The sequence below is a fragment of the Salinarimonas ramus genome (assembly GCF_014645695.1).
In the GTDB taxonomy this organism is placed as follows: Bacteria; Pseudomonadota; Alphaproteobacteria; order Rhizobiales; family Beijerinckiaceae; genus Salinarimonas; species Salinarimonas ramus.
Window position 1 is genome coordinate 278619 of record NZ_BMMF01000004.1, and the last position, 167800, is coordinate 446418.

Consider the following 167800-nt stretch of genomic DNA (forward strand, 5'->3'; position numbering starts at 1 on the left):
CGCCCGTCCGGCGAGGCGCAGGCGGACCTCCACGTGATCGTCGTCGGCGGGCGGGTCGGCGGACATCGAACGAGCCTAGCACCGCGCCTGCGTCAGGCAAGCGGATCGCCGTTCGCCGATCGAGGTGCGGCGTCGCCCGCGCCGACATCCGCGGCGGCGATCGCCACCGTCTTGAGCACGGCGAAGGCCCGCACACCCGGCGCCAGCGCCAGCGCCGCGACGGAGCGGCGGGTGATGCGCGCCAGCACGCGCCCCGCCGCCGTGTCGAGCGCGACCAGCGCGCCGGGCCCCTCCCCCGTGCGCACCTCGGCGACGACGCCTTCGATAATGTTGAGCGCCGAGAGCCCCTCCGGCCGGGTGCGGGCGAGAAGGACGTCGTTGGCCGCGACCCGCACCCGCACGGCCGCGCCCGGCGGCCGGGCGAGGCGCGGCAGGAGGAGCGTCTCGCCGCCGGCGTCGAGCTCGGTCAGGCCGTCCTCGTGATGGCGCGCGACACGCGCCGCGAGGATCGCCCCCGCCTCCCGCGCGCCCGTCGGCGTCACCGCCGGATCGCCCATCACCTCCGCGGCCGAGCCTTTGCGCACCACGTGCCCGCGCTCCAGGACGACGACCGTGGTGGCGAGCCGCGCCACTTCCGAGGCCGAATGGCTGACGTAGACGATCGGGATCGCCGTCTCGTCGCGCAGACGCTCGAGATAGGGCAGGATCTCCGCCTTGCGCGCGTCGTCGAGGGAGGCGAGCGGCTCGTCGGCGAGGATCAGCCGCGGCGCGCAGAGCAGCGCGCGGCCGATGGCGACGCGCTGCTTCTCGCCCCCCGACAACGCACTCGGGCGACGCTCGAGCAGATGCCCGATGCCGAGGAGGTCCACCACCCGCCCGAGATCCTCCCGCGGCGCGTCCTTCGGCGCGAACCAGGCGCCGTAGCGCAGGTTCTGGCGCACGGTGAGATGCGGGAAGAGGCGCCCCTCCTGGAAGACGTAGCCGATCCGGCGGCGATGCGGGGGCAGCGCGATGCCTTTCTGTGTATCGAGCAGCACCGCGTCCGCCGTGGAGATGCGCCCCGCATCGGGGCGCAGGAGGCCCGAGATCGCGTTGACGATGGTCGTCTTGCCCGATCCCGAGCGGCCGAACAGCACGGTGATCCCCGGCGGCGCCGCGAAGGCGACGTCGAGGGTGAAGCCCTCGAAGCGGTGGGCGAGCGCGATCTCGAGCATCAGCGCCCTCCGACGCGCTCGGCGACGCGCCGGCCGAGCACCTCCGACAAGAGCAGCGCCCCCATGGCGACGACGATCGACACGATCACGAGCCGCAGAGCCGCACCCTCGCCGCCCGGCACCTGCAGGAAGGCGTAGATGGCCGACGGGATCGTGCGCGTCTCCCCGGGAATGTTCGAGACGAAGGTGATCGTCGCGCCGAACTCGCCCATCGCCTTGGCGAAGGCGAGGATCGCGCCGACCACGATGCCCGGCAGGACGAGCGGCAGCGTCACGGTGAGAAAGACCCAAGCCGGCGAAGCGCCCAGCGTCGCGCTCGCCTCTTCGAGCTTCGGGTCGATCGCCTCGATGGAGAGCCGGATCGCGCGTACCATCAGCGGAAACGCCATGATCCCCGCCGCCAGCGCCGCGCCGGTCCAGCGGAAGGCGAAGACGATGCCGACCTCCGCGAGCACGCTGCCCACTGGTCCGCGCGTGCCGAAGGTCAGGAGCAGGATGTAGCCCGTCACCACCGGCGGCAGGATCAGCGGCAGGTGGACGAGCCCGTTGAGGATCTGCTTGCCGGGAAAGCTCCAGCGCGCCAGCGCGTAGGCGGTGAGCACGCCGAGCGGCAGGCTCACCAGCGTCGCCCAGAACGACACCTGGAGGGAGAGCGCGACCGCGCGCCATTCGTCGGGGCCGAGCCAATCCCGAAGGCCGAGCCAGTCCATCCCCCCTCCCCTCGGACGCGCACGCGCCTCACTCGCCCAGAACGACGAAGCCCTGCCGCTCGAACGCCTCGCGCGCCGGCGGCGTGCGCAGGTATGCCAGGAAGTCGGCCGTCGCCGCCCCGTCGCGCCCCGCGATCGCGGCGGCAGGATAGACGATCGGCGGGTGGCTGTCGGATGGGAATGTGCCGATCACCGTCACGTCGTCCTCCGCCGCGGCGTCCGTGGCGTAGACGATGCCGTAGGGCGCCTCGCCCGCGGCGACGAGGGCGAGCGCGGCGCGCACGTTGTCGGCCTGCGCCACGAGCGGCTCCACCGACGCCCACAGGCCGAGACTCTCGAGCGCCGCCTTGCCGTAGATGCCCGCCGGCACCGCCTCGACGAGCGCCATGGCGAGGCGCCCGTCCCCGAGCATCCCCGCGAGATCGAGGCCCGGTCCGATCTCCACGGGCTCGCCGTCCCGTCCGTGCGCCACGAGCACGATCGCATTGCCGAGGAGATCCACCCGCGTCCCGGGCTCGATCAGGCCTTCCGCCTCCAGCACGTCCATCCAGTCCGGGCTCGCGGAGACGAACACGTCCGCCGGCGCGCCCTGCTGGATCTGCCGCGCCAGGGCCGACGATCCCGCGAGCGACACGACGAGGTCGTGCCCTGTCTCCTCCTCGAAGCCCGCCTCGATCTCGGCGAGCGCGTTGGTGAGGCTCGCCGCCGCGAAGACCGTGACGGTCTGCGCGCGGGCGGGCGAGGCGGTCGTCGCCACGACGAGCGCGAGGAGCGCGGCGGCGGAGAGGGGCGTGCGCGGCATGGTGGATGTCCCCGGGTCGGTTATGTTCGGCAAAACATATCGCAAGCGCGGCCGTGCGCGGCAAGCGCTATTTTCCGCCGGACATATCGGCGAGCATCTCCCGCAATGCGGCGATGGGCTCCTCCCCCGCCGATGCCGTGATCTCCTCGAGCCTGCGATAGTGCGTGAGCACGGCCTCCCCCGCCGCGGTGAGCCGCGCCCCGCCGCCCTGCGCCCCGCCGCGCGCGGACGAGACCAGCGGCTCGCGGAAGACGCGGTTCATCTCCTCGACCAGCGACCACGCCCGCTTGTAGCTCATCCCCATCCCCCGCCCGGCGGCCGCGATGGACCCGCTCGCCCGGATCCCCTCCAGGAGATCAACCTTGCCGGGCCCCAGCATGGCCTCGTCCCCGAAGACGATGCGGATGCGCAGGCTGGGGGAGGCGGCGGGGTCGGCGGGAGGTGGTGGCATGGGGGATGTATGGCAGGTGGGGCGGGCGGGGGGCAAGGTGGGGAGGGCCTTGCACTCGCGTAAGGTCAGGGGAACGGTGCCCGGATAAGCTGCGCCTGCTGAGAGCCCGCTCGGCACTGTATCATCGCCTCACAAGATGCTTGCCGGATGCAGACCTACAGCCGGCGAAGGAGTCGTGCAGCCTGCGCGACCGTCAGCCTGCGGGATCGGTGCACAACGGGAAGACGCGGGAGAGGCGGAATAGCCGTCCCCGTGAGTTGGAGACGACGCTGAAGAAGCGCTAGTAGGTCCCGCGCTGCCTCGTGAAGACGTTCAGGCGGTAGGACGCGGGCGCGACCGGTGCGCAGGTATCGTGTCTCCAGTTGCCGATCACCGGCACCCTCACTGTCGCGCACCCGCTTTATACGTTTCGTGACCAGCATTCCGCGAGTCTCGGCCTCATCAATGAGCCTGACTAGATCGTGTCCATACGGCCGTTTGCTGAGCTCATTGTCCGACATGCCCGTCGTTCGGAGATACGCCTTCACGAACAACTCAATGGCTTGGCGGTAGAGGAATCGGACAGGTGTCTCGTAATGCCCGCCTTGGGGGCGGTCCTTCGCTGTGTACAGCACGGCGGCGTCGAAAAGGTACGCATGCGCCAGATTAAACCAGCCGAGCGGTGTTTCATCTTTCATTATTTCGCCCGGCAAGCGCGCACCACCGACAATCTCCCACGACCTCTCATCGATTGAATGCCGACGTGGGGACAGGTCTGAGATATTCTAGGGGACACTCCTGTCGAGCGCCAATCGCAAAACGATGAACAGGTGGGGTATCTTTGATCAGAGGAAGCTTGGCGCGCCCTACGGGACTCGAACCCGTGTTTTCGCCGTGAAAGGGCGACGTCCTAGACCGCTAGACGAAGGGCGCGGGCCGGCGGGCGCGGGGCCTGCGGCAGGGGTCTGCATAATGGGGTTCGCGCCGGGCCGCAAGAGGGACTTCGAGCGGCCTTTGCCGGCAGCCGCGCATTCGCTCTGGCCTCGCGCGTCGCGGCGCACTATGGTCCGCCCGCTCGAGACGACAGGATCACGGACACGAGATGGCCGAGAAGACGACACCCCACTTCGCCAACGACGCGGGCGTTCCCGTCATCGAGATCGGGGCGAAGGAATTCATGTGCATCGGCGCGCGCCCGCCCTTCGACCATCCCCACGAATTCCTGGACATGGGGGCCGAGGCCGAGATCATCTGCCCCTATTGCTCGACGCTCTACCGTTACAAGGCGACGCTGAAGCCGACGCAGTCCGAGCCCGCCGAGTGCCTGTGGACCGGCGGCGCGCTCGACATCGCCGATAGCGGCCGCGCGCGCTGACATGACGAAGGCGTCGGTCGCCGTGGTCGGCGCCGGCATCGCAGGCCTCGCCGCCGCCCTCGCGCTGTCGCGCGCGGGCCATCCGGTGACGCTCGTCGAGCGCCGGACCGGCTTCTCCGAGGTCGGCGCGGGCCTGCAGCTCTCGCCGAACGCGAGCCGCATCCTCCTCGATCTGGGCCTCGGCGCCGCCCTCGCGCGGCGGGTCACGGCGCCCGAGCGGGTGGTGATTCGCGACATGGCGCGCGGGCGCACGCTCGCCGAGATGCCGCTCGCTCCGGCGATGGAGAAGCGCTTCGGCGCGCCCTATTGGGTGATTCACCGCGCCGACCTGCAGACGATCCTGCTCGACGCCGTGCGCGCGCGCCCGGACGTGCGCCTCGTCATGGGCCGCGCCGTGGACGAGGTCGCCCTCGCGCAAGACGGCGTGCGCCTCTCGCTCGCCCGCGAGAACGGCGCGCGCGAGACGCTCGCCGCCGATATCGGCATCGGCGCCGACGGCGTCTGGTCGAAGACGCGCCGGGCGGTGGAGGGGCGCTCAGGCGACGTGCCGGCGCGCTATCAGGGCTACGTCGCCTGGCGCGCCACCCTGCCCCGCACGCGGGCGCCGGCGCCGCTCGCGGGGGACGAGACGGGGCTGTGGCTCGGCCGGCGCGCGCACGTGGTGCACTACCCGATCGCCGGCGGCGCGCTCGTCAACATCGTGTGCATCGTGCAGCGCCCCGAGCCCGTCGACGGCTGGGCGACGCCCGGCGAGGCGCGCGCGCTCCTCGCGGCGCTGCCCGGTCTCGCGCCCGACCTGCGCGCGCTCCTCGACGCGGCCGGGGGCTGGCTGCTCTGGTCGCTGCACGACCGCTCCGCCGCGCGCATGGCGCGGGGCCGGTTCGCGCTCGTGGGCGACGCCGCCCATCCCGTCCTGCCCTTCCTCGCGCAGGGCGCGGCCCTCGCCGTCGAGGACGCGGCCTGCCTCGCGCGTAGGCTCGCATCTGCGCAAGAGATGGGCCCGCAGGCGGCGCGCTCCGCGAGCCCCGGCGGAGAGGACGCGATCGCGAGCGCCCTCACCGCCTATGCCGCCGCGCGCGTTCCGCGGGCGCTGCGCGTGCAGAAGGCGGCCCGCTCGAACGGTCGGGTGTATCACGCGGGCGGTCCGATGGCGCTCGGGCGCGATCTCGTGCTGCGGAGCATGGGCGCGGGCGGCATGGCGGAGCGCTATGCCTGGCTGTATGGCTGGAGCGACGAGGCGTGACTGGCAAGCTTCTTGCTGCCTCCGACGCGACAGAAGCGCCGCGCCAGGATCCGATGCTCATAGCCCACCTCAGCGACCTCCACGTCCCTGCCACGGGCGAGCCCGTGCCCGGGGCCGCGGACGTCAATGCTGCACTGCACAAGGCTTTCGCGGCCCTGCAGGCGCTCAGCCCCCGCCCCGATCTCGTGATCGTCTCCGGCGACGTCGCCGATGCGGGGCGCCCGCGCGCCTACGGACGCGCCGCCGAGATGCTGCGTGTGCTCAAGCGACCGATAGTTGCCGTGCCCGGGAATCACGACGATCCTGCGGGATTCGCTTGCTTCATGCACGAGATCGGCGGGGAAAGCCGCATTCCCGCGCCGGAGCTGTGCAGCGTGCGCGACTTCGCGGCGCTGCGGGTGATCGGGCTCTCCTCGAAGATCCCGCTCACCAGCGCCGGCGGCCTCGACGACGCGCAGCTCGATTGGCTCGACGCGACGCTGACGGAGGCGCCCGCGCGCCCCACACTCCTCGTCGTGCACCATCCGCCCTTCCGCTGCGGCGTCGGCTACATGGACCGCATTCGTCTCGTCGACGGGGCAGTGCGGCTCGAATGCATCGTCGCCGCTCATCCGCAGGTGCTGGCCGTCCTGTGCGGGCATCATCACCGCGCGATGGAGACGCAGTTCGGCGGGCGCCCCTGCTGGGTCGCGCCCTCCCTCGCCTATGCCGTGAGCCTCGATCTGCGCCCCGGCGGCGAGGGCGGCTTCTCCCGCGAGCCCGCCTCCTATCGCCTGCTGCATTACGACGGCCGCCGGCTCGTCTCGCATCTCGCCTATGTCGAGGGCACGGGCGCCGCCCGCCCCTTCCGCCGGCACGACCCGGCGGAGGCGGACGTGCCCGCGATCGCGCTCGCGTCCAGCGACGCGTGATCGGCACCCGCTGCTCGCCCCCCGAAACGTAGAACGGGCGGAGGGTCTCCCCTCCGCCCGCCCGATCCGTACGACGGGTCTCGAACGACGTCGCCGGTCGGTCCCGGGAAGCTCAGTTGGTGAGGTAGGGCATGGGGTCGACCGGGTCGGCGCCCCTGCGGATCTCGAAGTGGAGCTGGGGCGAGGTGACGTTGCCGGTGCGCCCCGAATTCGCGATCACCTGCCCGCGCCGCACGGCGTCGCCGCGGTTCACGAGGAGCTCGGAATTGTGCGCATAGGCGGAGACGTAGCCGTCGTCGTGGCGCACGAGGACGAGCTTGCCGTAGCCGCGCAGCTCCTCGCCGGCATAGGCGACGGTGCCGCCCTCCGCGGCGCGCACCGGCGTGCCTTCGGGGACCGCGATGTTGATGCCTTCGTTGCCGGCGGTGCCGAAGCCCGAGATCACGCGCCCGCGGGCCGGCCAGCGGAAGTCGAGTCCGGTGGCGGGATCGGGCAGGCTCGCGACCTGCTGCGGCGCGGCGGCCGGGGCCGCCGGAGCGGGAGCCGCCGCCTGCGCGGCGGGCTGGGCCTGAGGAGCCGCCTGAGGCGCCGTCGGGGCCGCGCTCGCGGCGCGCGTCGGCGCGCTCGGCGGGACGGGCGCGGCGCCGGACGCGACGGCGCCGGTACGGGTCGGCGTGGGCGCGGCGGCGCGGGTCGGAGCAGGCGGCGGCACCGGGGCGGCGCCGCCGGCGGATGCCGGGATCACCGTCGGTGAGGCCACGGGCGCGGCCGAGGCCACCTGCGTCGCGCCGCCGGCGCTGTACACCGGCACGACCAGGGCGCGTCCGGGCTGGACGTCGCCCGCGGAGGAGAGGCCGTTGACGCGAAGCAGCGCATCCATCGGCACGTTGTAGCGCCCCGCCAGCGACGACGCCGTCTCGCCCTGGCGCACCACGATGGGCGTGCCGCCGAGCGCGCTCCAGCCGGGCTGGCCGGATCCCGCCTGTGCCGTCGCCCGGGAGATGGGCTGGGCCGCCTGCGCCGAGGCGACGCTCGCCGTCGTCGTGGGCTGGGGAAGCGGAGACGCGATCGGCGCGCCGGTCGGCGCCGGCAGCGGCGCGCTGGCCACCGCCGTCGTCGGCGCGGCGGATGCCGGCTCGACGCTGCCCGTCATCACGGGGCTTTGGCCGCCGGGGGCGAACGGATTGCCGAAGGGATCGGCGAAGCGCATCGTGTCGGCGCTGCAGGCGCCGAGCGCGCTCGCCGCGAGCGCCACGAGCGCCACCTTCGCCGGCACGAAGGAACGGAATCGACCCTGGAGAGCCTGGGGATAGCGCATCGACGCACCTGATACTCGAAACGACCTGTGCAACGATTAAAAGGGCATTCAGGTTAAGCAAGCGTTGCGCCCGATCGGCTTATTACGTCCCGCAGCCGCCCTTACGTCAGGTGCGGAGATCACCGCATCACCAGCGGCGCGATGCGCAGCGACGTGCCGAGCCGGCGCGTCGTCACGCCCTCCTCGTTCTTCTCGACGACGGCGAGGCGCGGGAAGCCGTCGACGGTGAGCGCGCCGACGAGGCGCCCGCCGGGCGCGAGGCGCTCGAGCAGGGTGTCGGGGAAGGCCGGCAGCGCACCGTTGACGAGCATGCGCGGGAAGCGCTCGCGATTGCGCCGGGGCAGGAGCCCGTCGCCGTGGCCGAGCCCGATCGAAGCGGCCACGTCGAGCTGGCCGAGCCGCAGCGCGGCCGCGTCGCACAAGGCCTCGATGCGCTCGACGCTCTCCACCACGCCACCCAGGCGCGCGAGAAGCGCCGAGACGTAGCCCGAGCCCGTGCCGACCTCGTAGACCGCCATGCCCTCCTCGAGCGCCAGCGCGACGAGCATCGCCGCGACGGTGGTGGGCGCGGACATGGTCTGGCCGTAGGGCAGCGGCAGCGCGACGTCGGAGCGGGAGAGGTCGGCGAAACGCCGGGGCGCGAACAGGTTTCGCGGCACGCGCTCCATGGCGCCGAGCACCGCCTTGTCGCGATAGCCCTTGGCGCGCAGGGCCAGCACGAAGGCGGCGGTCTCCACCGCCTCCGCGTCGAGCGTCGGATCGCCCTCGCTGAGCCCTTGCCGGTCGACGCGCATACGCCCTCCCCTCGCGCGAGGATAGATCGATCGGGTTAACCGATCCTTCACCTTCCGCATCGTCGCCTCGCGCCGGCGCACGTATCGCGATGCGACCTGTCGCCGCGAGGACACGGCGCGGCGCCGGCGGTGGACGGGAGGTGCCCCGCGGCTTGATTTCCCCCGTCGGCTTGCGCATCGTCGCCCGCGAATACGCACCCGCGGAGGATGAACGGCGATGCGCAAGACGATTCCGGCCGAGACGACGATGAAGTCGGCGCTCCTCGCCCTCGCGGGCGCGCTCGCCATCACGTTCGCGGCGCCCGCGATCGCCGCCGACTACGCCCGCGGCGACATCGCCGAGGAGCGCCTCGGCGGCTGGTATTACGGCGCCCCGCCGGCCGAGGAGCGCGTGAGCCCCTTCGCGGGCACCGTCCCCTCCTGCGACGCGCCCACCATCCTCTCGACGATCTCCGGCGAGTTCAATCGCCGCGAGGCTCGCTTCTGGAATTCGGGGCTGCGCATCGTCGGCATCGAGCACGTGCGGCCGGTGGCGTTCCGTCCCTGGGGCGACAGCTTCATCCCGCGGCGCTTCTGCACGGCGACCGCGGCGGTCCAGCGCGGCCCCGTCGTGCGCCACCACCGGGTGAACTACCTCATCCGCGAGGAGCTCGGCGTCTTCCTGCAGAGCTCTCACGATGTGGAATGGTGCGTGATCGGCGTCGAGCGGCTGCTGCACGCCGCTCCCAATTGCGAGATGATGCTGCCCTGAGGCGGAAGCGGCGGGCTGCCGCAGGGCGCCCGCGGAACGCCGCACGAGCATCGCCGTTGCCACAGCTCCCTGACGAGGAGGCTTGGCAGCGTCGATGGAGGCGTATCTTCCGACCCTGATCGGCACCGTGGCCGGCATGTGCTCCACCGCGAGCTTTCTGCCGCAGGTGTGGAAATCCTGGCGCGAGGGCGACACCGGCGCGATCTCGAAGCGCATGTACGTGGTGACGGTCTCGGCCTTCTCGCTGTGGATCGCCTACGGGCTCCTGATCTGGAGCCTGCCGATCATCATCTTCAACGCGCTGAGCCTCGTGCTCTCTGGCTCCGTCCTCGTGATGAAGCTGCGCAACCTGCGCCGCCGCCGGCGCCGCACCGCGGGCGCGGAGGCTCGCCCGTGAGCGCGCTTCACGCCGAGCCGGCCCCGCAGGAGAGCCTCGCGGAGAGCGGCGTCGTCGACCCGGCGGACGCCGCCGAGAGCGCCGGCCTCACCTACGTCACCGACGACGAGCCCGGCATACGCCGCAAGCGCTCGGGCAAGGGCTTCACCTATACCGACGCCAAGGGCCGCACGATCAAGGACAAGGCGGAGCTGGCGCGCCTGAAATCGCTCGCCGTGCCGCCGGCCTACACGGACGTGTGGATCTCGCCCGACCCGAACGGCCACATCCAGGCGACGGGGCGCGACGCGCGCGGGCGCAAGCAATACCGCTACCATCCGCGCTTCCGCGAGGTGCGCGATTCGACCAAGTTCGAGCATCTCGTCGCCTTCGCCGAGGCGCTGCCGCAGATCCGCGAGCGGGTCGATGCGGACATGCGCAAGCGCACGCTCACCCGCGAGAAGGTGCTCGCCACCATCGTGCATCTGCTCGAGACGACGCTGATCCGCGTCGGCAACGCGGACTACGTGCGCCGCAACAAGACCTACGGCCTGACCACACTGGGCGACGAGCACGTCGACGTGGAGGGCGACAACCTGCGCTTCGTCTTCAGCGGCAAGGGCGGCAAGGAATGGCGGCTCAAGGTGCGCGACCGGCGCGTCGCGCGCACCGTGCGCCTGCTGGAGGACCTGCCCGGCCAGCGCCTCTTCCAATGGGTCGACGAGGACGGCACGCGCCACGCGGTCGAGAGCGCGGACGTCAACACCTATCTGCGGGAGATCACCGGGCGCGAGATCACGGCGAAGGACTTCCGCACCTGGGGCGGCACGGTGCTCGCCGCCGTGGCGCTGCGCGAGTTCGAGGCCTTCGACACCAAGGCGGCGGCGAAGAAGAATCTCAAGGCCGCCATCGAGCAGGTCTCCTCGCGGCTGGGCAACACGCCGACCATCTGCCGCAAGTGCTACGTCCACCCCGAGGTGCTCTCGGCTTATCTCGAAGGCTCGCTCGCCGAGGAGGTGACCCGCGAGGCGGAGCGTGCGCTCGCCCGCGAGCTCGACGGGCTCGAGCCCGAGGAGGCGGCGGTGCTCGCGGTCCTGCGCACGCGGCTCGCGTTGGAGAGCCGCGCCGGCTGACCTCAGCCTTCTTCCAGCGTGGCGCGCACGCGGCTCGGAAAGCCCCAGCCGCGGGCGCGTACCGGCTCGACGAGGGCCATGTGCGGCGCGGTGAGCGCGGCGAGCCCCACGAAGAGCACCTGCATCGTCCGCGCATCGAGCGCCGCCTCGGCGAGGAGCGCCCAGGCCGCCCCGCCGAGCGCGAGCGTTCCCACCATCGGCGCCGCCGCGATGGCGACGAGGGTGGCCGGCGACGTCGTGCCCGCCGCGCGCGCGGTGCGGAGCACATGGCGGGCCGAATGCATCAGGCAGAAATAGACGGCGAAGGCCACGAGCGGCGGCGCGAGGAGAGCGAGCGTCGCCGTCGCGCCGACCTCGAAGGCGGTGCGGCCGCGGTCGCGGTGCGTCTCCCAGACGACCGCGCCCACGACGAGGAGCACGACCGGCCAGGCGAGGGTCGCGAGCCCGCCGGCCACCAAGGCGCCGGCCTCGGGCCCGACCAGCAGGCCGAACAGGCGTGCGACCGCCTCCTCGTGGAGCAGCGTCGGTGCGACGAGGGGCGCCATGCCCGCCGCGGCACGGGTGCCCAACGCCGCATGACCCTCGGGATCGCCGGAGAAATGCGCCGCCGAGGCGATCAGGAAGACGGCGAGGAAGAGGATCGGCGCGAACGCCCAGACCGCCACGACGAGCGCGGCGGCGGCCCAGTAGGCGAGGCCGAAGACGAGCCAGCGCTTCACGCCGGACAGACCCAGCGTGCGCTTGGCCCAGAGCACGTCGAAAGCCCCGTGCGGCACGCCGAGCACGAGGACGAGGGCCGCGACGACGAGGATCTCCGTCGTCGTCGGCATGGCTGCGAGCGCGGGGAGCGCGGCGGCGCCGAAGGCGACGACGAGGGCGACGGCGCCGTAGGCGACGCCCTGGATACGCAGCGCGTCGTCGGTGGTCATCGCGCCGCCTCCTTCACGCGCGCGGGCAGCGCGGTCTTTCCGGCGACCGCACGGTCCGGCGTGAGGAGCGCGCGGATAAACGGCAGCGGCGGCAGGGCGGCGGCGAGCGCCGCCGCGTCGAGGAGCGTCGGCTCGTCGGAGAGGAAGCGGATGAGCCGTGGCGCGGGCGTGCGCCGGAAGAGCGCCGCGAACAGGTCGGGTCCCCGTGCAGGATCCGCGGCGAGAACGCGCAGGAACAGGCGATCCATGAAGGCGAGGAGCCGTCCGTCCGCCGCCGCCGGGACGGGTCCGCGCCCGGCGAGGAGCGCGTCCGCGCAAGCGTCGGCCCAGGCCTGGATGCGGCGGAAGGCGTAGCCGCTCGACGGCCGCGCGCCGCCCGCCATCAGCCCTGCCCGCACGAGGCCGGGCGTCCGCGATGGCGTGGGCGCGACGAGCCCCATGGGCAGGCAGCCGTGCTCCTCGCGAAGAGCCCGCCCGCCTCGCCCGAAGGTCACCGCCGCGACGGCCGCGTCGAGATCCTCCGCCAGCGCCGGCGCCGGCAGGGGATCGCGGGCGAAGGCCGTCGTCTCGATGAGCGCCCGGTCGGGGGCGAGGGGGAGGACGTAGGTGAAGACCACGCGATCGGCGCGCGGCGGCGAAAAACGCATGAGCTCGACGGTGCCGGGATCGAAGCAGGCGGTGTCGCAGGCGATCTCGCGCCCGCGGAAGCTCTGCCAGAGCCGCGCGCCACCGGGTGCGGGCCGCCGGTCGGGACGCGTGTCGACGACGGCGCCCGCCGTCACCGGCCCTGCGGCGGTCTCCACGCGAAACCCGCCGCCGGCGAGCGGCGCGACCGCTCCGACGCGTGCGCCGAGCGCGAGATCGACATCCGGGCTCGCCGCGATCGCGGCCTGCGCCGCGGCGTAGAAGTCCGCGCCGCGGATCATCTGGTAGGGCATGCCCGGCGCCTCGGCGACGGCGCTCCCGCCGCTCGCGGTGGCGACGCGCACGCGCGGCCATGCATGCGCGACGATTCGCTCGTGGCGGTGCGGGCGCGTGCGCCAGAAGCACCAGGTGCGGTCGTCGCGATAGGTCTCGCGCGCCTCGAGCACCAGGGTGCGCGGGGCGCGCGGCCCGGCGTCCGCGAGGCGCTGCGCCAGGCTCAGGCCCGCGCAGCCGCCTCCGAGGATCACGAGATCGCGATCGAGGCGCATGGCTCGCGCCTTATTCCGCCGGCTCGCGCACCCGATGCGGGCGCTCGATGCGGTCGGGATAGATCTCGCCCTGCACCGCGAGCGCGGGACCGTAGCCCTCCTCGATGGAGCGGTGGCGTGCGACGCGCGAGAGCATGATGCCGAAGACGAGCTTCGAGGTGATGTCGGCCGTCGTGAACAGCACCTGGCGCACGAGCACCGATTCGTCGGACACCCACACCGCCGGGATCAGGTAGGCGATGGGATAGAGCGTCCAGGCGACGAGCAGCAGCAGGAAGATGCGGTTCATCTCGCCCGCCACGCGGGCCGAGAGCGTCTCCGGGGGGCGATGCGTCACAGCATAGACGAGCCAGAGGATGTAGAGGTAGAACACCGTCGAGACGCCGCCCCAGATCCAGAAGGGCGCGACCGCCTGCGTATCGGAGAAGCCGGCCACCGCCGGCTCGTAGTACTGGCCGACATAGCCGGTCCAGATCATCAGCAGGCCGGCGAGCGTGAACTTCCCCCAGTTCGCCCAGAAGGCGCGGCCCGAGAAGCCGAGCACGACGAGGAGCTGGGTGAGCAGCATCGGCACGTCGATCGACCAATTGGCGTAGCGATAGCCGTTGGAGAAGATCATCCCGTCGACGCGCGTCCACAGCCCGCTCGCCTCGTTGAAGGTGAAGGTGCGGTTCCACAGCAGCCAGAGCTGGAAGATCTCGAGCGCGGCCGAGACCATCACCACCGCCGAGATCACGCTCGAGAGGCGGTAGCGCGGCGCGACGTTGTTCATCGTCATGATGAAATAGGCGAGCCCCGCGAGGAAGGCCGCCACCGTCAGCGCGAAGATGTGGCGTATGACGTCGAAGTGCCAATAGCCGTATTCGAGGAAGTTTTCGTAATTGGGCATGAGACCTCCCGGCCCGTTCTTCTGGGAGAAGCATCGCGGGAGGCGAGCATGCGACCTGCGCGGGCCGCGTCCGCGGACCCACCGCCCCGGTTCGATCGGGCGGCCAACGAACAAGCGGGCCATTCCGTTCGCTCTCGGGGAGAGACGATGCACGCTCTGCGGCGCGACCCGGCGTCGCGGCGGCCCCACCGGCGCGCCATCGGCATGCTCGACATCGGCGCGGGCGGCGTTATGGTCCGCGCTCGTCGAATTCGGAGCACGGCCATGGCGAGGCTCAGCGTCAACCTCAACAAGATCGCCCTCCTGCGCAACTCGCGGAAGACCGGCGTGCCGGACCCGGCCGCCTTCGTGCCGCTCGCGGCCCGCGCGGGCGCGCAGGGCATCACGCTGCATCCGCGCCCCGACGAGCGCCACGTGCGCCGCACCGACGTCGACGCAATCGCCGCGGCGATGGAGGGCATGCGCCCGGCCTGCGAGCTCAACCTCGAGGGCTACCCGGACGCGCGCTTTCTCGAGATCGTGCGCGCCGTGCGTCCCGAGCAGGTGACCTTCGTGCCGGACGCCCCCGACGTCTTCACCTCCGACAAGGGCTTCGAGCTCGACGCGGCGCAGACGACGCTCGTGCGCGAGGCGCTGGCCGCGCTCGAGGGGATCGAGACGCGCATCGTGCTGTTCATCGATCCGGACCCCGCGGTCGTCCCCCGCGTAGCCGAGATCGGCGCGCACGGCATCGAGATCTACACGGGCTCCTACGCCGAGGCCTGGAAGGCGGGCCGCCACGCGCCCCTCCTCGACGCCGCCGCCAAGGCGGCGCTCGCGGCGAAGGCGCACGGCCTCGTCGTGAATGCGGGGCACGACCTCAACCTCGACAACATCCCGCCCCTCGTCGCCGCCATCCCCCACCTCGCCGAGGCCTCCATCGGCCACGAGCTCACGGCGGACGCGCTGGTGATGGGCTTCGAGGGCGCGGTCGCCGCCTATGCGGCGGCGCTTCGCGGGGAGCGTCGCGAGGGGTGAGCGCGGCTACCACCGGGCTTCGCGCGAAAATAGGCGAATGCCGGTGCGCGGGCTGCGTTTCGGCGCTTTCCGACACTCGCCTTGACACGACCCGCCGTCGCGCGTCTATTCGAGCGAGGTGGCCATACGTGGCACCTAGACTACCGTAACGTTAGACACGCGTGGACGGCCGAACGGCCACGCATCATTGCCGGTTCGGCCTGTTTTGCGCGATTTCGATCGGAGATATTGAAGTCATGAAGGACCAAGAACGCATTGCCGTATTCATAGACGGCGCCAATCTCTACGCGACCACGAAGACGCTCGGCTTCGACATCGACTACAAGCGCCTTTTGAAAGAATTTCAATCGCGCGGCTACCTGCTTCGGGCGTTCTATTACACGGCGCTCGTCGAGGACCAAGAATACTCCTCGATCCGCCCGCTAATCGATTGGCTCGATTACAACGGCTATCGTGTCGTGACCAAGCCCACCAAGGAGTTCGTCGACTCCATGGGCCGCCGCAAGGTGAAGGGCAACATGGACATCGAGCTGTGCATCGACGCGCTCGAGCTCGCCCAGCACGTGGACCACATCGTCCTGTTCTCCGGCGACGGCGACTTCCGGTCGTTGGTCGAGGCGCTCCAGCGCAAAGGCGTGCGCGTGTCGGTGGTCTCCACCATCTCGACCCAGCCACCCATGGTGGCCGACGAGCTGCGCCGCCAGGCGGACGAGTTCATCGATCTCGCGCATCTCCTGCCGAAGATCGGCCGCGACCCGGCCGACCGGCCGCAGCGCGATTATTCCGATCGTCCGCAGCGCTTCCAGGGCGGACCCGGGCAAGGCCCCGGTCCCGGTCCCGGCCCCGGCGGTCCCGGCCTCGAGCGCCGCTACGGCATCCGTCAGGGCCAGGGCCCGATCGGCGGACCGCCGGACGAAGAGGACGAGTACGAGGATTGATCGCATCGCCCGCGCCGTGAGCCACGGCGCGGGCGATCGTCCTCGGCCTCACCCCGAATCTCACCTCACCCGAAGACCGGCCATGCCCGCTGCGGGCCGCGCATGCGCTCGAACGCCGCAGCCGCCTGCAGCACGGCCATGTCGGCGAAGCGCGGCCCGGCGATCTGCAGGCCGATGGGCAGCCCGCTCGTCGTGTAGCCGCAATTCACCGAGATCGCCGGCTGCTCGGACATGTTGAAGCCCACCGTGAAGCCGATGTGCTCGAAGGGGCGCTGCCAGTCGTTGGTCGGCGAGGCCCGGTCCGCCGGGTAGGTCGGCATCGGCGCCACCGGCGAGATCAAGAGATCGTAGGGCGCGCTCGCCGTCAGGGTCGCCTTGCGCATGGCGTCGATCTGCGCAAAGCCCCGATAGACCTCCTCCCCCGAGAGCGCCGCCCCGCTCTCCGCCCACGAGCGGATGTAGGGCAGGATCGCCGCGCGCTTCGCCTCGGGCAGGCTCCCGATGTCCGACCAGGCACGGGCGCGCCAGAAGCGATCGAGCCCGTCGAGCATCTCGCGGGTGAGGAACGGACCCGCCTCCTCGACGATCGCGCCCGCTTCCGTGAAGGCGTGCGCCGCCCGCTCGATCGCCGCGCGCACCTCCGGCTCGACGTCGGCACCCACGCCGCAATCCAGCACGAGCCCGATGCGCAGGCCCGCGACGCCGTGGTCGAGGTCGAGCCAGGGCAGGTCCGCCGGCGGCAGGCACATCGTGTCGCGCGTGTCGGGTCGCGAGAGGACGCTCATGTAGAGCGCCGCATCGGCGACGGTGCGCGTCATCGGGCCGGCGACGCGCCCGAGGAAGGGCGGATCGATGGGAACGCGCCCGAAGCTCGGCTTGAGGCCGACGACGCCGCACCAGCCGGCCGGCAGGCGGATCGAGCCGCCGATGTCGGTGCCGATATGCAGCGGGCCATAGCCGGCCGCGGCGGCGGCGCCGGCGCCGGCGGAGGAGCCGCCGGGGTTCAGGTCCGTGTTCCACGGGTTGCGCGCGAGATCGTGGAAGCTCGACAGGCCGGACGACAGCATGCCGTAATCGGGCATCGTCGTGCGCGCCATGATCACGCCGCCCGCCTCGCGGGTGCGCGCCGCCGGCGGCGCGTCGAGGGCGGACGGCACGAGGTCGCGCGCGGCGGTGCCGAGCGGCATGCCCAGCCCCTTCGTGGCGATGTTCTCCTTGATCGTCACCGGCACGCCGTCGATCGGCCCGGCGGGCTCGCCCTTCGCCCAGCGCGCCTCGGAGGCCTGCGCCGCATCGAGCGCCGCCTGCGGATCGAAGGCCCACAGCGCGTGCAGGGTCGGCTCCGCCGCCTCGATGCGCGCGATCACCGCTTGCGTGACCTCGACGGGCGAGAGGCGCCGCGCCTCGTAGGCGGCGACGAGGTCGCAGGCCGTGAGGTCGGCGAGGGCGTGAGAGGCTGGGGAGGCTGGGGAGGCGGCGGTCATCGGAGCATTCCTTCTTCTTCGTCGTTCATTCGTCGGCGCGCACGCGCTCCCCCGCGCGGGCACGCCGACGGCGGCCCGGGACGGCGTCGAGGAGCGTGCGCGTATAGTCGTGGGCCGGGTTGTCGAAGACCGCGTCCGTCGCGCCCTCCTCCACGATCCGCCCGGCCCGCATGACGCAGACCCGGTCCGTGATCACCCGCACCACCGAGAGGTCGTGGCTGATGAAGAGGTAGGCGAGGCCGAGCTCCTCCTGCAGGTCCATCATCAGGTTGAGCACCTGCGCCTGCACCGAGACGTCGAGCGCGGACACCGGCTCGTCGCAGACGATCAGCGCCGGGCGGGTGACGAGCGCCCGCGCGATGGCGATGCGCTGGCGCTGGCCGCCGGAGAATTCGTGCGGGTACTTCTCCGCGGCGGAGGCCGGCAGACCCACCTGGTCGAGCGCCTCGCGCACGCGCGTCTCGCGCGCGACGGCGTCGACGTCGGGCTCGAGCGAGCGGATCGGCTCGGCGACGATGCGGCCCACCGAATGGCGCGGGTCGAGCGACCCGTACGGGTCCTGGAAGATCGCCTGGAAGTGCTTGCGCTCCGCGCGCAGCTCCGCCCGCGAGAGCGCGAACAGGTCGCGCCCGCGAAAGCGCACGCTCCCCTCCTGGGGCGTCTCGAGCGCCATCACGGTGCGCGCCAGCGTGGACTTGCCGCAGCCCGATTCGCCGACGATGCCGAGGCTCTCGCCGGGACGAAGCGTCAGGCTCACCCCGTGGAGCGCCGTGAAGGTGGGCGCCGGCTCGAACAGCGTGCGCCGCGGCAGGCGGTAGCGGCGCACGAGATCGCGCACCTCGACGAGCGGCGGGGCGTCCTCGTGGATGCTCATCGTGCACCCTCAGCGGACGCCGCCACGTCCCCCGCCATCCCGCTCGGCGGATGCGGGTGCAGGCACGCCGCCGCGTGATCGGCCCGGCCCGGTGCGCCGAGCGGCGCGAGCGGCGGGGGTGCGGCTCGGCAATCGTCCTGCGCGCGCGGGCAGCGCGGCGCGAAGGCGCAGCCCGGCGGGCGCGCGCGCGGATCGGGCACCTGGCCCGGGATCGCGGCGAGCCGGCGCTTGCGCCCGCTCGGCTCGCGCGCGCTGGTCAGGAGCGCGGAGCGCGGCGAGGCGGCGAAGAGCCCGCGGGTATAGGGATGCGCCATGTGAGCGAAGACGTCCGCCGTGCGCCCGCTTTCGACCACGCGCCCGGCATACATCACCATCATGCGCTCGCAGGTCTCCTCGACGACCCCGAGATCGTGGGTGATGAGGACGAGCGCCATGCCCATCTCGGCGACGAGATCCTCGAGCAGATCGAGGATCTGCGCCTGGATCGTCACGTCGAGCGCCGTCGTCGGCTCGTCGGCGATGAGCACGTCGGGCCCGCAGGCGAGCGCGATGGCGATGACGACGCGCTGGCGCTGCCCGCCCGAGAGCTGGTGGGGGTAGAGATCGAGCGAGAAGCGCGGCCCGGGCAGGCCCACGCGGTCGAGGAGAGCGCGGGCGCGCTCGGCGGCCTGCGCCTTCGGGAGGCGCAGGTGCAGGATCAGGCTCTCGGCGATCTGCGCGCCGATGGTCTTGACCGGGTTCAAGGCCGTCATCGGCTCCTGGAAGACCATGGCGATGCGCCGCCCGCGGATGCCCTGCATCTCGCGCTCGGACGTCGCGAGCAGGTCGCGCCCGTCGAGGCGGATCGCACCGGTCGCCCGCGCGGCGCCGGGGAGGAGCCCCATGATCGCGAGCGCCGTCATCGACTTGCCGCAGCCCGATTCGCCGACGATGCCGAGCTTCTCGCCCCGGTCGAGGCCAATGTCGACGCCCTCGAGGATCGGCGCCGCGCCGGTGAGCGCCGGGATCTCGACGCGCAGGTTCTCGATCTCGAGGAGCCGGCTCATCGCGCGCGCCTCACCTTGGGGTCCAGCGCGTCGCGCAGCCCGTCGCCCAAGAGGTTGAGGCCGAGCACCGCGATCGTGATGGCGAGGCCCGGGAAGATCGCGAGCCAGGGTGCGGTGTAGATGTAGGTCTGCGCGTCGAACAGCATCTTGCCCCAGGACGGCTGCGGCGGCTGCACGCCGAGCCCCACATAGGAGAGCCCCGCCTCGGCCACGATGGCGAGCGCGAACTGGATCGTCGCCTGCACCACGAGCACCGCCGTGCAATTGGGCAGGACGTGCTCGATCGTGATGGCGAGATCGCTCTTGCCGGCGCAGCGCGCGGCCAACACGAAGTCGCGCTTCCACAGCCCGAGCGCCGCGCCGCGGGTGAGGCGCGCGAAGACGGGAATGTTGAAGATCCCGATCGCCACGATGGCGTTCACCGCGCCCGGCCCCGCGAGCGCGGTGATGATCACCGCCGTCAGCAGCGCCGGGAAGGCGAAGGCGAGATCCGTCGAACGCATCACGACGTCGTCCACGAGCCCGCCCCGCGCCGCGGCCAGCGCGCCGAGCGGCACGCCGATGCCGGCTCCCACCAGCACCGCGACGACGGCCACCACGATCGAGACCTGCGCCCCCGCCATGATCTGCGAGAGCACGTCGCGCCCGAAGAAGTCGGTGCCGAGCGGATGCGCGAGCGAGGGGGCCTCGAGCTTGTTCAGGATGTTCAGCGCGGTCGGCTCGTAGGGCGTCCAGACGAGGGAGACGAGCGCCATGGCTACGAAGATCGCCGTGATCACGAGGCCGACGACGAGGCTCGGGCTCGCGGCCGGAAGCCGTCGCCCGCCCGTCTTGCGCACGACGCCGCTCATCGCGCGCCTCCTCGCGACAGCCGCGGATCGAGGGCGGCGTAGGCGAGATCGACGAGGAAGTTGACGACGATGACGGAGATCGCGAGCAGCGTCACGAGGCTCTGCACGGTGATCAGGTCGCGCTGCGCGATGGCCTGGAAGACGAGGCGCCCGAGCCCCGGCAGGGTGAAGACGTTCTCGATGATGATCGTGCCGGCGAGCAGGAAGGAGAATTGCAGGCCCATGATGGTGACGACGGGGATGAGCGCGTTGGGCACCGCATGGCGCCACAGGGCCGCCTCGCCCGACAGGCCCTTGGCGCGGGCCGTGCGGATGAAGTCCTCGCCCAGGGTCTCGATGACGGAGGAGCGCGTCACGCGCGCGAGGATCGCCGCCTGCGGCAGCGCCAGCGCCAGCGCGGGCAGGATCAGCGCCTCGAGCCCGGCGAGGAGCCCCGCCTCCCAGCCGGGGAAGCCGGAGGCCGGCAGCCAGCCGAGCGTCAGCGCGAAAAGGATCACGAGCATGAGCCCGAGCCAGAAGTTCGGCACGGCGACGCCCACCTGCGCGACGCCCATCGTCGCGACGTCTCCCGCCCTCCCGCGCCGCGAGGCGGCGTAGACGCCGACGGGGATCGCGATCAGCGTCGAGAGCACGAGGGCGAGCACCGCGAGCGGCAGGCTCACCGCCGCGCGCTGCGCGACGAGATCGGCGACGGGGACGGAATAGGTGTAGCTGGTGCCGAGATCGCCGACGAGGAAGCCGCCGATCCACTCGAGGTAGCGCCATGCGACCGGCTGATCGAGCCCCATCTCGGCCCTGAGCGCGGCCAGCGTGTCGGGCCGCGCGCCGGTGCCGAGGATGATCGCGGCGGGATCGCCGGGCAGCACGGCCATGGCCACGAACACGACGAGGCTCGCCGCGAGGGCGGTGAGGACGAGCGCGATCGTGCGGCCGAGGAGGTAGCGGGACACGGGGTGTCGATCCTCTCCAAGAATGTCATCCCGGACGCCGAAGGCGATCCGGGACCCAGAACACGAGAGGCCTGGTTCAGGGCGCGCGAGAGCGCGTCCGTCCAAGTCCCGCCGATGCAGGCGTTCGGTGGCCGCGGCGTCGGCACGCCGCTCCGTCGAGCACCTGCGGTTCTGGGTCCCGGGTCCGCTTCGCGGCCCGGGATGACATGGGTGGCGCTCCCTGACGAACGCCCCCCTTCTCATTTCACCGAGCCCAGCGCGCCTCGGTGACGTCGTTGGCGGGGATCGGCTGGTTGGTCCACAGGCCTTCCAGGTCCGCGCGCCACACGCCGATCTTGGGCAGCGCGTAGAGGAACACCGCCGGCTGGTCCTCCGAGAGGATGCGCTGGAGCTCGCCCGCGATCTGCGCCTGCTCGTCCTGGTCGGTGGCGGCGAGATAGCGCTGGTAGGTCTCGCGGTATTCCTCGCTCGCGTAATTGAAGTAGTACTCGTCGCGCGCGAAGATATCGAGGTCGCGCGGCTCGGTATGCGCCACGATGGTCGCGTCGAAATCGTAGCCGCGGAAGACCTGCTCCAGCCATTGCGCCCACTCGATCGGGACGAGCTCGACGTTCAGGCCGACCTGCTGCAGGTAGGCCGCCGCCACCTCACCGCCGCGCCGGGCGTAGGCCGGGGGCGGAAGCTGGATCGTGATGGTCGCGCCCGCGGCGCCGGCCTCCTCGAGAAGCGCGCGCGCCTGGTCGGGGTCGAACGGATAGGCGTCGGAGAAATCGACGTAGCCCGGGCTCGCCGGCGTCGAGAAGGAGCCGATCGTCGTGCCCAGCCCGTTCTGCACGGCATCGAGCATGGCCTGCTTGTCGATGGCGTGGGCCAGCGCCCGGCGTACGCGCACGTCGTCGAGGGGCGCGCGGGAATTGTTGAGCGAGAGCAGCACCTCGCCCTCCGTCGCGCCGACCGCCACGGTGAAGCGATCGTCGTTCTCGAATTGCGGCAGCGCCTCGGGCGCGGGGAAGTTGGGGAAGGCGTCGAGATCGCCCGCCAGCATCGCCGCCGTGGCGGCGGAGGGGTCGGAGATGAAGCGGATGACCACGTTCTCGATCGCCGGCGCGTCGCCCCAGTAATCGGCGTTGCGGGTCATCTCCACCCGGTCGCCCTGCACCCAGCGCGCGAAGCGGTAGGGCCCCGTGCCGACGGGGTTCGTCTTGTTGGTCTCGGCGGAGCTCGGCGCCACCATCACCGCGTCGCCCCAGGCCATGTTGAACAGGAAGCGCGAGGAGGGCTGGCTCAGCGTCACCACCGCCGTGTAGGGGTCCGGGCACTCGGTCGAGGCGATGGGCTCGAACAGCCCCTTCTGGGCGTTGGTCGAATCGGGCGCGACCGCGCGCTCGTAGGAGAATTGCACGATCGAGCAGTCGAACGGCGTGCCGTCGTGGAAGGTGACGCCCTCGCGCAGGTCGAACGTGTAGACGAGCCCGTCCTCGGACACCTCCCAGCTCTCGGCGAGCGCCGGCACCACGGCGCCGTCGCCGGCGATCTGCACGAGGCCCTCGAAGATGTTGGCGTAGGTCACCTCGCGGATCGCCGCCGCGGCTCCGGCGGTCGGGTCGAGCATCGGCGGCTCGAGCTGCATGCCGAGCCGCAGCGTGTCCCGTTCCTGCGCGAGCGCCTCCGGCGCCGTGAGCGCGCCGGCGGCGGCGAGCGCGAGGAGGCTCGCAGCGAGCGCGAGCGAATGACGATGCGAGGTCCTCATAGACCCTGATCCTTCCCTGTTCGTTGGCCGGCGCGACGCCGGCGGCGTCGATCGCGATCGACGACGGATGGCGCGGAGCATGCCCCGAACGCGGCGCCACGGGCTAGCCGTCGCGCTCGTGCAGCTGCGCCCGTCCATCCTGCGCGTCGCGCCACCGCCGTCAATCGGCCACGACGCGACGCGCACGACGCTCACGGATACAGCCGCTGGCGGGCCCAGCCGCCGCCTTCCTGCGGCGTGAAGACGACGCGGTCGTGCAGGCGGAAGGGGCGGTCGGCCCAGAACTCGATTCGCGCGGGCAGGATGCGGAAGCCCGTCCAGTGCGGCGGGCGGGGGATCTCGCCCACCGCGAACTTGGCGGCGTTCGTCGCCACCGCCTTCTCCAGCGCGAATCGGCTCTCGAGCGGGCGCGACTGGCGGCTCGCCCAGGCGCCGATGCGGCTCTGGCGCGGGCGCGAGGCGTAGTAGGCGTCCGCCTCCGCGTCGCTGACGCGCTCCACGGCGCCGCGCACGCGCACCTGCCGGCGCAGGCTCTTCCAGTGCATGCAGAGTGCCGCCTGCGGGTTCGCCGCGAGCTCCTCGCCCTTCTGCGATTCGGTGTTGGTGTAGAAGACGAAGCCGCGCGGATCGTGCCCCTTCAGGAGCACCATGCGCACGTTCGGCAGCCCCGAGCCGTCCGCGGTGGCGAGCGCCATGGCGTTGGGATCCTCCGGCTCCTTGTCCGCGGCCTCGGCGAACCAGGCCTCGAACAGGGAATAGGGCTCGTCGGCTTGCGTGAAGTCACCGGCCGTTAACTCGTCCACGTTTCACTCTCCGCGCGTGGTGGTCGCACGGGAGTGACGCATGGGCCCCCTCCCGCACGGGCTGTTCGAGACGGATCATAGGGCGAAAGCGACGCGCGGCCCAGAAGCGGCGCGAACGCTCGTCGTCGCGGGCGCGCTCGTGGTCGCGCTCGCGCTCGGCGCCTGCGCCGGCGCCGGCCCGCTGGCGACGTTGTCGACCGGCGAGCCGACGACGACGGGCTCCATCACCCCGCTGCTCCCCTCGGCGGATGCGCTGACGCTGGGCCTGGCCGGCGGCGCTTTCGCCGAAGCGAACGCCGCCCTGATGCGCGCGCTCGACCCTCTCGGACCCGGCGATGCGATCGCCTTCGCCGATCCCGCGAGCGAAACCCGCGGCACGATCGCGCCCGCGGCGCCGCCGCATCTCGAAGGCGCCCTCGTCTGCCGGCGCTTCGCCGCCGAGACCCTGCGCGAGACTGCGCCGCCCGCGCGTTACGAGGGGCGCGCCTGCCGGATCGCCGCCGGGCGCTGGCGCATCGAGGAGGCCCGCCTCGCGCAAGCGCCGTCCGATAGTCCCGCCGAGGCACCTCTTCCGGCAGAGGCGCTCCCCGCCGATCTCATGCCCCGGCTTCCCGGGTAATGCCCGTCGGGTAGTTGCGCGCGCGCAACACCTCTCCCATATCCTTGGACGGAAGCGGCGCCGACCGGGCCGCCGCCGAGCCGCCAGACGAAGAGCCCACCAGGTACGAGCGATGCGCGATCCCTACGACGTCCTCGGCGTGTCCCGCCAGGCGAGCGAGGCCGATGTCAAGAAGGCCTTCCGCAAGCTCGCCAAGCAATACCACCCCGACCAGAACAAGGACCCCAAGGCGGGCGCCAAGTTCTCCGAGGTGAACACCGCCTACGAGATCCTCGGCGACGCGGACAAGCGCAAGCAGTTCGACCGCGGCGAGATCGACGGCGACGGCAAGCCGCGCTTCCGCGGCTTCGACGGGTTCGGCGGAGGCGCCGGGCGCGGCGCGGGTGCGGGTGCGGGCGCGGGCTCCGGCGGGTTCGGCGGGTTCGAGGGCTTCGCCCGCGGCGCGCGGGGCGCCGGGTCGGCCGACGACCTCTTCTCGCAGATCTTCGGCGAGGCCTTCCGGCAGGCCGAGGCCCGCGGCACGGGCGCCGGCCCCGGCGGCTTCGGCGGCTTCTCGGGCGCGGGACCGGGCGGCGGCCCCGGCGCCGGCGCGGGCGGAGCCCGGCGCGCCGCCGCCAAGGGCGCCGACCTCGAGGCGACGATGACCGTCACGCTGGAGGAGATCGCGGCGGGCGCGACGAAGCGCGTGCGCCTGCCCAACGGCCGCGAGGTCGAGGTGATGGTGCCCAAGGGCGTGTCGGACGGCCAGGTGATCCGCCTGCGCGGCCTCGGCCAGGCGAGCGCGCTCGGCGAGCCCGGCGACGTCATGCTCACCGTGGAGATCGCCCCGCACGAGCGCTTCACGAAGGATGGCGCGGACCTGCGCGTGCGCATCCCCGTCCCGCTCGAGGACGCGGTGCTCGGCGCGCCCGTGCGCGTGCCGACGCTCACCGGCGCCGTGGAGATGAAGGTTCCGCCGATGTCGTCCGGCGGGCGCACCTTCCGGCTGCGCGGCAAGGGCCTGCCGTCCAAGTCCGGCCAGGGCGACCTGCTCGCCGTCCTCGAGATCCGCCTTCCCGAGGAGCCCGACGAGGCGCTCGTCGAGTACGCGAAGCGCAAGAAGGGCGTGAAGGCCGCAGGGTGAGGACCTCGGCCGTGGAAAACCCGCGCTCGGGGCGCAACGCCCGCGCGTAGTGCGCGATTGACGCTTTCCTGTGGCCGTCCGGTCGGCTAAAGAGGCCGGAAACGGCCCCGGGCCTTCGAACCTCAGTCGGGTGTTTCATGGCGGACGAGACAGGTTCCGGCATCCTTGCCGGAAAGCGCGGATTGATCATGGGCGTGGCGAACAATCGCTCCATCGCCTGGGGCATCGCGAAGGCCGCGCGCCAGCAGGGCGCCCAGCTCGCCTTCACCTACCAGGGGGACGCGCTCAAGAAGCGCGTCGAGCCGCTGGCGAAGGAGCTCGACGCCCATGTCGTCGGGCATTGCGACGTCACCGACGGCGCCACCATCGACGCCGTGTTCGCCCAGACCGAGGCGGCGCTCGGCACGATCGATTTCGTCGTCCACGCCATCGCCTTCTCCGACAAGGACGAGCTGACGGGTCGCTACGTCGACACGTCGGAGGAGAACTTCACGCGCTCGCTGGCCATCTCCTGCTATTCCTTCACGGCCATCGCCCAGCGCGCCGAGAAGCTGATGCCCAACGGCGGCTCGCTGCTCACGCTGACCTATTACGGCGCCGAAAAGTGGATGCCGCACTACAACGTCATGGGCGTCGCCAAGGCCGCGCTGGAGGCGTCCGTTCGCTACATGGCGGCCGATCTCGGCCCGCAGAACATCCGCGTCAACGCGCTCTCGGCCGGGCCGATCAAGACGCTGGCGGGCTCCGCCATCGGCGACTTCCGCTATATTCTCAAGTGGAACGCATACAACTCCCCACTGCGTCGCAACACCACGATCGAGGAGGTCGGCGAGACCGCCGCCTTCCTCCTGTCGGACATGTCGCGCGGCATCACCGGCGAGACGGTGCACGTCGATTCGGGCTACCACATCGTCGGCATGAAGAACCCCGACGCCCCCGACATCGCCCTCGACAAGGACTGAGCGCGCCCCGCGTGCCGCCGGCACGCGCGACGCGAGCGGAGGAGCGCGCCTTGGCCGGACCCGTCCTCTACTTCGTCCGCCACGGCGAGACGGATTGGAACGCCGAAGGGCGCCTGCAGGGCGGGCGCGACACGGACCTGAACGCGCTCGGGCGCGTCCAGGCCGAGGCGGCGGCGCGCACCCTGCGCTCCCTCGTGCGCGGCGATCTCGCCCGGCTCGACTTCGTCGCCTCCCCGATGCGCCGCACCCGCGACACGATGGAGATCCTGCGCGGCACGCTCGGCCTGCCGCGCGATGCTTACAGGCTCGACGAGCGGCTCGTCGAGATCTCCTTCGGCTCTTGGGAAGGCTCCACCTGGCCCGAGATCCGCGACCGCGATCCCGCCGGCGCGGCGGCGCGCGAGGCGGACAAGTGGGGCTTCGTGCCGCCGCAGGGCGAGAGCTACGCCATGCTCGCGAGGCGTCTCGCACCCGTGGTCGAAGGCCTCGTGCGCGACACCGTGATGGTTGCCCATGGCGGCGTCGCCCGCGCGCTGCTCACGCTGATGGCCGACGCGGCGACGGAACGCGCGCCGCATTTCGACATCTGGCAGGGTCGCGTGCTCGTGATCCAGGACGGCGCCTGGCGCTGGGTCTGACCTCAGCCTCACGGTCGCGCGATGCGCTCCGCGGCGAGCGCGGCGAGCCCCGCCTCGTCCTCGAAGCGGGCGGTGACGGGCAGGGCGAGGAGCCCCTCGAGCGCCGGGAGCCGTGCTGCGTCCTTCTCCGTCGTCACCGGCACGAGACCGCGCGCCGTCGCGTGCGCCATCAGCGCCTGCACCTCGCCCGGCCGGTAGACGTGATGATCGGGCAGCGCCACGCGCTCGATCAGGCTCGCCCCGCAATCTTCCAGCGTGCGGAAGAACTTCTCCGGCCGCCCGATGCCCGCGAAGGCGAGAACCCGCGCGCCGTCGAGGCGATCGAGCACGCTCGGATCGGGGGCGAGGCGCGCGCGGAAGACCGGCTTGCCCCTGCGCGCCGCCTCCGCCGCGACCCGCGCGCCGGCGGCGCCGTAGCCCATCAGCACGAGGGCGTCGACGAAGGGCCATTGCGCCTCGAGCGGCACGCGCAGGGGGCCCGCCGGCAGGCAGAGCCCGTTGCCGACTCCGGTCTCGCCGTCGAGGACGGCGAGGACGAGGTCCTTCTTCAGCGACGGGTTCTGCAGCCCGTCGTCCATCAGGATGACGTCGGCGCCGGTCGTCGCCGCCAGCGCGGCGCCGGCGACGCGGTCCGGCGAGACGATGGTCGGCCCGGCGCGGGCGAGGAGGAGCGGCTCGTCGCCGACCGCGCGATGGTCGTGGATCGCGGCATCGACGAGGAGCGGCGTGCGCGCCCGCCCGCCATGGCCGCGGGTGAGGAAGACGGGGCTCCTCCCCGCGCGGCGCAGCAGCGCCGCCAGCGCGAGCGCGGTGGGTGTCTTGCCCGCGCCGCCGGCGGTGAAGTTGCCGATGCAGATCACCGGCAGGGCCGCGCGGGCGCCGGGCTTGCGCATGCGCCGCGCGCCGATCGTACCGACGATGGCACCGAGCGGCCAGAGCAGGCGGGCGGGCAGCGTCGGCTCCGGCGCCGTCCAGAAGCCGGGCGCCCGCATCAGCCCGACGCGCCTCCGCGCAGGTCGACGAGGAAGGGGTCGATGGCGCGGATCGTGCGCTCGAGCGCGCCGCCCAGCGCTTCCACGGCGCCGATGCCGGCGCGTCCCATGGTGCGCATCCGCCCGGGATCGGAGAGCAGCTCGGAGAGCGCGCCCGCGAGGGCGCGGGCGTCGTTCACCGGCAGTGCGCCGCGGGCGCGGTCGATGGCGGCGTAGACGTCGGTGAAATTGTGAACGTGCGGCCCGTGAAGGATGGCGCCGCCGAGCTTCGCCGGCTCGATGGGGTTCTGCCCGCCGTGCGGCACCAGCGAGCCGCCCATGAAGACCACGGGCGAGAGCCGATAGAACAGGCCGAGCTCGCCGATCGTGTCGGCGACGTAGAGGTCGATCGCCCGGTCCGGCTGCATGCCGTCGGCGCGCCGTGCGGCGGCGAGCCCGGATTCCTGCGCCATCGCCGCGATCTCGGGACCGCGATCGGGATGGCGCGGGGCGACGATGGTGAGGAGGCTCGGATAGCGCTTGGCGAGCGCCCGATGCACCGCGATGGCGATCTCCTCCTCACCGGGATGCGTGGAGGCCGCCATCCAGATCGGCCGGCCCGCCGTGAGCGCCTGCAGGCTCGCCACCGTGCGCGGATCGGCGGGCGGGGCGGGCGAATCGAACTTGAGGTTTCCCGCCACGGCGACCCGCGGCGCGCCGAGCCGCGCCAGGCGCTCGGCGTCCGCCGGCGATTGGGCGAGGCAGAAGGCGAAGCGCGAGAGCAGCGCCTCCGCGGCCTTGGGCGCGCGCATCCAGCGCCGGAAGGAGCGCTCCGACAGGCGTCCGTTGACGAGGATGAGCGGCACGCCGCGCCGGTCGAGAGCGTGGACGAAGTTCGGCCACAGCTCCGATTCGGCGAAGAGCGCGAGATCCGGCTGCCAATGATCGAGGAAGCGGCGGATGAAGAGCGGCACGTCGAGGGGCACGAACTGGTGGATCGCGCCGGGCGGCAGGCGCCGCGCCACGAGCTGCGCGGAGGTGCGCGTGCCCGACGTGACGAGCACCGACACGCCGCGGCGCGTCAGGCGCTCGACGAGGGGAAGGATGGCGAGCGTCTCGCCGATGGACGCCCCGTGGAGCCAGGCGAGCGGGCCGTCCGGCCGGGCGCGGCCGGCATGGCCGCGGCGCTCGCCGAGCCGCGTCGGGTCCTCCTTGCCCTTGCCGCGCCGCCACAGCAGCAGCCCGGAGGCGGCCGGCGTGAGCAGCGAGACGCCGATCCGGTAGGAGGTGAGGAGCGACGAGCCGCGCTTCATGCGCCGCCTCCCGCGGCCGCCATCGACGTCGTGCGCAGGTCCGCGCCGGGATCGTCGGCGCCGATGCGGGCGTAGGCCCGGGCATGGACGCCGTCGAGGCCGGTCTCCACCGCGCGCCGCGCCGCCTCGACCGCGTCCGCATCGGCGTCGCGCGCGACGAAGATCGGGTCGCCGATCACGATGGCGCCGCGGCCGAAGGGCAGGCCCAGCGTTGCGCGATCCCAGCTGCGGAAGATCTTGCGCCGGCTCGTCACCACGGCGACGGGGACGATGGGGCGGCCCGAGAGCCTGGCCAGGGTGACGATCCCCTCCCCCGCCCGTCGGGCGATCTTGGGCACGTCGGCGGTCATGACGATGCTCTCGCCGCCCTCCAGCGCCCGCAGCATGGCGCGCATCGCCTGGGCGCCGCCCTTCTCGCGTACCCGCCCGCGCCCGCGATCGCCCGAGCCGCGGATCGGGCGCACGCCCAGATGCTCCAGCGCGATCGCGTTGAGCTCGCCGTCGCCGGAACGCGAGACGAGGCAGGCGGTGGGATCCTGCGGGCGCTTGGCGAGGTGCACGAGGAAATGCTGGCCGTGCCACATCGCCGCGATCACGGGCATGAGCGGCCCGATCCGCTCGTGCGCGTCCGCCGGCTCCATCACGAACCGGTTCGTGCGGCGCACGAGGCCGAGATAGCGCGCGAAGGCGTAGCCGGCCGCGGCTCTCACCCGCGGATGCTTGCCGATGCGCTTGAGGAGGGACATGCCCGTGGCTTCTTCCGCGCCCGTCAGCCGACCGGCGGCTCGAGCAGGCGATGGAGATGGACGATGAAGTAGCGCATGTGCGCGTTGTCGACAGTAGCCTGCGCCTTGGCCTTCCAGGCCGAGAACGCGGTGGCGTAATTGGGATAGACGCCCACGATGTCGAGCGCGTCGAGATCCCGGAAGCGCACGTGCTTGGGATCGTCGAGCTCGCCGCCGAAGACGAGGTGGAGGAGCTGGGTGTCGCCGGCAGGCTTGGTCTCGGCGGCGGAGGGGACGCCTTGCTTGATCTCGGTCATGCTCGTTATGTCCCGGCCTTCGCCGGGCTCCCGGTTTTCGTCGGATGCGCGGCGCGCTCGCGTGGGCTCAGCCCGCGGCGGCGGAGCGTCGCGCGTCGGTCTCGTCGCCCGTCATGGCCTCAACGAGACGCGGATGCAAGGCGTGCGAGGCTGCGACCAGGACGCCGTGGACCGGCTCCGGCCGATTGTAGACCGGTGCCATGCCGGCGGGATCCGTCAGCGCGCCGCCCGCCTCGGCGAGAACGAGGTCGGCGGCGGCGAGATCCCAGTCCCGCGCGTTGGCGGTGACGAGGGCGAGATCGACGTCTCCGGCCGCGACCCGCGCGATGCGCAGAGCCAGCGAGGGCACCTTCGTCACGGAAGCGAAGGGCCCGGCCCGGCGCTCCAGCGCGTCCACCATCGGCCGCGGACCCGCGACGCGCGAGCCGGCGAGCGCGTCGCGGGCGTTCGCGACGATGGCCGCGCCGTTCAAGGTCGCGCCCGCGCCGGCGCGGGCGGCGTAGAAGCTGGACAGGGCCGGGGCGTGCACGACGCCGAGCCGAGGGCGGCCGTCGACGAGGAGTGCGATCGCCACCGACCAGTCGGGAATGCCGTTGAGAAAAGCCCGCGTGCCGTCGATGGGATCGACGATCCAGACGAGGTCGCGGGTGAGCCGCGCCGGATCGTCGCGGGTCTCCTCCGAGAGCCATCCGGCCTCGGGCAGGATCTGCGAGAGGCGCACCTTGAGAAAGGCGTCGACGGAGACGTCCGCCTCCGTCACCGGCGAGCCGCCGGCCTTGTTCCAGACCCGCGCCGTGGTCTTGCCGCCCTCGCGGAAATAGCCGCGCGCAATCTCGCCGGCCTCGCGGGCGGCGTCCTCGAGCGCGGCTGCGAGGTGGGCTGTCGTCTGCGGATCGAGGGGCATGAACATCTCGTCTCGGGCGGCGGCGGGCGCGCCCGTCATGACGACGAAGGTAGGGGCGCGGCCCCTCCCGCGCAAGGACGTCGACGAGACGTTGATCCGATGCGCGCGCTTTTCCACAAGCGTCGCAAGCATTGATTCAGCATCGCTCCCATTGAGCGTCTTTTAACCGAAAAGCTTAAGCCCCCGCGGACGAAGCATCCGCATGATCGGCGCATGGAACGAGCGGCGATCATCCAAGAACAAGCCGCCGTCCACCCAACGCTGACAGGGCGTCGAACATGATGGCGGACAGATCACGCGCAGCCGGAGCCGTCCTCGAGGACGGCTCCGGCTTCCCCGAGACGGACGAGAGCGCTTTCGACACGCTGGGCCTGTGCGTGGCGCCGGGGCGCCTCGTCGGGATCGCGATGCGCATCGCGGAGCGGGACGAGGACCAGGAGGCAGCACGCGGCGAGCAGGCGACGGGCGCGGCCCCCGCCTTCGAGATCGCCGCGATCGCCGAGACCGGCGAGATCGCGACGGTACTCGGGCGCTTCACCGAGGAGGAGATCGTCGCCGTGTGGCGTCGTCTCGGCCAGGCGAGCGGCCTCCCCTTGATGCTCCAGAACCCCGACGGGAGCCTGAGCGCGCCCTATCCGCAGATCGGGCCGCTGGCGCTCGGCGAGACGCGCCAGCGCCGCCGGCACGGGCTCCTCTCGGACAGGCGCCCGCGCTTCCTCACGCGTCGCAAGACCGGACGGCCGGCCTCGCGCCCGCTCGTCTTCCGCGAGCGCGAGATCGTCTGCGGCCTCACCTGACGGCGAGGAGCCGGGATCCCTCGATCCCGGCCTCGACGCCGGGGATGACGGGCCAGCCGCGCGCATGCGCGACCTCGGCGAGCGCTCCGCCCTCCCCCACCGCGACCTGCGCGCCGACGCTGTCGAGCATCGCGAGGTCGGAGACGTCGTCGCCTACGGCGACGCACGCACCCGCATCACCGCCTACCTCCGCGAGGAAGAGGCGGATCGCCTCCGCCTTCCCCTCGCCGATCGTCTGCGGCGCGTCGATCTCTCCCGTGAGGAGCCCGTCCTCGCCGACGATGAGCCGCGTGGAGAGCACGTGCTCGACGCGCAGATGCGCGGCGATGGGCGCGAGGATCTCCGGGAACGATCCCGAGACGAAGACCGGCGCGTAGCCCTCCTCCCGCAGGCGCCCGAGGAGCTGCACGGGCTCCTCCAGGAAGAGCCGCGCCGGATCGCGCAGGCGCCTTTCGCCCCACACCTCCGCCGCGTGCGCCAGCTCCGCCGGAGCGAGGCCGGCGAACCAGCGATAATAGGCCCGGTTCAGCTCCGTGCGCGGCAGCCCGTCCGCGCGCATCCGGGCGAACTCCGCCTCGAAGCGGGCGAGCAGCGTCTCGCTGCCGCGATGGATCGCCGCGAAGAAGCGGAAGAAGTCGAACATGCTCTTGATGCGCACGAGCGTGTCGTCGACATCGAAGAAGGCGAAGCGCGGCTCCGCGGCGCTCACGAGCCGGGCTCCTCGTCGTAGCTCTTGCGGCGGCTGCGGGTGGGGAAATCGGGTGCGCTGCCCACGACCCCGGCATCCGCCCAGCGCGCGGGTGCCACCTCGGTGAGGAAGCAGCTGATCTTGTCGAGCGGCACGCCGGTGACGCGGTGCATGGCGGCGGTGACCTCCTCGAGGAGGGCCTGGGCCTTCTCCTGGTCCTTGATTTCGAAGGTCGAGATCTGGATGACGGGCATGAGGTGCTTTCCTTTCGTGTCGGAGGATGCGTGGCGCGGCCGGCTCTTCAGCGACGCGTGACGAGATCGCCGAAGACGGGTCGCGCGAACTTCAGCTGAGCGTGGATGTCGCCGCCGAGCCCATAGCGGCCGATCGCGCCGCCGTGGCTGAGCTGGTAGGACATGAACAGGACGACGACGTTGACGATGCGGTTGCCGCCGGAGCCGGGCGCCGGGAACGGATCGGCGATCTCGACGTCGTACGCGCCGCGGCCCTCGGCATCGGTGACGAAGACGTTGGGCACGCCGAGCGGCTCGGGCCTTGTCGGCCCGCCGGGATCGAGATCGCCCGAGCGCAGGCTCATGATCGTGTAGAGCGAGCGCGGCAGGAGCCCCTCCATGGCGAAGCGGAAGCGACCCGAGCGGCAGTGGTCCGGGATGTCGACGGTTAGACTGCCGCGCGCCCCGATCCAGTCGCCGAGCGTCACCGGCCGGCGCAGCTGCCGGTCCTCGGGTCGCGCGAGATCGGGGATCGGCGTCTCGTGGAAGCCGTAGCTCGGCCGCACGTCCTCGCGGGCGCCGGGCGCCTGCTCGGGTGCGAACAGCATGTGGTAATTATTGCACGGCAGGGGAATCGGCAGCGTGTGCAGGACCTTGCGGGCGACGTGCGGCGGCGGGGTGGCCGGGTCGAACGTCTCCAGGATGCGGTAGGGCGCCCGCTCGCCGAAGGGCGGCACCGGGCTGTCGGCGGCGACGATGGCCCCGCCCCAGCCGGTCTCGACCCCGTCGGGCCCCTCCCGGTTCACCGCCCCGATGAGGATGAAGTTGCCGTCCTCGTCCATGACCTCGCTCGGCGGGTAGAGCGGGCCCTGGGTCGTGAGGTCGAGGGTGAAGGTGGATGAACGCATGGCTCGTTCGTCTCCTCGCGCGTGTCGGTGGACGGGGCCCGCACCTCGCGGGCCCCGCGAGGCCCGTCAGGCCACGGCCCGGCCGAGCTCGGGATCGGACACGATGCTCGCGATCGCGGCCGCGAAGGCCTCCTGCGCGAGGGCGGCCTCCTTCGAGGAGATCACCTCGTGCGGGTAGACCGTGAAGGAGAAGCCGACGCGCGTGCGCACCTCCCCGCCCTGGACGAAGTCCGTCTCGATCCTGAACTTCTGCCGGCGCTCGTTGATGTCCTTCTCGAGCACGCGGTAGTCGATCCGCGCCGGGAGCGGGAAGACGAAGCCGAGGAAGTCCGTCGTCATCGAGTTGATGACGAAGTAGGTCTTCTCGGCGCCCGCGTGCGGGAAGTAGGTCTCGGTCACCGCGAGGAAGGCCTGACGGGCCGCCTCGACGAGGATCATGCCCTGCACGTGCTGGCCGGTCTGGTGGTCGCCCATCAGCTCGCAATCCTGGTCGATGCAGACCTCGAGCGCGTAGAGGTCCTCCTCGATCTTCTCGGGGCGCGAGATCAGCGTGTTGCAGGTGCGGTGCTTGTGGGAGATCTTCGCGTCGGCTCGCGGCGGCGCGGCGCGTAGGCCGTCGACGTCGAAGCGGCGGCCGGCGGGATCGCGCACCTCGATGCGGCGGACGATCTCGACGACCTCCGTGTCGGCGAGGCCCTGTCCGCGGACGAGGGCGGTGTGCCCGGGGAGGATCTCCTCGGGCAGCTCGATCATGGCGCGCAGCTGGCTCGCGGTGACCGCGCGCTTGCCCGCGGCGAACTCGACGAACTTGTCTGCGACGACGACGAGGGTTTCGGGGCTCATGTTCGTCTCCTGGTGCGATGCGGCGCGCTCAGGCCGCGAGCTGCGTGGGGGCCTGGTAGATCTTGGTGTAGAGGCCGTCGGTGCCGCCGGTGATGAACTGGTCGCCCGCCTCCTGGACGATGGTGCGGTAGCGCTCCGAGGCGAAGACGGCGCCGTAGGTCGTCGGATCGACGGAGAAGCCGGACACGAACATCACGCCGGGCTGGCCGCTGACGGTGGAGTGGTAGGCGAGGAAGCTCTCCACCTCCTCGGCGCCGCGGACGACGTCGAAGATCGTCTCGTCGCGCCACTTGCGGTAGCCGCCCATGCGGTCCGGCTTCACCTCGACATGGCGCAGCTGCAGGAACGGCGTGTCCGGCAGGAGCCCCTCGCAGGGCTTGGGCGCCTCGACGAAGGCGAGCAGCTCGCGGCGGATGTCGCCGGCGAGCCAGCTGGCGAGGTCACCGGCGAGGCCGGAGACGGTGTCGCGCAGCGCCGCGAGGCTGTCGTGCGCGGAGATCGGCTCGAGGGTCACGACCTCGTCGCCCTCGAGCGCGACGAGGATGCGGCGATCGGGGGTCGAGGGCATCGCCGCGGCGAGGCCGCCGGCCTTGCCGGGCTTCGTGGGGAAACGCGAGATCAGGATCATGTCGGCGGGCATGGGACACCTTCCGTTGGTTCGTGGGCGCTCCGGATCCGACCAGCGGCTGCGTGGTGACACTGTGTCGTCCAGATCGCAGGTTGATTAACCCACGTTCCGAAACGGGATGCGATGCCGAAGGGCGGCAAGCGATTTTCCGGAAACGGAAGATGGTGCGCTGCAGCATGGCACGCCTCGGATTCGCGCCCGGCGCGTCCGTTCGGTGCGGCTCGTCGGGTGCGGTCAGTAGCCGCGCAGCCGCTCGCGATTGCTCGTGACGAGGTCGACGAGGAAGTCCGCGAGCGCGCGGATGCGGCGGGACTGGGAGAGGTCGGACTGCAGCACGAGGAAGATCGGCTGGTCGACGCCGATGTCGTCCTGGACGCATACGAGCCCCGCGTCGCGGGCGAGGAAATGCGGCAGGACGGCGAGGCCGAGCCCCGCCGCCGTCGCGGCGACCTGGGTGGAAAGCGAGGTCGTGGTGATGGCGGGCCTTCGGCCGCGCAGGATCCGCTCCACCCATTGCGCCGCGGGAAGGTGGGCGTAGACCTCGCTCCAGGCGACGAAGGCGTCCTCCTCCCAGGCCGCGACGCCGGGCCGGGCCTCGCCGCGGCGCTCCAGGTAGGCCGGGCTCGCGTAAAGGCCGTAGCCCAGCGTTCCCAGGCGCTTGAGCGTGACGTTGCCACGCTCCGGCTTCACCATGCGGATGGCGAGATCGGCGTCGCGGCGATGGACGTTGACGGTGGTGATGTCGGTGACGAGCTCCACCGTGATGTTCGGGTGGGCCGCGTGGAAGGCGGGCAGGCTCGGCAGGATGAGCGCGGTGGCGAGGTTCTCGGCGGTGGCGAGGCGCACGCGCCCGGTGAGCTGCGCCTGCAGGTCGGCCCCCGATTCGAGGGCGAAGGCCGCCGCCTCCATGGCCTCGGCGTTCTCGAGGAGGTCGGCGCCGTCCTCGGTGAGCTGGTAGCCCGTCTGCTGGCGCAGGAAGAGGGGCACGCCGAGCGCCGCCTCCAGCCGATCGATGCGCCGCGACAGGGTGGCGATGCCCACGCCGAGCTTGAGCGCGGCGGCGCTGAGCGTGCCGTGCCGCGACACGGCGAGGAGCGCGCGCACGTCGTCCCAGACGATGGGACGCACCGTGCGCTTTCCGCTCATGGAAACCGAGTTACCGATAATCTCTGATTTTTCCATTGTTCCGGCGTGCCACAGTCCGGGCCGTACGGACAAGGAGAAAAACCATGGAGAAGCGCAGGCTCGGAGAGGATCTCGAGGTTGCCGCCATCGGGCTCGGCTGCATGGGCATGAGCGAGTTCTACGGCCCGCGGGACGACAGCGAGTCGGTGCGCGTGCTCGAGCGCGCCGTCGACCTCGGCATCGACTTCCTCGACACGGCCGACATGTACGGCCCCCATCACAACGAGGAGCTGATCGGCGCCTTCCTGAAGGGCCTCGACGGCCCGGCGCGGGCGGGCGTGAAGGTCGCCACCAAGTTCGGCATCGTGCGCAAGCCCGGCGCCTACGAGCGCAGCCTCGACAACGGCCCGGACTATGCGCGCGCCGCCTGCGAAGCCTCGCTTCGGCGCCTCGGCGTCGAGCGCATCGACCTCTATTACGTCCACCGCGTCAACGCGGCCCAGCCCATCGAGGAAACGATGGAGGGGCTCGCGCGCCTCGTCGAGGAGGGCAAGATCGCCCGCATCGGCCTGTGCGAGGTGAGCGCGCGCACGCTGCGCCGCGCCCACGCGGTCCATCCGGTCACCGCGGTGCAGACCGAGTATTCCCTGTGGAGCCGCGGCGTCGAGGACGAGGTGCTGCCGGCGTGCCGCGAGCTGGGCGTGGGCTTCGTCGCCTATTCGCCGCTCGGGCGCGGCTTCCTCACCGGTCGCTTCCAGGCCGGCGAGGCGTTCGCGGAAGGCGACTTCCGCGCCGGCCTGCCGCGCTTCGCCGACGGCGCGCTCGGCGAGAACCGCCGCATCACGGACGTGATCACCGAGATGGCGGAGGAGAAGGGCTGCACGCCGGCCCAGCTCTCCCTCGCCTGGCTGCTCGCCAAGGGCGAGGACATCGTCCCGATCCCGGGCACGAAGCGCCTGCGCTACCTCGAGGAGAACGTCGCCGCCGCCGAGATCCGACTCTCGGACGACGAGTGCGAGGCGCTGGAGCAGGCTGTGTCGAGCGTGCCGGTCGTCGGCGAGCGCTATACGCCCGAAGGCATGAAGGGGGTGAACGCGTGAGCGGATCGCCCGCCTCCCCCGCCTCGCAGCGCCGCGCCGACGCGCTGGCGCTGCTCGATCGCCTCGAGCCCGGCGCGCCCGCGCGCGTCGCGGCCAATCTCGACGCCTTCGACGAGCGCGCCGTGGAGATCGTCCTCGGCTTCGCCTTCACCGACGTCGTGTCGAACCCGCGCATCGACCTGAAGACGCGCGAGATGATGACGGTCGCCATGCTCGCCGCCATGGGCACGGCGTCCGGACAGCTCGACTTCCACATCCGCGCGGCGATGAACACCGGCGTCACCCGCGAGGAGATCGTCGAGATCGTCTACCAGGTCGCCGTCTATGCCGGCGTGCCCGCGGCGATGAACGCGATCACCTCCGCCAAGGCGGCGTTCGCCCGGACCTCCGAAGCGGGAGCGTCCGAGGCCCGCGCGCCCGAGACAACCTGAGACTCACCAGAGGCAATCCCATGACTGACGTTTCGCAACGCGCCGGCTGGCGCGAATGGATCGCCGTGGCCACGCTCGGCGTGGCGAGCTTCGCGATCGTGACGACCGAGCTCGCGCCGATCGGGCTGCTCTCCCAGATCGGCGGCGATCTCGACCGCCCGCCCCAGCAGGTGGGCCTCGTGGTGACGCTCTACGCCTGGATCGCGGCGGGAGCGGCGCTCGTCTCCGTGGTGACGCTCGGGCGCGCGCCGCGTCGCCCGCTGCTCGCGGGCCTACTCGTCGTGCTCGCCGTCTCCGCCGGCGCCTCCGCGATGGCGGAGAGCTTCGGCGCGCTCATGGTCGCGCGCGTCGTGGGCGCGATCGCCCACGGTGCCTTCTGGGCGATGATCGGCACGCTCGGCGCCCAGCTCGTGCCGCCGCGCCAGGTCGGGCTCGCGACCTCGATCATCTTCGGCGGCGTGTCGGCGGCGAGCGTCATCGGCGTGCCGCTCGCCAACGCGATCGGGCTGGCGAGCGACTGGCGCACCGCCTTCGCCGCCATCGGCGTGCTGGCCGTCGTCGTCGCCTTGGCCGTGCTCGCGAGCGTCCCCACGATCCGCGGCGGCGGCGGCATCGGTGCCGGCACGCTCGTGCGCATCGCCCGCGATCAGCGCTTCTCGCGCATCTTCGTGGCGACGCTGCTCGCGATCACCGCGCACTTCATGGCCTTCACCTATGTCGAGCCCTACCTCGGCGAGACGGCGCGCATGGCGCCGGCGGCGATCGCGCCCCTGCTCTTCGCCTTCGGCGCCGCCGGCATCGCCGCGAACGTGCTCACCGGCGCGCTCATCGACGGCAAGCTCAAGGCCATCCTCGTCCTCTCGCTCGTCGCGGCCTCGGGCTCGCTCCTGGCGCTGGGCACGCTCGGACCCCAGCTCGGGATCGTCGGTATCGCGGCGATGCTCGTCCTGTGGGGCGGCGCGGTGGCGGCGATCCTGGTCGGCTTCCAGACCTGGATCCTGAAGGAAGCGGGCGCCGACGCCCTGCCGGCCTCGGCGATCTACGTCGCCCTGTTCAACGGCTCCATCGGGCTCGGCGCAATGGTCGGCGCCTTCATCCTCGACCTCGGCGGCCTCGCCTCGGTCTATGCGGTGGCAGCCGGCTTCACCGTCGCGGGCCTCGCTGCGATCGCGATGATGCGCGCCCCCGCCATCGTCCCCGCGGAGTGATGCGGCCGCCCGCACGAAAGGAGAGCCCCGCCGGGACGGCCGTCCCGGCGGGGCTCTTCGCATCCGGTCGGGCGCGGCGCTCAGCGCGGATCGCCGCGGGCGAGGTCGGCGCGCATGGAGAGCGGGCGGTCCTCGTGCAGCAGGCGGCGATAGACCTGATAGTTCTCCATCACGCGCTGCACGTAGTTGCGCGTCTCCGGATAGGAGATCATCTCCACCCAGTCGATCGCGTCGACGCGGTCCCCGCGCGGGTCGCCGAAGCGCTCGATCCAGCGCGACACCGCGCCGCCGCCGGCATTGTAGGCGGCGAAGACGAGGATGTAGGAGCCGCCCCAGCGGTCGATCAGCTCGGAGAGATGCGCCGAGCCGAGGGTCGCGTTGTAGGCGGGGTCCGACAGGAGCCGCTCGGGCGCGTAGGCGAGGCCGAAGCGTCGCGCCGTCGCCCGCGCCGTCGCCGGCATCAGCTGCATCAGCCCGCGCGCGCCCGCATGCGAGACCGCGCGCGGATGGAAGGCGCTCTCCTGGCGCGCGATGGCGTAGACGAGCGCCGGATCGACCTCCTCCGTCGCCGGCTCGAAGGGCGGGATGCCGAGCGTCGGATAGGCGTAGAGATCGAGCGGCAGGCCGCGATAGACGGCGGCCCGCCCCAGCGCTAGGAGCCCGCGCGCGTCGCCGCGCTCGACCGCCGCCTCGCCGAGCGCCGCGATCGCCTCCGGATCCTCGAGCTGCGCGCCGAGCCCGTAATAGAGCGGGATCGTCTGCTCCTCGAGCCCGGCCCGGTCGAGGAGGCCGATGGCGCGGGCGGCGGGGATCTCGGCGAGGCGTGCGCGCGCCGCCTCCATGTCGATCTCGCCGGGGCTGCGCAGGGGCAGGCGCGTCTCGCCCATCTCTTCCAGCGCGAGCTGGCCGTAATAGGCGATGGGGTGAGCGGCCGCGGTCTCGTAATGCGTGCGCGCCTCCTCCGCCTCCCCGGCGGCGGCGGCCGCGCGCCCGCGCCAATAGGCGACGCGGGAGATCGAGATCGGCAGCGTCGCCTCCTCCGCCGCGCGGGCGAAGTGCTGGGCCGCGACCTGCGGCGCGTCGAGGAAGCGCAGCGCGATCCAGCCGGCGGTCCATTCCGCCTCGATGACGTCGCTCGCCGATTCCGCCGCGTGGTTGGCCGCGATGGCGTAGGCGCGCGCGGCGTCGCCCGCCTCGAGCGTCGAGCGCGCGACGATGCGGCGCTCGTTCCACCAGGCGTCGCCGTCGATGACGATGCCGAGTTCCTTGGGCGCGCCCGACAGGAGCCGCGCGGCCTCGTCGAACCGCTCCTCGTAGCGCAGATGCTTGAGGCGGGAGAACAGGACGGAGGGCTCCGCCTGCAGCCGCGCCGGCAGCGCGTCGAGCCGCCGCTCCGCGTCGCGCGCCCGCGCGAGGACGGCCCGGCGGGTCTCGATCAGGCTCTCCAGATCCTCGCGCGCGTCCTCCGGGAAACGGGCGAGCATGCGCTGCGCCCCGCTCCAGTCCTCGCGGAAGAGGAAGCGCTCGAAGCGCACGCGATGATCCGCCAGCGTGAGGGCCGCGCCGAACTCCTCCTCCAGCGCGTCCTCCTCCGCCGAGCCGAGGCGCTCGTCGCGCCAGGTTGCGCGGGCGAGGGCGCGGGCGTCGGCCTCCGCGCCGTCCTGGCGGAAGGCGCGGGCCAGCGCGATGGCGCCCTCCGCGGTGCGGGGACGCTCGCTCGCGAAGAAGGCGATGACGACGTCGGGCCGCTCGCGCGTGTCGAACAACGCCTCCTCGGCCCGGCGCCGTGCGACGCCGGTCTCGGGCCAGCCGGGATTGTCGCTCAGGAAGGCGGAGAGACGCTCGAACTCGCGCACGGCGCCGGCGCGGATGGCGAGCCACTCGCCGGTGATCCGCGCCGCCGGATCGCCGTCGACCAGCGTCTCCCAGGCCGCGGCGAGGGTGTCGCCGAGGAGGAGGCGGCCGTCGGCATAGGCGTTGAGCATCTCCCGCAGCGCCACCTCGCGCGGGTCGAGTTCGGCGACGGCGCGCGCCGCCTCGGCGATGTCCGACGCCGCCGGCGTGTCGACGACCTCGGCCGCGTCCGCGCGGTCGGGCCGCGGCGGCGGCAGCGGGGCCGCGGCGAAGGCCGGCAGTCCCGCGAGGAGCGAAACCACGGTCGCTCCGGCGAGGATCACGCGTTTGCGCCGGGCGCGTCCGCGCGCTATGTGTTGCGGCCCGCTCGGCGCCTTGCGCCGCGCGGCCCTCCCCGCATCGCTCGGAGCGCTCTGATGTCCGCCCATGCCGTCCTCTCTCGCATTCGCGGCTCGATCCCCGCCATGGTCACGCCCTTCGAGGACGGCGCGGTGGACGAGGAGGCCCTGCGCGCGCATGTCGACTGGCTGATCGAGAACGGGTCCACCGGTCTCGTCCCCGTCGGCACCACGGGGGAGAGCCCCACCCTCTCCCACGACGAGCACAAGCGTGTCGTGGAGATCACCGTCGCCGAGACGAAGGGCCGCGTCCCCGTCATCGCGGGTGCGGGCTCCAACTCCACCACGGAGGCGATCGATTTCGCGCGCCACGCCGAGCGCGCCGGTGCGGACGCGCTCCTCGTCGTGACGCCGTATTACAACAAGCCGACGCAAGAGGGCCTCTATCAGCATTACAAGGCGATCGACGCCGCGGTGGGGATCCCGATCCTGATCTACAACATCCCCGGCCGCTCGGTGATCGACATGTCGGTGGAGACCATGGCGCGCCTCTACGAGCTGCGCAACATCGCCGGGGTCAAGGACGCGACCGCCAGCATGGTGCGGGTGAGCCAGCAACGCGCCGTGCTCGGTCCCGATTTCGTACAGCTTTCTGGCGAAGATTCGACGGCGCTCGGATTCAACGCCCATGGCGGGCACGGCTGCATCTCGGTGACGGCCAACGTCGCGCCGCGCCTGTGCGCCGAGTTCCAGGCGGCGAGCCTCGCCGGGGACATGCCGACGGCGCTGAAGCTGCACGACCGCCTGTTCCCGCTGCATCAGCACCTGTTCGTGGAAACCAACCCGACGCCGGCGAAGTTCGCTCTGTCGGTGCTCGGCCGCATGTCCGACGAGGTCCGCCTGCCGCTCGTGCCCGCCTCCGAGGCGGCGCGCGAGCTGGTGCGGGGCGCGATGCGGGCGGCCGGGCTGATCAACACCTGAGAGTTCGATGGCGCAGAAGAACGCCCATTCCCACCGCGTCGTCGCCGACAATCGCAAGGCGCGGTTCAACTACGAGATTTCCGACACCTACGAGGCCGGCATCGCTCTGACCGGCACGGAGGTGAAGTCGCTGCGCTCGGGCAAGGCGACGATCGGGGAGAGCTATGCCGGGCCCTCGGGAGAGGACCTGGTGCTCTACAACGCCTACATTCCCGAGTATCTGCAGGCGAACCGCTTCAATCACGAGCCGCGCCGCCCGCGCAAGCTGCTGCTCCACCGCCGCGAGATCGACAGGCTGCTGGGCGCCACGCAGCGCGAGGGCTACACGGTCATACCGCTGCGGGTCTATTTCAACGATCGCGGACGCGCGAAGGTGGAGCTCGGCCTGGGCAAGGGCAAGAAGCTGCACGACAAGCGCGAGACCGAGAAGAAGCGCGATTGGGCGCGCGAGAAGTCGCGCATCCTCAAGGAGAAGGGCTGAGCGCCCGCGCCTGCCTCTCCCCTCTTCCCTTCATCGCCTGCTCGATCGGGGCGGCTCAGGCCGCCCCGTGCAGGTCCTCGTAGCGCCGCATCCGCGAGACGATGGCGCCGTATGGCACGAGCGCGACCGCCGCGATGGCGAGCTTCACCGCCCAGTCCGCCAGCGCCAGCGTCTGCCACGGCAGGGCGATGCATTCGTCGGCGATGCCCACCGAGCCGAGAAGGCCCGAGATCGTCTCACCGCCGAGCACCGGCCCGCAATAGAAGGCCAGCGAGAAGAACAGCGCCGTGTCGAGCGCCGAGGCCAGGATCGAGGAGGTCAGCGGCGCGAGCCACCACGCCTTCGCGCGCAGCGCGTTGAAGATCGCCACGTCGACGAGCTGCGCCGACAGGAAGGCGATGCCCGACGCGATGGCGATGCGCGGCGTCGCGAGGTAGATCGACAGCGCCACCGCGAGCGCGAAGCCGGCATAGACCACCTTGCGCGCGCCCGCGGGGCCGAAGCGACGATTGGCGAGGTCCGTCACCAGGAACGCGAAGGGATAGGTGAACGCGCCCCAGGTCAGCCAATCCTGCAGGCCGAGCGCCTGGATCGGGTGCTGCACCAGGATGTTCGACGACAGCACCACCACCGCCATCGCCGCGACGGCGACGAGGAGGAGCGTGCGGTCGTCCGGGCGCGTCGTGTCGCGTCGCATGGCGTTCATGGCCCTGCAATCCTTCGGATTCTGCGTCGAGCGGCGTCCTGCCGCTCCAAACGGCGAAAGGCGGCCGCGCGGGCCGCCCCTCGATCGGCTCGACCGATCTTGCGCCGGGCCTCAGGCCTCGGCGGTCTCGGCGAGCTGCTTCTTCTCGATCTCGCGCTTGACGGTCCGCGCCGTCTGCGAGAGCTCGACGTCGTTCGCCTTGGCGAGGAACGCGTCGAGGCCACCGCGATGCTCGACGGTGCGGAGCGCCGCGGCCGAGATGCGCATGCGCACCGAGCGGCCCAGCGTCTCGGACTGGAGCGTCACGTTGACGAGGTTCGGCAGGAAGCGCCGCTTCGTCTTGCGGTTCGAGTGGCTCACGAGGTGGCCGGTCAGAACGGCCTTGCCGGTCAGTTCGCAGCGGCGCGACATGGTCTTGTTCGTCCTATCCATGGAGGTGCGGCCGCTTCTCTCTCCCACGCTCCCGCGCGCGACGCGCACGGATGCGGGGCGACCGGACACCGGTGTCCCTTGAAGGTCGGAGCCTATAGGCGAAGACCCCGGGTCGCGTCAAGGATAGGAGAGCGTTAACCATCAGGGTCGATGGTCGACTCCGCCTCGACAACGCCCGATTCGCCGAGGAGCCTCTCGACGACCCCCTCGTGGGCGGGCTCCCGGAGCGACCGGACCCGACGGGACCCAAGGAAACGCCATGCGTGCGCCCCGCCTCGCCTCCGCTCTCCTCGCCGCCGCCATGGCGCTCGGCACCCTCGTGCCGAACGCGGCGCAGGCACGCGGCTCGACCTTCGACGCCACCTACGGCATCTGGCTCGCAGGGTTCCCCGTGGGCGAGGCGGACGTGACGTCCTCCTCCGACGGGCGCCGCTACCAGATCGAGGTCCAGGCGCGCCTCGTGGGGCTCGCCGGCCTCGTCACCGACGGCCGCGGCGCGGCGACGGCGACGGGCCGCGTCGACGGCGAGCGCGTGGCGCCGGCCTCCTTTGCGGTGAACTCGGCCTCGAGCCGCGCGAGCCGCACCGTGCGCATGGGCCTCTCCGGCGGCTCGGTCTCGGCGGTGGAGATCCTGCCGCCGCTCCCCGAGCATCCCGACCGCGTTCCCGTGCGCGCCGCCCATCGCCGCGGCGTCGTCGACCCGGTGAGCGCCTTCCTCTTCCCCGCCCGCAATCGCCTGGCGGCGACCGATCCCGGCCAGTGCGAGCGCACCATTCCGGTCTTCGACGGCGCCTCGCGATTCGACATCGTGCTCAGCTACGGCGGCGAGCGGACCATCGAGAAGCCCGGCTACAGCGGCCCCGTCCTCGTCTGCAACGCGCGCTTCCGTGCCGTCTCCGGCCATCGCGAGGGCCGGGAGGCCGTGCGCTTCATGGAGGACAACCGCGACATGGCGGTGTGGCTCGCGCCGCTGGAGGAGGGCCGCGTGCTCCTGCCCATGCGCATCGAGGTGCGCACGCAGATCGGCATGAGCATCATCGAGGCCTCCCGCGTCTCCATCGACGGCGGCGGCGTCGCGCGGCGCGCCTCGAACTGACCGGCTCGGGCCGATCGGCTTGCGCAGGCGGGGCTCGGTGGGCACATAATCGTTCTGGGCGATGTCATCCCGGCCGCCCACGCCACCAGCGAAGTTGCGCATCCCATGAACGGCGAGAGCCCCTCCCGCTCGGATCCCCTCTCCCAGGCCCGCGCCCTCGCGGAGCTGAACGACCGCTCGCGCGAGATCTTCCGCCAGATCGTCGAAAGCTACCTCGCCACCGGCGAGCCCGTGGGCTCGCGCAACATCTCCAGGCTCCTGCACGCGCCGCTGTCGCCGGCCTCGGTCAGGAACGTCATGGCGGACCTCGAGCATGCCGGGCTGATCTTCGCCCCCCACACCTCGGCCGGGCGCCTGCCCACGGAGACGGGCCTTCGCTTCTTCGTCGACGCCATGCTCGAGATCGGCGATCTCTCGGTGGAGGACCGCGGCAACATCGAGGCGCAGATGCGCGCGGCCGCGCAGGGGCGCGACTTCGAGAGCGCGCTGGCGGAGGCCTCCGCCATGCTGTCGGGCCTCTCCCGCGGCGCCGGCGTGGTCGTCACCTCCAAGCAGGACCCCACCCTCAAGCACATCGAGTTCGTGCGGCTCGATCCGATGCGCGCCCTCGTCGTCCTCGTCTCGGAGGACGGCTCGGTGGAGAACCGCCTCCTCGACCTGCCGCCGGGCCTGCCCGCCTCCGCGCTCACCGAGGCGGCGAACTTCCTCAACGCCCGCATCCGCGGCAAGACGCTGGCGGACGTGCGCGACGAGACCCGCGTGCTGCGCGAATCGATGGAGCGCGAGCTCGACGCCCTGACCGCCCGGCTGATCGAGGCGGGCGTGGCCTTTCCCTCGCAGGGCGTCGACCAGCGTCACCTCATCGTACGCGGCCAGGCGAACCTCCTCGCCGACCTCCAGGCGCTGGAGGATCTCGAGCGCATCCGCCTCCTCTTCGAGGATCTCGAGACCCAGACCGACGTCATCGACCTGCTGGGCCGGGCCGAGGCGGGCGAGGGCGTGCGCATCTTCATCGGCTCGGAGAACAAGCTGTTCTCGCTCTCGGGCTCGTCGCTGGTGGCCGCCCCCTTCCGCGACGGCGCGCAGAAGATCGTTGGCGTGCTCGGCGTCATCGGCCCCACGCGGCTGAACTACGCCCGCATCGTGCCGATGGTGGACTACACGGCCAAGCTGCTGTCGCGCATGCTGGAGGGCAGCGGGAGATAGTATAAAGTTACGACTTGAATGCTTTGATTTCTTCCGCCATAGAGCCTCATGGCCTCGGATGAATCAGAGCAACGCCCGCTCTATTGGGTTGGATCGAGCCTTCGCGACCTCCGTGGGTTTCCGGCTCATGTGCAGGACGCGTTCGGCTTCGCCCTGCATCTCGTCCAAGAGGGACTTCATCCGAGAGGAGCGAAGAATCTCCGCGGGCTCGGCCCGGGCATCATGGAGCTACGGGAGGAGCACGAAGGTCGAGCTTTCCGGGCTGTCTATGTGGCACGGTTCGAGCAATGCGTTTATGTGCTCCATACCTTCGTGAAGAAATCGAGAAGCGGCATTTCGACTCCCTCGATCGAACTCGATCGCGTAAAGTATAGATTGAGGGAAGCCGAGGCGGACTACGCGAACAGGTTCGACGGGAGATGACGATGATCGAAGCGAGCGAAGACATCCGGCCCTCGAGCGGCAACGTGTTCGCGGACCTGGGCAGCGCAGATGCCAGCGCCCACGCGCTCAAGGCGCGCATCGTCACGGAGCTGATCAGGATCGTCGAGCAGCCCGGGATCGGTGATGCGGAGGCAGCGCGGGCCTTGGGCGTCTCGCGAGACGAGCTCGATCGTGTCTTTCGCGGACAATTCCGTCAGCTTCCGGTCGAGCGGCTGCTCACCTGGCTGACTGCGCTCGGCAAGGACGTCGACATCGTGGTGCGGGACCATGGCGTCGCGGGCGAGGTGGGACGGATCGTGCTCGCCGTCTCCGCCCCGAGTTGAACCCCCGCCCCCCTTTCCGCTATTGCTCGTGCGACGGCGCGCGGCCCCGCGCGCGACACGGATGATGCGATGAACAAGCTCGAGCGGCCGGGCGGCGAGGCTCAGGTCGAATATCTGGACTCCACCTTCCGCGTGGTGAAGCCCGGCACCTTCGTGCGCTGCGGCGTCACGGGGGCGGCTATTCCGCTGGATCAGCTGCGGTACTGGAGCGTGCCGCGCCAGGAAGCCTATGCGAACCCGCAGGCGGCCCTCGTGCGGCTCGGGCACGCGGCGGACGCGCCTCCCTCCGGCTGAGCGGCCACCCCTTCACCGGGAGCGCAAAACGCCGTACATGCCGGGCATGGCGCTCCCTCCCCTCCTCTCCCTGCAAGACGTCGCCCTCACCTTCGGCGGCACGCCGCTGATCACGAAGGCGGAGCTCTCCGTCGCGGCCGGCGAGCGCGTGGCGCTCGTGGGGCGCAACGGCTCGGGCAAGTCGACGCTGCTCAAGATCGCCGCCGGCCTGATCGAGGCGGATGCGGGCATGCGCTTCGTCCAGCCCGGCGCCACCATCCGCTACCTGCCTCAGGAGCCCGATTTCGGCGGCCACGACACCGTGCTCGCCTATGTCGAGGCCGGCCTCGCGGAGGGCGACGACCCCTATCGCGCGCGCTACCTGCTGGAGGAGCTCGGCATGACGGGCGAGGAGCCCACCGGGTCCCTCTCCGGCGGCGAGGCGCGGCGCGCGGCGCTCGCACGCACCCTCGCCCCCTCCCCCGACATCCTGCTCCTCGACGAGCCGACGAACCACCTCGACCTGCCGGCCATCGAATGGCTGGAGACGGAGCTGAAGGCGCTGCGCGGCGCCCTCGTCCTCATCAGCCACGACCGGCGCTTCCTGGAGACGCTCTCGAAGGCCACCGTCTGGCTCGACCGTGGCATGACGCGGCGCATGGAGGAGGGATTTTCCGGCTTCGAGGCCTGGCGCGACGCCGTGCTCGAGGAGGAGGCTCGCGACCGCCAGAAGCTCGCCCGCAAGATCGCGGCCGAGGAGGACTGGATGCGCTACGGCGTCACCGCGCGCCGCAAGCGCAACATGCGCCGCGTCGGGCTCCTCCAGGACATGCGCCGGCAGCTGCGCGAGGAGCGCCGCGCCGTCGGTCAGGTGCAGATGACGGCGTCCGAGGGGGAGACCTCCTCCAAGATCGTCATCGAGGCGAAGGGCGTCTCCAAGAGCTACGACGGCCGCGCGGTGGTGGACGATGTCTCGATCCGCATCGCGCGCGGCGATCGCCTCGGCATCGTCGGGCCCAATGGAGCCGGCAAGACGACGCTGCTGAACATGCTCACCGGGGGGCTCGCACCCGATACCGGAACGGTCACGCTCGGTGCCTCCCTGCAGATGGTCACCCTCGACCAGCGCCGCGAGAGCCTCGACCCCGATTGGACCCTCGCGGAGGCGATGACCGGCGGGCGGGGCGACCACGTCACCGTGGGCGGGCAGCAGAAGCACGTGGTCGGCTACATGCGCGACTTCCTGTTCTCGCCCGAGCAGATGCGCACCCCCCTGCGCGTCCTCTCCGGCGGCGAGCGCGGGCGCCTCATGCTGGCGCGGGCGCTGGCGAAGCCTTCCAACCTCCTCGTGCTCGACGAGCCGACGAACGATCTCGACCTCGAGACCCTCGACCTCCTCGAGGAGCTGATCGCCGACTATCAGGGCACGCTCATCCTGATCAGCCACGACCGCGACTTCCTCGACCGCGTCGTCACCTCCACCCTCGTCGCGGAGGGCGACGGGCGGTTCGTCGAATATGCCGGCGGCTACGAGGACATGGTGGCGCAGCGCGGCCATGGCATCGGCCCGCGCCGGGTCTCCCCCGCACCCGAGAAGCCGGCCGCCCCGGCCAAGCCGGCGGCGGCGAGACCCGAGCCCAAGGAGAAGAAGCGCAAGCTCTCCGGCAGCGAGAAGCACCAGCTGGGGACGCTCCCCGGCCTGATGGCCGCGCTCGAGCGCGACATCGCCAAGCTCCAGGCGGCGCTCGACGACCCCGACCTCTACACCCGCGACCCCGCCCGCTTCGAGAAGCTCACGACCCTCATGAGCAACGCCCAGACCAGGCTCGCCGAGAGCGAGGAGCGCTGGCTGGAGCTGGAGATGCTACGGGAGGAGCTGGAGGGGTGATGGCGGGTGGGACGCGAAAGTTCTCTTCCCTTCGCGGACACAAGCCTGCACGAACCACTCCGAGCCGAACGTCGGAAAGAAGCTCAACCTCGCACATTCATTTGCTTATGATACAGTTTTGTTGCAATTAATACGAGCGCTCGACGATGGTCGAACCGGCTTAAATTGACGATTGACAAATTTCTGGGGAGGCCTAGCTTGGCACGCAAGCGGCATCCGTCGAAAGAGATCGAAGCGGTCCTCGAACAACTGGAAGCGCTCGGGTGGACGGTGATCGAAGGCAAGGGCCACGCTTGGGGCCTGCTCCGGTGCCCGACGAACAACACGGAATGCCGATGCGGCCGCTTCTGCCAGATGTCGGTCTGGTCGACGCCCCGGGATCCGGAGCGGCACGCCAAGCAGCTGAGGCAGAAAGCCCTCGCCTGCACGAAGCTCGACGAGAAGTAGGATGATCATGACGGAGCCGTTCGAGTTCGAGCTCGTCTTCAGCCTTCCGGAGGGCGATCACGACGCCTTCGCTCTCACCGATGCCGTGTTCGAGGCGGGCTTCGACGACGCTCTGGTAGGCACCGGTATACCCGGCCTCGTCGGCGTGGAGCTGGAGGCGGAGGGCGAAGATGCGCAGAGCGTGATCCTCGATGCCGCCCGTCGTCTGTCGAAGGCGCTCCCGCCGGGAACGCGGCTTCGCGAGATCCGGCCCGACCTCGTCAGCCTCGCGGACGTCGCCGAGAAGCTGAACGTGAAGAGGCAGGCGCTCGCGCAGCGCAGGATGCCACCCCCCAGCCTCGGTGGGCTGTACCGGATCGACGAGATCGCCGCCGCACTGATCGAGGCAACGACGCCGGAGGCGGGGAGACGACGCCCGCGCTTCGACGTCGCTCCGATCCAGAAATGGCTTCGCGCCGGCTGCGCCGCCCGCCAGCTCAATGCCAAGCTCACGACCCGAGAGCTGGACCCCGTTTCCGTGGAATTCGTCCCGGCTCCCGACGACGCGAGGCGCTGACGGGCGAGATGACGTTCGGCGACTGCCGGTGCGCGGAAGGAGAACGGACGCACATCGGCCGGCGGCGTCCGCTGATGCGCGGAAAAGCCGCCGGCGGCTTGGATCCACTCACAAAAAACGCCGCTCTGCGGCGGCGTGGGGATCGGTCAGTCGTCGCGGTGGACGCGTTCGTTGCGCTCGTGGCGCTCCTGCGCCTCGAGCGAGAGCGTCGCGATCGGTCGCGCCTCGAGGCGCTTCAGGGAGATCGGCTCGCCGGTCTCCTCGCAATAGCCGTAGGAGCCGTCCTCGATACGGGCGAGCGCCGCGTCGATCTTCGAGATGAGCTTGCGCTGGCGATCGCGGGCGCGGAGCTCGATGGCGCGGTCGGTCTCCGAGGAGGCGCGATCGGCGATGTCGGGGTGGTTCTCGTTCTCGCTCTGGAGCGTGGCGAGCGTCTCGGACGACTCGCGGATGATGTCCTGCTTCCACTGATGGAGCTTGCGACGGAAATATTCCCGCTGCCGCTCGTTCATGAAGGGCTCGTCCTCGGTGGGACGGTAACCCTGGTCGATGAGGGTGTTCGACATGATGACACTTCTCGCTGCCGTCGCGCCCTAGACCGCGCTGAACCTGCGCCCGCCGGACCCGCCCTCGGGCGCGGCTCCTTATAGCGGAGCGACCGCAGCGGGACAATCGACAAAAGCCGAGGAATTTCGTCGGCAATCGCTAGGTTTGCACTGCAACATCAGCCGGTCGGCGCGATTTCAACCGATTCGGAAGCCGACTTCGCGCCGACCTGCCGTAGGGACACTCAAATCCGCCCGTCGCGACCCTCGCGGGCGGCGAGCTTGGCCATTTCCACCTCGGCGCGAAGCTCGATCTGGGAAAGGATGGCGTCGAGGCGCGGGTCGCCGCTCGTCTCGCGGCGCTCGGTCAGGCGCTCGGCGATGCGCTTCATGTCCTCGGGGCCGACGCGCCCCGACAGGATCGCCGCCTTGAGCCGGTCGAGCCCGTCGAGCAGCTCCTGGCCACGTCGCGCGGCGCGGCGGCGGCGCTCGCCGGGATCCTCCTCACCCTGGAGCGCGAGGATGGCGTCGAGGCTCGTCGTCGGGCCGACCGCCGAGGAGCGCGCGGTGGAGGCGCTCGCCGGCGTTTCGTCCACCGAGAAGCCGCTCGACCCGCTCGAGCGGCGCGACCCGGAGACGGACGGCATCGGCACGCCCGGCTTGCCCTCGATGCGCATGGTCGTGTCCTCCGGTCCCCTCGCCCCGTCGGCGTCCGGACGATCCTCGCCGCATCATGGTTAACGAAGCGTTGACGCATCGGCAGAACCTGCCGGGGACGGCCGGTCCTGCCCGGCGGCCCGCCGCCTTCCGCCGCGCTCCCCATCCACGAAAGCCCGGCGCCGTATGGCGTTTACGCCTGGCACGGACTTCGCGAGACCGTGCGTGTCCAGGAGGAAGGCACCATGGTCCGGCTCGCCCGCAGGTTCGCTCACGTCCGCTTCGCGCTCGTCGCGCTGACGACGTTGGCGCTCGCGCTCCCTCCCCTGCTCGCGGCCCCGCCGGCGCAGGCCGACGCGGTGCGCCCGCTCACCACGCTGTCGCGGATCAAGGACCTCGCCGACATCGAGGGCGTGCGCCAGAACCAGCTCGTCGGCTACGGCCTCGTCGTGGGCCTCAACGGCACCGGCGACACGCTCAACAATTCGCCCTTCACCCGCCAGTCGCTCACCGCGATGCTGGAGCGGCTGGGCGTCAACACCCGCGGCGAGAACCTGCGTACCGCCAACGTCGCCGCCGTGATGGTGACGGCGAACCTGCCCGCCTTCTCGACGCAGGGCACCCGCCTCGACGTCACGGTCTCGGCGCTGGGCGATTCCTCCTCGCTCCAGGGCGGCACGCTGCTCGTCACGCCGCTGCTCGGCGCCGACGGCGAGGTCTACGCGGTGGCGCAGGGCCCCGTCGCCATCGCCGGCTTCTCGGCGGAGGGCGCCGCCGCCTCGGTGACGCAGGGCGTCCCCACGGTGGGGCGCATCGCCAACGGCGCGCTCATCGAGCGCGAGATCGAGTTCCGCCTCGACGTGCAGAGGGGCCTGCGGCTCGCTTTGCGCAACCCCGACTTCACCACCGCGCGCCGCATGGCGGCGGCCATCAACGCCTTCATGGGCGAGGGCACGGCCGAGCCGCTCAACCCCTCCTCCGTCGCGATCCGCGTGCCGGCGAACTATCCCGGCAACATCGTCGCGCTCCTCACCGACATCGAGCAGCTGCGCGTCGAGCCCGACCAGCCCGCTCGCGTCGTCATCGACGAGCGCTCGGGCATCATCGTGATGGGACGCGACGTGCGCGTCTCGCAGGTGGCGGTGGCGCAGGGGAACCTGACGGTGACGATCTCCGAGCAGCCGCAGGTCTCCCAGCCCGATCCGCTCTCGCTGGGCGAGACCGTGGTCGTGCCCCGCACGGGCGTGCAGGTCGACGTCGACGGCGACCAGCGCCTCGCCATCGTCGACACCGGCGTCTCGCTGCGCGAGCTCGTCGACGGGCTCAACGCGCTCGGCGTCGGACCGCGCGACCTCATCGCCATCCTCCAGGCGATCAAGGCGGCCGGCGCGCTCCAGGCCGAGATCGAGGTGATGTGATGAACACGGCGCTCACCACCTACGCCGCGACCCAGGGCGGCCTCGCCCAGCGTCTCGAGAGCGCTCGCGCCGGAATCGAGCGCGCCGGCGCCGCGGGCGGCGACGTCTCCCCCGAGCGTGCCTCCCGCGCCCGAGAGACCGCGGAGGAGTTCGAATCGATGCTGCTGGAGGAGATGCTCGGGCGCGTCTTCGAGAGCGTCGGCGACACCGGCTTCTTCGGCGAGGCCGGGCCGGGTGCCGGCATGTATCGTTCGATGCTCGTCAAGGAATATGCGGGCATGATCGCGAAGAGCGGCGGCATCGGCCTCGCCGATCAGGTCTATTCCGAGATCCTCAAGCTGCAGGAGGCCGCCTGACATGTGGGCCGACGAACAGAACAGAGCCGGCGCGCCGGCGCCGCGCGTCGCCACGCGCGAGGCCGCGGGCGCCCTCGTCGAGGAGGTGCGCGAGACCATGCGCGAGCTCGAGAAGCTGCTCGAGGTGGAGACCGCGCACCTGCGCGCCGGGCGCATCCGCGACGGGCTGTCGGACGAGGCGCGCAAGGGCGCGCTCACCTCGCGCTACGTGCAGGGGCTGGAGGCGCTCAAAGCCAACGCGGTCGCCCTCGCGCGCTTCGTGCCGGAGGCGCTGGAGCGGCTCAAGGCCGAGCACGCCGCCTTCCAGCGCACCATCGAGACGAACCAGGTGGTGCTCGCCACCGCCCGCGCCGTCTCGGAGGGGCTGGTGCGCTCGCTCTCCGGCGAATTGTCGGGCGGCGCCTCGCCTTCGGGATACGGGCCGCAGGGCGCCCGCCCCGGTGCGGCCTACGGCCAGGGCCCCGCGCGCGGCGGCTCGCCGCTCGTCGTCTCCCGCAGCCTCTGACGCACGCGGAGCCGAGCGCGCCGGAGCGGCCGAGATACCGATGCTTTGGAGCGGAAAAAACGTGCTCGCGTTTACCGTTTCCTTAAACCTCCCGTTCAGCGGCGCCGGCTAGGCTCGTCCATGGCCAGAAGGCCGTATCGACAGGAGGCCCGTCATGGACGTCGGCAGCGTTCAGAAGGCGCAAGCCGCTCCGAGCCCGCGGCAGGCGGTCAATCTCTCCGCCGTCAGCGCCGTTCAGAGACCCGACAGCGCCGCCCCGGCGAGACCGGTGGCGACGGAGCTCGATCCGTCCCGCAGCGTCACGCAAGTGGCCGAGAGCGAGGCGGTTCGCCTCGACACGAGCCCCGGCGCGGAGGAGCGCGCCGCCCTCGACGCGGCGATGAAGCGCGTCCTCGCCCGGCGCACCGAGATCGACGAGCCCACGAACACCGTCGTCACCCGCAAGGTCGACACCCGCTCCGGCGAGGTGGTGGAGCAGGTGCCGGCCGAGATGCTGCTCAAGCTGCGCGCCTACATCCGCGGCGTCCCGCCGGGCTCGTCCTGAGGCGTTTCCCGCTTCGCCGACCCTTCGACGAGAGAAGGCCGGGCCCGCCCCTTCGGCGGCCCGGCCTCTCGTCGTTTGCATTGGCGAGCGTCGGATCAGCCGGCCGGCTGTCCGCGCAGGCCCGCGGCTATGTCGACGTTGATCGAGACGAGGATGTCGAGGCGCTCGGGCGCCGGCTTCTCGTAGACCTCGTCCATGCGCCGGAAGACGAACACGCCGAGGCTCGCGAGATTGCTCTTCAGCTCCCGCGGCAGCGGGTTCTCGACGTCGACGATGGACGGCAGGAAGACCGACCAGATGCGCTTGTTGTACTCGAGCGCCTCGTCGAGGAGGCTCGTCTCCGCGAAGCGTTCGCGGGCGGCCTGCAGCTTGGCGGCGGCACGCATGAAGAGATCGGCCTCCAGCTCGCGCTGGTCGACCTTCGCCGTCTTCGCCGTGCTGGCGTAGGCCTGGGCGGCGTTGTGCATGAAGAACCCCCGACTGGACTGCCGGCTCGATGATGCCGGTGCGAACTTAAGGGTGCGTTTCTACGCCGGGGAAGAATCACGCGGCCTTCTGCGCGTGGGCGATGACGGACGCCTCGTAGCCGATCAGCTTGCGGCAGATCTTGAGCGCGCCGTAGAGATTGCCGGCGACGAAGCGCTCGGCGATCGCCTCGAGGAAGCGCTTCGTCGAGGGCGCCGCGCCGACGATCTGGGCGGCGATCTCGCGGAACGGGCCGGACGCCTCCTCGAAGCTCATCTCCTCGAGATAGACCTGCTCGAGCACGAGGTAGAGCTTCTTGCAGACGGTGTCCGCCTGCTCGGGCGTGATCACGTCCTTGCAGCGCAGGATCGGCGCGCGCCCGTCCACGACGAAGGTGGTGCGGCTCGGGCCGTTGGTGAGCGCGACCTTGCCGATGATGATCCGCTCGTTCGGCTTGAGCTCGATGCGCAAAGCCATGGCAGGCCCCTTTCGAGTTGTCCGTCGCGAACGGTAGGCCGCGCGTGGTTAACGCCGGCTTAAGCGGCGAGCGCCGCGCCCCCTCGCGGGAGCGCGGCGCTCGGGTCTTCGTCGTCGCGAGAGCGATCAGAACAGTCGCAGGACCGACTGGTCGCGCTGCGAGGCCAGCGCCAGGGCGGTCTGGGCGATCTGGTTGCGGGTGTTGAGCGAGGTGAGCTTGGCGCCCTCCTCGTTCAGGTCCGCGAGCGTCCAGTCGTCGGCGCCGGCCTGGAGGGTGTTGATCATGTTGGAGGTGAATTCCTGGCGCGCCGTGACGATGGCGTTGTTGGCGCCCAGGCGGCTCGCCTCGGAACGCAGCGTCGTGATGGCGGTGCGGATCGAGGTGAGGGCCGATGCGATGTTGGCGTTGCCGCCGGTCACCGTCGTGTCGGCGTTCGACCAGGAGCCGACGGCACCCGTCGTGACGCCGAGCGTGGCGGCGTTGAGCACCGTACCGCCGTTCACCGAGAGCGCCAGCGACGCCGTGGTGTCGCTCGCGTCGAAGCGGACGTTCAGCGTACCGCCGTTGAGCAGGTTGACGCCGCCGTAGCCCGAGTTCCGCATCAGGTCGTCGACCTGCCGGACCACCTCGTTGAACTGCCTCTGCAGGGTGTTGCGCACCGCGCCGTCCTGCTCGGCAGCGGCCTGGTTCGCGAGACCCTGGGCGGTCTCGAAGAGCTTCTTCATGCCTTCGATGCCGTTCGTCGCCGCGGTGATCGTCCGCGTCGCCTGCTGCATCGAGTCCTGGAGGCCGGCGAGGTCGCCCGCACGATCGCGCAGACCGGCCGCCGAGAAGAAGGCGAGCGGGTTGTCGATGGCGGAGTTGACCTTGAGGCCGGTAGCGAGACGCTGCTCGGACTGGTTGGCGGCCCGCGTGGTCTGCTGGATGGTGAGCAGCGTGTTTCGGATGCCCGAGGAAAGCGCGATCTGCATGACGATCTCCTTCTGTGTCGTCGTTTGAAGGCTGTTCTGGCCCGTGGGCGGACATTGGCCCGACATCCGTAAAAGGCGGGTTCAAAAACGTGCCTAACGCGCGTTAATCCCTGGCCACGCAAAGAAAAAGGGCCCGCGACGAAGCGGACCCTCGCATTTGAGTGAACGATGTCTTGCGCCGATCTTCGACGCGTGGGCGTTACACCGAGATGCGCCGCATGGCGGCCGCGAGATCGATGACGAGATCGTCCGGATGGTCCTGCGGACCGCGCGTGCGGTTCATGCCGATATGGGCCGTGCGGCCGTCCCGGGCGCCGTCGTGGTCCGAGGCGCAGACGAGCTCGATGCCGTGGCGCTCGACGTCTATGACGTTGAGATAGATCGCGTAGATCTCGTCGGAGAGCACCGCGCGCTCCGCCCCCAGCAGCACCGCCTCGCGCAGGCTCGCATCCATGGCCGCGAGCGAGAGCAGCTCCTGCGCCGTGTGCTCGGAGATCGGCGAGGACGCGTAGGCGCGAAGCCGGCGATGCAGGTGCCAGGCCTTCTCCCAATTGCGCGCGCCGAGCTGCATGTGCACGGCGACGTGCATCCGGTCGAGCACGAAGGCCTCGAGCCGCTTCAACGTCTCGGACCAGTCCGCCTCGGGCTCGGCGTCGCGGGCGCGCCCGATCAGGTGCTCGAGCCCGCCGCGATACATGTCCCAGCCGATTGCCGCCTCGCTGTTGCCCTGGTGCTTGCCGTGGCGCGAGATGCCGGTGACGATGGCGTGCGGCCGATCCGTGAACATGACCCGCCCCGCCTCCACGGCGCGGGCGAGGGTCACGAAGAAGTGGTAGGCCGTGCTCTCGGCGGGGCCGATGATCTCCGGCACGAGGTCGGCGCGGATGGCGAAGATCTCGGGGAAGATGCGCCTGGTCAGGACGAGGTCGGCGGCTGCGCGGAAATCGCCCTGCGCGATCGTGAGCGGCCCGTCGAGCTGGTAGGCCGTGCCCAGGATCTTGTTGCGCTCGCGCTCGTTCATCACGAACCACGGCGCCTGGATCATCACGAGGCTCGGATCGGCGTCGAAGAGCGCCGGGTAGGCGGCGACGCTCTCGGGGATGAGCAGGTCGTCGTCGCCGGTCGTGACGATGAAGCGGCCCTTGGCGTGGCGATGCCCGTAGAGGAAGTTGCCGAGATAGCCGAGGTTCTTCGGCTGCACGATGCAGCGCACCCGCGGGCTGCGCGCCTGCCAGCGCTCGATCACCGCCCGGGTCTCGGCGCCCGACGCGTTGTCGCAGACCAGGATCTCGTAATCGAGCCCGGCCTCGTCGAACTGCGTGACGTGGTGCTTCAGGCAGGTCTCGAGATACGTCGGCCGCTGGTAGGTGGGCAGGAGGATGGTCACGTCGGGGCGCGCGCCGCCGGCGCTCGCCTCCGATGCGGTCTGCATCTCGCGCTTGCTCATCGCCTCGCCCCTTCCCGGCGCCTCAGCCCGCGGCGGCGGCGCCGCCGGAGAGGCCGCTCTGCATGTCGTCGATCGTGTTGAGGAGGTGCACCGTCCACGACAGCTTCGCGAGCTCGCAGGCGAGCGCGTAGCGCTCCCAGCTCGAGAAGTCCGCGACGAGCTTCGCGCGGTCCGGCGCGTAGACGGCGCCGACCTTCTTGCCGGCGCGCAGGTGGCGCTGCCGATCGAGCTCGATCAGGAGGCTCGCCAGCTCCTCCGCGAGCTGGGGCACCTCCCAGCCGGAGAGTGCCTCGCGCAGCCGCATCTCCTCGGGCTCGACGAGCGCCGGGCGCACCTTTGCCGGATCGTCGAGCACGGGGACCGAGAAGCTCGCGATGTCGTCGATGTCCGGGATGAAGCGGGCCCGGGCGCAATCCACCGTGATGCGCTTGTAGCGGAAGTCGATGCCGGTCCAGGCCTCGTACTCCGCCAGCGTGCGCTCGGTACCGAGGTCGAACAGGTCGAGATCGACGAGAATCGGTTGGTCGAGCACGGTGGTGTGCCCGGTCATGTGGTTGAAGCGGTGGAAAGCGCGGGTCGTCCACTCGGTGTTGCGGTTCTGGAATCCGAGATCGGCCATGTCGCCGCGCTTGACCCGGTTGTCGCGCTTGTATTGGTGCCAGACGGAACGGCGCGGGGCGGCATAGATGTCCCAGCCGTGCGTGAAGGCGCGCAGCGCGTAGGTCACCTCCTCGGTGGAGAAGGCGGCGTAGGGGTCGTAAGGCAGCTCGGCGATCAGCCGGCCCGGCGCGAACAGCGCGCCCGCGAGCAGGAAGGGCATGCGCACGTAGCGCTCGAGCGCCTTGGGGAGCCACAGGCCCGTGAAGCGCAGGGCGCCGCTCTGCTCGAAGCCGTCGGTGCGCAGCACGCCGGGATAGAGGTCGGAGAGCGTGTCGCCCGGCGTCAGGTAGGGCGGCGGCGCGGAGGCGAGGATCGCCTTGTCGCTCGGACAGGCGTCGAGGTCGGCGATCAGGATCTCGTCCCAGCCGGGCTCGAACTTCATGTGCGAATCGATCTGGAGGTAGTAGGCCTCGCCCCGCCAGAGCGCTTGCGCCAGGAAGCGCGCCCAGCAGACGCCGAGCCCGTCGCGCCAGTCGAAGCGCATCTCGCGCACCTGGCCGCGCCGCGCGGGCTGCAGCGCGAAGAACGCCTCGTCCTCGACGGGATCGTGCTGCCAGATCAGGCCGACGCTGACGCGCTCGGGGTGCGTCGCCTTCTCGAAGAGATCGACGAGCGTCTTCTGGCATTCCGGGTCGCGGAAGGCGGCGACGGAGACGAAGATGCGCCCCTCGCCCCAGCCCTCGGGAAAGACCTCCGGATCGTCGGCGGCACGCAGGGCGCGCGCCGCCTCGTACTGCGCCTGGAGCTGGGGATCGTCGAGCGGGTGGGCGAGCGCGAGCGACATCGTGCGGATCTCCTTCGTCTCGCTCCGGGGCCGACGGATCAGCCGAACAGCCGCAGGACCGACTGGTCGCGCTGCGAGGCCAGCGACAAGGCCGTCTGGGCGATCTGGTTGCGGGTGTTGAGCGAGGTGAGCTTCGCGCCCTCCTCGTTCAGGTCCGCGAGCGTCCAGTCGTCGGCGCCGGCGCGCAGCGTGTTGATCATGTTCTCGGTGAATTCCTGACGCGTCGTGATGATCGCGTTGTTGGCACCGAGCCGGCTCGCCTCGGAGCGCAGCGTCGTGATCGCCGTGCGGATCGAGGTGAGCGCCGACGCGATGTTGGCGTTGCCACCGGTCACCGTCGTGTCGGCGTTCGACCAGGAGCCGACGGCACCCGTCGTGACGCCCAGCGTCGCCGCGTTGAGCACCGTGCCGCCGTTGACCGTCAGCGCCAGCGACGCCGTCGTGTCGTTGCCATCGAAGCGGACGTTCAGCGTACCGCCGTTGAGCAGGTTGACGCCGCCGTAGCCCGAGTTCCGCATCAGGTCGTCGACCTGGCGGATGATCTCGTTGAACTGCCTCTGGAGCGTATTGCGCACCGCGCCGTCCTGCTCGGCGGCGGCCTGGTTCGCGAGACCCTGCGCCGTCTCGAAGAGCTTCTTCATGCCCTCGATGCCGGAATTCGCGGCCGCGATCGTCCGGGTCGCCTGCTGCATGGAATCCTGCAGGCCGGAGAGATCGTTGGAGCGATCGCGCAGACCCGCCGCCGTGAAGAAGGCGAGCGGATTGTCGATGGCGGAATTCACCTTGAGGCCGGTCGCGAGCCGCTGCTCGGCCATGGTGGCGGACCGCGTGGTTCGCTGAATGGTCAGCAGGGTGTCGCGGATACCCGCGGACAGAGCAACTTGAGACATCGGCGTACCTCAACGACGCGCATGAAGCGATATGCGTTAAGGTTGACCGAACTGGTAAATATTTCGTTGTCCGCCCGGAATGATTCACCATTTCCGTTCATCACGACCGAGGTTTCGCCTCCGGTCGCCCTCACCCGCAGAACGAGCGGGCGTTGGGCGTCCACGCGCCCATGCCGCTCGAGACCATGTGACGGATCACGGCGCAGACGTAGCGCTTCTGCGCCGGCGTGTTGCGCGGACCCGCATGATAGCGCGCCACCGCGAGGGTCCAGGAGCCGTGCCGGGCGCGCAGCTGCTTGAGGAAGAGCGCCGCGTAGGTGACGTTCTTCTCCGGGTCGAGCATGTCGGCGACGGTGTCGAATTCCTGCCCGTGCCAATAATGGTTGATCTGCATGCAGCCGAGGTCGATCAGCTTCACGCCGGCGGCGCGCTCGCGCTCGAACTCCGCCAGCGCCTCCGCCCGGCTCGTGCCGAAGAAGGAGCGTCCCGCGATGTTGAGGGCGTAGGGGTGCAGGGTGCCGCGCCGGCCGGTCTCGGTGAGGCCCACCGCGAAGAGCACGGCGAGCGGCACGTCGTGCGCCGCCGCGGCGCGGATCATCTCCGCCTCGCAGATGTTCTCCTCCGCTCGCGCGGGGGAGACGTCAGAGATAGACCCCGCCGTCAGCGTCGCCGCCGCGACGAGAATGAGAAGCGCTCTGCGCATCATCGTCGGATCTCCTCTCCAGCGTGAAATCGCGGCCGGTCTGGCGACCGCCCTCCCCGCGCGCCTGGCCGTCGCCGCCGGCCTGACCGTTCGCTTGACCGTTCGAGTGGCCGTTCGCCTGGTTGCCGGTCTGGCCGGACGCATCGCCGCCCGCCTGGGCCTGCGCCGCCGCACGGGGCGCGTCGGCGGTGTGGATCGCGACCACCTCGCCGGCGAGGCCCGAGCGGCGCACGGCGTCGACGATGAGCTTCTCGTCGGCGCGCAGCATCGCCGCCGCCTTCGAATCGGCCGCTGTGATCTCCATGGCGACGCCGTCCGCCGTCATGCGCAGCGCGATCGTCACCGTGCCGAGCGAGATCGGCTGCAGCTGGACGGTGAGCACCTTCACGGGCCGTGCCGCGAGGCTCGCATGCGCGCCGGTGGTGGCGAGATCAGGGGAGAAGGCGAGGGTCGCCCGCCCGCTGCCGTCCGTGCGGCCGTCGCCGAGCAGGCTCGTCGCGCCGTCGACGACGGCCGCGAGGTTGGCGGCGCCGAGTGCCGGCGGCAGGTGGGTCGCCTGCGACACCACCGTCGCCTTGAGCGCCATGCCGACGCTCGGCTCGGCCTTGGTCGCGAGGAAGACGTCCTGCCGCTCTGGGAAGAGGGCGCGGGCGCGCGAGACGGGAACGTCGGCAGCATCGGCCGCAGCACCGTCCGCGTCGCCGGTAGCCGGGCCCGCCTGGGGAACCGCCGGTCGCGGCACGTCCGCCGTGTCGCGCACGACGCGACCCTGCGCGGAACGGGCGTCCTTCGTGCCGATGCCCGCGAGGGCGGCGAGCAGGCTCGCGGGATCGCGCGAGGCATCCTGCGTCTCCGCGGACGTATCGTCGGCGGGCTCGCCCTCGAGGTCGAGCTCTCCCTCGGCGAGGACCCTCCCCTCGCCCGTCGGATTCGCCTGCCCCTGGAGCGCCAACGCGCCGGGGCGGATCGGCAACGAGGCCGTCTGGCCCAGCAGGAGCGAGCGCAGGCGCCCCTCGCCGGTGTCGCCGGACGCGCCGTCTTGTGCGTTGCCGCTGGTCGGGTCGCCGGACGGCCTGCGGCCGTCCTCGCCGCCAGCGATGCCCTTGCGCCCGGCGAGGCCGTCGAGGGCCTTCCCGAACAGCGCACCGAGGCCGCCGGCGTCGCCGCCCGCCTTGCCGCCGCCGCGCTCGCCGCCGCCGCGGGTCTGGACCAGGGCCGAGAGGTCTGCGGGGATCATCGACGGGCCTCCATGAGGATGAGGTCGATCTCGGCGAGCGCCGCGTTCGCACGGCGCATCACGGGGGTCGGATCGGGGGGCGTGAAGGCGGGAGCGGGGTCGGCCACGGGTTCGGTGTCGATGTCGGCCTCGGCCACCTCCGCCGCGGGCACCGCAGCTTCGGCGTCCTCCTCGGCGATCTCCGGCGCGATCTCCCGCACGGGTTCGGGCGCGGCGAGGGCGATGGGCGCGCCGATCTGCATAGCGACGTCGAGAACGACCTCGAGCAGCAGCACGTCGGGCTCCGGCAGGCGCTCGGGGTCGATGTCGACGAGGCTGTCGGCGGCCAGCCCGAAGCGGTCCGTCGTCACCTGCGAGGCGGCGGCGTAGAAGGTCGCGCGCTCCTCCTCGTCGGACCCGCCGGCGGAGAGCTCGTGCGCCAGCGTCGCGGCGCGCCGCGCCACCTCGGAGCGACCGTGCACGAGGGAATGGCGGGCGAAGAACAGGTAGAGGTCGCGCCGGCTGTCGCCGTCGAAGCGCGAGAGCATGGTCTCGAGCCGAGCGAAGCGATCGAGATCGCCGCCGAAATCGAGCGCCGTGAGCAGGCTCGCGAAGCGCTGGCGGAAATTGCCCGCGTAGATCGAGTGCCGGAAGCGCGTGAGATATTGCACCGCGAGGTGCTCCAGCCGCTCGATCTCCCCGCTCTGGCCCGCGACGAAGACCTCGCGGCGAAGCGCCGCCTCCTCGATGAGGGTGCCCGGCGCGAGGAGACGCGCGACGGCGAGGAGGCGCATGGATTCGCCGGGATCGTCGCGCACGGCGAGCGCGGATTGCGCCAGCGCGAGCTGTGCGCCGAGCATGCCGCCGACGGCGAGCGGATCGGCCTCGCGCCAGGCCTCCCGCGCCTCGGTCTCGCGGCCCTGGAGGAAGGCGAGCGCGCCCTGCGCCAGGGTGCGCGGCGTGCCGAACTCGGCCCCGCTCGCGAGGATCGACGCGAGGCTCTGCGGCGGGCCGCCGCCGAGGACGAAGGCGATCGCGGCTTCGGCGTTCCGACGATCGGCCCAGGCGCTCGGGGGCGCCGCCGCGAACCGCGCGGCGATGTGGGCGATGAGCCCGCGCTGCGCCCGGTGCGCGTCGACGTCGCCCTCCGCCACCCGCTCCTGCAGCGCCTGGAGCGTGCGGACGAGTGCGTAGGGCTCGGGCGCGGCGGGGATCGCGGGCGCGGCTTGCGCCGGCGGGGTCGAGGGCGGATCGGTGACCGCCCCCGCAGGCCCGGGCGCGAGCCCGAGCGCGACGCCCGCGGCGAGGGCGAGGAGGAAGGGCGCCTTGGCGGTCACGAGCGCGCCTCCTCGCGGAGCAGGATCTCGATGCGCCGGTTCTCGGCGGCGAACGGATCGTCGGCGACCTTCAGGAGGCGGTCAGCATGGCCCTCCACCCGCAGGATGCGCTCCTCGGCGAAGCCGCCACGCACGAGCATGTAATAGGCCATGTGGGCGCGCGCGGACGAGAGCCGCCAATTGTCGTAGTCCTCCGAGCGGAAGGGTCGCGCGTCCGTGTGCCCGCGGATGACGATGGCGCCCGCCTCCTCCGCGAGGATCGGCGCGATCTCCTCGATGACGCGCACGAGCTCGGGCCGCGGCTCGGCGGAGCCGATGGCGAACATGCCGAAATCGGCGGCGTCGGTCAGCGAGACGAGGAGCCCCTCGGACGTCGCGGAGACCTCGATGGCAGGGGCGTTCGCCGGCGCCGGCGCGCCGGTCGCCTCGGCCATCGCCGCGGCGATGCGCGCGCGGAGAGCGCCGGCGCGGGAGAGGGCGGGGTCCTCCGACGCCTCCTCCTCCGTCGTCTCCTCCAGCGCAACGGCTTCGGCGACCTCGGCGGCCTCCTCTCCCGCCGCGATCTCCTCCTCGACGGCGACCTCGACCGCGGCGACCTCGGCCTCCATCGCCTCCTCGGCCGCCTCGACCTCGGCGACGGCGAGCTCGAGCGCGGCCTCGGCGTCCGCCACGGCCCGCGCCGCCGCACCCGCCATCGCCTGCGCCTCGCCGTCGAGGGCGATCTCGCCGGCGACCGCGAAGGTCTCGGCGTCGGGCAGCGGCAACGCGGCCATCGCCTGCGGCTGCGATCCCTCCGGCCCGCCCAGACCGAGCGGCGCGGCGGCGTCTGGCAGGCCCATCGGACCGCCCGTGCCGTCGCCGTCGGCGCGGCCCACGTTCACCTGCGGCGCGAGCTGCCAATAGACCGGGTCGAACGGGTCGCGGAAGGCGTCGCCGCCCACGAGCCCGGGCTCGCCGCGCTCGCCCGGCGTCACGTCGATGCCGGCCGCCGGCGAGGGCGGCGCGAAGGCGGCCTGCGCCGAGAGCTCGGCGAGGACGGCGTAGGGGTCCTGGAAAAGCGCCGTCTCGGAATAGCGCCGCTCCACCGGCTGCACGACCGGATCGGCCTCGACCACGTCGTCGGCCTGCGTCACCGGCGCGTCCGAGCGCTCCTCGAGGTCGACGCCCTCGGAGGATTGGTCGGGATCGCGCAGGCCCTTGCGGTCCGTCGTCGCCTCGGCGAGGCGGATCGGGTTGAAGTAGCTCGCGACGACCTCGCGGGTCTCCTGGTCGGTGGCGTTGATGAGCCACATCACCAGGAAGAAGGCCATCATCGCCGTCATGAAGTCGGCATAGGCGATCTTCCAGACGCCGCCCTTGGGCTCGTCGGCCTCCGGGTCCGGGCGGCGGCGGATGATGACGAGCTCGTGGCCCTGGTTCTCCTGCACGGCGCGGGCTCCTTCAGGCGGCCTCGGCGGCGACGCGCCGGGTCCAGTCCGTAAGACGGGTCTCGATGACGACGTCCTCGCCCTCGACCACGAGGTCGGGGCTGTCGTCGGGGGTGAAGCGGATCGCGGCGGCGGCGTCGCCGAGCCGCGCCATCAGCGCCGCGCCGAGATCGGCGGGGCCGCGGGCGCGGAGCACGAGGGCGGGCTCGGCCCGCATCAGCGTCGCGACGCTCTCGGCGAGGTCGGTGAGCGCCTTGTCGCGGGCGAGCGCGTCGACGAGGGGGGCGAGCGCGCGGGCCGCGGCCTCGCAGGCGCGCTCCTCGATGGCGGCGAGGCCCTCGCGGATCAGCTCGGCGAGCCGCTCGCCTTCCTCGGCGACCCAGGCGGCGCGCGCCTCGGCGAGCGCCCTCTCGTGGGCGGAGACCGCCTCGGCGCGCATCCATTCGAGCGCTTCGGCGTGACGCGCCTCCGCCTCGGCGCGCGCCTGGGTCGCGGCGTCCGCCGCGGCTCGGGCGATGCGCGCCTCGACCTCCTCCGCGCTCGGGCCGCGATGCGGGAAGGCGGACGCCATCGGCTCCGGCGTCGAGGGCTGGTGCTTCGCCGAGGGACCGCCGATGCGCTCGGGCGCGGGAAGGGCCGCCGGGCCGGGCGCCGTGATCTCGGCCAGGACATCGAGGAGGGAGGCCGGCATGTCAGGCGTTCTCCCCGTGCATCCACTGCTTGAGGATGTGCGCCGCCTGGTCCTCGTTGCGGGTCACGATCTGCTCGAGCCGCTTGATGGTGGCGGCGCTCACCGACGTCGGCAGCGCGGCGATGGCGGCGGTGGCGGCCTCGATCTGGGCCGCGTGCGGCAGGGCCGTGCCGGAGGCGTCGGCGAGGGCGGGCTGCGCCTCGCGGCCCTGCGCCTCGGAGGCGTCGGCGAGCGCCGCCATGCTCTCCTCGATCTCGGCGGACGCCTTCGGGCGGTCGAGGATCGCGGCCATGGCGGGCTTGAGGCCGAACCAGATCAGCGTCATGGCCACGAGCAGGATGGCGAGCGCGTTCACGATGTTGCCGGCCTGCGCCATGAGCACGTCGCGGATGCCGATCTCGGGCACCGGCTCCATGTCGACGCCCCCGTCGAGGAAGGCGACGGCCGAGACCTTCACGCTGTCGCCACGCGCCGGATCGACGCCGGCGGCGGAGGCGGCGAGCGCCTCGATCTCGGCGATCTCCGCCTCGATCTGCTCGGGCGTCGCGTCGGGCCCGATCGCGTCCACGAGGCGGGCGCGGTTGACGAGGATGGCGAGCGAGAGCTGCTCGATGGCGAACCCGTCCGAGGAGACCTGCACCTGGCGCGAGGAGATCTCGAAATTGGTCAGCTCCTCGCGGCGCTGCATCTCCTCGCTGGACTGCTCGCCGCCGTCGGCCGCGACCTCCTCCTCGGGCAGGTTCTGCTCGACGGTGACCGGCGTCTCGCGCGACAGGTTCGTCGCCGCCTCGTTCTCGCGCACGATTCGGATCGAGCGCTCCACGCGGCTGTCGGGGTCGAAGATCGTCTCGGAGACGACGCGGCGGTCGGTGTTGATGCGCGCGGCGACGCTGACCTGGAAGTTGTCGAGGCCGAGATAGGGCGCGAGCGTGCGCCGCACGCTGTCCTCGAGCTCGCGGTTGAGCTCCCGGTTGAGCGCCGTGATGCGCCCGGAGGACGCGCCTGCCGCATCGTCACCCGATGCGAGCAGCGTCCCGTCCGAGGAGAGCACGGTGACGCCGGCGACATTCATGCCCGGCACGGCGGCGGCGACGAGATGGCGGATCGCCTGCGCCTGGCCGGCGACGTCCGCGGTCTCCGCGCGCACCACGACCGACGCCGAGGGTGCCTGCGCCTCGCGCCGGAAGGAGCCCGGATCGGCGAGCACGATGTGCACGCGCGCCGCCACGATGCCGCGCATCTGCTGGATCGTGCGCGCGATCTCCCCTTCCAGGGCGCGAACGCGCGTCACCTCCTGCATGAAGGAGGTGATGCCGAGAGAGCCGAGATTGTCGAACAGCTCGTAGCCGGAATTGGCCGAGAACGGCAGGCCCTTCTCGGCGAGCAGCATGCGCGCCCGCGCCGTCTGGGCGTGGCGCACCATCACCGTGTCGCCGGCGGCGGAGACGTCGAAGTCGATGCCGGCGTCGTTGAGCGCCGAGCCGATGCGCGAGACGTCCTCGCGCTCGAGCCCGGCATAGAGCACCGTCATCTCCGGGCGGCCGAGATAATAGGCGCCGGCGACGACGGAGACGATCACGGCGATCCCGATCGCGGCGAGCGCCAGGAGGCGCCTCGTGCCGAGCTCGAGGAGGTTGCCCCACAGGCGGTCGGCATGCTGGTAAGCGGTCATGTCCTGCCCTGGTATCCACGTTCGGCGCGGCACGAGAGGCCGCCCTCGACGGGAACCCTGGCGGGCGAAGCTTGCCCGAGCCTGACAGCGCGGACGGACCGCGCTCGCGCCTCAGCCGTAGCGGAGCTTGAGCGCGAGAATGGTCGAGACCAGCACGAAGGTCAGCGCGTTCGCCACGATGATCGGCCAGGATCCGATGGCGAGCCCGTAGACGAGCCACAGAGCCAGCCCCAGCGCGAAGATCGCCTGCGTCAGCGCGGAGATGGCGCGGGTCTCGCGGGTGCGGATCGTGCGAAACGCCTGCGGCAGCCAGCAGATCGTGGTCAACGTCGCGGCGAGCGCACCGACGATCTCGAACGACGGGAGCATGGACATGGGGATGCGTGCCTCGACGGGCGGCGAAGCCTCCTCATTCGGTCCGTTCGCGCCCGCGCGCAAGCGGCGTTGCATGCGCGGCTCCCATGCACGCCGCGCGGGGCTCGCGAACCGCCGGCTCCCCTCGATCGTTGCCGTGGCGAGACATTCCACGCAAACACGAATCCCAACCCGGAGAGCCGCCCATGGAGATCGCCCTCGAGAAGGTCTGCGACCTGATCGTCCACGCCCGCGCCTACGACGTGAAGGAAGGTCCGACCGACCCCGATTCGGGCTCCAACGAGACGGACGACCGCAATTTCGGCTCGCTCGCCGAGGGCGGGACCGATCGCGGCGAGGAGGAGATGCGCCTCGTCATCGAGGGCCTCGACGTCGACGAGCAGGCCTCGCTGATCGCGCTCGTCTTTGTCGGGCGCGGGGACATGGAGCCCGCCGAGTGGCCGGACGCCTTCCGCCTCGCCCACGAGCGGCTCGCCGCCGGGAGCCTCAAGCCATCGGACTACCTGATGGGCATTCCCAACCTCGGCGACCTGCTCGACGAAGGCCTCGCCGGGCTCGGGATGAGCTGCACGTGAGCCGGGCCCGGCACCGGCGCGACCGTGGGCGCGGTTGACAGGACGTCGCCCGGCGCCTACCCGCCGGGCGACCCACCGATCGCGAGCTCCCCGATGTCCGAGACGAACGCCTCCGCCGCCCGCGCGGCAGCCGTGCAGACCGCCTTCCCTTCCGGCTTCTCCGCGATCGCCGAGGGCTACGACGTCGTTCTGTGCGACGTCTGGGGCGTCCTCCACAACGGGCTGACCGCCTATCCGGGCGCGTCCGACGCGCTGACGCGGTTTCGCCGCGCCGGCGGGACCGTGATCCTCGTCTCCAATGCGCCGCGGCCGGGGACGAAGGTGATGGAGCAGCTCGACCGGCTGGGCGTGCCGCGCACCGCCTACGACGACGTCGTCACCTCCGGCGACATGACGCGCATGCAGGTCGAGGCGCGCCTCGACGAGCCCGTGTTCCATCTCGGGCCCGAGCGCGACCTGCCGATCTTCGAGGGGCTGCCCGTGCGCTTCGCCGACGGCGAGAGCGCCGCCTACGTCGTCTGCTCCGGGCTGCTCGACGATCGCTCCGAGACGCCGGAGGATTATCGCGGGCTGTTCGAGCGGCTGCGCGCCCGCGACCTCCCCATGATCTGCGCCAATCCCGACATCGTGGTCGAGGTCGGCGACACGCTGGTCTATTGCGCCGGAGCCCTCGCCACGCTCTACGAGGAGATGGGCGGGGCGGCGACCTACATGGGCAAGCCGCACGAGCCGGTCTACCGCGAGGCCCTCGCCCGCGCCGCGCGCATCCGCGGGGCCGAGGACGTGCCCGTCTCCCGCGTGATCGCCATCGGCGACGCCATCCGCACCGACGTCGCCGGCGCCCGCGGCATCGGCGCGAGCGCGCTGTTCATCGCCAAGGGCATCCACGCGGAGGACCTGCGCCTGGCGGGCAACGGCCTCGACCCCGCCATCGCCGCCCCCTGGTTCGCCGAGCAGGCGCACCAGCCCGACGCGGCGATGGAGATCCTGGTGTGGTGACTTTCCATTGAGAGCTTTCTGCACTATGTTTTCAGCAGAAAGGGGATCGCCATGGCTGCATCCTTGGAAACCGCTCAACGTCCCGATCCCGGGCTGGTCCTGACTAAGGCGGCGCTGAACGCGGCCTCGCGCCTCGGTCTCTCGGCACGGGCGCTCTCTCGCATAATCGGCGTCAGCGAGCCGACTGTCTCGCGCATGAAGAGCGGGGCGTATCGGCTCGAGCCGGGGCAGAAACCGTTCGAGCTCGCGATCATGCTCGTGCGGCTCTATCGGTCGCTCGATGCGATCGTGGGGGGCGACGACGCCGTCGCGCGATCCTGGCTCCACGCGGCCAACAGCGATCTCGATGGCGTTCCGGCCGAGCAGATCACCACCATTACGGGACTCGTGGATGTCGTCGCCTACCTGGACGCCAGACGCGCTCGCGTCTGAGCGGAGGCCCTACGACGGCCGCGTCTGGCGGGCGGTGGAATCGCAGTCGCTCGTCTCCACGATGAAGCTCGTCGACACGCTCGACGAGCAAGCCGTCCTGGAGGATCTCGTAGAGAGCGCAAAGCCGCCGGTTCCCGCCGCCTGTCGCGGCCTGCACTACTTGCTCGCGACGCCGTTTCGCTACGATTCCCTCTACCCGCACGGCTCGCGCTTCCGACGTGCCGGCCGGACACCCGGCGTCTTCTATGCTGCCGAGGTGCCGGCGACGGCACTCGCGGAAGCGGCATTCTACCGTATCCTGTTCTTCGCGGCCTCACGTGGGACGCCGTGGCCCACGAACCCGACGGATCTGACGCTCTTCTCAACGGCGCTTCGGACGGAGGCTGCCCTCGATCTCACCGAGCCGCCGCTCGCCCGGGATCGCGCCCGTTGGACGGATCCGCTGGACTACGCAGCCACCCAAGCGTTGGCGGACGTGGCGCGCGACGCGGGCGGACGTCTGATCCGCTACGAGTCCATTCGTGATCCCGAGCGCCGCGCAAACGTCGCGGTTCTCGATTGCTCCGCGTTCTCGGAGGCTCGTCCCGTGGAGACGCGCGCGTGGCGCCTCCATCTCTCCGCATCCGGAGCGCAGGCCCTCTGTGCCTTCCCGCCCGAGCGAATCGGCTTTTCGCGCGACACGTTCGCAGCCGACCCGCGCCTCGCCTACATGAATTGGGATCGCTGACGCCGATCTCCTCGCCCTCCCCACCCCTCCCTCCCCCACCACCCTCGCGCAAGCTTCCCCGCCTACACCTCTCCCCACGCTGCGAACCAAAGGGGAGGCTCGGGCCTTGGCTGTCTTCATCGGCATCGTGATCACGATGGCCTCGCTGCTCGGCGGCTTCGCCGCCATGGGCGGGCACATTCCGGTCATCTGGCAGCCGTGGGAGTTCGTCATCATCGGCGGCACCGCGGCGGGGACCTTCATCATCGCCAACTCGCTCAAGACCGTGCGCGACACCGGCGCGGCCACGGTCGAGGCCATGCGCGGGCAGATCCCGAAATCGCGGGACTACCTCGATCTGCTCGGCCTGCTCTACGTGCTCACCCGCGAGATCCGCGCCAAGGGCCGCAACGAGGTCGAGCCGCACATCGACGACCCGAACGAGAGCGAGATCTTCAAGCGCTTCTCGCGGGTTCTCGCCCGGCCCGAGCTCACGAGCTTCGTGTGCGACTACGTGCGGCTGATGATCATCGGCAATGCGCGCCCCCACGAGATCGAGGCGCTCATGGACGAGGAGATCCAGACCCATCGGCGCGAGAAGCTCAAGCCCTACTTCGCGCTGATGACGGTCGCCGAGGCGCTGCCCGCGCTCGGCATCGTCGCCGCCGTGCTCGGCGTCATCAAGGCGATGGGCGCCCTCGACCAGTCGCCCCAGCTGCTGGGCTCGCTCATCGGCGCGGCGCTGGTGGGCACCTTCGCCGGCATCTTCATGAGCTACGCCCTCGTCGGGCCGCTGGCGCTGAAGATCAAGCACACCCGCGAGCATCAGATGCGGCTCTACCTCATCACCAAGCAGACGCTGCTCGCCTTCATGAACGGGGCGCTGCCGCAAATCGCGGTCGAGCACGGCCGCAAGGCCATCGCCGCCTCCGACCGGCCGACCATCGACGAGGTGGAGAGCGAGACGATCTCGCAATCCGCCCGCGGCGCCCCGGCCAACGACCGCGCCGCCATGCAGGGAGCCGCCTGAGATGAACGTCGAGAGCTTCCAGACCGCAGCCGCCGCGGGCGGCGTCTCCGACCGACTGCTGGACGCCGCCGGCATCACCATCGACCGGCTGCCCATGCTGCACGTGATCTTCGATCGCGTGGCCACCTATTGCGCCGACGGGCTGCGCCACATGTCGGCCTCGCCCTCCTACTTCTCGGTGTCGAACATCGAGAGCGGGCGCATCGGCGACATCCTGGAGGACTACGAGTCCAACGCCGTCGCCGCCATGTACCACGCGAGCGACTGGGACACGCGCATCCTGGTGGGCTTCGACCGCGACTTCGTCTTCACGATGATCGAGGTCCTGTTCGGCGCCGACGGCTCCGAGCCGCCGGTGGACGACGAGCGCGGCTTCTCCAACATCGAGATGAAGGTCGCCCAGGCGCTCTTCGAGGAAGCCGGCAAGGCCGTGCAGGCGGCCTTCGCACCGATCTCGCGCACGCAGCTCAAGCTCGAGCGCACCGAGACGCGCATGGACTTCGCCATCATCGGGCGGCGCAACAACCTGGCCGTCGTGGCGAAGCTCCTCATCCAGGCGCTGGGCCGCGGCGGGGAGATGTTCGTCATCATCCCGCAATCGGCTCTCTCGCCCATGCGCCAGAGCCTCGCCCACGTCGTCTCCGGCGACGTCGCCACCGCCGATCCGCGCTGGTCGAAGCAGATGCAGTCGGAGGTCTCGCGCACCAGCGTCTCGCTCAAGGCCGTGCTCGAGGAGCGCACCGTCGACCTCGGCGACGTCGCGGCCTTCGAGATCGGGCAGGTGCTCGAGCTGCAGGCGACGCCGCGCACCCAGGTCCGCCTCGAGTGCAACGGCCAGGCCCTCTTCCGCTGTCAGCTCGGCCAGTCCCAGGGCGCCTACATGCTCAAGGTCGAGGACGTGATCGACGAGGATCAGGAGTTCATCGATGACCTCGCTTCCGATTGACGCGCTCTCGATCCTCGACGTCGTGCTCATCGTCGCGCTCCTCGCGACGGCGGCCTACGCCATCGGGCTGCGGCGCGAGTTCAAGCGCTTCCGCGGCTACAACGCGGAATACGCCGAGATCCTCGCCCAGACCGGGCGCGCCATGGAGGGCGTCGAGCGCGCCGTCGAGAGCGTCCAGACCGAGGGCGCGAGCGTCCTCGCGGCGCTCGGCGAGCGCATCGAGGAGGCGCGCAGCGTGATGGAGCGGCTCGAGGCCGCCCGCCAGGCGCCCGCCGTCGAGAGCCCGCGCCGCGCCCGCGCCGCACGGCTCGCAACGGGAGCGGCAGAGGCGATCGCCGAGGCCGCAGCGGCGGCGCCCGCCTTCGCCGCGGCCGCGCCCGCCGAGACGCCGGCGCCCTTCCGGCCGCGCCCCGACCAGAAACCCAAAGCATATGCCTGGCCCACCGTCGTCGTGAAGCGCCTGCCCGACGACGCCTGAGACCATCGTCCGACGCGCACCCGCACTCTCGCACTCTCGCTCTCTCGCTCTCTCGCATCCCCGATCTCGCGCATCACGGAGACACGATCATGTCCACCAAGAAGCCCGCGAAGCCCGCCGAATTCGCCCCCGTCGACGCCACCTTCGAGACCGCGGGGCACGACGCGATCGACCTCGCCAAGCAGGCGGGCGCTCCCACGGGCGGTCATGCCGGTCTCGGCGGCGCCGCCGAGGCCGCCGCCGAGACCATCGGCGAGGCGCGCGCCCGCGGCAATCTCGACGCCATCATGCGCATTCCCGTCTCGCTCCAGGTGGTGCTCGGCTCGGCCACCATGCCCGTGTCGAACCTCATGAAGCTCGGCCGCGGCGCCGTCGTGCCCCTCGATCACCGCGTCGGCGAGCCCGTCGACGTCGTCGTCAACGGCCGCGTCGTCGCCCGCGGCGAGGTCGTCGTCGTCGAGGACGACAATTCCCGCTTCGGCGTGTCGCTGACGGAGATCGTCGGCGCCAACGCGCCCGGCGCCTGAGCGGAGGCGGCATCATGGCGATCCCCGCGACGATGGGCGACACGCTCCCCGGCCCGCGCGTGCTGCAGGGTCCCGAGAAGGTCGCAGCTCTGCTGCTCGCGCTGGGCAAGGACGTGGCGGGGCGCCTCCTCGCCCGCTTCGAGCCCGAGGAGCTCAAGACGATCTCCCGCGCCGCTGCCGATCTCGGGCCGATCTCGGCACCCGAGCTCGAGGCGCTCGTGGAGGAGTTCGCCGACGACATCACCAACGGCACGAGCCTCTACGGCACGGCCCACGAGGTCGAGCGCCTGCTCACCGGCGTGCTGCCGCCCGACCAGGTCTCCGAGATCATGTCGGACGTGCTCGGCAACGCCAACCGCTCCATCTGGGAGCGGATCTCGGGCGTCTCCGAATCGATCCTGGCGGCTTACCTCACCAAGGAACACCCGCAGACGGCGGCGATGATCCTCTCCAAGGTCAAGCCGAGCTGCGCGGCCAAGGTGATGGGCCTCCTGCCGCACGACCTGCGCAATTCCCTCATGCGCCGGATGCTGTCCTTCAAGCCCGTGGTCGAGGACACGATGCGCATCGTCGAGAAGACGCTGCACGAGGACTTCATGCTCAACTTCGCGCGCAACATGGGCACCGACACCCACGCGCGCATGGCCGACATCATCAACAAGATGGAGCGCGAGCAGATGGAGGACGTCCTGTCCTCCCTCGCCGACACGCGGCCGAAGACGGCGGAGGTGCTCAAGGGCCTGCTCTTCACCTTCGAGGACGTCATCAAGCTCACGCCCCGCGCGCGCATGGCGATCCTCGACCAGATCCCGACAGACCGGATCGTTACCGCGCTCAAGGGCACGGAGGCCTCCTTCCGCGACGCGATCCTTTCCTCGCTGGGCTCGCGGGCGCGGCGCATGGTGGAGCACGAGCTCGTCTCGGGCGAGCCGGTGCCGCAGCGCGACGTCATCGAGGCGCGCCGCGCCATCACCGACCTCGCCCTCGAGATGGCCGGGCGCGGCGAGATCGAGCTGAACTCGGACCAGGAGGATCGCGCCTACTTCTCGTGACCGAGACGAGGCGCGGTCCGTCCGCGGCGCCGGTCGGAGGCTGCGATGGCGGACGAAGAGGACAAGGATTCCAAGACGGAGGAGCCGAGCGAGAAGAAGATCAGGGACGCGCTCGACAAGGGCAACGTCCCGGTCTCCAAGGAGGCCTCGACCTTCGCGGCCGTGCTCGCGGCGCTCACGCTCGCCCACTTCGTCATCGGCAACGGCGCCGGAGAGCTCGTCCAGCTCCTGGGACGCTTGATGGACGATCCGGGAGGGTTCGCGATCCATGACGGTACCGACGCCACGAAGCTCATGCACGTCGTCGCCCTCGGCATGGGCGCCTTCCTCGCGCCGATCGTCGGCATCCTGTTCGTCTACGGGCTCGCCGCCAACGTGCTGCAGACCCCGCCGCGCTTCGCCAAGGACCGCATCCAGCCCAAGCTCTCGCGGCTGTCCCCGATGCAGGGCTTCAAGCGCCTGTTCGGCGCGCAGGGCTGGATGGAGCTCGCCAAGGCCGTCTTCAAGTTCCTCGTCGTCGCCGCCGTCCTCGCGCTCCTCGCGCGGGCCGACGCCTGGCGCGTGGTGAGCGCCATGTACGCCGATCCGACCCTGATCCCAGAGATCATCCTCTCCCTGACGATCCGACTCCTCGCGGCGATCTGCGTGGCCATCATCGTCCTCGTCATCGCCGACATCGCCTTCGTGCGCTTCAAGTGGCGCCGCGACCTGCGCATGTCCCGGCGCGAGATGAAGGACGAGCACAAGCAGGCGGAGGGCGATCCCCTGGTCAAGGCCCGCATGCGCTCGCTGGCCCGCGACCGCGCGCGGCGGCGCATGATCGCCGACGTGCCCCGCGCCACCATCGTCATCGCCAACCCGACCCATTTCGCCATCGCGCTGCGCTACGTCCGCGAGGAGGGCGGTGCACCCGTCGTCGTCGCCAAGGGGCAGGACCTCGTCGCGCTCAAGATCCGCGAGATCGCCGAGAGCCACGGGATTCCCGTCATCGAGGACAAGCCCCTGGCAAGGTCCATGTACGACGCTGTGGAGGTCGACCGCCCGATCCCGCAGGAATTCTACCGGGTCGTTGCGGAGCTGCTGTACTTCTTCTACTATCGACAAACCGAAAGAGCGAGTTAAGGAAGCGTCAACTCTATGAGTCGCACCGGCAAACGGCCGCGCTTGCAGGAGCGCGAGAAGATTCTCGCAGACGCCATCCAGGGCGTCGCGGCCGAGTTGCGTCTCGTCGATCTCGCCATTCTCGCGCGCTACGTCCACGCCGGCCAGCACGGAAACATCGACGATCTCGTCTGCTCATCGACGGAGCTGTTCTTCAAGCCCGGCACGCTGCGCTACGGCCTCCAGGCCGATGTCGACCTGCGCTGGGGCGGCATGCCCGCGGTGTCGCTCGATCTCGAGTTCTCCCACCTCGACGTCACGGTGTTCTTCAACCTGATCCTCGGCTCCCTCAACGGCGGCGTCGACATCCAGGCCGTCACCTTCGAGGGTCCGCCCCGCTCGCCCCAGGAGAACACGCGCCGCCTCGCCGAGGCGCTGGCGGACGCGCGTGTCGCGCCCTGGCCCGCGGGCGCCGCCAACCAGCCGGGCGAGGGCGAGGGCGACCGGGCATGACCCGCGCCGTGCCCACGAGCCCGCGCCGATGACGATCCTCTACATCGACGCCGACGCCTGCCCCGTGAAGGACGAAGCCTACGCGGTCGCAGCCCGCTTCGGCGTCCCCGTGAAGGTCGTCTCGAACAGCTTCCTGCGCGTACCGCGCGATCCCGGGATAGAATTCGTCCTCGTCCCCGGCGGCCTCGACGTGGCCGACGACTGGATCGCGGAGCGTGCGGCACCGGGCGACGTCGTCGTCACCGCCGACATCCCGCTGGCGGATCGCTGCGTGAAGGCGGGCGCGGTCGCGATCGCGCCCAACGGCAAGGTCTTCGATGCCGCCTCGGTGGGCATGGCGCTCGCGGTGCGCGACCTGATGAGCGACCTGCGCGAGGCGGGCGCCGTCACGGGTGGGCCCAAGCCCTTCGCGCCCAAGGACCGCTCGGCCTTCCGCGCGGCGCTCGATCGCGAGCTGCGCCGCGCGACCCGCTGATCAGCGCTCGCGGGCGATCCGCGCGAGACGCCGCGCCTGCGCGAGCGTCTGCGCCGCCTCGCCGACGAAGCGGTTCGGCAGCTCGATCATGAAGACGCAGCCCTGCGGGTAGCGCGCCTCCCCCATCAGCCGATCGAAGGGGATGTCGCCCCAGCCGAGCGGGAGGTGCAGGTCGCCCAGCCCGAAATGCATCTTCTCGGCCTCGGTGTAGGCCCAAAAGGTCTCGCCCGGCACGCCGAAGGAATCGTGCAGGTGCACGTGCGCCGCGACCGCCGAGAGGGCGAGCGCCTCCGCGAACGCGTCCCCGCCGCAGGCGCCGGCATGGAGATAGCCGTGGCTGACGTCGTGGGTCGCGCGCAGGTGCGGATCGTCGATCGCCGCGATCTCCGCGGCGAGCCGCGCCGGCGAGGCGGTGTGCACGCCCGTGCCGAAGGGGAAGACGTTCTCGACGCAGATGACGCAGTCGCGCGCCGCCGCCTCCACCGCCGCGCGGGCGAACCACTCGCGTTGGCGGGCGTAGCGGTCCTCGATGTCCGCCGCGTCCCCCGGGCAGAAGCCCGTATGCATGACGACGTGGCGCGCGCCGATGCGCGCGGCGACGTCGAGGCTCGCGCGCAGGACGTCGAAATGCAGCGGCAGGTGCTCGGGCGCGTTGAAGAAGTTGAGCCCGATCGCGGCGTGGACGCTCAGCGCGAACGGCCGGCCGGAGCAGGCCTCGACGAGCCGCCCCATGGGCCCGGCCAGGAGCCGCGCGCGCGTCATGACGTCGAGACCCAGCAACGGGATCTCGACGATGTCGACGCCGAGCCGCTCCATGCGGTCGAGCTCTGCGGCGAGGTCGCCCCCGTCGCCGCGCTCGACGTCCGCGCTCATCCCGACAGCAATCTCGCCTACCCGAACATCGCTCATCCGCCGCCTCCTCGCCCTCGCGCGGCTCTCACATCACGCGGGCATGACGGCGTGATGAAGGCGCGAGCCGCCCCCGGCGGCTCCTCGCTCACCCCTTGGGGAGCATCTCCTTCACGAGGGCGCTCGCCCGCGCGAAGTCCATGCGCCCGGCGTACTCGCCGCGCAGCTTGCCGATGACCTTGCCCATGTCCTTCATGGAGGACGCGCCGGTCTGCGCGATGGCGGCCTCGATGGCGGCGCGGGTCTCCGCCTCGTCGAGCTGGCGGGGCAGGAATTCCTGGACGATCGCCGCCTCCTCGCGCTCCTGGACGGCGAGCTCCTCGCGGTTGTTCTGGGCGTAGACCTCCGCGGATTCCTGGCGCTGCTTGATCATCTTCTGCAGGAGCGCGAGGATCTCCTCGTCGCTCGCCTGCTCGCGGCCGGCGCCGCGGACCTCGATGTCCTTGTCCTTCACCGCCGCCTGGATCATGCGCACGGTGCCGAGCTTGCGCTTGTCGCCCGCCTTCATGGCGTCCTTCAGCTCCTGGGTGAACCGCTCGCGCAGCGTCATCGTCTCGTCTCCTGATCAGCGAAGCGGGCCATGACGATTGACGCCGCCCTGCACCACGCTTAGGTCACTGGCTATGTCACCTAACTAGGTACCTAGTTAGCGCACTTAACTAAGTGCATCAGCCGCGGGGCCGGCCGGCCTCGATCTCGGCCCGTATCTACGAGAGAACCCGTCGATGCCGCAAGACACCACGCCGAACACGACCTCCGCCCAGGGCTGGGAGGAGCCGACGCCGACCGCCGTGCTCGTCCTCGCGGACGGGACGGTGCTGCAGGGCTACGGCATCGGCGCCGTCGGCGAGGCCGCGGGCGAGGTGTGCTTCAACACCGCCATGACCGGCTACCAGGAGATCCTGACCGATCCCTCCTATGCCGGCCAGATCATCACCTTCACCTTCCCGCACATCGGCAATGTCGGCGTCAACGACGAGGACACCGAGACGGTCAACGCCGCCGCCTCCTCGGGCGTGCGCGGCGTCGTCATCGCGGCGCCGATCACCGACCCGTCGAGCTGGCGCGCCAGCCGCGACCTCGACGCCTGGCTGAAGGCGCGCGGCATCGCCGGCATCACGGGAATCGACACGCGCGCGCTCACCGCGCTCATCCGCGATCACGGCATGCCCAACGCCATCATCGCGCACGATCCCGCGGGCGCGTTCGATCTCGACGACCTGAAGGCCCGCGCCCGCGAGCTGCCCTCCATGGCGGGTCTCGACCTCGTGCCGCTGGTCGCCGCGACGCAGCGCTACGAGTGGGACGAGACCACCTGGGAGCTCGGCCGCGGCTACGGCCGGCGCGGCGAGGCGCTGCACCACGTCGTCGCCATCGATTACGGCGTGAAGCGCAACATCCTGCGCCTCCTCGCCGATGCCGGCTGCAAGGTCACCGTCCTTCCCGCCACGGCGACGGCGGAGGACGTCTTCGCGCTCGAGCCCGACGGCGTCTTCCTCTCCAACGGGCCGGGCGATCCGGCGGCGACGGGCGAGTACGCCGTGCCGACGATCCGCGCCATCCTCGAGCGGAAGATCCCCACCTTCGGCATCTGCCTCGGGCACCAGATGCTCGGGCTCGCCATCGGCGCGAAGACCAAGAAGATGATGCAGGGCCATCACGGGGCGAATCACCCGGTGAAGGACAAGACCACCGGCAAGGTCGAGATCGTGTCCATGAACCACGGCTTCGCCGTGGATACGGACACGCTGCCGGCGGGCGTCGAGGAGACGCACGTCTCGCTCTTCGACGGCTCGAATTGCGGCATCGCCCTCACCGACGCGCCGGCTTTCTCGGTGCAGTACCACCCGGAGGCCTCGCCCGGCCCGCGCGACAGCCACTACCTGTTCGGCCGTTTCGTGTCGCTCATGCGCGCCGAGGCGCCGGCCGCCTGAATTTCGCCGCGTTAAACATACGTTAACCATGACGGACCACCGTGCGAGCCGACGCCCCGGAGCGGGCGTCGGTGCCGAGGAGAAGCCGTCATGCGCGCCGGACCCCTGATCAGAGCGATGCTCGTCGTCCTCGTCGGCGGGACGATGGTGATCACCTTCGCCCGCGCGCAGGGCGTCGGCCCGGGAGGCGTCGGCGAAGGCGATATCGAGCGCGGCGAGCGCATCCTCGCGCAGAACTGCGCCGCCTGCCACGCCATCGGCGCAACCGGCGACAGCCCCAACCCCGCCTCTCCGCCCTTCCGTACCCTGTCCGAGAACTACCCCGTCGAGGCGCTGGAGGAGGCGCTCGGGGAGGGTATCCTCGTCGCGCACGAGGGCGTGCAGCAGATGCCCCAATTCGCCTTCTCGCCCGAGGACGTCGGCGACATCATCGCGTATCTGCAATCGGTCCAGCCCGAGGGCTGAGGCGGGGGACGAGGACGTAGCCGTGGGCGCCCTTCTCCTTCCCTGTAGGGGAAGGTGGCTCGGGCGAAGCCGAGACGGATGGGGCGCGGCGAAAGCCGCGTTCGGCGAAGCCGAATAGCAGCGACGACGCCGGGACGGCAGCGCCACCAAGGACGCCGGTGTCAGCACGCTGGATAATGATACTGGAACCTGATATCATATGACCTTGAGCGGGAAGCATCGGGCCACGATTCGTGCGATCTTCGCCGACCCTGTCCGCGCCGACATCGCCTGGCGCGACATCGAGGCCCTGTTCAAGGCCGTGGGGGCGGAGGTCTCCGAAGGGAGCGGCTCCCGCGTCCGTGTCGCCTTGAACGGCGTGCGCGCGGTGTTCCACCCACCGCACCCGCAGAAGGAGACCGACAAGGGCGCGGTGAAGTCCGTCCGGCGCTTCCTCGACGAGGCGGGAGTCGAGCCATGACCACCATGACCTACAAGGGCTACGAGGCTGTCGTCGAGTTCGACGAGGACGCGGAGCTGTTCCATGGCGAGGTGATGAACCTGCGCGACGTGGTCACCTTCCAGGGCCGTTCGGTGGACGAGCTCAAGGGCGCGTTCAAGGACTCCATCGAAGACTATATCGCCTTCTGCCGGGAGCGCGGCGAGGAGCCGGAAAAGCCGTTCTCGGGCCAGTTCGTGGTCCGGCTCGAGCCGGAGCTTCACCGGCACGTGGCGACGGCAGCCCGCCGCGCCGGGCTCAGCCTCAACAAATGGGTGACGAAGACCCTCGAGCGGGCGACCGGGTAGCCCGAGCAGAAGAGACCCGTCCGCCCTCGCCTACACGGAGGGGCGGTCGGGCGGCTGCGGCGCATTCGTCGGCGGGGCGAGCGTGCGTGGCGCCCCCTCTCCTTCCCTGTAGGGGAAGGTGGCTCGGCGCAGCCGAGACGGATGGGGCGCGCGGAACGCGCCTGACGGCGTGCCCCATCCGTCTCGCCGGCTTCGCCGCCGATCCACCTTCCCCTACAGGGAAGGAGCGGGCGGCTCGCCGCCCGTCGGCGGCGGGCCTAGCGTCTCCGGCGATGCGTCGGCGCCCGAGGCCACCAGCGCGAGCTGGCGCTCGATCTCACGCTTGAGCGCATCCTTGATCGGATCCACCGCGGCGAACAGCGCCTGCGCCTCGAAGAATTCCAGCACGCGGAAGGCCTGGACGGGCGGGCGCAGCATGATCTGCGGGCGTGCGAGCTTGAGCTTCGCCTGCACGATCGCCTCCTGCATGATCTCGACGGCGCCGAAGGACACGTCGATGCCGCTCACGAGCCGCGAGGGATCGAGCGCTGGGCCGGCGGCGACGTCGACGGCGAGGATGACGTCGGCCTTGCCGAGGAGGAGGTCGAAGGGCAACGGGTTCACCGCGCCGCCGTCGACGAGCGTGCGGCCCTCGAAGGCGACGGGCTTGAACAGGCCGGGGATCGCCATCGAGCCCGCCACCGCCGGCACCAGGCGCCCGCGGGCGTAGATCACCTCCGAGCGCGCGAAGAAATCGCAGGCGACCGCCTCGAAGGGGATGTCGAGATCCTCGATCCGCGCCGGCACGCCCCCGGGCCAGAAGGCGTCGAGGATCTTCTCGCCGTCGAGGAGAAGCGGGTTGCCGAGCCCGTTGAAGACGTCGACGAGCCGCCCGACCCGCGCCTCCATCAGGCGCGCCATCACCCGCGCGCGGTCCTCCATCGCGTCGAGCACGTGCTGGCGCAGGGCGCGGGCGGGAATACCGGCGCAATAGGCGGCGCCGACGACGGCGCCCATGGAGCAGCCGACGATCGCGGACGGGCGGATGCCCATCTCGTCGAGGGCCTCGAGCACCACGACGTGCGCGAGCCCGCGCGCCCCGCCCGATCCGAGCGCGAGGCCGATCGACGGCCCGTCGCGGCGTGCCACGAGCCGGCCCTCGCGCTCGCGGGGCGTGAAGGCGGCGCGACGGCGGGCGGCCTGGGCGCGCGTCGGCCGGATGCTCACGCGGGCGTCTCCAGGAGGCTGCGAATCACGGCGAGGGTGCCGGCGGGGTCCTCCTCGGCGACGAAGTGCCCGGCCTCCACCTGCCGGCCGGTCGCCTGCGGCGCGAAGCTCGCGCGCCAGACGTCGAGCGGGGTGGGCCCGCCCTCGTCGCGCCCGGTGAGGAAGAACGTGCCCCAGGCCAGCGCCACCGGGCAGGCGATCTCGCGGCCCGCCGCGAGGTCCGCCTCGTCCGCGTCGCGATCGAGGGACGCGCCGGCGCGGTAATCCTCGCACATGGCGTGGATGCGCAAGGGCTCGTTCGAGCCCTTGCGATAGGCGTCGAGCGCGCGTGCGTCGAAGGCGTGGAGCGTGCCGTCGCGGGTCCAGCCGGCCATCAGCTTGTCGAAGAAGCCGGCGGGGTCGCGCCCGATGGCCTCCTCCGGCTGCGGCGCGGGGCGGGCGAGGAATTCCCAATGCGCGGCGGGGAAGCGCCCGGCGTCGATCTCGCGCCAGACGTGGAAGGTCGGCAGGATGTCGAGCATGCCCAGATGCGAGAGGCGCCCCGGATGGTCGAGGGCGAGCCGATAGCCCACCCGCGCGCCGCGATCGTGGCCGACGAGGGCGAAGCTGGCGAAGCCGAAATCGGACATCACCCGCACGGCGTCTCGGCCCATCGCCGCCTTGGAATAGGTCTCGTGCCCCCCGTCGCCCGCGGGCGCGCTCGACCAGCCGTAGCCGCGAAGATCCATCAGGACGACGGTGTGCGTGCGCGCGAGCTCGGCGGCCACGCGGTGCCACATCACGTGCGTCTGCGGGAAGCCGTGAAGGAGGAGGACCGGCGGCCCCTCCCCACCTTTGCGCACGAAGGCGCGCCCGACCTCGATGTCGAGCCAGTGCGAGGTGAAGCCTGGGAACAGGTCCGACATGCGCGCCTCCGCGATGCGTCGTGGGTCTCTCCTACCCTAACGCGCGAGGGCCCGCCATCCGATGTCGCGCCGGCAGAATCCGTCCGGCCAGTCGACGGCGTCGACGCCGGCATAGGCTCGCTCGCGCGCCTGCGCCACGTCGGCGCCGGTGCCGACGACGGAGAGCACGCGCCCTCCGGCGGCGAGGAGGCGCTCCCCGTCCCGCTTCGTGCCGGCGTGGAAGACGCGCACGCCCGGCAGGGCGGATGCACGATCGAGCCCGCGGATCTCGCTGCCCTTCTCCACGGCGCCCGGATAGCCGTTCGCGGCGAGCGTCACCACGAGCGCCACCTCGTCGCGCCATCCGAGCGACACCTCGTCGAGGCGCCCCTCGCAGGCGGCGAGCATGGCGGCGAGGAGGTCGCCGTCGAGGCGCGGCATCAGCACCTGCGCCTCCGGATCGCCGAAGCGCACGTTGTACTCGACGAGCTTCGGGCCGTCCGCGCCGATCATCAGCCCGGCATAGAGCACGCCGACGAAGGCCGTGCCGCGCGCGCGCATGGCGGCGAGGGTCGGCTCGACGATCTCCGCCATGGCCCGCGCCTGGAGCGCGGGCGTCAGCACCGGGGCCGGCGAATAGGCGCCCATGCCCCCGGTATTGGGCCCCGTATCGCCGTCGAAGGCCCGCTTGTGGTCCTGCGCGGAGGCGAGCGGCAGCGCCGTCGTCCCGTCGCACAAGGCGAACAGGCTCACCTCCTCGCCTTCGAGGAAGTCCTCGATCACGAGCGCGTCGCCGGGCTCGGCGAGCATGGCGCGCACCGCCTCCTCGGCTTGCGCGAGCGTCGTCGCCACGACGACGCCCTTGCCGGCGGCGAGGCCGTCGTATTTCACGACGATCGGTGCACCCCGGGAGCGGACGTAGGCGAGCGCCGGCTCGGCGGCGTCGAAGCGGGCATAGTCCGCCGTGGGGGCGCCGGTCTCGTCGCAGATCGCCTTGGTGAAGGCCTTCGAGCCTTCGAGGCGCGCCGCCTCCCGCGTCGGGCCGAAGGCCTTGATCCCCGCCGCCGCGAGGTCGTCGACGAGACCCGCGACGAGCGGCGCCTCGTTGCCGACGACGACGAGGCCGATCGCCGTCACCCGGCAGAAGTCGATCACCGCGCGATGGTCGGCGACGTCGAGGACGACGGTCTCCGCCACCTCCGCCGTTCCGGCATTGCCGGGCGCGCAATAGAGCGTCTCGCAGAGCGGGCTCTGAGACAGCTTCCAGGCGAGCGCGTGCTCGCGCCCGCCCGATCCGATGAGGAGAACGTTCATGGCGCTCGTCTAGCGCAGGGCGCCCCGCGCGTCCACGGCCGCGATCAGCCCATGGTCCACAGGCCGACGGGAACGGTCGGCAGGAGCTCTGCGACGGGCACCTCCGTTCCGAAGCCGCGGCGCCCGCCCTCCAGGGCGTCGCTCATCTCCGCGTCGACGAGGTCGTTGGGCAGGACGATGCGCGTCTCCCCCCACCACTCGGCGCGCGGCACGAGGGCGTCGCCGCCCACGAGCGGGGCGGCGAGCAGCCGGCCCGTCACCACGATCGCCGCCGAGGACGAATGCCGGCGCGCGAAGGCGACGACGTGCGCGGCGCGCGGCCCGCGCACGGCGAGCGGCAGGTACTCGCCCTGCGCGAACAGCTCCGGCAGAGCGCGGCGCGCCTCGAGGCAGCGCGCGATCACGCGCTGCTTCACCCGCCCGTCACGATAGGACGCCGCGAGATCCGCGATCGGCGCGGCGTCCGCGAGCGCCGCCTCCCGTGCCTCGTAGTCGACGGGGTCGCGATTGTCGGGGTCGACCAGCGAGAAGTCCCAGAACTCGCGGCCCTGATAGCAGTCGGGCACGCCCGGCGCGGTCGAGCGCAGCGCCGACTGCACGAGACCGTTTGCGGCGCCCGCGGGCGCGAGCGCCTCGGCGAAGGCGTGGATCGAGGCGAGGAAGGCGGAAGACTTCGAGACGTCCGTCGCTGCCTCGACGAAGGTCCGGCAGGCGGTCTCGTAGGCCTCGTCCGGCTCCGTCCAGGACGAGTTGAGCTTGGCCTCGCGCAGCGCCTTCTCCTGCCAACGCACGAGCCGGGCGCCAAGGCGCGCCACGCCCTCGGCATCGTCCGGCGCGAGGCCGAAGGGCCAGGCGCCGAGCAGCATCTGGTAGAAGACGTACTCGTCCGCGGGATCGATCGCGTCGCGGGTGTGGCGCTTGTTGAGATCTAGCCAGGTGCCGACGCGATCGGCCCATTCAGCCGGCAGCTCCGAGAGCGCCGCGAGGCGCGCGCGCAGGTCCTCGCCGCGCTTGTGGTCGTGGGTCGCGGTGGCGAGGAGCCCGTGCGGGAAGCGCTCGGCGCGCTCCATCGCCTGCGCGTGGAAGGCCTCGCGCGCGATGGCGAAGCGCCCGGGATCCGAGCCCACCTCGCAGCGCGAGACGAGCCGGCCGTAGCGGTAGAAGGCGGTGTCCTCCACGGACTTCGCCGCCACCGGCGCACAGAGCTGCTGGAGGGCGGTGACCGCGCGGGCGCGGACCTCCTGGTCGGGCACGCCGATGCCCGAGATCCAGCCGGCAAGGAGATCGACGATGCCCGCCTCGCCCGGTGCCGCCATGTCCTTGGCCGCCTCGACCGCGCGCTCCAGGATCGGCGCGTCCGCGCCCGGAGCCGCGCCGGCGGTGGCGTAGGTCCGGTAGGCCGGAAAGGCCGCGACGAGCGCCACGAGGGCGCGGCGGATGGCGTGGTAGGTCACGTCGCGCGTCTCGAGATCGAGCCGGGCGAGGTCGTGGAAGGCGTGCGCCACCGCGTCGAGCTGGCCCGCGAAGGAGCGCACCAGCATCTCGTTTCGCGCGTCGAGCTCCTCGGAGGCGAAATCCGGATAGCGCCCGGAGATCTCGCTCCAGAGGTCGGTGAACATCTCCTCGCCCTCGGGCGAATGGAGGAGCCCCGAGACAGCGTCCATGAACTCGTAGCCGGTCGTGCCGTCGACAGCCCAGTCGCCCGCGAGGCTCTCGTCGTGGGCGAGGATCTTCTCGACCCAGACGATGGCCGGCCCGGGCGTCGCCTCGGGCGGGCGACGCGCGGCGATCTCGTCCAGGCGCTCGCGCAGGCGCCGGCCGTAGCCCGCGGGATCGGCGAGGCCGTCGACGTGGTCGATGCGCAGCCCGTCGATCAGGCCCGCCTCGTAGAGCCGGAAGATCTCCGCGTGCACCGCCTCGAACACCTCCTCGTCCTCGACGCGCAGGCCCGCGAGCTCGGTGATGTCGAAGAAGCGGCGCCAGTTGATCTCGTCGCCGGCGGTGCGCCACCAGGCGAGGCGCCAGTTCTGCCGCTCGAGGAGCGGATGGAGGACGTCGGGCTTCGAGGCGGCTTCCAGGGCGGCGGCCAGCGTCTCGCCGGCCTCGCGCGCGAGCTCGATGCGCGCCTCCTTGTAGGCCTCGGGCGTGCGCGCCTCGTCGAACCGATCGGCGAGGGCGTGGAGCGAGGCGTCGCCGCCCCGCAGGATCTCGCCGTAATCGCCGGGGTTCAGCGGAAAGCGATGGTGGTAGTAGGCGGCGCAGAGGCGGCGCATGTGCGGGTCGAAGACGAGGGTGATCTCGCCGCCGGCCAGCGCCTCGCCGTAGGGCGCCCCGAGGAAGGGGGCCGCCACCTTGCCCTCGAGCACGGGATCGGGGGTCTTCCAGTCGATGTCGAAGAAATGCGCGTAGCGGCTCGACGGGCCGTTCTCGAGCACGTCGAGCCAGAAGCGGTTGTCGGCCCCGCCGACCGCCATGTGGTTGGGCACGATGTCGGCGATGATCCCCATCCCGTGCCGGCGCGCCGCGGCGACGAGCGAGGCGAGCCCCTCCTCGCCGCCGATCTCGGGATCGACATGGGTGAAGTCGACGCCGTCGTAGCCGTGCACCGAGCCCTTGCGCGAGGCGAGGATCGGCGAGAGGTAGAGATGGCTGATGCCGAGCGCCGCGAGGTACGGCACCACGCGCTCCGCCGCCTCGAACGGGAATTCCCGGCGCAGCTGCAGGCGGTAGGTGGCGCGCGGCACGCGCGGGGCGATCGGGGTGTCGTTCGTCATCGCTCGGGCCTCGTAACTCCCTCCCTGTAGAGGAGGGGAATGCTCGCGAAGCGAGCGAGGGGTGGGGTGCGTCGGCATCGATGCGGCGCGTCCGATCGCCCGCCATCCCTTCCGCTGCGCGGAACGCGGCATTCGCCGCGCCCCATCCGTCACCGGCTACGCCGGCGCCACCTTCCCCTACAGGGAAGGAGGAACGAAGAGCCTCACTCAGTCCCCCTGGGCCGGGCCTTGGCGAGGAGTGCCATCCGGCGGCGGGCGGCGGGATCGTCGAGGGCGTCCGGCGGAAGGCGTCTACGCCAATTCGGGTGCTCGTCGAGGGTTCCCGGCAGGTTGGGCTGCTCGACGAGGCCGTGCAGGTCCTCCGCCGGGACGATGGCGAGGTTCGACGCGGTCTTCGCCACGAACCCCAGAGCGGCGTCGACCACCGCGTCGGTGTCCTCCATCGCCGGGGGCGCGCCCTCGGCGGTGCCGGCTTCGACGAAGGCGTCCCAGAGCTTGCCGCGATCGGTCTCGCGCTCGGCGTGCTGCGTCTCGTGGAAATCGGCGTCTCCGTGGCCGACGCGCTTGCGCCAGTCGACGTCGTTGCCGCGCCACCAGCCGGCGACGGTGGGGAGGTCGTGCGTCGTCGTCATCGAGGCCGCATGCCGGGCATAGTCCGCCGGCGGCGTGTAGGCGCCGTGCGCCCCGCGCTCGAACCACAGGACCCGCATGCCGAGCACGCCGGCGCGATCGAGCTTGGGCCGGAAGCCCGGCGGGACGGTGCCGAGATCCTCGCCGATGACGAGCCCGCCGGAACGATGCGATTCCAGCGCGACGAGCCGCAGCATGTCCTCTTCCGGATAGGAGATGTAGCAGCCGTCGTGCGGGGTCATGCCCTCGGGCACGACCCACAGGCGCCGAAGCCCCATGGCGTGGTCGATGCGCACGCCGCCACCGCAGCGCAGGGCCGCGCGCAGGGTGGCGAGAAAGGGCGCAAAGCCCGTCGCCTGCAGCGCGCGCGGCGAGAAGTTGGTCAAGCCCCAATCCTGCCCGGTGGGCCCGAGCAGGTCCGGCGGCGCGCCGATGGAGAGGCCGTCGAGCACGTCCTCGCGGCGCGACCAGACGTGGCTGCCGCCGCCGTCCATGCCCACCGCGAGATCGGCGACGAGGCCGATCGCCATGCCGGCCCCCTTCGCGCGACGCTGGGCGTCCGCGAGGGCGCGCTCGGCGAGCCATTGCAGGAAGGCGTGAAAGGCCACCTCGCGCACGTTCTCGCGGCAGAAGGCTTCCACTTCCGGGCTCGCGGGATCGCGGAAGGCCTGGGGCCAATCGTGAAAGCCGCCACCGCCGTGACGGGCGTGGAGCGCCTCGTAGCGGGCGTGGAGCTCGAGCAGGCTTCCGCCCTCGGCGCGGAAGGCGGCGAAGTCGCCCCGCAGCCGCACGTCGCCGGCCTGCTCGAAGCGCTCGTAGAGCGCCCGCAGTCGCGCGAGCTTGATGCGCGCACCCGCCGACCAGTCCACGAGCTCGGCCCGCGGCGGCGCCTCGGGCGCCGGCAGGTCGTCGAGCGGGCCGAAGAGCGGCGTCGGGTCGGCGTAGAGGACGTTGTGGAACAGGCGCGTCGAGGGCGAGTACGGGCTGAAGCGGCTCGCGTCGGCGGCGAAGAGCGCGTGCGTGGGGCTCATCGCCACCGCGTCCGCGCCGGCGTGCCCGGCCGCCTCCGCATAGGCCGCCAGCGAGCCGAAATCGCCGAACTCCTCGCCGTCGCGCGGCGGCAGCGAGTAGATCTGCGCGGCGAGCCCGAAGACGTCGCGCCCGCGCGCCAGATCCTCGATGCGCACGCCGTGCGCCGGCGCGACGGCGAGGGTGATGTGGTGGTCGCCGATCTCGAGCCCGTGATAGCCGGGCTCCAGGATCGGGGGCAGCGCCATGCCCCCGGCGGTGGGCGCGAGGCGCATCTCGCGACGCCCGCCGTGCTCGTGGCGCAGAACCGCAACCGCGTGATCGACGAAGGCCGGCGGCAGGAGCGTGGATTGCCCCACCTCCGTCGTCAGGAAGGAGAGGCCGGAGCCCGCCTCCTCGCGCAGGCGCGCGCGGCTGTCCGCGACGTCGCTCTCGCCGTCGGCGGGCAGGCCCATGGCGGCGAGCACCCGCCGGAGCGTCTCCTGTGAGACCTCCTGGGGGCGGCCCTTGAAGTCTTCCCAGCGGATGTGGAGGCCCGCCTCCTCCGCCAATGCGTGCAGGGCGTCGGCCATCAGGCGGCCTCCTCGAGCCAGGCGATGGTGGTGTGGGCCGGCACGGCGCCCGCGGCGATCGGCCGGCCGACGACGACGAAGGGCTCGATCGTCGGAACGGCGAGCACGCCGAGCGGCGCGGGATCGGCGCCGAGGTTCGACAGCAGCACCAGGTGCGCACCGTCGCCCATGCGCCAGCGGCCGATCACGGCCTTCTCGTTCACGACCTCCGCGCTCTGCGCCCGCGCGCCGGCGAGGCGCGGGACGATCTGCTGCGCCCGCGCGGCGAGGAGCCGCCGATAGAGGGCGAGCACGGCCTCATCGCCGCCCTCCCCGGCGATCGCCGGGCGCGAGCGCGCGAAGGTCTCGGGCGCGTTCGGGTCGGGGATGCGCGCGCGGATCTGCGGGTCGGCGAATTCCGGGAAGTCCTTGAACTCGCGCCGGCGCCCTTCGCGCACGGCGTCGGCGAGATCGTCGTGGTAATCGGTGAAGAAAAGGAACGGCTCCTTCGCCCCGGTCTCCTCGCCCATGAAGATCATCGGCAATTGCGGGCACAGCAGATGCAGCGCGGTGGCGGCGTCCAGCGCCTCGCGTTCGACCAGCGTCGTGAGCCGGTCCCCGAAGGCGCGGTTGCCGACCTGGTCGTGGTTCTGGATGTGGGCGACGAAGGCGGTCGGCGGCAGGTGTCCCGAGGGCGCGCCGCGCGGGTGCCCGATCCCGTTCTCCGGCGCCTGGCCCTGGTAGACGAAGCCTTCCTCCAGCGCGATGGCGAGCTTGCCGGCCGTGTCGCGGACGTAGTTGCCGTAATAGGACTGGTCCTCGCCCGTGAGCATCACGTGGACGCAATGGTGGAAGTCGTCGTTCCACTGCGCGTCGATCTCGCGGCCGAGATAGCCGGGATCGTTCTCCTCGTTCTCGAGGACGAGGTGGACGTGGCGCCCGGGCTCGATCGTGCGGCGCACCTCGGCGGCGACCTCGTCGAGCCAGTCCCGCTCGGGAATGGCGTGGACGGCGTCGAAGCGCAGGCCGTCGACGCGATATTCCATCAGCCACATGAGGACGTTGTCGGCGAAGAAGCGCCGGACCTCGTGGCGCCGGAAGTCGATCGCCGCGCCCCAGGGCGTATGGATGTCGTTGCGGAAGAAGGGCTCCGCATAGGCGTGGAGGTAGTTCCCGTCGGGCCCGAAATGGTTGTAGACCACGTCGAGGAAGACCTGCAGCCCGAGCCCGTGCGCCTCGTCGACGAGGCGCTTCAAGTCGTCGGGCGTGCCGTAGGCGGCATCCGGCGCGTAGGGAAGCACGCCGTCGTAGCCCCAGTTGCGCGACCCCGGAAAGGCGCCGATCGGCATCAGCTGGATGGCGGTGATGCCGAGATCTGCGAGCGCCTTCAGATGCCCGCGCACGCCCTCGAACCCGCCGAGGAGACCGGCATGGGCCTCGTAGAGGACGAGCTCCTCGAGCGGGCGACCGCGCCAGCCGTCGTTGCGCCAGTCGAACGCGTGCGGATCGACGACGATGGACGGGTCGTGCACGTCCTTCGCCTGCGCCTTCGAGGCGGGATCGGGCACGAGCTTGCCGTCGTCGAGGCGATAGCGGTAGGGCGTCCCCGCTCCGCATTCGACCTCCACCTCGAACCAGCCGGCGTCCTGCTTGCGCATGGGAACGGGCTCGCGGCCCTCGATGGCGAGGTGCGGCTGGCGCTGGATCGGCGCCCAGAGGCGAAAGCACGTGCGGCCCGGTGAGACCAGGCTCGCGCCCCAGAGCGTGGGATGGGCATGGCGGGCCATGGATTGCGTCTCCTCGTCGGGAGTTCGGGTTCAATCGAGTGTCGGCGTCGAAACCTCGCCGCAGGGGAGGTGGGCCGCGCAGCCGCCCGGAGGGGGCGAACCGGCGATCGCTCTCGCCCCCACCCGCCGCCCTGCGGGCGTCGACCGCCCCGAGGGGCGGTGCCGGCGCCGGTCGGCGCCCATCACGCACCCTCGCCCGGCACGAAGGTCGCGGCGAGGAGCACGGCGGAATGGTCCGTGACCTCGTAGCTCGCCGCCCCGATCGGCTCCTCGCCGCGCTCGGGATCGGCGGCGTCGAGCAGCAGGCGCCAATCGTCGCCGGGCCCGGGCAACGTGAAGCGGATCGTGTCCTCCGAGCCGTTGAGGAGAAGCGCCACGATCTCGACCGCACCGTCGTCCCGCAGCTGTGCCCGGCGCATCAGGAGCGCGCGCTTCTCCGGGTCGTTCCAATCGTCCGGGGAGGGCGTGCCGCCGTTCTCGTCGAACCATTCGAGATCGCGGATGCCGTCGGCGATCTCCTGGCCGTAGAGGAAGCGGCGGCAGCGGATGATCGGGTGGTCGCGCCGGATCTCCGCGAGCCGCGCCGTGAAGGCGGTGAGCGCCTGGCCGGTCTCCGATCGGGCCACCGACCAGTCGAGCCAGGAGATCTCGTTGTCCTGGGCGTAGGCATTGTTGTTGCCGTGCTGGGTGCGGCCGAACTCGTCGCCCGCGACCAGCATCGGCGTGCCGAGCGCGGCGTACATCGTCGTCAGCATGGAACGCATGACGCGACCGCGCACGGCGTTGATGCCCTCGTCGTCCGTCGGCCCCTCCGCACCCCAGTTGCGGGAGTAGTTCTCGGAATGGCCGTCGCGATTGTCCTCGCCGTTGGCCTCGTTGTGCTTCTGCTCGTAGGCGACGATGTCGGCCAACGTGTAGCCGTCGTGCGCCGCGAGGAAGTTCACCGAGGCCCAGGGACGGCGCGCGCGCCGGTCGAAGACGTCGCCCGATCCCGACAGCCGCGCCGCGAGATCCGAGCGCAGCCCGCCGTCGCCGCGCCAATAGCGGCGCACGCCGTCGCGGAACCGGTCGTTCCATTCCGCGAAGGAGGGCGGATGATGACCGAGCTGGTAGCCGCCGGGGCCGATGTCCCAGGGCTCGGAGATCAGCTTCTTGCGCGACAGGATCGGATCCTGGCGCAACGCGTCGAAGAAGCCGGCGCCGGGGTCGAAGCCGTGCGGCTCGCGCCCGAGCGTGACGCCCAGATCGAAGCGGAAGCCGTCGACCCGGTAGGACGTCGCCCAATAGCGCAGGCTGTCCATCACCATCTGCAGGACGCGGGCGTTCGACAGGTTCACCGTGTTGCCGGTGCCGGTGTCGTTGATGCAATGGCGCTTGTTGTCCGGCAGGAGGCGGTAGTAGCTCGCGTGGTCGAAGCCGCGCCAGGAGATCGTCGGCCCCTGCTCGTCGCCCTCGCAGGTGTGGTTGTAGACGACGTCGAGGATGACCTCGATGCCGGCCGCGTGCAGGCGGCGGATGGCGATGCGCAGGTCGTCGTTGTCGCCGCCGGGCATCATGTAGCGCGGCTCGGGGGCGAAGAAGGAGAGCGTGTTGTAGCCCCAGTAATTGACGAGCCCCTTCTCCTGCAGGAACCGGTCCTGCAGGAAGGCGTGGATCGGCAGGAGCTCCACCGCCGTCACGCCGAGGCGCTTGAGATGCTCGATCACGGCGGGATGGGCGAGCGCGGAATAGGTGCCGCGCTCGGGGATGCGCACGTCGTCGAGGAGCTTGGTGAGCCCCTTCACGTGCGCCTCGTAGATCACCGTCTCCGACCAGGGGACGTTGGGCGGCCGGTCGTCGCCCCAGGTGAAGGAATCGTCGACGACGACGCCCTTGGGCACCGCCGGCGCGCTGTCGCGCCGGTCGAAGGACAGGTCTCCGCGCGGCGAGAGCACGCGATAGCCGAAGAGCGCGTCCGTCCAGCGCGTCTCGCCGTGCAGCGCCTTGGCGTAGGGATCGACGAGGAGCTTGTTGGGGTTGAAGCGGTGGCCGTTGTGCGGCTCGTACGGCCCGTAGGCCCGAAAGCCGTAGAGCAGGCCCGGCTTCACGTGCGGCAGGTAGCCGTGCCAGACCTCGTCCGTCCATTCCGGCAGGTCGTAGCGCGCGATCTCGCGCCGACCGGACGGATCGAACAGGCACAATTCGATCCGCTCGGCATGGGCGGAGAACACGGCGAAGTTCACGCCGAGACCGTCCCAGGTCGCGCCGAGAGGGTAGGCGGAACCCGGCGACAGCCGGTCGGGGAGAAGCGGCATGGGAATGGTCAGCCTTCGTGTCGGAAGACGCACGCGGAGAGCGGCGGCAAGGTGAGGCTCAGGGAATTGGGCCGCCCATGGGTCTCCACGGGCTGGCTCTCAACGCCGCCGGCATTGCCGAGGTTCGAGCCGCCGTAGATCTGCGCGTCCGAATTGATCACCTCGCGCCACGTCCCCGCCTCCGGCACGCCGATGCGATAGTCGTGGCGCGGCACGGGGGTCATGTTGAGGACGACGAGGAGCGGGTGGCCGCCCTCCCCGCCCTTGCGGACGTAGGCGAAGACCGAGTTCGTCGCATCGTCGCCGATGATCCAGTCGAACCCCGACGGCTCGGCGTCGGTGGCGTGGAGCGCGGGCTCGCGGGCGTAGAGCTTGTTGAGGTCGCGCACGAGCATCTGCAGGCCGGCATGGCTCTGGTTCTGCAGGAGCGCCCACTCGATCTCGCCGTCGTGGCTCCACTCGCGATGCTGGCCGATCTCGCAGCCCATGAAGAGGAGCTTCTTGCCCGGATGCGTCCACATGAAGCCGAGATAGGCGCGCAGGTTGGCGAGCTTCTGCCACTCGTCCCCGGGCATCTTGCCGATGAGCGAGCCCTTGCCGTGCACGACCTCGTCGTGGGAGATCGGCAGGACGAACTTCTCCGAGAAGGCGTAGACGAGCCCGAACGTCATCTCGTTGTGGTGATACGAGCGGTACAGCGGCTCGCGCTCCATGTAGTGGAGCGTATCGTGCATCCAGCCCATGTTCCACTTGTAGGAGAAGCCGAGCCCGCCCTGGGAGACCGGCTGCGACACGCCCGGGAAGGCGGTGGATTCCTCCGCGATCGTGATGGCGCCCGGCGCGCGCTCCTGCACGATCTGGTTCATGCGCTTGAGGAAGTCGATGGCCTCGAGGTTCTCGCGCCCGCCGAAGCGGTTGGGGACCCACTGGCCATGGGCGCGGGAATAGTCGCGGTAGAGCATGGAAGCCACGGCGTCCACGCGCAGCGCGTCGACGTGGAAGGTCTCCACCCACCACAGCGCCGAGGCGATGAGGAAGCCCTGCACCTCGCGCCGGCCCATGTTGTAGATGTAGGTGTTCCAGTCCTGGTGGAAGCCCTCGCGCGGGTCCTCGTGCTCGTAGAGCGCCGAGCCGTCGAAGCGGGCGAGCCCGTGCGGATCGGTAGGGAAGTGCGCGGGCACCCAGTCGAGGATGACGCCGATCTCCGCCCTGTGGCAGGCGTCGATGAAGCGCGCGAACCCTTCCGGCGTGCCGTAGCGAGCAGAGGGCGCGAACATCGAGAGCGGCTGGTAGCCCCAGGATCCGCCGAAGGGGTGCTCCATGATCGGCATCAGCTCGATATGGGTGAAGCCCAGATCCGCGACGTAGGGGATCAGCGTCTCGGCGAGCTTGTCCCAGTCGAGGATGCCGTGCGGCTCGCCCTCGGGGCGCAGCCAGGAGGCGGGATGCACCTCGTAGACGGCCATCGGCTTCGTCGGGCCCTGGCGGGCGCCGCGACGTGCCATCCATTCCTCGTCCGTCCAGCGGAAGGCGTGGGGTGCGGCGACGATGGAGGCCGTCGCGGGCGGCGCCTCGGTGCGGCGCGCCAGCGGATCGGCCTTGGGCGACAGCGTCTCGCCGCTGGCGCCCACGATCTCGTACTTGTAGCGCTCGCCCGGGCCGATCCGCGGCACGAACAGCTCCCAGATGCCCGCCGAATGGCGAAGCCGCATGGGATGGCGACGCCCGTCCCAGGAATTGAAGTCGCCGATGACGGAGACCCGCCGTGCGTTCGGCGCCCAGACGGAGAAGGCGACGCCGTGGACGCCTTCGTGCTCCGTCGGCTGCGCGCCGAAGCGCTCGGCGAGATCCCAGTGGGCCCCCTCCGAGAAGAGGTGCAGGTCGAGCTCGCCGAGCACGATCCCGAAGGAATAGGGGTCTTCCGTGTCCTGCACCGTGCCCGGCCAGGTGATGCGCAGGACGTAGCGTTCGCGGCGGCTGACCAGCCCCGCGTGAAGGCCCTCGCGCACCTCGTTGAGGCGACCGAGGACCTCCCCGTTCTCGCGCGAGACGACCTCGACCGCCTTCGCACCGGGAAGGAAGGCGCGGACCACGGGCCCCTGCCCCGTCTCGTGCATGCCGAGAAAGGCGAAGGGATCCGTGAGGCGCCCGGCGAGCGCCTCCATGGCAGCGGCTTCCACTCCCTCGATCTCAGGCGCGTGGGTCGTCTGATTCATCAGGATGGCTCCTCGTTGGCGTTGAGCAGGCGCTCGGCCACGTGGGCGAACCCGTTCAAGGGTACGTCGAGCCACGCGGGCCGGTTCGCCGCTTCGTACGAAATCTCGTAGGCGGCCTTCTCGAGGATGAAGAGGTCGAGGAGCGCGGGGTTCTTCACGCTCGCCGGATCGACCTCGCCATAGGCCTCGAGGAAGGCCTCCTCCGCGATCTGGCGGAACAGGGACCGCAGCTGGGCGCCGCGCGCTTCCGTGAGCGGCCCCTGCGGTGTGTGACGATGCTTCTTGAGGTTGGACGCCGCGTAGTCGAACGAGCGGATCACCCCGGCGAGGTCCCGCAGCGGGCTCGCCTTGGCGCGGCGCTCGTCGAGCGACTTCGCCGGCTCGCCCTCGAAGTCGATGATCATGACGTCGCTGCCGGCCACCAGGATCTGGCCCAGATGCAGGTCCCCGTGCACCCGGATGCGCGGCGTGCCCAGGAGCGATCCGGCCTTCTCGTCGACGAGCGCGAGCAGGCGGTCGCGCTTCTCGAGGAGCCCGCGCGCCTGGGCGGCGTCCTCCTCGTGATCCCACTCGCCGTACGCCTCGATGGCGGCGAAGGCCGCCTGGAGCTGGCCGCGCACGGAGGTGCGAACGCGCTCCACCTCGGCCGCGTCCGCGGTCTCGGGACGGAACTCGGGATCGTCGGTGTCGCGTGCGAGGATGGCGTGCATCTCGGCCAGGCGCCGGCCGAGATTGCCGGCAAAGGCGGCATAGGTCTCGAAGCGGTAGCCGTTCTCGCCGTTCTCCTCCTCGGTATGGGCGGATATCTCGTCGATGGCGCGGTCGAGATAGTTCAGCGTCCACTGCCAGCCGTCGCCCTGGTTGAGGACGAAGCCCTGGACGATGGAGACCGTCGTCTGCGCGCCGTCCTCGCCCACGTGCACCGCCTCGCCGAGGAGCGGCGGCGCGTTGGCGAAGCCGTTCTCCGTGAGATAGCGGCTCATCTCGGCTTCCGGATGGATGCCGGGCGTGAGCTTGCGCAGGAGCTTGAACACCGCCTTGCGGCCGACGATGAGCGTCGAGTTCGACTGCTCGGCCGTGAGCCACTCGATCTCGGACTCCGACTCGGGCGCGTTGTCGGTGAAGTGCGAGGTGGCGCGGAAGCGGATCTCGCCCGTCTCCGTGCGGATCACCGCGTTCTCCCCGAGCCCCTGCGTCAGGGCGCGGGCGAAGCCGGGCATGGCGAAGCCGTCGGTGAGATAGCCCACCCGCCGTCCCATCCGCACCCGCGCCATGGCGAGCTGCGGAGCGAAGGGCGCCGGCGTCTCGTCGTCCCACGAGATCGCGAGCGGCAGGGCATAGCGCTCCGCCCCCGACGCGGTCTCGATCTCGACGAGCGCCATGAGGATGTCGCGCCCCGCGTTGGGCAGGGGCAGCGCGCTCAAGAGCGAGACGCGCTTGATCGCCTCGTCTTTGCGCTGGAACCAGCGGCGATTCGCGGCATAGCCGGGCAGCACGTCGCGCTCGAGCTGCTCGCGGTTCTTGCCTTCCACGATCTCGGCCACGCCGCGGCGCAGCACGAAGGTGAGGTGCTCGGGCTCGATGCCGGCGGTCGCGGTGGACCAGTTCGGCGGCTCGACCGTCTGCGAGAGCTGGAACCAGTAGAAGCCGTAGGGCGGCAGCGTCAGCAGGTAGGGCAATTGGCCGATCTGCGGGAACGCCGCGCCGCCGGAGAGCTCGACCGGGATGCTGCCGGCGAACTCGCCGAGATTGAGCTCCACCGCCTGCGCCTGACGCGAGACGTTGGCGACGCACAGGATGATGTCGCCGTCGAGCTCGCGCAGATAGGCGAGGATCTTGCGGTTGGCGGGGCGCAGGAAGCGGATCGTGCCGCGCCCGAAGGCCGCGTGCTGCTTGCGCACCGCGAGCATGCGGCGCGTCCAGTTGAGCAGCGAGGACGCGTCGCGCTCCTGGCTCTCCACGTTGACGCGGTCGTAGCCGTAGAGCGGATCCTGGATCGGCGGCAGCGTCAGGCGCGCGGGGTCGGCGCGCGAGAAGCCGCCGTTGCGGTCGGGCGTCCACTGCATCGGCGTGCGCACGCCGTCGCGGTCACCCAGGAAGATGTTGTCGCCCATGCCGATCTCGTCGCCGTAATAGATCACGGGCGTGCCGGGCATGGTGAGCAGCAGCGAGTTCATCAGCTCGATGCGCCGACGGTCGCGCTCGAGCAGCGGCGCCAGGCGCCGGCGGATGCCGAGATTGATGCGCGCGCGCTTCTCGGACGCGTAGGTGTTCCAGAGATAGTCGCGCTCCTTGTCGGTCACCATCTCGAGGGTGAGCTCGTCGTGGTTGCGCAGGAAGATCGCCCATTGGCAGTTCTCGGGGATCTCGGGTGTCTGGCGCATGATGTCGGTGATCGGGAAGCGGTCCTCCTGCGCGATCGCCATGTACATGCGCGGCATCAGCGGGAAGTGGAACGCCATGTGGCATTCGTCGCCGTCGCCGAAATAGTCCTGCGTGTCCTCCGGCCACTGGTTCGCCTCGGCGAGGAGCATGCGGTCGGGATAGGCCGCGTCGAGCTCGGCACGGATCTTCTTGAGGATGTCGTGCGTCTCGGGGAGGTTCTCGTTGTTGGTGCCCTCGCGCTCGACGAGATAGGGCACCGCGTCGAGCCGCAGCCCGTCGACGCCCATGTCGAGCCAGAAGCGCATGATCGAGAAGACTTCCTTCAAAACCCGCGGGTTGTCGAAGTTGAGGTCCGGCTGGTGGCTGTAGAAGCGGTGCCAGAAATACTGGTTCGCCACCGGATCCCAGGTCCAGTTCGACTTCTCGGTGTCGAGGAAGATGATGCGCGTGCCGGAATACTTCTTGTCGTCGTCCGACCACACGTAGAAGTCCCGCGCCGCCGAGCCGGGCTTGGCGTGCCGCGCCTTCTGGAACCAGGGATGCTGGTCCGAGGTGTGGTTGATCACGAGCTCGGTGACGACGCGCAGGCCGCGCGCGTGCGCTTCCTCGACGAAGCGCTTGAAATCGCGGATCTTGCCGTATTCCGGGTGGACGTCGCGGTAATCCGCGATGTCGTACCCGTCGTCGCGCCGCGGCGACGGGTAGAACGGCAGCAGCCAGATGCAGGTCACGCCGAGCTCGGTGATGTAGTCGAGCTTCTGCATGAGCCCCGCGAAATCGCCGATGCCGTCGTTGTCGGAATCGAAGAACGATTTCACGTGCAATTGATAGATGACCGCGTCCTTGTACCAGACCGGATCGGTGTTGGTTATGAGCGACTTCTTACGCGCCACGTCAGGCCCCCTGGTGCGGTCGGATACGCCAAATGACGAAAGGATGCTCGTACGGATCGAGCCGAGTATGGTGCAGCTTGCCGTGCCAGGTGAAGGCCCGATCCGCGATCAGGTCGTCCACGTCGACGGCGCCGTCGTCCGGCAAGCCGAACTCCCATAGGGGAACCTCGAAGTCGCATTCGTGCGCCACGTGCGGGTTGAGGTTCACCATGACGAGGATCATGTCGTCGCCGTTCCGAGACGGCTTGCCGTAGTACAGGATCTCGTCGTTGTAGGCATTGTAGAACCGCACGTTCGTGTGCGTGTGCAGCGCCGGGTTGGCGCGCCGGATGCGATTGAGGCGCGTGATGTCGGGCACGATGTTGCCCGGCATGTCGAAGTTCCGCGCCTTGATCTCGTACTTCTCCGAATCCTTGTACTCCTCCTTGCCGGGGATCGGCTCGCCCTCGAGGAACTCGAAGCCGGAATAGACGCCCCACAGCCCGCCGAGCGTCGCGGCGAGGCAGGCGCGCACGAGGAAGCCGGCGCGCCCGGAGCTCTGGAGGTAGTACGGGTTGATGTCCGGCGTGTTGACGAAGAGGTTGGGGCGGAAGAAGTCCTTCGGCGGATCGTTCGCCAGCTCCTCGAAGTATGAGCGCAGCTCCCACTTCGTGTTGCGCCAGGTGAAGTAGGTGTAGGACTGCGTGAAGCCGATCTTGGCCAGCCCGTACATCATCTTCGGCCGGGTGAAGGCTTCCGACAGGAAGATCGCGTCGGGATACTGCGCCTTCACGTCCGCGATGAACCATTGCCAGAACGGCAGCGGCTTGGTGTGCGGGTTGTCGACGCGGAAGGTCCTCACGCCCTCCTTGCACCAGAACAGCACGATGTCGCGCAGCGTAACCCACAGGTCCGGGATGGATTCCGGCTTGTAGAAGTCGACGTTGACGATGTCCTCGTACTTCTTGGGCGGGTTCTCCGCGTACTTGATCGAGCCGTCCGGGCGATAGTCGAACCAGCCGGGGTTCTCCTTCAGCCACGGATGGTCCGGCGAGCACTGGATGGCGAAGTCGAGCGCGATCTCGAGACCATGCTTTTCCGCCGCCGCGCGCAGCGCCCGGAAGTCGTCGATCGTGCCCAATTCGGGATGGATCGCGTCGTGCCCGCCTTCCGGCGCGCCGATGGCGTAGGGCGAGCCCGGATCGTCGGGCCCCGGTGTGAGGGTGTTGTTCTTGCCCTTGCGGTTCTTCTTGCCGATCGGGTGGATCGGCGGGAAGTAGAGCACGTCGAAGCCCATGTCGCGCACGCGCGGCAGATGGGCGATGACGTCGCGGAGCGTGCCGTGGCGATGGACGTCGCCGCTCATGGAGCGCGGGAAGAGCTCGTACCAGCTCGCGAAATGCGCCTGCGTCCGCTCCGCCTCGATGGGCTGAGCGTAGGAGCGCGACGCGTGCGGACGATCGTCCGCCTCGCGCATCAGCGCGCGCGCCTGCGGCGAGACCAGCACGTGCACGCGATCGTCGCCCTCGGCGCGGTCGTAGCGCTGGAGGATCTCGTCGAGGCCCGCGCGCAGCTCGCCGGTGGAGCGGCCGTGCGCCTTCTCGACGTGCTGGCGGCCCTCCACCAGGTCGAGCGCATAGTCGACCTTGGCGTCGAACTTCTTCGTCAGGTCGCGGCAGAAGGTCTGGTAGACGTCGAACCAGGCCTCGACGACGTATTCGTGCCGTCCCATGCGCTCGAGGAAGAGCATGCCCTGGAAGCGGTCGTTGCCGATGGGCTGCATCGGCGCGCGCCGCCACGTCTCCTCGTCGAGCGCGCGCCATTGCAGCTCGACGCCGAGCACCTCGTGCCCGTCCATCAGGGCGTCGGCCTCCACGACGACGGCGTCGCCGACGACGCGCTTGATGGCGTAGAGCCCCTGGTCCACGGAGGGCGCGAGGTTGTCGACGAGGATGCGCGGCCACTTGGTGGCGGCCGTCGTCACCGCGCGCTTGCCGGGCTGGCGATTGATCTTCACGGGCGTCGCGCGCAACGCCTTGGCGAGGTAGGCCTCGCCCGGATGCAGCGCGATGAGGTCGCCCGCCGACGCGCTCACGTCCGCCGAGCCGCTCTCCACCGGCGCGAAGGCGCCGAACGTGCCGCCCATCTGCCCGCGCAGCTTCGCCGCGAAGACGTCGTTGGGCTCGTAGAGGTCCGGGTTGATGCACACGAGGAGCGCCTCGTCCGCGAAGCGCGGATCGTCGGCGGTGCGCAGCACGCCCGTGACGCGGGCGGACGGCCCCGTCAGCGGGCGCAGCAGCGGCGCCTTGCGCAGGAGCGGCGTGTCCGCGACGAGCCGGTTCGCACGCTCGACCATCTCCGTGAGGTCGAAAGGCGCCTCCGCGGCGGCGCGGTCGTAATCCTCCGGCGTCGAGACGACCGCATCCATCGGCCGGCGCGCGGCGACCTCGACGCCCATGGGCGCGAGGAACCCCGAGCCCAGCGCCGCGGCGGCGTGGAACGCGCGCTCGTAGGCCGGGCGAAGCCCGCGATTGTCCTTGATCCGCTCGGCGAGACGCGTGGAGAACGGCGCCTCGACCGTCGCGATCGGAGGCGCGATCGTGGAGAGCGCGTCGTGCTCCTCGAGATACCAGCTCGCGCGGAAGTCCCACCAGGCCAGAGAGGAGAGCGTGTAGTCGAAGCCGAGCCCGCGCAGCCCGAACACGTCGGGGCGCGGCACGCCGGTCGTGTCGGCGATGAACAGCGTGTCGCTCTTCACGTTGCGCGCGGCCTGCATCAGCCGGCCCCACAGATGAGCGGTCGGCGTCGCCGGCTTGAGCGCGCGGAAGCCCGCGACACCGAGCTCGGCATAAGCCGCGAGCTTGGGCGTCCAGAAGCCCTCCAGCCGCTCGCCGCAATTGTCGGCGATGCGCGACATGGCGGTGCCCTGCGGGCTCGCCGGATGGCGCGGGTCGATGATGCCGAAGGGCGTCTCGCGGCGCACGGTGAAGCAGTCCGGCGCCTCCTCCACGAAGGGGTGCTCGAGGGCGAAGCTCTGCGGCGCGACGTCGAGCATGAGCGCGAGGCCCTTCTCGCTCGCCTTCTCGACCAGCCAGCGCACGACGTCGTGCGCGCCGTACTCCGTCTCCAGCGCGGGATGGGCCGCCTCGTGGTCGGCGGGGAAGAACGTGTCCCCGGAGCGGCCGGGGGCGTAGATCGGCGAGACCAGCACGTGCGTGAAGCCGAGCCGCGCGATGCGGTCGAAATGCTCCACGAAGCGCCCCAGCGGGCCGACGAGCCGGTGGTGCAAGTAGTAAATGCGCGGCGCTGTCTGGATGGGGGTCTCGGCCATCGTCCCTCGCGTCTCGTCGTTGCGTCTGCCGGAGCGCGCGCGAAAGGTGCGCACGCGGGTTCGGGTGAGCGGCGGGACCGCCCGTCACGGGGTCGAATCTTCGCGCGGTCGACCCTGCGAACGAGGGCCCTGGGATTACGGGACAACACGCCGTCTAGGCGCGGGTTCCCAGGCGGGCGCAAGCTAAGCAAGAGGCGCGGCGGGCGCAAGACCGCAACCGGCATTAGTTTGCATCGATTCACGAGCAGCGCCGGCTCACGATCGTCTCGCTCGCACGCGGGTGCAACGGTCGTCGCGCGAAAGCGTTCAGGCGAGCCGTGCGCGCGCGAAGGCTTCCGCGACGCCGTTCGGCGAGACCCCGCGATCGCGCGCCTCGACGAGGATCGCCTCGATGTTGTCGACCATGCGGGCGAGCCGCTCATCCAGCCAGCGTTCGTCCGTGCGGCCTTCGATCTCGCGGGCGACGTTGATGATGCCCCCGGCATTCAAGGCGAAATCCGGCACGTAGAGGATGCCGCGGGCGTGCAGCGCATCCGCGTGCTCGGGCCGAGCGAGCTGGTTGTTGGCCGCGCCCGCGACGATGCGGGCCTTCAGCCGCGGGATGCTCACGTCGTCGAGGACGCCGCCGAGGGCGCAAGGCGCGAACACGTCCGCCTCCGTCGCGACGATGGCATCGGGCGCGACCGCGCGTGCGTCGAAGACGCGCTCGGCGTCGGCGATGCGCGCCGGGTCGATGTCGCTCACGACGAGGCGGGCCCCCGCCGCGTGCAGCAGCGCGCACAGATGACGCCCCACGTGCCCGAGGCCCTGCACCGCCACGGTGCGCCCGGCGAGATCGTCCGAGCCGGTGGCGACCTTCATCGCCCGACGCACGCCCTCGAACACGCCGCGCGCGGTGACCGGCGAGGGATCGCCGGACGCATGCGCGCCGCTGGACAGGCCGGCGACGTGCGCCGTCGTCTCGCGCACGATCTCCATGTCCTCGACCGAGACGCCCACGTCCTCCGCCGTGACGTAGCGCCCGCCCAGCGTCTCCACCGCGCGGCCGAAGGCCCGCAACAGCTCCGGCGTCTTCTGCGTGCGCGGATCGGCGATGATCACCGCCTTGCCGCCGCCGAGATCGAGGCCCGCCACCGCGTTCTTGTAGGTCATGCCGCGCGAGAGCCGCAGCGCGTCGGCGATCGCCTCCTCCTCGCTCGCGTACGGCCACATCCGGCAGCCGCCGGCGGCGGGGCCGAGGCGGGTGGAATGGATGGCGACGATGGCCTCGAGGCCGCTCGCGGCGTCGTGCGCGAACAGGATGCGCTCGTGGTCGTCGAAGTCTGGATGGGCGAACAGGGTCACGCGGGGCTCCTCCCGTCAGTTCAAACCGCGGGGACCGTGCTCCCGTTCCGACGCACGCACAAGCTTCATCGCGCACGCCGATACCCGCGCCAGCTCGGGGGTGCGACGCTCCGTTACCTGCCGCGGCGAGGGCTCGGGCCCGAAAAACCTTGCGCGGGCGAGCAGCCTCGGGCAAAACCCGTTCGTTATACAGAACGGACCGATCGTCAGATGACCGAGACAACCCGCCCGCTCCATCCCGACACACTCGCCGTCCATACGGCGGCGCATCGCTCCCCCTACGGCGAGACGTCGGAGGCCCTGTTCCTCACGCAGGGCTTCGTCTACCCGGACATGGAGACGGCCGAGGCGCGGTTCAAAGACAAGAGCGGCGCCGGGTTCGTCTATTCGCGCTTCGGCAACCCCACCGTCGCCATGTTCGAGCAGCGCATCGCCGCGCTCGAAGGCGCCGAGGCGGCGCGCGCCACCGCCACCGGCATGGCCGCCGTAGCGGCCGCGCTGATGGGCCCGCTGAAGGCGGGCGACCACGTCGTGGCGGCCTCGGTGCTGTTCGGCTCGTGTCGATTCATCCTGGCCGAGATCCTGCCGAAGTTCGGCATAACCACCACCTTCGTCGACGCGACCGACCCGCAGGCCTGGCGCGCGGCGATGCGCCCGGAGACGGCGCTCCTCTTCCTGGAGAGCCCGGCCAACCCGACGATGGACCTCGTCGACATCGCGGCCATCGCCGAGATCGCGCATGCGGGCGGGGCGCTCCTCGTCGTCGACAACGCGCTCGGCATCCCCACCGTCTCGAACCCCCTCGCGCTCGGCGCGGACGTCGTGACCTATTCCGCGACGAAGCACATCGACGGCCAGGGCCGCTGCCTCGGCGGCGTGGTGCTGGCGAGCAAAGCCTTCATCGAGGAGAAGATCCAGCCCTGGCTGCGCCATACGGGCCCGGCGCTCTCGCCGTTCAACGCCTGGGTGATGCTCAAGAGCCTCGAGACGCTGACGCTGCGCGTCGAGCGCCAGGCGCGTAACGCGCTCGCCATGGCGCAAGCGCTGGAAGGTGCGCCGGGCATCGTGCGCGTGCGCTATCCCGGCCTGCCGTCGGGCCCGGACTACGACCTGTGCCGACGCCAGATGACCTGCGGGGGCACCGTGCTCGCCATCGACGTCGCCGGCGGCAAGGCGGGCGCCTTCGCCTTCGGCCGCGCGCTGCGGGTGATGAAGATCTCCAACAATTTCGGCGACGCGAAGAGCCTCGTCACCCACCCCGCCACCACGACCCACGAGCGCTTCACGCCCGACGAGCGTGCCGCCATGGGCATCGGCGACGGCATGCTGCGGATCTCCGCGGGCCTCGAGCACGCGGAAGACCTCGTGGCCGACGTCCTCGGGGCTGCCGAGGCGGCGGCGACCGAGATCGGGTGAGATCGAACTGCGCGCCTACCGCCGCTCGCGCCGCAGCTTCTCCCACCAGTCGAGGCGCTTGCCGATCTCGCGCTCGAAGCCGCGGTCCACGGGCTCGTAGAAGCGCTGGCGGCCGAGCGCCTCGGGCCAGTAATCCTGGCCCGAGAAGGCGTCGGGCGCGTCGTGATCGTAGGCGTATCCGGCCCCGTAGCCCTCGTTCTTCATGAGCTTGGTGGGCGCGTTGAGGATCGTCTTGGGCGGCATCAGCGAGCCGTGCTCCTTCGCCGCGCGCGTCGCCGCCTTGTAAGCCACGTAGACCGCGTTCGATTTCGGCGCGGTGGCGAGGTAGACAGTCGCCTGCGCGAGCGCGAGCTCGCCCTCCGGCGAGCCGAGGAAGTCGAAGGCGTCCTTGGCGGCGTTCGCCACGACGAGGGCCTGCGGGTCGGCGAGGCCGATGTCCTCCACCGCCATGCGCACGAGGCGGCGCGCGATGAACAGCCGGTCCTCGCCGGCATCCAGCATGCGTGCGAGATAATAGAGCGCCGCGTCCGGATCGGAGCCCCGCACCGTCTTGTGGAGCGCGCTGATGAGGTTGTAGTGCCCCTCCTGCCCCTTGTCGTAGAGCGGCGCGCGGCGCTGCACGATCTCGACCAGCGCCTTCGCGTCGAAGGTCTCGCCCTCCCGCGCCGAGCGCCAGACCTCCTCGGCGAGGGTGAGCGCGGCACGTCCGTCCCCGTCCGCCATGCGCGCGAGGGCCGCGCGGGCGTCCGCGTCGAGCGGCAGCGGGCGCTCCTGCGCGTCCTCGGCGCGGGCGAGGAGACGCTCGAGCGCCGCCTCGTCGAGGGAGCGGAAGGTGAGGACGCGGGCGCGCGACAGGAGCGCGGCGTTGAGCTCGAAGCTCGGGTTCTCCGTCGTCGCGCCCACGAGCGTGATCGTGCCGTCTTCCATCACTGGCAGGAAGGCGTCGAGCTGGGCGCGGTTGAAGCGGTGGATCTCGTCGACGAAGAGCAGCGTGCCGCGCCCCATGGCGCGGCGCTGGCGGGCGGCCTCGAAGACCTTCTTCAGATCGGCGACGCCCGAGAAGATGGCCGAGATCTGCACGAAGTCGAGCTTCGTCTCGCCCGCGAGCAGGCGCGCCACCGTGGTCTTGCCGGTCCCCGGCGGCCCCCAGAACACGAGCGAGCCGAGCGAGCCCGATGCGATCAGCCGCGTCAGCGCCCCGTCGGGCCCGACGAGATGCTCCTGCCCGACGACGTCGGCGAGGACGCGCGGGCGCAGGCGATCGGCGAGCGGACGTGCGGGGGCCTGCTCGGACACGGCATCGGGCCGCGCGGCGGGCGGCTCGCCGCTCGGGAGACCTGCGGAGGCGAAGAGGTCGGACATGGCGCGCACCATACAGCGCGCCGCGGGCGCATGCGAGAGGCCCCACGCCGTCGCCGACGCGGGGCCTCCGGTGGATCTCGGCGCGAAGCGCAGGCGTCAGTCGCGGCGCACGACGACCGAGCCGTCCGGGCGGCGGATGCGCACGGTGTCGAACTCGCCATCGCCGTCGCGATCGCGGCGCACCACCACGGAGCCGTCCGGGCGCACCTGGCGGATCGTGTCGACGTAGCCGTCGCCGTCGCGATCGCGACGCGTCACCGGCCCGCGATCGGGATGGACCCGGCGGCGACGCTCGTAGCGATCGTCGTAGCGCGGCCCGATGCCGAACTCGAAGGAGAAGCCGGGGCGCTCGACCTGGTAGTCGTAACCCGGCGCCGAGAGAACCGGCGGGCGGTCGTCGTAGTAGCGGCCCTGGACGCCGCGGCGCGGCGCGTCGGCGAGATAGCGGGCGCTCGCCCAGCCCTCGCGGCCGCGATAATGCACGCGGCACCAGCTGCCGCGGCAGCCCTCGACGTCGACGACGGCGCCGCCGGGCAGCACGGAGACGACGCCGTAGCCCGTGCCCGGGCCGGCGCGCATGTTGAGGTCGGTGGCGACCTGCGCCGGATACGCCCACGCGGCCGCGCTCATCAGGCAGGCGGCGGAGGCGAGGCCGAGGCGGCCGAGAAAGGTCTTCGAAGGAAAGCTCTTGGCGGGCATGGTTCTGTCCTCGTCGTCACGTGCGCCGTCGTCGAAACGCGATCGAGCGAATTCGAAAGCGACGCACTCTCCGGTCGTCCTTCATCGGAAACCGGCTCGATCGTGGGAGGTTTCATGCCAGCCCCGCGCTGAACCGGGCCTGAATGCTGCGTTCAGGGTGACGTCCTTTACGCGCGCGGCCGCGAACGGCCTGCATATCTCCCGGTGGACGGACGCGCTCTCGCGCGCCCTGAGGCTGGCCATGCGTGTTCTGGGTCCCGGGTCCGCGTTCGCGGCCCGGGATGACAGGGGTGAGCCCGAGCAAAAAACTGTCATCCCGGGCGCCGAACGGCGACCCGGGACCCAGAGCCACAGGTTGTCGATATAGCGTGCGCAGTAGCGCGCGCGGCCACGTAACGCCTGCGTCGCCCTCCAGCGAACGGACTCGCTCGCGCTCTCCCTGAACATACTTCACATGCTCTGAATTCCAGGTCCGCATGCGCGGTTCGGGATGACGACGAACCCCCCGTTTGCACGCGCGCCTCCCCTCCCCCATCTTCCCCGCATGGCGGACGAGCGATCCCGGACCTCCCTCGACACCCTCTTCGACGCCGCGAAGGACGCCGCGCGGCGGGCGCCGCGCGTGGCCGCGCGCGGCGCGATCCGGGGGTATCAGCTGACGCTCTCGGGGCTGCTCGGTGCGAATTGCCGCCACCTGCCCTCCTGCTCGGGCTACGTCGCGGAGGCCATCGAGCGCTACGGCTTGTGGGCCGGCGGCTGGATGGGGCTCGCGCGGATCTGCCGGTGCGGGCCGTTCGGGACGCACGGCATCGACAACGTGCCCGACACCTTGCCCGCGCAGGGCCGGTGGTATAGGCCGTGGGCCTTCGGCCGCTGGCGGGGCGTCAACGGACCCGTTTCCGACGCCCCGACCGGCGAGGGCGCGCCCGACGACGGCGGCGCGACCCGCGGCTGAGCACCGACGACGCCGTCATCCCCGCTTACCTGCCTCGTACGCAGGAGTGAGCAAGGAGCCCACGATGATCACCCTGACCTTTCCCGACGGCGCGCAGCGCGAGTTCCCCGACGCGGTCACCGGCCGCGCGGTGGCGGAGGCCATCGCCAAGTCGCTCGCCAAGAAGGCCGTCGCCATGACGCTCGACGGCGAGCTGCGCGATCTCGCCGACGAGATCCGCGCGGACGCCCGCATCGAGTTCGTCACGCGCGAGGACCCGCGCGCCCTCGAGCTGATCCGCCACGATTGCGCGCACGTGCTCGCCGAGGCGGTGCAGAGCCTCTTTCCGGGCACGCAGGTGACGATCGGGCCGGTGATCGACAACGGCTTCTACTACGACTTCGCCCGCGAGGAGCCCTTCACCCCCGAGGACTTCGCCGCGATCGAGGCGAAGATGCGCGAGCTGATCAAGGCCGACCGGCCCTTCACCAAGGAGGTCTGGTCGCGCGACCGCGCGAGGGAAGTCTTCGCCGCCAAGGGCGAGGCCTTCAAGGTCGAGCTCGTCGAGGCGATCCCCGCCGACCAGGACCTGAAGATCTACTACCAGGGCGACTGGTTCGACCTCTGCCGCGGCCCGCACATGCCCTCCACCGGGCGGATCGGCGACGCCTTCAAGCTGATGAAGGTGGCCGGCGCATATTGGCGCGGCGACGCGAACAACCCGATGCTGACGCGCATCTACGGCACCGCCTGGGCCTCGAAGGAGGACCTCGAGCACTACCTCAAGCAGCTCGAGGAGGCGGAGAAGCGCGACCATCGCCGGCTCGGGCGCGAGATGGACCTCTTCCACTTCCAGGAGGAGGGCCCCGGCGTCGTGTTCTGGCACGCCAAGGGCTGGAGCATGTTCCAGGGCCTCGTCTCCTACATGCGCCGTCGCCTGGCGGACGCCTACGACGAGGTCAATGCCCCGCAGGTGCTCGATGCGTCGCTGTGGGAGACGTCCGGACATTGGGGCTGGTATCGCGAGAACATGTTCGCGGTGCAGTCCGCCGGCGAGGACGCCGAGGACAAGCGCTGGTTCGCGTTGAAGCCGATGAACTGCCCGGGCCACGTGCAGATCTTCAAGCACGGGCTGAAATCCTACCGCGACCTGCCGCTGCGGCTCGCCGAGTTCGGGACCGTGCATCGCTACGAGCCGTCGGGTGCCATGCACGGGCTGATGCGCGTGCGCGGCTTCACCCAGGACGACGCGCACGTCTTCTGCACGGAGGAGCAGCTCGCCGAGGAGTGCCTGAAGATCAACGACCTCATCCTCTCGACCTACGCCGATTTCGGCTTCGAGGAAATCGTCGTCAAGCTCTCCACCCGCCCCGAGAAGCGGGTGGGCTCGGACGCCTCATGGGATCACGCCGAGGCGGTGATGGCGCGCGTGCTCGCCGACATCGAGAAGAAGGCCGGCGGGCGCGTGAAGACCGCGATCAACCCGGGCGAAGGCGCGTTCTACGGGCCGAAGTTCGAGTACGTCCTGCGCGACGCGATCGGGCGCGACTGGCAGTGCGGCACGACGCAGGTGGACTTCAACCTGCCGGAGCGCTTCGGCGCCTTCTACGTCGACGCCGACGGCACGAAGAAGATGCCCGTCATGGTCCACCGCGCCATCTGCGGCTCGATGGAGCGCTTCCTCGGCATCCTCATCGAGCATTTCGCGGGCCATTTCCCGCTCTGGATCGCGCCGACGCAGGCGGTGGTGTGCACCATCACCTCGGAGGCCGACGGCTATGCCGAGGAGGTGGCCAGGGCGGCCAAGCGCGCCGGCCTGAAGGTCGAGGCGGATACGCGCAACGAGAAGATCAACTACAAGGTGCGCGAGCACTCGCACGCCAAGATCCCGGTGATCCTCGTCGTCGGCAAGCGCGAGGCGGCGGAGCGTACGGTCAACATCCGCAGGCTCGGCTCTCAGGAGCAGGTCTCGATGCCACTCGACGAGGCCCTCGCGGCGCTCGCCGCCGAGGCGGTGCCGCCGGACGTCAAGCGCGCCAACGCGGCTCATCGCGAGGACTGGGTGGCGAGCGAAGGCGTCCAGCTCGACGGGCAGCACGACCACGCGATGCGGTGAGGCGGAGCTTCGCGGCTCGTCGTCAGAACGAAATCGGGGGAGGGCTCGTCGCCCTCCCCCGTTTCGTTTCGAGGCTCGAAACGCCGGTTCTTCGTCCCGGCTGCGAGCGTGGCCCGCATATGCGCTCTTGGCGGCGCAAGTCCCGTCCCGACCTCCCCGTCGAAGCGAAAGTCCAGAAGCCCGTGAAACATGCCCGCCGGCCGGCGGCGCGGCAAGGGTAAGCTTCCGTTAAGGTTAACCGAACCTTTCAGCGTGCGCCGCGGTCGCGGGGCATGGCCTTCGCGTTGCGACTCGTCGATGAAGGACGGGCGCGGGCCACGCGTCGCGGAACGCACCGCATCGCCCCGTTGCGAGACGGTTCGTGCGCACGAGCGGTTCGGGATGAATCGGCCGGCGCGCGCGGACGATAGTGTTGGAGAGCTCTGCATGAAGCACCCGGCGACACGGATGCTGTTCTCGTACTGGGACGCTCTGCGCGGCGAGCGCGCGGCCCCGGAGCGTGGGGAGATCGAGCCCGGCGAGATCCGCCACGTCCTGGCGGACGCCTTCGTGCTCGAGCTCGACGAGGACCGCGACGCCCGCTTCCGCCTCGCCGGCACCCGCATGTGCGCCCTCTTCGGCCGCGAGCTGCGCGACACCCGCCTCGTCGACCTCTGGCCCGAGCGCGCCCGCCACGACGTGCGCCGCAACCTCGACATCGTCGTAGACGAGACGGCGGGGATCGTCAGCGGCATCGTCGGCGCGACCGGCGAGGGTGAGACCGTCGACCTCGAGCTCCTCGTCCTGCCGCTGCGCCATCGCGGGCGCCCGAACGCCCGCGCCCTCGGCTGCCTTTCGGCGCGCATCGTCCCGACCTGGATCGGCTTTCATTCGGTGACGACGCTCACCACCGTGTCCATGCGGGTCGTGTGGCCTTCGGGCCGGCCGCTGGACGTGGTGCAGCCGCCCCTCGACGCCATCGAGCGGCGCCGTCGCTTCGTGGTCCACGACGGCGGCCGCGCTCACGGCTGAAACCGCACGTCAGCGTTCTCGTGCGTCGCGCATCCGTGGAAAGCGAGCCTTAACCAAACGGGTCTACGGTCCCTCGCGCACAGCTGAAGCACGAGGACACACGTCGCGATGACCGGCTCGCCCATGATGCTGCAGAGGGAAGCGGCCCAGCCGCTGCGCCGCTCCGATCGGCGCCTGCACGCACGCGTCAAGGTCATCCTGCTGGGCCGCTACATGCTGCAGAACCGGCAGGAATATCCCTGCCAGACGGTGGACTTCTCCCCCGGCGGCGTCGCGCTGGTGGCGCCCGTGCGCGGGCTCATCGGCGAGCGCGTCGTGTGCTACTTCGAGCATATCGGCCGGGTGGAGGGCGTCATCGCGCGCCACACCGACAAGGGCTTCGCCATCTCCATCACGGCGACGGCGCGCAAGCGCGACAAGCTCGCCTCGCAGCTGACCTGGCTCGCCAACCGCCACGAGCTGGGCCTGCCCGAGGATCGCCGGCACGAGCGCATCACCCCGACCAACAAGCACGTCGTGCTCAAGCTCGACGAGGGGATCGTCCTCGAGGCGAGCCTCATCGACGTCTCGATCTCGGGCGCCGGCATCGCCATGGACAAGCGCCCCGCCATCGGCGCGGGCCTGCTCGTCGGCTCCACCCCCGCCCGCGTGGTGCGCCACTTCCAGAACGGGATCGCGGTGGAATTCCTGCTGCCGATCTCGCCGGACAAGTTCGACGAGAACATCATTCTCTGACGGAGAGAATCGGTCGCCGACGGTCAGCCGGTCGTGCGCACGCGGCCACGTCCGTGGCCACGGCGCGACTCCTCGCTGATTCCGTGCCACATATACCCGCCGACATCGCTCCATGCACGCTTGACGGAGACCTGGTCCATCCGCTCCGCGAGCGGCGTCCGATCGGGGAGGAACATGGATGCGGGCCCGGCTAGGCCCTGGAGGACCCCTCGCCAGAACGCGGATCGTCCGTTCTGCCCGGTCATGCCGTCCTCCCTCGTTCGCGCCGCCGGCGGGATGCGCGACTGCATGTTGAGCATGAAAGCCCAAAGGCGGTCAACGTTCCGCAAACGACGCCCTCACCCCAGCGTCGCCAGCCCCGGGAAGGTCTCCAGCAGCCAGAACGAGGCCGTCTGGATGCCGCCCGTGAGGAAGGCGATGCCGGTGAGCACGAGCAGCACGCCCATGCCCTTCTCGACGTAGGCGAAGCGCGACTTCATCCGCTTGAGGAAGGCGACGAAGGGCTTCATGGCGAAGGCGGCGAGGATGAAGGGGATGCCGAGCCCAGCCGAGTACACCGCCAGCAGGAAGGCGCCGCGCCCCACGCTCGCCTCCGATCCCGCCACCGCCAGGATGGCGGCGAGGATCGGGCCGATGCACGGCGTCCAGCCGAAGGCGAAGGCGAGCCCCATCACGTAGGCGCCGCCGTAGCCCGCGGAGGATCCGCCCTGGAAGCGCGCCTCGCGGTAGAGCAGCGCGATGCGGAAGACGCCGAGGAAGTGCAGCCCCATCACGATGATGACGACGCCCGCCAGCGTCGCGAACACGTCCATGTATTGCCGCACCAGCTGCCCGAACAGGGATGCCGTCGCGCCGAGCGCCGTGAACACCGTCGCGAAGCCCGCCACGAAGACGAGCGCGGTCAGCAGCGCCTTGCGCCGCACCGCCCAATCGTCCTCGCGCTGCATCTCCTCCACGGAGACGCCCGCCAGATAGGACAGGTAGGGCGGCACCAGCGGCAGCACGCAGGGCGAGAGGAAGCTGATGAGGCCCCCGAGCAGGGCGGCGTAGAGCGAGACGTCGGTCATGGCCATCGTGTAGCAAGGGAAGCGGCTTGCGGGAAAGCGCGCCGCACCCGCTCTCGCGGGCTCGTGATGGCGCGTGATACAGCATGGCGATCGAACGCGCGTTGCGCGAGATCATGCGAGAGGTATCCGATGTCGCGGAGGCGCAATCTCATCACCGACGTGGCCGGGATCACCGTGGGCAACGCCCACGACGAACGCCTCGCCTCCGGCGTCACCGTGGCCCTGTTCGACCGCGCGACGGTCGCCTCCGTCGCGACGCTGGGCGGCGCGCCCGGCAACCGCGACACCGCCTGCCTCGAGCCCGACGCCACGGTGGAGGGCGTCGACGCCATCGTCCTCTCCGGCGGCTCCGGCTTCGGGCTCGACGCGGCGGGCGGCGCGCAGGCCTGGCTGCGGGCCCGCGGCCGGGGCTTCGCCATCGGCCCGGCGCTCGTTCCGATCGTGCCGCAGGCGATCGTGTTCGACCTCCTCAACGGCGGCGACAAGGATTGGGGCCTCTATCCGCCCTATCGCGAGCTCGGCCACGCCGCCTGCGAGGCGGCCGGCGCCGACTTCGCGCTGGGCACCGCCGGCGGCGGCTACGGCGCGACGACGGTGGACCTGAAGGGCGGGCTCGGCTCCGCCTCCGCCGTCACGTCGTCGGGCCACACGGTCGGCGCGCTCGTCATCGTCAACGCCATCGGCTCGGTGATCGTGGGCGAGGGCCCGCATTTCTGGGCCGCGCCCTGGGAGGTCGACGACGAATACGGCGGGCTCGGCCTGCCCGCGGACGTCGCCGCGCGCGGCCGGCGTCTCGCCTGGAAGGGCGGCCCGCCGCCCTCCACCACCATCGCCCTCGTCGCCACCGACGCGACGCTGACGAAGCCGCAGGCGCGCCGCGTCGCCGTGCAGGCGAACGACGGCCTCGCGCGCGCCTTGCGAATCACCCACGCCCCGTTCGACGGCGACACCGTCTTCTGCGCCGCCACCGGCCGTCGCCCGCTCGGTGCGATGCCCGCGGCGGATCTCACCGAGATCGGCTGCGTCGCCGCCGACGTGCTGGCGCGGGCGGTGGCGCGGGGCGTCTACGAGGCGACAGCCCTGCCCTTCCCGGAGACGCCGCCGGCCTGGCGCGATCGCTTCGCGGGGCGCGTCGCCTGACGCCCTTTTCGGCGGGCGCGACTCCGCCCATATTGCCGCCATGGCGCGCTCCCCGAAGACCTCCTCGAATGCCCCGACCTCCGATTCCGGCGCTCCCGCGCGCAAGGGCGCGCGGCCCAAGGCGCAGAAGCCGGAGCTGAAGCCGCTCGACGAGCACCTCGCCGAGCTGCTCAACCCCGCTCTGTCCAAGAAGAAGTCCGGCGGCTCCGCCGTGACCGGCTTCGCGGAGGCGCCCCAGCGCGGCTTCGAGACGGGATACGAGACGGGTTTTGTCGGCGAGCTCGACCCCGACCTCGCCTCCCCCGCCACCCGCGACCTCGCGGAGCGCCCCGGCGGGCCGCCGCGCAAGGGCGGGCGCCCGAAGAAGCCCTCCGAGCTGCCCCCGCCGGAGGATCTCGCCGGCGGCGGCGTCTCGGCGACCGTCCAGGCGCTGGAGGATCTCCTCACCTCCGGCAACCCGCTCTTCAAGGACGGCAAGCTCTGGACGCCCCACCGGCCGATGCGGCCGGAGAAGTCCGAGGGCGGGCGGCGCTTCGTCATGAAGTCGGACTTCCAGCCCGCCGGCGACCAGCCCGCCGCCATCAAGGAGCTGGTGAAGGGCGTCGGCGAGAACGAGCGCGACCAGGTGCTGCTGGGCGTCACCGGCTCGGGCAAGACCTTCACCATGGCCAAGGTCATCGAGGAGACGCAGCGTCCCGCCCTCATCCTGGCGCCGAACAAGACGCTGGCGGCGCAGCTCTACGGGGAGTTCAAGTCCTTCTTCCCCGAGAACGCGGTCGAGTACTTCGTCTCCTACTACGACTATTACCAGCCGGAGGCCTACGTCCCGCGCTCCGACACGTTCATCGAGAAGGAATCGTCCATCAACGAGCAGATCGACCGCATGCGCCACTCGGCCACGCGGGCGCTGCTCGAGCGCGACGACGTCATCATCGTCGCCTCCGTGTCGTGCATCTACGGCATCGGCTCGGTGGAGACCTACACCGCCATGTCGTTCTCGGTGAAGCAGGGCGAGCGCATCGAGCAGCGCCAGCTCATCGCCGACCTCGTGGCGCTGCAATACAAGCGCATCCAGTCGGACTTCACCCGCGGAACCTTCCGCGTGCGCGGCGACGTCATCGAGCTCTTCCCCGCCCACTTGGAGGACCGCGGCTGGCGCATCGGCCTCTTCGGCGACGAGATCGAGACCATTCAGGAATTCGACCCGCTCACCGGGCAGAAGACGGCGGACCTCGAGTTCGTCAAGATCTACGCCAATTCCCACTACGTCACCCCGCGCCCCACCCTCCAGCAGGCCATCAAGGGCATCAAGGAGGAGCTGCGCACGCGCCTCGCGGAGCTGACCAATATGGGCCGCCTGCTCGAGGCGCAGCGGCTGGAGCAGCGCACCCAGTTCGACCTGGAGATGATCGAGGCCACCGGCGCCTGCAACGGCATCGAGAACTATTCGCGCTACCTCACCGGGCGCCGCCCCGGCGAGCCGCCGCCGACCCTGTTCGAGTACCTGCCCGACAACGCGCTCGTCTTCACCGACGAGAGCCACGTCACCGTGCCGCAGATCGGCGGCATGTATCGCGGCGACTTCCGCCGCAAGGCGACGCTGGCCGAGTACGGCTTCCGCCTGCCCTCCTGCCTCGACAACCGCCCGATGCGCTTCGAGGAATGGGACGCCATGCGCCCGCAGACGGTGCACGTCTCCGCCACGCCCGGCAATTGGGAGCTGGACCGCACCGGCGGCATCTTCGTCGAGCAGGTCATCCGCCCCACCGGCCTCGTCGACCCGATCGTCGAGGTCCGCCCCGCCAAGACGCAGGTGGACGACCTGCTCGGCGAGGTGCGCGACATGGCCGCGCGCGGCTACCGCACGCTCGCCACCGTGCTCACCAAGCGCATGGCGGAGGACCTCACGGAGTACCTGCACGAGAACGGCGTGCGCGTGCGCTACATGCATTCGGACATCGACACGCTGGAGCGCATCGAGATCATCCGCGACCTGCGGCTCGGCGCCTTCGACGTGCTGGTGGGCATCAACCTCCTGCGCGAGGGCCTCGACATCCCCGAATGCGCCCTCGTCGCCATCCTGGACGCCGACAAGGAGGGCTTCCTGCGCTCCGAGACGTCCCTGATCCAGACCATCGGCCGCGCCGCCCGCAACGTCGACGGCCGCTGCCTGCTCTATGCGGACACGATCACCGGTTCCATGCAGCGCGCGATGGCCGAGACCGAGCGCCGCCGCGAGAAGCAGCTCGCCTACAACGCCGAGCACGGCATCACCCCCGAGAGCGTGAAGCGCGCCATCGGCGACATCCTGGAGAGCGTCTACGAGCGCGACCACGTGCGCGTCGACACGGGCCTCGCAGAAGCCGGCGCCACCGTGGGGCACAACCTCAAGGCCATCATGGCCGACCTCGAGAAGCGCATGCGCGAGGCCGCCGCCAACCTGGAATTCGAGGAAGCCGCCCGGCTGCGCGACGAATTGAAGAGGCTCCAGGAGACGGAGCTGCTCGTGGGCGACGACCCCATGGCCCGCCAGGCGGATATCGAGGCCGGTGCCGGGCGGTACGGCGCGGGGGACGCGCGCGGGGGGCGGCCTAAGGGTGGGTCGCGGGTGGCGAAGCCGGTTCCGGGGGAGATGGGCCCGGGCACGGACCGCGAGCGGCCGCTCGGGGCCGGGGCCGTGGGCGTCCGGCCGGCGGGGAGGTCGATGGAGGGACGGCCGGGGCAGGCGCCGAAGTACAGGGGGCGGAAGGAGAAAAGGGGGTGAGGGGGGAGCTTTACTTCTGATGACGGAGTGCCAGAACCTCAACTCCGTATTTCCTCCTCATTCTGTCAACAAACTGTGGTTCGATCGCATTTGCGAAGGCGAGGAGCCCATGCAAGTGCTTCGTTTCAGCTACACCTAATCGGCCAAGTGAATAATGGTGCAGTTTAGCAGAAATGAGCCTTTTTCTATCTCGCCCGATCGAGATCTCACCATTCGGTGTCACGATCAAGCCAGTCACATTCCGTCTATGCGCCTTGGAAAGCCAAATAGTCTTCGTCGTATTCAAGCGCAATGACGGACTTTTCATTTCTTTGACGAATCGAACAATTTGCTTATGAACAACTTCAAGCGATTGTGTGTTTGTCGCAGAAAAGGTCATATCGTCCGCGTAGCGGGTGTACTTTACCTGATTCACGCGGCATAACGCATCCACATGTACATCAAAATCATAGAGCAATGCATTAGAAAGTGGCGGCGATGAAGGCGCTCCTATCGATAAGCGTAAATCGGATGCCTTCTTTGGCTTCCAGAAAAGGGCATGTGTAAGAAACTTAATTTCCGTATCACTCAGTTTAAACTGAGTATTGGATAAGTATGAGATAAGATCATGCGGCCGAATCGATGGAAAGAAATTTGCGAAATCCATCTTGACGATAAACTCTTGTCTGACATGAGGCTCTACGTTCTTCCTAATGTTGAATCCGAGCCTATATGCAGTCGCAGAGTCGTGAATCGGAAATTGCGAAATTAGCGAACGGACAATTGAACGCTGAATACCCTTCAACTCCCGTGCGGGATGTGCAATCCACCTAGGAGTACCGTCGCGCTTCATGATCGCGAATTCACGGTATCGGCTCGGCAGGCTTGGGCCAATGTAGATCAACTCTTCGGGCGCCAACCCGTTCTCGATTGCAACCTCACGCAGCAACTTCATCAGCCGCCTCCCCCAAGCTTCTTCTAAATACATCAACGCGAAAGTCGTTCTTCTTTTTCAATTCCTGGAAGATGTCAAATCTCCAGCGCAAGGTGTCATTCTTCTTCTTCGGCTTATATGCAACAGCACTTGGGGAAAACCCTTTGGTTGCGACGTAATAATAAAACTGCTTGTATTTGCGGCGCTGGATCCATCCAACAAGCTGTAGCGCATGAAACATCAGTCTCATTTCACGATCATCTAAATCGATGTCGAGCCTATTCAAGTAACTCTGCATTTCGATAATTGTCACGCCATAAAATAGGTATGCGAGTTGTGCAATCAAATTCATGATATGCGACTTACTTCTCGGCTTGAATTTCTCCTCAATACTCCTCGATGAAACTATACCAAATACATCCTGGTACAGATCACCCACAACCGGAGATGAAGCCCTCAACGTCTCTCCCTCCGAGATAAATGGATAGTTTGAAACTACCTCTTCACCAAAGGATTTCTCAAGAAAGAGCAGTGGTCCGTTGCTTATAAAGGAGTCAACAGGATGCCTGTCGTCCTTCACTGCAACAAATAATCTAGATGCGATCTCCGACGATTGAGAGAATGCACCGAGCTCAGCTATAGATCCAGCAGATTCCAAGATAAGTATATTGACCTCAGACAATGAGGCGACGTACTTCTCCAATTCAAGCAAGTCATTGAATTTGGCAGGTGAAAAACTCTGATTAACGTCTTCTGCAAGGACGATCGGAATGCCTGCGGCAAGCTCTTTGCGCGTATGACACCGTCTAAGAAAATGTTCCCGCACAGAGCAGGGCGTTTCTGCACCCTCATTCAGTTTTCCACCACACAGAAATACGAATCTATGCGGACGCTTAAGCCTCCATTGTTGCAAATTAATAGCGTCGATAAAACTCGCGATCTCGTGCAACACAGCTCTTTACCTAAAGAAGGCGCGGACGACGGGCTTAACTGCGCCGAGACTTCGGTGCAGTTAAGCCCGTCGTCCGCGCCGTTAAACTCGATCAATTTTCGATTGCCTGGCGAAACGCCCGGCAGGGGGGTAGCCCCCCGTTCGCGTAAAGAGAGCTTGACACTACCGTGGCGCTCACAACCTGTCAACACTCAAGCTGTCGTGCGGCGGCTGCACGGGCCGGGTCGTTTCGGCTCCGCCGAACGCTGCGCGCCCCATCCGTCTCGGCTCCGCCGAGCCACCTTACCCTACAGGGAAGGAGTGGCGCCTACCCCTACATGTATCTTCATACACCTGTATTCTTAAGGATGCAGGAGTGGCACGGGTCGGGGCATCATGTTCTTACTTCGTTCGCATTGGGAAGCCCGACCATGAGCAGCGGCTATCACAAGCGCCCCGGCACCACCGTTTCGACGCAGCTCGCTCGCGACCTGCGCAAGCGGATGACGCGGCACGAGGCGAAGCTGTGGGTCGCCCTGCGCCGCCTGCGTCCGGCGGGCTTCACCTTTCGGCGGCAGGTGCCGATCGGCCCGTACGTCGTCGACTTCGCCTGCCTGAAGGCGCGCCTCGTCGTCGAGGTGGACGGCAGCCAGCACGGCTTCGACGCGCACCGCGCCGAGGACCGGCTGCGCGATACGTGGCTGGCGGAGCGCGGCTTCCTGGTGGCGCGCTTCTGGAACTACCAGGTCGACCGCGAGCTCGGTTCCGTCATGGACACCATCTTCGCCCGCCTCACCGAACCACGCGCACCCTCTCCTTCCCTGTAGGGGAAGGTGGATCGGCGGCGTAGCCGACGAGACGGATGGGGCACGCCGGCAGGCGTGTTCGGCGAAGCCGAATTCCGGGGCGGCTGGGCGAGCCGGGGGGGTTCGGCTTTGCCGAACGCGCGTCCCGCGCGCCCCATCCGTCACGCCGCTTCGCGGCGCGCCACCTTCCCCTACAGGGAAGGAGAATTGCCGGAACCGCGGGCACCCTCTCCTTCCCTGTAGGGGAAGGTGGATCGGCGGCGTAGCCGACGAGACGGATGGGGCACGCCGGCAGGCGTGTTCGGCGAAGCCGAATTGCGGGGCGGCTGGGCGAGCCGGGTCGTTTCGGCTCCGCCGAACGCGCTTCGCGCGCCCCATCCGTCACGCCGCTTCGCGGCGCGCCACCTTCCCCTACAGGGAAGGAGGGGGGTCGCGGAAGCGGACGCCTGCTCCGCCGCCGTTGGCGTCGATGAAGACCACGCCGGCGTCCTCGAAGGCGCGGCGGATGGCGGTGGCGGTGATCTTCAGGCCGCCGAGGGGGCCGGCTTCGGCTTCGAGGCGCTTGACCGTGGCGATCGAGATCTCGGACTTGCCGGCGAGATCCTGCTGCGTCCAGCCCAGCAGACCGCGGGCGGCGCGCATCTGCTCGCTGGTGATGCGGGTTGAACGCGAGTCCATCTTGCGCTATTTTCGCTCAGGTGCTATACAAGGGGTCAGTCAGCCAGTCCGGCCGACTTGATACTAAAGGTCCCACCTTCCCCCCGCCACCCCCGCGCGCCCCCGGCGCGCGAACCCTCCCGCTCGTCCCGAAGGAGCCCTCATGGTCCCCTCCCCCATCCCGGCCGCCGCCGCGGCCGCGAGCCCGTTCGCGCGCGCGAACGCCCCCGCGTGCCCCCTCCACGCCCTCGCCCTCGAGGCGGAGGGGATGATCGGGCGGGCGAATGCGCTGGACGAGCGGGCGGGCGCGGCGGACACGTCCGGGGAGCGGGCGGCGGCGAACGCGGCCATGGACGAGGTCGGGCGGGGGCTCGATCGGCTGTCGGAGCGGGCGGCGCGGCTTGCGGCGGGGTCGCGAGAGGGGGCGCTGTTCGCCCTCGTGCTGGCCGCGGGCGAGGCGAAGACGCTCGCCGTCTCCGACGACGCCCCCGGCCCGGCGCTCGACCGCCTCGTGCGCCACCTCTGGACCATCCGCCGCGCGCTCGAACGCGACGCCGCCCTGCCGGAGCGCGTGTGCGAGTACTGGATGCCCCGCCGCTCGCGCCCCCCGCTTGACCATTCCCCCACCCCCGTGCTCGCCTCCTTCCCCAACGACACGGGAGGCGGCAGCCATGAAGCTCTATGACGGCGGGCGGGCGCCCAATCCGCGGCGGGTGCGGATCTTTCTCGCGGAGAAGGGCGTCTCGGTGGAGATCGTGCCCGTCGATCTCGGCCGGCTCGAGCACAAGGGCGAGGCGTTCTCGGCCGTGAACCCGCTCCAGCGCGTGCCCGCGCTCGTCCTCGACGACGGCATCGTGATCACCGAATCGATCGCCATCTGCCGCTACCTGGAGGCGCTCCATCCCGAGCCGCCGCTCTTCGGGACGGACCCGCTGTCCGCGGCGCTCGTCACCATGTGGGAGCGGCGCGTCGAGTTCGGGCTCCTGTCGGCCATCGCGGCGATCTTCCGCCACACGCACCCGGCCATGGCGGAGATGGAGGTGCCGCAGGTGCCCGAATGGGGCGTGGCGAACCGCGCGCGGGTGACGGAGGCCCTCGCCTTCCTCGACCGGCGCTGCGGCGAGACCCCGTTCCTCGCGGGCGAGACGTTCTCGGTGGCCGACATCACCGCGCTGGTCGCACTCGACTTCCTGCGGCTCGTGAAGATCCCGATTCCCGACGAGCTCGGCGCGCTGCGCGATTATCACGCGCGCCTGAAGAGCCGGCCCAGCGCCGCGGCGTGAGGCCGCCTCGCCTTCGCCGCACGGCGGGCCTAGAGCCCTCGGCATGACCGCCGACACCCGTCTCGACGACACCCTCGCCGCGCTGCGCGCCTGCCGCATCTGCCGCGACGCGCCCATGCGCGGGCCGGCGCTCCCCCACGAGCCGCGCCCCATCGTCCAGGCGCATCCCTCCGCGCGGCTGTGCATCGCGAGCCAGGCGCCGGGGAACCGCGCGCACGTGGCGGGCATACCCTTCCTCGATCCGTCGGGCGTGCGGCTTCGCGCCTGGCTCGGCCTCGACGAGGCGACGTTCTACGATCCCGCGCTCGTCGCCATCGTGCCGATGGGCCATTGCTTCCCGGGTTACGATTCCAAGGGCGGCGACCTGCCGCCGCGGCGCGAATGCGCGCCGGCCTGGCGCAGCCGCGTCCTCGCCGGGCTGCCCAACCTGGAGCTGATCCTCGTCATCGGCTCCTACGCCCAGAGCTGGCACCTGCCGGACCACGCCAAGGCCGGCCTCACCGACACCGTCCGGAACTGGCGCGCCATCCTCGATGCGCCGCGCGCGCCCAAGGTGCTGCCGCTGCCGCATCCGTCGTGGCGCAACAATGCCTGGCTCAAGAAGCACGCCTGGTTCGAGGCCGACCTCTTGCCCGTCCTGCGGGAGCGGGTGCAGGGTCTCCTCGACGAGAGCGCGCGCGACCGCGCACGGGAGGAAGACGCCGCATGACCGAGGTCCTGACAATCGCCCGCGAGAACGGGGTCGCCACCCTCGCCCTCGCCCGCCCCGACAAGCTCAACGCCCTCACCGCCGAGCTGCACGCGGCTCTGCGCGATGCGCTGGCGCAATGCGCCGACGACGAGAGCGTGCGCGTCGTGGTGCTCACCGGCGCCGGGCGCGCCTTCTCCGCGGGCCAGGATCTCACCGAGGACCTGCCGCGGGACGAGGCCGGGCGCATCGATCTCGGGCCGCCGCTCGCGCGCGACTACAACCCGCTGATCCGCACGCTGATCGACTACCCGAAGGTGACGATCGCCGCGTTGAACGGGCCCGCGGTCGGCGCGTCGATGAACATCGCGCTCGCCTGCGACATCGTCGTCGCCGCGCGCTCGGCCTACCTGCAGGAGGCCTTCGCCAAGATCGCGCTGATCCCGGACGCGGGCGGCACCTGGCTGCTGCCGCGGATCGTCGGCCCCAAGCGCGCGATGGCGCTGATGCTCACGGCCGAACCGGTGCCGGCGGACGAGGCGAAGGCGCTCGGCCTCGTCCACGCGGTGTGGGACGACGCCGCCTTCGCCGGGGAGGCCCGCGCCTTCGCGGAGCGCCTCGCCGCCGGGCCGGCGCTCGCCTACCGCCTCACCAAGCAGGCGCTGGCGAAGAGCTTCGACAACGACGTCGACGCCCAGCTCGTGCTCGAGGCCGCGCTCCAGCGCGAGGCCGGCTTCTCGGAGGATTTCGCCGAGGGCATCGCCGCCTTCCGAGAGAAGCGCGCGCCCCGGTACACCGGGCGCTGAGGCGGGCTGCGCGCGCCCTCAGCCCGGCGTGATGTCCAGCGGCGGCGCAGGCGGGGGCGATTCCAGGCGCGGGCCGCGCTGGGTGGGCGCGCCGGCGCCGAAGAGGCGGCGCAGCACGCCCGGCGCGATGGCCGAGAGCGGATTGACGCTCAGCGCCGGCTCGTCGATGGCGCCGGAGAGGCGAAAGTTCACCGCGAACAGCCCCTCGTACTGGCTCCCGCCGAGGATCGTGCCGAAGACCGGCACCTGGGCGAAGGCGTTGTTGAGGCCGTAAGCCGGCACGTAGGAGCCGGCGATGTCGAGCTGCTCGCCCTCGAGATCGACCCAGCCCTCCAGCGTGAAGCCGACCTGAGGCCCCCACATCCGCGCGTCGGCGAGCGTCAGCACCGGGCCGTCGCGGATGAAGTCCACCTGCGCCTTGGTGAAGAGCGCCTCGCTCGGGTTGACGGCGGGTCCGGATAGGCCGAAGCGCGCGTCGTTGCCCGCCGCCTGCGGCAGCTGTCGCCCCACGACGCTGCGTAGCGCCGGCTCGTCGCGCAGCACGAAGTCCCACAGGATCAGCTCGCCCGGCCCGCGCTCGTCGCCGAGGCCGGCGGCGAGGTAGAGCCGCCCGCCGACCATGCGGTCGTAGAGGTCGAGGAAGCGCAGGGTCGCGCCCGCATCCGCGCTCTCGGCGCTCAGCCGCCCGTCGGCGATGCGCACGGTGAGCGGCCCGTCGGGGAAGCGTGCGTCGAGCGAGCCGGCACGCACCGCGCCGTCGACGACGGCGAGGCTGGCGTTCACGTTGGTGAGGACCTCCTCGCCGAAGCCGCCGAGGATGTCGAGGCGTAGGTCGAGGGTGGCGTCGAGGTCGTCGCGCGCCTCGGCCCCGCCGCCTTCGTCGTCGTCCTCGCGCAGGGCGGCGAGGACGGGGCGCAGGTCGAAGACCGAGCCGGCGAGCCGCCCTGCGAGCGCGCCGCCCGCCCCGCGCGAGAGCGCGAAGGCGGCGTCGTCCCCGGGCGAGAGCCGCGCGCGGGCGAGGTCGAGGCTCGCGAGATCGCCGTTCGCGTCGAGCCGCCCCGAACCCCTGAGCGAGACGGCGCCCGAATCGAGGGCGAGGTTCGAGAAGGCGAGCCCGTCGGCGCTCGTGGCGACGTCGAGGGCGAGCATGCCCGCGGCGCCGGGCTCCTTGCGCCAGCCGGGCAGCAGGTCCGTAACCCGCGCGCGGGCGAGGTCGGCCTCGATGCGGGCCGAGACGTCCTCGCCGGGCCCGAGCGTCGCCTCGATGCTCGCCGCGATCTCGCCCGCGAGGGTGCCCGGCGGCACGATCCCGCGCTCGGCGAGCGCGGCGGCGCCGATCGTGCCGGAGAGCCGCGCGCGACCCTCGCCGATGCGCGGATCGACCAGCGAGATCTCGACGGGGCCGCCGGCGAGCGTCCCCGTGCCGTCGAGGGTGAGCGTGCCGTCGGGCGTGAAGGCGAGGGCGAGCGAGCCGTTCTCCAGGCGCTCGACGTCGCCGAGCAGCGGCGCGGAGACGTTCTCGAGCCGTCCCTCGGCGCTGATCGGCAGGCGCGCCACCTCGACGGGCTCGCCGATGGGGAAGGAGAAGGCGACGTCGAGAGCGACGTCGCCGGACACGCTCTGCGGATCGAGCGCGAGATCGGCGGCGCCCGCGAGCGCCGGCGCGGCGAGGAAGGCGGCGAGCCCGTCGAGCCCGCCCGTCGCCGTGAAGGCGATGCGCGAAGGCGAGGTCGGCTCCCAGTAGTTCTCCAGGCGGAACGTCCCGGCCTGCGCGTCGAGGCGCCGGCCCTCGGGGAGGATCACGTGCGCGTCGTGCGCGTCCACCGACGCGCTGTCTCCGGACACCCACCCGCTGACCGCGACGTCGCGCAAAGCGGGGAAGTCGTCTCCGAGCACGAGCCGCACGCCGTCGAGCGCGAAGCGCACGTCCACCGTCTCGGCGGGCAGCGGCTCCTCCTCGAAGAGGCCGGCCAGCTGCGCGGCGTCGAGGGCGACGGCGACGTCGAGATCCGCGACGTTCCCCTCCTGCACGGCGTCGCGCAGGAAGAGCCGCGGAATCGGGGCGACGAAATCGGGCCAGAGCGCCAGCGCCGTGCGCACGGGCATGTCGCCGGTCTCGAGCCCGACCCGCAGCCCGCCCCCGTGCGCGGGGCCGCCGAAGGAGGCGTCGAGTTCGAGGTCGATGCCGGGCCCTTCGAGCGCGGCGCGCTCGACCACGATGCCGTCGGGCCCGCCGCGGGCGGCGATGTCGATGCGCGACAGGGCGAGCGTCGGCTCCGCATCGGTCGCGCCGCGCACGACCGCGTCCTCGCCGGACAGAGCGAGCGCCCAGCCGCCCCCCTCCTCCGCGGGCGTCAGCGCACCGGCGAGGCGCACGCGCGTGCGCCCGCCGGAGAGCTCGACATCGTCGAGCGCGAGCACGCCCGCCTCGGGATCCCACGTCGCCCGCGCCGCGAGGCGCTCGACGGGCACGAGGGGCATGAACGGATCGCTCGTGCGCAGCCAGCCGTCGCCGCTCTCGAGAGCGGCCTCGAAGCGGCGCACGTCGCCCTGCGGACCGAGCGCGATCTCGGCGGAGCCGGTGAGCGTCAGATCCTCCGAGCCGAACGCCTCCGAGAGGCCGGTCATCAGCGTGAGGTCGCGCACCGGCATCGCGTCGACGGCGAGGCGCGCCACGCGACCGCCCTCCCCGTCCGGCGCCAGCGCGCCCTCGAAGCTCCAGGGGCCGCCGGGCCCGTCGAAGGAGGCGGCGATGCGCCGCGCGCCACGCTCGCGCCAGATGCGCAGGTCGACGTCGGCGAAGCCCACGCGCTCGCGCCCGTCCGCGTCGACCAGCGTCAGCCGGGCGCTGTCGAGGCGCGCGTTGCCGAGGGCGCCGATGGGGCTCGCGTCGTCGAGGAGGCCGGCGAGCGCCGCCGCGAGGGCGCGCACCGGGCCTACGGGCGCGCCGTCCTCGGCGGAAGCCGGCACCGGCACCGGCGCCGGATCAGGCTCGGCGGCGGCGTCCGGCGGCAAGAGCGAGAGCGATCCGTCGCGCGCCACGCGCACGCGCAATTCCACGTCCGAGAGCACGAGCGCCCGCGGCGCGGGATCGCCGGCGACGAGGGAGAGCGGGCCTACAGCGACCAGCGCCCGCGGCGCGTGCGCGATGCGCTCGCCCTCGGCATTGGAGAGATCGAGCCCGTCGACGGCGAGGGCCGGGGTGCCTTCGTGCAGCGTCAGCGCCGAATCGGCGAGCGTCACGCGCCAGGCCGCGCCGAGCCGCTCTTCCAGTGCGGCCGCGACGCGCTCGGAGAGGCCCTCGACCTCCATCGGTCCCGAATCGAGCCGCAGGTAGAGGAGCCCGCCGAGCACCGCGAGGGCGGCGAGGAGCCACAGCTTGGCGCGGATCAGCCGCCGGCCGAGCCGCCGTCGCTTCCAGCTGCGCGAGCGCAGGCCCGCGCTCGGCCCAAATCGGTCGCCGCGCAAGGCGCTCGGCCGCAGATGCGTGACCTCCTCGTTCAAGCGCAACCCGCCCCACGCCCCGGTCTCCGGGCCCCCTTGCGCATGCGCGCGCGAGGCTTCCCCGGAGGAGTGATCCCTGCTTCATTGCCCGCCGTAGACGACGCGCGCTCTCCGCGCGACGACCATACCGCAAAACCGACGAAAGGATGGCACATGGCGCTCGTCATCGGCGAACCCGCTCCCGGCTTCACCCTCCCCGCAGACGGCGGCCGGACGGTGTCGCTGGCGGATCTGAAGGGCAAGAAAGTCGTCCTCTATTTCTATCCGAAGGATGACACCTCCGGCTGCACGAAGGAAGCGCAGGCGTTCAACGGCATGCGCGACGCCTTCGCCGCCGAGGGCGCCGTGATCGTCGGCGTCTCGCCCGATTCGCCGAAGAGCCACGACAAGTTCAAGGCGAAGTACGAGCTGGGCTTCGACCTCCTCGCCGACGAGGAGAAGGGCATGCTCGAGGCCTACGGCGTGTGGGTCGAGAAGAGCATGTACGGCAAGAAGTACATGGGCGTCGAGCGCACCACCGTCCTCATCGACGCCGACGGCAAGGTCGCGCGCGTGTGGCCCAAGGTGAAGGTGCCGGGTCACGCCGAGGAGGTGCTCGACGCGGTGAAGGTGCTCTGAGCGGCGGGGCGCGCGGCATTGCCTGCGCGTCGTTTGCCGGATCTTAACCCTAACGGGCGTTGAATGGCGTCGGGTTTCCGCAAGGAGATGCGACGCATGCACGACGGACGAGGACGCCTGCGGGGAGAACGCGTGCCGCACGAGCGCGACGTCGCGACGCGCCTGGGCGCGCCGCCCCGCACGCTCTTCGCCGTCGGGCCGCTGGCGGCGACGGGCTGCGCCCTCGCCTTCAGCCTGCTCGCCGCCTGGGCCGCCGGCGCGACCTGGTACATCGTGTCGCGGGAGGATCTCGTCGCCGAGCTGCTGCGGCGCCAGTCCCAGGCGGAAGCGCGCTACGAGGACCATCTCGGCGCGCTCCGTGCGCGCCTCGACCGCGTGGCGAGCCGCAAGCTGATCGAGCAGGACACGGTCGAGCAGCGCGTCGCCGCCCTCGTCAGCCGACAGGTGGAGCTCGAGACGCGCCAGGCCGTGCTCGCGGACCTGACGGAGCGCATCGCGCCCGCGGCCGCCGTCACCGGCTCGCTCGGCCCCGCCACGACCGCGACCGTCCCGCTCCCGCCGGTCCTGCCGGACGCGGCCTCCGCCTTCGCCCCGGTTTCCCCGTCCCCTGCTCGTGGCGAGAACCCCTTCGCCGTGGAGCGTCCGCGTCCGACGCCGGTTCCCGCGCCGCTGGAGCTGCGCCTGCGCAGCGACGCCGACGACGCCGCCGTTCCCGGCACCGCGTCGCTCCCCTCCCCCGGCACGCTGCCGGCGCATGCGAGCCTCGGGGCGAGCCTGGATGCCGCCGAATATTCCCTCTCCCTCGTGGAGGACGGCCAGATCCGCGCGCTGGAGCGCATCCGCCTGCAGGTGGAGCTCGAGGCCGGCATCATGCGCGACGCCATCGAGACGGCGGGCCTCGATCCGCATGCCCTCGAGCCTGCGCACCCGGACATGCTTGCCGCGGAGGGCATCGGCGGGCCGTTCATCCCCATCGGCATCGACGCGGAGGCCGGCGGCTTCGAGGCGCTCGTCGCCGGGCTCCAGGAGAGCCTCGTCGCGCGCGATCGCCTGCGCCGCACGACCATCGCCATTCCCTTCGAGCGGCCGGTCGACGGCGACATCGCCATCACCTCGCGCTTCGGCGTCCGCTCGGACCCGTTCACCCGCCGCCCTGCGTTCCATTCGGGCATCGACTTCCGCGCCCGCACCGGCGAACCGGTCTACGCCACGGCGGCGGGGCGGGTGATCTCCGCCGGCCGTGCGGGGGGCTACGGCCGGATGGTGGAGATCGACCACGGCAACGGGCTGACGACGCGCTTCGCGCATCTCTCGGCGATCTCCGTCGCCGACGGGGCGGAGGTCGCCGCCGGCGACCTGATCGGGCGTGCGGGCTCCAGCGGACGCTCCACCGGGCCGCACCTGCATTACGAGACCCGCCTCGACGGCCGCGCCGTCGATCCGCACCGCTTCCTGCGGGCCGCCGAGGTGCTCGCCGAGCTCAAGGGCGGTCTCAACCCGGGCGAGATCCGCTGAGATAGCTCCCGATCGTCTCCACCATCTCGCGCGAGCCGAAGACGAAGGGGCAGCGCTCGTGCAGCGAGCCCGCCTCGAGATCGAGGATGCGCCGGCGCCCGTCGGTGGCGAGGCCGCCGGCCTGCTCGGTGAGGAAGGCCACCGGCTTGCCCTCGTAGACGAGGCGAAGCCGGCCCCGCTCGTAGCCCTTCCGCTGATCCGCCGGATAGAGATAGACGCCGCCGCGGGTGAAGATTCGGAAGGTCTCGGCGACGAGCGACGCGATCCAGCGCATGTTGTGATCGCGCGCGAGCGGCCCGTCCCGTCCGGCGAGGCAATGCTCGAACCAGGCCTCGAGCCCCGGCTCCCAGTGGCGGCGGTTCGAGGCGTTGATCGCGAATTCCTTGGCCGAGACGGGTACCCGCACGTCCGCGCGGGCGAGGCGGAAGGCTCCGGACGCGCGATCGAGCACGTGGAGATCGACGCCGCGCCCGACGCTGAGCAGCATCGTCGTCGCCGGGCCGAAGACGACGATGCCGGCGGCGCGTTGGCGCGTGCCCGGCGCCAGGAAAGGCGCCTCGGCCGGCGCATCGCGCGCGGCGTCCATGATCGAGAAGATCGCGCCCACCGGCGCGTTGATGTCGATATTCGACGAGCCGTCGAGGGGATCGACGGCGACGGCGAGGGGCGCGCGCTCGTCCAGGACGACGACGCCCTCGCGCTCCTCGGAGGCGACGGCCGCCACCGGCGCGTCGGCGAGGGCGCGGAAGAACAGGTCGTCGGCGACGACGTCGAGGGCGCGCTGCGCGTCCCCCGCCTCGTGCCCCTCCCCGATCTCGGCGCCGAGCGCGCCTTCGAGGGCGCCCCGCGAGACGAGATGCGAGAGCTCCGCCGCGGCTCCGGCGAGCGCGAGGACCGTGCGCGCGAGGGCGTCCGTCGCGGCATCGCCGCCGGGGAGGCAGGTGTCGAGGGGGTCTCCCACGCGCATGACGTCGATCTCCCGTATGCCGGATGGGTCGGCCGCAACTACCCTAAATCGCGCAGCCCGGCAACATGAAGCGCTCGCCGTGCGCGCTCACGAGATCCGGCCGTCGCGCGACATGAGAATGGCGATCGCCCGCGTCTGCGGAGCCGCGGCGAGGACGATCATCAAGATGGAGGTCAGCGGCACGGCGAGGATCGCCCCCGGCATGCCCCACAGCGCGCTCCAGGCGACGAGCGAGAGCAGCACCACGAAGGGCCCGAGGTTCGACGAGCGGCTGAGCCAGCGCGGCTCGAGCCAGTTGCCCACGTAGACCTGCGCCGCGACCAGCAGCCCGAGGCCGAGGAGGGTCGTCTCCAGCGAGCCGGTCTGCGCCAGGATCTGCAGGACGACGAGCGCCACCGCCGCGAGGGAGCCGATATAGGGCACGTAGTTCGCGAGCGCGATGAACATCGACCAGAACACGGCGAACTCGACCCCGAGCACGACCAGGATGGCGAAGGAGAGGACGCCGAGCACGACGTTGATCGCCGTCTTCGCCGAGAGATACGAGGTGATCTGCGCGTTGATCTGCGCGAGCAGCTCCTGCTGGCGCCCGCTCGGCGCCCGGTTTCCCGCGATGGCGCGCAGCTTCTTGGGCATCAGCGTCCGTTCGGGCAGGAGGAAGACCACGTAGGTGACGATCAGCACGAGGTAGGCCCCCGCGCTCGCGAGCGTGTTGAGGATCCACAGCGCGGCCGGGCCGACGTCGATGCGATCGATGGTGAGCGCGCGCAGGCCCTCCCAGGCCGCCGAGCCGGTTGCCCCAAAGGGCGCCGCCACCCGGTCGAGGAGGGTGCGCAGGTTCGCCTCGTAGGCGGGGAGCACCTCGGTCAGCCCGCGCAGGTTCGCCGCCGCGAGGAGCCCGATGAGCGCCAGCGCGGCGAGGAAGGTCGCCACGGCCGCGACGTAGCGCAACCAGACCGGCGCGTGCCCGAGAAACGGCACGCGGCCGAGCGCATCGACCGCGCCGACGATGACGTAGGTGAGCATGATGGCGACGACGACGGGGACGAGCACGGTGCGCCCGAGATGCAGCACCGCGCCGATCAGCGCCCCGAGCGCGAGGAGATAGAAGAGATCGCGCACCGACGTCGGCAAGTCGTCTCTCCCTGGTCCACGCCGCTCGGCGTCGTCGAAGGGCGTGGGCCGACGATGCGCCCGGCGGCGGCGGTGGTCAACGCTCGGGTCATGTGCGCGCCGGCAGGACGCGCTTTCCCAATCCGAGCCGACCGCACAGGTACGCCAAATTCTTCAACGCCACGCTCGAACGAACGGCGTCACCGCGCATTCGTGGAGCCGTCCGACCATCAAGTTCGAGACCACCAAGTCCGAGACAACCATAGGGAGACGCTCATGACCCGCAATTGGCTCAAGACGACCGCCGCCGCCGCCCTCGCCACGGCCTTCCTCGCCGGCCCCGTCGCCGCGCAGGCCTACGACGACTGGGATGCGAATTCGGATTCGATGATCGACCAGACCGAGTGGAACACCGGCTGGGCGAACCAGGGCCTCACCGGCTCCATCGACGCCGACGGCGACGGCTCGATCACGCAGACCGAGTTCGAGGAGGCCCGCGGCGACGAAGCGCGCTTCACCGAGCGCTACGGAGAGACCGCCTTCGAGGATTGGGATTCGAACGACGACGACATGCTGAACGACGAGGAGCTCTCGGCGGGCATGTACTCGGCCTACGACGCCGACACGAGCGGCGGCATCGACGAGACCGAGTTCGGGCTGTGGGAGGACGACATCGGCGAGGAGGGCCTCTTCGACATCTGACGTCCTCCCTCGCGGCGCGCCCGCGACCGGATGAGGCATACGAGCGCGCCTCGGGAAACCGGGGCGCGCCTTCTTTTCGAGCGCTCCGCCTAGCCGCCCGCCGCGCCGGCGACGACGATATCCGTGCCCCAGTCGCGGCACAGCTTGCGCACGGGCTCCGGCGGAGCCGCATCCGTGATGAAGGTGTCGACGTCCTCGAGCGAGGCGATGCGCACCGGCGCGCTGCGCTCGAACTTGGAGTGATCCGCCACGAGATGGGCGCGCCGCGCCTGGCGCAGGATCGCCTGCGAGACGCGCACCTCGCGAAAGTCGAAGTCGAGCAGGTCCCCCTCCACGTCGAGGGCGGAAGCACCGATCACGGCGACGTCGACCTTGAAGTGCTTGACGATCTCGAGGGTCACGTCGCCCACGAGCCCGCCGTCGGGCCGGCGCATGACGCCGCCCGCCACCACCACCTCGCAGCTCTCGTTGGCGGAGAGGATGTTGGCGACGTTGATGTTGTTGGTCACGACCATGAGGTTGCGATGCGACAGAAGCGCGCGCGCCACCGCCTCCGTCGTCGTGCCGATGTTGAGGAAGAGCGAGGCCTCGTCCGGGATCATGCGCGCGCAGGCCCGCGCGATGGCGTCCTTCTCCTCCGCCATCAGGCCGCGGCGGTCCTCGTAGCCGATGTTGGCCACCCCCGAGCGCAGGATCGCCCCGCCGTAGACCCGCGTCAGCTCGCCCGCCTCGCACAACTCGGTCAGGTCGCGGCGGATGGTCTGGACCGTCACGTCGAAATGCGCCGCGAGATCCTCGACCACCACCTTGCCGTGCTGGCGCGCGAGGTCCAGGATCTCCTTCTGGCGGAAGTTCTGAGCCATCCCGACGCTGCCCCGCTCGTTCGTTCGCGTACGGGCGGGACCCTGGCAGGGGCAGGAGCGAAAGGCAACGCGCACGAGACACGCCCGCGCCGTGCGCCACTGCGCGGCAGCGGTGCACGACGCGCGACTTCCCCAGCGAGAGCAACGCCCTTTCGCGCTGCACCATACGATCTGCGAAACGAAACGAAAGCGAGACTTGACAGAGCGAAGCCAAACGTCGACCATCCGCGAAAATAAACGAGAGGGATGGAACGTCGTGTCAGTGGCAGCCGAAGGCCGCGAGGTCTTCGATCTCTTCATCGTCGGCGGAGGCGTGAACGGCTGCGGCATCGCCCGCGATGCGGCCGGCCGCGGCCTGTCCGTGGCGCTCGCCGAGATGAACGATCTCGGGTCGGCCACCTCGTCGGCCTCGACGAAGCTCTTCCACGGCGGGCTGCGCTACCTCGAGTATTACGAATTCCGCTTGGTCAGGGAATCCTTGATCGAGCGCGAGACGCTGCTGCGGGCCATGCCGCACATTTCCTGGCCGCTGCGCTTCGTGCTGCCGCACCATCGCGGCCTGCGCCCGGCCTGGCTGCTGCGGCTCGGCCTGTTCATCTACGACCATCTCGGCGGCCGCAAGATCCTGCCCGCGACCCGCAGCCTCGACCTCACCCGCGACCCCGCCGGCAAGCCGCTGAAGGACGATTTCGCCAAGGGCTTCGAATATTCGGATTGCTGGGTCGAGGACTCGCGCCTCGTCGTCCTCAACGCTCGCGACGCGGAGGCGCGCGGCGCGCGCATCCTGCCGCGCGCCAAGGTGACGTCGGCCCGGCGCGAGGGCGATCTGTGGGCCATCGACATCGCCCACCAGGACGGGCGCCGGGAGACGGCGCGCGCGCGGGCGCTGGTCAATGCCGGCGGTCCGTGGGTCGCCGACGTGATCTCCGGCGTGCTGCGCATCAACTCGTCGGAGCGCGTGCGCCTCGTGCGCGGCAGCCACATCGTGACGAAGCGGCTCTTCGAGCACGATCGCTGCTACATCTTCCAGGGCGGCGACGGGCGCATCGTCTTCGCCATCCCCTACGAGACCGACTTCACCCTCATCGGCACGACGGACCGCGACCACCAGGGCGGGCCGAGCGAGGCGCGGGCCCAGGACGACGAGATCGACTATCTCTGCGGCTTCGTCTGCGAATACCTGAAGACGCCGATCTCCCGCGCGGACGTGGTGTGGACCTATTCCGGCGTGCGCCCGCTCTACGACGACGGTGCGAAGTCGGCCACCGCCGCCACGCGCGACTACGTGCTCTCGCTCGACGAGAACGGCCCGCCGCTGCTCAACGTCTTCGGCGGCAAGATCACCACCTACCGCCGGCTGGCGGAATCGGCCATGGCCAAGCTCGGGCGCTTCTTCCCGCAGGCGCGCGGCCCGTGGACGGCGGGCGCGCCGCTTCCCGGCGGCGACTTCCCCGTCGACGCGGTCGATCGTCTCGTCGCCGATCTCGCGCGCGACTACCCCTTCCTCACGCCCTTCTGGGCACGGCGGCTCGTCAAGGCCTACGGCACCGAGGCGCGCACCCTACTCGGCGACGCGACGCGGGCGGAGGATCTCGGGCGCGCCTTCGGGGCGACGCTCACCGAGCGCGAGATCGATTGGCTGATGGAGCGCGAATACGCCGCGCGCGCCGAGGACGTGATCTGGCGACGCTCGAAGCTCGGCCTGCGGCTGACGCGCGAGGAGGCGGACGCTCTCGACGCCTTCATGCGCGACCGCGGCGCGCGGACCCGCAGCCTCGCGGCGGAATGAGGAGGCTCTAGGCGCATGGCGCTCGTGCTCGACAACGTGTCCAAGGTGGTCGACGGACGCACCCACATCCATCCGACGACGCTCACCCTCGAGAAAGGCACGATGAACGTGCTGCTCGGGCCCACGCTCGCCGGCAAGACCTCGCTGATGCGCCTGATGGCCGGCCTCGACAAGCCGGCGACGGGGCGCATCCTCTGGCACGGCGAGGACGTGACCGACCGGCGCGTGCAAGACCGCAACGTCGCCATGGTCTACCAGCAATTCGTGAACTACCCGACGCTGTCCGTGCGCGAGAACATCGCCTCGCCGCTCAAGGTCGCCGGCCGCCCGAAGGGCGAGATCGAGGAGGCCGTGCACAAGGCCGCGGCCCTGATGAAGCTCGACGGCATGCTCGACCGCAAGCCGCTCGAGCTCTCCGGCGGCCAGCAGCAGCGCTGCGCCCTCGCCCGGGCGCTGGTGAAGGACGCGGGCCTCGTCCTCCTCGACGAGCCGCTCGCGAACCTCGACTACAAGCTGCGCGAGGAGCTGCGCGCGGAGATTCCCCGCATCTTCGAGGAATCGGGCGCGATCTTCGTCTACGCCACGACGGAGCCGGAGGAGGCGCTGCTGCTCGGCGGCAGCACGGCGACGCTGTGGGAGGGCCGCGTCACCCAGTTCGGCCCCACGCCCGAGGTCTATCGGCGCCCGGCCGACGCCGTGACGGCGCGGGTGTTCTCGGACCCGCCGATGAACTTCCTGAAGATCGCCAAGGCCGGCGACCGCCTGCTCTTCGGCGAGGGGCAGAGCGTGCCCGCGCTCGGCACGCTGGCCGGGCTGCGGGACGGGCGCTACCTCGCCGGCTTCCGGCCGAATCATCTCGAGCTCGAGCCGCCTCATGCCGGCTGCCTGACCTTCCCGGCGATCCTGTCGGAGACGGAGATCACCGGCTCGGAGACCTACGTCCACATCGATCACGGCGGCGAGCGCTGGGTGGGCCTCGTCCACGGCGTGCGCTCGCTCCGGCACGGGAGCAGCATGAACGTCTACGTCGACCCCGCTCACGTCTACGTCTTCGCCGAGGACGGCGCGCTCGCGGCGCCCGCCTCCTACGCGCTCGCGGCTTGAGGAGGCGCAAGATGGCCCGCATCCATCTCTCGAACCTCGCCCATTCCTACTCGGCGAACCCGACCTCCGAGGCCGACTACGCCTTGAAGCGGCTCGATCTCGTCTGGGACGACGGCTCGGCCTACGCGCTGCTCGGCCCCTCCGGGTGCGGGAAGACGACGCTGCTCAACATCATCTCCGGGCTGATCACCCCCTCGGAGGGGAAGATCCTCTTCGGCGAGGAGGACGTGACGCATCTGCCGACGGCGGCGCGCAACATCGCGCAGGTCTTCCAGTTCCCCGTCGTCTACGACACGATGACCGTGCGCGAGAACCTCGCCTTCCCGCTCGTCAATCGCGGCGCGGATCGCGACTACGTCCGTCGGCGCGTCGAGCAGATCGCCGACATGATCGGCATGAGCGACGTGCTCGACCGGCCGGCGAAGCGGCTCACCGCCGACGCCAAGCAGAAGATCTCGCTGGGGCGCGGCATGGTGCGCGAGGACGTCAACGCCATCCTGTTCGACGAGCCGCTCACCGTCATCGACCCGCACATGAAGTGGGAGCTGCGCACGCAGCTCAAGGCGCTGCATCGCGAGTTCGGCCACACGATGATCTACGTGACGCACGATCAGACCGAGGCGCTCACCTTCGCCGACAAGGTCGTCGTCATGTACGACGGCCAGGTCGTGCAGACCGGCACGCCGGCCGAGCTGTTCGAGCGCCCGGCGCACACGTTCGTGGGCTATTTCATCGGCTCGCCGGGCATGAACGTGCTCCCCGCCCGCGTCGAGGGCACGAGCGCCATGGTCGAAGGCGTCGAGATCCCGCTCGGCGCCGCCTATCCCGCGCTGTCGGGCAAGGTCGAGATCGGCATTCGGCCCGAATTCGTCACGCTCTCGAAGGACGGTCCGGGCCTGCCCGTGCGCGTCGAGCGCATCGAGGACGTGGGGCGCCACCGCATCGTGCGGCTCGCCTTCTTCGGGCGCGAGATCAACGTCGTCGTGCCCGAAGGCGTGAGCGTGTCCAAGGACATGAACCGCGTCGTCCTCGAACCGGAGCGGATCGGGGTCTACGTCGAGGATCGCCTCGTCGAGGGGCAGATGATGCAAGGGCGGGCCGCGTGATGGACAAGACCGTCAACCAGAAAGCCTGGTTCCTCGTCCTGCCGGTGCTGGTGCTCGTCGCCTTCTCGGCGGTGATCCCCTTGATGACGGTGGTGAACTACTCGTTCCAGGACACGTTCGGCAACAACGTCTTCTTCTGGGCCGGCTTCGAGTGGTACGAGGAGGTGCTCGCCTCCGAGCGCATCCGCGACGCGCTGGGGCGCCAGATCCTGTTCTCGGCGATCATCCTCGCCATCGAGGTGCCGCTCGGCATCCTGATCGCGCTGTGCATGCCGCGAAAGGGCGTGTGGGTTTCCGTCTGCCTCGTCCTGATGGCGCTGCCGCTCTTGATCCCGTGGAACGTGGTCGGCACGATCTGGCAGGTCTTCGCCCGCGTCGACATCGGGCTGCTCGGCCGCACGCTCTCCGAGCTCGGGATCGACTACAACTACACCCAGGACGCGCTCGACGCCTGGATCACCATCATCGTCATGGACGTCTGGCACTGGACCTCGCTCGTCGCGCTCCTCGCCTATGCCGGCCTCGTGTCGATACCGTCCGCCTACTACCAGGCCGCCAAGATCGACCAGGCGAGCCGCTGGAAGGTGTTTCGCTACATCGAGCTGCCGAAGATGCAGGGCGTGCTGCTCATCGCCATCCTGCTGCGCTTCATGGACAGCTTCATGATCTACACCGAGCCCTTCGTGCTCACGGGCGGCGGGCCGGGCAACGCGACGACGTTCCTGTCGATCGACCTCGTGAAGACGGCCATCGGCCAGTTCGATCTCGGTCCCGCGGCGGCGTTCTCGCTGATCTACTTCCTCGTGATCCTGCTGATCTCGTGGGTTTTCTACACGGTGATGGTGAACCTCGAGAAGAAGGAGGGCGTGTGATGGCGCAGGCCGCTCTCGTCCAGGCCCAGGGTGCGACGCTCGCGCGCACCAAGGCGGCCGCCGGTCCGCGGGTGAAGACCTCGGCCGTCATCATGACGCTGTACCTCGTCTTCCTGCTCCTGCCGATCTACTGGCTCCTCAACATGAGCCTCAAGGACAACAGCGAGATCCTCTCCTCGTTCTCGTTGTGGCCGCAGGACCTGACCTTCGACAATTACCGCACGATCCTCACCGACGCGTCCTGGTACATGGGCTACGTCAACTCGATGATCTACGTGGTCCTGAACACGGTGATCTCGGTCTCCGTCGCGCTGCCGGCGGCCTACGCCTTCAGCCGCTACCGCTTCCTCGGCGACAAGCACCTGTTCTTCTGGCTCCTGACGAACCGCATGGCGCCGCCCGCGGTGTTCGCGCTGCCCTTCTTCCAGCTCTACTCGTCGGTGGGCCTGTTCGACACGCACATCGCGGTGGCGCTCGCGCATTGCCTCTTCAACGTCCCGCTGGCGGTGTGGATCCTGGAAGGCTTCATGCGCGGTGTGCCCAAGGAGATCGACGAGACCGCCTATATCGACGGCTACTCGTTCCCGCGCTTCTTCGTGCGGATCTTCATGCCGCTCATCGCCAGCGGCATCGGGGTCGCGGCCTTCTTCTGCTTCATGTTCTCGTGGGTGGAGCTGCTGCTCTCGCGCACGCTGACCTCGGTGGACGCCAAGCCCATCGCCGCCACGATGACGCGAACCGTCTCGGCGTCGGGCCTCGACTGGGGCGTGCTCGCCGCCGCGGGCATCCTCACCATCGTGCCGGGTGCGCTCGTGATCTGGTTCGTGCGCAACTACATCGCCAAGGGCTTCGCGCTCGGCCGCGTCTGACGGGGAGGAACCGCTCATGGACTGGATGGCCTGGACCTGGCCCACCGCGATCTTCTTCGTGGTCATCGCCGCGCTGCTCGCGACGATGACGATCATCGCCGCGCGTCGCCCGGAGACGCCGCGCATCGGCATCCTGCGCATCGAGACGACGCGCGGCGACCGCCTGTTCATCAGCCTTCTCGGGTCGGCCTTCATCTCGTTGGCCTGGCTCGGACTGTTCGGCCCGCCCCTCTGGGGCGCGCTGATCGCCTGCCTGATCTATGCCGCGGCGGTCTTCCGCCTCGTCTGATCGGGTCAGCAACCGGGCCCGCGACGCCCAGCGGGCCAAACAGCAACGAAAAGGTTCGGGAGGACCAAGAATGCGCAAGTACTTGACGACGAGCGTCGCCGTGGCGGCGCTGACGGTGATGGCGGGCCCCGCCTTCGCCGACATGGAGGCCGCGCGCGCCTTCCTCGACGCGGAGATCGGCGATTTGTCGAGCCTCACGCGCGAGGAGCAGGAAGCCGAGATGCAATGGTTCATCGACGCGGCCGAGCAGTTCCGCGGCATGGACATCCGCGCCGTCTCGGAGACGATCACGACGCACGAATACGAGAGCCAGGTCCTCGCTCCGGCCTTCTCGGCGATCACGGGCATCAACGTCACGCACGATCTCATCGGCGAGGGCGACGTGATCGAGCGGCTGCAGACGCAGATGCAGACCGGCGAGAACATCTACGACATGTACGTCAACGATTCCGACCTGATCGGGACGCATTGGCGCTACCAGCAGGTCCGCAACCTCACCGACTGGATGGCCGGCCCGGCGGCCGACGTGACGAACCCGAACCTCGACCTCGAGGATTTCGTCGGCATCAGCTTCACCACCGGCCCCGACGGCAAGGTCTACCAGCTGCCGATCCAGCAATTCGCGAACCTCTACTGGTTCCGCTACGACTGGTTCACCGATCCGGAGATCATGGCCGCCTTCGAGGAGGAGTACGGCTATCCGCTCGGCGTGCCGGTGAACTGGTCCGCCTACGAGGACATCGCCGAGTTCTTCACCGGTCGCGAGATCGACGGCGTGGAGGTCTACGGCCACATGGATTACGGCCGCAAGGACCCCTCGCTCGGCTGGCGCTTCACCGACGCGTGGCTCTCCATGGCGGGCGCCGGCGACCAGGGCATCCCCAACGGCCTGCCGGTCGACGAGTGGGGCATCCGCGTCGACGAGAATTCCCGGCCCGTGGGCTCGTGCGTCGCCCGCGGCGGCGCGACGAACGGCCCGGCGGCGGTCTATTCGGTCGAGAAGTACGTCGACTGGCTGCAGGCCTACGCGCCCCCGGCGGCCGCCGGCATGACCTTCTCCGAGGCGGGCCCGGTCCCGGCCCAGGGCGAGATCGCGCAGCAGATCTTCTGGTACACGGCCTTCACCGCCGACATGGTCGCCGACGGCCTGCCGGTCGTGAACGAGGACGGCACGCCCAAGTGGCGCATGGCCCCCTCGCCGCGCGGCGCCTATTGGGAAGACGGCATGAAGCTCGGCTATCAGGACGCCGGCTCCGTCACGTTGATGGAATCCACGCCCGAGGACCGCGCCAAGGCCGCCTGGCTCTACGCGCAGTTCATCGCCTCGAAGACGGTGGACGTGAAGAAGTCGCACGTCGGCCTCACCTTCGTGCGTGAATCGACGATCCAGCACGAGAGCTTCACCGAGCGCGCGCCGATGCTCGGCGGCCTCGTCGAGTTCTATCGCTCGCCGGCTCGCGTGCAGTGGACCCCGACGGGCACCAACGTGCCGGATTATCCGCGCCTCGCGCAGCTCTGGTGGCAGGCGATCGGCGACGCGTCCTCCGGCGCGGCGTCGGCCCAGGAGGCCATGGACAACCTCTGCCGCGAGCAGGAGCAGGTGCTCTCGCGCCTCGAGCGCGCCGGCGTGCTGGGCGATCTCGGTCCGGTCCTCAACGAGGAGCGCGACCCGCAATACTGGCTCGACCAGCCGGGCGCGCCCAAGCCCGAGCTCGAGAACGAGGATCCGCAGCCGATCACCATCGGTTACGACGAGCTGATCCAGAGCTGGCAGAACAACTGAGCCAGACGGCTCGGTTCGGGGAGGCGGGGCCGCGAGGTCCCGCCTCCCTTCCAAGGACACGTTGTCGGCGGCCTGCCCCATGGCTATTCTGCAGGCGTGAAGCTTCGACCAGGAACCCGATCGTGTCCCGTTCTCCGCAGCAGACCGATCTTCTCGTGCTGGGGACCGTGAACGCGCCCTTGAAGCGCCAGATCTCGGCCAGCGATCTCTCGCGATGCCTCGTTTCCGCAGATCCGGACCCGTGGCTGGTCCACGTCGCTGCTTACTTCAACGAGCTGTCGACGGATCTCATTCTCGAATTCGCGCACGTGCACGACGTGGACGGTGCGCAGCTCGAGCGAGCTTATGCCGCGACGAGGTCGCGAACCGGCATGGTCAATCCGGAACTCGAGGCTCGCTTTGACGCAATGGCCCATTCTTCTTGAGCGTCTGCTGGCGGGACTACGGGTCCTGGAAGGGCGGGGCTTCGTTCTCGGAGACTGGACGCTCGGGGGCGGGACCGCGTTGATGATCGCGGCGGAGCATCGCCTGAGTCGCGACATCGACGTATTCATCGATTCGCCAGAGTATTTGACGTACTTGTCACCGCGGCTCGGCGGTGAAACAGTTTGGAACTGCGCCGCCTACGACGAGTCCGCGAATTTTCTGAAGCTGCGCTTCTCCGAGGGCGAGATCGACTTCATCGCGGCTGTTGCCGTCAGCCAATTACCGGCAAAACGCATCACGCTTGATCTTTCTCGTGAAGGAGGATCGCCTTCGACCGAGATTCTCGTCGAGCACCCCGTCGAGATCGCCCTGAAGAAGCTCTTCTATCGCGGCTCATACCTTTTGATCAGGGATGCGTTCGACATCTGCGTGGTGGACCAGATCTTCCCGGAGACACTGCGGTCGCACCTCCACCTAGTGTCGCACCGTAAGCCTGCGATCGAGGCGGCAATTCGGCGGTTCGCGCCGGATTTCGTACGGCAATCCTTGCAAGAGCTCGACATCCTCCCGGATTGGGAGGACCTCTCGCGCACGACACACGAACGCATCATCTCGATTGCTTCATGCATCCCCGACGCGTCCCCAGAACCATCGATCACCTGACCGAGACGACCTGACCATGCTCCTCCCCCCCTTCACCTTCGGCCCCTCGGGCCAGATCCTCTTCGGTCGCGGGCGGGGCCAGGAGGCGGCGGGGCTCGTGGCGGGGATGGCGCGGCGTGTCGTCCTGGTGCACGGGCGCGATCCGGCGCGGGCGGCGTGGCTCGTCGAGGGGCTGCGGGCCGAGGGCGTCACGGTCTCCGCCGTCGCCTGCCCCGGCGAGCCGACGCTGCCGCTCCTCGAGGAGGCGCTCGCCTCGGCCCGCGCCGCGCGGCCGGACGCGGTGGTCGCTATCGGCGGCGGGGCGGCAATCGATCTCGGCAAGGCTCTGGCCGCGCTGATTCCGCAGGAGAGCGCGCCGCTCGATCATCTGGAGGTCGTCGGGCGCGGCCTGCCGCTCGCGCGCGATCCTCTCCCCTGCATCGCGCTCCCCACCACCGCGGGCACCGGCGCGGAGGTCACCAAGAACGCCGTCGTCGGCGTGCCGGAGCATCGCCGCAAGGTGAGCCTGCGCGATCCGCGCATGGTGCCGCGCCTCGCCATCGTCGATCCGGCGCTCACCGACGGCCTGCCGCGGGCGGTGACCCTCGCCTCCGGACTCGACGCGCTGACGCAGGTGATCGAGCCCTATCTCAGCGCGCGCGCCAATCCGTTCACGGATGCGCTCTGCCGCGCGGCGATCCCGCTGGCGCTGCCCGCGCTGGCGACGCTGATGGCGCGCGAGGACGCGGACGCGCGCGACGCGATGGCCTTCGTGAGCCTCTCGGGCGGGCTGGCGCTGGCCCATGCCGGGCTCGGCGTCGTCCACGGCCTCGCGGGGCCCATCGGCGGGCTGTCGGACGCACCCCACGGCGCCGTGTGCGGCGCGCTCCTGCCGCATGCGCTCGACGCCCTCGCGGCACGGGCCGAGCCCGGATCGCCCTTGGCTGCGCGTGTCGCCGAGGTTCGCGCGATCGTGGGAGCCGCCCTCGGGGTCGCACCGGACGACGCGCAGGCCGCCCTCGCCGCCTTCGCGCGCGCGAGCGGCTTGCCGGGCCTCGTCGCTCTCGGCGTGGCGCGCGACGACTTCGCGACGCTGGCCGACATGGCGGCGACGTCCTCCTCGATGAAGGCGAGCGCCATCGCCTTCACGCCCGCCGAGCTCGTCGCGCTCCTCGACGCGGCCGCCTGAGCCCCCCGCGCGATCTCTCCAACCGGCAGGTGCGTTGCCACGAAGGAACCCGCCGGACGCTGCGGCATTCGCGAGCGCAAACGATACGCGGATCCCGACAGGAGAGATCATGAGCGACGAGACGACCTTCCGCGAGAACGCCGCCCGGGTGGCGGAGGAATACCGTTCGATCCAATCCCGCATCGACCGTGCCGACGCCACCGGCGCAAGTGGCAAGGGCGGCAAGGAGGGCGCCATGCAGGCGGGCGCGCGGCCCTACCCGGAACTGCCCTATTCCAAGACGCATCAGGACAAGCCGGGCTCGGAGAGCGACCTCGACCCGCGCCCGCTCTACGACGCGCCCTTCTACAAGGGTTCCGGCAAGCTCGAGGGCATGGCGACGATCGTGACGGGCGGCGATTCCGGCATCGGCCGCTCCGTCGCCGTGCTCTTCGCCCGCGAGGGCGCGGACGTCACCGTCGTCCATCTCGCCGAGGACGAGGACGCCGAGGAGACCCGGCGCGCGGTGGAGGCCGAGGGCCGCCGCTGCCTCGTGCTCTCGGGGGACGTCTCCGACGAGGCCTTCTGCCGCTTCGCGGTCTCGCGCACGCTGGAGACCTTCGGGCGGCTCGACGTGCTCGTGAACAACGCCGCCTTCCAGGAGCACGCCATGGCGCTGGAGGACATCACGCAGGAGCATTTCGACCGCACCCTGCGGACGAACCTGCGCGGCTACTTCAACATGACCAAGGCCGCGGTGCCGCACCTGCCCTACGGCGGATCGATCGTGAATTCCGGCTCCGTCACGGGCATCCGGGGCAGCAAGTCGCTCCTCGACTACTCGATGACGAAGGGCGGCATCCATTCCTTCACGCGGGCGCTCGCGGGCCAGCTGATCCCGCGCGGCATCCGCGCCAACGTCGTGGCGCCGGGGCCGGTGTGGACGCCGCTCAACCCTGCGGATTCGCCCGCCGACATCGTCGAGACCTTCGGCGGCGGATCGAAGATGGGCCGCCCGGCCCAGCCCGAGGAGCTGGCGCCGGCCTACGTCTTCCTCGCCTCGCCCCAGACGGCGAGCTACATCACGGGCGAGATCCTGCCGGTCATCGGCGGCTACTGAGCCTTTCGCTCGCGGTCCTCACCGCCGCGCGAGACGCACGCCAGCGAGCCTGAGGCCGGCGAGGACGACGAGCCCGTAGACGAGCCCGCCCGCCACCGCCAGCATCGCGAGCTGCGCCTCCGCGTCGAGCGCGGGCAGCCTCGCCGCGAGCGTGCGGGCGGGCTCGCGCAAAGCCATCACGGCGCCCGCGAGCGCCAGCATGCCCGCGAGGCAGACGGCGAGGGTGCGCCCGAGCCGCGCGTCGGGCGCCGTCCAGCCCCGCCGCCAGGCGAGGAAGAACAGGAGCGCGACGTTCACCCACGCCCCGATGGCGGTGGCGAAGGCGAGGCCGGGCGCGCCGAGCGGTCCCGTGAGCAGGATCTTGAAGACGACGTTGACGGCAACCCCCGTCAGCGAGGCGATGAGCGGCGTCGCCGTGTCCGAGCGGGAGTGGAAGCTCGCGAGCCCCGCGCGGATCAGCACCACCGCCGGCAGCGCGGTGGCGTAGGCGGCGAGCACCGCGCCCGCCGCGGCGGCGTCGGCGGCGGTGAAGGCGCCGCGGCCGAAGAGCGCGAGCATGATCAGGTCCGGCACCACGACGAAGGCCGCCGCCGCCGGCAGAGCGAGCGCCAGGACGAGCCCGACCGCCCGATTCTGCGAGGCGTGCGCGCCCGCAGTATCGCCTTCGGCGATGCGCCGGCTCATCTCCGGCAGGAGAACGGTGCCGGCCGCGATGCCGATGACGCCGACGGGCAGCTGGTAGAGCCGGTCCGCGTAGTAGATCGCCGAAACCGCCCCCGTCGGCAGGAGCGAGGCGATGATCGTGTCCGCGAACATCGCGATCTGCACGCCCGCCGAGCCGATCAGCGCCGGGCCCAGCGTGCGGAAGAACTTGCGCACGTCGGGGTCGAGGCCGGGGCGCGCCAATTTGGGCGCGATGCCCCGCGCGGCCGCGTCCCACCACACGAGCAGGAGCTCGAGCACGCCCGCCACCGCCACCGCCCACGCCGCCGCGTGCCCGGCGCTCGGGAAGAACGAGGCCGCGAGGAGCCCAGCGATCAGGGAGACGTTGAGCAGGATCGGCGCGCCGGCAGCGGCGGCGAAGCGGTCGTGCGCGTTCAGCACCGCCGAGAAGAGCGTCACCAGGGTGACGAAGAGGAGATAGGGAAAGGTGATGCGCGTCAGCGTCACCGTCAGCTCGAAGCGCTCCGGATCGTCGACGAAGCCGGGCGCGAGCAGCCCCACGAGCTGCGGCATGAAGGCGAGCGCGCCGGCCAGAACCAGGAGCTGCACGGCCAGCACGAGGCTCGCGATCCGCCCCGCGAAGATCCGCGCGTCGGCGTCGCCCCGCGCGGCGCGCGCCTGGGCGTAGGTGGGGATGAAGGCGGCGTTGAAGGCGCCTTCGCCGAAGATGGCGCGGAAGTGGTTCGGCAGCCGCAGCGCGACGACGAACGCGTCCGTGATCGGCCCCGCGCCGAGCACGGCGGCCATCACGACGTCGCGCGCGAAGCCGGTGACGCGGGAGACCAGCGTCCAGCCGCCGACGGAGACGATCTTCTTGAGCATGCTGGGTCCACGTTGTTCCGGCATGGCTCTAGCGCGGCGCCGCGCGCGTGTCATGCGTGCGAGCGCGAAGCGCGCTCCTCAGATGCGCCCGAGCCGCAGCGCGATGGGCCAGCGGATCGCCTTCGGCACGGCGGGGTCGCCCCAGGCCTCCGCCAGGCGTGCGTGGAACGCCTCGATCGGCGCCTCGCCCTGCGCGCCGCGCAGGCCCGCGAGGGCGGACCACGTGCCGACGTAGCCGAGGAGCGCCGCGAGCGGCCAGCGCACGACGATGGCGAGGGGCGCGTGGGCGATCTCCGGGAAGGGGAAGGGCAGCGTCGCGTAGCCCGCTTCCACGTGGGCGCGCTCCGCCGGCCAGTACGGGCCGGCGACCCGGCGGTAGAAATCCGCGACGACGGCGTTCGCCGCCGCGTCCTCCGGCAGGTCGAGCGTCGCGTAGGCGACGAGCGCGATCGCAGCGCCCGGGCGCGCCACGCGCCGCGCCTCGGCGTAGAAGGCGTCGAGATCGAACCAGTGCGCCGCCTGCGCTGCGACGACGAGATCGACGCTCCCGGCTTCGGCGCCCGTCGCCTCCGCGGGCGCCCGGCGATAGGTGATGCGCGGATGCGGCGTCGCCCGCGCGATCTGCTCGGCGCTGGCGTCGACGCCGATCACCCGCTCGAAGCGCTCGGCGAGGAGGCGCGTCAGCTGCCCGTTGCCGCAGCCGACGTCGATCGCGAGCCCCGTCACCGGTGCCGCTTGCGCCAGCGCGTCCGCCAGATCCGGCGGGTAGGTGGGGCGATGGCTCGCGTAGCCGGCGGAGGTGCCGGAGAAGTGATCCTTGAAGGCGGGTGTCTCGCTCGTGCTCATGTGCCGTTCCCTTGACGCTGCGTCACGGTAGCGCGGCGGCGGGCGTCGCGCTAATCGATCGCGGGCGCGAGAAGCGGAGCGCAACGGGCGGGGCGCGGGATGGGCAGGCCGATCGTCGTCGCGGTGGAGGATTACGGCGTCGCTCACGGCGTGTGCGACGCCGCGCTCGACCTCGTCGCCATGGGCCGGGTGAGCGCCATCGCCGCCCGGCCTCGCGGGGCGGCCTTCGCGACGCGCGCGGGCGAGCTCGCCGACCTGCCACGCGGCATCGCCACCGGGCTCGCGCTCGATCTCGCGAACGGCCGGCCGGCGCGCTTCCTCGCGAACGCCCTCGCGGGACGGCTCGATCGCGACGCCCTCGTCGCCGCGATCACGGCCGAGATCGACCTGTTCGCCCAGAGCGTGGGGCGCACGCCCGATTTCCTCGGAGCGCCCGGGGAGCTCCACGTGGCGCCGGGCGTGCGCGCCGCCCTCCTCCTCGCCCTCGACGTCTACGGCCTCGCCGGTCGCACTTGGCTGCGCGATCCCTCCGAGCGCCTCTCAGCCCGTGTGCGGCGCGGGCTCGCGTCCCTGCGCGCGGGCAGCGCGAGCGCGCTCGCGACCGGCTTCGCCTCGGCGGCACGGCGCCGGGGCTACGTGACCAACGAGGGCTATGCCGGCTTCCTGCCGGGCACGCGCGACCTCGCCATCCCCACCGCCTACGAGCGCCTCGCCCAGGCGCCGGGGCGCGCGCCGCTCCTCGTCACGCGCCCGGCCTACCCGGACGCGACGCTGGAGGCGCTCGACCGGCTGAGCGAGCGGCGCGGGCGGGAATTGTTCTACCTCTCGTCCACCCGCTTCGCGGACCTGATGGAGATCCTCGACTGGCGCCTCGTCCCCGCGCCGGGCCTCACCCCGTCCGCCGCTCGGCCTCCCGGTGCGTCGTCCCCGCCTCCAGCCCCTTGAGCATGCGCTCGCGCTCGCCGACATAATCGCGCGTCAGCGGCACGACGTCGTTGCGGTGGGTGAGCTGCAGCTGGAAGACGACGAGGTCCTCGTAGCGGAAGGCGGCCTCGCAGCTGGCGAGGTAGAATTCCCACATGCGGCAGAAGCGCTCGTCGAGGAGCCGCGCCGCCTCCTCGCGACGCGCGAGGAAGCGCTCGCGCCAGGCGCGCAGCGTCTGCGCATAATGCAGCCGCAGCACCTCGACGTCGGCGACCTGCAGGCCGGAGCGCTCGATCGCGGGGATCATCTCCGAGAGCGTCGGGACGTGCCCGCCGGGGAAGATGTAGCGGGTGATCCAGGGGTTCGTCGGGCCCGGCTCGGCGGTGGAGCCGATCGTGTGGAGCAGCATGACGCCGTCCTGCCGCAGCAGCCGAGCCGTGGTGCCGAAGAATTCCGCATAATGCGCCGGGCCCACATGCTCGAACATGCCCACCGACACGATCCGGTCGAAGTCGCCCGTGACATGGCGGTAGTCCTGCAGCGCGATCTCGACGCGGCTCGCGAGGCCCTCGCGCCGGGCGCGCTCGCCGGCCATGCGGTGCTGCTCTTCCGAGAGCGTCACGCCGCGCACGCGCCCCGCGCCGGCGACGCCCGCGAGGTAGAGCGCGAGCCCGCCCCAGCCGCAGCCGATGTCGAGCACCTCGTGTCCCGGCTCGACGAGGAGCTTCGCCGTGACGTGCCGCTTCTTGGCGAGCTGCGCCTCCTCGAGGTTCGTGCGCGGCGTCTCGAAATAGGCGCAGCTGTATTGCCGGTCGGCGTCGAGGAAGAGATCGTAGAGCCGGTGGTCGAGATCGTAATGGTGGGCGACGTTCGCCCGCGCGCGCCGCTCGTCGTTGCGCGCGAAGACTGCGAGCGCCGCACGCCGCAGCTTGCGCATCAGCCGCGAGCCCCAGACGCCCCGTCCGCCGGGGCGCCCGCGCATGAGGAGCGTGAGGAGGTCGTAGATCGTCCCGCGCTCGATGACGAGCCGGCCGTCCGTGATCAGCTCGCCGAGCTTCATCTCGGGAAAGAGGACGAGCGCGCGCTCCGCCGCCTTGTCGGTGAAGCGCATGGCCACCGGCGGCGGGCCGTCTCTCGGGCCGTCGCCGGCGACGAAGCGCGTGCCGCGCGCCGTGATCACCTCGAGCCGCCCGCCGCGAACGGCGAGATCGCAGAGCTTCCGCAGAAGGAGTTCCATGATGTCCCCCGCGCTTCGTCGTCGCATGGGGGATCAACGCTGCGAAACGCGAACGGTTTCGAGACGCTCCGCCGTCGGTGCAGGCTCAGCCTTCGCCGAAGACGCGGCGGAAGATCGTATCGACGTGCTTGAAGTGGTAGCCGAGGTCGAAGAGGCTCTCCAGCTCCGTCGCGTCGAGCTTCGCGGAGACCTCCGCGTCGGCCTTCAACAGGGTCAGGAAGTCCCCCTCGCCCCTCCACACCGGCATCGCGTTGCGCTGCACGAGCCGATAGGCGTCCTCGCGGGAGACGCCCTTCTGGGTCAGCGCCAGCAGCACGCGCTGGGAGTGGATCAGCCCGCCGAGGCGGTCGAGATTGGCCTGCATGCGCTCGGGATAGATCAGCAGCTTGTCGACGACGCCGGTGAGGCGCGCGAGCGCGAAGTCGAGCGTGATCGTCGCGTCCGGGCCGATCATGCGCTCCACGGAGGAGTGCGAGATGTCACGCTCGTGCCAGAGCGCGACGTTCTCCATCGCCGGCACGCAATAGGCGCGCACCATCCGCGCGAGCCCCGTCAGGTTCTCGGTGAGGACGGGGTTGCGCTTGTGCGGCATCGCGGAGGAGCCCTTCTGGCCTTCCGAGAAGAACTCTTCGGCCTCGAGCACCTCGGTGCGCTGCAGGTGGCGGATCTCTGTGGCGAGCCGCTCGATCGAGGAGGCGATCACGGCGAGCGTCGCGAAGAACATGGCGTGGCGGTCGCGGGGGATCACCTGCGTCGAGACGGGCTCGGGCGACAGCCCCATCCTCTGCGCGACGTATTCCTCCACCCGCGGGTCGATGTTGGCGAAGGTGCCCACCGCGCCCGAGATGGCGCAGGTCGCGATCTCGGCCCGAGCGGCCACGAGCCGCGCCCGGCAGCGGGCGAATTCGGCGTGCGCCTGCGCGAGCTTGACGCCGAACGTCGTGGGCTCGGCATGGATGCCGTGGGAACGCCCTATCGTGGGGGTGAGCTTGTGCTCGTGCGCGCGCCGCTCCAATGCGGCGAGGAGCGCGTCGAGATCCGCCAGCAGGATGTCGGAGGCCCGCGCGAGCTGCACGGCGAGCGTCGTGTCGAGCACGTCGGAGGAGGTCATGCCCTGGTGCACGAAGCGCGCCTCCGGCCCCACGATCTCGGCGAGGTGGGTGAGGAAGGCGATGACGTCGTGCTTGGTCTCGCGCTCGATGGCGTCGATGCGCGCGACGTCGAAGGTGGCGGCGGCGCCCTTCTCCCAGACGATCGCCGCCGCTTCCTTCGGCACGATCCCGAGCTCGGCCAGCGCCGAGGTCGCGTGCGCCTCGATCTCGAACCAGATCCGGTACTTCGTCTCCGGCGACCAGAGGGCGACCATCTCGGGGCGGGAATAGCGCGGGACCATGGGGACTTCCTCTCGCGGCGGCGGCACGTTCTCGGGCGGCGGAGCGTGCGCCCTAGCACGCGCTCGCACGCGGGTGAAGATCGCGCGGCTCGGGTGGCCCCGCTCACGCGGGCGTGACGGGCATGCGTCTTGCCAGCGGGGCGCGTCGGGGGTAGCGATCCCGATCCGGAGCCAGCCGCATGACGCGTATCGAACGTTACATCTTCGGGACGGCGCTGAACGCCTTCCTCTCGCTGCTCGTCGGCCTCACCGCCGTGATCTGGATCACGCAGGCGCTGCGCGAGCTCGACCTGATCACCGGCAAGGGTCAGACCTTCGTCGTCTTCCTGGTGGTGACGGGGCTCTCGCTCCCGGCGCTCGTCACCGTGATCGCGCCCGTCGCCCTCTTCATCGCGGCGATCTACACGTTGAATAAGCTCAACAGCGACTCGGAATGGGTGGTCGCCGCCGCCGCCGGCATGTCGCCCGCGCGGCTGATGCGCCCCTTCGCGCTGCTCGGCGGCATCGTCGCGCTGGTCGTGGCGCTCAACACGATCTGGCTGATGCCCGCGAGCTTCGCGCAGCTGCGTCACCTGATCACCCAGATCCGCGCCGACTTCGTCGCCAATCTCGTGCGCGAAGGCACCTTCACCGAGCTCGACGACGGCATCACCTTCTCCTACCGCGACCGGGCGGGCGACGCGCTGCTCGGCATCTTCCTCCAGGATCGGCGCGACCCGCAGCGCACCGTCGTCTACATCGCGGAGCGCGGCATCGCCGCGGACGTGGACGACGGCAGCTACCTGCTCCTCGAGAAGGGCAGCATCCACCGCATGGAGCAGGATCGCGGCGACGGCTCCATCGTCACCTTCGAGCGCTATGCGGTCGACCTCGCCGCCTTCGGGCCCGAGCAGGGCGCGATCCTCTACAAGCCGCGGGAGCAATCCACCGCCGCCCTGATCGCGCCCGATCCGGACGACCCCTATTACCAGACCGTGCCGGGGCGCTTCCGCGCGGAGCTGCACGACCGCCTCACCGCCTGGCTCTATCCCATCGCAGGGATCGCCATCGCCTTCGCGGCGCTGGGCCAGGCGGTGACGACGCGCCAGGGACGCGGCACCGCCGTCGCCGGCGCTGTGATCGCCATGGTGGTCGTGCGCGTGGCGGGCTTCGCGGCCTCGAGCGCCGCGGTCGGCACGCCCGCCGCGGTTCTCGCCGTCTGGGCGGCCCCCGTCGGGGGCATCGCGCTCGCGCTCTGGGTGGCGCTTCGTCCGCAGCAGAGCGCCGCGGTCGGCGCGCGGATCGGCGGCGCGCTCTCCGCGCTCAACCCGCTGCACCTCCTGCCCGCGGCGCGGAGAGCCTGATGCTGCTCGGGCGCACTTTCGGCTCGTATCTCGGCTTGCGCTTCCTGCGCACGATCGGGGGCGTGTTCCTCACGGTGTTCGTGCTCGTCTACACGCTCGATTTCGTGGAGCAGATGCGCCAAGCGGGCGACGCCGAGAACGTCGGCGCGGCCGAGGTCGCCTTCCTCTCGCTCCTGCGCACCCCCGCCGTGGCGGAGCAGGTCCTGCCGTTCGCCGTGCTCTTCGGCGGCATGATCACGCTGCTCGGGCTGTCGCGGAAGCTCGAGCTCGTCGTGGCGCGCGCGGCCGGCGTGTCGGCCTGGCAATTCCTGCAGCCCGGTATCGTCGTCGCAGCGGGGATCGGGATCCTCGCCGTCTTCGTCTACAACCCGCTCGCCGCGATGCTGCAGCAGGAGGCGAGCGCGCGCTCCGCCGTTCTCTTCGCGCGCGACGCCGATTTCGCCTCCGCGCGCAACGTCTGGATCCGCCAGCGCAGCCCCGACGGCACAGCCATCATCCGCGCGGAAGGCGTCGTCGAGGGCACGACGCGGCTCGCGCGCCCGATGATCCTCGTCTTCGACCGCGAGGGCCGCTTCGTCGAGCGCATCGAGGCGCGCGAGGGCGTCCTGCGCGAGGGCGCCTGGGAGCTCACCGACGCGCGCGTCACCGCGCTCGACGTCGAGCCACGCCTCGTGCCGCGCTACGAGCTCGCCTCCAGCCTCGATCCAGGACAGCTGCGCACGAGCTTCACGCCGCCCGAATCGGTGCCGTTCTGGCGCCTCGACGAGATCGCCGAGCAGACCGAGCTCGCCGGTCTCGACGCCACGAGCTATCGCCTGCAGCGCGAGGCGCTGATGGCGCGCCCGCTGCTGTTCGTAGCGATGATCTTGGTGGCCGCATCCGTTTCCTTAAGATTCTTCCGGTTCGGTGGCGTCGGCCAGATGGTTCTGGGTGGCGTCGCGGCGGGATTCCTGCTTTATGTGGCGACCGAGCTGATGGAGGATCTCGGCGGCTCGGGCCTCGTGGGGACGACGCTCGCCGCCTGGTTCCCGGCAGTGGTAGGGAGTTTGCTCGGCGTGCTGGTGCTTCTGCACAAGGAGGACGGCTGATGCGCGTTCTCACGGCCCGCCGGCGTGACGGGGACGGAAGGGTGACGGTCGGACTTGCGCGCATGGCCCTGGCGACGGCGCTGGGTGTCGTTCTCCTGCACGCCCCGGCATACGCCCAGGGTGCCGATCCGCTCGCCTCCCAGGTCTCGACCGATCCGAACGCGCGCCTCCTCGTGGAGGCGGACGAGCTCGTCTACGACAACGACAGCAACACCGTCTCCGCCGTCGGAAACGTCGAGATGAACTACGACGGCCGCACCCTGCAGGCCGACCGCGTCGTCTACGATCGCGACACCAGCCGCGTCTTCGCCGAGGGCAACGCCCGCCTGACGCAGGCGGACGGCACCATCGTCGTGGGCGAGCGCTTCGAGCTGACCGACGATTTCAGCTCGGGCTTCATCGACTCGCTGCGCGTGGAGCAGCCCGTGGTGGAGGCCGGGAGGACCGGCACCGGCCGCTTCACGGCGCCCCGCGCGGAGCGGATCGAGGGACGCCAAGTCGTCTTCCAGCGTGGCACCTACACGACCTGCGAGCCCTGCGCCGAGAATCCGAGCCGCCCACCGCTCTGGCAGGTGAAGGCGGCGCGCATCATCCACGACAACGTGGAGCGCACGATCTACTACGAGAACGCGACGGTGGAGTTCGCCGGCGTCCCCGTGGCCTACCTGCCCTATTTCTGGTCGCCCGATCCCTCCGTGCGCCGCAAGACCGGCTTCCTCGCGCCCACGCCGATCGTCTCCTCGACGCTCGGCAACGGCGCGCGCGTGCCGTTCTTCATCAACCTCGCGCCGAACTACGACCTGACGCTGCGCCCAGCCTACCTGTCGCGCCAGGGCGTGCTCGCCGACGTCGAGTGGCGCCATCGGCTCCTCACCGGCTCCTACGCGATCCGCGCGGTGGGCATCTTCGAGAACGAGCCCGAGGCCTTCAACCGCGTGCGCCCGCCGGAGGGCTACGACGACGCCCGCGGCATGGTGGAGAGCGTCGGGCGCTTCTCCATCAATCCGCGCTGGAACTTCGGCTGGGACGTGACGCTCCTGTCCGACCGCTTCTTCCTCGAGGATTACGACCTCACGAGCGAGAACGTCACCTCCACCTTCCGCACGGAAGCGGTCTCCACCGTCTACATGACGGGCCAGGGCGAGCGCTCGTTCTTCGACGCGCGCGGCTATTATTTCGAGGGCCTGTCGGAGGCCGACTTCCAGAAGCACCAGCCCGTGGTCCATCCGGTCGTCGACTACGACCGGCGCTTCGCCGGGCCGGGCGCTCTGGGTGGCGAGATCGGGATCACCGCGAACTTCACGAGCCTCACCCGCGAGGCGGCGATGTTCCAGCCGCTCGGCGCCAATTCCCGCACGGTGACGACGCCGGGCCTCGCGGCCGACTACACGACCTGCGTCAGCTTCGACGGCGACTGCCTCGCCATGGGCCTGTCGGGCAGCTATACGCGCGTGAGCGCCGAGGCGAGCTGGCGGCGGCGCTTCATCGACGCCTTCGGCCAGTCCTGGACGCCCTTCGCCTACCTGCGCACCGACGGCGTGTGGTTCTCGCCGAGCCTGCGCGGCTACGAGAACGCCGGCGTCGCCTCCTTCACCGGCAGCGAGGACGATTTCTACGGCCGCGCCATGCCGGCGGTGGGCCTGGAATACCGATACCCGCTCGCCGGTCGCATCGCCGGCGGCACGCAGGTCATCGAGCCGATCGCGCAGATCATCGCGCGCCCCAACGAGATGCACGTCGGGCAGTACCCCAACGAGGACGCCCAGAGCCTCGTCTTCGACGACACGAACCTGTTCGAGTGGGACAAGTTCTCCGGCTTCGACCGCGCCGAGGGCGGCGTGCGCGCGAATTACGGCATCCAGTACACGTTCAACGGCGACAACGGCGTGTACGTCCACGCGCTGTTCGGCCAGTCGGTGCAGCTCGCCGGGCAGAACTCGTTCGACGAGCGCGGCCTCCTCAACGTCGGCGCCGGCTCGGGGCTCGACGACCGCGTATCCGACTATGTCGGCCGCATCGAGGTGCGCCCCTATTCCGGCCTGCGGCTCGGCGCCCGCGCGCGGTTCGACCGCGACGACTTCTCCGTCGACCGCATCGAGGCGGACCTCACCGGGCGTATCGGCAATCTCACGACGTCGGTGCTCTACGCGCGCCTCGCGCCGCAGCCGGATCTCGGCTTCACGCAGGCCCGCGAGGGCGTGAACGCCTCGGCGCGGCTGAACCTGAACGAGAACTGGTACCTCACCGGCGGCGTCGCCCTCGACATCGCGCGCTATCGCGACGATCCCGAGAGCGGCCTGTCGAGCGACGCCTTCACCTCGCTCGTCGTGGGTGCGGGCTACATCGACGAGTGCACGTCCTTCACCGTCGCGCTCAGCTCCACGCCGATCTCGGGCGCGACGACGGGCGACCGCTACAATCGCAAGATCCTCGCGCGGCTCGAGTTCTTCACGCTGGGCGAGGTCGGCTTCGAGCAGCGGCTGAACCAGGACGGGCAAGATCGCCCGCTCTGACGGCAGTCCTGCGATGATCGCCAGCTCCGAGCGGCCGGAGACCCGATGAGCACGATGAAGACACGTCCCCTCGCCCTCACCATGGGCGATCCCGCAGGCATCGGCCCGGAGCTCGCGCTCGCGGCCTGGCTGCGGCGCGCGGACGAGGATCTGCCTCCCTTCGCGCTCCTGGGTGACGTCGCCCATGCCGAGCGGCTCGCCGGCCGCCTCGGGCTCGCCGTGCCCGTGCGCGCGATCGCGTCGATCGAGGAGGCGCCCGCAGCCTTCGGCGAGGTGCTCCCGGTCCTGCCGCTCGCGGCCGGCGTCGCGGCCGAGCCAGGCCGGCCGGACCCGGAGAACGCGCCCGCGATCCTCGAGGCGATCGACCGCGCCGTGGCGCTGGCGCAGGACGGGCGCGCCGGGGCCGTCGTCACCGCGCCCATCGCCAAGTCCGTCCTCTACGAGGCCGGCTTCGCCCATCCCGGCCACACGGAATACCTCGCCGCGCTCGCGACGCCGCCGGGCGGCGAGACGCCGCTCTCCGTCATGATGCTCTGGAGCGAGGGCCTCGCCGTCGTACCGGTGACGGTCCACATCGCGCTCGCCGACGTGCCCCACGCGCTCACCCGCGAGCGCATCCTCGCCACCGCGCGCATCGTCGATCGCGACCTGCGTGCGCGCTTCGGCATCGCCCGCCCGCGCCTCGCGCTCGCCGGCCTCAACCCGCATGCGGGCGAGGCGGGGGCCATGGGCCGCGAGGAGATCGAGACGATCGCGCCGGCCATCGCGGCGCTACGCGCCGAGGGGATCGACGCCACCGGCCCGCATCCGGCGGACACGCTCTTCCATGCGCGGGCGCGGAAGAATTACGACGCGGCGCTCGCCATGTATCACGACCAGGCGCTCGTCCCGATCAAGACCATCGCCTTCGACGAGGCGGTGAACGTCACGCTGGGCCTGCCCTTCGTGCGCACCTCGCCCGATCACGGCACCGCCTTCGACATCGCCGGGCGCGGCATCGCGCGGCCCGACAGCCTGATCGCCGCGATCCGGCTCGCGGGACGTCTCGCGGGTGCCGGGGCGGGAGTGCCCACGTGAGCGCCATCGACGACCTGCCTCCGCTGCGGGAGGTGGTGCAGGAATTCGACCTCGCGCCGAAGAAGCAGCTCGGCCAGAACTTCCTGTTCGACCTCAACCTCACGAGCCGCATCGCCCGCGCCTCCGGGCGGCTGGAGGGCGCGCGGGTGCTCGAGGTCGGCCCGGGGCCCGGCGGCCTCACCCGCGCGCTCCTCGCGGGCGGCGCGGCGCACGTCGTCGCCGTCGAGCGCGACGCCCGCTGCCTGCCGGCGCTAGCCCAGATCGCCGAGCGCTATCCCGGGCGGCTCACGGTGGTCGAGGCCGACGCCACCGCCTTCGACCCGCGCCCGCTCCTCGAGAGCGGCCCCGGCGAGGGCCGCCCGCGCATCGTCGCGAACCTGCCCTACAACGTCGGCACCCAGCTCCTCACCGGCTGGGTCGCCGCGCGCGACTGGCCGCCCTTCTGGGAGAGCCTGACGCTGATGTTCCAGCGCGAGGTGGCCGAGCGCATCGTCGCGACACCGGACGAGCGCGAGGACTATGGCCGGCTCGGCGTGCTCTGCGGCTGGCGCACGCAGGCGCACATCCTCTTCGACGTCTCGCCCTCCGCCTTCGTGCCGCCGCCGAAGGTGACGTCGAGCATCGTGCAGCTCACGCCGCGCGAGACGCCCGAGCCCTGCGACGTGCGCGCGCTCGAGGCGGTCACGGGTGCCGCGTTCGGTCAGCGCCGCAAGATGCTGCGCCAGAGCCTGAAGGCCGTGGGCGTCGATCCCGCGGCGCTCTGCGAGGCCGCCGGCGTGCCGCCCACGGCGCGGGCCGAGGAGGTGGGCGTCTCCGGCTTCGTCGCCATGGCGAACGCGCTCGGCACGCTGCGAGGCGTGTGAACACGGGGCGTTTCGCCGCGACCTCATCCCGCCTTGCTCCCGCCGCGTGGAGCGGGCATGGTCCCTCCCGTTGCGGACAAGCGCGCCCGACCGTTCGATCCGGCGCGCGACATCGGAGCTCGCCCTTGCTCGCTCACCATACGAGACGCCACCCCTCGCGACGCCCGCTTCGCGCCCTCGCGACGGCCCTCCTCGCGGCGACGATCGCGGCCAGCGCCGGCGGCACGGCGCTCGCGCGCGATCCCGTGGAGCCCGCGCGCTCGCTCGAAGGCAACTTCCTCGCCGGCTACGTCGCCGGCCTCGCCCGCGACCCCGCCGCGGCGGCGACCTTCCTGCGCGAGGCGCTGATCGGCGATCCCGCCAATGCGGAACTGATGGAGCGCGCCTTCGTCGCCTTCCTCGCGGACGGCTCGATGACGGACGCGTTGCGCGTCGCTGCCCGCCTCGTGGAGGCGGAGCCGCAGAACGGGCTGGCGCGCCTCGCGCTCGGCGTCGGCGCCCTGCGCGACGCGCGTTGGGACGCGGCGCTCGGCAGCTTCGACGAGGGCGGCGACGGCCGCGCCTCCGACCTCACCGCGACGTTGCTCGCGGCCTGGGCCCATGCCGGGGCGCGCGACGACGACGCGGCGCTCGAGACGATCGATCGCCTCGACGGCGAGCCCGCCTTCGAGATCTTCCGCCTCTATCACGGCGGGCTCCTCGCCTCCTATCTCGGCATGCCGGAGGAGGCGGAGGCGCGCCTCGCCGGCGCCTACGAGATGCAGCCCACCGCGCTCTCCGTGGTCGACGCCTATGCCCGCCACGTCGCTCGGCGCGGGCGCAGCGAGGAGGCCATCGGCATCTACGAGAGCTTCCTCACGCAGGTGCCGGGCCATCCCCTGGCCGAGGCACGCATCGCCGCGCTGGAAGCCGGCGAGCGGCTGGAGCGTCCCGCGAACTCGGTCGCCGAGGGCGCGGCGGAGGTGCTCTACGCGCTCGGCTCCGCCGGAAACGCGCAGGGCGACGAGATGCCCGCGATCATCTACCTGCGCCTCGCGCTCCACCTCGCGCCGGTGCACGAGATGTCGCTGATCACGCTGGCCGACGTCTTCGGCCGCATGGAGCGGCTCGAGGACGCGATCCTGCTCTACGAGGAGGTGCCCCTCGGCTCCCCGCTCCACGTCACCGCCGAAATCGAGGTCGCCCACGCTTTGGAGCGGCTCGAGCGCAACGCCGAGGCCGAGTCGCGCCTGCGCGCTCTGATGGCCGAGCGCCCGGACGATCTCGAGGTCGTCACCGCCCTCGCCAACATCCTGCGCGTGCGCCAGCAATGGGCGGACGCGGCCGACTACTACACCCGCGCGCTGGAGATGGTGGGCGAGCCCACCTCCGCGCACTGGACCATGTTCTACTTCCGGGGCGCCTCCTACGAGCGTGCCAAGCAATGGCCGAAGGCCGAGGCCGACCTGAAGCAGGCGCTTGCCCTCGTGCCCGAGGCCTCGCCGCTGGGGCGCGCGCAGGTGCTCAACTACCTCGGCTATTCCTGGGTCGACATGGGCATCAACATCGACGAGGCCTTCGAGATGCTCCAGGAGGCCGTCTCGCTCTCGCCGCGGGACGGGATGATCATCGATTCACTCGGCTGGGCCTATTACCGCCTCGGCCGCTACGAGGACGCGGTGCGCGAGCTGGAGCGGGCGGTGGAGCTCAAGCCCGAGGATCCGGTGATCAACGATCACCTGGGCGACGCCTATTGGCGCGTCGGAAGGCGGCTCGAGGCGCGCTTCCAGTGGCAGCACGCGCTCGACGCCGATCCCGAGCCGGAGGATCGCGAGGAGATCGTACGCAAGCTCGAGGAAGGCCTGCCCGACACGCCCGCGTCGGAAGCCGCGCAGGCACCGCCGACGCAGCCGAACGGCGGCTGACGGCTCGTCCGCGATGGAGGGATCGTCGACGCGCGCCGCCTTCGCCCCGGCGAAGGTGAACCTGACGCTCGCCGTCGCGGGACGGCGAGCGGACGGCTATCACCTGCTGTCGAGCCTCGTCGCCTTCGCGGAGGTCGGCGACGATCTCACGCTGACGCCCGGTCCCGTCCCGTCGCTGGCGATCGACGGGCCGGGCGCCGCCGTGCTCGCGGTCGATGACGACAATCTCGTGCTGAAGGCCGCGCGTGCGCTCGCGACGCGCGTTCCAGACCTCGTGACGGGCGCGTTCTGCCTGACGAAGCGCCTGCCCGTCGCGTCGGGCATCGGCGGCGGCTCCGCGGACGCGGCAGCGGCGCTGCGCCTCCTCGCGCGTGCCAACGACATCGCCACGGACGATCCGCGGGTCGTCGCGGCGGCGGCCGAGACCGGGGCCGACGTACCCGTCTGCCTCGCGGGCCGCGTCTGCCTCATGGAGGGGATCGGCGAGCGGCTGGGGCCGTCCCTCCCCTGCCCCGCACTTCCGGCGGTGCTCGTCAATCCGGGCGTGCCGGTGGAGACGCGCGCCGTCTTCCGGGCGCTCGCCCTCGCGCCCGGAAAGACGCGCGGTGTGCCGCCCTCCCCCGCGCCGATGCCGGGCTCGTCCGTCGCCGCCGTCATCGCGGCGCTCGCCTCGGCCGGCAACGACCTCCAGGCGCCCGCCATTTCCGTCGCGCCGATCATCGCACGGACGCTCGACGCCGTCGCGCGCACAAATGGCTGCGCCCTCGCGCGGATGTCGGGCTCGGGCGCGACCTGCTTCGGCCTCTATCACGACGACGCGAGCGCGCACGCGGCCGCCCGCAGCCTCGCCGAGGCACACCCGGGCTGGTGGGTCGTCGCGACGCGCCTCGGTCCGGCCCTGGACGATGCGGCCCGCGCGGGCGCGGGTCAGGAAGGCCCGCCCACCGTGCGCAGCGCGCCGACGAGGGCGGCGAGCACCGCCTCGCCCTGATCGGTGAACTCGACGCGGGTCTCCTCGATCGTGGCGAGGCCCGCCTCGCGCAATTCCTCGATCGCCGCCTCGTCGGCCTTGTGCCCCGCCCCGTCGCGCCGCACCACGCCGGTCACGGGCTCGCCGCTCTCGAGCTGGTGATAGGCCGCGAAGGCGAAGACGGCGAGCGCCTTGTCGGACAAGGGCGGCGGGGTCTGCGGGTTGTTCTGCGCTTGCGCTGTGCCGTGGTCGGCCATGATCGCCTCCATCTGCTGATCCTCGTCGAGGTCGAGAGGCAACGCGCGAGACGGCGGATCGGTCGTGAGACCTGTTGGTACGGTTCGCCGCGCCCGTCAGCTCGTCGCGAGCAGTGCGGCGAGATCCGAGAAGCGCGCGACCCGTCGCGCACCGTTCGGAAGCGGCTCTGACGCCGCGTCGTGCTGCCACGGGGTGTCTGCGGGTATCCAGACGGCCGCGAGACCTGCATGCAGCGCCGGCAGGACGTCGGAGCGTAGGCTGTTTCCGATCATGGTCGTCTTCACTCGATCGAGACCGTGATCACGGCACAAGCCGCGGTACGCGTCGACGTCCTTGCGCTGCACGATGCGCACGGCCTCGAAGACGTGCTCCAGTCCCGACAGCTCCATCTTGTGCTTCTGCTCGGCCGGGATACCTCGCGTGAGCACGAACATCCTATGGCCGCGGCGCCGCAGCTCTTCCAACGTCTCTCGGACGCCGGGGAGGAGCGGCGGCGGCTCGTTGGCGAGGCGATCGTACAAGCCACGATATGCCGACAGCACCTCCTCGCGCAGGCTCGGATAATCGGGAAACGTCGCCAGGGTCTCGGCGAGGCTGTAGGTGTAGCTGGCGAAGCCGTAGCCGATGTGAGGGATGTTGCGCTCTTCCGCCTCCAGAAATCGAGCGATGAACGCGACGTCCGGCCCGGCTATGCGGGTGACGATCGCATCGATCTCACGCTCGAACGCCTGAAGCGTTCGCTGCTCGTCCCAGAGGGTATCGTCCGCGTCGAAGATGAGGGGTTCAGCCACGTCCGTCCTCCGCGTGCGCGAGCGCTAGACCATCGGCCACGTTGGCGTCGCTCGCATAGAAGTGCGCCAGCTCCCTCGTGCGCAATGCGGCGAGAACGATGCAATTGGAGGCGACGGCGCCTGTCATCCACCGCCGGCCGAACGGCGACGAACGCTCCAGCGCATCCGGCTCCATCCTGGCGAGCCGAGCCGCCATGGCTTCGAATGCACCCGCCTCGCACCGACCGTCCGCGCCGAGGTGGACACCCATGGCCGCGAGATAGGTCGCCTCACCGCCCGTGTAGACGAAGGCGGCCCGAGACCGTGGCATCTGCTCCGCGAGCCACGACACGCATGCGGCGACGTCCCGTTCCGCCACCGATCGGGAGAGCCCGAATCGCGCATTCAGATCGGAGATGCCGAAGTCCAGCAACACGTGAGCGCCGTCGGCGGCGGCGATCTGGATGCTGCCGCCTCCGGCATTGAAGATGTCGCGACCCGTCGCGGCGCTGGAGAAAGCGCGGGCAATGAGATCGAGCTCGGCCGCCTGCGTCAGCGTCTCGTATCGCCAACCGCGAGCCGAGCAGAACGCCTCGATCAGCGTTCGCAAGCGAGGAGAACGGCGTGCGAAGGCCGTCCCGATCGCGAGCACCGGCCCGGCGTCGCTGCGGACCTGGCGCTCGACTTCGTCCAGGGCGGCGGCGACATCGCTTTCTCCAGGCGCCTCCTCCAAGGGGCACCGATTCACGGATGCGATCTGCGACCCACGGCCGACGCAATCAGAGATAAAGATCTTGATTGATCGACTTCCGAAATCAACGATAGTGCGCATGCAGCGATCCGTGCTTGACCTTCGTCACGATATCCGACCCGAAAACGTCTGACAACAATCGAGAATACGCAGCAATGTTCGGGTCGTCAGCAGGCTCCAACGTCAATATCTGAAGGCCACTTGCAACTGCGTAACCGATCTCGAGCGTCGCGGCCTTGCCAATATAGCCGTCGACGTTACAAACGGTCAGAAATGATGATCTTCTGATCTATGCAAACACTCCATCCTGCAAAATCCTATGGTCCGTGACCGGATCTGCATCGAGGATTACGAATTCTTCTCCCGGATTCACAGCTGAATGCCCGATTGGTGACAAAACATCGACTCTTCGATTCTCGAGCTCCTCACGCAAAAGGTATAGATGGCTAAGATGCTCTCTGAAAGATCCCGATATCACTGTCGTTAGTCGGTCAACCATTCCACGCTCCTTCTGATCTTCCAGTGCCTTCGACACAGTTCTCGGTTTTTTCCCGCCGTTGATATCTCCTGGGCTTGTATAAAAAACACGTGAAGGTTATATGACGCCGGAGAGCGTTCGGGTGTCGCAGCGCTCGTTTCAACCAGAGAGAGAATAGATATGCAACTTAAAGACGGTATGTCGTTCGACCCCGCCCCGGCGGAGCGCTTGCTGTCTCGGCTCCGCGAGCGCGCCCACCCCTATCAGGTCTCCTTCGCGGGGCTCGACCTGCGGATCGACGAGAACGTGTTCTGCCCCCGGCATACCAAGACCTCTGCGATCATGCTCGAATGCCTGGACGGGATCGAACTTCCCCGTGAGGCGCGAGCGCTCGACATCTTCACCGGGTCCGGCGTTTTCGCTCTCTACCTCGCGGCGCGCGGTTGCCGAGCGCTCGGTGTCGACATCCTGCCCGAAGCGGTTCGCTGCGCGCAGCACAACGCGGCTGCGAACAACCTCGGCGATCGCGCCAGCTTCGTTCTCGGAAACGGGCTCTCGGCCGTGCTCGACGAGGGCCGCTTCGATATCGTGACAGCATGCCCCCCGTTGCTGCCCGGGCGACCTGAGGGGCCGCTGGAGGGCGCGCTGTTCGACGAGCGGCTCGGGTCGACCCATCGCTTCGTTTCGGAACTCCCCCGCGTTCTCGCGAGCAAGGGGCGCGCCTACCTGTTTTTGTCGGACGTCTTCGCCCGCGTCGGCAACGACATCGACGCGCTTGCCCGCGATGCGGGTCTCGTCGCCCGCACGGCGCTCGCGCACGACGTGGGATACGAGGTGTACTCCGTGGTCGAGCTGCGCCATGCGGGGTGAGACCGTACCGGCGCTGCGAGCGCTGAGGTCGCAGGTCCTGCCGCTGATCGATCCCGAAGCGCAGCCGCTCCCCTCTCATCCGCACACGGCGTTCGCCTGGCCGACGCGCCTGTGCTCGATCGGCTGCGCTCATTGCAGCTTCGGCGCGCGTCGGACCGGCAGGCCCGAGACGCGACGGGTGGCGGAGCACGCGGACGGTCTCGTCGAGTGGCTCGTGGCGGCGAAAGCCCGCCGTCTCGTCATCTGCGGCGGCGGCGAGCCGCTGGACGAGCCGGCGTTCGTCGAGGATGCGCTTCGTCGCTGCGCGGAGCGATCGTTGCCTGTGGAGCTGTACACGGCCGGCATCTCGCTCCTTCATCGAACGCCCGCAGCCGACGTGATCGCCGGGCTCCGTCGCGCCCATGCGGGCGCGACCACGCCGCTCGCCGTGCGGCTGAGCGTCGATGCGTTTCACGAGGAGCGGATCGGACTGGAGCCGGTCGCACAGTGGATCGAGGATCAGGAGCGGCTCGCCCCCGAATGGCGGCTGTCGCTGCGGGGAATACGCGTGGTCGGCGACGGGAGCATAGAGCGCTTGGCCGCACGGCTGGGCGCCGAGCTCGAAAGGTCGGCCAAAGGTACCGGCTGGATGACGCTGCGCTCCGGACGCAAGCTCCTGTGCGAATGGAAGGGCTTCGTGCTCGAGAATCGCGGGAGCCTCGACGTTCTCGCGAGCCGCGGCTTGACGCTGCCCGAGCCGGAGCGCGATACGCTCGCACGGGTGATCCCCGATCAGGACGGCCGGGGCGTCGGGCGCCCGTTCTCCGCTCGCTTGACCGTCACCCACCGGAGGATCGACCTCGAGATTCATTCCTGTGGTACGGTGAACATTCTCGAGTCGCAGGCGACGGACCTGCGAATGCGCTTTCTCGATCACTCCTGGGACGAGATGAGATCGGCTTATTTCCGCGATCCTCTACTGCATCGCATTGTCGTACGCGACCTCCCCGGCATCGCCGAGCTGATCGCGGCGGCGCGAAAAGCCGGAGTGGGAGGTCGCTCGGTGCCCGCTTTCAGCCTCCAGAATCTCCGCGACGACGATGTTCTCAACGCGATCACGGCGCTCGCCCTCGTCCAGCGCATCGGCGACTTCACCTACCCGCCGCAGGCGCTGGAGGCGGCGCAGCGGGTCGTGGAGGCATACGGGCTGGCGAGCGGAGCCGCGGCGGCTGCGTCATGACGACACGATCGGGGACGAAGGCGGGGAGCTGGTCCGCACCGGTGCGCAAGGTCGCCGCGCGGAACGCACGCTTGCTCGGAACTCGCGCGCTCGTCTCCATGTCGTTCTATGCGGTCGTTCCCTTCGCGGCGGTGGCTGCCGGGCCGATGCTCGGCCTCGCGCCGGCGGGAAGCCTCGGGCTGGTCGCCCTCGCGGCGCTCGCCGGTCGCCTCCTGTCCTGGCCGATCGGCCGTCTGACGGACCGGGTCGGCGCCGGGTCTCTGCTTCGGTGGGTCGCGGCCGCCACCCTGGCGATCGGCCTTTGGGCTCTGGTCGCGCCCAGTGCAGGGAGCGCGCTCGCCTTCCTGCTCGGCCTCGCCACGCTCAACCCGACCGCCAACATCGCTCTGCGCGTGCTCGTCGCGACGAGCAACCGACCGCGCAGGCGCTCGCTGGCGTTCGGACTGCTCGGCAGCGCCAAGACGATCGGCATCGCCGCCGGCCCCGCTCTCGTCGGCTTGCTCTTCGCGCCGGACGCTTGGAACGTGATCGTGGGCACCGCGCTCGCCTCCCTGGCCCTCGCCCTGGCTCTCCTGCCGGGGGCGAACCGTGCGAACGGGTGCGTGCAGCCGGGTACCGTGCAGGGCCGACCGCGAGGCGGAGCCGCGCTTCCGGTCGGTGTGCCCGCCATGATCGCTGCGATCTGGCTTCTCGTCTGGACGGGCCTGAACGCGATCACGGTGGGTCTCGCGACGCTGTTCGCGGTCCACCACGACGATCTGCGTGCCGCGGCGACCTTCTTCGTCGTACAGTCCCTGCTGTCGGCGGTGCTGCTGGTCGCGGCCGGTGCCGTCCTCGCTCGCGCGGACCTCCACGCCAGGACGATCGTCTTCGCGACGGCCGCGACCGGCGTCCCCGTCGCCCTTCTCGTACTCGGGCTCGCGCCCGTGGGGAGCGCCCTCGTCGTCGCGCTCGTCGTCGCGATGATCATCGCCGTGAGCGAGGCGCTCACGGTGCCTACGCTCGACACCATCGTCGCGGAAACGGCCGGCGGGAGCCTCGGAGGCGGGTTCGGGCGGCTCGCCACGCTCGAGGCTCTCGGTGCAGCGGCCGGGCTCGCGCTCGCGGCCGGGCTCGCCATCGAGCACGGGCTCTGGTCGATCGCAGGGAACTGGGCTCTCGCGGGCACGGCGATGAGCGTGGTGGCGACGGCCCTCGCGGTCGCCATCCTCCGGCGGACGCGGGCAGCAGGCTCCCCGAGCCACGTGAACGGCGCGTCGTGAGCAGGATCGGCAGCGCAGCTCTCGCGACGCCCTCGCACATGCCGACCCGTGCATCGCTACAAAAACCCGTGTATAGACGGCTCTCGGGCGCGCGCGCGTGCGGCGCGGCGGGTGAAAATTCGGCTCGCAGCGCCTAAATAGGGTAGACGAATCAATCTCGTGCGGGGGCGCTCCCGCCGCTTCCCGCGGCGCGTCCCAGGGACCCGTTCATGGCAGAGCCTGCGACCAATCTCGACACCGACGCCTACGGCGCCGAATCCATCAAGGTGCTCAAGGGGCTGGACGCCGTCCGCAAGCGGCCGGGCATGTATATCGGCGACACGGACGACGGGTCCGGCCTGCACCACATGGTCTACGAGGTCGTCGACAACGCCATCGACGAGGCGCTGGCCGGCCATGCCAGCGCGGTCAACGTCTCGCTCAATGCCGACGGATCGGTCACGGTCTCCGACAACGGCCGCGGCATCCCCACCGATATCCATCAGGGCGAGGGCGTGTCGGCGGCCGAGGTCATCATGACCCAGCTGCACGCGGGCGGAAAGTTCGACCAGAATTCCTACAAGGTCTCCGGCGGCCTGCACGGCGTGGGCGTCTCCGTCGTGAATGCGCTCTCCACCTGGCTGCGCCTGCGCATCTGGCGCGCCGGCAAGGAGCATGCGATGGAGTTCCGCGACGGCGTGCCGGTCGAGCCGCTCGCCGTCGTCGGCGACGCCAACGGCCAGCGCGGCACGGAGGTGACCTTCCTCCCCTCGCCCGCGACCTTCACCATGGTGGAGTTCGACTACGGCACGCTGGAGCACCGCCTGCGCGAGCTCGCCTTCCTGAATTCCGGCGTGCGCATCGTCCTTTCCGACAATCGCCATGCGGAGAAGAAGCGCGAGGAGCTGATGTACGAGGGCGGCACGGAAGCCTTCGTGCGCTATCTCGACCGGGCGAAGACGCCGCTCCTGCAAAAGCCCATCATGCTCAAGGCCGAGCGCGAGGGCATCGCGGTGGAGGTCGCCCTGTGGTGGAACGACAGCTACCACGAGAACGTGCTGTGCTTCACCAACAACATCCCTCAGCGTGACGGCGGCACCCACCTCGCGGGCTTTCGCGCCGCGCTGACGCGGCAGATCACGTCCTATGCGGAGCAGACCGGCCTCACCAAGAAGGACAAGGTCACGCTGACCGGCGACGATTGCCGCGAAGGGCTGACCGCGGTCGTCTCCGTGAAGGTGCCCGATCCCAAGTTCTCGTCGCAGACGAAGGACAAGCTCGTCTCCTCCGAGGTTCGCCCCGCCGTCGAGAACGTCGTCAACGAGGCCCTGCGCGACTTCCTCGAGACGCATCCCGCCGAGGGCAAGACCATCGCCTCGAAGGTGGTGGAGGCCGCGGCCGCCCGCGAGGCCGCGCGCAAGGCGCGCGAGCTCACCCGCCGCAAGGGCGCGCTCGACGTCGCCTCGCTGCCGGGCAAGCTCGCCGATTGCCAGGAGCGCGACCCGGCCAAGGCCGAGCTCTTCATCGTGGAGGGCGATTCCGCGGGCGGCTCGGCCAAGCAGGGCCGCGCGCGCGAGTACCAGGCGGTGCTGCCGCTGCGCGGCAAGATCCTCAACGTCGAGCGCGCGCGCTTCGACAAGATGCTGTCGTCGCAGGAGATCGGCACGCTCATCACGGCGCTCGGCACCGGCATCGGGCGCGAGGAGTTCAACCCCGACAAGTTGCGCTACCACAAGATCATCATCATGACGGACGCGGACGTGGACGGCTCCCACATCCGTACGCTTCTGCTGACCTTCTTCTTCCGCCAGATGCCGGAGCTGATCGAGCGGGGACACCTCTACATCGCCCAGCCGCCGCTCTACAAGGTCGGGCGCGGCAAGAGCTCCATCTACGCCAAGGACGAGCGGGCGCTCGAGGACTACCTCATCGAGACCGGCATGGCGGACGCGCAGCTCAAGCTCGCGACCGGCGTCGTCTTCCAGGGCGAGCAGCTCAAGGCGCTCGTCGACGAGGCGCGGACGGTCCGCAACATCCTGAACGGCCTGCACAGCCGCTACCGGCGCTTCATCGTCGAGCAGGCGGCGATCGCCGGCGTGCTGCGCCCGCAGCTGGTCGATGATCCCGACAACGCGCTCCAGGCGGCGCAATACGTCGCCCGCCGGCTCGACGCCATCTCCGAGGAGACCGAGCGCGGCTGGACCGGCGAGGTCCGCGACCACGGCTTCGTCTTCACGCGCACGCTGCGCGGCGTGACGCAGGTCGAGGTGCTCGACGCGGCCCTCCTCGACAGCCAGGACGCCAAGCGCCTCGACGAGCGCGCCGCCAAGCTCCAGGAGATCTACGATCGTCCGGTGGACCTCGTCCGCAAGGCCGAGACGCGCACGATCTACGGGCCCTCGGCCCTGTTCGAGGCGGCGATGAGCGTCGGCCAGAAGGGCATCACGCTCCAGCGCTACAAGGGCTTGGGCGAGATGAACCCGGACCAGCTCTGGGAGACCACCCTCGACCGCGACGTGCGCTCGCTGCTGCAGGTGCGCGTGAAGGACGTGGCGGACGCCGACGACCTGTTCGTCAAGCTGATGGGCGACGTCGTCGAGCCACGGCGCGAGTTCATCCAGGACAACGCGCTGAGCGTCTCGAACCTCGACGTGTGAGTAGGTGTAGGTTTGCGCATAGTGCTTCGTTTTGCCCAAAGCTTTGCGCTTTGTCCCCAAAGTTCTTCACCGCTGCGAACTCCGGCGAGTGAGAACCACACTCGAAATGCGACACACGGGCAGCCGGATTGGGAGTTCGCATCCCCCTGTCGCTCGGCTTCACGCCGGGACCCCTTGCGCGTGACGAGCGCCTTCTGGTTAGGCCCTTTAGCACCGGGCCCCCACGCCGATCGGCGCGGAACTACGCCGCCGATCCAAAGTCGACTTCAGAGAGCTTCGGATTGGTCTTCTTACACACGGCGGCCGTCCTCACCGGCGCCGCTTCGCGTGCCGAAAGAAATTCAATGAGTTTTTCTAGCGTTCTTTCGCTTGAGCGAAGTAGAGGAAGTCGGTGCAGGGTGCGCACCTGCCGTTTGTGTCGCACTGGAAACACCGGTGCCAGTCCACAACAGCTTCGGTACCTACTTCGAGGGGCGCCCGCAGCCCTCACCCAGAGTCTCACAACAAGAGATTACCGACGTGCCGCCGTCGATAGGCGACGAAAAGCCGGAGTTCCAACCAGCTTTGGCGCGAGTGTCTCAATCTTCTCGAGTGCATTTGCAAGATCGCGAGGGACAACTGCTCCCTCGTGCGAACCGACCGTGCGGTCGAGTAGGATCAAGAGGGCGTGCGCCTTCGCCTCGGAGGGGCCGACGTCCATGCCGAGCACCTCGCGCCGGCCATCGGTGTTGACGCCCACCGCGACGATCACCGCCACCGAGACGATGCGGCCGTTCTGGCGCACCTTCACGTATGTCGCGTCGATCCAGAGGTACGGCCAATCGCCCTCGATCGGCCGGTCGAGGAAGGCCTTCACCCGCTCGTCGATCTCCCCGCAGAGCCGGCTCACCTGGCTCTTCGAGACGCCGCTCATCCCCATGGCCTTGACCAGGTCGTCGACGGAGCGCGTCGAGACGCCCTGGATGTAGGCCTCCTGGATCACGGCGGTGAGCGCCTTCTCGGCCATGCGCCGCGGCTCCAGGAAGCCCGGGAAGTAGCTGCCCTTGCGCA

Annotated in this window: 160 protein-coding genes, 1 tRNA gene and 1 pseudogene (1 of these 162 running past the window's edge); 84 read left to right on the forward strand and 78 right to left on the reverse strand. The window is 70.6% G+C overall.

Annotated elements, in window-relative coordinates; translation table 11 throughout:
• From IEX89_RS08110 to IEX89_RS08135, 6 genes are all read right to left on the reverse strand, one after another.
• Positions 1-66, reverse strand: the 5' portion of a protein-coding gene (locus IEX89_RS08110; RefSeq protein WP_188911510.1) for a hypothetical protein. It extends 222 nt beyond the left edge of the window; the window shows 66 of its 288 coding nt (coding positions 1-66); its start codon is at positions 64-66; its stop codon lies beyond the left edge, outside the window.
• Between the two features lie 26 nt (positions 67-92).
• Complete coding sequence (gene modC, locus IEX89_RS08115; protein ID WP_373290564.1) at positions 93-1217, reverse strand: molybdenum ABC transporter ATP-binding protein; 1125 nt, start codon at positions 1215-1217, stop codon at positions 93-95.
• The gene (gene modB, locus IEX89_RS08120) at positions 1214-1924 is read right to left on the reverse strand and encodes a molybdate ABC transporter permease subunit (RefSeq protein WP_188911514.1); all 711 of its coding nucleotides are present in this window, start codon (positions 1922-1924) and stop codon (positions 1214-1216) included. The genes modC and modB overlap by 4 nt, the downstream gene beginning before the upstream one ends.
• Positions 1925-1952: 28 nt before the next feature.
• Positions 1953-2726, reverse strand: a complete 774-nt coding sequence (modA, locus tag IEX89_RS08125) for a molybdate ABC transporter substrate-binding protein (RefSeq protein ID WP_188911516.1) — start codon at positions 2724-2726, stop codon at positions 1953-1955.
• Positions 2727-2793: 67 nt separating this feature from the next.
• Complete coding sequence (locus IEX89_RS08130) at positions 2794-3177, reverse strand: winged helix-turn-helix domain-containing protein (protein ID WP_188911519.1); 384 nt, start codon at positions 3175-3177, stop codon at positions 2794-2796.
• Between the two features lie 836 nt (positions 3178-4013).
• A tRNA-Glu gene (locus IEX89_RS08135) sits at positions 4014-4089 on the reverse strand.
• A 169-nt stretch (positions 4090-4258) separates the two neighbouring features.
• Here IEX89_RS08135 and IEX89_RS08140 point away from each other — a divergent pair.
• From IEX89_RS08140 to IEX89_RS08150, 3 genes are read left to right on the forward strand one after another with little or no spacing between them, the layout of a single operon-like run.
• On the forward strand, positions 4259-4531 hold the full coding sequence (locus tag IEX89_RS08140; RefSeq protein WP_188911521.1) for a zinc-finger domain-containing protein: 273 nt from the start codon (positions 4259-4261) through the stop codon (positions 4529-4531).
• A gap of 1 nt (position 4532) precedes the next feature.
• On the forward strand, positions 4533-5774 hold the full coding sequence (locus tag IEX89_RS08145; protein ID WP_188911524.1) for an FAD-dependent oxidoreductase: 1242 nt from the start codon (positions 4533-4535) through the stop codon (positions 5772-5774).
• Between the two features lie 53 nt (positions 5775-5827).
• A complete protein-coding gene (locus tag IEX89_RS08150) occupies positions 5828-6685 on the forward strand; it encodes a phosphodiesterase (protein WP_188911526.1) in 858 nt (285 codons plus the stop codon).
• 112 nt (positions 6686-6797) lie between these two features.
• Here the strand turns inward: IEX89_RS08150 and IEX89_RS08155 are convergent, their stop codons facing one another.
• Together IEX89_RS08155 and IEX89_RS08160 are read right to left on the reverse strand one after the other, a co-directional pair.
• Positions 6798-8003, reverse strand: coding sequence for a M23 family metallopeptidase (locus IEX89_RS08155; protein ID WP_188911528.1), 1206 nt, complete (start codon positions 8001-8003; stop codon positions 6798-6800).
• Between the two features lie 119 nt (positions 8004-8122).
• Positions 8123-8797 carry a protein-L-isoaspartate O-methyltransferase family protein gene (locus tag IEX89_RS08160; protein WP_188911530.1) on the reverse strand — a complete coding sequence of 225 codons (675 nt, stop codon included), beginning with the start codon at positions 8795-8797 and terminating at the stop codon, positions 8123-8125.
• Positions 8798-9014: 217 nt separating this feature from the next.
• Between IEX89_RS08160 and IEX89_RS08165 the strand changes: the two genes are divergently transcribed.
• The 3 genes from IEX89_RS08165 to IEX89_RS08175 all read left to right on the forward strand — a co-directional run bounded on the left by IEX89_RS08165 (position 9015) and on the right by IEX89_RS08175 (position 11057).
• Positions 9015-9548, forward strand: a complete 534-nt coding sequence (locus IEX89_RS08165) for a hypothetical protein (RefSeq protein WP_188911532.1) — start codon at positions 9015-9017, stop codon at positions 9546-9548.
• 94 nt (positions 9549-9642) lie between these two features.
• Complete coding sequence (locus IEX89_RS08170; protein ID WP_188911534.1) at positions 9643-9945, forward strand: SemiSWEET family sugar transporter; 303 nt, start codon at positions 9643-9645, stop codon at positions 9943-9945.
• Positions 9942-11057 (forward strand): DNA topoisomerase IB, encoded by a 1116-nt coding sequence (locus IEX89_RS08175; protein ID WP_188911536.1) that lies wholly within the window; start codon positions 9942-9944, stop codon positions 11055-11057. Before IEX89_RS08170 ends, IEX89_RS08175 begins: the two co-directional genes overlap by 4 nt.
• Before the next feature lie 2 nt (positions 11058-11059).
• On the opposite strand, the gene IEX89_RS08180 is transcribed toward IEX89_RS08175, so the two are convergent.
• Genes IEX89_RS08180 through IEX89_RS08190 form a run of 3 tightly spaced genes read right to left on the reverse strand, consistent with a single transcriptional unit; the run spans position 11060 to position 14068 of the window.
• A complete protein-coding gene (locus IEX89_RS08180; protein WP_188911538.1) occupies positions 11060-11986 on the reverse strand; it encodes a Brp/Blh family beta-carotene 15,15'-dioxygenase in 927 nt (308 codons plus the stop codon).
• Positions 11983-13179, reverse strand: a complete 1197-nt coding sequence (locus IEX89_RS08185) for a lycopene cyclase family protein (protein ID WP_188911539.1) — start codon at positions 13177-13179, stop codon at positions 11983-11985. Before IEX89_RS08185 ends, IEX89_RS08180 begins: the two co-directional genes overlap by 4 nt.
• A gap of 10 nt (positions 13180-13189) precedes the next feature.
• On the reverse strand, positions 13190-14068 hold the full coding sequence (locus IEX89_RS08190; protein ID WP_188911547.1) for a bacteriorhodopsin: 879 nt from the start codon (positions 14066-14068) through the stop codon (positions 13190-13192).
• Between the two features lie 264 nt (positions 14069-14332).
• Between IEX89_RS08190 and IEX89_RS08195 the strand changes: the two genes are divergently transcribed.
• Both IEX89_RS08195 and IEX89_RS08200 read left to right on the forward strand, forming a co-directional pair.
• Positions 14333-15085: a pyridoxine 5'-phosphate synthase gene (locus IEX89_RS08195; RefSeq protein WP_188911549.1), complete on the forward strand. Its 753-nt coding sequence runs from the start codon at positions 14333-14335 to the stop codon at positions 15083-15085.
• A 236-nt stretch (positions 15086-15321) separates the two neighbouring features.
• Positions 15322-16023 (forward strand): LabA-like NYN domain-containing protein, encoded by a 702-nt coding sequence (locus IEX89_RS08200; protein WP_188911859.1) that lies wholly within the window; start codon positions 15322-15324, stop codon positions 16021-16023.
• Positions 16024-16088: 65 nt separating this feature from the next.
• Here IEX89_RS08200 and IEX89_RS08205 read toward each other — a convergent pair whose 3' ends face one another.
• From IEX89_RS08205 to pdxH, 7 genes are all read right to left on the reverse strand, one after another.
• Entirely contained in the window at positions 16089-17507 is a 1419-nt protein-coding gene (locus IEX89_RS08205; RefSeq protein WP_188911552.1) for an amidase, read from the reverse strand.
• Positions 17508-17532: 25 nt separating this feature from the next.
• Positions 17533-18381 carry an ATP-binding cassette domain-containing protein gene (locus IEX89_RS08210; protein ID WP_188911554.1) on the reverse strand — a complete coding sequence of 283 codons (849 nt, stop codon included), beginning with the start codon at positions 18379-18381 and terminating at the stop codon, positions 17533-17535.
• On the reverse strand, positions 18378-19427 hold the full coding sequence (locus tag IEX89_RS08215; RefSeq protein WP_188911556.1) for an ABC transporter ATP-binding protein: 1050 nt from the start codon (positions 19425-19427) through the stop codon (positions 18378-18380). Before IEX89_RS08215 ends, IEX89_RS08210 begins: the two co-directional genes overlap by 4 nt.
• Entirely contained in the window at positions 19424-20278 is an 855-nt protein-coding gene (locus IEX89_RS08220; RefSeq protein ID WP_188911558.1) for an ABC transporter permease, read from the reverse strand. The genes IEX89_RS08215 and IEX89_RS08220 overlap by 4 nt, the downstream gene beginning before the upstream one ends.
• Positions 20275-21228, reverse strand: a complete 954-nt coding sequence (locus IEX89_RS08225) for an ABC transporter permease (RefSeq protein ID WP_188911560.1) — start codon at positions 21226-21228, stop codon at positions 20275-20277. Before IEX89_RS08225 ends, IEX89_RS08220 begins: the two co-directional genes overlap by 4 nt.
• 244 nt (positions 21229-21472) lie before the next feature.
• Complete coding sequence (locus IEX89_RS08230; RefSeq protein ID WP_188911562.1) at positions 21473-22978, reverse strand: ABC transporter substrate-binding protein; 1506 nt, start codon at positions 22976-22978, stop codon at positions 21473-21475.
• Positions 22979-23169: 191 nt separating this feature from the next.
• Positions 23170-23781: a pyridoxamine 5'-phosphate oxidase gene (pdxH, locus tag IEX89_RS08235; protein WP_188911564.1), complete on the reverse strand. Its 612-nt coding sequence runs from the start codon at positions 23779-23781 to the stop codon at positions 23170-23172.
• 40 nt (positions 23782-23821) lie between these two features.
• Here pdxH and IEX89_RS08240 point away from each other — a divergent pair, with 40 nt between their 5' ends.
• The 4 genes from IEX89_RS08240 to IEX89_RS08255 all read left to right on the forward strand — a co-directional run bounded on the left by IEX89_RS08240 (position 23822) and on the right by IEX89_RS08255 (position 27123).
• Positions 23822-24400: an RT0821/Lpp0805 family surface protein gene (locus IEX89_RS08240; protein ID WP_188911566.1), complete on the forward strand. Its 579-nt coding sequence runs from the start codon at positions 23822-23824 to the stop codon at positions 24398-24400.
• Between the two features lie 112 nt (positions 24401-24512).
• Positions 24513-25523 carry a DnaJ C-terminal domain-containing protein gene (locus IEX89_RS08245; RefSeq protein WP_188911568.1) on the forward strand — a complete coding sequence of 337 codons (1011 nt, stop codon included), beginning with the start codon at positions 24513-24515 and terminating at the stop codon, positions 25521-25523.
• A gap of 137 nt (positions 25524-25660) precedes the next feature.
• The gene (gene fabI / locus IEX89_RS08250; protein ID WP_188911569.1) at positions 25661-26485 is read left to right on the forward strand and encodes an enoyl-ACP reductase FabI; all 825 of its coding nucleotides are present in this window, start codon (positions 25661-25663) and stop codon (positions 26483-26485) included.
• A 50-nt stretch (positions 26486-26535) separates the two neighbouring features.
• Positions 26536-27123 carry a histidine phosphatase family protein gene (locus IEX89_RS08255; RefSeq protein WP_188911571.1) on the forward strand — a complete coding sequence of 196 codons (588 nt, stop codon included), beginning with the start codon at positions 26536-26538 and terminating at the stop codon, positions 27121-27123.
• Between the two features lie 8 nt (positions 27124-27131).
• Here the strand turns inward: IEX89_RS08255 and lpxK are convergent, their stop codons facing one another.
• From lpxK to IEX89_RS08280, 5 genes are all read right to left on the reverse strand, one after another.
• The gene (lpxK, locus tag IEX89_RS08260) at positions 27132-28115 is read right to left on the reverse strand and encodes a tetraacyldisaccharide 4'-kinase (RefSeq protein WP_188911573.1); all 984 of its coding nucleotides are present in this window, start codon (positions 28113-28115) and stop codon (positions 27132-27134) included.
• Positions 28115-29407, reverse strand: a complete 1293-nt coding sequence (locus IEX89_RS08265; RefSeq protein WP_188911575.1) for a 3-deoxy-D-manno-octulosonic acid transferase — start codon at positions 29405-29407, stop codon at positions 28115-28117. Before IEX89_RS08265 ends, lpxK begins: the two co-directional genes overlap by 1 nt.
• Complete coding sequence (locus IEX89_RS08270; RefSeq protein ID WP_188911577.1) at positions 29404-30153, reverse strand: lysophospholipid acyltransferase family protein; 750 nt, start codon at positions 30151-30153, stop codon at positions 29404-29406. The genes IEX89_RS08265 and IEX89_RS08270 overlap by 4 nt, the downstream gene beginning before the upstream one ends.
• A 23-nt stretch (positions 30154-30176) precedes the next feature.
• The gene (locus IEX89_RS08275; RefSeq protein WP_188911579.1) at positions 30177-30449 is read right to left on the reverse strand and encodes a DUF4170 domain-containing protein; all 273 of its coding nucleotides are present in this window, start codon (positions 30447-30449) and stop codon (positions 30177-30179) included.
• A gap of 67 nt (positions 30450-30516) precedes the next feature.
• Positions 30517-31359, reverse strand: a complete 843-nt coding sequence (locus IEX89_RS08280) for a 3'(2'),5'-bisphosphate nucleotidase CysQ (RefSeq protein ID WP_373290560.1) — start codon at positions 31357-31359, stop codon at positions 30517-30519.
• Positions 31360-31634: 275 nt separating this feature from the next.
• On the opposite strand from IEX89_RS08280, the gene IEX89_RS08285 reads away from it, so the two are divergent.
• Positions 31635-32150, forward strand: a complete 516-nt coding sequence (locus tag IEX89_RS08285) for a DUF6101 family protein (protein WP_188911584.1) — start codon at positions 31635-31637, stop codon at positions 32148-32150.
• On the opposite strand, the gene IEX89_RS08290 is transcribed toward IEX89_RS08285, so the two are convergent.
• From IEX89_RS08290 to IEX89_RS08315, 6 genes are all read right to left on the reverse strand, one after another.
• Positions 32143-32859 (reverse strand): HAD family hydrolase, encoded by a 717-nt coding sequence (locus IEX89_RS08290; protein WP_210317599.1) that lies wholly within the window; start codon positions 32857-32859, stop codon positions 32143-32145. The genes IEX89_RS08285 and IEX89_RS08290 overlap by 8 nt on opposite strands.
• Positions 32856-33092 carry a tautomerase family protein gene (locus IEX89_RS08295; protein ID WP_188911586.1) on the reverse strand — a complete coding sequence of 79 codons (237 nt, stop codon included), beginning with the start codon at positions 33090-33092 and terminating at the stop codon, positions 32856-32858. The genes IEX89_RS08290 and IEX89_RS08295 overlap by 4 nt, the downstream gene beginning before the upstream one ends.
• Positions 33093-33139: 47 nt before the next feature.
• Positions 33140-33979, reverse strand: coding sequence for a hypothetical protein (locus tag IEX89_RS08300; protein WP_188911588.1), 840 nt, complete (start codon positions 33977-33979; stop codon positions 33140-33142).
• 66 nt (positions 33980-34045) lie between these two features.
• Positions 34046-34822 carry an AfsA-related hotdog domain-containing protein gene (locus IEX89_RS08305; RefSeq protein ID WP_188911590.1) on the reverse strand — a complete coding sequence of 259 codons (777 nt, stop codon included), beginning with the start codon at positions 34820-34822 and terminating at the stop codon, positions 34046-34048.
• Between the two features lie 28 nt (positions 34823-34850).
• Positions 34851-35462 (reverse strand): hypothetical protein, encoded by a 612-nt coding sequence (locus tag IEX89_RS08310; RefSeq protein WP_188911592.1) that lies wholly within the window; start codon positions 35460-35462, stop codon positions 34851-34853.
• Positions 35463-35684: 222 nt separating this feature from the next.
• Positions 35685-36578: a LysR family transcriptional regulator gene (locus IEX89_RS08315; RefSeq protein WP_244645195.1), complete on the reverse strand. Its 894-nt coding sequence runs from the start codon at positions 36576-36578 to the stop codon at positions 35685-35687.
• Between the two features lie 101 nt (positions 36579-36679).
• On the opposite strand from IEX89_RS08315, the gene IEX89_RS08320 reads away from it, so the two are divergent.
• The 3 genes from IEX89_RS08320 to IEX89_RS08330 are packed head-to-tail and all read left to right on the forward strand — an operon-like array spanning position 36680 to position 39314.
• On the forward strand, positions 36680-37675 hold the full coding sequence (locus tag IEX89_RS08320; protein ID WP_188911596.1) for an aldo/keto reductase: 996 nt from the start codon (positions 36680-36682) through the stop codon (positions 37673-37675).
• On the forward strand, positions 37672-38106 hold the full coding sequence (locus IEX89_RS08325; RefSeq protein ID WP_244645198.1) for a carboxymuconolactone decarboxylase family protein: 435 nt from the start codon (positions 37672-37674) through the stop codon (positions 38104-38106). Before IEX89_RS08320 ends, IEX89_RS08325 begins: the two co-directional genes overlap by 4 nt.
• A gap of 20 nt (positions 38107-38126) precedes the next feature.
• Positions 38127-39314: an MFS transporter gene (locus tag IEX89_RS08330; protein ID WP_188911598.1), complete on the forward strand. Its 1188-nt coding sequence runs from the start codon at positions 38127-38129 to the stop codon at positions 39312-39314.
• 80 nt (positions 39315-39394) lie between these two features.
• Here the strand turns inward: IEX89_RS08330 and IEX89_RS08335 are convergent, their stop codons facing one another.
• Complete coding sequence (locus IEX89_RS08335) at positions 39395-41470, reverse strand: lytic transglycosylase domain-containing protein (RefSeq protein WP_188911600.1); 2076 nt, start codon at positions 41468-41470, stop codon at positions 39395-39397.
• Between the two features lie 114 nt (positions 41471-41584).
• On the opposite strand from IEX89_RS08335, the gene dapA reads away from it, so the two are divergent.
• Positions 41585-42487, forward strand: coding sequence for a 4-hydroxy-tetrahydrodipicolinate synthase (gene dapA, locus IEX89_RS08340; protein WP_188911602.1), 903 nt, complete (start codon positions 41585-41587; stop codon positions 42485-42487).
• A gap of 7 nt (positions 42488-42494) precedes the next feature.
• Positions 42495-42968: an SsrA-binding protein SmpB gene (gene smpB, locus IEX89_RS08345; protein WP_188911610.1), complete on the forward strand. Its 474-nt coding sequence runs from the start codon at positions 42495-42497 to the stop codon at positions 42966-42968.
• Positions 42969-43023: 55 nt separating this feature from the next.
• Here the strand turns inward: smpB and IEX89_RS08350 are convergent, their stop codons facing one another.
• Together IEX89_RS08350 and rpmB are read right to left on the reverse strand one after the other, a co-directional pair.
• Entirely contained in the window at positions 43024-43674 is a 651-nt protein-coding gene (locus IEX89_RS08350; RefSeq protein ID WP_373290561.1) for a queuosine precursor transporter, read from the reverse strand.
• 111 nt (positions 43675-43785) lie between these two features.
• Positions 43786-44085 carry a 50S ribosomal protein L28 gene (gene rpmB, locus IEX89_RS08355; RefSeq protein WP_188911867.1) on the reverse strand — a complete coding sequence of 100 codons (300 nt, stop codon included), beginning with the start codon at positions 44083-44085 and terminating at the stop codon, positions 43786-43788.
• 280 nt (positions 44086-44365) lie between these two features.
• Between rpmB and IEX89_RS08360 the strand changes: the two genes are divergently transcribed.
• The 8 genes from IEX89_RS08360 to IEX89_RS08395 all read left to right on the forward strand — a co-directional run bounded on the left by IEX89_RS08360 (position 44366) and on the right by IEX89_RS08395 (position 50339).
• Positions 44366-45202 carry a DUF3108 domain-containing protein gene (locus IEX89_RS08360; protein ID WP_188911611.1) on the forward strand — a complete coding sequence of 279 codons (837 nt, stop codon included), beginning with the start codon at positions 44366-44368 and terminating at the stop codon, positions 45200-45202.
• Between the two features lie 105 nt (positions 45203-45307).
• On the forward strand, positions 45308-46408 hold the full coding sequence (hrcA, locus tag IEX89_RS08365; protein ID WP_188911613.1) for a heat-inducible transcriptional repressor HrcA: 1101 nt from the start codon (positions 45308-45310) through the stop codon (positions 46406-46408).
• 48 nt (positions 46409-46456) lie between these two features.
• Positions 46457-46831, forward strand: a complete 375-nt coding sequence (locus IEX89_RS08370) for a type II toxin-antitoxin system RelE/ParE family toxin (RefSeq protein ID WP_188911615.1) — start codon at positions 46457-46459, stop codon at positions 46829-46831.
• Positions 46832-46833: 2 nt separating this feature from the next.
• A complete protein-coding gene (locus IEX89_RS08375; protein ID WP_188911617.1) occupies positions 46834-47175 on the forward strand; it encodes a helix-turn-helix domain-containing protein in 342 nt (113 codons plus the stop codon).
• A gap of 69 nt (positions 47176-47244) precedes the next feature.
• Entirely contained in the window at positions 47245-47469 is a 225-nt protein-coding gene (locus tag IEX89_RS08380) for a DUF2093 domain-containing protein (protein ID WP_188911619.1), read from the forward strand.
• A 46-nt stretch (positions 47470-47515) separates the two neighbouring features.
• Entirely contained in the window at positions 47516-49336 is a 1821-nt protein-coding gene (locus tag IEX89_RS08385; RefSeq protein ID WP_188911621.1) for an ABC-F family ATP-binding cassette domain-containing protein, read from the forward strand.
• Between the two features lie 198 nt (positions 49337-49534).
• Positions 49535-49783 (forward strand): hypothetical protein, encoded by a 249-nt coding sequence (locus tag IEX89_RS08390; protein WP_188911622.1) that lies wholly within the window; start codon positions 49535-49537, stop codon positions 49781-49783.
• A gap of 1 nt (position 49784) precedes the next feature.
• Positions 49785-50339: a hypothetical protein gene (locus IEX89_RS08395; protein WP_210317601.1), complete on the forward strand. Its 555-nt coding sequence runs from the start codon at positions 49785-49787 to the stop codon at positions 50337-50339.
• A 146-nt stretch (positions 50340-50485) separates the two neighbouring features.
• Here IEX89_RS08395 and dksA read toward each other — a convergent pair whose 3' ends face one another.
• Together dksA and IEX89_RS08405 are read right to left on the reverse strand one after the other, a co-directional pair.
• Positions 50486-50905, reverse strand: coding sequence for an RNA polymerase-binding protein DksA (dksA, locus tag IEX89_RS08400; protein ID WP_188911630.1), 420 nt, complete (start codon positions 50903-50905; stop codon positions 50486-50488).
• A 224-nt stretch (positions 50906-51129) separates the two neighbouring features.
• On the reverse strand, positions 51130-51561 hold the full coding sequence (locus IEX89_RS08405) for a flagellar assembly protein FliX (protein WP_188911632.1): 432 nt from the start codon (positions 51559-51561) through the stop codon (positions 51130-51132).
• A gap of 225 nt (positions 51562-51786) precedes the next feature.
• Here IEX89_RS08405 and IEX89_RS08410 point away from each other — a divergent pair, with 225 nt between their 5' ends.
• From IEX89_RS08410 to IEX89_RS08425, 4 genes are all read left to right on the forward strand, one after another.
• Positions 51787-52959, forward strand: a complete 1173-nt coding sequence (locus IEX89_RS08410) for a flagellar basal body P-ring protein FlgI (RefSeq protein ID WP_188911634.1) — start codon at positions 51787-51789, stop codon at positions 52957-52959.
• Positions 52959-53315: a rod-binding protein gene (locus IEX89_RS08415; RefSeq protein ID WP_188911636.1), complete on the forward strand. Its 357-nt coding sequence runs from the start codon at positions 52959-52961 to the stop codon at positions 53313-53315. Before IEX89_RS08410 ends, IEX89_RS08415 begins: the two co-directional genes overlap by 1 nt.
• 1 nt (position 53316) lies before the next feature.
• Entirely contained in the window at positions 53317-53820 is a 504-nt protein-coding gene (locus IEX89_RS08420) for a hypothetical protein (protein ID WP_188911638.1), read from the forward strand.
• A gap of 154 nt (positions 53821-53974) precedes the next feature.
• The gene (locus tag IEX89_RS08425) at positions 53975-54364 is read left to right on the forward strand and encodes a flagellar protein FlaG (protein WP_188911640.1); all 390 of its coding nucleotides are present in this window, start codon (positions 53975-53977) and stop codon (positions 54362-54364) included.
• A 95-nt stretch (positions 54365-54459) separates the two neighbouring features.
• Here the strand turns inward: IEX89_RS08425 and flaF are convergent, their stop codons facing one another.
• From flaF to IEX89_RS08490, 13 genes are all read right to left on the reverse strand, one after another.
• A complete protein-coding gene (flaF, locus tag IEX89_RS08430; protein WP_188911642.1) occupies positions 54460-54831 on the reverse strand; it encodes a flagellar biosynthesis regulator FlaF in 372 nt (123 codons plus the stop codon).
• 76 nt (positions 54832-54907) lie between these two features.
• Positions 54908-55306: a flagellar biosynthesis repressor FlbT gene (locus IEX89_RS08435; protein ID WP_188911644.1), complete on the reverse strand. Its 399-nt coding sequence runs from the start codon at positions 55304-55306 to the stop codon at positions 54908-54910.
• A gap of 126 nt (positions 55307-55432) precedes the next feature.
• A complete protein-coding gene (locus tag IEX89_RS08440) occupies positions 55433-56278 on the reverse strand; it encodes a flagellin N-terminal helical domain-containing protein (protein ID WP_188911646.1) in 846 nt (281 codons plus the stop codon).
• Between the two features lie 199 nt (positions 56279-56477).
• Positions 56478-57725: a glycosyltransferase family 2 protein gene (locus IEX89_RS08445; RefSeq protein ID WP_188911648.1), complete on the reverse strand. Its 1248-nt coding sequence runs from the start codon at positions 57723-57725 to the stop codon at positions 56478-56480.
• A 22-nt stretch (positions 57726-57747) separates the two neighbouring features.
• Positions 57748-59169 carry a GlcNAc-transferase family protein gene (locus tag IEX89_RS08450; RefSeq protein ID WP_188911650.1) on the reverse strand — a complete coding sequence of 474 codons (1422 nt, stop codon included), beginning with the start codon at positions 59167-59169 and terminating at the stop codon, positions 57748-57750.
• A 38-nt stretch (positions 59170-59207) separates the two neighbouring features.
• A complete protein-coding gene (locus IEX89_RS08455) occupies positions 59208-60059 on the reverse strand; it encodes a flagellin N-terminal helical domain-containing protein (protein WP_188911651.1) in 852 nt (283 codons plus the stop codon).
• A 130-nt stretch (positions 60060-60189) separates the two neighbouring features.
• Positions 60190-60762, reverse strand: a complete 573-nt coding sequence (locus IEX89_RS08460; protein WP_188911877.1) for a transglycosylase SLT domain-containing protein — start codon at positions 60760-60762, stop codon at positions 60190-60192.
• Entirely contained in the window at positions 60701-61999 is a 1299-nt protein-coding gene (fliK, locus tag IEX89_RS08465; RefSeq protein WP_188911653.1) for a flagellar hook-length control protein FliK, read from the reverse strand. Before fliK ends, IEX89_RS08460 begins: the two co-directional genes overlap by 62 nt.
• On the reverse strand, positions 61996-63315 hold the full coding sequence (locus IEX89_RS08470) for a MotC family chemotaxis protein (protein WP_188911655.1): 1320 nt from the start codon (positions 63313-63315) through the stop codon (positions 61996-61998). The genes fliK and IEX89_RS08470 overlap by 4 nt, the downstream gene beginning before the upstream one ends.
• Positions 63312-64742, reverse strand: coding sequence for a MotB family protein (locus tag IEX89_RS08475; RefSeq protein ID WP_188911657.1), 1431 nt, complete (start codon positions 64740-64742; stop codon positions 63312-63314). Before IEX89_RS08475 ends, IEX89_RS08470 begins: the two co-directional genes overlap by 4 nt.
• Positions 64743-64755: 13 nt before the next feature.
• Positions 64756-65433 (reverse strand): hypothetical protein, encoded by a 678-nt coding sequence (locus tag IEX89_RS08480; RefSeq protein ID WP_188911659.1) that lies wholly within the window; start codon positions 65431-65433, stop codon positions 64756-64758.
• A gap of 1 nt (position 65434) precedes the next feature.
• Positions 65435-67105: a flagellar basal-body MS-ring/collar protein FliF gene (gene fliF, locus IEX89_RS08485; RefSeq protein WP_188911661.1), complete on the reverse strand. Its 1671-nt coding sequence runs from the start codon at positions 67103-67105 to the stop codon at positions 65435-65437.
• Positions 67106-67216: 111 nt separating this feature from the next.
• The gene (locus tag IEX89_RS08490) at positions 67217-67480 is read right to left on the reverse strand and encodes a SemiSWEET transporter (protein ID WP_210317602.1); all 264 of its coding nucleotides are present in this window, start codon (positions 67478-67480) and stop codon (positions 67217-67219) included.
• Positions 67481-67665: 185 nt separating this feature from the next.
• On the opposite strand from IEX89_RS08490, the gene IEX89_RS08495 reads away from it, so the two are divergent.
• From IEX89_RS08495 to IEX89_RS08550, 12 genes are all read left to right on the forward strand, one after another.
• The gene (locus tag IEX89_RS08495) at positions 67666-68055 is read left to right on the forward strand and encodes a DUF3775 domain-containing protein (RefSeq protein WP_188911663.1); all 390 of its coding nucleotides are present in this window, start codon (positions 67666-67668) and stop codon (positions 68053-68055) included.
• 93 nt (positions 68056-68148) lie between these two features.
• Positions 68149-69054, forward strand: coding sequence for a TIGR01459 family HAD-type hydrolase (locus IEX89_RS08500; RefSeq protein ID WP_188911665.1), 906 nt, complete (start codon positions 68149-68151; stop codon positions 69052-69054).
• 51 nt (positions 69055-69105) lie between these two features.
• The gene (locus IEX89_RS08505; protein ID WP_188911667.1) at positions 69106-69486 is read left to right on the forward strand and encodes an antitoxin Xre/MbcA/ParS toxin-binding domain-containing protein; all 381 of its coding nucleotides are present in this window, start codon (positions 69106-69108) and stop codon (positions 69484-69486) included.
• Positions 69446-70213, forward strand: a complete 768-nt coding sequence (locus IEX89_RS08510) for an RES family NAD+ phosphorylase (protein ID WP_188911669.1) — start codon at positions 69446-69448, stop codon at positions 70211-70213. The genes IEX89_RS08505 and IEX89_RS08510 overlap by 41 nt, the downstream gene beginning before the upstream one ends.
• Before the next feature lie 106 nt (positions 70214-70319).
• Complete coding sequence (motA, locus tag IEX89_RS08515; protein ID WP_188911671.1) at positions 70320-71222, forward strand: flagellar motor stator protein MotA; 903 nt, start codon at positions 70320-70322, stop codon at positions 71220-71222.
• A 1-nt stretch (position 71223) separates the two neighbouring features.
• On the forward strand, positions 71224-72168 hold the full coding sequence (locus IEX89_RS08520; protein ID WP_188911673.1) for a flagellar motor switch protein FliM: 945 nt from the start codon (positions 71224-71226) through the stop codon (positions 72166-72168).
• Positions 72149-72646 carry a hypothetical protein gene (locus tag IEX89_RS08525; RefSeq protein ID WP_188911675.1) on the forward strand — a complete coding sequence of 166 codons (498 nt, stop codon included), beginning with the start codon at positions 72149-72151 and terminating at the stop codon, positions 72644-72646. Before IEX89_RS08520 ends, IEX89_RS08525 begins: the two co-directional genes overlap by 20 nt.
• A gap of 89 nt (positions 72647-72735) precedes the next feature.
• The gene (gene fliN / locus IEX89_RS24410) at positions 72736-73173 is read left to right on the forward strand and encodes a flagellar motor switch protein FliN (RefSeq protein WP_188911677.1); all 438 of its coding nucleotides are present in this window, start codon (positions 72736-72738) and stop codon (positions 73171-73173) included.
• 14 nt (positions 73174-73187) lie between these two features.
• Positions 73188-74225 (forward strand): flagellar motor switch protein FliG, encoded by a 1038-nt coding sequence (locus tag IEX89_RS08535; RefSeq protein WP_188911679.1) that lies wholly within the window; start codon positions 73188-73190, stop codon positions 74223-74225.
• A 45-nt stretch (positions 74226-74270) separates the two neighbouring features.
• Positions 74271-75347, forward strand: a complete 1077-nt coding sequence (flhB, locus tag IEX89_RS08540; RefSeq protein WP_188911681.1) for a flagellar biosynthesis protein FlhB — start codon at positions 74271-74273, stop codon at positions 75345-75347.
• Between the two features lie 15 nt (positions 75348-75362).
• On the forward strand, positions 75363-75839 hold the full coding sequence (locus IEX89_RS08545) for a BspJ family T4SS effector nucleomodulin (RefSeq protein ID WP_188911683.1): 477 nt from the start codon (positions 75363-75365) through the stop codon (positions 75837-75839).
• 28 nt (positions 75840-75867) lie between these two features.
• Positions 75868-76314: a YaiI/YqxD family protein gene (locus IEX89_RS08550; protein ID WP_188911685.1), complete on the forward strand. Its 447-nt coding sequence runs from the start codon at positions 75868-75870 to the stop codon at positions 76312-76314.
• On the opposite strand, the gene IEX89_RS08555 is transcribed toward IEX89_RS08550, so the two are convergent.
• Positions 76315-77187, reverse strand: a complete 873-nt coding sequence (locus tag IEX89_RS08555; protein WP_188911687.1) for a sugar phosphate isomerase/epimerase family protein — start codon at positions 77185-77187, stop codon at positions 76315-76317. It lies immediately after the preceding gene.
• 124 nt (positions 77188-77311) lie between these two features.
• Positions 77312-77773: a GatB/YqeY domain-containing protein gene (locus IEX89_RS08560; protein ID WP_188911689.1), complete on the reverse strand. Its 462-nt coding sequence runs from the start codon at positions 77771-77773 to the stop codon at positions 77312-77314.
• A gap of 175 nt (positions 77774-77948) precedes the next feature.
• Between IEX89_RS08560 and carA the strand changes: the two genes are divergently transcribed.
• The 4 genes from carA (at position 77949) to IEX89_RS08580 (ending at position 80408) form a co-directional block, all read left to right on the forward strand.
• Positions 77949-79157, forward strand: a complete 1209-nt coding sequence (carA, locus tag IEX89_RS08565; protein ID WP_188911699.1) for a glutamine-hydrolyzing carbamoyl-phosphate synthase small subunit — start codon at positions 77949-77951, stop codon at positions 79155-79157.
• A gap of 90 nt (positions 79158-79247) precedes the next feature.
• The gene (locus IEX89_RS08570; RefSeq protein ID WP_244645200.1) at positions 79248-79622 is read left to right on the forward strand and encodes a c-type cytochrome; all 375 of its coding nucleotides are present in this window, start codon (positions 79248-79250) and stop codon (positions 79620-79622) included.
• A gap of 199 nt (positions 79623-79821) precedes the next feature.
• Positions 79822-80082, forward strand: coding sequence for a type II toxin-antitoxin system HicA family toxin (locus tag IEX89_RS08575; protein WP_188911701.1), 261 nt, complete (start codon positions 79822-79824; stop codon positions 80080-80082).
• Positions 80079-80408 (forward strand): type II toxin-antitoxin system HicB family antitoxin, encoded by a 330-nt coding sequence (locus tag IEX89_RS08580; RefSeq protein ID WP_188911703.1) that lies wholly within the window; start codon positions 80079-80081, stop codon positions 80406-80408. Before IEX89_RS08575 ends, IEX89_RS08580 begins: the two co-directional genes overlap by 4 nt.
• A 213-nt stretch (positions 80409-80621) precedes the next feature.
• Here IEX89_RS08580 and IEX89_RS08585 read toward each other — a convergent pair whose 3' ends face one another.
• The 11 genes from IEX89_RS08585 to IEX89_RS08635 form a co-directional block, all read right to left on the reverse strand.
• Positions 80622-81614: a patatin-like phospholipase family protein gene (locus IEX89_RS08585; protein ID WP_244645202.1), complete on the reverse strand. Its 993-nt coding sequence runs from the start codon at positions 81612-81614 to the stop codon at positions 80622-80624.
• Positions 81611-82519 carry an alpha/beta fold hydrolase gene (locus tag IEX89_RS08590; protein WP_188911705.1) on the reverse strand — a complete coding sequence of 303 codons (909 nt, stop codon included), beginning with the start codon at positions 82517-82519 and terminating at the stop codon, positions 81611-81613. Before IEX89_RS08590 ends, IEX89_RS08585 begins: the two co-directional genes overlap by 4 nt.
• Before the next feature lie 36 nt (positions 82520-82555).
• Positions 82556-83812 carry a phosphoribosylamine--glycine ligase gene (gene purD / locus IEX89_RS08595; protein ID WP_188911707.1) on the reverse strand — a complete coding sequence of 419 codons (1257 nt, stop codon included), beginning with the start codon at positions 83810-83812 and terminating at the stop codon, positions 82556-82558.
• 44 nt (positions 83813-83856) lie between these two features.
• On the reverse strand, positions 83857-86586 hold the full coding sequence (treY, locus tag IEX89_RS08600; RefSeq protein WP_188911709.1) for a malto-oligosyltrehalose synthase: 2730 nt from the start codon (positions 86584-86586) through the stop codon (positions 83857-83859).
• 203 nt (positions 86587-86789) lie between these two features.
• Positions 86790-88817: a 4-alpha-glucanotransferase gene (gene malQ / locus IEX89_RS08605; protein WP_188911711.1), complete on the reverse strand. Its 2028-nt coding sequence runs from the start codon at positions 88815-88817 to the stop codon at positions 86790-86792.
• On the reverse strand, positions 88817-90583 hold the full coding sequence (treZ, locus tag IEX89_RS08610; RefSeq protein ID WP_188911714.1) for a malto-oligosyltrehalose trehalohydrolase: 1767 nt from the start codon (positions 90581-90583) through the stop codon (positions 88817-88819). Before treZ ends, malQ begins: the two co-directional genes overlap by 1 nt.
• 182 nt (positions 90584-90765) lie before the next feature.
• A complete protein-coding gene (glgX, locus tag IEX89_RS08615; protein ID WP_188911716.1) occupies positions 90766-92877 on the reverse strand; it encodes a glycogen debranching protein GlgX in 2112 nt (703 codons plus the stop codon).
• A gap of 8 nt (positions 92878-92885) precedes the next feature.
• The gene (glgB, locus tag IEX89_RS08620; protein ID WP_188911718.1) at positions 92886-95093 is read right to left on the reverse strand and encodes a 1,4-alpha-glucan branching protein GlgB; all 2208 of its coding nucleotides are present in this window, start codon (positions 95091-95093) and stop codon (positions 92886-92888) included.
• Positions 95093-98371 carry a maltose alpha-D-glucosyltransferase gene (gene treS / locus IEX89_RS08625; RefSeq protein ID WP_188911720.1) on the reverse strand — a complete coding sequence of 1093 codons (3279 nt, stop codon included), beginning with the start codon at positions 98369-98371 and terminating at the stop codon, positions 95093-95095. The genes glgB and treS overlap by 1 nt, the downstream gene beginning before the upstream one ends.
• A gap of 1 nt (position 98372) precedes the next feature.
• A complete protein-coding gene (locus IEX89_RS08630; protein WP_188911722.1) occupies positions 98373-101681 on the reverse strand; it encodes a maltotransferase domain-containing protein in 3309 nt (1102 codons plus the stop codon).
• A 306-nt stretch (positions 101682-101987) separates the two neighbouring features.
• A complete protein-coding gene (locus tag IEX89_RS08635) occupies positions 101988-103025 on the reverse strand; it encodes a Glu/Leu/Phe/Val dehydrogenase dimerization domain-containing protein (protein WP_188911724.1) in 1038 nt (345 codons plus the stop codon).
• 210 nt (positions 103026-103235) lie between these two features.
• On the opposite strand from IEX89_RS08635, the gene metZ reads away from it, so the two are divergent.
• Complete coding sequence (gene metZ, locus IEX89_RS08640) at positions 103236-104441, forward strand: O-succinylhomoserine sulfhydrylase (protein ID WP_188911726.1); 1206 nt, start codon at positions 103236-103238, stop codon at positions 104439-104441.
• Positions 104442-104456: 15 nt separating this feature from the next.
• Here metZ and IEX89_RS08645 read toward each other — a convergent pair whose 3' ends face one another.
• Both IEX89_RS08645 and IEX89_RS08650 read right to left on the reverse strand, forming a co-directional pair.
• Entirely contained in the window at positions 104457-105803 is a 1347-nt protein-coding gene (locus tag IEX89_RS08645; RefSeq protein WP_188911728.1) for a replication-associated recombination protein A, read from the reverse strand.
• Between the two features lie 96 nt (positions 105804-105899).
• Entirely contained in the window at positions 105900-106502 is a 603-nt protein-coding gene (locus IEX89_RS08650) for an SH3 domain-containing protein (RefSeq protein ID WP_188911730.1), read from the reverse strand.
• Positions 106503-107046: 544 nt separating this feature from the next.
• On the opposite strand from IEX89_RS08650, the gene yidD reads away from it, so the two are divergent.
• The 4 genes from yidD to IEX89_RS08670 all read left to right on the forward strand — a co-directional run bounded on the left by yidD (position 107047) and on the right by IEX89_RS08670 (position 111298).
• Positions 107047-107457, forward strand: a complete 411-nt coding sequence (gene yidD, locus IEX89_RS08655) for a membrane protein insertion efficiency factor YidD (protein WP_188911732.1) — start codon at positions 107047-107049, stop codon at positions 107455-107457.
• Positions 107458-107521: 64 nt separating this feature from the next.
• On the forward strand, positions 107522-109552 hold the full coding sequence (thrS, locus tag IEX89_RS08660) for a threonine--tRNA ligase (protein WP_188911734.1): 2031 nt from the start codon (positions 107522-107524) through the stop codon (positions 109550-109552).
• 426 nt (positions 109553-109978) lie between these two features.
• Positions 109979-110563 carry a PAS domain-containing protein gene (locus IEX89_RS08665; protein ID WP_188911735.1) on the forward strand — a complete coding sequence of 195 codons (585 nt, stop codon included), beginning with the start codon at positions 109979-109981 and terminating at the stop codon, positions 110561-110563.
• A 108-nt stretch (positions 110564-110671) separates the two neighbouring features.
• Positions 110672-111298: a PilZ domain-containing protein gene (locus tag IEX89_RS08670; RefSeq protein ID WP_244645205.1), complete on the forward strand. Its 627-nt coding sequence runs from the start codon at positions 110672-110674 to the stop codon at positions 111296-111298.
• Between the two features lie 338 nt (positions 111299-111636).
• Here the strand turns inward: IEX89_RS08670 and IEX89_RS08675 are convergent, their stop codons facing one another.
• Positions 111637-112365 (reverse strand): cytochrome c biogenesis CcdA family protein, encoded by a 729-nt coding sequence (locus IEX89_RS08675; RefSeq protein WP_188911737.1) that lies wholly within the window; start codon positions 112363-112365, stop codon positions 111637-111639.
• A 129-nt stretch (positions 112366-112494) separates the two neighbouring features.
• Between IEX89_RS08675 and IEX89_RS08680 the strand changes: the two genes are divergently transcribed.
• Both IEX89_RS08680 and uvrB read left to right on the forward strand, forming a co-directional pair.
• The gene (locus IEX89_RS08680) at positions 112495-113505 is read left to right on the forward strand and encodes a P1 family peptidase (RefSeq protein WP_188911739.1); all 1011 of its coding nucleotides are present in this window, start codon (positions 112495-112497) and stop codon (positions 113503-113505) included.
• 40 nt (positions 113506-113545) lie between these two features.
• Positions 113546-116269, forward strand: a complete 2724-nt coding sequence (gene uvrB, locus IEX89_RS08685; protein ID WP_188911742.1) for an excinuclease ABC subunit UvrB — start codon at positions 113546-113548, stop codon at positions 116267-116269.
• Between the two features lie 10 nt (positions 116270-116279).
• On the opposite strand, the gene IEX89_RS08690 is transcribed toward uvrB, so the two are convergent.
• Entirely contained in the window at positions 116280-117203 is a 924-nt protein-coding gene (locus tag IEX89_RS08690) for a retron St85 family RNA-directed DNA polymerase (protein ID WP_188911743.1), read from the reverse strand.
• Entirely contained in the window at positions 117187-118131 is a 945-nt protein-coding gene (locus IEX89_RS08695; RefSeq protein ID WP_188911745.1) for a retron St85 family effector protein, read from the reverse strand. The genes IEX89_RS08690 and IEX89_RS08695 overlap by 17 nt, the downstream gene beginning before the upstream one ends.
• A gap of 413 nt (positions 118132-118544) precedes the next feature.
• Here IEX89_RS08695 and IEX89_RS08700 point away from each other — a divergent pair, with 413 nt between their 5' ends.
• A complete protein-coding gene (locus IEX89_RS08700) occupies positions 118545-118940 on the forward strand; it encodes an endonuclease domain-containing protein (RefSeq protein WP_188911747.1) in 396 nt (131 codons plus the stop codon).
• A 390-nt stretch (positions 118941-119330) separates the two neighbouring features.
• Here IEX89_RS08700 and IEX89_RS08705 read toward each other — a convergent pair whose 3' ends face one another.
• Entirely contained in the window at positions 119331-119597 is a 267-nt protein-coding gene (locus IEX89_RS08705; RefSeq protein WP_188911748.1) for a helix-turn-helix domain-containing protein, read from the reverse strand.
• Between the two features lie 142 nt (positions 119598-119739).
• On the opposite strand from IEX89_RS08705, the gene IEX89_RS08710 reads away from it, so the two are divergent.
• The 4 genes from IEX89_RS08710 to IEX89_RS08725 are packed head-to-tail and all read left to right on the forward strand — an operon-like array spanning position 119740 to position 122353.
• On the forward strand, positions 119740-120261 hold the full coding sequence (locus IEX89_RS08710; RefSeq protein ID WP_188911750.1) for a hypothetical protein: 522 nt from the start codon (positions 119740-119742) through the stop codon (positions 120259-120261).
• Entirely contained in the window at positions 120248-120859 is a 612-nt protein-coding gene (locus IEX89_RS08715; protein ID WP_188911751.1) for a glutathione S-transferase family protein, read from the forward strand. Before IEX89_RS08710 ends, IEX89_RS08715 begins: the two co-directional genes overlap by 14 nt.
• A gap of 43 nt (positions 120860-120902) precedes the next feature.
• Complete coding sequence (locus tag IEX89_RS08720) at positions 120903-121568, forward strand: uracil-DNA glycosylase family protein (protein WP_188911753.1); 666 nt, start codon at positions 120903-120905, stop codon at positions 121566-121568.
• Positions 121565-122353 (forward strand): enoyl-CoA hydratase-related protein, encoded by a 789-nt coding sequence (locus tag IEX89_RS08725; protein ID WP_188911756.1) that lies wholly within the window; start codon positions 121565-121567, stop codon positions 122351-122353. The genes IEX89_RS08720 and IEX89_RS08725 overlap by 4 nt, the downstream gene beginning before the upstream one ends.
• Before the next feature lie 18 nt (positions 122354-122371).
• Here the strand turns inward: IEX89_RS08725 and IEX89_RS08730 are convergent, their stop codons facing one another.
• A complete protein-coding gene (locus IEX89_RS08730) occupies positions 122372-125857 on the reverse strand; it encodes an AsmA-like C-terminal domain-containing protein (RefSeq protein WP_188911758.1) in 3486 nt (1161 codons plus the stop codon).
• Positions 125858-126010: 153 nt separating this feature from the next.
• On the opposite strand from IEX89_RS08730, the gene bcp reads away from it, so the two are divergent.
• Together bcp and IEX89_RS08740 are read left to right on the forward strand one after the other, a co-directional pair.
• Positions 126011-126475: a thioredoxin-dependent thiol peroxidase gene (bcp, locus tag IEX89_RS08735; RefSeq protein ID WP_188911760.1), complete on the forward strand. Its 465-nt coding sequence runs from the start codon at positions 126011-126013 to the stop codon at positions 126473-126475.
• 96 nt (positions 126476-126571) lie between these two features.
• A complete protein-coding gene (locus tag IEX89_RS08740; protein WP_188911762.1) occupies positions 126572-127990 on the forward strand; it encodes a M23 family metallopeptidase in 1419 nt (472 codons plus the stop codon).
• Here the strand turns inward: IEX89_RS08740 and IEX89_RS08745 are convergent.
• Positions 127968-128957 carry a class 1 fructose-bisphosphatase gene (locus IEX89_RS08745; protein ID WP_188911765.1) on the reverse strand — a complete coding sequence of 330 codons (990 nt, stop codon included), beginning with the start codon at positions 128955-128957 and terminating at the stop codon, positions 127968-127970. The genes IEX89_RS08740 and IEX89_RS08745 overlap by 23 nt on opposite strands.
• 87 nt (positions 128958-129044) lie before the next feature.
• Complete coding sequence (locus IEX89_RS08750) at positions 129045-130091, reverse strand: AI-2E family transporter (protein WP_188911767.1); 1047 nt, start codon at positions 130089-130091, stop codon at positions 129045-129047.
• A gap of 255 nt (positions 130092-130346) precedes the next feature.
• On the opposite strand from IEX89_RS08750, the gene IEX89_RS08755 reads away from it, so the two are divergent.
• The gene (locus tag IEX89_RS08755) at positions 130347-130772 is read left to right on the forward strand and encodes a hypothetical protein (protein ID WP_188911769.1); all 426 of its coding nucleotides are present in this window, start codon (positions 130347-130349) and stop codon (positions 130770-130772) included.
• An 89-nt stretch (positions 130773-130861) separates the two neighbouring features.
• Here the strand turns inward: IEX89_RS08755 and IEX89_RS08760 are convergent, their stop codons facing one another.
• Entirely contained in the window at positions 130862-131635 is a 774-nt protein-coding gene (locus IEX89_RS08760) for a DeoR/GlpR family DNA-binding transcription regulator (protein ID WP_188911771.1), read from the reverse strand.
• A 256-nt stretch (positions 131636-131891) separates the two neighbouring features.
• On the opposite strand from IEX89_RS08760, the gene glpD reads away from it, so the two are divergent.
• The 11 genes from glpD (at position 131892) to IEX89_RS08815 (ending at position 142803) form a co-directional block, all read left to right on the forward strand.
• Positions 131892-133424 (forward strand): glycerol-3-phosphate dehydrogenase, encoded by a 1533-nt coding sequence (gene glpD, locus IEX89_RS08765; RefSeq protein WP_188911773.1) that lies wholly within the window; start codon positions 131892-131894, stop codon positions 133422-133424.
• Positions 133425-133439: 15 nt separating this feature from the next.
• On the forward strand, positions 133440-134528 hold the full coding sequence (locus tag IEX89_RS08770) for an ABC transporter ATP-binding protein (RefSeq protein WP_188911775.1): 1089 nt from the start codon (positions 133440-133442) through the stop codon (positions 134526-134528).
• Between the two features lie 11 nt (positions 134529-134539).
• Positions 134540-135634, forward strand: a complete 1095-nt coding sequence (locus tag IEX89_RS08775) for an ABC transporter ATP-binding protein (protein WP_188911778.1) — start codon at positions 134540-134542, stop codon at positions 135632-135634.
• Complete coding sequence (locus IEX89_RS08780) at positions 135634-136506, forward strand: carbohydrate ABC transporter permease (RefSeq protein WP_188911886.1); 873 nt, start codon at positions 135634-135636, stop codon at positions 136504-136506. Before IEX89_RS08775 ends, IEX89_RS08780 begins: the two co-directional genes overlap by 1 nt.
• A gap of 92 nt (positions 136507-136598) precedes the next feature.
• Complete coding sequence (locus tag IEX89_RS08785; protein ID WP_244645228.1) at positions 136599-137375, forward strand: carbohydrate ABC transporter permease; 777 nt, start codon at positions 136599-136601, stop codon at positions 137373-137375.
• A gap of 16 nt (positions 137376-137391) precedes the next feature.
• Positions 137392-137664, forward strand: coding sequence for a DUF2160 domain-containing protein (locus IEX89_RS08790; protein ID WP_188911783.1), 273 nt, complete (start codon positions 137392-137394; stop codon positions 137662-137664).
• Between the two features lie 70 nt (positions 137665-137734).
• Positions 137735-139447, forward strand: coding sequence for an ABC transporter substrate-binding protein (locus IEX89_RS08795; RefSeq protein WP_188911785.1), 1713 nt, complete (start codon positions 137735-137737; stop codon positions 139445-139447).
• Positions 139448-139569: 122 nt separating this feature from the next.
• Positions 139570-139872: a hypothetical protein gene (locus IEX89_RS08800; RefSeq protein ID WP_188911787.1), complete on the forward strand. Its 303-nt coding sequence runs from the start codon at positions 139570-139572 to the stop codon at positions 139870-139872.
• Entirely contained in the window at positions 139847-140536 is a 690-nt protein-coding gene (locus tag IEX89_RS08805) for a nucleotidyl transferase AbiEii/AbiGii toxin family protein (protein WP_188911789.1), read from the forward strand. The genes IEX89_RS08800 and IEX89_RS08805 overlap by 26 nt, the downstream gene beginning before the upstream one ends.
• A gap of 16 nt (positions 140537-140552) precedes the next feature.
• Positions 140553-141704: an iron-containing alcohol dehydrogenase gene (locus tag IEX89_RS08810; RefSeq protein WP_188911791.1), complete on the forward strand. Its 1152-nt coding sequence runs from the start codon at positions 140553-140555 to the stop codon at positions 141702-141704.
• Between the two features lie 109 nt (positions 141705-141813).
• A complete protein-coding gene (locus IEX89_RS08815) occupies positions 141814-142803 on the forward strand; it encodes an SDR family oxidoreductase (protein WP_188911793.1) in 990 nt (329 codons plus the stop codon).
• Between the two features lie 18 nt (positions 142804-142821).
• Here IEX89_RS08815 and murJ read toward each other — a convergent pair whose 3' ends face one another.
• The gene (gene murJ / locus IEX89_RS08820) at positions 142822-144348 is read right to left on the reverse strand and encodes a murein biosynthesis integral membrane protein MurJ (RefSeq protein WP_188911795.1); all 1527 of its coding nucleotides are present in this window, start codon (positions 144346-144348) and stop codon (positions 142822-142824) included.
• Positions 144349-144426: 78 nt separating this feature from the next.
• Positions 144427-145194 (reverse strand): class I SAM-dependent methyltransferase, encoded by a 768-nt coding sequence (locus IEX89_RS08825; protein WP_188911797.1) that lies wholly within the window; start codon positions 145192-145194, stop codon positions 144427-144429.
• Positions 145195-145293: 99 nt separating this feature from the next.
• Between IEX89_RS08825 and IEX89_RS08830 the strand changes: the two genes are divergently transcribed.
• The gene (locus IEX89_RS08830; protein WP_188911799.1) at positions 145294-146139 is read left to right on the forward strand and encodes a ChbG/HpnK family deacetylase; all 846 of its coding nucleotides are present in this window, start codon (positions 145294-145296) and stop codon (positions 146137-146139) included.
• Here the strand turns inward: IEX89_RS08830 and IEX89_RS08835 are convergent.
• Positions 146084-147355 carry an SAM-dependent methyltransferase gene (locus IEX89_RS08835; protein ID WP_188911801.1) on the reverse strand — a complete coding sequence of 424 codons (1272 nt, stop codon included), beginning with the start codon at positions 147353-147355 and terminating at the stop codon, positions 146084-146086. The genes IEX89_RS08830 and IEX89_RS08835 overlap by 56 nt on opposite strands.
• A gap of 85 nt (positions 147356-147440) precedes the next feature.
• Positions 147441-148748: an adenylosuccinate lyase gene (gene purB / locus IEX89_RS08840; RefSeq protein WP_188911803.1), complete on the reverse strand. Its 1308-nt coding sequence runs from the start codon at positions 148746-148748 to the stop codon at positions 147441-147443.
• A 179-nt stretch (positions 148749-148927) separates the two neighbouring features.
• On the opposite strand from purB, the gene lptF reads away from it, so the two are divergent.
• The 7 genes from lptF to IEX89_RS08875 all read left to right on the forward strand — a co-directional run bounded on the left by lptF (position 148928) and on the right by IEX89_RS08875 (position 158527).
• Positions 148928-150091: an LPS export ABC transporter permease LptF gene (gene lptF / locus IEX89_RS08845; RefSeq protein ID WP_188911805.1), complete on the forward strand. Its 1164-nt coding sequence runs from the start codon at positions 148928-148930 to the stop codon at positions 150089-150091.
• Positions 150091-151179, forward strand: a complete 1089-nt coding sequence (gene lptG, locus IEX89_RS08850; RefSeq protein ID WP_188911807.1) for an LPS export ABC transporter permease LptG — start codon at positions 150091-150093, stop codon at positions 151177-151179. Before lptF ends, lptG begins: the two co-directional genes overlap by 1 nt.
• Positions 151179-153692, forward strand: coding sequence for an LPS-assembly protein LptD (locus IEX89_RS08855; protein WP_188911809.1), 2514 nt, complete (start codon positions 151179-151181; stop codon positions 153690-153692). The genes lptG and IEX89_RS08855 overlap by 1 nt, the downstream gene beginning before the upstream one ends.
• 45 nt (positions 153693-153737) lie before the next feature.
• Positions 153738-154769: a 4-hydroxythreonine-4-phosphate dehydrogenase PdxA gene (pdxA, locus tag IEX89_RS08860; RefSeq protein WP_373290562.1), complete on the forward strand. Its 1032-nt coding sequence runs from the start codon at positions 153738-153740 to the stop codon at positions 154767-154769.
• On the forward strand, positions 154766-155632 hold the full coding sequence (rsmA, locus tag IEX89_RS08865; protein WP_188911811.1) for a 16S rRNA (adenine(1518)-N(6)/adenine(1519)-N(6))-dimethyltransferase RsmA: 867 nt from the start codon (positions 154766-154768) through the stop codon (positions 155630-155632). Before pdxA ends, rsmA begins: the two co-directional genes overlap by 4 nt.
• Before the next feature lie 125 nt (positions 155633-155757).
• Positions 155758-157536, forward strand: a complete 1779-nt coding sequence (locus IEX89_RS08870) for a tetratricopeptide repeat protein (RefSeq protein WP_188911813.1) — start codon at positions 155758-155760, stop codon at positions 157534-157536.
• A gap of 13 nt (positions 157537-157549) precedes the next feature.
• Positions 157550-158527, forward strand: coding sequence for a 4-(cytidine 5'-diphospho)-2-C-methyl-D-erythritol kinase (locus IEX89_RS08875; protein WP_188911815.1), 978 nt, complete (start codon positions 157550-157552; stop codon positions 158525-158527).
• On the opposite strand, the gene IEX89_RS08880 is transcribed toward IEX89_RS08875, so the two are convergent.
• The 3 genes from IEX89_RS08880 to IEX89_RS08890 are packed head-to-tail and all read right to left on the reverse strand — an operon-like array spanning position 158464 to position 160366.
• A complete protein-coding gene (locus tag IEX89_RS08880) occupies positions 158464-158805 on the reverse strand; it encodes a hypothetical protein (protein ID WP_244645211.1) in 342 nt (113 codons plus the stop codon). The two genes, IEX89_RS08875 and IEX89_RS08880, sit on opposite strands and share 64 nt — an antisense overlap.
• 54 nt (positions 158806-158859) lie before the next feature.
• Positions 158860-159555, reverse strand: a complete 696-nt coding sequence (locus IEX89_RS08885; protein WP_188911817.1) for an HAD family hydrolase — start codon at positions 159553-159555, stop codon at positions 158860-158862.
• On the reverse strand, positions 159548-160366 hold the full coding sequence (locus tag IEX89_RS08890; RefSeq protein ID WP_188911819.1) for a hypothetical protein: 819 nt from the start codon (positions 160364-160366) through the stop codon (positions 159548-159550). Before IEX89_RS08890 ends, IEX89_RS08885 begins: the two co-directional genes overlap by 8 nt.
• Positions 160367-160961: 595 nt before the next feature.
• Between IEX89_RS08890 and IEX89_RS08895 the strand changes: the two genes are divergently transcribed.
• From IEX89_RS08895 to gyrB, 4 genes are all read left to right on the forward strand, one after another.
• Positions 160962-161633, forward strand: a complete 672-nt coding sequence (locus tag IEX89_RS08895; protein ID WP_188911821.1) for a methyltransferase domain-containing protein — start codon at positions 160962-160964, stop codon at positions 161631-161633.
• On the forward strand, positions 161623-162852 hold the full coding sequence (locus IEX89_RS08900) for a radical SAM family protein (RefSeq protein ID WP_244645233.1): 1230 nt from the start codon (positions 161623-161625) through the stop codon (positions 162850-162852). The genes IEX89_RS08895 and IEX89_RS08900 overlap by 11 nt, the downstream gene beginning before the upstream one ends.
• 71 nt (positions 162853-162923) lie before the next feature.
• Complete coding sequence (locus IEX89_RS08905; protein ID WP_188911825.1) at positions 162924-164114, forward strand: MFS transporter; 1191 nt, start codon at positions 162924-162926, stop codon at positions 164112-164114.
• Positions 164115-164323: 209 nt separating this feature from the next.
• A complete protein-coding gene (gyrB, locus tag IEX89_RS08910; RefSeq protein ID WP_188911826.1) occupies positions 164324-166750 on the forward strand; it encodes a DNA topoisomerase (ATP-hydrolyzing) subunit B in 2427 nt (808 codons plus the stop codon).
• 673 nt (positions 166751-167423) lie between these two features.
• Here the strand turns inward: gyrB and IEX89_RS08915 are convergent.
• Positions 167424-167800, reverse strand: a pseudogene (locus tag IEX89_RS08915) (transposase); the annotation flags it as partial.

Bases quoted from the DNA above. Each gene is read 5' to 3' on its own strand.
- IEX89_RS08495 (WP_188911663.1), top strand. From the start codon at position 67,666: ATGGAGATCGCCCTCGAGAAGGTCTGCGACCTGATCGTCCACGCCCGC.
- IEX89_RS08680 (WP_188911739.1), top strand. From the start codon at position 112,495: ATGTCGCGGAGGCGCAATCTCATCACCGACGTGGCCGGGATCACCGTG.
- IEX89_RS08580 (WP_188911703.1), top strand. From the start codon at position 80,079: ATGACCACCATGACCTACAAGGGCTACGAGGCTGTCGTCGAGTTCGAC.
- IEX89_RS08425 (WP_188911640.1), top strand. From the start codon at position 53,975: ATGGACGTCGGCAGCGTTCAGAAGGCGCAAGCCGCTCCGAGCCCGCGG.
- IEX89_RS08855 (WP_188911809.1), top strand. From the start codon at position 151,179: ATGCGCGTTCTCACGGCCCGCCGGCGTGACGGGGACGGAAGGGTGACG.
- IEX89_RS08500 (WP_188911665.1), top strand. From the start codon at position 68,149: ATGTCCGAGACGAACGCCTCCGCCGCCCGCGCGGCAGCCGTGCAGACC.
- gyrB (WP_188911826.1), top strand. From the start codon at position 164,324: ATGGCAGAGCCTGCGACCAATCTCGACACCGACGCCTACGGCGCCGAA.
- IEX89_RS08395 (WP_210317601.1), top strand. From the start codon at position 49,785: ATGATCATGACGGAGCCGTTCGAGTTCGAGCTCGTCTTCAGCCTTCCG.
- carA (WP_188911699.1), top strand. From the start codon at position 77,949: ATGCCGCAAGACACCACGCCGAACACGACCTCCGCCCAGGGCTGGGAG.
- IEX89_RS08420 (WP_188911638.1), top strand. From the start codon at position 53,317: ATGTGGGCCGACGAACAGAACAGAGCCGGCGCGCCGGCGCCGCGCGTC.
- IEX89_RS08205 (WP_188911552.1), bottom strand. From the start codon at position 17,507: ATGACCGCCGCCTCCCCAGCCTCCCCAGCCTCTCACGCCCTCGCCGAC.
- IEX89_RS08510 (WP_188911669.1), top strand. From the start codon at position 69,446: ATGTCGTCGCCTACCTGGACGCCAGACGCGCTCGCGTCTGAGCGGAGG.
- IEX89_RS08140 (WP_188911521.1), top strand. From the start codon at position 4,259: ATGGCCGAGAAGACGACACCCCACTTCGCCAACGACGCGGGCGTTCCC.
- metZ (WP_188911726.1), top strand. From the start codon at position 103,236: ATGACCGAGACAACCCGCCCGCTCCATCCCGACACACTCGCCGTCCAT.
- IEX89_RS08795 (WP_188911785.1), top strand. From the start codon at position 137,735: ATGCGCAAGTACTTGACGACGAGCGTCGCCGTGGCGGCGCTGACGGTG.
- IEX89_RS08575 (WP_188911701.1), top strand. From the start codon at position 79,822: ATGACCTTGAGCGGGAAGCATCGGGCCACGATTCGTGCGATCTTCGCC.
- modB (WP_188911514.1), bottom strand. From the start codon at position 1,924: ATGGACTGGCTCGGCCTTCGGGATTGGCTCGGCCCCGACGAATGGCGC.
- IEX89_RS08555 (WP_188911687.1), bottom strand. From the start codon at position 77,187: ATGAGCGCGGACGTCGAGCGCGGCGACGGGGGCGACCTCGCCGCAGAG.
- IEX89_RS08815 (WP_188911793.1), top strand. From the start codon at position 141,814: ATGAGCGACGAGACGACCTTCCGCGAGAACGCCGCCCGGGTGGCGGAG.
- smpB (WP_188911610.1), top strand. From the start codon at position 42,495: ATGGCGCAGAAGAACGCCCATTCCCACCGCGTCGTCGCCGACAATCGC.
- IEX89_RS08160 (WP_188911530.1), bottom strand. From the start codon at position 8,797: ATGCGCGTCGACCGGCAAGGGCTCAGCGAGGGCGATCCGACGCTCGAC.
- flhB (WP_188911681.1), top strand. From the start codon at position 74,271: ATGGCGGACGAAGAGGACAAGGATTCCAAGACGGAGGAGCCGAGCGAG.
- malQ (WP_188911711.1), bottom strand. From the start codon at position 88,817: ATGGCCGACGCCCTGCACGCATTGGCGGAGGAGGCGGGCCTCCACATC.
- IEX89_RS08445 (WP_188911648.1), bottom strand. From the start codon at position 57,725: ATGAGCAAGCGCGAGATGCAGACCGCATCGGAGGCGAGCGCCGGCGGC.
- IEX89_RS08505 (WP_188911667.1), top strand. From the start codon at position 69,106: ATGGCTGCATCCTTGGAAACCGCTCAACGTCCCGATCCCGGGCTGGTC.
- fliF (WP_188911661.1), bottom strand. From the start codon at position 67,105: ATGACCGCTTACCAGCATGCCGACCGCCTGTGGGGCAACCTCCTCGAG.
- IEX89_RS08665 (WP_188911735.1), top strand. From the start codon at position 109,979: ATGAAGCACCCGGCGACACGGATGCTGTTCTCGTACTGGGACGCTCTG.
- murJ (WP_188911795.1), bottom strand. From the start codon at position 144,348: ATGCTCAAGAAGATCGTCTCCGTCGGCGGCTGGACGCTGGTCTCCCGC.
- IEX89_RS08245 (WP_188911568.1), top strand. From the start codon at position 24,513: ATGCGCGATCCCTACGACGTCCTCGGCGTGTCCCGCCAGGCGAGCGAG.
- lptF (WP_188911805.1), top strand. From the start codon at position 148,928: ATGACGCGTATCGAACGTTACATCTTCGGGACGGCGCTGAACGCCTTC.
- IEX89_RS08535 (WP_188911679.1), top strand. From the start codon at position 73,188: ATGGCGATCCCCGCGACGATGGGCGACACGCTCCCCGGCCCGCGCGTG.
- IEX89_RS08240 (WP_188911566.1), top strand. From the start codon at position 23,822: ATGGGCCCCCTCCCGCACGGGCTGTTCGAGACGGATCATAGGGCGAAA.
- IEX89_RS08545 (WP_188911683.1), top strand. From the start codon at position 75,363: ATGAGTCGCACCGGCAAACGGCCGCGCTTGCAGGAGCGCGAGAAGATT.
- bcp (WP_188911760.1), top strand. From the start codon at position 126,011: ATGGCGCTCGTCATCGGCGAACCCGCTCCCGGCTTCACCCTCCCCGCA.
- IEX89_RS08700 (WP_188911747.1), top strand. From the start codon at position 118,545: ATGAGCAGCGGCTATCACAAGCGCCCCGGCACCACCGTTTCGACGCAG.
- dapA (WP_188911602.1), top strand. From the start codon at position 41,585: ATGTCCGCCCATGCCGTCCTCTCTCGCATTCGCGGCTCGATCCCCGCC.
- IEX89_RS08350 (WP_373290561.1), bottom strand. From the start codon at position 43,674: ATGAACGCCATGCGACGCGACACGACGCGCCCGGACGACCGCACGCTC.
- glgX (WP_188911716.1), bottom strand. From the start codon at position 92,877: ATGCCGCTTCTCCCCGACCGGCTGTCGCCGGGTTCCGCCTACCCTCTC.
- IEX89_RS08875 (WP_188911815.1), top strand. From the start codon at position 157,550: ATGGAGGGATCGTCGACGCGCGCCGCCTTCGCCCCGGCGAAGGTGAAC.
- thrS (WP_188911734.1), top strand. From the start codon at position 107,522: ATGATCACCCTGACCTTTCCCGACGGCGCGCAGCGCGAGTTCCCCGAC.
- IEX89_RS08170 (WP_188911534.1), top strand. From the start codon at position 9,643: ATGGAGGCGTATCTTCCGACCCTGATCGGCACCGTGGCCGGCATGTGC.
- IEX89_RS08450 (WP_188911650.1), bottom strand. From the start codon at position 59,169: ATGTCGCTCGCGCTCGCCCACCCGCTCGACGATCCCCAGCTCCAGGCG.
- IEX89_RS08780 (WP_188911886.1), top strand. From the start codon at position 135,634: ATGGACAAGACCGTCAACCAGAAAGCCTGGTTCCTCGTCCTGCCGGTG.
- IEX89_RS08560 (WP_188911689.1), bottom strand. From the start codon at position 77,773: ATGACGCTGCGCGAGCGGTTCACCCAGGAGCTGAAGGACGCCATGAAG.
- IEX89_RS08360 (WP_188911611.1), top strand. From the start codon at position 44,366: ATGCGTGCGCCCCGCCTCGCCTCCGCTCTCCTCGCCGCCGCCATGGCG.
- modA (WP_188911516.1), bottom strand. From the start codon at position 2,726: ATGCCGCGCACGCCCCTCTCCGCCGCCGCGCTCCTCGCGCTCGTCGTG.
- IEX89_RS08320 (WP_188911596.1), top strand. From the start codon at position 36,680: ATGGAGAAGCGCAGGCTCGGAGAGGATCTCGAGGTTGCCGCCATCGGG.
- IEX89_RS08825 (WP_188911797.1), bottom strand. From the start codon at position 145,194: ATGAGCACGAGCGAGACACCCGCCTTCAAGGATCACTTCTCCGGCACC.
- IEX89_RS08270 (WP_188911577.1), bottom strand. From the start codon at position 30,153: ATGTCCCTCCTCAAGCGCATCGGCAAGCATCCGCGGGTGAGAGCCGCG.
- IEX89_RS08195 (WP_188911549.1), top strand. From the start codon at position 14,333: ATGGCGAGGCTCAGCGTCAACCTCAACAAGATCGCCCTCCTGCGCAAC.
- rpmB (WP_188911867.1), bottom strand. From the start codon at position 44,085: ATGTCGCGCCGCTGCGAACTGACCGGCAAGGCCGTTCTGACCGGCCAC.
- IEX89_RS08230 (WP_188911562.1), bottom strand. From the start codon at position 22,978: ATGAGGACCTCGCATCGTCATTCGCTCGCGCTCGCTGCGAGCCTCCTC.
- lptG (WP_188911807.1), top strand. From the start codon at position 150,091: ATGCTGCTCGGGCGCACTTTCGGCTCGTATCTCGGCTTGCGCTTCCTG.
- fabI (WP_188911569.1), top strand. From the start codon at position 25,661: ATGGCGGACGAGACAGGTTCCGGCATCCTTGCCGGAAAGCGCGGATTG.
- IEX89_RS08370 (WP_188911615.1), top strand. From the start codon at position 46,457: ATGGCCTCGGATGAATCAGAGCAACGCCCGCTCTATTGGGTTGGATCG.
- IEX89_RS08455 (WP_188911651.1), bottom strand. From the start codon at position 60,059: ATGTCTCAAGTTGCTCTGTCCGCGGGTATCCGCGACACCCTGCTGACC.
- IEX89_RS08705 (WP_188911748.1), bottom strand. From the start codon at position 119,597: ATGGACTCGCGTTCAACCCGCATCACCAGCGAGCAGATGCGCGCCGCC.
- lpxK (WP_188911573.1), bottom strand. From the start codon at position 28,115: ATGCGGGCGCCCGGCTTCTGGACGGCGCCGGAGCCGACGCTGCCCGCC.
- IEX89_RS08830 (WP_188911799.1), top strand. From the start codon at position 145,294: ATGGGCAGGCCGATCGTCGTCGCGGTGGAGGATTACGGCGTCGCTCAC.
- glgB (WP_188911718.1), bottom strand. From the start codon at position 95,093: ATGAATCAGACGACCCACGCGCCTGAGATCGAGGGAGTGGAAGCCGCT.
- IEX89_RS08525 (WP_188911675.1), top strand. From the start codon at position 72,149: ATGACCTCGCTTCCGATTGACGCGCTCTCGATCCTCGACGTCGTGCTC.
- IEX89_RS08650 (WP_188911730.1), bottom strand. From the start codon at position 106,502: ATGCCCGCCAAGAGCTTTCCTTCGAAGACCTTTCTCGGCCGCCTCGGC.
- IEX89_RS08760 (WP_188911771.1), bottom strand. From the start codon at position 131,635: ATGGCTCAGAACTTCCGCCAGAAGGAGATCCTGGACCTCGCGCGCCAG.
- fliN (WP_188911677.1), top strand. From the start codon at position 72,736: ATGTCCACCAAGAAGCCCGCGAAGCCCGCCGAATTCGCCCCCGTCGAC.
- IEX89_RS08490 (WP_210317602.1), bottom strand. From the start codon at position 67,480: ATGTCCATGCTCCCGTCGTTCGAGATCGTCGGTGCGCTCGCCGCGACG.
- IEX89_RS08670 (WP_244645205.1), top strand. From the start codon at position 110,672: ATGACCGGCTCGCCCATGATGCTGCAGAGGGAAGCGGCCCAGCCGCTG.
- IEX89_RS08720 (WP_188911753.1), top strand. From the start codon at position 120,903: ATGACCGCCGACACCCGTCTCGACGACACCCTCGCCGCGCTGCGCGCC.
- IEX89_RS08375 (WP_188911617.1), top strand. From the start codon at position 46,834: ATGATCGAAGCGAGCGAAGACATCCGGCCCTCGAGCGGCAACGTGTTC.
- IEX89_RS08200 (WP_188911859.1), top strand. From the start codon at position 15,322: ATGAAGGACCAAGAACGCATTGCCGTATTCATAGACGGCGCCAATCTC.
- IEX89_RS08215 (WP_188911556.1), bottom strand. From the start codon at position 19,427: ATGAGCCGGCTCCTCGAGATCGAGAACCTGCGCGTCGAGATCCCGGCG.
- IEX89_RS08790 (WP_188911783.1), top strand. From the start codon at position 137,392: ATGGACTGGATGGCCTGGACCTGGCCCACCGCGATCTTCTTCGTGGTC.
- IEX89_RS08630 (WP_188911722.1), bottom strand. From the start codon at position 101,681: ATGGCCGAGACCCCCATCCAGACAGCGCCGCGCATTTACTACTTGCAC.
- IEX89_RS08715 (WP_188911751.1), top strand. From the start codon at position 120,248: ATGAAGCTCTATGACGGCGGGCGGGCGCCCAATCCGCGGCGGGTGCGG.
- IEX89_RS08740 (WP_188911762.1), top strand. From the start codon at position 126,572: ATGCACGACGGACGAGGACGCCTGCGGGGAGAACGCGTGCCGCACGAG.
- IEX89_RS08300 (WP_188911588.1), bottom strand. From the start codon at position 33,979: ATGCGTTCATCCACCTTCACCCTCGACCTCACGACCCAGGGCCCGCTC.
- purB (WP_188911803.1), bottom strand. From the start codon at position 148,748: ATGGTCCCGCGCTATTCCCGCCCCGAGATGGTCGCCCTCTGGTCGCCG.
- IEX89_RS08210 (WP_188911554.1), bottom strand. From the start codon at position 18,381: ATGAGCATCCACGAGGACGCCCCGCCGCTCGTCGAGGTGCGCGATCTC.
- IEX89_RS08775 (WP_188911778.1), top strand. From the start codon at position 134,540: ATGGCCCGCATCCATCTCTCGAACCTCGCCCATTCCTACTCGGCGAAC.
- dksA (WP_188911630.1), bottom strand. From the start codon at position 50,905: ATGTCGAACACCCTCATCGACCAGGGTTACCGTCCCACCGAGGACGAG.
- IEX89_RS08550 (WP_188911685.1), top strand. From the start codon at position 75,868: ATGACGATCCTCTACATCGACGCCGACGCCTGCCCCGTGAAGGACGAA.
- fliK (WP_188911653.1), bottom strand. From the start codon at position 61,999: ATGATCCCCGCAGACCTCTCGGCCCTGGTCCAGACCCGCGGCGGCGGC.
- IEX89_RS08265 (WP_188911575.1), bottom strand. From the start codon at position 29,407: ATGAAGCGCGGCTCGTCGCTCCTCACCTCCTACCGGATCGGCGTCTCG.
- IEX89_RS08130 (WP_188911519.1), bottom strand. From the start codon at position 3,177: ATGCCACCACCTCCCGCCGACCCCGCCGCCTCCCCCAGCCTGCGCATC.
- IEX89_RS08305 (WP_188911590.1), bottom strand. From the start codon at position 34,822: ATGAGCCCCGAAACCCTCGTCGTCGTCGCAGACAAGTTCGTCGAGTTC.
- IEX89_RS08385 (WP_188911621.1), top strand. From the start codon at position 47,516: ATGGCGCTCCCTCCCCTCCTCTCCCTGCAAGACGTCGCCCTCACCTTC.
- IEX89_RS08570 (WP_244645200.1), top strand. From the start codon at position 79,248: ATGCGCGCCGGACCCCTGATCAGAGCGATGCTCGTCGTCCTCGTCGGC.
- IEX89_RS08275 (WP_188911579.1), bottom strand. From the start codon at position 30,449: ATGACCGAGATCAAGCAAGGCGTCCCCTCCGCCGCCGAGACCAAGCCT.
- IEX89_RS08890 (WP_188911819.1), bottom strand. From the start codon at position 160,366: ATGCGCACTATCGTTGATTTCGGAAGTCGATCAATCAAGATCTTTATC.
- IEX89_RS08690 (WP_188911743.1), bottom strand. From the start codon at position 117,203: ATGAAGTTGCTGCGTGAGGTTGCAATCGAGAACGGGTTGGCGCCCGAA.
- IEX89_RS08295 (WP_188911586.1), bottom strand. From the start codon at position 33,092: ATGCCCGTCATCCAGATCTCGACCTTCGAAATCAAGGACCAGGAGAAG.
- IEX89_RS08895 (WP_188911821.1), top strand. From the start codon at position 160,962: ATGTCGTTCGACCCCGCCCCGGCGGAGCGCTTGCTGTCTCGGCTCCGC.
- IEX89_RS08220 (WP_188911558.1), bottom strand. From the start codon at position 20,278: ATGAGCGGCGTCGTGCGCAAGACGGGCGGGCGACGGCTTCCGGCCGCG.
- IEX89_RS08405 (WP_188911632.1), bottom strand. From the start codon at position 51,561: ATGCGCATCGAGGGCAAGCCGGGCGTGCCGATGCCGTCCGTCTCCGGG.
- IEX89_RS08435 (WP_188911644.1), bottom strand. From the start codon at position 55,306: ATGGCTTTGCGCATCGAGCTCAAGCCGAACGAGCGGATCATCATCGGC.
- yidD (WP_188911732.1), top strand. From the start codon at position 107,047: ATGGCGGACGAGCGATCCCGGACCTCCCTCGACACCCTCTTCGACGCC.
- IEX89_RS08440 (WP_188911646.1), bottom strand. From the start codon at position 56,278: ATGCAGATCGCGCTTTCCTCGGGCATCCGAAACACGCTGCTCACCATC.
- IEX89_RS08725 (WP_188911756.1), top strand. From the start codon at position 121,565: ATGACCGAGGTCCTGACAATCGCCCGCGAGAACGGGGTCGCCACCCTC.
- uvrB (WP_188911742.1), top strand. From the start codon at position 113,546: ATGGCGCGCTCCCCGAAGACCTCCTCGAATGCCCCGACCTCCGATTCC.
- treZ (WP_188911714.1), bottom strand. From the start codon at position 90,583: ATGGCCCGCCATGCCCATCCCACGCTCTGGGGCGCGAGCCTGGTCTCA.
- IEX89_RS08330 (WP_188911598.1), top strand. From the start codon at position 38,127: ATGACTGACGTTTCGCAACGCGCCGGCTGGCGCGAATGGATCGCCGTG.
- IEX89_RS08285 (WP_188911584.1), top strand. From the start codon at position 31,635: ATGGCGGACAGATCACGCGCAGCCGGAGCCGTCCTCGAGGACGGCTCC.
- IEX89_RS08180 (WP_188911538.1), bottom strand. From the start codon at position 11,986: ATGACCACCGACGACGCGCTGCGTATCCAGGGCGTCGCCTACGGCGCC.
- IEX89_RS08190 (WP_188911547.1), bottom strand. From the start codon at position 14,068: ATGCCCAATTACGAAAACTTCCTCGAATACGGCTATTGGCACTTCGAC.
- IEX89_RS08310 (WP_188911592.1), bottom strand. From the start codon at position 35,462: ATGCCCGCCGACATGATCCTGATCTCGCGTTTCCCCACGAAGCCCGGC.
- treY (WP_188911709.1), bottom strand. From the start codon at position 86,586: ATGACGAACGACACCCCGATCGCCCCGCGCGTGCCGCGCGCCACCTAC.
- IEX89_RS08165 (WP_188911532.1), top strand. From the start codon at position 9,015: ATGCGCAAGACGATTCCGGCCGAGACGACGATGAAGTCGGCGCTCCTC.
- IEX89_RS08380 (WP_188911619.1), top strand. From the start codon at position 47,245: ATGAACAAGCTCGAGCGGCCGGGCGGCGAGGCTCAGGTCGAATATCTG.
- IEX89_RS08520 (WP_188911673.1), top strand. From the start codon at position 71,224: ATGAACGTCGAGAGCTTCCAGACCGCAGCCGCCGCGGGCGGCGTCTCC.
- IEX89_RS08590 (WP_188911705.1), bottom strand. From the start codon at position 82,519: ATGTCGGACCTGTTCCCAGGCTTCACCTCGCACTGGCTCGACATCGAG.
- hrcA (WP_188911613.1), top strand. From the start codon at position 45,308: ATGAACGGCGAGAGCCCCTCCCGCTCGGATCCCCTCTCCCAGGCCCGC.
- IEX89_RS08900 (WP_244645233.1), top strand. From the start codon at position 161,623: ATGCGGGGTGAGACCGTACCGGCGCTGCGAGCGCTGAGGTCGCAGGTC.
- IEX89_RS08460 (WP_188911877.1), bottom strand. From the start codon at position 60,762: ATGCGCAGAGCGCTTCTCATTCTCGTCGCGGCGGCGACGCTGACGGCG.
- pdxA (WP_373290562.1), top strand. From the start codon at position 153,738: ATGAGCACGATGAAGACACGTCCCCTCGCCCTCACCATGGGCGATCCC.
- IEX89_RS08785 (WP_244645228.1), top strand. From the start codon at position 136,599: ATGACGCTGTACCTCGTCTTCCTGCTCCTGCCGATCTACTGGCTCCTC.
- IEX89_RS08770 (WP_188911775.1), top strand. From the start codon at position 133,440: ATGGCGCTCGTGCTCGACAACGTGTCCAAGGTGGTCGACGGACGCACC.
- IEX89_RS08835 (WP_188911801.1), bottom strand. From the start codon at position 147,355: ATGGAACTCCTTCTGCGGAAGCTCTGCGATCTCGCCGTTCGCGGCGGG.
- purD (WP_188911707.1), bottom strand. From the start codon at position 83,812: ATGAACGTTCTCCTCATCGGATCGGGCGGGCGCGAGCACGCGCTCGCC.
- IEX89_RS08710 (WP_188911750.1), top strand. From the start codon at position 119,740: ATGGTCCCCTCCCCCATCCCGGCCGCCGCCGCGGCCGCGAGCCCGTTC.
- IEX89_RS08150 (WP_188911526.1), top strand. From the start codon at position 5,828: ATGCTCATAGCCCACCTCAGCGACCTCCACGTCCCTGCCACGGGCGAG.
- IEX89_RS08410 (WP_188911634.1), top strand. From the start codon at position 51,787: ATGGTCCGGCTCGCCCGCAGGTTCGCTCACGTCCGCTTCGCGCTCGTC.
- IEX89_RS08745 (WP_188911765.1), bottom strand. From the start codon at position 128,957: ATGCGCGTGGGAGACCCCCTCGACACCTGCCTCCCCGGCGGCGATGCC.
- IEX89_RS08810 (WP_188911791.1), top strand. From the start codon at position 140,553: ATGCTCCTCCCCCCCTTCACCTTCGGCCCCTCGGGCCAGATCCTCTTC.
- IEX89_RS08645 (WP_188911728.1), bottom strand. From the start codon at position 105,803: ATGTCCGACCTCTTCGCCTCCGCAGGTCTCCCGAGCGGCGAGCCGCCC.
- IEX89_RS08675 (WP_188911737.1), bottom strand. From the start codon at position 112,365: ATGACCGACGTCTCGCTCTACGCCGCCCTGCTCGGGGGCCTCATCAGC.
- IEX89_RS08155 (WP_188911528.1), bottom strand. From the start codon at position 8,003: ATGCGCTATCCCCAGGCTCTCCAGGGTCGATTCCGTTCCTTCGTGCCG.
- IEX89_RS08185 (WP_188911539.1), bottom strand. From the start codon at position 13,179: ATGCGCCTCGATCGCGATCTCGTGATCCTCGGAGGCGGCTGCGCGGGC.
- IEX89_RS08480 (WP_188911659.1), bottom strand. From the start codon at position 65,433: ATGCCGGCCTCCCTCCTCGATGTCCTGGCCGAGATCACGGCGCCCGGC.
- IEX89_RS08415 (WP_188911636.1), top strand. From the start codon at position 52,959: ATGAACACGGCGCTCACCACCTACGCCGCGACCCAGGGCGGCCTCGCC.
- IEX89_RS08755 (WP_188911769.1), top strand. From the start codon at position 130,347: ATGACCCGCAATTGGCTCAAGACGACCGCCGCCGCCGCCCTCGCCACG.
- IEX89_RS08280 (WP_373290560.1), bottom strand. From the start codon at position 31,359: ATGTTCATGCCCCTCGATCCGCAGACGACAGCCCACCTCGCAGCCGCG.
- IEX89_RS08145 (WP_188911524.1), top strand. From the start codon at position 4,533: ATGACGAAGGCGTCGGTCGCCGTGGTCGGCGCCGGCATCGCAGGCCTC.
- flaF (WP_188911642.1), bottom strand. From the start codon at position 54,831: ATGCACAACGCCGCCCAGGCCTACGCCAGCACGGCGAAGACGGCGAAG.